Here is a 228545-nt window from a genome sequence, read left to right on the forward strand (position 1 = left end):
TCACTAAAGCGATGGAGATGGTCGCCGCTTCCAAAATGCGTAAATCGCAGGATCGCATGGCGGCCAGCCGTCCTTATGCAGAGACCATGCGCAAAGTGATTGGTCACCTTGCAAACGGTAATCTGGAATATAAGCACCCTTACCTGGAAGAACGCGACGTTAAGCGCGTAGGCTACCTGGTGGTGTCGACTGACCGTGGTCTGTGTGGCGGCTTGAACATTAACCTGTTCAAAAAACTGTTGGCGGATATGAAAGGCTGGTCCGATAAAGGCGTTCAGTGCGATCTGGCACTGATTGGCTCTAAAGGCGTCTCTTTCTTTAACTCCGTTGGCGGCAACATTGTCGCTCAGGTGACCGGTATGGGTGATAACCCGTCCCTGTCCGAACTGATCGGCCCGGTTAAAGTGATGTTGCAGGCCTATGATGAAGGCCGTCTGGACAGACTGTACGTTGTCAGCAACAAATTTATTAACACCATGTCTCAGGTGCCAACGCTCACTCAGATGCTGCCTTTACCGGCATCAGAAGATGACGAGCTGAAACAGAAAGCCTGGGATTACCTGTATGAACCCGATCCGAAACCGCTGCTGGATACCCTGCTGCGTCGTTACGTTGAATCTCAGGTTTATCAGGGCGTTGTAGAAAACCTGGCCAGCGAGCAGGCCGCACGAATGGTGGCGATGAAAGCCGCGACCGATAATGGCGGCAGCCTGATTAAAGAGCTGCAGTTGGTTTACAACAAAGCTCGTCAGGCCAGCATTACTCAGGAACTCACCGAGATCGTCTCGGGGGCCGCCGCGGTTTAACCAGGTTTACGAATTACGTAGAGGATTCAAGATGGCTACTGGAAAGATTGTCCAGGTAATCGGCGCCGTGGTGGACGTCGAGTTCCCTCAGGACGCCGTACCACGCGTGTACGACGCGCTTGAGGTACAGAATGGTAACGAGAGCCTGGTGCTGGAAGTTCAGCAGCAGCTCGGCGGCGGTATCGTGCGTACCATCGCCATGGGTTCTTCCGACGGTCTGCGTCGTGGTCTGGAAGTTAAAGACCTTGAGCACCCGATCGAAGTCCCGGTAGGTAAAGCAACACTGGGTCGTATCATGAACGTATTGGGTCAGCCAATCGACATGAAAGGCGACATCGGTGAAGAAGAGCGTTGGGCTATCCACCGCGCGGCACCTTCCTACGAAGAGCTGTCCAGCTCTCAGGAACTGCTGGAAACCGGCATCAAAGTTATCGACCTGATGTGTCCGTTCGCGAAGGGCGGTAAAGTTGGTCTGTTCGGTGGTGCGGGTGTAGGTAAAACCGTAAACATGATGGAGCTGATCCGTAACATCGCGATCGAGCACTCCGGTTACTCCGTGTTTGCGGGCGTAGGTGAGCGTACTCGTGAGGGTAACGACTTCTACCACGAAATGACCGACTCCAACGTTCTGGACAAAGTTTCCCTGGTTTACGGCCAGATGAACGAGCCACCAGGAAACCGTCTGCGCGTAGCGCTGACTGGTCTGACTATGGCTGAGAAGTTCCGTGACGAAGGCCGTGACGTTCTGCTGTTCGTTGATAACATCTACCGTTATACCCTGGCCGGTACGGAAGTATCCGCACTGCTGGGTCGTATGCCTTCTGCGGTAGGTTATCAGCCAACGCTTGCGGAAGAGATGGGTGTTCTTCAGGAACGTATCACCTCTACCAAAACCGGTTCTATCACCTCCGTTCAGGCGGTATACGTACCTGCGGATGACCTGACTGACCCATCTCCAGCAACCACCTTTGCTCACTTAGATGCAACCGTGGTACTGAGCCGTCAGATCGCGTCTCTGGGTATCTACCCGGCCGTTGACCCGCTGGACTCCACCAGCCGTCAGCTGGATCCACTGGTTGTTGGTCAGGAACACTACGACACCGCGCGTGGCGTACAGTCCCTGCTGCAACGTTACCAGGAACTGAAAGACATCATCGCCATCCTGGGTATGGATGAACTGTCTGAAGAAGACAAACTGGTGGTAGCACGCGCGCGTAAGATCCAGCGCTTCCTGTCCCAGCCGTTCTTCGTTGCGGAAGTATTCACCGGTTCTCCAGGTAAATACGTTTCCCTGAAAGACACCATCCGTGGCTTTAAAGGCATCATGGAAGGCGAATACGATCACCTGCCAGAGCAGGCGTTCTACATGGTTGGTTCCATCGAAGAAGCCGTGGAAAAAGCCAAAAAACTTTAACGCCTTAATCGGAGGGTGATATGGCAATGACTTACCACCTGGACGTCGTCAGCGCAGAGCAACAAATGTTCTCTGGTCTGGTCGAGAAAATCCAGGTAACGGGTAGTGAAGGTGAACTGGGTATTTTCCCGGGTCACGCACCGCTGCTCACCGCCATTAAGCCTGGTATGATCCGCATCGTTAAACAGTTCGGTCACGAAGAGTTTATCTATCTGTCCGGCGGCATTCTTGAAGTGCAGCCTGGCAGTGTGACCGTTCTGGCCGATACCGCTATTCGTGGCCAGGATCTCGACGAAGCGCGAGCCCTGGAATCGAAGCGTAAGGCTGAAGAGCACATTAGCAGCTCTCATGGTGACGTGGATTACGCTCAGGCGTCTGCGGAGCTGGCCAAAGCGATCGCCAAACTGCGCGTTATCGAGTTGACCAAAAAAGCGATGTAACACCGGCTTGAAAAGCACAAAAGCCAGTCTGGTTCCCAGGCTGGCTTTTTTTATGGCTTCGTCCAGGGTCTGAACTTTATTCATGCGGCAAAAAAATAGCTAACCTGTTGTCGCTGCTGGTTACTTACCGTGGGAATGCTATATTCCAGAGAAAAAGGGGTTTACTCTGCCCCTAAAGATGGCCTCAAATAGCCATTACAGGCCGATGTTGAACGTTTTAACACCACTCCATTTTTTTGCGCAAAATATGTAGAATTTTCAACATCAAAGGGTTTAACTTCTCACATAAATTACAGTCAGGACGCGTATGTTGAATAATGCGATGAGCGTGGTCATCCTTGCCGCTGGCAAAGGCACCCGCATGTATTCCGATCTTCCTAAAGTGCTCCACACACTGGCAGGAAAGCCTATGGTGAAGCATGTCATTGATGCAGCAAATGAATTAGGTGCCAGCCAGGTACATCTGGTTTATGGCCATGGCGGTGATTTGCTGAAAAAAACGCTGCATGACGATAAGCTCAACTGGGTGCTACAGGCAGAACAGCTGGGTACCGGTCATGCAATGCAGCAGGCTGCACCCTTCTTCGCCGATGACGAAGATATCCTTATGCTCTACGGCGACGTCCCGTTGATTTCCGTAGAAACCCTGACTCGCCTGCGTGAAGCCAAACCGCAGGGCGGCATTGGGTTGCTAACCGTTGTACTGGACGATCCGAGCGGCTATGGCCGTATTACCCGTGAAAACGGCAACGTGACGGGAATTGTCGAGCATAAAGATGCCAGCGAAGCGCAGCGTAAAATTCAGGAGATCAACACCGGTATCCTGATTGCGAACGGTGCCGATCTGAAGCGCTGGCTGTCGAAGCTCGACAACAACAACGCCCAGGGTGAGTACTACATTACCGATATTATTGCGATGGCGTACCGTGAAGGGCGTGAAATTGCCGCCGTTCATCCGGCACGCATCAGCGAAACGGACGGGGTTAACAACCGTTTGCAGCTGTCCCGCCTTGAGCGTATTTACCAGGCCGAGCAGGCTGAAAAGCTGCTGCTGGCGGGCGTGATGCTGCGCGATCCGGCGCGTTTCGATCTGCGCGGCACGCTGGCCCACGGGCGCGACGTTGAAATTGATACTAACGTTATCCTGGAGGGTAACGTGACGCTGGGCAATCGCGTCAAAATTGGCGCCGGCTGCGTGATTAAAAACAGCGTTATCGGTGACGACTGCGAAATCAGCCCGTACAGCGTGGTGGAAGATGCGCATCTTGAAGCGGCGTGCACCATCGGTCCATTTGCGCGTCTGCGCCCAGGCGCCGAGCTGCTGGAAGGTGCTCACGTGGGCAACTTCGTCGAGATGAAAAAAGCGCGTCTGGGCAAAGGCTCCAAGGCTGGTCATCTGACCTATCTGGGCGATGCAGAAATTGGCGATAACGTGAACATTGGTGCAGGTACCATCACCTGTAACTATGACGGTGCCAATAAGTTTAAAACCATCATCGGCGACGACGTGTTTGTTGGCTCAGACACGCAGCTGGTGGCGCCCGTCACCGTAGGTAATGGCGTGACCATTGCTGCCGGAACGACCGTAACGCGCGATGTAGCGGATAACGAGTTAGTGTTAAGCCGCGTGCCGCAGGTACATAAGCAGGGCTGGAAACGCCCGGTGAAGAAAAAGTAACGACAATCTACACCCCTCACCCTGACCCTCTCCCCATAGGGGAGAGGGGAACTGAATGGTGCGGTTTTCACCCTCTCCCCTGTGGGGAGAGGGCTGGGGTGAGGGGATAATATAATCCTCCCCCCACAGGCAGTACCCATAACAATAACCCCACTCTCTACAAGGCTCGGGGCGCCCGGAAAGGGCAAATACAGGTCAGCGACAACGCATGGCATAACGCCATAATCAGGAAATCTAACTATGTGTGGAATTGTTGGCGCAGTTGCGCAGCGTGATATTGCTGAAATCCTTCTCGAAGGTTTACGTCGTCTGGAATACCGTGGCTATGACTCTGCCGGTCTGGCCGTTGTTGATGCAGAAGGTCATATGACCCGTCTGCGTCGTCTCGGTAAAGTGCAAATGCTGGCCCAGGCCGCGGAAGAACATTCCCTGCACGGTGGCACCGGTATCGCGCATACCCGCTGGGCGACCCACGGCGAGCCGTCGGAAGGCAACGCGCACCCGCATGTGTCTGAACACATCGTGGTGGTGCATAACGGCATTATCGAAAACCACGAACCGCTGCGCGAAGAGCTGAAAGCGCGCGGCTATACCTTTGTCTCTGAAACTGACACCGAAGTGATTGCTCACCTCGTACACTGGGAGCTGGCACAGGGCGGTACGCTGCGTGAAGCGGTGCTGCGCGCTATCCCTCAGCTGCGCGGCGCTTACGGCACGGTAATTATGGACTCCCGCGATCCGTCCACGCTGCTGGCTGCGCGTTCCGGTAGCCCAATGGTGATCGGTCTGGGCATGGGCGAAAACTTTATCGCCTCCGACCAGCTGGCGCTGCTGCCGGTTACCCGCCGCTTCATCTTCCTGGAAGAGGGCGACATTGCGGAAGTTACGCGTCGCAGCGTGACCGTATTCGACACCAAAGGCGAGCAGGTTAAGCGTCAGGAGATCGAATCAAACCTGCAGTACGACGCGGGCGACAAAGGCGCCTACCGTCACTACATGCAGAAAGAGATCTACGAGCAGCCAAACGCGATTAAAAACACCCTGACCGGGCGCATCAGCCACGGTGAGGTGGATCTGAGCGAGCTGGGCGCAAACGCCAACGAGCTGCTGGGCAAGGTTGAGCACATTCAGATCGTGGCCTGCGGTACCTCTTACAACTCAGGTATGGTCTCTCGCTACTGGTTTGAATCTCTGGCGGGCGTGCCGTGCGACGTGGAAATCGCCTCTGAATTCCGCTATCGCAAATCCGCGGTGCGTCGTAACAGCCTGATGATCACCCTTTCCCAGTCAGGCGAAACGGCGGATACCCTGGCGGCGCTGCGTCTGTCTAAGGAGCTGGGCTACCTGGGCTCGCTGGCAATCTGTAACGTGCCGGGCTCCTCGCTGGTGCGTGAGTCCGATCTGGCGCTGATGACCAAAGCGGGCACCGAAATCGGCGTGGCCTCCACCAAAGCGTTTACCACTCAGCTGACCGTTCTGCTGATGCTGGTGGCAAAACTGGCGCGTCTGAAAGGCCAGGATGCTTCCGTTGAGCACGACATCGTGCACGGCCTGCAGGCGCTGCCGAGCCGTATCGAGCAGATGTTGTCTCAGGACAAACGCATTGAAGCGCTGGCTGAAGACTTCTCTGACAAACACCATGCCCTGTTCCTGGGTCGTGGCGATCAGTACCCGATTGCGCTGGAAGGCGCGCTGAAGCTGAAAGAGATCTCCTACATCCACGCTGAAGCTTACGCCGCAGGGGAACTGAAACACGGCCCGCTGGCGCTGATCGACGCGGATATGCCGGTTATCGTCGTGGCACCAAACAACGAACTGCTGGAAAAACTGAAATCTAACATCGAAGAAGTGCGCGCCCGTGGCGGTGTTCTGTATGTCTTCGCGGATAAAGATGCCGGTTTCGCCAGCAGCGACAACATGCACATCATCGAGATGCCGCATGTGGAAGAGGTGATTGCGCCGATCTTCTACACCGTACCGCTGCAGCTGCTGGCTTACCACGTCGCGCTGATCAAGGGCACCGACGTTGACCAGCCGCGTAACCTGGCGAAATCCGTTACCGTAGAATAATCCTTCCAGGCTCCACCATCCGGTGGGGCCTTTTTTATGACAATCCGTCATTTTCAGCTATTTTATCAGTGTCACATAAAGAAAATATTACTGAAAACAGGCTGTCATGTTATCTGGTAATCTCTTGATAAATAAAGAGAGTTTGACTTGTTTTTAAGTGAAATTTTCTTTGTCATAAAACTGTCATAATTCGTACATTTATCTGTCACCTGTTTGTCCTATTTTGCTCATCGTAGCCACTTAAACAATGATTTACGAAATCCTTGCAGGAGACATTATGAAAGTTATGCGTACCACTGTCGCAACTGTTGTCGCCGCGACCTTATCTCTGAGCGCTTTCTCTGCCTTCGCAGCAGCAAGCCTGACTGGCGCTGGTGCAACCTTCCCTGCGCCGGTGTATGCCAAATGGGCGGATACCTACCAGAAAGAAACCGGCAACAAGGTTAACTATCAGGGTATCGGCTCCTCCGGTGGCGTAAAACAAATTACCGCGAATACCGTTGATTTCGGCGCATCCGACGCTCCGCTGTCTGATGAGAAACTGAATCAGGAAGGCCTGTTCCAGTTCCCGACCGTGATCGGCGGCGTTGTGCTGGCCGTTAACATCCCTGGCCTGAAATCAGGCGAGCTGGTGCTGGACGGCAAAACCCTGGGCGACATCTACCTGGGCAAAATCAAAAAATGGGACGACGAAGCCATCACTAAGCTGAACCCGGGCGTTAAGCTGCCTTCGCAGAATATCGCTGTGGTTCGCCGTGCCGACGGTTCTGGTACCTCCTTCGTATTCACCAGCTACCTGGCGAAAGTTAACGAAGAGTGGAAATCTAAAGTGGGCTCCGGCTCTACCGTTAACTGGCCAACCGGCCTGGGCGGTAAAGGCAACGACGGCATCGCCGCGTTCGTGCAGCGTCTGCCTGGCTCCATCGGCTACGTAGAGTACGCCTACGCTAAGCAGAACAATCTGGCCTACACCAAACTGGTCTCTGCTGACGGCAAACCGGTTAGCCCGACCGAAGAGAACTTCGCCAACGCCGCCAAAGGCGCTGACTGGAGCAAATCCTTCGCTCAGGACCTGACCAACCAGAAAGGCGACGATGCATGGCCAATCACTTCCACCACCTTCATTCTGGTCCACAAAGATCAGAAGAAACCTGAGCAGGGTGCTGAAGTGCTGAAGTTCTTCGACTGGGCATACAAAAACGGCGGCAAACAGGCTAATGACCTGGATTACGCTAGCCTGCCAGACAGCGTGGTTGAGCAGATTCGTGCTGCATGGAAAACCAACGTGAAAGACAGCAGCGGTAAAGCACTGTACTAACAGGATATAGTTAACGAAGATGGCGGGCGGCGCTAACGCCTACCCGCCCTACGGTTCAGACTGTAGGCCCGGTAAGCGCCAGCGCCACCGGGCATATTCGTAAAACGTCTCAAAAAGAAGAGTAATTTATGGCTGCAACCAAGCCTGCATTTAACCCTCCGGGTAAAAAAGGTGACATGATTTTCAGCGCCCTGGTCAAACTGGCTGCGCTGATTGTGCTATTGCTGCTGGGCGGCATTATCGTGTCCCTGATCTTTTCTTCCTGGCCGAGCATTCAGAAATTTGGTTTCTCCTTCCTGTGGACCAAAGAGTGGGATGCGCCGAACGATATCTACGGTGCGCTGGTGCCGATTTACGGCACGCTGGTCACCTCCTTTATCGCCCTGCTGATTGCCGTTCCGGTGAGCTTCGGTATTGCCCTGTTCCTGACGGAGCTGGCACCCGGCTGGCTGCGGCGTCCGCTGGGTATCGCCATTGAACTGCTGGCGGCCATTCCAAGCATCGTTTACGGCATGTGGGGTCTGTTTATCTTTGCTCCGCTGTTTGCGACGTACTTCCAGGAGCCGGTGGGTAACGTTCTCTCTGCCGTTCCGTTTGTGGGGGCGCTGTTCTCAGGCCCGGCGTTCGGTATCGGTATTCTGGCGGCCGGGGTGATCCTCGCCATCATGATTATTCCGTACATTGCGGCGGTAATGCGCGATGTCTTCGAACAAACCCCGGTGATGATGAAAGAGTCGGCCTACGGCATCGGCTGCACCACCTGGGAAGTGATCTGGCGCATCGTCCTTCCGTTCACCAAAAATGGGGTGATCGGCGGCATAATGCTGGGTTTAGGCCGCGCGCTCGGCGAAACCATGGCGGTGACCTTTATCATCGGTAACACCTACCAGCTCGACAGCGTCTCGCTGTACATGCCGGGGAACAGCATCACCTCCGCGCTGGCGAACGAATTCGCCGAAGCCGAATCGGGACTGCACGTCGCGGCGCTGATGGAGCTGGGTCTGATCCTGTTTGTTATCACCTTTATCGTGCTGGCTATCTCCAAGCTGATGATTATGCGTCTGGCTAAAAATGAGGGGGCACGCTAATGGCGACTCTCGACATGCAAAACACCGCCCAGCTTGCGGAATCTCGCCGTAAAATGCAGTCAAAGCGCCGGATTAAAAACCGCATTGCGCTGACGCTTTCGATGGCAACGATGGCATTCGGCCTGTTCTGGCTGATCTGGATCCTGATGTCCACCATTACCCGCGGTATTGATGGAATGTCCCTGGCGCTGTTCACCGAGATGACGCCGCCGCCGAACACGGCGGGCGGCGGTCTGGCAAACGCCCTGGCGGGTAGTGGCCTGCTGATCCTGTGGGCGACCGTTTTCGGTACGCCGCTGGGCATCATGGCGGGTATCTACCTGGCGGAATACGGCCGTAAGTCCTGGATCGCTGAAGTCATCCGCTTTATCAACGACATTCTGCTTTCTGCCCCGTCGATTGTGGTAGGTCTGTTTGTTTACACCATCGTGGTGGCACAAATGGAACACTTCTCCGGCTGGGCGGGTGTGATCGCGCTGGCGCTGCTACAGGTGCCTATCGTTATTCGTACCACTGAAAACATGCTGAAACTGGTGCCGGACAGCCTGCGTGAAGCGGCTTACGCGCTGGGCACGCCGAAATGGAAGATGATTTCGGCGATTACCCTGAAAGCGTCCGTCTCCGGGATCATGACCGGTATCCTGCTGGCTATCGCCCGTATCGCTGGTGAAACCGCACCGCTGCTGTTTACCGCGCTCTCCAACCAGTTCTGGAGCACGGACATGATGCAGCCGATCGCCAACCTGCCGGTGACGATCTTTAAATTTGCGATGAGCCCATTCGCGGAATGGCAGCAGCTGGCCTGGGCCGGGGTGCTGATCATCACCCTTTGCGTACTGTTGCTGAACATTCTGGCGCGCGTCATTTTCGCGAAGAAGAAACACGGTTAAATTTTTACGGCGCGGCACATCGCGGCGCCGAATGAGGAAATGAGTCAATGAGTATGGTTGATACTGCCCCGGGTAAGATTCAGGTTCGTGATTTGAACTTCTACTACGGCAAATTCCATGCCCTGAAGAACATCAACCTGGATATCGCGAAGAACCAGGTGACGGCATTCATCGGTCCGTCAGGCTGTGGTAAATCCACGCTGCTGCGTACCTTTAACAAGATGTATTCGCTCTATCCGGAGCAGCGCGCAGAAGGTGAAATTCTGCTGGACGGTGACAACATCCTGACCAATACCCAGGATATCGCCCTGCTGCGTGCGAAAGTGGGAATGGTGTTCCAGAAACCGACGCCGTTCCCGATGTCGATTTATGACAACATTGCTTTCGGCGTGCGTCTGTTTGAGAAACTCTCCCGCGCGGATATGGACGAGCGCGTGCAGTGGGCATTGACCAAGGCCGCATTATGGAACGAAACCAAAGATAAACTTCACCAGAGCGGGTACTCTCTCTCCGGTGGTCAGCAGCAGCGTCTGTGCATTGCGCGCGGTATCGCCATTCGCCCGGAAGTGTTGCTGCTTGATGAGCCGTGTTCAGCGCTGGACCCGATCTCAACCGGGCGTATCGAAGAGCTGATCACCGAGCTGAAGCAGGATTACACCGTGGTGATCGTTACCCACAACATGCAGCAGGCTGCGCGTTGCTCTGACCACACGGCGTTTATGTACCTGGGCGAGCTGATTGAGTTCAGTAACACGGACGATCTGTTCACCAAGCCCGCGAAGAAACAAACCGAAGATTATATTACTGGCCGCTACGGTTGATTTGCCTCAGTGCATGTGGAGAAACCATGGACAACCTCAATCTTAATAAACACATTTCCGGCCAGTTCAACGCAGAGCTGGAAAGCATTCGCACCCAGGTGATGACCATGGGCGGCATGGTCGAGCAGCAGCTTTCTGATGCGATCACGGCGATGCACAACCAGGACAGCGAGCTGGCGAAGCGCGTCATTGAAGGCGACAAAAACGTCAATATGATGGAAGTGGCCATCGACGAGGCCTGCGTGCGCATTATTGCGAAGCGTCAGCCGACGGCGAGCGACCTGCGCCTGGTGATGGCGATCATCAAAACTATCGCCGAGCTGGAACGTATCGGTGACGTTGCGGATAAAATCTGCCGTACCGCGCTGGAGAAGTTCTCTCAGCAGCACCAGCCGCTGCTGGTGAGCCTGGAGTCGCTGGGCCGCCACACCGTGCAGATGCTGCACGACGTGCTGGATGCTTTCGCGCGTATGGATCTGGACGAAGCGGTCCGTATCTACCGTGAAGACAAAAAAGTTGACCAGGAATACGAAGGCATCGTGCGTCAGCTGATGACCTACATGATGGAAGATTCACGCACCATTCCAAGCGTTCTGACCGCGCTGTTCTGCGCGCGCTCAATCGAGCGTATCGGTGACCGCTGCCAGAATATTTGTGAATACATCTTCTACTTCGTTAAGGGTCAGGATTTCCGACACGTGGGCGGCGACGAGCTGGACAAGCTGCTGGCGGGTAAAGATCCGAAAGAGTAAGGGTTATGGCGGGTGGCGCGTAGCGCATACCCGCCCTGTTTTCATTTACCGCGTAATATCCCACCCGCGCGCCTTCCACAGTGCAGGCAGCTGCGCCAGATCGGTAAAGGTGGTCACTTTTGGATGATCGATCGGCTTGTTGTGCGGATCGGCACAGAAGTAAAACACCTCCATTCCCGCATCAATTCCCGACTGCGCGCCCGCAGAAGAATCATCCACCAGAATACAGTTCTGCACGTTGACGTTCATCGCTTTCGCCGCGTGGAACATCAGCGCCGGATCGGGTTTCCAGCGCTGGATATCGTAGCCGCTGAACAGTTTTTCCGGGAAGTGGTGCAACAGGTCCAGCTTGCCGAGTGAATGCTGCATCTTGCTGACCGGACCGTTAGAGACCACGCAGATCGGCACCGTCATCGCATCCAGCAGCGCGTTAGCCCCGGCGATCACCTCCAGTTCGGCATCGAACAGGCGTGCGACCTCGGCGCGGTACACTGGCTCCAGATCCGCTTTCGCCAGATCCACACCGTGCTCTTCGTTAATGATGTCGATGATCTCGTACAGCTTCACGCCCTTAAAGCGTTTAAACACCTCTTCGAGATCGAGCGTAATGCCAAATTCCTGGAACATGGCGACATACGCGCGGGAACAAATGACCTCACTGTCCACCAGCGTACCGTCACAGTCGAAAAATACCGCTTCAATTCCGGACATGCCCTTCCCTTTTAACAAGTTTAACGTTTACGTACGACAGTTTAACGAGACGCAATCGTTGCCGTATAAGCAAAATCAATGAAAAAAGTATCCCGTAACCGCCACTATTGTCGCATTTTGGTATAGGATAGCGACGAATTTTCCCTCCTTGTTCGGAAATTGATGATGAGTCAACAACACACTACCCAGACATCTGGTCAGGGTCTGCTTGAGCGCGTGTTTAAACTGCGCGAGCACGGCACAACGGCACGCACCGAAGTGATCGCCGGTTTTACTACCTTCCTGACGATGGTCTATATCGTTTTTGTTAACCCGCAAATTCTGGGCGTGGCTGGCATGGACACCAGCGCCGTCTTTGTAACCACCTGTCTGATCGCGGCCCTTGGCAGCATTCTGATGGGCATTTTCGCTAACCTGCCCGTGGCGCTGGCCCCGGCAATGGGTCTGAATGCGTTCTTCGCTTTCGTGGTGGTTCAGGCAATGGGCCTGCCGTGGCAGGTCGGTATGGGCGCCATTTTCTGGGGTGCGGTAGGCCTGCTGCTGCTGACCATCTTCCGCGTGCGCTACTGGATGATTGCCAATATCCCGGTGAGCCTGCGCGTGGGAATCACCAGCGGTATCGGTCTGTTCATCGGCATGATGGGGCTGAAAAACGCCGGCGTTATCGTGGCGAACCCGGAAACCCTGGTAAGCATTGGTAACCTGACCTCCCACAGCGTGCTGCTGGGCGTGCTCGGCTTCTTTATTATCGCGATCCTGGCGTCGCGCAACATCCATGCCGCGGTGCTGGTTTCTATCATTGTGACCACGCTGCTGGGCTGGATGCTGGGCGACGTGCATTACAACGGTATCGTCTCTGCGCCACCGAGCGTTTCCACCGTGATTGGCCACGTCGATCTGGCGGGCTCTCTGAACCTGGGTCTGGCAGGGGTGATTTTCTCCTTCATGCTGGTCAACCTGTTTGACTCCTCCGGTACGCTGATCGGCGTGACCGATAAAGCGGGTCTGGCAGATGAAAAAGGTAAATTCCCGCGCATGAAGCAGGCACTGTATGTGGATAGCGTCTCTTCCGTCGCCGGCTCTTTCATCGGCACCTCGTCTGTTACCGCTTACATTGAATCCTCTTCCGGCGTGTCCGTGGGCGGCCGTACCGGCCTGACGGCGGTAGTCGTGGGGCTGCTGTTCCTGCTGGTGATCTTCCTCTCTCCGCTTGCCGGGATGGTGCCTCCGTACGCGGCTGCGGGTGCGCTGATTTATGTCGGCGTGCTGATGACGTCGAGCCTGGCGCGCGTGAAGTGGGAAGATTTAACGGAAGCCGTTCCGGCGTTTATCACCGCGGTAATGATGCCGTTCAGCTTCTCGATTACCGAAGGTATCGCGCTGGGCTTTATCTCCTACTGCGTGATGAAGATCGGCACCGGCCGCTTCCGCGAACTCAGCCCGTGCGTCATCATCGTGGCGCTGCTGTTTGTGCTGAAGATTGTGTTCATCGACGCGAAATAAACAGCAAGCCCTTTTCGAAGAAAAGGGCTTTAGTGTTTGTACCCTCTCCCCGTGGGAGAGGGCCAGGGTGAGGGCATCAGCCCGCACCTCACCTTAAGCCTTCACCCTCTTGATATAATCCCCAAACGCCGTCAGCTGGCCAGAGAGATGGTCGCGCGTGCTTTGATCCACCACTTCACCCGTCTGCGGGTCGACCTTGTTCTGAATTACGCCACCCATAAATTCCGGCTTGTTCATCACCATCGCATCCAGGAACACCAGAATCTGACGCAGGTGATACTGGCAGCGCGCGCCGCCGATGGCACCCATAGAGCTGGTCTGGATCAGTACCGGCTTGCCTGACAGCGGCTGCTCCGGTAAGCGGGATAACCAGTCAATGGCGTTCTTCAGGCCACCCGGTACCGAATAGTTATATTCTGGCGTCACGATCACTACGCCGTCGGCCTGGCGGATCTGCTCGGCTATTGCCTCCACGCTTTGAGGGAATCCTTCTTCCTGCTGAACATCAGCATCATAAAGCGGGATGTCGCCGATTGATGGCAGGGCGCTAATCTCCATTCCAGCCGGTGCCAGCTGCGGCAGCGTGCGGGCAACCATCCCGTTAAACGAACCTTTGCGCAGGCTTCCCAGTAACGTAACAACTTTCAACGTATCAGACATGATTACTCCTGTTTCATCATGATGACCCTGAACGGATCAGCTAAGGGTATATGCTTTTTCTGCCGGTAAACTGGTTAATCGTATCAGGCGCGCGGCGGGCTCGTTGGCGCGCTCGGGTACATCCGGAAGACTACGCCAGCCGCGTATACTGTCAAACTCCCAGACTTTTAGTCGTTCGATGGCGGGGGTAACCGCAACGGACCAGATCAGCACGTCCTCAGCGTCGCTGAGCGCCTCCACCAGCGACGCTTTCGCGGCACGCAGGCGCCCGGAGCCGGGAAGCAGCTGCAACAGGCTGGCGTCGTCTGACGCCGCGCCGCTCAGTTTACGGATGCTCTGGCGAAGGGTGATGAGCTGCGCTCTGGCTTCAACGGGATCGTTCTGGTTACGTACCCACAGCTTTTCATTGCTGGAGAGCGGGTATTCATCAAGCGCGTTGGCACCGTGGAAGCTGCGCGTCACGCGTTGCAGTTCCATATCCAGTCCGCAATCGCCTTCCGTGGTCAGGGCGACGCCAACTATATTGCCGGTGTAAGCGATGGAAAAACGGGGCAGCGCAGGGTCCGCAAACACCGGACGTCCCTCTGGCTGGATAATGATGTCCGGTAGTTCGCTGGTGCCGTACAGCATAAAAAGCAGTTCAGCGAGGAGTGCCCTGGAGGCTAAAAACCGCGTCCTGCGGTGTTCTGGTAGCTTGAGTGCCTCGCTGTGGCAGGCTGAAGAAACTCTGGCCGATACGAGATGCCCTTCTGTTAATGTCCCTCGTGCAAAGTGCGTAGCCATTTTTCGCTCCCTGATAATGGTCGTATTCGGTTAAACGGTTACATGATTATCGCTTAACTCAGCTTCTGTTTTAATCAGTAAATGGAAATATGAGAAGCCTGAGAACCGAACTTTACATTATCTTAGGCGAAAACCTGACCTGGCGCGGTATACAGCGCTTTTATCGTCTCGCGTAGCCAGAGAATTTTCGGATTATGGCTGTTCCGTTTATGCCAGATCAGCGTGAAGGGCACGGTCAGCTTTTCTGCCTGCGCTTCATCGATGGGGATGGGAAGGCAGATCAGATTTCGCTGGTGGAGTTGGTTGTAATGGCGGCAGTAGCCTGGCGCGGTCGCGATATAGTGATGGCCGGGCTGCGCCGCCATAAACATCGACTGTTCAAAACCGGGCAGGCTCATGGCGATATTGCGCTCCCGGCCCATTTCTCTTAGCACCTCGTCGAGCGCCCAGGTATCGCTGCGTTCCCAGAAGATGCTGATATGCGGGTAGCGCAGAAACGTCTCGAGGTTCCACTCATCCTGAAGCGCCGGGTGATCTTCCCGCAAATAGACGCAGGGACGGTCGCTGAACAGGATTTCATAGTCAATAAACCACGGCATCAGCTTTAACAGCTCCCGCGAGCGCGGATGCGTTTCGCGACCGGTAAAGCCCAGATCGACCTCTCCGCGCGTGATGGCGTCCAGCGAGTCATAATCCCAGTGGCGCATCTTCACCGTGGCCTGCGGATAGCGCTGATTAACCTGCTCCAGCAGATCGTTAAACCGGATCAACATCAGCGGCGTTTCCGCGGCCAGCTCGAAGTTCAGGCCGCCGGGCGAATCGTGGTGGAATTTATCGAGGATCTGATTGCCAATCTGCATCCAGTCGGCCAGATCCTGCTCCAGGCTCACCGTCAGCGGCGTGGGCAGCAGCCCTAACGGCGTTTTCACAAAAAGCGGATCGTCGAACCAGTCGCGCAGCTTCGCCAGCGATTTACTCACCGCGGAGGGCGTCACGTTCATCCGCTTCGCGGCCTTAGTGACGCTGCGCTCCTGAAGCAGGAGCTGCAGGCAAAGTAAAAGATTAAGATCGAGATTGCGGATGGGCTTCTTCATAGTTCGCCGCGGGCTGAATGACCATAAGTAAGGTGATGCAGAGTATGCTACAGCCAATCAGAACCCCGATCAGCATATTCAGCGCGTTAAGGCCGATCACCGCCGCCAGCCAAATCCACAGCGACGAACCGCAAACCTGGGCAATGCCCAGCACCGAACTTGCGACACCCGCGCGCAGCGAGAACGGGCCAAGCGCCTGGCTCATCGCCACGCCGAAGCCGACGGAAAACCCGGCGCAAATCAGTGTGATGCCCACCAGCATTAGCGCGTGCGAACTGGCGGTTGCCAGGATCGCGCCGGCGGCAAGGAACAGCGCCTGCGAAGTCAGCATCAGCGTGCGCTGGCGGAAAATATTGAGCGCAAAAGGCGTTGAGAAAGAGACCGCCATGCTGACCATCGCGGTGAGCGCCATCACCGCTGAATACTCGCCGCGATCGAAGCCCATCGTCTCCATCAGCAAAACCGGGGAAACGTTTACATAGGTGAGGATCACCGCCACGCTAAGCGTGGTGATTGCCAGCCGGCTAAGGAAAAAGCGATTCAACAATTTTTCAGCCGGATGGATGGTTGCGGTATGGGGGGACTGCTGCGAACCGGGGTGGGTCTCTTTCAGCACCGTCACGGACAGGATAAAGACGAGGGCGCCCATTGCCGCCATGGTCCAGAAAAGGCTCTGCCACGGAAATTTGAGCATGATCAGGTAGCCTATAACCGGTGCCAGTACGGGAATGATGCAGGTAATGCCGTTCAGCATTGAGAGCACCTTGGCGCGGCGCTGGGCGCTCAGGGTATCGCGCAGAATGGCAAACGCCACCACGTAGCAGCCGCCCGCGCCAATGCCCTGAACAAAACGTCCGGCCAGGAACAGGGGACTTCCCTGCGCGACAGAGCAGAGTATGGATGCCAGCGCGAAAACGATCGCACCGGTAATGGCGACGGGCTGACGCCCGGCCTTATCCGCGATTTTTCCCGCATACACCATTGAGGATGCCATCCCCGCAAGGTAGGCCGAAAACGCGATGTGCAGCTGCGCCTCACTGGCCCCCAGATCCCGCGCGATGTGCGGTAAACCCACCAGATACATATCAATGCCGGACGGATAAAGCAGAACCAGCGCAAAACTACAAAACAGAAAACGAGCCATATATCCCCCATAGATGCAGGCATGCAGAATAGGGGGATGGCGCTGATTAGGCGAGTTGCCATTTGGACAATGGTGATTTCCTGAAAGGAAATCACCCTGTGCTAGCGGGAATTACTTACCGATACAGAAGCTCGAGAAAATCCTTCCCAGCAGATCGTCCGACGTAAACTCTCCGGTGATCTCACTCAGATTCTGCTGTGCCAGACGCAGCTCCTCCGCCAGCAGTTCACCCGCCCATGCGCCTATCAGCTGGGCTTTGCCCTGGTCAAGATGGCGAGCCGCCTCTTCCAGCGCCTGCAGGTGACGGCGACGCGCCAGGAAGCCACCCTCCATGCTGGTATCAAAGCCCATGCTCTGCTTGAGATGGTTACGCAGGTCGTCCACGCCTTCCCCGGTGCGCGCCGAGAGGCGAATAAGTGAGTGACCATTCACATCGCTGATGCCCAACGTTTCGCCGGTCACGTCCGCTTTGTTACGCACCACGGTGATCGGCAGTTTAGCCGGCAGACGGGCGATAAAGTCTGGCCAGATCTCCGCCGGGTCGACGGCGTCGGTCGTGGTGCCGTCCACCATAAACAGCACGCGGTCGGCCTGCTCGATCTCCTGCCAGGCGCGCTCTATACCGATACGCTCAACCTCGTCGCTGGCATCGCGCAGCCCGGCGGTGTCGATGATATGCAGCGGCATGCCGTCGATATGGATATGCTCGCGCAGCACGTCGCGGGTCGTCCCGGCAATGTCGGTCACGATCGCCGCCTCACGGCCCGCCAGGGCGTTCAGCAGGCTCGATTTCCCGGCGTTCGGGCGTCCGGCAATGACCACCTTCATCCCTTCACGCAGCAGGCTGCCCTGACGCGCTTCGGCACGCACCGCGTCGAGATCGGCCATCACGTCGTTGAGCTGGGCTTCAATTTTACCGTCAGAGAGAAAGTCGATCTCCTCGTCCGGGAAGTCGATAGCCGCTTCGACGTAGATTCGCAGGTGAGTAAGTGCTTCCACAAGATGATTTACGCGCGCGGAGAAGGCCCCCTGCAACGAGTTCAGCGCGGAGCGGGCTGCCTGTTCGGAGCTGGCGTCGATCAGGTCTGCAATCGCCTCGGCCTGCGCCAGGTCGAGCTTGTCGTTCAGGAAGGCACGCTCGGAGAACTCGCCCGGCTTCGCAATGCGCAGGCCAGGCAGGGTCAGAATACGCTTTAACAGCAGATCGAGGATCACCGGGCCGCCGTGGCCCTGGAGCTCCAGCACGTCTTCGCCGGTAAAGGAGTTCGGGCCGGGGAACCACAGCGCAATGCCCTGGTCCAGCGGGGTGCCGTCGGCATCCTTAAACGGCAGATAATCGGCGTAGCGCGGCTTTGGCAGTTTACCCAGCACCGCTTCGGCCACCTCGCGCGCCTTCAGGCCGGAGATGCGCAGAATGCCTACACCACCGCGTCCCGGTGGGGTTGCCTGGGCGACGATAGTGTCGTTATGGCTCATGGTTGCTCTCGTTCAGTACAAATAAAAAAGGCGGTCAATCGACCGCCCTTATTTTAGCGTTAACTTACCGAATCAGGACTTTTTCTTTTCGCGGCTGTGCAGGCCACGTTTTTCCAGACCACGGTAGATCAGCTGCTGCTGGATGATGGTCACCAGGTTGCTGACGATATAGTACAGCACCAGACCTGACGGGAACCACAGGAAGAACACGGTGAAGATGACCGGCATAAAGGTCATGATCTTCTGCTGCATCGGGTCGGTCACGGTGGTCGGAGACATCTTCTGAATGAAGAACATCGTCACGCCCATCAGGATCGGCAGGATGTAGTACGGGTCCTGTGCGGACAGGTCATGGATCCACAGGGCGAACGGCGCGTGGCGCAGCTCAACGGAACCCATCAGCATGTAGTACAGCGCAAGGAAGATTGGCATCTGAATCAGCAGCGGGAAGCAACCACCCAGCGGGTTTACCTTCTCGGCTTTATACAGGGCCATCATTTCCTGGCTCTGACGCTGCTTGTCATCGCCCAGACGCTCACGCATTGCCTGAATCTTCGGCTGCAGCATACGCATCTTCGCCATGGAGGTGTACTGCGCCTTAGTCAGCGGGTACATGATGCCACGAACGATAAAGGTGATAACGATGATGGAGAAGCCCCAGTTACCCAGGAAGCTGTGGATGAACTTCAGCAGCTTAAACAGCGGCTGAGAGATGAACCACAGCCAACCGTAATCTACGGTCAGGTCCAGGTGTGGCGCAACGGCAGCCATTTTGTCCTGGATTTCCGGGCCAACCCACAGGGTGCTTGCCAGCTTACCGGTTTGACCCGGCTGCACCAGAACCGGCTGAGATTTGTAGCCGATAGCGGCAATACCGTTGCCGAGGTTCGCGGTGTAGAAGTTATTCGTCCCGTCGTTATTCGGTACCCACGCCGTTGCGAAATACTGTTGCAGCATTGCGACCCAACCGCCTTTAGAGCTGACGTTCAGGTTTTCGTTATCGGCAATGGTGTCGAACTTGTATTTCTCGTACTTGGTGTCTGGCGTGGAGTACGCCGCGCCGCGGAAGGTATGCAGCGCAAAGTTGCTGCTTCCGGTGTCACGGTGAGACGGCAGATTGATGGACTGCTTCAGCTGACCAAAGGTAGAGATTTCCAGCGGTTTCTCACCGGCGTTCTGTACGCTGTAGCCCACGTTCACCGCATACTCACCGCGTTTCAGGGTGAAGGTTTTGGTGAAGGTGTTGCCTGCGGCGTCGGTGTAGGTCATCGGGATAACCAGTTCGTTCTGACCATCAGCCAGCACAAACGTGTCATTCTCGACGTTATACAGTGGACGCGCACCGTTAGCCGGGTTATCCGGGCCATCACGACCGGTCAGGCCGCTCTGCGCCTGGTAGATAAACTCAGGCGTGGTTTCCAGTAACTGGAACGGTTCGGTAGACTTCAGCTCTTTCGGGTAGGTCAACAGCAGCGCCTGCTCAACATCACCGCCACGGGTGTTGATAGTCAGCTCAAGCACATCGGTTTTAACCGTAATCTGTTTCCCCTGGCCACTGGCCGGTACGCCCTGGTCGGCGGCGCTACCCGCTGCGGTGGTCGTGGTCTGCGTGGTCTGCTGCTGGGGTTGAGGATTTTTATCCTGCTCCCATGCCTGCCAGATCATGAAAGACACGAACAACAAAGCGATGATAAGAAGATTGCGTTGCGAATCCATCGTTAGTGTTCTCTGGTATCAAAGGGTCCTGGAGGGACGGGGTCGTCTCCACCTGGGTGTAAAGGGTGGCATTTTAATACGCGTTTCACCGTCAACCAACTGCCTTTTATCACTCCAAACCTGCGCAATGCCTCAATTCCGTAGCTTGAGCATGTTGGGGTGAAACGGCAATGTGGCCCGAGTAGCGGACTAATCAGGCGTTGATAGACCCTGATGAGGGCTATCAGGACCCGCGAGCCAGGCGACAGTGGCGGCGCCATAATTTTTCCAACGCTTCCGAGAGAGCACGGTTATCGAGGTCGGCAACCCCTTTTTTAGCCACCACCACGAAATCCATCGAAGGCAGTTCGTGTTGACGTAAACGGAAGCTTTCACGCGTCAGACGTTTAATCCGGTTGCGTTCATGCGCACGCTTAACGTTTTTCTTGGCGACTGTGAGACCGATGCGGGGATGCCCCAGCGAATTTTGGCGGCCGAGGATGGTGATTTGCGGCGTGCCAGCCCGTTGTGGCTGCTGGAAGACGAAAGTGAAATGAGTGGGAGTTAACAAACGTAACTCCCTGGGAAATGCTAGCTTAACCACTCAGGGGTTAGCTTTATTACTTGGAAACGGTCAGACGAGCGCGGCCTTTAGCACGACGACGTGCCAGAACCTGACGACCATTTTTAGTAGCCATACGAGCACGGAAGCCGTGAGAACGGTTGCGCTTCAGTACAGACGGTTGAAAAGTGCGTTTCATGGCGATTTCTACCTAAACTTGAATAAATTCACTGACTTTTGCGTATACCCGAACGAGTTTCGAACGACTAACGCCTCAGCGTGGGTGATTAAAGAGGCCGGATTGTAATAATTGTACACTCCGGAGTCAATTCTCTTTCCTTATTTCCTGCGTATTTCCGCACTATTTTGCGTGGAAAATGAGCAGCGAACGACGCAGGAAGATGAGCCTCACGCGCCGGGTCGAGGATTATACGGCGTCATCCACAAAGCGCAAGGATCGTCCCGGATCTTCGTTAGATCATTTAAGCCAAAAAAGGTCTGTGCTCATTAAATTTTCCAATATGCGCGCTAAATCGCGGGGCACTCGCGTCAGGATCGTTTACACTTACCCGGTTTCGGATCTTCCTGTGGATAAATCGGGAAGAATCTGTGAGAAACAGAAGATCTCTGTCTCAGTTTAGGCTATGATCCGCGGTCCCGATTGGGATCCCAGGATCCTGGTCAGGATTTAATTGCAGATAGCAATTCGCACGTCCCCCTTTTGCACAGGGTCATGTCGATGTGCGCCAACAATCATGAATATTCAATAGTTTTCTTTTATTGTTCGAGTGGAGTCCGCCGTGTCACTTTCGCTTTGGCAGCAGTGTCTTGCCCGATTGCAGGATGAGTTACCAGCCACAGAATTCAGTATGTGGATCCGCCCGTTGCAGGCGGAACTGAGCGATAACACGCTGGCTTTGTATGCGCCAAACCGTTTCGTGCTCGATTGGGTAAGGGATAAATACCTTAACAACATCAATGGACTGCTGAACGATTTCTGCGGATCAGATGCCCCACAGCTGCGTTTTGAAGTGGGCACAAAGCCGGTCACCCAAACCGTTCGTGAAGTTGTCAATGTGGCAGCCCCTGCTCAGGCGGCGCCCGCTCCTGCACCGCGTGTTGCACCGGCTCGTCAGGGCTGGGATAACGTTCCGGCCCCCGCAGAGCCTACCTACCGCTCTAACGTTAACGTGAAGCACACGTTCGATAACTTCGTTGAAGGTAAATCGAACCAGCTGGCGCGCGCGGCGGCCCGCCAGGTTGCCGATAACCCCGGTGGTGCTTACAACCCGCTGTTCCTTTATGGCGGCACGGGTCTCGGTAAAACGCACCTGCTGCACGCGGTGGGTAACGGCATTATGGCGCGTAAGCCCAATGCCAAAGTAGTGTATATGCACTCCGAGCGCTTCGTTCAGGACATGGTAAAAGCCCTGCAAAACAATGCGATCGAAGAGTTTAAACGCTACTACCGTTCCGTTGACGCACTGCTGATCGATGACATCCAGTTCTTTGCCAATAAGGAACGATCGCAGGAAGAGTTTTTCCACACCTTTAACGCCCTGCTGGAAGGCAATCAGCAGATCATTTTGACCTCGGATCGTTATCCAAAAGAGATCAACGGCGTTGAAGATCGTCTGAAATCCCGCTTCGGCTGGGGCCTGACCGTGGCGATCGAGCCGCCGGAGCTGGAAACCCGCGTCGCGATCCTGATGAAAAAAGCCGACGAGAACGACATTCGCTTGCCGGGTGAAGTGGCGTTCTTTATTGCCAAGCGCCTGCGTTCCAACGTTCGTGAGCTGGAAGGGGCACTGAATCGCGTTATCGCCAACGCCAATTTTACCGGTCGTGCGATCACCATCGATTTTGTGCGTGAAGCGCTGCGCGATTTGTTGGCATTGCAGGAAAAACTGGTCACTATCGACAATATTCAGAAGACGGTGGCTGAGTACTACAAGATCAAAGTGGCAGATTTACTGTCTAAACGTCGTTCCCGCTCGGTGGCGCGTCCGCGTCAGATGGCGATGGCGCTGGCAAAAGAGCTAACCAACCACAGCCTGCCGGAAATCGGCGATGCGTTTGGTGGCCGTGACCATACGACCGTGCTGCACGCCTGTCGCAAGATTGAGCAGTTACGCGAAGAAAGCCACGACATAAAAGAAGATTTTTCCAATTTAATCAGAACATTATCATCGTGACGCTATGAAATTTACCGTTGAACGTGAACATTTATTAAAACCGCTGCAACAGGTGAGTGGCCCATTAGGTGGCCGCCCAACGCTGCCTATTCTCGGAAACCTGCTGCTTCAGGTCGCGGACGGTACGCTGTCGCTGACCGGCACAGATCTGGAAATGGAAATGATCGCGCGCGTTACGCTGACGCAGCCGCACGACGCGGGCGCGACCACGGTTCCGGCACGTAAATTCTTTGATATCTGCCGTGGGCTGCCGGAAGGCGCTGAAATTGCCGTGCAGCTGGAGGGCGACCGCATGCTGGTGCGCTCTGGCCGCAGCCGTTTCTCACTCTCCACGCTGCCCGCTGCGGACTTCCCGAACCTGGACGACTGGCAGAGCGAGGTTGAATTTACCCTGCCGCAGGCGACGATGAAGCGTCTGATTGAAGCCACTCAGTTCTCTATGGCGCACCAGGACGTTCGCTACTACTTAAACGGCATGCTGTTCGAAACCGAAGGCGAAGAGCTGCGTACCGTGGCCACCGACGGGCACCGTCTGGCGGTCTGTTCCATGCCGATTGGCGATTCACTGCCAAACCATTCGGTGATCGTGCCGCGTAAGGGCGTGATTGAGCTGATGCGTATGCTCGACGGTGGCGACACGCCGCTGCGCGTGCAGATTGGCAGCAACAACATTCGCGCACACGTGGGTGATTTTGTCTTCACGTCGAAGCTGGTTGACGGTCGTTTCCCTGACTATCGCCGCGTATTGCCGAAAAACCCGGACAAAACGCTGGAAGCGGGCTGCGATATCCTCAAGCAGGCGTTCGCCCGTGCGGCCATTCTCTCTAATGAGAAATTCCGCGGCGTACGTCTGTACGTGAGTGAAAACCAGATCAAAATTACCGCTAATAACCCGGAGCAGGAAGAGGCAGAAGAGATTCTGGACGTCACCTACGCCGGGGCTGAGATGGAAATCGGCTTCAACGTCAGCTACGTGCTGGATGTGCTCAATGCACTGAAATGCGAGAACGTTCGCATTCTGCTGACTGACTCCGTTTCGAGCGTACAGATTGAAGATGCGGCCAGCCAAAGCGCGGCTTATGTTGTCATGCCAATGAGACTGTAATGTCGCTCACCCGTCTGTTGATCCGCGACTTTCGCAATATCGAAAGCGCGGATCTCGCTTTATCCCCTGGCTTTAACTTTCTGGTTGGCGCAAACGGCAGCGGCAAAACCAGCGTGCTTGAGGCCATCTATACGCTCGGCCACGGTCGGGCGTTTCGCAGTTTGCAGATTGGTCGTGTGATTCGCCACGAGCAGGAATCCTTTGTTCTGCACGGGCGTTTACAGGGCGCAGAGCGGGAAACCGCCATTGGCCTGACCAAGGACAAGCAGGGCGACAGCAAGGTACGCATCGACGGCACCGACGGCCACAAGGTGGCGGAGCTGGCGCTGCTGATGCCGATGCAGCTGATTACGCCGGAGGGGTTTACTTTACTCAACGGCGGCCCCAAATACAGAAGAGCGTTCCTCGACTGGGGATGCTTTCACAACGAAGCTGGCTTCTTTAACGCCTGGAGCAACCTGAAGCGTCTGCTTAAGCAGCGTAACGCCGCGTTGCGTCAGGTCACGCGCTACGCCCAGCTGCGCCCGTGGGACATGGAATTAATTCCTCTTGCGGAACAAATCAGCCGCTGGCGTGCCGAATACAGCGCGGGTATCGCCGAAGACATGGCCGACACCTGCAAACAGTTTTTACCCGAATTCTCTCTCACCTTCTCGTTCCAGCGTGGCTGGGAGAAAGAGACGGATTATGCCGAGGTGTTAGAGAGAAGCTTCGAGCGCGATCGCATGTTGACCTACACCGCGCACGGCCCGCACAAGGCGGATTTCCGCATTCGTGCTGACGGCGCACCGGTAGAAGACACGCTGTCGCGCGGGCAGCTAAAGCTCCTGATGTGCGCGCTGCGCCTGGCGCAGGGGGAGTTCCTCACCCGCGAAAGCGGACGACGCTGCCTGTACCTGATAGATGATTTTGCCTCGGAACTTGACGACGCGCGGCGCGGGCTGCTTGCCAGCCGCTTAAAAGCCACGCAGTCGCAGGTTTTCGTCAGCGCTATCAGCGCTGAACACGTTATGGACATGTCGGACGAAAATTCGAAGATGTTTACCGTGGAAAAGGGTAAAATAACGGATTAACCCAAGTTGAAATGAGCGAGAAACGTTGATGTCGAATTCTTATGACTCCTCCAGTATCAAAGTCCTGAAAGGACTGGATGCGGTGCGTAAGCGCCCGGGTATGTATATCGGCGACACGGATGACGGCACCGGTCTGCACCACATGGTATTCGAGGTGGTAGATAACGCTATCGACGAAGCGCTCGCGGGTCACTGTAAAGACATCGTGGTCACGATCCATGCGGACAACTCCGTGTCCGTTACCGATGATGGTCGTGGCATCCCAACCGGTATTCACCCGGAAGAGGGCGTATCTGCTGCGGAAGTGATCATGACCGTTCTGCACGCAGGCGGTAAGTTCGATGATAACTCGTATAAGGTTTCCGGCGGCCTGCACGGCGTAGGGGTTTCCGTAGTAAACGCCCTGTCGCAGAAGCTGGAGCTGGTTATCCAGCGCGAAGGCAAAATTCACCGCCAGATCTACCAGCACGGCGTGCCTGAAGCCCCGCTGGCCGTTACCGGCGATACCGAGAAAACCGGTACCATGGTGCGTTTCTGGCCGAGCCTGGAAACCTTCACCAACGTTACCGAGTTTGAGTACGACATCCTGGCGAAACGCCTGCGTGAACTGTCGTTCCTGAACTCCGGCGTGTCGATTCGTCTGCGCGACAAACGCGACAACAAAGAAGACCACTTCCACTACGAAGGCGGTATCAAGGCGTTCGTTGAGTACCTGAACAAGAACAAAACGCCAATTCACCCGAATATCTTCTATTTCTCCACTGAAAAAGACGGCATCGGCGTGGAAGTGGCATTGCAGTGGAACGACGGTTTCCAGGAAAACATCTACTGCTTCACCAACAACATTCCGCAGCGCGACGGCGGTACTCACCTTGCGGGCTTCCGCGCGGCGATGACCCGTACCCTGAACGCCTACATGGATAAAGAAGGCTACAGCAAAAAAGCGAAAGTCAGCGCCACCGGCGACGATGCCCGTGAAGGCCTGATTGCTGTTGTTTCCGTGAAGGTGCCGGATCCGAAGTTCTCCTCGCAGACCAAAGACAAGCTGGTCTCTTCTGAGGTGAAATCGGCGGTTGAGCAGCAGATGAACGAGCTGCTGAGCGACTACCTGCAGGAAAACCCGTCCGACGCGAAAATCGTGGTGGGCAAAATTATCGATGCGGCCCGTGCCCGTGAAGCGGCGCGTAAAGCCCGTGAAATGACCCGTCGTAAAGGCGCGCTGGACTTAGCCGGCCTGCCGGGCAAGCTGGCTGACTGCCAGGAGCGCGATCCGGCGCTGTCTGAACTGTACCTTGTGGAAGGGGACTCCGCGGGCGGTTCTGCGAAGCAGGGCCGTAACCGTAAGAACCAGGCGATACTGCCGCTGAAGGGTAAAATCCTCAACGTTGAGAAAGCGCGCTTCGACAAGATGCTCTCTTCTCAGGAAGTGGCGACGCTTATCACCGCGCTCGGCTGCGGTATCGGTCGCGACGAGTACAACCCGGACAAGCTGCGCTATCACAGCATCATCATCATGACCGATGCGGACGTCGACGGCTCGCACATTCGTACGCTGCTGTTGACCTTCTTCTATCGTCAGATGCCGGAAATCGTTGAGCGCGGCCACGTCTACATTGCACAGCCGCCGCTGTACAAAGTGAAGAAAGGCAAGCAGGAACAGTACATTAAAGATGACGATGCGATGGATCAGTATCAAATCGCGATCGCCCTTGATGGCGCGACCCTGCACGCAAACTCCAGCGCGCCAGCGCTGGCCGGCGAGCCGCTGGAGCGTCTGGTCTCCGAGTTCAACGCCACGCAGAAAATGATTGGCCGTATGGAGCGTCGCTACCCGAAAGCGCTGCTGAAGGAGCTGATTTATCAGCCAACCCTGACCGAAGCCGATCTAAGCAACGAGCAGGCCGTGACCCGCTGGGTAAACACCCTGGTGAGCGAGCTGAACGAGAAAGAGCAGCACGGCAGCCAGTGGAAGTTTGACGTTCAGCAGAACGCGGCGCAGCAGTTCGAGCCGATTGTTCGCGTCCGTACTCACGGCGTCGACACCGACTACCCGCTGGAGCACGAGTTTGTGACCGGTCCGGAATACCGCCGTATCTGCACCCTGGGCGAGAAGCTGCGCGGTCTGATCGAAGACGATGCGTTCATCGAACGTGGCGAGCGCCGCCAGCCGGTGGCAAGCTTCGAGCAGGCGCTGGAATGGCTGGTGAAAGAGTCCCGTCGCGGCCTTTCTATTCAGCGTTATAAAGGTCTGGGCGAAATGAACCCGGATCAGCTGTGGGAAACCACCATGGATCCGGAAAGCCGCCGCATGCTGCGCGTTACCGTTAAAGACGCGATTGCAGCGGATCAGCTGTTCACCACCCTGATGGGTGACGCGGTTGAACCACGTCGTGCCTTCATCGAAGAGAACGCCCTGAAAGCGGCGAATATCGATATTTAACTAACTCCCCCTCACCCTAACCCTCTCCCACAGGGAGAGGGTGTACAGTTCCCTCTCCCTGTGGGAGAGGGTTAGGGTGAGGGGAAAAACCTGCGCAAAAGAGGAATCCCTTCCAACACCCCATCCTCCTTTCTTGCCGTGTTTTTTGAGCGGAATCGCGTTAGCATGAGTCCAGACTCATTCGAACCGGGGATCCCATGGCTATCAAACTCATTGCAATCGATATGGACGGCACGCTGCTGCTGCCTGACCACACCATCTCTCCCGCCGTTAAAAACGCGATCGCCGCCGCCCGCGAAAAAGGCGTGAACGTGGTGCTGACCACTGGTCGCCCGTATGCCGGGGTGCACAGCTACCTGAAAGAGCTGCACATGAATCAGCCGGGCGATTACTGCATCACGTATAACGGCGCGCTGGTACAAAAGGCCGCAGATGGCAGCACGGTGGCACAAACTGCGCTGAGCTACGATGACTACCTGTTCCTTGAAAAACTCTCCCGCGAAGTGGGATCCCACTTCCACGCGCTCGATCGCACTACGCTGTATACCGCTAACCGCGATATCAGCTACTACACGGTGCATGAATCCTACGTCGCGACCATCCCGCTGGTGTTCTGCGAAGCGGAAAAAATGGACCCGGCGACGCAGTTCCTGAAAGTAATGATGATCGACGAACCGGCGATTCTGGACAAAGCCATTGCGCGCATTCCTGCAGAGGTGAAAGAGAAATACACCGTGCTGAAAAGCGCGCCGTACTTCCTCGAGATCCTCGATAAACGCGTCAATAAAGGCACCGGCGTGAAGTCGCTTGCCGATGCGCTGGGCATTAAGCCTGAGGAGATTATGGCGCTGGGCGACCAGGAGAATGACATCGCGATGATCGAGTATGCGGGCATGGGCGTGGCGATGGATAACGCGATCCCGTCGGTGAAAGACGTGGCGAACTTCGTCACCAAATCTAATCTGGAAGACGGCGTGGCTTACGCAATTGAGAAATTTGTCCTGTCCTAGCTGCTGCCCGTAATCATCAGCCTCGGTTATCAACCGGGGCTTTTTTTGGCCCTGAATTTATCGGATTGTTCTTTTTGTGATCTGGATTGTAGTACAACATTAAATGATTGTACTACATTATCGTCACGGCAAAGGCGAAAGGCTTCACGTTTGTACTGCAAAAGTGAGGCGAAATTCAGCGGTCGCGGTAAAGTAGTGATGGACTTACAGAGCACAAGGACTCTCCATGACACTCAATAAAACCGATCGCATTGTCATCACGCTGGGCACTCAGATTGTGGGTGGTAAATACGTTCCCGGTTCGCCGCTGCCGGCGGAGGCCGAACTTTGCGAAGAGTTTGAAACCTCGCGCAACATCATCCGGGAAGTGTTCCGCTCGCTGATGGCGAAGCGGTTGATTGAAATGAAGCGCTATCGCGGCGCGTTTGTCGCGCCGCGCAACCAGTGGAACTACCTCGATACCGATGTCCTGCAGTGGGTGCTGGAAAACGACTACGACCCGCGGCTTATCGGCGCGATGAGTGAAGTGCGAAACCTGGTGGAACCGGCCATCGCCCGATGGGCAGCGGAGCGCGCAACGTCAGGCGACCTGGCGCAGATTGAGTCGGCTTTAAACGACATGATCGCCAATAACCAGAACCGGGAAGCGTTCAACGAGGCGGATATACGCTATCACGAGGCGGTATTGCAGTCGGTGCATAACCCGGTGTTACAGCAGCTTAGCGTGGCGATCAGCTCGCTACAGCGAGCGGTATTTGAACGTACCTGGATGGGCGATGAGGCCAACATGCCTAAAACGCTCCAGGAACATAAAGCGCTGTTCGATGCGATACGGCATCAGGACGGCGATGCGGCAGAGCAGGCGGCTCTCACCATGATTGCCAGCTCAACACGAAGGTTGAAGGAAATCACATGACATCACGCTACATCGCAATTGACTGGGGATCGACCAACCTGCGCGCCTGGCTGTACCAGGGCGAGCAATGCCTGGAAAGCAGGCAATCAGAGGCGGGCGTGACGCGCCTGAACGGTAAATCCCCGGAGGCGGTGTTAGCAGAAGTGACGCAAGACTGGCGCGACGGCGCTACGCCGGTGGTGATGGCGGGAATGGTCGGCAGTAACGTGGGCTGGAAGGTTGCCCCCTATCTGCCTGTTCCGGCCCATTTTGCCGCCATTGGCGAGCAGTTAACGTCCGTTGACGACAATGTCTGGATTATTCCCGGCCTGTGCGTCTCTCGCGACGATAACCATAACGTGATGCGCGGCGAAGAGACACAGCTGCTCGGCGCGCGCGCTCTCTCTCCCTCTCCCATCTACGTTATGCCCGGTACGCACTGCAAATGGGTGCAGACCGATGCCGGGCAAATTCATGATTTTCGCACCGTGATGACCGGCGAATTACACCATTTGCTGCTTAGGCATTCGCTGGTGGGCGCCGGTTTGCCTGAGCAGGTTCCGTCGCCGGAGGCGTTTGCCGCCGGGCTTGAGCGCGGGATCGCCTCCCCTGCCGTTTTGCCACAGATTTTTGAGGTTCGCGCTTCGCACGTGCTGGGAAATCTCCCGCGCGAGGAGGTTAGCGAATTTTTGTCCGGCCTGCTGATTGGCGCGGAAGTCGCCTCCCTGGCCGACGCGTTCGCCGGGCAGCAGACCATCACCCTCGTCGCGGGCTCATCGCTGACGTCTCGTTACCGGCAGGCGTTTCGCGCCATCGGTCGGGATGTTGCTGCGGTGGAAGGCGACACGGCATTTCAGGCAGGAATAAGGAGCATCGCTCATGCAGTGGCAAACTAGTCTTCCCCTTATCGCAATTTTACGCGGCATTACGCCCGATGAGGCGCTTGCCCACGTCGGCGCGGTTATCGACGCCGGTTTCGACGCGGTGGAAATCCCGCTCAACTCCCCGGAATGGGAAAAAAGCATTCCGGCCGTGGTGGATGCCTATGGCGATAACGCGCTGATTGGCGCGGGAACCGTGTTACAGCCGGAGCAGGTGGACAGGCTGGCGAAGATGGGCTGCAAACTCATCGTCACCCCCAACATCAACCCCGAGGTCATCCGTCGGGCGGTGGGCTACGGCATGACCGTCTGCCCGGGATGCGCTACGGCTACCGAAGCCTTTACCGCTCTCGATGCGGGCGCGCAGACGCTCAAAATTTTCCCGTCGTCGGCCTTTGGCCCGGATTACATCAAAGCGCTAAAAGCGGTTTTACCCGCCAGCGTGCCGGTCTTTGCCGTGGGCGGCGTAACGCCAGAAAACCTGGCGCAGTGGATGAAGGCAGGCTGCGCGGGCGCTGGGCTGGGCAGCGATCTCTATCGCGCCGGACAGTCCGTGGAGCGTACCGCGCAGCAGGCGGCAGCATTTGTGAAAGCGTATCGAGAGGCAGTGCAATGAAAATAACCAAACTCACCACGTACCGTTTACCCCCGCGCTGGATGTTCCTGAAAATCGAAACCGATGAAGGCGTGGTTGGCTGGGGCGAGCCGGTGATTGAAGGCCGCGCGCGCACGGTTGAGGCCGCCGTGCATGAGCTGGGGGAATACCTGATTGGTCAGGATCCGGCGCGCATCAACGACCTGTGGCAGGTGATGTACCGGGCGGGCTTCTACCGCGGCGGCCCGATTCTGATGAGCGCCATCGCCGGTATCGACCAGGCGCTGTGGGATATCAAAGGCAAAGTGCTGAATGCCCCGGTCTGGCAGCTGATGGGCGGCCTGGTGCGCGACAAAATCAAGGCCTACAGCTGGGTAGGCGGCGACCGTCCGGCAGAGGTGATCGACGGTATACACAAGCTGCGCGGCATCGGGTTCGATACCTTTAAGCTCAACGGCTGCGAAGAGATGGGGATTGTCGATAACTCCCGCGCCGTAGACCGGGCGGTGAATACCGTGGCGCAAATCCGCGAGGCCTTCGGCAACGAGATTGAGTTTGGCCTGGACTTCCACGGACGCGTCAGCGCGCCGATGGCTAAGGTGCTGATCAAAGAGCTGGAGCCGTACCGCCCGCTGTTTATCGAAGAGCCGGTGCTGGCCGAGCAGGCAGAGTACTACCCGAAACTGGCAGAACAGACGCACATTCCAATCGCGGCGGGTGAACGCATGTTCTCGCGCTTCGAGTTTAAACGCGTGCTGGAGGCGGGCGGCGTTGCGATCCTGCAGCCGGATCTCTCCCATGCGGGCGGCATCACCGAATGCTACAAAATTGCCGGCATGGCGGAAGCCTACGATGTTGCGCTGGCGCCGCACTGTCCGCTCGGGCCGATTGCGCTGGCGGCCTGCCTGCACGTCGACTTTGTCTCCCGTAATGCGGTGTTCCAGGAGCAAAGCATGGGTATTCACTATAACAAGGGCGCGGAGCTGCTCGACTTTGTGAAAAACAAAGAAGACTTCAGCATGGAAGGCGGTTTCTTTAAACCGTTAACGAAGCCGGGCCTTGGCGTGGAAGTTGACGAAGCCAAAGTCATTGAGCTGAGTAAAAATACGCCGGACTGGCGTAACCCGCTGTGGCGCCATGAGGATGGAAGCGTAGCGGAATGGTAAATGCGCGTCATACTTCGCGCTGGTGATGCGTTGGCTGCGTTTTCTTACCCCAGCACGAATTACTTAGCGCATTCTGTTTACGTTTTTAATTAAAAAAACCAAATACACCCTCTGTAAATTACAGGGCATGGTGAGCGGCTTCGCTATGCCCAAAATCTGGAGACAGATTGCGATGGATATTCCAGTTACTGCTACAAAGACCGGGCGTCGCCGCTACCTGACGCTAATTATGATTTTTATTACCGTGGTCATTTGCTATGTAGATCGCGCCAACCTTGCCGTGGCATCGGCCCATATTCAGGAAGAGTTTGGGATCACCAAAGCGGAAATGGGCTATGTCTTTTCGGCGTTTGCCTGGCTTTATACGCTCTGCCAGATCCCCGGCGGCTGGTTCCTTGACCGCGTGGGGTCGCGCCTGACCTACTTTATCGCCATTTTAGGCTGGTCCGTGGCGACCCTGTTCCAGGGCTTCGCGACCGGGCTGATGTCGCTGATTGGCCTGCGCGCCATCACCGGGGTGTTTGAAGCGCCAGCGTTCCCGACCAACAACCGCATGGTGACCAGCTGGTTCCCGGAGCATGAGCGTGCCTCTGCCGTGGGCTTCTACACCTCCGGGCAGTTTGTTGGCCTGGCGTTCCTGACGCCGCTGCTAATCTGGATCCAGGAGCTGCTGAGCTGGCACTGGGTGTTTATCGTCACCGGCGGGATCGGCATTATCTGGTCGCTTATCTGGTTTAAGGTCTATCAGCCGCCGCGTCTGACCAAAAGCATCACCAAAGCCGAGCTGGACTACATCCGCGACGGTGGCGGTCTGGTGGACGGCGATGCCCCGGTGAAAAAAGAGGCGCGTCAGCCGCTAACCCGCGCGGACTGGAAGCTGGTCTTCCATCGTAAGCTGGTGGGCGTGTATCTGGGCCAGTTTGCGGTCACGTCGACGCTGTGGTTCTTCCTCACCTGGTTCCCGAACTACCTGACCCAGGAGAAGGGGATTACCGCGCTGAAGGCGGGTTTTATGACGACCGTACCGTTCCTGGCGGCCTTCTTCGGGGTGCTGCTTTCGGGCTGGCTGGCGGACAAGCTGGTGAAAAAAGGTTTCTCACTGGGCGTTGCGCGCAAAACGCCGATTATCTGCGGGCTGCTGATCTCTACCTGCATCATGGGCGCTAACTACACCAACGATCCGGTATGGATTATGACCCTGATGGCGGTGGCGTTCTTCGGAAACGGTTTTGCCTCCATCACCTGGTCGCTGGTGTCGTCTCTGGCGCCGATGCGTCTGATCGGCCTGACCGGGGGCGTGTTCAACTTCGTAGGCGGGCTGGGCGGGATCACCGTGCCGCTGGTCATCGGCTACCTGGCGCAGGACTATGGCTTTGGTCCGGCTCTGGTCTACATCTCCGCCGTGGCGCTGATCGGGGCGCTCTCCTATATCCTGCTGGTGGGCGACGTGAAACGAGTAGGCTAATCCCTTCGGATGTTTTACCCTGATGCGAAAACCGCGCATCAGGGTACGTCCATGAAACAAATCACCTTCGCTTCCCGCAACCACCAGCTCACCAATATCAATACCTGGACACCGGACAGCCAGTGGCTTGCTTATGATGTGCGCCCGTCAGGCGCGTCGTTCACCGGTGAAACCATCGAGCGGGTAAACGTCTTTACGGGCGAGGTTGACGTGATCTACCGGGCCACTGACGGCGCGCACGTTGGCGTGGTGACCGTTCATCCGGCACAGGAGAAATACGTTTTTATCCACGGCCCGAAAAAACCGGACGCAGAGTGGCAGTATGATTTTCATCATCGTCAGGGGGTGATTGCGCACAATGGCCTGGTGAGCAACCTTGATGCGATGGATATCACCGCGCCTTACACGGCCGGCGCGCTGCGCGGCGGCAGTCACGTCCACGTCTTCAGCCCGAACGGGCAGTTCGTCAGCTTTACCTATAACGACCACGTGCTGCACGAGCGCGATCCGAAGCTGGATTTGCGTAACGTCGGGGTGGCAACGCCTTTTGGCCCGGTGCACCCGCAGGGGAACCATCCGCGGGAATATGCCGGCACATTCTGGAGCGTGCTGGTGAGCCGCACCACGCCGGATCCAAAACCGGGCAGCGATGAGATCGGCCGCGCCTATGAAGAGGGCTGGGTGGGCAACGGCAGGCTGGCGTTTATTGGCGATACCCTGTCTGCGAAAGGCGAAAAGGTACCCGAACTGTTTATTGTCGATCTGCCCCAGGACGAGCAGGGCTGGAAGCGGGCGGGCGATGCGCCATTGCAGGGTACGCCAGAGACGATGCCAGCACCGCCTGCTGACGTGCTGCAGCGCCGCTTAACCTTCACCCATCAGAAGGCGTATCCGGGGCTGGTTAACGTGCCGCGCCACTGGGTGCGCAGCAACCCGCAGGGGACGCAGATTGCGTTTTTAATGCGCGACGATAGCGGCGTTGTGCAGCTGTGGCTTATCGCACCTGAGGGCGGCGAGCCGCGCCAGTTAACCCACAATGAGAGCGATATTCAGTCGGCGTTCAACTGGCATCCTTCCGGCAACGCGCTGGGTTTTGTGCTTGAAGGCCGCGTTGCCTGCTGCGATGCGCGGACCGGTGAGGTCACGTTTTTGACGTCCGATCATGGCAACCCGCCGTCTGCTGACGCCGTCGTGTTTTCGCCGGACGGGCGTTTTATTGCGTGGATGGAGGATAAAGCGGGTTTCCGCCAGCTGTGGCTAACGGAAACCGCACGGGACTAGCGTGGAGGCATCGCGGCGGGCGGAATGACGGAGTTGGTCGCCAGATTTTCCTGCTCGCTTTTCTCCACGCGCGAGCGCACGGAGCTGTCGGTGCGGAACATGTCCCACGGCAGCAGAAGCGTATCGGCAACCGCAGTAAATGGCATATCAAGAATCGCCAGAGATTTGGTGCCCCAGTTCGTCTCATCGTCAGAGATCATTGCGGCGCTGGCGCGCGTCCCTGGATATGTTCCTTCTTTACCGCCGGTGTGAGACATCACGCTCGAACACCCGCAAAGTAAAACAACCCCGCTGAACGTCGCCAGCTTAATCAGAACATTTCTCATCATCACTCAGTCATCATTATTAGCACGGCATTGACCTGCAACTCAGGGTTATAGCGAGGCTGGTACAAAATGGACAGCGCAAAACGTCCGCACTGTGGAGGCCATCGCAATTTAACCCTTTGTGCTGTTGCCCCTGAGTCTATGCGACAACCAGCAAAGTGCAAAAAAATCTCACATAAATACGCTTGAAAAGCCCGTAACCAGACCCATTTTAAGAATGTAACCCGATAACGAACACGCCTGATGGGTGTTCGGGGAAACAGAAGCCTGTCCATGGTGGAAGGCTACATTTTCTCGCTGATTTCAGGAGTTTTAATCTATGCGTAATTTCGATCTCTCTCCGCTATACCGTTCTGCCATTGGTTTCGATCGCCTGTTCAACCATTTAGAAAACAATCAGAGCCAGAGCAACGGCTATCCTCCCTACAACGTTGAACTGGTTGACGAAAACCACTATCGCATCGCGATCGCTGTTGCCGGTTTCGCAGAGAGCGAACTGGAGATCACCGCGCAGGATAACCTGCTGGTGGTGAAAGGCTCCCATACGGCCGAGCAGAAAGAACGTACCTACCTTTACCAGGGCATTGCCGAGCGCAACTTTGAACGCAAGTTCCAGCTCGCCGAAAACATTCACGTTAAGGGCGCGAACCTGGTCAACGGCCTGCTGTTTATCGAACTGGAACGTGTGATTCCGGAAGAGAAAAAACCGCGCCGTATCGAAATCAACTAATTGTGCGGGTCGCGAAAGCGGCCCATCTGAAACTGCTTGCCGTAACGGGAGCATATGCGAATCCATAAGGATTTGCAGGAACAATTGTGCACAAAATTAAACTGTGCCGAACTCGCTTCTCAGAAGGAGATTTAGTATGCGTAACTATGATTTTTCCCCTCTGCTGCGTCAGTGGATTGGTTTTGACAAACTGGCTAACGCCCTGCAAAGCGCGACCGAACAGCAGACGTTTCCGCCGTACAACATCGAAAAAAGCGACGATAACCACTACCGCATCACGCTTGCGCTGGCCGGATTCCGTCAGGAAGATCTCGACATTCAGCTTGAGGGTACGCGCCTGACCGTGAAAGGGTCGCCGGAAAAACCGGAAACCGAGACCAAATGGCTGCACCAGGGGCTGGTAACTCAGCCGTTTAGCCTGAGCTTTACCCTGGCAGACCATATGGAAGTTTCTGGCGCGACGTTCACTAACGGGCTGCTGAACATCGATCTTACCCGTAACGTGCCGGAAGCCATTGCGCCCCAGCGCATCGCCATTAGCGAGCGTCCGGCGCTGAACAGCTAATAGCTGTGTCACACTAACCCTCTCCCCCAGGGAGAGGGTGAAAAGTTAAAGCCCTGCCCCGGCAGGGCTTTTTTGTGCGCCATCGCCCATACAGCCGCCGCCAGCTCTGAGAGAATCCTTAGTATACCTATGGTTATACACAGGAAGTGGATCATGAGTGATATCGCGTTAACCGTCAGCGTGTTGGCCCTTGTCGCGGTAGTGGGGCTGTGGCTGGGAAATATCAAAATCCGCGGCGTCGGGTTTGGCATCGGAGGAGTGCTGTTTGGCGGGATTTTCGTCGGCCATTTTGCCGACCAGCTTGGGTGGGTGCTCAGCGCCGATATGCTGCATTTCATCCAGGAGTTCGGCCTGATCCTCTTTGTGTATACCATCGGCATTCAGGTGGGCCCGGGTTTCTTCGCTTCGCTGCGCGTCTCCGGTTTACGGCTCAACCTCTTTGCTTTCGGCATTGTCGTGATGGGTGGGCTGGTCACCGCCATTCTGCATAAGCTCTTCGCCATCCCGCTGCCCGTGGTGCTGGGCATCTTCTCCGGGGCCGTCACCAACACGCCCGCGCTCGGGGCGGGGCAGCAAATTCTGCGCGATTTGGGTATCCCTTTCGACGTCGTCGATCAGATGGGCATGAGCTACGCCATGGCCTATCCGTTCGGCATCTGCGGCATTTTGCTCTCGATGTGGCTGGTGCGCGTGCTGTTCCGCGTTAACGTTGAGCAGGAGGCAAAGGACCATGAAAGCACGCTGACCAACGGCCATACGCTGATCAAAACCATAAACATCCGCGTCGAAAACCCTAACCTCAATAATATGGCGATTCAGGACGTACCCATCCTGAACAGCGCAACCATTATTTGCTCGCGGCTGAAACGCGATGAAACGCTGATGGTGCCCTCGCCCGGCACCCTTATTCAGCACGGCGACCTCCTGCACCTGGTAGGACAGCCGGCGGATTTAAACAACGCACGGCTAGTGATTGGCCAGGAGGTGGATACCTCGCTCTCCACCCGCGGTACGGACATGCGCGTGGAGCGCGTGGTGGTCACAAACGAGAAAGTATTAGGCAAGAAAATCCGCGATTTGCAGGTAAAAGAGCGCTATGACGTCGTGATCTCCCGGCTTAATCGCGCCGGCGTCGAGCTGGTCGCAAGCCAGGATGCCAGCCTGCAGTTTGGTGATATTCTCAACCTGGTCGGGCGTCCGGCCTCCATTGATGCGGTGGCGGACATGGTGGGCAACGCGCAGCAGAAGCTTCAGCAGGTGCAGATGCTGCCGGTATTTATCGGCGTCGGGCTTGGCGTCATGCTTGGCTCCATTCCGCTGTACGTGCCCGGCTTCCCGGTCGCGCTCAAGCTGGGTCTGGCGGGCGGACCGCTGATAATGGCGCTGATCCTTGGGCGTATCGGCTCCATCGGTAAGCTTTACTGGTTTATGCCCCCGAGCGCTAACCTGGCGCTGCGGGAGTTAGGCATCGTGCTGTTCCTGGCGGTGGTTGGGCTGAAATCGGGCGGCGATTTTGTTGATACCCTGGTGAACGGCGACGGGATCAGCTGGGTAGGATACGGCATTTTTATCACCGCTATCCCGCTGCTAACGGTCGGGATACTGGCGCGAATGTTCGCTAAAATGAACTATCTGACGCTGTGCGGCATGCTGGCGGGCTCGATGACCGACCCGCCCGCGCTGGCTTTTGCAAATAATCTGCACGCCACCAGCGGCGCGGCGGCGCTGTCGTATGCCACGGTTTATCCGCTGGTGATGTTCCTGCGCATCATCACCCCGCAGCTACTGGCGGTGCTGTTCTGGGGAATAGGCTAGTTTCGCTGACCGGCATCGCCCGATGCCGGTCTCCTTGTCCCTGCCATTTTACGCTATGCTGAAGCCTGCCCGCAGCAAGACAAGGAGCCTTCATGAAACTTTCCCGCCTCGGTGAAGCACCGGACTATCGCTTCTCTCTGGCAAACGAGCGTACCTTTTTAGCGTGGATCCGCACGGCGCTGGGCTTTCTGGCCGCAGGCGTTGGGCTTGACCAGCTCGCTCCCGATTTTGCTACCCCGGCGATCCGCGAAGTACTCGCCCTGCTGCTGTGCCTGTTTGCGGGCGTACTGGCGATTTATGGCTATTTGCGCTGGCTGCGAAATGAAAAGGCGATGCGTCTGAAGCAGGATCTCCCCTATACGCGAGGCCTGCTCATCATCAGTACGATACTGCTGGCCGTCGCTGGCGTAGTGATGGTGCTGGTGTTCTATGCCGGATAGCCGCAAAGCGCGCCGCGAAGCCGATCCCGGCCTGCAGCCGGAGCGTACCTCGCTCGCGTGGTTGCGGACCCTGCTGGGATATGGCGCGCTCATCGCCCTGGCGATAAAGCATAACTGGCACCGCACGGGAGGGCCATTCTGGATCGCGCTGGTGGTGCTGGCGCTGGTGGCCCTCATTTTATGGCGCTACACCCGCAGCCGTAACCTGATGGATGTGGCGCAGAGCGATTTTGTGCAGCCGAAAGCCGTGCGGGACAAGTTCCTGATCGCGCTGGCGGTATTGTTGCTGTCGCTGCTGTTTGCGGTGACGCATATTCAGCAAATAGTGAGCCTGTAAGCCCGGCGGTTACGCCTTACCGGGCCTGCAATTATCGGCCTTTTGCTAAATATTTCGCCATCTCATCTTCCGGCACCATGCCGCCGCCGGTTGCCCATACCAGGTGGGTAACGCCGGCATCAGACTGCACGCGCAGCGGCCCGGCCATCCCCGCCAGCGCCGACGGCTCCAGACGGATCCCCTCCTCCTGTGCCAGCCAGCCGAGCATGTCGTACATGCTTTGATCGGACAGGGTATAGAACCCGTCAAGCAGGCGCTCCATCGCGCGGCCGACAAAGCCGGACGCCCGACCTACCGCCAGCCCGTCAGCCGCCGTGACGTTGTCGATACCCAGATCCTGCACGGCGATCTCGTCATGCAGGCCGGTATAAACCCCCAGCAGCATGCACGGCGAGTGGGTCGGCTCGGCAAAGAAGCAGTGCACATTATCGCCAAAAGCCAGCTTAAGGCCAAACGCCACGCCGCCCGGGCCGCCGCCAACGCCGCACGGCAGATAGACGTTCAGCGGATGCTCCGCATCCACCACGCGCCCCTGTGCGGCAAACTGCGCCTTCAGGCGCTCGCCCGCCACCGAATAGCCCAGGAACAGGGTGCGTGAATTCTCATCGTCAATAAAGAAGCAGTTCGGATCGCTTTCCGCTGCTTTACGACCCTGCTCCACCGCCACGCCGTAATCCTGCTCGTACTCCACGACGGTCACGCCGTGGCCGCGCAGCCTGGCCTTCTTCCACTCGCGGGCGTCGGCAGACATATGCACCGTCACCCTAAAGCCAATGCGCGCGCTCATGATCCCGATGGACATCCCCAGGTTGCCGGTTGAGCCTACCGCAACGCTGTACTGGCTGAAGAAGTCCTTAAAGCGCGGCTCCAGCAGGATGCTGTAATCGTCTTCCACGCTCAGCAACCCGGCTTCCAGCGCCAGCTTCTCCGCGTGGGCCAGCACCTCATAAATGCCGCCGCGCGCTTTAATCGAGCCGGAGATCGGCAGGTGGCTGTCTTTTTTCAGCAGCAGCGTGCCGGGAACGGATTTGCCAGATTCTTTCTCCAGCCGCGCCTGCATTGCCGGAATGGCAACCAGCTCAGATTCAATAATCCCCTTCGTGGCGGCCGTCTCCGGGAAGGCTTTCGCCAGATACGGCGCAAAGCGGTTAAGGCGAGCGTGCGCGTCGTCCACGTCGGCTTTGGTCAGCCCGACGTAGGGCAACCCTTCGGCAAGCGTGGTGGTGCTCGGGTTAAGCCAGGTGGTCTCTTTCAGGGCAATCAGGTCCTCAACCAGAGGAAACTGTGCGGTTAACGCGTTGATCGTTGCGCTTTTCATCGTCCATCTCTTCGCAAGGGGTTTCATCCGGTATTAAGCAAAAAAAAGAGGCATACTGACAAATGATATAAATTGCGTTTCAGGTGAACCAGATTGAACCAACCACGAAGAGATGAGGGCGATGGAGGAAGATAAGCGACGGCTAAACGGCTGGCAGCTGTCAAAAATGCACACCTTTGAAGCGGCGGCCCGGTATGAATCTTTTGCGCTGGCAGCCGCTGAGCTGTCCCTGACACCCAGCGCGGTGAGCCACCGCATCAGCCTGCTGGAAGAGGAGCTGGGCATTCAGCTGTTTATCCGCTCGCACCGTAAGGTGGAGCTGACGCAGGAGGGAAAGCGCGTTTACTGGACCCTTAAATCGTCCCTCGACACCCTGAATCAGGAGATCCTGGATATTAAAAACCAGGCGCTCTCCGGCACGCTGACGGTCTATTCACGGCCGTCCATCGCCCAGTGCTGGCTGGTACCCATGCTGGGCGACTTTACCCGCCGCTACCCGTCGATTTCGCTCACCGTCCTGACCGGCAATGATTACGTTAACATGCAGCGAACGGGGATCGATCTGGCGCTCTACTTCGACGATACGCCGCCAAACCACGTCTCCCATCACTTTTTGATGGACGAAGAGATTTTGCCCGTCTGCTCGCCGACCTACGCCCGCGAGCATGCGCTGCTGGAAAACCCCGCGCAGCTCGGCCACTGCACGCTGCTGCATGACCGTCAGGCCTGGAGCAATGATACCGGCACGGATGAGTGGCTAAGCTGGGCGCAGCATTTTGCGGTGAATATGCCGCCATCGTCGGGGATGGGTTTCGATCGCTCAGACTTAGCGATTATCGCGGCCGTTAATCACCTGGGCGTGGCGATGGGCAGAAAGCGGCTGGTGCAAAAGCGGCTTGAGCGGGGCGAGCTCATCGCCCCGTTTGGCAGCAAGGCTCTCAAATGCCATCAGCACTATTACATCTCCACGCTTACCGGCCGCCAGTGGCCGAAAATCGATGCCTTTATCGGCTGGCTGAGGGAGCAGGCAGGCTGAAGAATTATTACGCTTTGGCGCTACACCAAATGTGAAAAAGCGTGCTAAATACAGGTAATGCTATTGATGTGTCCTGGATAAACCGTGCTAAAGGCTTTCATTGTCACCCTGTTAGCGATCGCTTCCGGCTGGGCCTGTGCCGCTGAGCCGCCCCTCACGGCTGCCCGATACGCGCAGTTGCTGGGCGTGGGGATGGACGTGGACTGGGCGCGCACCGAGCGCGGCATCCGCGAGTTCGACCCGCTGGTGGTCCGCGATTTTCGGGCGAAGGGCATAACGCACGTGCGTATTCGTGTGGCGGGCGAGCCGACGGAAGCGCGGCTGATTCACCTGCGCAAGCTGGTGGAGGCCTGCAGGCAGTACGGCGTGATCCCAATCGTTGCTTATCAGGCCGATGGATATAAAAATGACCCGAAAGCCGATACCGAGAAAGAGACGATCGGCTGGTGGATTGCCGTGGCGCACTATTTTAGCCACAGCTACCCGCTGCTCGGTTTTGACCTCATTTACGAGCCAACCGACAGGCTGAACCACAACCTCGCGTCGTTAAACCGCGTCTATGAAAAAAGCATTAAGGCAATCCACGACATCGACCCGCAGCGCATGATCTTCATCGCACCGCGCCTGCGCGCCGCGCCGGAGGATTTATCCAGCCTGAAGCTGCCTGCCCATAGCCAGAGCTATCTGCTGGCGGAGTGGCATATCTTTCCGTGGGGGCCGCTAAAAATTAACGGTAGATACCCGTGGACCTCCGGCACGGCGGCGGAGAAAGCGGCGATCCGTAACCGCATCACTACCGCGCTGCGCTGGCAGCAAAAAACCGGGCACGTCAGCTGGGTTGGCGGCTGGGGCGTGGGAGAATCACAAAGCCTGACGCCAACCGCCTCGCAAATGGCGTTCGCAACGTTTATGGCCTGCGAGCTGCAGCAGGCGAAAATTCCGTATGCGCTGAACGCCGATGTCCAGTTTTACGACGGGGAAGAGGGTGCCTGGCGGCCTGCGCCAGAGCCGTTATTACAGGCGATGATTGCGCCCGTCTGTGAAAAGCCCGGCGAGAAGCCGGGCCATCGTGCGGTTAAACCGGCTGCTCGTGATGTGAAACACGCGACGCCAGCGGCAGCCAGCATAGCAAAATCAGCAGCCCCATCAGGGTCATCAGCAAACCTAAACTAGCCTGCCCGGTCTGCGGCATCATCGCCGACAGCCAGGCCAGCGCGCCGGAACCGATGTTCTGCAAACCGCCCACCAGCGCGCCCGCGGTGCCCGCCAGGAACGGGAACGGCTCCATCGCGCCGCTGGTGGCGAGCGGGAACAGCATGCCCGCGCCGAAGAAGAACAGCGCCGCCGGGACGAGTAGCGTCCAGACCGACATGACGTCAAACAGCCCCGGGATCCACATCATCAGCCCGGCCAGCAGGCAGCTAATGACCGATTGCCACATCAGCGTGGAGAAGCGCTTGTTCGGGCGACCGGCGAACCATGCTCCGAAGAACGCCGCCGGGATCGGCAGAATAAACAGAATGCTTACCACCATGCTGCTCAGGCCCAGACCCGCCCCCAGCAGCACGCCGGAGCAGGCCTCGAATACCGCGATACCCGCCAGTCCGCCGATCAGCATCAGCAGGTAGCACGTAAACGCCCCGTTGCCGAACAGCGTTTTGTAGCTGGTGATGAGCCGGGTGCGCGGCGCGTCCTGCGGCCGCGTTTCCGGCATCCAGCGCGCCATGCTGAAGGTGACAATCACGCACAGCACCAGCAGGAAGGCGTAGCAGGCGCGCCAGGACCATACGGTATCAAGCAGCCCCCCAATCAGCGGCGCGAGGAGCGGGCTGACCAGAATGCCCATGTTTAACAGGCTGTTGGCGTGACGAAGCTGGGTGCCCTGGTACATATCGCGCGGCAGGGTACGCGCCATGACTCCGCCGACGCCCGTGCCCACGCCCTGAAGGGCGCTGGCGGCAATCAGTACGGTCAGGCTATGGGTAGCAATGGCAATCACCGTCGCCACCATGAAAATGCTCATACCCACCAGGATCACCGGGCGGCGCCCGACGCGATCGGAGAGCGGGCCGTAGATGAGTTGCGAAACGCCGTAGGTCAGCAGGTAGGCTGCCATCACGCTCTGAACCGCGCCTTCGCGAACGTTCAGGTCTTTTGCCATATCGGCAATAGCCGGAATGTAGATCGTTTGCGCCATCTGACCGACGGCCACGAGTAACACCAGCATCAACAATAAGTTCACGTTCCGTTGCTTTTTCATGTCGCTGAATACTTTTGCCAAAAGAGAGAAAAGAAGAATAAGTGACTACGCATTCCCATAAATGCGCGAGGAATCTACCACAGAGGGATGACAATTTAAGCATTGTCGTGGTGAATGGGAAAAGCGGAAAAGGCAGGATTTGTAAACAATATCGGCAACTAATGTTGCCAGTGGATTACGCGAGGCGCAGCAGGATCGCGCCAGCGGCAATTCCCAGCGCGGCCGCGACGCGCAGGCCGCTAACCTTCTCTTTTAAAAGCACAAATGCAATGGCTGTGCCGAAGAGAATCGAGGTTTCACGCAGCGCCGCGACCACGGCCAGCGGCGCCTGCGTCATCGCCCAGAGCGCCAGGCCGTAAGAGCCCATGGTGGCAACGCCGCCGGGCAATCCTTTTTTCCAGTGCAGGCGCAGGTAGCCGGACGCTTCACGGCGGCGCGCCACCATCGCCCAGCCCAGCAGGCAGGCGCCGTTCATGAAGAAGGTCCAGAGCGTGTAGCCCAGCGCGGAATCCGCTAACCGCACCCCGGTACCGTCCACCAGCGTATACCCGGCGATAAAACAGGCGTTCAGCAGGGCAAGCCAGATCCCCTTGCGTGACTGCACGCGCCCGTGCATCGACATCGCCAGAATAGAAAGGCAGATCGTGCCAATACCGCTCCAGGCGAGCCAGGAGAGGCTATCCCCGAGCATCAGCACGCTGGCCAGCGCCACCAGCAGCGGCGCGGTGCCGCGCATCAGCGGATAGGTCTGGCTCATGTCGGAGACCTGATAGGTTTTTGCCACCAGAACCGTATACACCACCTGTAAGGCGCAGGAGACGAACAAATATGGCCAGCTGGCGGCGGAAGGCTGCGCAGAGAAGGGCAGTAAAATCAGGGCAATAAGCGCGGCGGAGCCGCTGACGCTAATGGCGGAATAGAGCTTGTCCGTTCCGGCTTTAACAATGGCGTTCCAGCTGGCATGCAGCAGTGCGGCGAACAGCAGAATGCAGAAAACGGTGATGGTCATGGCGTACCGGATGGCGAAATGTCATCCAACTGTAACATTCACCCGTCGATGCTGCTACCCGTCTACACCGCGCAAAACAGGCGGTGCGTTACCCGGGGTTCGTCCGAGACCAGCGTAAAACCCGCCCGGTGATAGAACCCGAACGCAGCGTCCGGCGCATGGGTATTCAGAAAATCAAACCAGATGCTGGCGTCGGCCATCACCACGGCTAAAAGCTGTTTACCAATCCCCATCCCGCGGCACTTCTCGCTGACGTAGAGATGCCGAATGCGTCCGGCGCGCGGCTGCTGGCTGAACGGATCGCGGTTAAGGCCGCACACGCCCACCAGCCTGCCGTTGAGAAACGCGCCCAGCAGCTTTTCGCCCGGCGCGTTAAAACGATTTTCTCCACGCTGCCAGTTCTCTTCCAGCCTGCGCAGCATGCTGAAATTTAAGGCGATACTCTCGGCCTTCAGGGCAATATACCCCGGCTCGTCCGGTGTGACAGGCTCAATTAACAGACGCGACATAGCATTCCCTCGTTATTAAAGAGGGGCGGTTGCCCGCCCCTCTCAGGTGCGACTTGAACCTGAATCACCGAATGAATTTCAGGACAGCATCAAGCAGTTGCAGTACAGCAACAATGAGTTTGAGGATAAGTATCACCATATCCACGACGCTCATACGCGTCTCCTTTTGGTTAAAAGGAGCACGATGCTGGCGTACCTTTCCGCCGCCTGTGGCCAGCACCTGGATTGACGTAACACAGTGTGCTCACTTCAGGGGTTAAGGCACTGACGGCACCACCCGTTTCAGCCAGGACTTCGTTGCGCCGGTAGAACTGCGGCCCCCTCGCTCACTGCGAACATACTCAGTATAGATAAATACTGTATGCATGAACAGTATTTTGTGGACAAAATGTGGAAGGCAATCCATACTCAAAAACGTCAAAATCCGTGCCGGAATTGCGCGTTCGTGTTCGATCGCGTATACTTTTTGCGTTGACGTAACACAGTGTGTTCTGCGGCGACCAACCGCAAAACCCTGAAAAAAACCTCGCTTAGGCGGGGTTTTTTGTTTTCATCCCTCATCAAACGAAACGTGATCCCTGACGCATTTTTGCGCAGATGAAAATATTTCCATTGTCACGTACGAAAACCTGTGTTTGTATAAATTCAATCAATGATTCCAAACACAGGTCCCCCATGACTGCATCCATGAACACCGCGACCCTACTAAAAACTGCGCAACCAGCCGCAGTGGTCGTCGTGCGTGTGGTGGTGGTCGTCGGCAATGCGCCGTAGGGACTGGATCAACACACGAATCCAAAACCCCGCCGGCGCAAACCGGGCGGGGTTTTTCGTTTAGGACCCCTCCCCGGAAAGTCGGCCCATAAAAGGACTGGAGCATGGCAAGTTCGGGCACAACATCCTCAAAGACGCGCTTTACAGGCGCGCAGCTGATTGTTCATTTACTGGAACGACAGGGCATTACCACGGTTGCGGGCATCCCTGGCGGCACGGTGCTGCCGCTGTACGATGCGTTAAGCCAGAGCACGCAGATCCGCCACGTGCTGGCGCGCCACGAGCAGGGGGCAGGCTTTATCGCTCAGGGCATGGCGCGTACGCAGGGCAAACCGGCGGTCTGCATGGCCTGTAGCGGGCCGGGCGCAACCAACCTGGTGACCGCCATCGCCGACGCGCGGCTCGACTCCATTCCGCTGATCTGCATTACCGGTCAGGTGCCGTCCTCGATGATCGGTACCGACGCGTTCCAGGAAGTGGATACCTACGGCATCTCTATCCCCATCACCAAACATAACTATTTAGTTCGCGATATCAGCGAGCTTCCTCAGGTTATCAGCGATGCGTTCCGCATTGCGCAGTCTGGCCGCCCGGGCCCGGTGTGGATAGACATTCCTAAGGATGTCCAGACCGCAGAAATTGAGATCGACGTGCTGCCGGAGCCGGGCGACCGCGCGCCCGCGCCCGAATTCAGCGCTGAGAGCGTGAGCGACGCCGCCGCCATGATTAACGCAGCCAAACGTCCGGTGCTCTATCTGGGCGGCGGGGCAATCAACGCCGCGGATGAAATCCGTCAGTTCGCTGAAAAAGCTAACCTGCCCACCACCATGACCCTGATGGCGCTGGGCATGCTGCCCAAAGCGCACCCGCTTTCTCTGGGGATGCTGGGCATGCACGGGGCGCGCAGCACCAACTACATCCTGCAAGAAGCGGATTTGCTGATCGTTATGGGCGCGCGTTTTGATGACCGGGCGATCGGCAAAACCGAGCAGTTCTGCCCGAACGCCAAAATCATTCACGTGGATATCGACCGCGCCGAGCTGGGTAAAATCAAGCAGCCGCACGTGGCGATTCAGGGTGACGTAGCGGAAGTGCTGGCGCAGCTGATTCCGCAAACGGACGCAACTGACCGCGCCGACTGGCGTCAGCTGGTGGCCGATCTGCAGCGCGAGTTCCCGGGCGCCATCCCGTCCGAAGGCGACCCGCTGAGCCACTACGGGCTGATTAACGCCGTGGCCGCCTGCGTGGACGACAGCGCGATTATTACCACCGATGTGGGGCAACACCAGATGTGGACCGCGCAGGCCTATCCGCTGAACCGCCCGCGCCAGTGGCTGACCTCTGGCGGCCTCGGCACCATGGGCTTTGGCCTGCCTGCCGCCGTGGGTGCGGCGCTCGCCAACCCTGACCGCAAGGTGATCTGCTTCTCCGGCGACGGCAGCCTGATGATGAACATTCAGGAGATGGCCACCGCGGCGGAAAACCAGCTGGACGTCAAAATCATCCTGATGAACAACGAGGCGCTGGGGCTGGTGCACCAGCAGCAGAGCCTGTTCTACAAGCAGGGCGTGTTTGCCGCGACCTATCCGGGGACGATCAACTTTATGCAGATTGCCGCCGGTTTTGGCCTGCATACCTGCGATCTGAACGCGGAAGAGGACGCCCACGCGGCGCTGCAGGCGGCGATCTCCCGCCCTGGCCCGGCGCTGATCCACGTGCGTATCGACGCGCAGCAAAAAGTGTATCCGATGGTGCCGCCGGGTGCGGCAAATACTGAGATGGTGGGGGAATAAGCCATGCAGAAACAACATGAAAACGTCATTCTGGAACTCACCGTCCGCAACCACCCTGGCGTCATGACGCACGTCTGCGGGCTTTTTGCCCGCCGCGCGTTTAACGTGGAAGGCATTCTCTGTCTGCCGATTCAGGGCAGCGAGCACAGCCGCATCTGGCTGCTGGTCAACGATGACCAGCGTCTGGAGCAGATGATGGCGCAGATCGACAAGCTGGAAGACGTCACCAGAGTGGCGCGCAACCAGTCCGATCCCACCATGTTTAACAAAATTGCGGTGTTCTTCGAATAAATCGCTCATTGCTTGAACACCCGCGCGCTTATCGTTAAGGTAAGCGCGTTTTTTTATCCGCCCGCCAGGAACGCGCCATGACCACCATCGCCCTTATCGACGATCACCTAATCGTCCGCTCCGGATTTGCCCAGCTTTTAAACCTCGAACCGGATTTTCAGGTGGTGGCCGAGTTCGGCTCCGGGCGCGAGGCGCTGGCGGGCCTGCCGGGGCGCGGGGTACAGGTGTGTATCTGCGATATCTCCATGCCGGATCTTTCCGGGCTGGAGCTGTTAAGCCAGCTGCCAAAAGGGATGGCGACCATCATGCTCTCGGTTCACGACAGCCCGGCGCTGGTGGAGCAGGCGCTCAACGCGGGCGCGCGCGGGTTCCTTTCCAAACGCTGTAGCCCGGACGAGCTGATTGCCGCCGTGCGCACCGTCTCTACCGGCGGCTGCTACCTGACGCCGGATATCGCCATCAAGCTGGCGGCCGGACGGCAGGATCCGCTGACAAAACGCGAGCGTCAGGTGGCGGAAAAGCTTGCCCAGGGGATGACGGTGAAAGAGATTGCCGTAGAGCTTGGCCTGTCGCCAAAAACCGTTCACGTTCACCGCGCCAACCTGATGGAAAAACTGAACGTCAGCAACGACGTTGAGCTGGCGCGCCGCATGTTTGACGGCTGGCAATGAACCCGCTGATTTCGCGGCTGATCGCCGTCGTTGCCAGCTTTTTTATCTTCTCCGCCGCGTGGTTTTGCCTGTGGAGCATCAGCCTGCATCTGGTGGAGCGCCCGGAGCTGGCGGTGCTGCTGTTCCCCTTCGGCCTGCGTCTTGGATTAATGCTGCAATGCCCGCGCGGCTACTGGCCGGTGCTGCTTGGCGCGGAGTGGCTGATGCTGATCTGGCTGGCGCGGGAGGTGGCGCTGGCGCATCTGCCGTTATTGACGATCGGGAGCGTGCTCACGCTCCTCCCGGTTGCGCTTATCTCCCGCTACCGCCACCAGCGCGACTGGCGCACGCTGCTGCGTCAGGGTGCGGCGCTAATTGCCGCCGCGCTGCTGCAGTCCCTGCCGTGGGTGGGCGACAAGGAGATGCTCAACGCCCTGCTGCTGACCCTGACCGGCGGCCTGACGCTGGCACCGACCTGTCTGGTTTTCTGGCACTACCTCACCAGCACCGTCTGGCAGCCGCTCGGCCCGGCGCTGGTGTCACAGCCCGTCAACTGGCGCGCCCGGCACCTCATCTGGTATCTGCTGCTGTTTGTGGTTAGCCTCTGGCTACAGCTTGGCCTGCCCGCTGAACTATCGCGCTTCACGCCGTTTTGTCTGGCGCTGCCGATCGTTGCCCTTGCCTGGCACTACGGCTGGCAGGGAGCGCTGATTGCGACCCTGATGAACGCCATCGCGCTGATCGCCAGCCAGACCTGGCACGACCATCCGGTGGATTTACTGCTCTCGCTGCTGGCGCAAAGCCTGACCGGGCTGCTGCTCGGGGCGGGCATTCAGCGTCTGCGCGAGCTGAACCTCTCCCTGCAAACCGAGCTGGCGCGCAACCGTCGTCTGGCTGAACGCCTGCTGGAGACCGAAGAGAGCGTGCGGCAGGAGGTGGCGCGCGAGCTGCACGATGATATCGGCCAGACCATTACCGCCATCCGCACGCAGGCGGGCATCGTCCAGCGTCTGGCGGCGGAAAACGCGGGCGTGAAGCAGGGCGGGGCGCATATCGAACAGCTTTCGTTAGGCGTGTATGACTCGGTGCGCCGGCTGTTAGGGCGGCTGCGCCCGCGCCAGCTCGACGATCTTTCGCTGGCGCAGGCGGTGCGCTCCCTGATGCGCGAGATGGAGCTGGAAAGCCGCGGGATCGTCAGCCACCTCGACTGGCGCATTGATGAACCTGCGCTGAGCGAAGGCCAGCGCGTAACCCTGTTCCGCGTCTGTCAGGAAGGGCTGAACAATATCGTTAAACACGCCAGCGCCAGCGCGGTGACGATACAGGGCTGGCAGCAGGACGAGCGCCTGATGCTGGTGATTGAAGACGACGGCTGCGGCCTGCCGCCGGGCTCCGGCCAGCAGGGATTTGGCCTGGCGGGCATGCGCGAGCGCGTCAAGGCGCTGGGCGGCACGCTGAACATCTCCTGCACCCACGGGACGCGCGTCAGCGTCAGCTTGCCGCTTCGGAGTCATCATGTTTAACACCCCTGTCGACGCAGCCCCGATACGCGATAAGGCGGAAATCGACGCCCGCTACCGCTACTGGCGACGCCATATCCTCGTCACTATCTGGCTCGGCTACGCGCTGTTCTACTTCACCCGCAAAAGCTTCAACGCCGCCGCGCCGGAGATCCTCGCCAGCGGCGTGATGGCGCGCACCGATATCGGCCTGCTGGCGACGCTGTTTTATATCACCTACGGGCTGTCGAAATTCCTTTCCGGCATCGTCAGCGACCGCTCCAACGCGCGCTATTTTATGGGATTCGGGCTGATCGCCACCGGCGTGGTGAACATCCTGTTTGGCTTCTCCACCTCGCTGTGGGCCTTTGCCCTGCTGTGGGCGCTGAACGCCTTTTTCCAGGGATGGGGCGCGCCGGTGTGTGCCCGCCTGCTCACCGCCTGGTACTCGCGCAACGAGCGCGGCGGCTGGTGGGCCATCTGGAACACCGCGCATAACGTCGGCGGGGCGCTGATCCCGATGGTGGTCGGTGCCGCGGCGCTGCACTACGGCTGGCGCGCGGGGATGATGATTGCCGGCTGTCTCGCGATCCTCGCCGGGCTGTTCCTCTGCTGGCGGCTGCGCGACAGGCCGCAAACCGTGGGGCTTCCGCCGGTAGGCGACTGGCGGCACGACGAGATGGAGATTGCCCAGCAGCAGGAGGGGGCGGGGCTGTCCCGCAAGGAGATCCTTACCAAATACGTGCTGAAAAACCCGTACATCTGGCTGCTGTCGCTCTGCTACGTGCTGGTCTACGTGGTGCGCGCGGCCATCAACGACTGGGGCAATTTGTACATGTCCGAGACGCTGGGTGTGGATCTGGTGACCGCCAACTCGGCGGTGACCATGTTCGAGCTGGGCGGGTTTATCGGCGCGCTGGTGGCGGGCTGGGGCTCGGATAAGCTCTTCAACGGCAACCGCGGCCCGATGAACCTCATTTTTGCCGCCGGGATCCTGCTCTCCGTCGGCTCGCTGTGGCTGATGCCGTTCGCCAGCTACGTGATGCAGGCGGCGTGCTTCTTCACCACCGGCTTCTTCGTGTTCGGCCCGCAGATGCTGATCGGCATGGCGGCGGCGGAGTGTTCGCACAAAGAGGCGGCAGGGGCGGCGACGGGCTTTGTCGGCCTGTTCGCCTACCTGGGGGCGTCGCTCTCCGGCTGGCCGCTGGCGCGGATAATCGACATCTGGCACTGGAGCGGATTCTTCGCGGTGATCGCCATCGCGGCGGGGATTTCGGCCCTGCTGCTGCTGCCGTTTTTGCATGCGCAGGCGCCGCGTGAAGCCAGCGTGATGTGATGCGCTTCACCTTTTGATGCCGGGTGGCGCAAAACTAAGACATTTTCCCGGTTTTACCTGGACGCTGTCTCAGGCATCTCTCCCGGCTGATTTTTACAATGCGGTAAAAATCAGCTCAGGAGTAAACCAACCATGCTGGCCTTCCTCAATCAGGTGCGCAAGCCGACCCTGGATCTGCCGCTCGACGTGCGGCGCAAGATGTGGTTCAAACCGTTCATGCAGTCTTATCTGGTGGTCTTTATCGGCTACCTGACCATGTACCTGATCCGCAAGAATTTTAATATCGCCCAGAACGACATGATCTCGACCTACGGGCTGAGCATGACGCAGCTGGGGATGATTGGCCTGGGCTTCTCCATCACCTACGGGGTGGGGAAAACGGTTGTGTCCTACTACGCGGACGGCAAAAACACCAAGCAGTTCCTGCCGTTTATGCTGATCCTCTCCGCCATCTGTATGCTTGGCTTCAGCGCCAGCATGGGCGCAGGCTCCGTTAGCCTGTTCCTGATGATCGCCTTCTACGCCCTGAGCGGTTTCTTCCAGAGTACCGGCGGGTCGTGCAGCTACTCCACCATCACCAAATGGACCCCGCGGCGCAAGCGCGGTTCGTACCTCGGCCTGTGGAATATCTCCCACAACCTCGGCGGTGCCGGTGCGGCAGGCGTGGCGCTGTTCGGCGCGAACGTCCTGTTCGACGGCCACGTGATCGGCATGTTTATCTTCCCGTCGATTATCGCCCTGATCGTTGGCTTTATCGGCCTGCGCTACGGCAGCGACTCCCCGGAATCTTACGGCCTCGGCAAAGCCGAAGAGCTGTTCGGTGAGGAGATCAGCGAAGAGGACAAAGAGACTGAAGAGAACGAGATGTCCAAATGGCAGATCTTTGTTGAGTACGTGCTGAAAAACAAAGTGATCTGGCTGCTGTGCTTCTCAAATATCTTCCTGTACGTGGTGCGCATCGGCATCGACCAGTGGTCAACCGTGTATGCCTTCCAGGAGCTGAAGCTTTCGAAAGAGGTGGCGATTCAGGGCTTCACCCTGTTCGAAGTGGGCGCGCTGGTCGGCACCCTGCTGTGGGGCTGGCTCTCGGATCTCGCCAACGGCCGTCGCGCGCTGGTGGCCTGCGTTGCGCTGGCGCTGATTATCGCCACGCTCGGCGTGTACCAGCACGCCAGCAACCAGTACGTCTACCTGGCGTCCCTGTTCGCGCTCGGCTTCCTGGTGTTTGGCCCGCAGCTGCTGATTGGCGTGGCGGCGGTCGGCTTCGTCCCGAAAAAAGCGATCGGCGCCGCCGACGGGATCAAAGGCACCTTCGCCTACCTGATCGGCGACAGCTTTGCCAAGCTGGGCCTGGGGATGATCGCCGACGGCACGCCGATTTTCGGCCTCACCGGCTGGGCGGGCACCTTCGCGGCGCTGGATGCGGCAGCGATTGGCTGTATCGTCCTGATGGCGATGGTGGCGGTGCTGGAAGAACGTAAAATTCGCCGTGAAAATCGTGCGCAGAAATTAAAAGCGGCCTGAGTGTGCAGGTAACTTCTTTGCCCGGCGTGTGATGCCGGGCTTTTTTGTTTTGAATCTCCAGTCTTTACCCCGCTTTACACACCCATTCCTCTCCTTGCTCTACAGTGTTTTTGCTGCCGCCTTTCGCGCAGCCTTAGCCCTTTTTGCTATTGGAGAGCTTGCATGTTGACCCGACGATTATCCTGCCTGGCGCTGCTGGTGGCGCTGTCAGCCCCCGCATTGGCTGCGGATGCCCCTACCTACGGCGAGAAGCTGGAAGGTTTCGACTACGGCTGGCCGGTAAAACACTTTACGTTTACCTCGCAAAACCAGTCTCTGGATATGGCTTATCTGGACGTGAAGCCGGAAAAGCCCAACGGCCGCACCGCGGTGCTGATGCACGGCAAAAACTTCTGCGCCGGCACCTGGGACGGCACCATCCGCGCGCTGTCGGCGAGCGGATATCGGGTGATCGCCCCCGACCAGATCGGCTTCTGTAAATCCACCAAGCCGGAGCGGTATCAGTACACCTTCCAGCAGCTGGCGGATAACACCCACGCCTTGCTGAAAACCCTCGGCGTCGATCGCGTGACGGTTATCGGCCACTCGACCGGCGGCATGCTGGCGACCCGCTACGCGCTGATGTGGCCGCAGCAGGTGGAGCAGCTGGTGATGGTCAACCCGATAGGCCTGGAGGACTGGAAAGCGCGCGGCGTGCCGCATATTACGGTCGACCAGTGGTACCAGCGCGAGCTGAAGGTCAGCGCCGACGGCATTCGTCAGTACGAGAAAAATACCTACTACGCCGGAGAGTGGAAGCCGGAGTACGAGCGTTGGGTCACCATGCTCGCCGGGCTGAACAACGGGCCGGGAAAAGAACGTGTGGCCTGGAACTCGGCGCTGCTCTACGACATGATCTACACCCAGCCGGTGATCTACGAATTTAGCGAACTCAGCATGCCGGTATTATTGATGATCGGCACGAAGGACAACACCGCCATCGGGAAAGATCTCGCCCCGCCTGAGATCCGCAAAACGCTCGGCAACTATGCGGTGCTGGGGAAGGAGACGGCGAAGCGCATCCCGCACGCGACGCTGGTGGAATTTAACGACATGGGCCACGCGCCGCAGATGCAGGATCCTGAGCGCTTCCACGAGGCGCTGCTTAAGGGGCTTCAGGCCCGCTGACTGGTTTGCAGTAACAGCCCGCGCAGCCACGCCTGCGCGGGATTGCGGTGCGTTCTGCCGTGCCAGGCCATGCTTTTGGTAAAGCCTGGCACGGGAACTGGCGTCTCGCAGATGAACATTCCCGTCTGATTTTCCGCGATGCGTGACGGCACGACGGCAATCATATCGCTGAGGGCCAGCACGTCCGGCAGAACCAAAAAGTGGCTCACCGAGAGTCCCACGTGCCGCGTCCGGCCAATTTTCTCCAGCGCGCTATCGGTTACCCCGCGAAAGCCGTCTCCCTCGTAAGAGACCAGCACATGCTCAAGGGCGCAAAATCGCTCTAACGTCATTGGCTCTCCGGCGTTTGGATGGTCGGCGCGCATCATGCATACGTACCGTTCATCATAAAGCGCACGGCTGTGAAGCTCATCGGGCGTGGTGTGGGGAGTGATAAGCGCTACGTCAATAGCGCCCTGCTCAAGCTGGCTGACAAGGCTACCGGGGGTAACGGGCACCACGCGCACGCGTATGCCAGGCGCCTGTGTTTTAAGGGCGGCGATAAACGGCACGACAACCGCCCGAAGTGCATAATCCGTAGCGGCAAGAGTGAAGGTGAGGCGAGCGGTATTAGGGTCAAAGGCAACGGGCTGAAGCAGCACGTCGATATCCGCGAGAATGCGCTTCACCGGAGCGGCCAGCGCTTCCGCGCGCGTGGTTGGCACCATGCCGTGCGGGGCGCGGATAAAGAGCGGATCGTCGAAGTAGTCCCGCAGGCGGTTGAGCATGCCGCTCACGGCGGGCTGGGTCAGAGCAAGACGCGCCGCCGCGCGGGTGACGCTGCGTTCATCCAGCAGAGCGTCGAGCGTTTTCAGCAGGTTTAGATCCAGCGTGCGCAGATCCGCTTTCATGGTGTTTTGCTACCTCTTTTCCGTTCACTATTATGGCGCTGCCCGCTGTCGACGCGTTGCGTTTCCCGCTATGATGGGCGGCTAGTCTAAGGAGAACGCATGGTCTGGATAATGCTGGCAACGCTTGCCGTGGTGTTTGTGGTTGGGTTTCGCGTCCTGACCTCGGATTCCCGCCGCGCCATCAAACGTTTAAGCGAACGGCTGGGTATCACCCCGATGCCGGTCGAGTCGATGATCGACCAGTTCGGTAAAACGCCGGGCAATGAGTTTATCCGCTACCTTGAGCGCCCAGACGAAGCGCACCTGCAAAACGCCGCCCAGGTCCTGCTTATCTGGCAGGTCTGCATCGTCGACGGGAGCGAGGAGAATCTGCATACCTGGCACCGCATGCTGCGTAAAGCCCGCCTGGCCGCACCGATCACCGATGCGCAAATCCGCCTCGCGCTCGGCTTCATGCGCGAGATAGAGCCCGATCCGCAGGAGCTTAACGCCTTCCAGCTGCGCTATAACCAGCTTTTCCTCCCGGAAGAGGGCGTGTTTTATCTGCACTGATATCACGAAACGTGATGAAGAGTATAAAGCATCGTCATTAGATTTATATCTGCCGCAGGCGCACCATCACTTCATCCACTCGCTGATGAGGTGAACCATGAAACAATCCGCCATTATCTGGCCAAACGACTACCTGCCAGGCACAACCGATAACTTTGCATCCAACGAAATCATCGTCGCCGGGCTGAGCGCAAAAGAGATTTGGGCGCAGCTTAACGACACCACCCTGTGGCCGAACTACTACAGCAACGCCGAAGATATTCGTTTTCACGACGGCAGCGGTCCGGAACTGAGCGCCAGCGCCCGCTTCCGCTTCACGACCTTTGGCTTCCCGGTTGAGGCGCAGGTCACGGAGTATGTTCCGCCCGTTGACGGCGAAGCCGCACGGATCGCCTGGCACGGCTGGGTGGAGGGCGATGCCAGCTCGCGTCTGGATGTGATCCACGCCTGGCTGTTTGAGGACTTGCCGGGAAACCGCGTCCGTATTCTGACTCAGGAGTCGCAGAAAGGCGTTCCTGCACAGGAACTTGCTCGCACCGTGCCGAATCCGATGATCAACGGGCACCAGGAGTGGATCGTCGGGCTGGCGAATGCAGCGATGCAAGAAAAGTTGTCGAAACGTTAAATTCGTCACACTTTTGATGATAAACTGCGCGACTTTTCCGCACGTTTTTATCTTCAGGTGACGCCATGACAGAACATATCCAGCCCACGACCCCGCCGCAGGCCAAAGAGGTTTCACGCCCCAACTGGTCGGCGGTTTTCTCCGTGGCGTTTTGCGTAGCCTGCCTGATTACCGTTGAGTTTCTGCCGGTCAGCCTGCTGACGCCGATGGCGCAGGATCTGGGCATTTCCGAAGGCGTGGCGGGGCAGTCTGTCACCGTCACCGCGTTTGTAGCGATGTTCGCCAGCCTGTTTATCACCCAGGCGATCGGCACCATCGACCGCCGTAAAGTGGTCATTCTGTTCAGCGTGCTGCTGACGCTCTCCTGCCTGCTGGTCTCCTTCGCTGAAAGCTTCACCCTGCTGCTGCTGGGTCGTGCCTGTCTGGGTCTTGGGCTTGGCGGCTTCTGGGCGATGTCGGCCTCGCTGACCATGCGCCTGGTGCCCGCGCGCACCGTGCCGAAAGCGCTGTCCGTTATCTTCGGTGCGGTCTCCATCGCGCTGGTGATTGCCGCGCCGCTGGGCAGCTTCCTCGGCGGGATTATCGGCTGGCGTAACGTCTTTAACGCGGCGGCGGTGATGGGCGTGCTGTGCATTATCTGGGTGTGGAAGGCGCTGCCGTCCCTGCCGGGTGAGGCGGCGCACCACAAACAGAACATGTTCAGCCTGCTTAAACGGCCGGGCGTGCTGGCGGGGATGACCGCCATCTTCATGGCCTTTGCCGGGCAGTTTGCCTTCTTTACCTATATTCGCCCGGTGTATATGACCATGGCGGGCTTTGACGTGGACGGCCTGACGCTGGTGCTGTTGAGCTTCGGTATCGCCAGCTTTGTTGGTACCACGCTGTCGTCTCAGTTCCTGAAGCGCTCGCTGAAGGTGGCGCTGGCGGGTGCGCCGCTGGTGCTGGCGATCAGCGCGGCGGTGCTGGTGCTGTGGGGCAGCGATAAGTGGGTGGCGTCTGCCATCGCGATTATCTGGGGTTTTGCGTTTGCGCTGGTGCCGGTGGGCTGGTCGACGTGGATCACCCGCTCGCTTGCCGATCAGGCGGAAAAAGCCGGGTCGATTCAGGTGGCGGTGATCCAGCTGGCGAACACCTGCGGTGCGGCAGTGGGCGGCGTTGCGCTTGACCACCTGGGGCTGACGTCTCCGCTGGTCATTTCCGGTACGCTGATGCTGCTGACCGCGCTGCTGGTGGCGGGGAAGGTGAAGGCGAAGTCGTAAATTCCCCCCTCACCCCGGCCCTCTCCCCAAAGGGGCGAGGGTGAAAAGACTGCACCGAGCCGTCCCCTCTCCCCTATGGGGAGAGGGTTAGGGTGAGGGGACATTCGCTTATGCCGATGTCTGAACCCGTCTTCTCGAATCCATCGAAATCAACACTACCGACGACACGATCAGCAGCGTGCCCAGCCAGTCCGGAAGGGTAAACGCCACGCCCAGTAAAATCACCGACAGCAGCGCGCTGCTTAGCGGCTCGGCGCAGCTCAGAATGCTCGCCTTCGGCCCGCCGATCATCTGCGCGCCTTTCAGGTACAGGCTGAACGTCAGCGCGGTGCCAATCACCACCAGGTAGAAAAACGCCAGCAGCAGGCTGCCGTCAATAACAAACGCGGTGCCGCGTCCGGCGTAGAACGGCGTCAGCGTTAAGCCGGCGATCAACATACTCCAGCCGACAATCGGCAGCGTGCCGTAGCGGGCGATAAGCGTTGACGGATAGGTGGTATAAAACGCGGCGGCAAAGGCCGAGGCGATACCGAAGAACAGCGCGGCAGGCGAGATGGAGAGCGAGGTTGGGTCGCCGTGGGTGACCAGCAGGAAGGTGCCGACCAGCGACGTCAAAATCGCCGACAGGACAAACACGCCGGGACGCTTCTTCCGCGCCAGGGCGAACCACGCCACGATGATGGTTGGCGACAGGAACTGGAGCACGGTCGCCGTAGCGGCGTTGGATTTTTCTATCGTCAGCAGGAAGGTGAGCTGCACGGTAAGCGCGCCGACCAGCGAGAAAAACAGCAGGCTGATGGCGTCTTTACGGTTTTTGATGACCGAAAAAATCTTGTCGCCGTGAACGAAGGAAAGCGTCAGTAGGATCACGCCGGTAAACAGCAGGCGAATCATGGTCAGATAGGGCGAAGAAATGTGGCTTTTCTCCATGATGTACTGCGCGCAAACCCCGGAACTGCCCCATAAAACGGCGGCGATCAGGACGTTTAGCATCCCTTTACGTGTGGACCCCATGTTCTCCCCTGCGATGTTGTCGTTAATTGGCCAACAGCATAGCATGGTTGTGTGCGGCCTGATGCCCTCACCCCGACCCTCTCCCACGGGGAGAGGGGGAAACACCGTTTTGCTTCTACCTTGCTTAGAACCACGCCTCCCACATCGCGCCGACGTTGAAGTCGTCGAGCGTTTCGTCTTTGGTGTTGTTCACGCGCGCGGTGCGTTCGTTATCTACCTTGCCGCCGGTCACGTAGAAGCGCAGCATCGGACGGAACTCCGGCCCCATGGCGATAGACATGTTCTGGGACAGGGTCAGCTTCCAGCCCTTGTTGTCGCCGCCGTTATCGTAGTCAACGTGCTGCCAGCCCGCTTCCAGCCAGGTGGAGTGAACGTCGTTCCACCAGTGCATCGGGCGCACAATCGCGTTGTAGTTCTTACGATTGTCGGCGTCATCGCGGCTGTTGTCATAGTCGTGGAAGGCGAGAATGTACTCCACCTGCGTGGCCTGGGTGAATTTATACAGCCCTTCGAAGCTGGCGTAGACCGTGGTCAGATCCTCGGTCTTGTTGAAGACGCTGTTGTCCGCGTTATCAGAGTAGCGGGCGATCACTTTGTTCACGCCGCTGTCGTTGGTGTGGCTTAGCACCACGCCCCCCTGCCAGGCATTCAGGCGCTCGTCGCTCTCGATCGCCTTAGAGTCGAAGCCGTAGTTGGCGTAAAGCTCCATGTCGATGGGGCCGAGCTTCATGCCGTGGATTTTAGAGGTGGCGGCGTAGTTGCCTTTATCGCCCGTGCCGGAACCGCCGGTACAGGTGATGCGCGACGGGTTCGCTTCGTCCTCCATCACCTCCGGGCTACAGGATTCCACCGCCGCCACGGCAGCGACGTCAAACTGCACGCCGCCGATATCGAAGTTTTTCACCCCGGCGCCCTGGCCGTCGTGGTTCATCCAGAAGTAATCGTTAATGCCCTGCTGCGGACGCTGGTGGAAGTCCCGACCGGCCCAGAAGTAGGCGTTCGGGTTGGAGGCCATAATGTTGGTCACCCCGGCGTAGGCTTTTTTCAGGTTAACTTCGTCACCCCAGTGGTCGATCATCACGTTGATGTCCCAGATGGCGCCGTTTTCACCCTTGAAGGCCTTGGAGAGCTGGAATTCACCGCCGTTGCCTTCGTTACCCAGACGACCAATCGCGGAGGCGCCGTTGTAGGAGCCGTCTACCGCCACGTATTTCTGATCGGCGGCCTGGAAGTGCGCGCCGTAGCGGGCGTAGCCGGTAAATTTAACCCCGAACGGGATCGCCATATCCGGGGACTGCGCCGCGCTTTGCGGTTCCGTTACCACGTCTGCTTTTTTCGCGATCGCCGCGTCCATTTTCGCCTGCCGTTCGGCCAGCGCTTTATCCACCGCTTTCGCCACAATGGCGTCGATTTGCTCCTGCGTGAATTCTTGTGCGAGCACGGAAATTGGGCAAAGCGCGGCGATAACCGCCATGGTTAATGGAAGTTTTTTACTGTTTTTCATTGTCGTCTCTATTAATTTACATTTTATTCAGACAATAATCCTCTCGTTCCGATTAGACAGAATATGTCGCTATCATCAGAAACAGAGTGATTTATATTTTCAGGTACGGAGGTCTTACGGTAACGTTATTTCGTCATAGGCTATCTCTGATATAAATGAATAATCTCTTCGGATAATTCACGCGCCAGCAGGGAGTTCATTAAATGATCCTGCGCGTGCACCATGATTAACGTCATCGGCTGGCGGGCTTCGCCCGCGTCCTGCTCGATCAGTTTGGTCTGCATCTTATGCGCCTGGCGCGCGTAGCCGTCGGCTTCGCGCAGCAGGCTTTTGGCTTCGTCAAGGTTGCCCTGGCGCGCCGCGTGCAGGGCTTCAAAGCACAGGCTGCGGGACTGACCGGCGTTGACGATAATTTCCATTACGGCTTCTTCTAGTGCGATCATCATGGTTACTCTTTATCAAAGCTATTATTTAAGGCGGTGGCGGCAAACCACTCTCCGCTTTTCTTTATGGTGCGCTGCTGCGTCTCCAGATCGAGCTGGATAAAACCGTAGCGGTTTTTATAGGCATTACACCATGACCAGTTATCAATAAACGTCCACATATGGTAGCCAAGGCAATTGCAGCCTTCGCTAATGCCTTTATGCAGCCACGCTAAATGCCCGGAAATAAAATCGATGCGGTACCGATCGTTAATCTGACCATTTTCAATAAAGCGCTGCTCATTTTCGACGCCCATGCCGTTTTCGGAAATAAAGCAGCGCGGGTTGCCGTAATTGTCGCGCAGGTTAACCAGAATATCGTAAATACCCGGCTCGTATATTTCCCAGCCGCGGTACGGGTTCATCTTGCGGCCCGGCATCTCGTAATTATCGAAGAACCACTCCGGCATAAACGGTGCCTGCGGGTTTACCGCGCTGTCGCGACACTTCACGCGACGCGGCTGATAGTAGTTCACGCCGAGCAGGTCGATTTTCCCCTCCGCAATCAGGAAACCGTCTTCCGGTTTACAGGCGGGTAATTGATCGTAGGATTTCAGCAGCGCCACCAGGTCTGCCGGGTATTCCCCGCGCAGGACCGGGTCCAGGAAGCTGCGGTTAAACATCAGGTCCGCGATGTGCGCCGCCTTCACGTCCGCCGGGTTCTGCGAGCGCGGATAGGATGGCGTCAGGTTCAGTACGATGCCGATCTCCCCCGCGTAATGCCCGGCGCGGTAGGCCTGAACGGCCTTCGCATGGGCCAATACGGTGTGATAGGCCACGGTCGCTGCCCGACGAAAATCCACCACGTTCGGATAGTGAAAATCGTACAGATAACCGCCCTCAACCGGCACAATTGGCTCGTTGAAGGTAAACCAGTGCAGCACGCGATCGCCAAACAGCTCGAAGCAAATCTGCGCATAGCGGGCGTAAGCGTTTACCACGTCGCGGTTTTCCCAGCCGCCGATCTCCTGCATCGCCATCGGCATGTCGAAATGGAACAGGGTAATAAACGGCGTGATGCCCTGTTCATTCAGCTCATCAATGACCTGATTGTAAAAATCGACCGCTTCCGGGTTCACTTCACCGATACCGTCGGGGATCAGGCGCGCCCAGCTAATCGAGGTACGAAAGCTGTTGTGGTTCAGCTGCTTTAACAGCTGAATATCCGTTTTCCAGTGCTGATAAAACGTGGAGGTGTGCTGCGGCCCCACGCCGTTGTGAAAACGGTTCGGCTCGCGGGCAAACCAGTAATCCCACGTGGTTTCGCCCTCTCGTGTCCCTTCGGTCTGGAGCGCGGAGCTTGCGCTGCCCCACCAGAAATTATCGGGAAATGCGTATTTCATGTCCTTTCCTCTTTGACTTATTGGCTTACGGTTTCAGCTGCACCGACGGTTGCCTGGGCTTTCTGCTCTTCGTTTTTCATCAGCGTACGCTCATAGGCGCGCAGGAACGGCAGGTACATCAGTGCGGACATCACCATACACACCAGGCACATAATCACCGGGCTGAGCGCCCAGTTTGCCGCCCACGAGGCGCCAATCGGCGCGGGCGTGGTCCACGGCGTTAACGACACGACCTGCGCCAGCCAGCCGAGCTTTGTTGCGCCGTACGCCAGGCAGGCGTTGACCAGCGGAACGAACACGAACGGGATAAACAGCATCGGGTTCATGATGATCGGCGCGCCAAACAGAATCGGTTCGTTAATGTTAAAGAAGCTGGGCACGACGCCCATTTTGCCGATGGTGCGCAGGTGCGTGGCGCGGCTGCGCAGCAGCAGGAACGCCAGCGGCAGCGTGGAGCCTACGCCGCCAATCAGCAGGTAGTGATCCCAGAAGCCTTGCAGATAAACGTGCGGGAGCGCTGCGCCAGCGGCCAGCGCCGCCTGGTTAGCAGAGAGGTTCGCCATCCAGAACGGGTTCATGATGCCGGTGACAATCAGCGACCCGTGAATACCGGCGAACCAGAAGATCTGGCACAGCAGCACGGAGAGCAGGATCGCGGGCAGGGAGTCTGACGCAGACACCAGCGGCTCCAGCAGGTGCATGATCGCCTGCGGGATAATCATTCCGGTTTGCGCTTCAATGAACAGGTTCAGCGGATGCAGCGTGCCGATCACCACCATTACCGGAATCAGGATCTCGAACGAACGCGCCACGCCGGTCGGCACCTCTTTCGGCAGGCGGATGGTCACGTTGTTCTGCTTCAGCCACGCATAGACGCGGGTGGAGTAGATAGCGGTAATCAGCGCGGTGAAGATGCCCTGGCCGGACAGATACTGCGTTGAGATCTTACCGTCGGCATACGGTGCGGCGACCAGCAGGAAGGCCATAAAAGCCAGCAGGCCAGACATCACCGGGTCGAGGTTAAACTGGCGCCCCAGGCTCGCCCCAATCCCCACCGAAATGAAGAAGGTCATGACGCCCATGCTGAGGTTAAACGGCAGCATCAGCTGCTCGCGGTAGGTCTCGGAGAAGTCCAGCCAGCCGCGGGCGAAGCTGTTGGTGGTATCCGCCGAGAACGGCGGGAAGATGAACACCAGCATAAACGAGCCGATGATCATAAACGGCAGCGCGGCGGTAAAGCCGTCGCGGATGGCAATCACATACTTTTGCTGGCCAAGCTTTGCGGCCAGCGGGGTAATTGACTGCTCAATAACCGCGACCATGGATTGATATAACGAACTCATGTGAACACCTTTTAGTGTGCCGCTTCGATGAGCGACAGAGCATAGTCCAGTACTTTATCGCCACGCTGCATGCCGTAGTCCATCATGTCGATGGGCTGCACCGGAATACCCTGCGTCGCCGCCTTGTCTGAGAGTGTCTTTAACATGTATTTCACCTGCGGTCCGAGAAGAACCACCTGGTATTGCGGAAACTGCGTATCAAATTCGGACACGCCGTACGCATCAATCTTCACGGGCAAGCCCCGCTCTTTAGCAACATCGATCATTTTGCTGACCAGCAGGCTGGTGGACATCCCGGCAGAACAGCACAGCATTATCTTGAACATCGACAACCATCCTCAAAATGTAAAAAGTTATTGCGAGGATGATTGGACATGATACGGAAACCGGTTTCCATTCATAAAAGACAGAAGTGTGACAACCATCAATATCCACTACTTATGACGCTAATTAACCGGATGTGGGTCACATAATTTGGCTGTTTTAACGTCAATTTGAGTGGAAACGGAAAATCGGTTTCCATGGAAAACGGAAACGGATATACTCCGTTCTGGCTATAATGTGAGCCGTAGCGGTTATGGAATTTGCAGGCGCGAGGATGGCCTGCCAGGGGAAAAAGATGTCGACAATCAATGATGTATCACGTCTGGCCGGGGTGTCTAAAGCCACGGTATCGCGAGTGTTGAGTGGGTCACGTGGCGTAAAAGAGGCCAGCCGTCAGGCCGTGCTGAAAGCGGTGGATGAGCTGAACTATCGTCCTAACGTGATTGCGCAGTCGCTGCTCAGTCAGTCGACGGGGTGCATTGGGGTGATTTGCGCGCAGGAAAATATTAACCAGACCACCGGTTACCTGTATGCGCTGGAAAAACACCTCAGCCAGCATCAAAAACACCTGCTGCTGCGTTTCGCGCACACCAAAACGGAAGTGATGAACGCCCTTGAAGAGCTCTCCTGCGGGCTCTGCGATGACATCCTGGTCATTGGCGCGCGTTTCCCGCTGGACGTCGACATGGACAACGTCATTCTGGTCGACTGTATGGAAGCCGATAACGCCAACAGCATCCAGTTCGATCACGCTTTCGCTGCTGAAACGGCGTGTAACTACCTCACCAGCCAGGGGCGTCGCCAGATTGCGCTGATCCACCCCCACGGCAGCGGGTTTGCCGACCAGGTGCTGCTCGGTTACAAACATGCGCTGGAGAAGAACTTCCTGCCCTTTAATCGCAACCTCGTGTTCATGGACGCAACCTCGTCGTCCGTTGCGCTTCAGGAGTTGCTCAACAACGCGTCGACGCTGAACTTCAACGCGCTGCTGGTGGCGGACGAGCAGGAAGCCCAGAGGGTGATCCCGCAGCTTCAGGCGTTTAATAAATCGGTACCGGAAGACATCATGGTGTTTAGCCTGGCCGGGTCGCTGCATCTGCCGGGAATTCCGGTGATCCCGGCTATCGAGTATTCCATGGACGCCATGGCGGCGCGCATCGTGACCTGGCTGAATCAAAAAACGCAGATGCTGGGGTCTTACGTGCTGCGTGGGGATTTAATTATTCCGGACGTGCGGAAACGTTAAACGTGTGATGTAGGCCGGGTAAGCGCAGCGCCACCCGGCGAAAACTCAATAATCCTCCATATAATCCACTCGCCGCGTATCCGGTTTATTCAATCCCGCCGCCCAGCGACTGCCACAGCGTGATGCGGTTTTCCAGGTCGGTTTGCCGTAAGGCAATCAGTGATTCCTGCGCCGACCACAGCGACCGCTGCGCGGTGAGCACCGTCAGATAATCCCCGGCGCCCGCCTTATAGCTGCGGGTCGCCACGTCCAGCGTTTTTTGCTCCGCCGCCACGTATTCACGCTGGGCATCCAGCTGCTCGCTCAGGGTTTCACGGCGCGCCAGCGCGTCGGCCACGTCCTTAAACGCGCTCTGGATGGTCTTCTCATAGGTGGCGATCAGCCCCTTCTTCTCTGCTTCCGCGTAGCGCAGCTGTGCCATATTGTTTCCACCGCTAAACAGCGGCAGGGTGATGGACGGCGCGAACGACCAGACCTTCATGCCGTGGCTGAACAGGGATGACAGCGAATCGCTGCCGACGCCCGCGCTGGCGGTGAGCGAAATCGACGGGAAGAAGTTGGCTCGCGCCGCGCCGATACTGGCGTTGGCGCTCAGCAGGTTATGTTCCGCCTCCTGAATATCCGGACGACGCAGCAGCGCGCTGGAGCTGACCCCCGCCGGGATCAGCGTGATGGCGTTGTCGCCCAGGCTTTCCAGCGTGCCGGGCAGCAGGTTGTCCGGCACCGTATCGCCCGCCAGCAGGTTGAGGGCATTTTTATCCTGCATCACCAGCGTCTGGTAGCTCGCCACGCTGGCGCGCGCCTGCTGGTAAACCGCCATCGCCTCGCTGACGTCCGTGGCGGCCGCCACGCCCACCTCCTGCTGGCGCTTCACGATCCTGAGCGAGTTCGCTGCGCTCTCCATGGTGGATTTCGCCAGCGCCAGGTTGCTGTTATCCGCCGCCAGCGTCACCCAGGCGGTGGTCAGCTCGCTGACCATCGTCAGGCGCGTGTTCTGGGCGGTGAACTCGCTGGCAAGCCAGGTTTCACGCGAGGCGCGGGAGAGGCTCTGGTTACGGCCAAACAGATCCAGCTCGAAGCTGGAGACCGCGCCGTTGGCCTCGTCGCTTGTGGCGACGCCGCTTGCCAGCGTGCGGCTGCGGGTGTGGCTCAGGCCTGCGTCCACCGTCGGGAAGAGAGACGAGCGCGTTTCGCCATACTGGGCGCGGGCGGCGTCGATATCGGCAATCGCTTTTTGCACGTCGCGGTTGCTGTTCAGCGCCATCGTTACCACGCTTTTCAGCCGCGCATCGTTCATCACCTCCTGCCACTGGCTTACCACGGCGTTGGCTTCGCCGTGCGCGCCGGGCAAGGTTGCCGGAACGGGAGCGTTCGGGCGCTGATACGTTGGATCTAAAGACACGCAGCCTGCGCTCAGCAGCGCTAACGTTAATACGGTTACACGAAACATTATGACCTCCGGTTTGCGTGCTTACCGGAGAACAGACGTTTCACCAGTACGAAGAATAAGGGAACGAAGAAGATCGCCAGCAGCGTCGCGGCCAGCGTTCCGCCGATAATGCCGGTACCGATCGCCACGCGGCTGTTGGCCCCCGCGCCGGTGGCAATCGCCAGCGGCGTTACGCCTGCAATAAACGCCAGCGAGGTCATGATGATGGGACGCAGACGCGTCTGGGCGGCACGCAGGGCGGCGCGCGTCAGGGAGTAACCTTCGGCGACTTTGGCTTCGGCAAATTCAACAATCAGGATGGCGTTCTTCGACGACAGGCCGATGGTGGTCAGCAGCGCCACCTGGAAGTAGACGTCGTTGTTCAGGCCGCGCAGGGAGGCGGCCACGGCCGCGCCCAGCACGCCAAGCGGGATCACCAGGATGACCGAAATCGGTACTGACCAGCTCTCATACAGCGCCGCCAGACACAGGAACACCACGAGGATGGAAAGGGCGTAGAGGCTCATCGCCTGGCCGCTCGCCAGTTTCTCCTGTAAGGACAAACCGCTCCAGGCCCAGGTGCTGCCGGACGGCAGACTGTTTGCCAGCTGCTCCATTTTGCTCATTGCCGTGCCGGAGCTGGCCCCGCTGGCGTTTTCGCCCTGAATCTCATATGCCGCCGAGCCGTTGTAGCGCACCAGGCTTTCCGGACCGTACTCCCAGCGCGTGGTAGCGAAGGCGGAGAACGGGGTCATGGTGCTGTCGCTGCCGCGCACGTACCATTTGTTAAGATCCGACGGGACGGCGCGATAGTCGCTGTCGCCCTGGATGTAGACCTTCTTGACGCGGCCGCGATCGATAAAGTCGTTCACGTAGGTACCGCCCCAGGCGCTGGAGAGGGTATCGGTGACGTCGCTCAGGGAAAGCCCCAGCGACACCGCTTTGTTGTTATCAATATCGACCTGAAGCTGCGGCATCTGCGGCAGATCGTTGGCGCGCACCGCGTGCAGCGAGCTGTCCTGATTAGCCCTGGCAATCAGCTGATTACGCATTTTCAGCAGCGTGTCACGGTCGGTGCCGCCGCTAGCCATGAGCTCAAAGGTAAAGCCGTTACTCTGGCCAAGGCCGTCTACCGCTGGCGGCGTCATCGCAAATATAGTGGCATCGCGGATGGCGCTCAGCTCCTGCGTGGCGCGCAGGGCAATGGCCTGGGCGGTGTTTTCATCACCCTTACGTTCGGACCAGTTTTTCAGGGAGACAAACGCCATCCCGGCGTTCTGGCCGCTGCCGCTGAAGCTGAAGCCCTCAATGGTGAAGATAACGTTGGTGTTGGCTTTCTCTTTGGTGAGAAACCACTCTCGCACCTGACGGCTAACTTCGGCAGTACGTACCGCCGTTGCGCCGGCTGGGAGAGTGTACTGCACCATGATTTCGCCCTGGTCTTCCGTCGGCAGGAAGCTGCCCGGCAGCTTCAGCATGGCGAAGCCCATGGCGCCGCAGAGCAGAGCGTAGATGACCAGCATGCCGCCGGAGCGTCGCAGGGCGCGCAGCACCTTGTTCTGATAGCCTTGCTCGGTCCTGCTGTAGAAGCGGTTAAACGCGCCGAAGAAACCTTTCTTGTGCTGAGGCGAGTGTCTCAGAATTGAGCCGCACAGCGCGGGCGTCAGGGTCAACGCCACGACTACGGAGAGGAACATCGCCGAAATAATGGTGACCGAGAACTGACGGTAAATTACCCCGGTCGAGCCGCCGAAAAAGGCCATCGGCAGGAATACCGCAGAGAGCACCAGCGCAATGGCGATCAGCGCGCCGGAGATTTCGCCCATCGATTTTTCGGTGGCCTCCCGGGCGGGCAGCCCTTCGTCGCGCATAATACGCTCGACGTTTTCCACCACCACGATGGCGTCATCCACCAGCAGACCGATGGCCAGCACCATTGCAAACAGCGTCAGGGTGTTAATGGAGTAACCGAACAGCGCCAGCACGCCGAAGGTGCCCAGCAGAACCACCGGAACGGCCAGCGCCGGGATCAGCGTGGCGCGGATGTTTTGCAGGAACAGGTACATCACCACGACCACGAGGATAATGGCTTCAAACAGGGTCTGAATGACGTCTTCAACCGAGATCTTAATGAACTCGGTGCTGTCCTTCGGGTAGGCCACGTCGTAGCCTTCCGGCATCGACTTTTTGAACTCGGCGATTTTATCCTTCACCGCCGTCGCGGTGTTGAGCGCGTTCGCACCAGGTGAAAGCATCACCGCCATACCCGCCGCCGGGTGGCCGTTCAGCTTCGCGGTGGAGGTGTAATCCTCGCTGCCCATCTCCACGCGAGCGACATCGCTGATGCGCACCACCGCACCGCTGGACTGGCTCTTCACGATGATGTTTTTAAACTGATCGACCGTCTGCAGGCGCGACTGGGCGCGCACGGTGGCGGTCAGCTGCTGGGCGTTCGACGAGGGCAGCGCGCCGATCTTACCGGCGGAGACCTGCACGTTTTGCGCTTCAATTGCGCTCTGCACGTCTGAAGGCATCAGCGAGTAAGAGGCCAGTTTTGCCGGATCGAGCCAGATACGCATCGCGTATTCCGCGCCAAACACCTGCAGGCTGCCAACGCCCTCCACGCGCGCCAGCGGATCCTGCATATTGCTCACCAGCCAGTCGGCGATGTCCGAGCTGCTGGCGGTGTCGGTTTTGTCATACACGCCCATGATCAGCAGAAAGTTGCTCTGGGACTTTTCAACGGTGATCCCGGACTGCTGCACCTCGGTCGGCAGGCGCGATTCCGCCTGCTGGACTTTGTTTTGTACCTGCACCTGCGCGGTGTCCGGGTCAGTTCCCTGCTCGAAGGTGACGGAGATGCTCACCGACCCGTCCGAACTGCTGGTAGAGGTGAAGTAGAGCAGGTTATCCAGCCCGGTGAGCTGCTGCTCGATCACCTGCGTTACGCTGTTCTCCAGCGTCTGCGCGGAGGCGCCGGTGTAGGTGGCAGAGATTTTGATCGACGGCGGGGCGACGTCCGGGTACTGCGCTACCGGCAGCGTGCGGATCGCCAGCACACCGGCGAGCATGATGAGAATGGCGATCACCCAGGCAAAAACCGGGCGACGCACGAAGAAACGGGAAAACATCAGGCGTTCCCTCCGGCGTTTTTCATCTCTTCGGCCTTCACTTCCTGCCCGGCGGTGACTTTGTCGGTGCCTTCCACTATCAGCCTGTCACCGGCCTTCAGGCCGCTCAGCACCAGCCATTTGTCGCCGTAGGTCTCGCCCGTTTCGAGCTGGCGCTGCTCTACCTTGTTGCTGGCGTTCACTACCAGCGCGGTGGCGGTGCCTTTGGCGTCGCGGGTGATGCCCTGCTGCGGCGCGAGGATCGCGTCGTTCATGATGCCTTCATCCACTCTGGCGCGGACGAACATGCCCGGCAGAAGCTGGTGCTGCGGGTTCGGGAAGACGGCGCGCAGGGTAACCGAGCCGGTAGACTCATCCACTGCCACTTCGGTCAGCGCCAGGCGGCCCTTTTCGCTGTAGGTGCTGCCGTCTTCGAGAATTAAGGACACGCTTAGCGTATCGCTGTTGCTGGCGAGAGTTTGCTTGCGTAATCGCAGCAGGTCGGCGCTGGAGCGGGTTAAATCAACGTACATGCTGTCCAGCCCGCGAATGGTCGCCAGCGCGGTTTCCTGCTGGGCCGTTACCAGCGCGCCGGGGGTAACGGACGAGATCCCGATGCGTCCGGCAATCGGTGCGGTGATGGTGGTCCAGCTGAGGTTAATGCGCGCGCTCTCCTGCGCGGCCTTCTTTGACGCGACGCTGGCCTTGTCCTGCGCGCAGGTGGATTTAGCGTCTTCCGCATCCTGACGCGATACGCCGTCGTCTTTCACCAGCTGCGCATAGCGCTGGGCTTTCTGGCAGTCGGCCTGGACCAGCGCCTGCGCCTGCTTCAGTGCGGCGGCGGCTTCATCGTAAGCGGCGCGGTAGCTGGCAGGATCGATTTGATACAGCGCCTGCCCGGCTTTGACGGTATCGCCTTCGGTAAAAAGCCGCTTCTGGATAATGCCGCCCACCTGCGGGCGCACTTCGGCGCTCATCGCGGCGGTAGTGCGGCCGGTCAGCTCGCTGACCACGGACACGGGCTGGCTCATGAGCGTGACAATCCCCACTTCCGGTAGAGGATGCTGGTGAGCAGACGTTTGTGCATTATCGCACCCGGTCAGGAGGAGTAATGCTGCGATGGAGGTTGTTATGGTTTTCATAATCTTTTTCCAGGGTGAACGAAGCCTGCCCTGTTAAATGCTTAACAGGGAGGAGGGCTATTTAAAGGCACAGCGATACCGCATCTCTGGCTAAGCCAGAAATGTTAAAAACGAGAAATTACTTATCTCGTTTAATTATTCACATGCGATTACTTCGCAGAGAAAAGCATATTTAAAATATTCTGATAAATCGGCTCTAATTGTTCTGACGGTACTTTTAACGGCGTGAGCCGACGATAAATGGTGCCTTCGATCATCACGGCGGTAATCTCCACGCAGCAGCGAATATGTTCATCGCTCAGGTGGGGAAACTGCTTTTTCAGGTGCCCACAGGCGTTGGCGAACATACGTGATTCGGCTTCTGTCAGCATGGCGGCAACATGAGGATTTCGCGTGGCCTCGGCGGACATTTCAAGCATTAGCGCATCGTCGTCTTCGTTGAGCGTCTGTCGCCAGGCAAGTGCCTGCGGCATCCCCTCTACCAGCGTTTTACCCTGCATCTCCTGGATGCGCGAGTCGATGATACGGCGGATCATCTCTTCAATAATCGCGTCTTTGTTACTGAAATAGCGGTAAATCTGCCCGACGCTGAGCTTCGCCTCGCTGGCGATCTGCGACATGCTGGCCGCGTGAAACCCGCTGTCGCGAAAGCAGCGGCGCGCGGCGGTGATGATCTCGTCCTGGCGCAGTTTTTGTCGTTCTTCCAGCGTTGTGCTCATCGTGTGCTACCGTGTAAAAGTGAGAATGATCGTTCTCATTATACGTTTCCGGAGTCTATTGGAAAGGCTTTTTTTATTTACATATTGAATAAATATTTCCTGGTATAAACAATGGAGAAAATAAGGAGTTTTTATGAACTTTAAACTGTGAGATATTCAGATTGCGCTGAAAATAAGGAGAGTATTATGCACCTGAGTATTACAGATAACGTTACTTCCGAAGAAAAAGAAGAATTATTAACGGGGCTGCGCGCCTATAACGCGCAGTTTTTAGATCTCTCGAACTTTAGCGGCGATACAGGCGTTTATGTGCGAGACGACAGCGGCGTCATGCTGGGTGGGCTGATCGGCGTGCGTAAAGGCGACTGGCTGAATATTGATTATCTGTGGGTCAGCGAGAGCGTGCGCGGTTCCGGCGTTGGCAGCCAGCTTATCAAAGCGGCCGAAGACGACGCCCGCCGCAAAGGATGCAGGCATGCGCTGGTGGATACGGTCAGCTTCCAGGCGCGTCCGTTCTATGAGAAACAGGGCTACCGTCTACAAATGTCATTGCAGGACTACCCTTATGAGGGGATGCAAAGACACTATCTGACGAAAAACCTTTAGCCGCCGATGCCGTTGCCCATCACGGCCAGCGCGTGGCGCCGCTGCGCAAGCACCAGTAACGTTAGCGATACCGCTAATTATTGCGAGTCGCTTTCTGAATTTGAGATGTCTCCCTTGTCGCCTCCCGGGACGTTAGCGCATGCTGTGGGCTGGTCAATAAACCTACAGAGGTTGCCATGGAGCGCACAGCGAAACTCGTTAAAAAAGGGCGAAACCAGGTCGTGGTCTTGCCGGCGGAATTTGCGTTTGAAACGGAGAGTGTTTACATCAAACGGGATGCAGAGGGGAATGTGGTTTTGACGGCGAGGTCTGAGAAAGAACGGCACAGGGATAACTTTTTGCGTATGCTCAAACAAACGCATGTGCCTGATTCTTTTCTGAGTAAAGAGGAGCGCAATCAAAGCTATACGACAAGAGATCCTCTCGAAGGGCTGTAGAAGATGCTGCATATGCTGGACACTAACATCGTAAGCCATCTGGTGAGGCAGCATCCTGAGGTTGTAAACCGATATTCGCACATCACGCCTGAAAAGATGTGTATTTCAAGCGTAACGGAGGCTGAATTGCTTTATGGCGTAGCCAAAAAGCAATTCAACAAGCTGCACGAAACCATAATGGAATTTCTTAAAACCATCACTATCTGCGACTGGGATAGCGCAGCTGCGGCCACCTACGGTGAACTTCGTGCAGCAATGGAAAAAAAAGGGAAAGTAATGGGCGATTTGGATCAGCTTATTGCGGCACATGCCATCAGCCGTGGCACAACGATTGTTACGAACGACCGCGCGTTCGGGATGGTGCAAAACCTTACCGTAGAAGACTGGACGGTAGCTTCGTAAGCGTCATCGCCCGGAGGCGCTACGCTTACCGGGCCTGCATCCTTCCTAATACGTTGCAAAAACACATATAACTTATCCCTCTTACTGATTCCTTTTCGTTTTTTAGCCTGCCGCCTCGTTGTCGATATAGTCTTTAAAACGTTTATCAAAAGGAACTGTCTCGTGAAACTTCGACTGGGTGCGCTTCTCCTGACTGGCCTGCTGCTCGCGGGCTGCGATCAAAGCAGCAGTGATGCCAGACACATTAAGGTTGGCGTAATTAACGGCGCCGAACAGGACGTGGCGGAAGTCGCCAAAAAGGTGGCGAAAGAGAAATACGGTCTGGACGTTGAGCTGGTAGGCTTTAGCGGCTCGCTGCTGCCCAACGATGCCACCAGTCAGGGGGAACTGGATGCCAACGTCTTTCAGCATCGCCCGTTCCTCGCGGAAGATAATAAGGCGCATAACTACAGGCTGGTTGCCGTGGCGAACACCTTTGTCTTTCCAATGGCAGGCTATTCCCGCAAGATTAAATCGGTTTCTGAACTGAAGGACGGCGCAACCATTGCCATTCCCAACGATCCGACAAACCTTGGCCGCGCGCTGCTGCTGCTGCAAAAAGAGAAGCTGATTAGCCTGAAGCCGGACGTGGGCCTGCTGCCGACGGCGCTGGATATTACCGCGAATCCTAAGCGCCTGAAAATTATGGAACTGGAAGGGGCGCAGCTGCCGCGCGTGCTGGACGATCCGAAGGTGGATGTGGCCATCATCAGCACCACCTATCTCCAGCAAACCGGGCTTTCTCCGGTGCATGACAGCGTCTTTATTGAAGATAAAAACTCGCCTTACGTGAACATCATCGTCACGCGTGAAGACAACAAAGATGCCGGGAACGTGAAGGCGTTTATTCAGTCCTATCAGTCGCCTGAAGTGGCAAAAGCGGCAGAGACGATTTTCAACGGCGGAGCGGTGCCGGGCTGGTAATGCGCGAGTTGAAGGCCCGCGATCCGCTGGCCTTCATCGCGTTACGCTGGCGTCCGTTCGGCCCTCGGGCCACAGAAAACCCTGTCCAAGCTGCGCACCGGACGCGCGGGCGCGCTCCAGATCCCGCGAGTTCTCAATGCCTTCAATAAGTACAGACCGAGCGATACTGGCCCTGATGTCCTTCACCAGCGGGGCAAGCGGTGCATCACCGCTCAGCGCTGAGCGGTCGATCTTCACGCCGTCCAGCGGAAGGGCGAGGCGCCGGTACTCCTCTGCCAGGTCCCGGGTCAGATCGTCCAGCCAGATTTTCCAGCCCGCCTCTTTTAGCCGAACAAGCGTGGCGCAGAGGCGACGTTGCTCCGCCTCACTCAGCCGCGTGGGGGCAAGGGGATCCTGAATTTCAATCGTTAACCGCTGCTGATGACGTAACGCGAGCAATAGCCGGATGGCGCGTTCGTCGAGAAGATGTTCTGCCGGGAGGTTAAGCCAGTAGGCGTCCCGGCCGGGTATCTGTAAAAGGGTGCTGGCCTGCCAGAAGAAGATTTGCAGCGCGCTGCGCGAAGGCAGCGAGGCAAACAACACCTCAAGATTGACGTTCGGGATCTCCACGAGAACTTCATGCGCAACAACCTGTCCCGACCGGAGATCGACAAGCGGCTGGAATCGCAGCCCTGAGATACGTTGCAATACGGGGGAGGGAAGAACGGTATACATGGAGCAGCCTTCAGAAACAAAAAAGGTTCCCGCAGACGCGGGAACAAAAGGCAAACGACACACGGTCACACACTTAATTCAGGATCCAGCGAATGCTTTGATAAAAAGACGGGCCGCGCACAGCTTTTAGCTTATTCATGGCATTGTTTTTATAGAAATAAACGAGCCTGACGTTGCAGCCCAGCTGCCGGGCAATTTGCTTGGTTTTAAGATTACAGGAGTAGCCGCGCAGTACGCTGGCTTCCTCGCTGGACAGCCTTGCCGGCGTGCGTAAACGGGTTGTCATGCCGACGTTATAGCGGCCCGATTCCTGCGGCGTCTGGCTCATCAGTATTTGCCACAGCGCTTTGATATCGCCCAGGGAAACCCTTTTGCTGATGACGCCATCAACGTGCTTGAATTTTAAATAGCCCGCAGACAGCGAATAAATATAGATCTTCGCCGTTTTTTGCTGTTGTTTAATACAGAGAATGTCGTCATTGGTTGTCACCCTGAAATGACGCGTATTCAATGGATCATAAATGATGATATCAAAAAGCTGTTCGCAATTTGCAAGCTCTTCGATATGGGTGAATCCATGGAAAATAACATCGTGCTTTTCATCAGGCTCACGCTTTCCAAGCGATTGCAGGCCAATCATCGTGAATTCGCAGCTGTCGACAACAGCAACATGAATTGTTTTTTTATTTTGCATTGGCATTCTCCTTTCGCTGAGTAAACAGTCCGTATAAGAGAAACTGGCGGACGCGCAATTTCTTATTACACAAAGAGTAGTGAACACCGTTTAAATAGTGTTGTGCGATGGCATCAATGTAAGCCAATACAAACTGTTGAGTAAAGCTACTGCCTGTTATTAACAAAAGATAAAATTGAAAAACGGTTTTAATGATAAATGTAATTGTTTTAATCTTCTAATAATATTCACGGCAGCTTTTTATTCTGAAAATTAGAGCTTAATAACCATTGGGGTGGTTTTTAATGTGTCTAACTCACGGTTTTTCAACGGTTTTGATACCGTCCTTGTACGTGGTTCTGTGATCCCGGCAGGATTATTTGCAGGTCTGGCCATTCAGGCGTGAGAAGCTTGCAGAATAAAATAGAATATTTTCTATAAATTTAATGTACTCGTTCAGAATTTTAGTCACGAGAAGGATAAAATCCTGGCGCGTAGAGGTTGAGAGTGGTGAGGACATAAACTATTATCCTTTTCCTCCGGTCACGATAATTTAGAAATGACATGATTAATACTGAACGTATCGTAAGAGTAATGGTGTTTTACAAAATAAATATCTTTAAAGAGATAATATTCCAGGCGCTGCATGACCTTTTACCCGATTACGTGTTGAAAATTAATCTGGTCGATTCCACTGAACAGGCACTGGCAGCCGTTGCTGATAATGGTGTGGATATTTTTTTAACCGAATTTAATTATCTGCTGAATCATAAGGAGTGGAGCACTGAAGTCAGCAGCCGTTTCACCGCCTTATGCAAAACGCATAACGTCAGGCGGGTGCTTCTGGTGCCCGAACTGCCGTACGGGCTGTTAAAAAAAGTGCTACAGATGAAATTTGAGCTGACCATCAGCCAGCAGGATGAGTTTTCAGAACTGAAGAAGGAGATACCCGCGTTACTCATGACGGAAATGCCAAAACCGCTGATCTCTTCCTGGCTCAGGCAGGCAATGCGGGCAGGTTCGCGATCGCGTTCCATTCTTTCAGCCAGAGAGTGGGAGGTACTTCATCTTATCGTGGAGGGTTTTTCAACGACTGAAATTGCCCGTCACCGCAACCGCTCCGTCAGCACTATTGCCACGCAGAAGCACAATGCGATGAAAAAGCTGAATCTTTCCAACCATAGCGAACTGATTAAGTATCTGCATACGGTTGGAAAAATGGAGGAGTAGCCTGCCCGCACGGGTCCCGTCAGGGATAGATAATATTCAGCGTAGCCGAGGTATTGATCTTGCCCTGGCCTAACTGAGCGGGTGCCCACGCGTAATAGTACGCCGCCATAGGTATAGTGAAATGTTCGCTCAGGGCCGCGCCGGCCGCCACGCTGAAAAGCATCGTGGCGTTACCGCGGCTGGTGGTGGAGGTGGAGAAGGCGACCGGCGTTTGTGGGGCATCACGTTTGATCAGCCGTAGCCCAACGCCCTGCGCCGCGCCGCTGCTGCCGTCAATCAGCACCGAATTGTCGGTTGACAGCAGCTGCGTGCTGGAGAGGAACATCTCGATTGTCCGGTCGGAATTCCCGTTAACCCCCACGTTCTGGCAGCTCATGTTGAGTGAAAAAGGCGTCAGCCCCGGCTGGGAGGATGCGCTGAGTTGGGGAATGCCGAGCGTCGGAAGCGCCACGGTCAGTCCCGCGTTATCAAACGAACAGGTGGTCAGCTTCGGCGCATATTTGATGATCATCGGCTGACCGAACATATCGCGATTGTCGTAAGGCCACTTGAACCCGCTGAATAACCACTGGGCGATTTTGATGACCTGATTGATTGGCCAGAGGACGATTTCCAGAAACGACAATCCGCTCATATCGCTGACGAACAGAACGTCGCTCATGTTCGCCGTATCGCCCGTAAGCGTGGTGCCGCTCTGGCTAACGAGGGTGAAGCGAACCGTAAACGGCGTGTTCAGCTCGGCCGCCGTATGGCTTCCGCTGGCGGCCAGCGTTTTATTGGCCGGAGGATTGGTGATCTCCGCCCGCACCATATACTTGTTATTGCTGAACCCGAGTATGGTGGCGTATTGGCTGTCGGTCGACAGGATAGGCGTGTATGAAAACTGGCTGTTGCCCGTCGTGCAGTTGAAGGTGCCGCTGTACTGCGTGGTAAAGCTTCCGGTCCAGGTCGGCGTGGCGGGGCTCAGCTTATCCGATAAATCGACCGAAATGGGCGTGCCATAGACGATGCTGCTGCCGGAGCAGGTGGCATAGCTCAACCCGCTGATACTGGAAAGAAGCAGGAAAACAAATAAACGTATCATATTGATAATCCGTAATTATTGGCAGACCGATGGCGGGCCGTCCAGCCCCCATGCCGGCGCGGAAATTTCGCATTTACCGCCGCGAAGATGCACGTTGAGCGCGCGTGGCGGCTGTTCAGCGCGGATATAAAGCACGCTGGCCTGGCCGACATACCCGACGGATCCACCGTGCTCGTCCAGGACTTCGGTCCCGAATGGCAGGGGCTTACCGTCGGCACGCGCCGCGCGAAGCACCCACGACTGGCGTTTGTCGGTTTCAAAGCGGACATAGCTCACCGCCCCGTCGTAGGGAGCCACGTTCGCCATGTTGCCGATCACTTCCGCGCCAGCGCTGTTTTCCGTTTCAGTTAACGTAATGGCGTTTTTACGATACGGGGTGGCGTAAGGCACCAGCGCCACGCCGTCGCGGTTGGTCACAATACTTTCATCGCCGTTCACCATCAGCCCCTCGGCCTTAGGCGCATCCACAATAGTCATGGTTGTGCCGGTTTCGTTTGAGGCGAGAACGTGCCACGGGAAGGCCACCAGGCTTCCGCGCCCGCTGAGCCCGGTCTGGCGATAGTCGGAAGATTCGCTGTAAGAGCCGCCCAGCGTCGCAAAGTTAGAACGATACGCCGCGTTCACGCTCGCCGCGTTTTTCCCACCGCGCGCGTTGCTGCCGGAGAGGGTATAGCTCAGGCGGTTCGACGCCATCGCGTTTCCGCTCATGCTGATATTGCTCTGCTCGTAATGCGAATCGCTGGCCGTCAGGCTGGAGGTGATCCACGCATTGTTATCAAACAGCGAGAACGGCAGGCTGAGGGAGAGGTAAACGCGGGTCTCTTGTTCGCTATCATTATTACGTACCCGGCTGGCCGATACGGTGTAGCTGGCGCGGCCAATCGCGTTGGAATAGCCCATCTGATATTCGCGTGAGGTTTGCTGCGAATTCCAGTAATCGCGCTGCGTGCCGGAGATAAACACCGTGCCCCAGTTATCGAGCAGTCGCTGGTTAAGGTTAAGCGTGAAGGTGTTTTTGGGCTGCGCCGCGCGCAGGGCATCCCAGGTGCTCAGCGACATGTCGGGCGCAACGCCAAACCGCTCTTCGTAATTGTCGTACTGCGCTCTCAGGCGCTGATAACCTTCACGTGAATAGAGCGCGTCGCTGAAGCTGTAATAGCCTTTAGTGGAATAGCGATAGGCCGCCAGCGTGAAGTTGGTGGCGGTGGTATCGATAAATTTGCTGTACGACACGCGATAGCTCTGACCGCTGCTGGAGCGATCCTGTAGGGTCGTTTTTGCGTGGGTGACGTCGAACGAGACGGCACCAAAGGGAAGGTTCCACCCGGTACCGACAAGCCCGGCCTGGTAGTTATCGCTAAAAATCGTCCCGGTATACCCGGTGATGAGGTTGTTAAACCCGTAGCGCAGCGTGGCCTGCAGAAAGGCGGGTTCGGCGTCGAGCGTGTTCTGATGCACCTTGCCCGCCACCACGCTGTACTGGCTCACGCCCTCTTTTAGCATGCCGGGCACGGCGGAAAACGGCACCGTGAAGGACTGCCGGGAACCATCGGCTTCGCGTACCACGACCAGCAGATCGCCCGCGGAACCGGTAGGCTGAATGCTGTCGAGCGTAAACTGGCCCGGCGGAACGTTTTCCTGATAGATCACGTTGCCGTTCTGGATAACCTTCACCAGGGCGTTAGTCCGCGCAACGCCGTGAACCACCGGCGAAAATCCCTGCTGTGAATTTGGGCGCATCTTCATGTCCGATGCCAGCGACGCGCCGCGCACGCGAAGCGAATCAAACAGATCGCCCGGAATATAAAAATCACCCAGCGTCAGGTTGGACTTCAGCGAGGCCAGGGGACGGCGCAGATAGCGGGTATTGTTCTGCCAGTTGCTCTCTCCGCTGGCCGTTTTCCGCCAGGTGCTGCTGTCGCGAAACTGCCAGCCGAACAGGTTTGCGCCGGAATCCAGCCCGGCATAAAAATCATCGTTTGTATCTTTCGCTGCGCCCTTCGCGCGGGTGTTGTACCAGGTCGTGTTCCACGACAGCATCAGCGCCGGTATCCCCTCATCCCAGAACTGCGGGGCAATGTACCCTTCTTCAGTATGTAGTACCGCCGCCTGGGGAACGGTGAGCGCCAGGCTCAGGGTGCCGGTATCGGTTTTCACGTCGCCGCCCTGAACCAAATCGCGCAGCTGGACCTGTCCATTAGCAATGGCGGGCGCGGGAACGGACGCGGTGTTGATGCCAAGCGTCCGGGCATCTTTCCAGGCGAGGCGGATGTCATCACGCTGCTCGCCGTAGACCACGGTATATCGCCCCTTCCAGCTGCCGTTCACGTAGATGTCCATCTCCTGATTGCCGGCAGGCATGACGTTGTTTTCGGAAAAGCGAGACAGATCGGACTCACCGGATGCGCCAGCAAGCAGGGAGGGATCAAACGAGACGGCCCCTGATTTATGCGTAAGCAGAAGCGAGCAGACTGCCAGCAGACAGAGTCTGTTTTGTTTCATTTTCATGGTGAGTCTTTCCGATCACTGACTGGTGATAGTCCGGGTTTTATACGCGCCGAGATCGTCTACATACATCAGCTGGAAGCGCTGTCCGCGCTTAACCGTCTGCTTTGCGGTAACCGTCAGCTGCCCGAACGGGGAAACCATCGGGGACTCCTGGAGTAATTTCGTTTTACCCAGTGAAATATTGGCGACGGTAATATGGTACGGACTGTTATTCGTAATGCGGAAGCGATCCCCGTCGGCGGCGAGCGTCAGTTTTGCCACCGCGTCTTCCAGCGTGCCGTTGAGCGCAGCGGGCCGATAAAACAGCTTGATGCGTGATTTAATGGCCAGCTGTACGGTATTCTGATTTTGCAAATTTTCAGGCTTTGGCGGAATGTCGAGAACGTTCAGGAAAAAGACGGATTCGCGATCCGCAGGCAAGCTGGACGGAAGCTTCTTAATGCGAAGCTGTTGACCATTATGTTCGCTGACCTTTATTACCGGTGGCGAAAGCAGAAACGGCACGTTTGCTGTTTCCGGCGTTGAATTAATATCGCCATCGTCTATCCAGGACTGTACCAGAGCGGGCGCATCGCCCGTATTCATTAACTGGACAATTACCTCTTTATTATTTTCTGGATAAAGGACACGGGTGCCATTAATGACAATATTGGCCCATGAGTGACCCGTGCTGAGCAGCAGGCCTGCCAGCAAAATTGCCTTACGCATGATTGCAACCTTCAATACAGGCTCTGCGAAAACAGAGCCTGAATAATTAATATTACAGGTAGGAAATGGTATAGGTAACGTTGGAGCTTAATTCACCCACCGTTGCGGCAGCCGCGTTGGTTTTGTAGTAATAAACGTCCAGCGTCAGGGTTTCAGAATCCGGCGCGGTCGCCGTACCCATAATATCGGTGGTGTAAGCCTGGTTCAGGGCAATAGGCGTAGACGACCCTGGCTTCACTAACGCAAAACCAACGTTACGCGCAACGCTGGTATCGTTTTCGTTAACCGTGTTATTCAGCAGGTATTTGCCGTCGGTAGAGATATTATCCGCGCTTGAGAAATAGACTTTCAGCGGCGTGCCGGTGGTGCCCGCGGCAGGTGAACAACCTGAGAACGTCAGCGCGATGGATTTTTTATTTTTAGTGATCAGGCCAACCGTCGTGCCGGCATCTTTTACCGAAATAGGAGAAAGCGCAACGGTGAAGTCCGCGCTTTTTCCGCCGTTAATGGTACAGGTTGTATCGGTAATTGCGCCGGTAAAGTTAATGACACCACCCGCAGAATTGTCTGCAGCCACAGCGCTGGTAGAAGCGATTGCTGCGGCCAGCATAGATACGGTCATGATCGATTTGAACATGATAAACTCCATAAAGATTTGTTTTATTTAAAAAGAATGTTCATCGGCTGCACATCTCCCTGACACACCGGCCAGACGCTTAGCGACTCGGGAGGATGCTTTGACGATATTATGTTGCACTAAAAATGTACATAGCGAAACATTATTCCAACATATTCTAATATTTAAGATTATAATCTTGAGGATTCGTTTTTCTTAAAGTTTTAACCTAAATGTTCATGTTGGAAGAAATTTATTAATGATTTAATAATCGTTAATTAATGAAGCTTTATGAATTCGTCTCTCAATTAATATCACGCGACTTGACCACACAAACTTTAGACTTATTATTGCCTGGCAAATGCACAAAAATTTAACAATGGCGTAATAATAATATGAAGTATCTCATTGATCTCACAATGCTTTATGAAGTAGACACCGGCATGATCATGATTAATGGAGAAGAGGAGTCTTCCATTAAGTTATCTAACCAGGCGGGACGTCTGCTTTATGAACTTATTATCAATAATGGTAAAACGCTCGACAGAGACGACCTGATAAAAAAGGTTTGGGAGGATCACGGTTTCTCCGGCTCTTCAGTGAGCCTGAATGTTGCCATAAGTGAAATCAGAAAAGCCTTTCGTACGTTAGGGTGCGATCCTTTACTGATAAAAACCATACGCGGCAAGGGCTTCAGCCTTGCCGCGCATATTGAGCATCACACGGTCAGGCCGCCGGTTGTTCCCGCTCTTAACGAACAATCTGCATCTGAAGTGAACGACGCTTTACTGCATAAGAAAGATGCGGATCCGCCTAAGCGAATAATAACGATGCCCGCGCTCTTAATTTCGCTGGGCATGCTGGTGCTGGTGCTGGTGCTGGTTATCGGCGCCGTCATATTTCTGCTGCACCAGCGCGTGTCCTATGCCGACAGCATGAATGATTCTGATATGCATCTGCTCGGTAAAGTGGACCGGTGTACGGTATACCTAATCGATAAGAATATGTTCCAGCCGCGACAGCACTACTTTAATCACGTAAAAGAGGTCATTGCGAAGCAGCATATCGACTGCCAGCATCAAGTTGCGGACGCTTACTATTCCAGGTTTAAAAAGTCGCAGATGGAAAATTATTTTCTGGCTATCTGTTATCAACAGGACAGTATCGACGATTATAAGAATTGCATTTCTTACAGAAGCCTGACCGGGAGTTAAAATATGTCAAGGACTAAAATGAGTGTAATGTTCGGTATCGTACTACTGCTGTCTGTTATCACGCTGGTATGGGTCTATTTAACGAGAACCCAGGACGAAGGATTTGGCTGCCAGTCAGATACGATTTCCTGGAAAACCTATTCCACGGGTGATTCAACCGATATGTCATTAACCACGCTCTTCTTGTTTAACAGTAAAGATATGGTGACGGTTATCCATAAAGGCGTACTGAAGAAAGAGGGCAAAAGCTATCTGATCGACAGGAATTACACGCTCAGCGTGGAAAAGGTCGACGGAAGTAATATTTTTTATATCAAGGATAAAAAGCTGAATAAATCTGAAGACGATATGGCACCCGACGGTGTTGTAAACGAAATGTTACTTGATAATATCAACTTCTTCTATATTACCAGCGTCAAAAAACAAGCGTGGTTAATTAAGGGGCTGGTTTTACCTGTAATGATGTGCGTGGCCGTGCCAACATCCTGATATTTCGCTTCGATGAAAAAATCGATATTTATCTATCGCCAAAAAAAAGACTAATTTACTCAATATGTAACAATAAGATACGGGGAATTTATTTCTCTTTTTATTGTTGCTTATCGCTGAGTGAATTTTTCTGTATTGCCTCGTTATTTTGCGGCTGTCTATACTCCGCCTCGAAAAAGGGGCTCCCCTTTTTATACATGTGGATTCTTTTTTGAAGGACTAAATAAATGAACAAACTGAACGCTATCGTTCTGGGCTCCCTGCTGTCTGTTTCTGCCCTGAGTGCAGTTAATGCTGCAGAAACGACCGCTTCTGCCACCTGGCAGGCAACCGCAACCAAAGACAGCGAATCCGATCTGGTGGTTACGCCAACGCGTGCTTTGAACTTTGTTTACAGCGCCAATACCAAATCTTTCAACACCGATACCGGTCTTTTTGACGTGGCTATCCGTGGCGATCACTCTACGGCGACCAGCTTTAAGCTCGAAGCTATCCTCGACGATTCAAACAACACCCTGTTCAGCGTGGGCGGTGAGGCGACCAAGCTGAAAGTGGGCGCGCGTTGGGGCGGTAACGACCTGGGCTCTATCGGTGGCACCGTGGGCGCAAAATCTACCTCATGGACCACGCTGGTTGATTCCTCTTCCAACACCGGCGTGTCTTCTGGCCTGTGGAACCTGACCACCAGCGCTGGCGCTGTGGCTGATACCGAAATCACCGGACAGGACAAATTCGTCTTCTACGTTGACTCCGCTCAGGACAACGCGGGTACCGCGAAAGAGTTCAAAGACCTGACCAACAGCCTGTGGGAAGGTACCGTTTCTGTTGCGTTCCGCGCAACCTGGGGCTAAGGCCTGATCGATCCAGGGGCGCAAGCCCCTGTTTAGGGAAATAGCATGTTTAACCTCAAATCCGCCTTCTTATTTTTATTGTTTATTTCTTCCTCCGCGCTGGCCATTAATGTGGGAAAAGTCACCACCATTATTCCAGCGAACGCTGACTCCACCGCCAAGGAAATAAAAAACGAAGCAGACAGCGTGCGTATTGTTTCTGTTCGCGCACAGCGGATCAGCAGCCCGATGGATGAAGGTGTTGTGATTAACCCGGAGAAAGTAGACGAGCTGTTGCTGACGCCGACACGCATGGTGATGCCCGCCGGTACCAGCAATATTGTCAAATTTTACTATCACGGTAATGCCGACAATAAAGAGCGTTACTACCGTATCACCTTCACGGATGAGGGGGTGAGCGAAGAGGTGGACAACGGTTCGCCAAAATACGGCACGGGCATGACGCGCGCGGTGGTGAGCACCATTCTGGTGGTACAGCCCCGGGATAAGAAAATCGATTTCGTCTACGTGGCGGGAAAAATAACCAATAAAGGTAACACCTCTTTTCGCGTCAACGCGACCGGGACCTGCCTGAAGCCGAATCCGGAATCCCCGACAACGCCGTGTACCAAAAACTTCTACCTGATGCCGGAAACCTCGCGCGCTATCGAGGATATCAACATTACGGATAACCATTTTCATCTCGGAATATGGGACCTGAAACAGTTCATTCCTGTTAAGTAAGGATGCATGGTGAAAAATAAATTAGTGTTGCCGGTAATGATGGCTTGCGCATCCGGCACGCTGCCCGCGCTCGCGTACGCAGCCTCAAGCTCCGTGGTTATCGCTAATTACCGTTTTCCCGACTCGCTTTATGGATTGCTGGAGCAGGGGATCAAAATTCCCGTCTATCTGGTGAATGCGCGTCCTCATGCAGCGCAACAAGGGAATCGCGAAGGCACGGCGAGCGAATACGTGCGTATCGGTGACGTGACGCTCTTTGCTAAAGATCGCAAGCTGGGGCTGAGGGACGTTCAGGTTCAGGAGTCTGATAACGGCATCCGCCTCTCAAAAGAGATGCGGACGCTGCTGCAAAGCATTAACGATAAGCAGTTTGATGACCAGATGCGCATTCCGGTAAGCGCGGGTTCAGCGTTCCAGCTGGATCAGAAAAAAATGCGCCTGCTGCTGAACCTGTCGAAGAGCGACTACGGGGTGAATATTCGTCCGCGTGAGGTGGATACTGATGCCCCGACGTCCGACGACCTGAGCGGGACATTCTCCTACAACCTTGGGGCGTATCACACCGAGAGCGGCTACGGCGAAAGCTGGTCATCCGGCTATCTGAATGCCAAAAACTGGATCTCGATGGGCGTCGATCACCTGCTGATCGACGGCTCTGGCTACGTCAACGAGAGCAGCAGCGACACCCAGATGAACGCGGTCATGTGGGAGCGCGATTATCAGGGGATGCGCTACGCCGCAGGCATGCTGAACGGCTGGGCAATGCAGTCCCTGGCAAGCGTCAGCGGTATTTCCGGCGGTGAGGTCTATGGCGTCTCCATGGGTAACCAGGCCAACTCGCGCAAGCGCGATAACACGCTCTCCCTGACGCCGGTAGTGGTCTACTTCCCTACGGCGGGCGAGGCCCGCATTCGTCGGGACGGGCAGCTTATCGGCATCCAGCGCTTTGACGTCGGCAACCATGAAATTGACACCAGCAGCCTGCCCTACGGGATCTACAGCATCGAAGTCGAAGTGGTAAGCGGCAGCCGCACCGTGTCGCGCAGCATGTACACCGTAAATAAGCCGTTCTCCAGCAACGTGTCGGAAACGCTGCGCTGGCAGATGTGGGGCGGGATGTATAGCCGCGATAAGTCCGTCGTTAACTATAAAAAATACGCGAAGCGCAAAAACGAGCAGGACAACACGTACTACTACGATTACGACACCAAACATAAAGACACCATGTCGCTGGTGGGGGCCTCGTTCAGCAAGCGCAGCGGGATGGTCGACTGGAATGCCTCCACCTACATGATGCGGGAACACATCGTCGGCGAGATGTGGGCCTCCCTGAACCTGACGGGCTATTTCTCGGTTAATACCCAGACCATGGCCGCGTCCGACGGGACGTACCGCGCCAACTACGGCGCGAACCTCAGCCTGCCGTGGCAGATCGGTTCGGTCTGGTACTCCCATGAACAGCTCTCCAGCGGGAAGTTCCTCGACATCTATGAGAGCAAGGGCAACACCTGGGGCGCCTCGTTCAGCCTGCCGTCGTTCGGGTTGCCCTCTGCGGGCAACCTGAGCGTGATGCGCCAGGAAGACGACCTTTATCGCTATAAACGCTACCAGCTGGATTACTCCCAGGGGCTTTACGCCGGTCGCTACGGCACGGCGCGCCTGCGCGTGGGGATGTCGCGGAACAAATACGACGGCTATTACGAGGAGAAAGATCGTTATGTGATGCTCGATTTCGCCATACCGATCGGAAACACCGTATCGGTTGGGGTCTCCCACAATCGTGATACCGGTACGGCGCTGAACGTCAGCGCCAGCCGCCAGTTTGAGGGCGATTACCTGAAGTCGGCCACGGCCAACGTCTCGAAGGCCTTCAACAGCCGCCAGGATCGCAGCGTAAGCGGCGGCGGCAGCGTGAATTTCGACACGCCGTGGAACAGCAACATTCTTAGCGTCCAGAGCGGCATGAGCAAAGGCTGGAACTCCACGCTGACCAGCGACGGCAGCGTGGGCTGGTCCAAAGAGGCGATCGCCGCCGGGAAAGGCACCGAAAGCGCAGGGGTGATCGTCAGCACCGGCCTTAAGTCGGATGAAGCCCTGACGCTGAAGCTTAATGGGCGTGCGGAACGCATCAAAGGGGATAAAACCTGGCTGTCGCTGCCGGCATACCAGGCTTATGACCTGGAGGTGATGAACAGTGAAACCGGTACGGAAAGCTATGAGATTGGCGCGAACGCGCGTCGCCATATCACCGTCTATCCGGGCAATACGGTGGTGATGAAGCCGCAGGTGAAGAAAATCGTCACCCTGTTTGGTCGTCTCGTTGATGCAAACGGTAACCCGATTGGCGCCACGCAAATCAAAAACCACGTCGGTCTGACCCGTACGGAAAACGACGGACGCTTTGTGATTGACGTTGATAAGAACAACCCTGTCCTGAGTATTGCCACACCGGACGATAGCGTCTGCGAGGTGCGTCTGGATATTGAGTCTAACCGCGGCGCGCTGTGGCTCGGGGACATCTCCTGTAATAAAGGCGATTTCGTCTGGCAGGAAGCAAAAGGAACGCTGGAACGTGACGATGAAAAAGATATTCGCTCTTAATTTGCTGCTGATGAGCGCGGCGGCCTGTGCGCAGGAGTTGCCCTACTTCGCCATCAATAACCCGGATAACGACGGCACGGGAAACAGCGCCGGGCTGTTTAGCCTTAACAGCACCTCGACCGCGTTTTTACACGGTTCGCGCGAGTGGCCGACGCTGAGCGCGAAAACGAATAACGGGATCGCCACCTACATACCGGACAACAGCTTCAACGGTCCGGCAGGCAGCGCGCTGACCATCGACTTTTCGGTGACCGGCTCAAGCGCCTCGCCGTTCTTTAAGGGGACAGCGTGTTCGTCCTGCGGCACCGCGGGCTACACCCCGACGACCAGCTATACCGACACGTCGATGGTGGTGAAGCCTCCGGTGATGGAGCCCGGCACGTCTTACGGCCGCTGGGTATTGGGCGATCCGTTCTTCAACTATCTGCTCAACGCCGCGCCAGGCGATGAGGTGACCATCACCTCCACGCCGCAAATCAGCTCCATCAACAAGGTCACCACCACCAATACGCTTCACAAGGTGGGCACGCTGACGATGACTAACTCCAGGGCGCTTAACCTGGGGATTGACCCGATCAGCGGCGAAGTGACGATTATCGACGGATCGACGGGGGCCACCTGCACAAAATACACGCGTAACACGGTGTCTGGCGTGCTGTGCGACCTGCTCGAGTACACCTTTATTGGTGAAGATATCTCCGGCTACAACGGGGGGCTGGCGCTCACCTCCTCCCGCGTAAACAGCGTGCTGCAAACGCACATGAACGGCGGTACCGGGCTTGCCGCAGAGCTGACCTTCGATGAAAACACCTGGTACAGCATCTCCGGCGGCATCCTGAGCGATACGCGCGTGCTGGCGAACACGTTCCTCGCGGCGCCGCAGAAAAACGGCGGCAAAGCGTACCTTAAGATCTTTTTGCCAAAGGCGTTGATTTTGAGCGTGGCGCAGGCGGGGGACGGCAGCAGCATCGGCAATATCGTCAGCCTGTGCCTGACGCCAGGCAACAGCTCGCTGGCGGCGGACTTTTGCTTCCAGCCCGGCGGCGGACTGGTGATTAACCCTATCGAGCCGGGTCTGGAAATTGTGCCCGATAACCCGGACTACACCCTCGATCCTGACGGTCTGGGCGGCTCCGGAAAAGGCACCATAGGCGAAACGCCGATTGAGATCCCCTACACCATCACCTACAGCGGCGCGCAAAAAGATGCGGCGATCGCGGTGACGGTAAAAGTAACCGGGCCAACCCAAAGCCTGAACGGGGTGGACTACTGCGCCTTCAGCGGCAACGGTTTTACGGTTCCCATTCCGGGCAACGTGCTGGTGGGGAAAAGCCAGGCGAGCATGGCGCATAACTGTAAGGGCGAAGTGCTGCCGATCCCCGCGCCTGCTACGCACCCGGAAGAGTGGGACAAAATGAGCTCCGGCGTGACCGATATGTGGCTATGGAAAACGCCGCTGGTGTTGCAGTTTGTTATGGACAACCCGGTCTCGAAAACCACCTACGACGGAAATAGCTGGTTTGGCGAAGTTACCGCGCAGGGAAGAATAGATGTTAGTGCATCCTGGAATTAATCAACCATGACTGCAAAATTCCTGGCTATTTTTGCAATAAATTGCTTCATTTCCACAGGGGCAAATGCTTTAATTATCGAAAGTCTGAATATTGATTTTCTGCCTGAGAAAGAAGTTGTTTTTCAGCCCATAAAAAATGATACCAGCGAGCGCCAGAATTATACCGTCTCGCTTATCCAGGTAGACGTTCCCAAAGAGAAGGGAAAAGAGACTGAAATAAAAGATGGCGAAGTCATGTATTCGCCAAAGCAATTAACGTTGGGGAGCGGCGAGCGGGCAGGGTTTAAATTTTACTATACCGGCCCGCACGACAATAAAGAGCGATATTATCGCGTAAAATTCACCGAGACGCCGCTCCAGGCAAAGGTTGTCACGCGCAAAGGCCAGCGCATCCAGTCGGATGTGGTGGTCTCGCTTGAGGCGATTTTGATTGTTCGTCCCTGGACCCGACATTTTGATTATGCGTTTAGCAACGGGGTGGTGAGTAATACCGGGAATACCTATTTCAAATATGTTTCCTCGGTCGGATGCAGCACGCAATATAACAATTCAAAATATATCCCTCCGGGACACCGGCTGGAAATAGATAATGCCGGACAGGCCGCAAAGCGGATGATTATTTATGGAAATAAAATCATTCCGCTTACCACCTGCCCGTAGCAACCGCTTTCCTTCATAAAAGGAAATTAGCCTTTAGCAATACGCTAAAGATCCATAACTACAGGAGAAAAAAATGAAAGCGATTTCATTCGTAGAAGCGAAAGATATTATCGGTGGCGCGTTAAACCCGTTCGCTGGTCTGGTTAAGGGTGCACAGCTGGGTTACGACACCGGCGCGAGCATCATGGGCATGGTTGGCGGTGTGGTTGGCGGAATTCTGGGTGGCGCAATGGGCTTCCTGGGCGCGCTGGTTGGTAGCTACAACTAATTCACGTTTACAGGAAAAGTATCATGCAAGTTATCGATTTCAAAAAAGCACAGGACATCATCGGTGGTTGGGATCCGTTTGCGGCCGCTATTCAGGGCGCAAGCGCAGGCTATAACGCGGGCAGCCAGATGTTAGGCGCGCTGGGCGGCACCATCGGCGGCGTATTCGGCCTGGTGGGCGGCTTCATCGGCGGTTTCTTCAGCGCATAAGCGTGAAGAACGTTGTACGCATGGCCCGCATTGCCGGGCCATTTTTTTATTTCAGCCACGGATAATTATGTTTTCGCTCTTTCAGTATAAAAAACAGGGTAAGACTCCTGTTATTCGCCAGCATGAATTTACCGAATGTGGGCTGGCCTGCCTGGCGATGGTGCTGGGGCACTACGAGCACCATGTCTCTGTCAGCCAGCTTCGCCGGGAGATTTCCGTTTCCGCCGATGCGGGAACCTCAATGGCGGAATTGATGACCCTTGCCAGCGATAAAAATATGTCCGGCCGGGTGCTAAAAGGCGAAATCACTGAAATAGAAACGTCTGAGCTGCCGCTCATCGCCTTCTGGCGCGGTAACCATTTCGTGGTGATCGTGAAGATCGACAGCCGCAGCGTGACCGTCCACGATCCCGCCAGCGGCGTGCGCCGCTACCGTCTGAAAGAGGCGGAAAAACTCTTTTCCGGCTATGTCCTTGAGCTTAAGCCCACGCCGTGTTTCGAAAAGAAATCTCCGGATGAAAAGCTGACCCTCGGGCGCCTGGCCAATAAATCTCCGAGCCTGTTCCAGCGCCAGCTGCTGCTGTTTGTGCTCTGTATCTTTACCCTCATCACCATGCTGGCGAGCCCCACCTACGTACAGCTGATCATGGATGAGGCTATTTCCCGCAGCGACAGCGATCTGGTGATATTGCTCACCGCTATCTTCGCTATCGTCTTTATCTTTGAAGTCATCGGTAAATTCCTCAAGCAGCTGCTTGAGATCCTGATGCGTAACATTGCCTATGACGACTTGAGCCAGTCCGTGCGGCACTACATGCTACGCACCCAGACCAGCTGGTTCCGCTCGCGTCCGCCGGGCATCGTGCTGGCCATTGAAAAATCACTCCACGCCTGCGCGGAGTTCATCAGCAATGGCTACGTGCAAATTCTCTTTTCCAGCCTGATCGCCGTCACCAGCCTGCTGTTTATGCTGCTCTACAACGTCAAAATTGCGGTGCTGACGATGCTGCTGATGGGCGTGTTTTTCCTGATCCGCTTTTCGCTGATTGGCCCTTACCAGCGCGCGGTGGATGACTCCATCGAGCGCACCGCCCAGTATGAATCCCTGCTGGTGGAGACGCAGAAAGGGATCATCACGCTCAAGGCGAACAACATGGAGCAGGCCCGGGACGCGGTGATGGATAAATCCCAGCGCGAACACATTGCCGGGCTGATGCGAAAAGAGCGGCTGCTGGCCCGCTTTGACGTGGCCTCGCTGCTGGTGATCAATGCCGAACAGCTGCTGGTGGTGTGCTTTGGCGCGTGGCTGATTCTGGAAGGGCAGATGAGTATCGGGATGCTGTACGCCTACATCAGCTACAAACGCTATTTTTCAGACGCCATGGTGCAGGTGGCGCAAAAGCTGCTGGACAAAAATGCCCTGAAGGGGCCGCTGGATCGCGTGGGCGACCTGCTGTTCGCCCCTTCAGAGACCAGCCAGTTTGGTAAGCGGATAGTGACCTCGCCGGTCTGTCTGCAGTTTGAGGACGTGTCGTTTGCCTATCCTGGCCGGGAGGCCACGCTACAGCATATCAACATGACCCTGCAGCAGGGCGAAGAGGCGGTCATTGTTGGTCAGAGCGGGTCGGGGAAAACCACGCTGCTGCGTTTGATCTCCGGCATGCTGCTGGCGTCGTCAGGCACGCTGCGGATCAATAAGATCCCCGTTGAGGAGTGCGATCTCTCCTCGCTGCGCCAGCATATCCGCATCGTACATGCGGACGATATTCTCTTCACCGGCTCGATTCTGGACAACATCGCCTGCTTTGACAGCGCGCCGGATAAAGATCGGGTCATTGCCGCGTGCCGGCTGGCTGAGGTGGACCACGTCGTTGCCCGCCTGCCGCACGGCTACGAAACGGAAATGCTGCCGGGGAACACCTTTTTCTCCGCCGGAGAGATGCAGCGGCTGGTTCTGGCGCGCGCCCTGTACAGCCAGCCGAAGCTGCTGCTCTGCGACGAAGTGACGGCGAACCTGGATAAGACGACCGCGCAAAAGGTGCTGGCGAACCTGCGAAGCCTGGGGATTGGCCTGGTGTTTGTCACCCACTCGCCGGATGTGGTGGGCTGCCACGGGCGTCTCTATACCATGGAAAACGGAACCCTGCGGGAGAGTGAGCAATGATGTTTCTGCCGCGCCTCTATGCCCGACTCTGCGCGCGTCAGGCCGGGCGCACCCTACTGGCAAACCGGATCGCCCAAAACTATAGCCAGTTTATGCGCTGCCCGGAGGCCGACGTCCCGGCTGATTTCCTGCACCAGAACGCCCATGAGCTGAGCGGTTTTAACTTTGTGGAGCAGATCTTTCCGCCCGCGCTATGGCGACGCAACGTCCGCTTCGATCTGCACGCCTATGTCGCGCAGTGGACGCAGGCGCAGGCGTTCTACAGCTCGCCCCGCACCCTGCTTCTGGGGATGCGCTGGGCGGGCTTTGGTCTGATCGTGGATGCGCTGCTCGCCACCGCGCCAGAGGATGTACGCTTTCAGTTAATTACCCGCCACCCCGCGCTGCATAAGCTCATGGCGGCACATGAAGAACGGCGCGCCGGTTCGTTTTTCGCCCCCCATCGCCTGGTGACGGTGCTGCTGATGGACGAACGCCTGCCGGACGCGCCGCTGTTTACGACTCAGGCGGGCGATCAAAAGGCAGGGTTAACGGATGTCTCAACGCGCTTTTTATCGCGCTATGGCTACCGTATCCGCACGCTTCTGCCCGTCTGCTCGCTGCACTCGGCGGAATTTGGGCTGGAAAGCCAGGCGTATGCGCCGGAGGATTACCGTCAGGCGGCCACCGACACGCTAAACGCGCTGCACAAAACCCCCACGCTCTGGAGTGCATGGGACGATCTTTCAGTGATTTATCATGGATGACATATCGTGAAATTAAAAAACCGAAGCCGACAGCGTCGGGCGCTGATCCCGCACCACTTCTCAAAAAGTTACCACATCAACGCGCCGCGGCTGAAAACCGTGCTGGCGCTGTTCATCTCCTTTTTTCTCTGCCTGCTGGTCTTTGCGATTGTCTTTAATTTTTCGGAAACCACGCTGGCTCGCGGGGTGCTGATCCCGGCTCAGGGCGATGTCGAAGTGCGCGCCCGGGAGTCCGGTACGCTGGTTGATTTTGCCGTGCGCCCGGGCCAGTACGTGAAGGAAAACGATCCGCTGTTCACCGTGTCGCAGGACTACGGCGGCAAGCAGGGCTCGGTGGTGCAGTTTGACCGCCAGCAGATGGAAGCCGAGAAAAAGCGCAGCGAGCAGCGCATTCAGGCTATTGAGGATTCTATTGCGTCGTACCGCAAAAACCTGGCCCAGCAGCTGAGCCTTACCGACCGGCAGATAGCCGTTTCCCGCGATAAGGTGAAAAAGCTGCGCGCGCTGCTTAAAAACAGCACCGACACCTACCAGGCGTGGAAATCTGTCTCCGGAAAGGGCTATGTTTCTAAAGTGGACCTCGATAAAAGCCACAACGATGTGCTCAACGCGCAGCTCAACCTGACGCTGGAGGAGAGCACGATCCTTGAGCTTGAGGCGCGCAAAACCAGCCTGACCGACAGCACCCAGTCGCAAATCGACTCCCTGAGCGAGGAGCAGCTGTACGTGAAAAACCGCATCAGCGAAATCGACCGTAACCTGTCCAGCCGGGGCAGTTCGACCATGGCCATGCTTGCCCCTGCGGATGGCTACGTGGTGGCGATAAACTTCCCGCCCGGCCGGGCCATTACGCAAAACAGCGAGGTGGTGGTGGTGATCCGTAAAAATACCGCGGCCACGATGGAGGGGTACCTTTATGTTCCGGCAACGGGGGTGGGGCGCGTGGCGAAAGGCGATAAGGTCAAGCTGCGCTTTGACTCCTGGCCCGTGGACAAATACGGATCGGTGGAGGCAACGCTGTCCGATTTCTATGAGGTAAACATTGATGCCCATTCGGCGCTGATCCCGCTGCAGGAAGGGCAAAACTACTACCTGGCCAAAGTGCGCGTTCCCTCCTGGTTTACCGATCCGGACAAGAAAAAGCGCATGCTGATGGGCGGGATGACGGTTAACGCCGATATCGTTATCGATCGTAAGCCGCTTATCAATCTGCTGATTGCTCCGCTGGAAAGGGTGCGCAAGCGGTTTATCGATTGACCCGATTTCATCGATCATCGCCCTGTAACCCACATTTTAAACGACAGCATGCGGCTATTCTCCTTCTCATACCAACCGGAGGATAGCCCATGAACATCACCCAAATACGCAATGCCACCCAGCTGATTACCTATGCGGGAAAACGTTTTTTAATCGATCCGATGCTGGCCCCGAAGGGCGCTTATCCGGGCTTTCCCGGCACGGCGCGCGCGGATATTCGCAACCCGATGGTCGAGCTTCCGGTCGACGTTCATACGCTGCTGGATGCCGACGCCGTGATCGTCACCCATACCCATGACGATCACTGGGATCGGCACGCCGTTGAGCTGATCGCCAAAGATAAGCCGATCTACGTGCAAAATGATAGCGACGCCGCGCTGCTGCGCGGCCAGGGATTTAACAACCTGACGGTCATGACCGATGAAACGTCGTTTGGCGATATCCGCGTAGCGAAAACCCACGGCGGCCAGCACGGAACCGATCGCGCCTACGCCGTTCCGGAGCTGGCGGAACGGCTGGGCGAAGCCTGCGGAGTGGTATTACGCCATCCCGACGAAAAAACGCTCTATATTGCCGGAGATACGATCTGGCGCGATGAGGTTGCGGCCGATCTGCAAAAGCACCAGCCGGATGTCGTCGTGCTCAACGCCGGTTATGCCCACGTCATCGGCTTCGGGCCGATCATCATGGGGCAGGAAGACCTGCTTAACGTGCATTTCCTGCTGCCTCAGGCGAAAATTGTGGCGACCCATATGGAGGCCATTAACCATTGCCTGCTGACCCGCCGCGCGCTGCGCGAGTACGCTGAAGCCAATCAGATCGGTGACGCGGTAAGCATTCCCCAGGACGGCGAAACCGTTATATTCTGAGCCTCTGAAAGGAAAGGAGAGACAGATGCCACTCATCAACGTTGCTATCGTCGCGGTGGACGGGTTTAGCCCGTTCCACTACTCCGTTCCCTGCATTCTGTTCGGCGATACGGTGTCGGGTGAAAAGCGCTTTAACGTGACAATTTGCGCCGAAAAACCCGGCATGTTGACCTCAAATGACGGTTTTGCACTGAATGCGACGCAGGATTTTACTGCCCTGGGGCAAGCGGATATCGTGGTGGTGCCTTACTGGCAGCACGTTCTTGAACGTCCGCCCCAGGCCTTGATCGACAGCCTGATTCAGGCCCGAAACAACGGGGCAGAAATCGTCGGGCTGTGCCTGGGCGCGTTCGTGCTGGGCTATGCGGGCATCCTTGATGGCAAGCGGGCCGCCACCCACTGGGAGTTTGAACGCCAGTTTCAGTCGCTCTTTCCGCAGGTCCGGCTGGATATCAACGCCCTCTATGTTGCTGACGGCAATATTATTACCTCAGCGGGTACCGCCGCCGCGCTGGACTGCTGTTTGTATATCATCCGCCAGCGCTTTGGCAGCGTGGTCGCCAATCAGATTGCCCGCCGGATGATCGTGCCGCCGCACCGCGAGGGCGGGCAGGCGCAGTTTATTGCGCAGCCGGTGCCGAAGGATACCCGCGACGGGCGGATCAACTGTCTGATTGACTACCTCCAGCAGCACATTGCCGAACCGCACAATCTGGATTCGCTGGCGGAAATCGTCTCGATGAGCCGCCGGACGCTAACCCGCCATTTCAGCAAGGCCACGGGGATGAGCGTGGCCGACTGGCTTACCGCCGAGCGCCTGCGGCGCAGCCAGATCCTGCTGGAGTCCGGCAATCTGCCCATCGAAAACGTCGCCGAGCAGGTGGGGTTTTTATCAGCGGTGACGTACCGGCAGCAGTTTAAGGCGCGCTTTGGCGTCAGCCCGGCGGAGTGGCGTAAGACGTTCCGCACTCGCCTGTAGGCCAGGTAAACGTAACGTCACCTGGCAACTACCCCAACCACTCCATCCGCGTTTCGCCCTCCACCATCGACAGCTGATACAGCGAAAACGACCGGTGCTTTTCAATTAGCTGTGCCAGCTGCGGCGAGTGGCTGGTGAGCCAGATCTGCGAGTAGCGGCTGGCCTCGGCAATGAGGCTTGCCAGCGCGGGCAGCATCTGCGGGTGCAGGCTGTTTTCCGGCTCGTTGAGGGCGATAAAGGCCGGTGGACGCGGGCTGAGTAACGCCACCGCCAGGCACAGGAAGCGCAGGGTGCCGTCGGAGAACTCTGCCGGTTCCAGCGGGCGGCTTAAGCCCTCGCGCTGCATCATCATGCGAAAGCGTCCGCCGGTGTTGTCGCTGTAAAACACACAGCCGGGGAAGGCCTGGTCGAGGATGCGCATCAGCAGCAGTTCGTCGCCGATTTCGACAATGGTCTGAAACGCGGCGGCAAGGTTCGCGCCGTCGCTGGCCAGCACCGGGGAGCGAAAGCCCACCTGCGGCGCGCGGATCGCCGAGCCGGATGAGACGGAAAACTCATGATAAAAGCGCCAGTTACGCAGGGACTCGCGCATCTGCGACACTTCCGGGTAGAGGTGCGGTTCACCGAGCTGCCCGAATACGGATTCGTTCTCATACAGCGTGCCGCTGTGGGTCACTTTTTCATGATGAACGTTATTGAGAAAGACCGCCTGATTTCTGCGCTTCATCAGCTGTGACGACGGGCGACGGTGCTGGCCGCTCAGCCAGATAGACTCCTCTTTGATCACCGGATCGAGCTGAAACTGCGAGGGGTAAGGCAGCTTTTCCACAAACCCGACCTGGAGTTCGTACTCATAGGTTTCGGTTTCCACCGCCAGGTTCATGCGCCGCAGCCGATCGCTACGGGTTTGACCCGCCCAGAACACCTTCAAAATGCCCCCCTCGTTCGCCAGTGCCTGGGAAAATTGCCCCTGCGCCGCGCTGTGCATCAGGTAAATGGCCTTATAAATATTGGATTTCCCGGTGCCGTTGGGGCCGAAAACAATGTTGAGCTGTTCCAGCTCCAGCGACATGTCGCGAATCGAGCGGTAGTTTTGAATATGCAGGGTGTTGATCATCGGTTTACTCCGCGGTGCTGTCTTAACCTGTATATAGTTACAGTGTTTTGCGCGGAGTGCAAAAAAAAGACGACAATGAGGTGTCGTCTAAACGGGGTACGGCTTTGGGCCTCTGTGGGTCAACGGGGCCTTCGCTTCTTTATTATCAGGTTACGGCCAGACGCAGACCCAAATCATCAGGATAGGGATCAAAGTAGTTTTGCGTCATCAGATACCGGTCAGGGTATTCGGCCAGATAATGTTTCAGCAGCGTCAGCGGCGCGAGGATCGGCAGCAGTCCGTCGCGGTAGTGCAGGATCACGTCACGCAGCTCACCGCGCTGGCGGCTGTTCAGCTGGTTACGGAAATAGCCCTGAATGTGCATCAGCACGTTAGTGTGATTTTTCCGCGACGCGGGCTTTTTCAGGATCGTCATCAGCTTTTCGCGATACGCCACGAAAAACGCGTCCAGATCGTCCCACTCGTGCAGCGATGCCACAAACGGGCCAATTTCACGGTAGCCTGCCTGATGATGCGCCAGAAGCTGAAGCTTATAGCGGCTGTGGAAGTCCAGCAGCGCGCGGCGCGTCAGGCCATTTTTACGCAGCACGTTCAGCTCGTGGAGGGCGAAGACGCGCTCAACAAAGTTTTCCCGCAGCACCGGATCGTGCAGTCGACCATCCTCCTCCACGGGCAGCCACGGCCAGGATTCAAGGAGAGCGGCGGTGAACAGCCCGACGCCCTCCTTGCGGCCCCGGTTGCCGTTTTCATCATACAGCCGCACGCGCTCCATGCCGCAGCTCGGTGATTTTGCACAGACGATAAAACCGGACAAATCGCCGATTTTTGGCAGATAATCGCGCGTGAAGTCGGCCATTTTCTGCGTAACGTCATCGTGCGGCGCTTTGCTAAAACGCATTTCTGTCTCGCCGCTAGTGGTCATGATCAGGCGCAGCGCCGGACGAGGCGTAGGCAGACCGATGGCCATCTCGGGGCAAACGGGCCGGAAAGTGACCCACTGGGCCAGCTCGTCCATTACAAAGCCCATACGCTTATGCCCGCCGTCAAAGCGAACGGCGGAGCCGGTCAAACATCCGCTAATACCCAGCACAGGTTTTGTTGTCATGGTGTGCACCTCCCGATCTCATATCTAAAAGTTACACAACAATGCGTATTTGTCCAAGTATTGGCGGAATTATTTTTTAATAGCCTTTAAAATCAAAGGTAATTAGCTGCCCTTGTAGGTCGAGTAACCGTACTGGCTGAGCAGAAGCGGGATGTGCAGCTTTTCGTTAGTACGCGTCACGGTGAACAGAACCGGAACTTCCGGGAAGAACGTTTCCAGCTTTTTACCGTGGAAGTAATCGGCGGTTTTGAAGGTCACTTTATACACGCCTGGCTCCATATCCCGATCCTGCGGATAGAGTGATTTGATACGGCCGTCGTGGTCGGTTTTACCGCTGGCAATCGGGGTCCACTTGTCCTGCTGCTGCTTCTCAAGCGTGACGGTAACGTCCGATGGCGGCATACCGGTTTGCTGGTCAAGGACGTGCACGCTGAGCGTGCCTGCCGGGGCGCTGAAGGCGGCAGGGGCGAAGGCCAGGGTAGAGAGCATTAGCAGTGGGAGTGTTTTTTTCATCGCGTTTTCCTGTTGTGTGTAATGGGTGACAGGAAAACGTTAGCACTCGCTGCGCGGAAAAATATTCAACTTTTCGTGAAGTTTGCCACAGCAGAAAATAATCAGAGGATAATTACCTCAAGGGAAACCTGCTGTTGCCACTGCGCGACCTGTTTTTTCCGCGCGGCGGTGAGTTTGCCGCTGGTAACCAGCAGCCATTTGCGATCCGGGAAAATTTCCGGCGCCAGCGCGGCAGGGGGAACCGGCAGGATGTCGATGCGGTGGCCCTGGCCGGTGCGCGTTAACGCTTCGAGCCAGATTTCACACGGGTCGTTGAGGTACCAGCCGCTGATGAGAACGTTATCGCCCGGCGCTTTTTTGTCGCCCTCAAGGCAAAACGAGGTGTAGGCGATGATAATCCCGTCGAGGATCTCGCGCAGGGTCATGGCGGCGGCAACGTTGGCTGATATCTGGCTGCGCAACGGACGCAGCACGTTAGCCACCAGCTCCGGCCGAGGGTATTCGCGTCCGGCGTCGTAAATCATCTGACGCAGGGATTCGATTTTTCCCTCCTGCAATTTTTGCATCATGGTCTGTTGCAGGGTTTGCCAGTTATTGGCGCGACGCGGGACGGGGCGCTCCAGCAGCGATTTTACCTGGCCGATGGGGACGCCTTTTTTCACCCAGTCGAGGATTTTTAACGCCTGCTGAACGTCCTCGTCGCTGTACTGGCGATGGCCGCCGTCCGTGCGCTCTGGCTTGAGTAAACCATAGCGGCGCTGCCACGCCCGCAGCGTGGTGGCGGTGATGCCGCTGAGTCTGGCGAATTCGCCGATGGAGTAAGCCATGTCTGCATCCGAAGAGAAGGAATAATCTCAATATACTACGAATATTTGATGATGAGATGAAGCACCGCACCGGTGCACTACACTTAACTTCCAACCGCGTAAAAGAAAGGAGCTCTCATGAGGCTATGGCCTGTTGTTACCGGTGTCGCCATTGCGCTGACGCTGGTTGCCTGTAAATCTCCCACGCCGCCGAAAGGCGTGCAGCCCATCTCAGGCTTCGATGCCAGCCGCTATCTCGGCAAATGGTATGAAGTCGCCCGACTGGAAAACCGCTTCGAGCGCGGTCTGGAACAGGTCACTGCGACTTACGGCAAGCGCAGCGACGGCGGCATCAGCGTGCTTAACCGCGGCTACGATCCGGTGAAGAACAAGTGGAACGAGAGCGAAGGTAAAGCTTACTTTACCGGCGAGCCGACCACGGCCGCGCTGAAGGTATCGTTCTTCGGCCCGTTCTACGGCGGCTATAACGTGATCAGGCTGGACGATAAGTACCAGTATGCGCTGGTCAGCGGCCCGAACCGCGACTACCTGTGGATTTTATCGCGCACCCCGACCATCCCGGATGCGGTAAAACAGGACTACCTGAATACCGCACGCGGTCTGGGCTTCCGGGTCGATCAGCTGGTGTGGGTTAAGCACTAAGCCTACTGATACGAAAAGGTGATGCTCGCCAGCGCGTTAGCCGAGCCGGGGACCAGTTCTCCGGTTCGGATATACTGCGCCTGGAACGGCAGCGACAGCGTTTGTGCCGCACCGGTGGTCTGGATATAAAACTGCCCCACCGTGCCCGCGGCCGAGCTGTCCGGCCCCATCGCCAGCGGCCCGGAGCCGTTATAGTAAAACTGCACCCCGATGCCGGAGGCCGTGGAGTCCCCGGTCAACGACACGACCGATGAGGTGTTGGACGGCGTGGTCTGATCGGTCATGACGGCGTTAACCGCCACGTTCTCATCGCAGCTCAGGCTGACGGTAAATTCCCCCGACGGCGAGGTGCTGCCAACCACGGGCAGGGTATGGACGTCAATGGCGCCCAGCTCAACGTTGGCGCTTTTTGCCCCCACCGTGCAGCCGCTTGCCGTCACCGTGATGGTGGTAGGGTTGATGATCACCTGCGCGGTTTTCACTTCGTTGTTGTAAGCCGTCAGGATCGCCGCGTTGAGGGTGCCGGTCTGATAAACGCCGGATTTCAGGGCGGTACCGGTCTTGATAAAGGTCACTTTTGCCGACCAGCCCAAAGAGGTGGCATAGCCGTTGGTGCCGTCTGCGGGATAGCTCTGGGTGACGCCGGTTTGCAGCGGTACCCAGGTGGTACCGTTGAAGTCCTTCAGCCCGATGATGTACCCCACGCCGGGCACGCCGGTTTCAAAAATGGTGTAATTTACCCCGTCCAGGGTAACCGTCATGCCGCTTGATATGGCGCTACTTCCCGGCTCCAGCGTGCCTTTATTGCAGGTAAACACCAGTCCACACCAGAAGACCTCCTGGACATTCGCCGTGGCGCTCCACGTTGAGCCGATGATTTTACCCGGCGTGATGGAGTCTGCCGGGCCGCTGTAGGTCATCGGCTGGGGCGACAGCACGATATCTGATTTCCACTCCATTGCGAGCGCGCTGGTCGACGCCAGCAGCCAGCCGATCGTCAGAAAAATACGCATTATTGATACTCCGTAGTCCAGGTAGCCACGGCGGAAACGTCGCCGACCGTTACGGGGGCGCCGGTCGCGACCAGCCGTGCATAAAACGTCATGTTCACGCTCTCATCGCCCGCCGCGCCGTAGGTGCGGGTTTGCGTGTCCAGCGGGATCGGTACGCCGTCGCGGTCGAGGATCTGCACCGCCACGCCGGTCGCGCCGCCGTCGGCAATCTTCAACAGCTGCGGGTTCTCGCTATCCGGGCTGCCGCTGAAGCGAATTTTTACTCCGGCAAAGGTCGGCCCGCACTCCTCAAGCCTGAGCGCGAAGGGCGTTTTGACGTTGCTGACCGCGCCCGTCTCGCTGAACTGTTTGATGCCGGGAGTGCCCAGCGGCACGTTTTGCTCCTTCGACGCTTCCGCGACGATGCAGGTATTACCGATGACGCTGCCGGTAACGGAGACCAGCACGTCATAGCCGCGCACCGGAACGGCGATCGGCAGCAGCAGGGCCAGATAAATAAACCGGACGGTTACTGACATACCACCTCCTGTGAATAAAGCCCGGTGCGGGCGTTATAATTCTGCGCGTTCAGCGCGTAGTGAATGGTGCAGCGCTGGCCGCTGCCGCGTCCCCACGCGGCGCTTAAGGTTCCTTTTGCTGACAGGCCGGTCAGATACAGGCTGCCGCCATCGCCGACGATACCGCTGGCGTAGTTATCCTCTGATGAGACCAGCGCGCCGAACGGGAGCACGTCCTTCGCATGACGCACGATCAGCATCGCTTTAGCCCCCTGACGCGTGGTGAGGGTGGCGCGAACCAGCGCCCCGTCGGTCGGCGTTTTGTTGACGATGGCGTTCTCCAGCTCCACGTCGCTGCCAACGGTTGTGACATCCAGCGCAACTTGATTGACGCGGTACGGCGTGGCGTAGGGGATCACCGCATAGCCCCGGCTGTCGGTTTTAATGCCCCTGTGGTTGAGCACGGTGACGTTGCCGGCTCCCGGCGCTTTCACCAGAATATTGGTGTTCCCGAGCGGCTGGCTTAGCGTCAGACCATCTTCATGCAGTACCGCGCCGCCGCTCATTCCGTAGCTGAGGTTGCGGGAGTCGCCGGCGTAGCTGTAGCCCAGGTTATAGTCTCCCCATGCGCCTTCATACTGCAGCGCGGCATCGCCGCCGTAGTGCTGCTGCGCGCTGTAGCGCTGGTTGACGCTATAAAAGAGGTTCTCCTGCCCCGGCAGATATCCGCTCACGCCTGTACTGGCGGTAGTGCCGGCCGGGTCCGCATGGGTGGCGGTAAAGCGAAGACGCGTCGACAGCGCCGGGTTGCCCAGCGGTACCGAAAGGGACAGCGCCAGGAGGTTATCTTTCCTGCTGTCGTACAGGCTCGAGCTTCGCTGAGCGCTGATGCCAAGCGACAGGTTACGAAACGTAGCGTTCCACGCGAACTGCAAACTTTGCGTGGTTTTCGACGTGTTCCAGTAGGTTTGTTGATCCCATGACAGCGACAGCGAGCCGTACTCGCCCATCGGCTGCGACACCAGCAGCTGGTTTTTGGCTTTACGCGCCATATGCAGGTTGTACACCGAATCGTAGTGGGTGGTGACGGTGCCATCCGCTTCCACGGTCTGCTTCGGCGCTCCCCCCGCCATGCTCTTCCACGCGGTATCGCTGAGGGTATAAAACCCTTCCGTTGAGTACCGCAGCGAAAAGAAGTTGATCCGCGTACCGGTATTGTTCAGCAGCTTGCTGTACCGCAGGCGTACCGAATCGCCGGTGTAGCGCTGATTATCGGCAAGCTGGCTCCTGGCATGGGTCAGATCGAGAGAGTACGCGCCAAAGCGGCCGAGGTTCTGCCCAATACCGAAGGCCAGGCCGCGATAGCGATCGGAAAACTGCGCTCCGCCATAAAGCGTGAGGCCATATCGCCAGCCCAAAAACAGCTCGCCCTGGGCGAAGGAGGGCGAGATCTGATTGCCCACCGGACGGTAATTCCCCGCTCCCAGGGCATACTTCACCTGACCGTTACGCACCAGATTTGGCACGCTGGCAAAGGGCAGGGAGTACCGCGTCTGGCTGCCGTCGCTCTCCTGAATGGTGACCGTGAGATCGCCGCCGGAAGAGGTCGGATAGAGATCTTTCAGCACAAAGGCCCCCGGCGGAACGGAGGTTTGATAGATGATGTTGCCGTTCTGGCGAACCGTCACCGTGGCGTTGCTGCGCGCGATGCCGCGCACTTCAGGGGCGTACCCGCTCAGGCTGGCGGGCAGCATATTGTCATCGGTCTTCAGGGCTACCCCACGCAGGCCAACGGCGTCGAACACCTGCGACGAGGTGTACGTTTCCCCCGCATAGATCTGAGCGCGCAGGGCGCGGATATCCCGCTGTAGCCAGGTCTGCACGTGGGTCAGTTCGTTACCCTCTTTGGTCCACGTGGTGAAATCACGCAGCCGCCATGCGCCAAGGTTGGCGCCGCTGTTGAGGCTGACGAACAGCTGCTGTTCCCGGGTGCGCGTCTCGCCCCGGTATTCATTATTCGCGCCGTTGACCACGTAGTTCAGCCATGCGGCAGGGATTCCTGATTCCCAGCTCTCGGGGCTGACGTACCCGCGCGGCACGTTGCGCATCGCGCTTTGCGGCACGGTGAAGCTGAGGGTGAGGGTCTTCTGGTCAAAATCGAACCGGGCATCGGCAACTGACCGGGTGACAAAAATGCAGCCCCGGGCAGGCAAAGGCGCATCCCCTTTTTCCTGACGGCTTTCAATCCCAAGCGCGGCGAACTGCTCTGGCGTAAGGCACGGCAGAGCTTCGCCCGATCTGTTTTCAGCAGCGCGGAACGTGACATTCCCTGTGAAGGCGTACCGGGTGTTGATATACACGTTGAGGTTGTAATCGCCCGGAGGCAGCGCGCTGCCGGCGTTCACCCAGGCGAGATCGGCGCCGTTTGCGCTCTCGCCGTTGAGAAACGCGGGGTTAAACTGCAGCTCGCTTTCAGCAGCCGCGGCTTGCCGAATCACCAGGGCGATTACCGTGGCGCACAGGATTTTTGTTTTCATGTGGTCACGCCTTACTGTTTTTATTATTGGGATAACGTGGTGCGGGTCGCAGGCGTCCATGCCCCATAATCGTTAATGGTCTGATAGCTCATGCTGCTCGCGTGGCTGAAGGTTTCCGCCAGCGTCACGCTGGCCTTCGGCGGCACCATGACGGGCTTCACCGGCCTGCCGTCGATTTTCACGTTAATGGTGGTGAGGTAGTACGGCGTCGGGTTGGTAAGCGTGACCTTCCCCGCGCGATACGCACCGGCCAGCTTTTTCCAGCCATCACCAACGCCTTCAGCCAGCCCTTCCGGGCGATAAAAAACCTTGATGCGGTTGGCCGACGCAAATTGCAGCGAGTTGCCGGAGCCGTTTTTTACCTGCTGTGGGATAGCTTTAACCGTCATCCAGTAAAGCGTTTCGCGATCGGCAGGCAGGGCGTTGCCGTTGAACATAATTTTCACCGCGCTTTCGCTGGCGGGCTTCATGACGTACAGCGGAGGCGTGATGACGAAATCGCGGGTACGGCTGCCTTTTTCGTCCTCCATCCACGACTGGATCAGGAACGTGGCGTCAGGATGGGTATTTCTCACCTGCAGCATTGTCTGCGCTGCCGCGCCGGAGTAGACCAGTCGCGTTGCGCCTAATCCCACGCCGCCGGCATACGCGGCGGTTGAACATAACGTTCCAGCCAGGCAAATCCATGTGTTTACGCGCATAGTGCGTCTCCTGAAAGCTGAGTCAGGCCCGGCCAGCAGGCCGGGCCTGAAGGTCACGAATAGGTAACGGTGTAGGTGGCGACAGCGCTGGCATCACCCGCCGTGGCTCCGCCCTGCGGGGAGTAATACTTCGCGCTGAAGTTCAGGGTGTTTTCTCCTTTACGCAGCGGGATCGCGGCCGCGGGCTCACCCAGCCTCACCACGTTGCCCTGTTCGTCGTAAAGTCGAATAGCGACATGCTGCGCCGACCCGGCACCGCCGTTTATCCCTGCCGCCAGGCTATTGGTATCCGTAGTGTCCGGCGTACCGGTAAAGGTGACGGCCACGGTCGTTGCGGCAATCGGGTTTTCTGGCGTGGAGGCTGAGGTATCGGCGATTTCACAGTCTTCCAGCGTGATGGAGAAGGCCTTCGCGGTACTGGCTTCGCTGCCTGCCGCAGCAAGCGTTGCGGTACGCACTTCACCCATGTCGACGTCAATATTGGCGCTACCGGCGCTGATGGCACAGGCAGAGGTCACCACTTTCCCGCTAAAGTTAACCGTGCCGCCGCTGGTGGTGGCGGCAAGTGCAGAGCCTGCTGGCAGCAGGGCGGCGATGGTTAATGCCAGCAGAGAAGTGCTTGTCATACGTGCTTTCATTTCACTATTCCTTCATTTTTTTTATTACGAGATTTGCTCTGAAAGCGGCAGGTCTAACTGGTTAAAAAGACCAGCAAATCTGTCTTATTCCTGAGCCCGAGTTTTCGTATCGCTGAGCTTTTTAAGGCGCTCACCCGGCGATATGAAAGTTTCTCCAGTTCTGCGATGTAACGTATATCCAGTCCGTTCCTGAGTTCCTTTAATACCCTCCTTTCTCCTGGCGTCAGCGATAACGCCGCTGGCTGCTTTTGCGGTCGATAATGTTTATCCACCATCTTTGCTAACTTGCTTCGCCACTGATAAACCGTGTTTTGTAGCGAGATATAGGCATCAATATTTTCCCGGACCCATAACAGCGAATGGGCAGACGTTGAATACAGGCAGATAATTACGTCGGGATGCATGGCCTTAATTTTTTTTAAATATTTCAGCGAGCCATATCCCGTATGGTATTTCTCTGCGCCGGATATAAATAAGATATCGAGGCGCGTCAACGACAGCACGTTATCAAGCTGCTCATAACCCCCTTCAATGATATTGATTTGAAGATCGTTATTAATGCTTCTTAATAGCGTTTTAATACCGTTTCTTGCATAACGATCGCCACCCATCAAGGCAATAGTAATATGCTGTGTTGTCTGGGTTGTATTCGTCATATTATTCCCTCGATTTATAATAGTAATCAGGCGAATTATTTACCGTGTTATCGCCAGTATTCTCGAAGCAATGACGCATTGCATAGTGTAGGCCTACTATACGACGGCCAATAAAGAGGTAATCTGAATTAATCTAAATTTGTATTAATTGCTACGATCGAGGCCGGTTACGACGTTTCCTCTGATTGGCCTAATTCCGCTTTGCTTTCTGTAAATTATGATAACCGCTGTTTTTCATGAAAATTTAGCTTTGATAAATGTTTTGTAAGGGTTTTGTCTGCTGGTGTCAGTGCGGGTGTGAAGTTACTGACGGGGCATAACAATTTACGAGCGTTATCATCGGTAAAAACTGATGCATTGATGCACAAAATATAGGCGGATAAGCGCAAAATGGTTGATAGTTAAGAGGTTAAGAAAAGATGAGGTTTCACGTTTCTGAATATTTTGGACATGCTTGTCCGCGGCGTACAATCTTTTTTTGTGTATGTTTTTGTCAATGTCAAGGGTGTCTGGAACGGTTCAGGAGGAGGGATCATGATTAACGAGTAATTTACTGATTCAGGATAATTCGGGAGGCGAAATGTCGCTTCATAAAAGTTCAGAAAACAGGGTCATGGCTTATGTCTCAACCCCGTAAGCCGCATCGTGCAAGGGCTGCGTTCTTATGCAGGTTCAGTGAAGCTGCAGGAGGGTAATATGAATTAAGATTTTTCGCCAATTGCTGAGATATACAGCCTGCTGTTTATCGTTCACATTAAACACGACGAGGTTGTCTTCTCAGTCATACGGTGATTCAGGTTCACTATGCGTTAACCGGAGAATTCATACAGCCCCTATGCATAAGCATTACATAATTAATAATATCGTCGAATTTCATCCTGCGGCCAGCACGTTACGTGATATCAACAATCCTGACCGTGTGGTCGTGTTAAATTCGCCAGCAGGCCGGTGCCTGCTGTTATTAATCGACAGAGCGGGGTCGATTGTTACTCAACAGGAATTCCTTGATATCGTCTGGCAAAGCCGTGGCATGCTCGTCTCTCCCAATACCTATTACCAGAACATTTCAATTCTGCGCAAAGGGTTAAAAAAGATTGGTTTTGAAACCGATCCTATCGTCACGATCCCCCGTATTGGGTTGACGCTGGCAAGCGATACGCAGATCGCCATCAGAGAACCTTTGCCCGGCGCGGCTCCGGCAGCAGATGAAAAGTGTTCTGAGGTACTCGAGCCCGAGGAACCGTCAGCGCCTTCTCTGGAGGCTGCGGAGCCAGCAGCCCCCGTCTCTGTGAAGCCTACCCGCTGGGCGGCTGTGGTTCTGGGAATGCTGCTTATCATACTGGCCGGTGCAGGCGTGACGGGCTACATGAGCGCAACGGAAAACCGCTTCGTTGAGGATTACCATTTTGCGGCCTCCATCGGGGCCTGTCGCGTCTATCTGGCTAACGATATTCAGACTCAGAACGAGCGCGCCTCTGCGCTGGCTTACGTGGAACCCTTTAAGGCTGACTGCGCGCAGTACCCGTGGGTTTATATCAGCTGGTACGCGCTGCTTCCCCGCGCTTCCGTTATTCGCTGCGATCGGCCTATGAAGGAACCCAACCGCTGTATATCTGATTATTTTCTTAAGGACAGCTAGCATGACTCGTTTTAAGCAGATGCTGTACATCCTCGCGACCTGCCTCGTTACGATGGGGGTAATGACGGGCTATTACCTGTGGCACCGATCCTACGTCCACCCTTTTACATGCCAGGCGAACCTGTTTCAGCACCATCCGGATGAGACGTTAGGGGTCTGGCTGAACTATACCTTCGACGGCAAATTCGGCACCCTGAGCATGAACGCCCGGTCGCAGAACGATCCGAATAAAATTATCGATCGGAAAATTTCATTTCAGGTGGAGCGAAAGGATCACCTCTATTTGCTGACGTCAGATAAGAATATGATTTTCCCGGATGATAATGTCGAAGATAGCTGGCTGGAAGAATATTTACCGCAATTTTTCGTCTATCCGGGGAAAAGTATTTATATGCGTATCAATGAACAACATAACGGTAACTATATCTTTACCTTAGGAACATTGCCGACATATGTGTGTCGGGGTTCAAAAAAAGAATGATAGCCGTAAAAAAAGACTATAAATTCTCCCACACTCATTTATGCTTAATTTAAAATTATAGAATTATCTTAAGAATATAAAATGCGACATATTGTGTTGCGATAATGTAATTAATTTTAAATTTGGCAAGTAAATGAAAAACATATTTGATCCAGCCGGCAGCGGAAAATCAGCGCCGGGAAAGCCGCTTCATATTGGGTTGATACTGTGGCCTCGCTATTCACTCCTGGCAGTTTCGGGATTGCTGGAGGCGCTGCGTTATGCCGAGAAAGCGCAGGATAAAATAGCATTCAGAATCAGTTTGATAAGCGAATTTCCCGACATCCCCATCCCCAGCAATGCGGGGATAATCATGAGGCCTGACTCCCCCCATGCACCACCCGAACGATTTAATTATATTGCGGTGATTGGCGGTGAACTACAGTATCTGGACTTAGGCTATCGGGGGGATAAAGCGTATCTGGCGCATGCCCACCATGCCGGAGTGCCGCTCATTGGCATTGGCACCGGCAGTTTTGTGCTGGCGCAGGAGGGGTTGCTCAACGAACGAAGAGCCTCGATACATCCTTTTCATCTGGACACATTCCGACAGTCTTTCCCACAGGTATATGCCGAGCAGGGGTTTGATTTCATTGATGATGGCGACGTGCTGACCTGCCCGGGCGGCATTTCGACCCTTACGCTTGCCACGGAGCTCATCCGCGCGCATGCCGGAAAAGAGCTCGCCAGCACCACCTGTCAGCGTTTGTCGCTCGTTCCGCATGAAATGGCCACGCCCCGCCCGGCGAACATTGCCCTGATACCGGACTCGCGGCTGCGTCGCGCCGTCATGCTAATTGAACAGTTTCTGACCCGGCCCCTGACCACCGCCGGGCTGGCCAGCGAAGTGGCCTTAAGCGAGCGCCAGCTCAACCGCCTATTTAACGCCGAGTTTGGTAAAACGACCCGTGAGTTTATCCGTAGCGCCAGGCTACGGTATGCCTGCTGGCTGCTTAAAAATTCACAGCAAAGCGTTACCGAGATTGCAGAACGGATGGGGTTCAGCGACTGTGCGCACTTTATTCGCCATTTCCAGACAGAGTACGGCTGTACGCCTGGCGTATGGCGCACGTCGCAGAGCTAATGCCCCGGTTTCGCGCTTTCTTCGTAGGTTATTTCTGGCTTGCCTGGATAGACTTCCGTTATCACATTGGTAGAGCTGGGCGAGCATGCCGCTTGAATGAGATAAAAGCGTAGCGCGTCCAGTTCCCTCTCCCTTGAGGGTGAGGGGGAACAAGCCGCAACAATATTTACTGTTCCTCCGTTCATGAAGCGCTCTCGACTTTCAGACGTCCTGGAAGAGTTAACATCAGTTAAATGCCAGTATGCTCCTGGAGACTTGATTTCATCCCAGCGCTCTATAATGATCCCCCCATGAAAATAGAAACCGCACAAACCACACACTACGAACGTCTGGTCGCGATCTGGGAATCCTCCGTTCGCGCCACCCATCTCTTTTTACAGGAAAGCGATATTGCGGCGCTGCGCCCGCTATTGCTGAACGCGTATCTGCCAAACCTCACAGTCGTGATGGCCCGCGATGACGCAGGCGTTATTCACGGTTTTTTAGGCGTGGATGAAAATCGTATTGAAATGCTGTTTGTTGATGATGCAAGCCGGGGAAAGGGCATTGGGAAATTGCTGTTGCAATACGCCATCGCAGAGTTTGGCGTAAACGAAGTAGATGTGAATGAGCAGAACCCGCAGGGCGTGGCATTTTATCGCCATATGGGGTTTGAGCAGGTCGGGCGCTCGGAGGTTGATGGGCAGGGGAATCCGTTTCCGCTGCTGCATATGCGGTTGGGTGAATAGCCTTCACTCCCTCTACCTGCGAAGAGGGAGCCTGCAAGCTAGTTACTGGTAATTTGCCCGATGATTACGCCACGCACTTTTTCGCCATCGAAGTAATAAGAGACAGTATTACTCTGGGTGAATCCATTCTGTACTGGCGTCTCCTGATAAAAAAGCATCGCGTTGTTTTTGGCGATCTCTTTCTTGCCGAACAATTCGACTAAGTTCTCATACGTCGCATTTAACAATTGAAGATGAGCGACTGAGACTTTGATAGGCTCCGTTGTTTTCGCACACTCGCTATGGATGCCATCCTGGGCTATAGCTAGCGCAGTTAGCAATCCTGCACCCATTTCGCTATCAGAAATGAACCAGTAATTCGTTCCATCGTCGTCATGAAGGCAGACCCAGCGTGCGGAATTGCCTTTCTGAACTGCAGTGCTGGAGATATCTTCCAGATGGGTTACCTCCATCTGAACGGTTGTCTTACCGATGGTAATGGTGGGGGAGAGGGACATTGTTGTTGAAATTTCTGCCAGCGTTCCGCCTTCGTCGTAGTACTGGGTAGCAAAGCCGGTCATTTCAGCTGCTAAGGCATGTGTGTTGACTGCGACGAGTAATGGCAATAAACAAAATAAACGCTTCATTTGACAATCAGTACCGTATCGTTGCTTTTCCAGATACTCCTCCTGGCACTTAGAGGAGCAATGATGCAGCCCTCTGAAGAATCATCAGGATGCAAACTGCTTTTACCATGAATCTTAAATGCATCCCTGCCGCACATATCATTTGTCGAGTAAGGCGTAAGGCTGAGAGTATATTTTCCAGTGTGCGCTGAATTATGGGGTGAACCGATTGTGTAGGTTCCCCTGGGAAGGGGACCGCTGTTTTTTACACATTCTTGCGAAGGATCGTTTTTGTAACCACTTGCTCCTGCATAATCCGCATCAAACTGATATACACCATCCAGGTAAAATTTATGCTCTTTTACATCATATTCCCAGGACATACTTTCTCCTTAAGCGCGTTCTTTCCATGTGTCAGTATGAATGATGTTTCCATCAATATAGTGCCACGTTATTTTTTCGTATGTCAGATCAACATATTCATGGTGTGTATAGCGTTCATTTTTTGGGTGTTTAATATCAAACATGATAGGTTCAATTTGAACTACTCTTGCATTTTCTAATGTAGTCTTAAAGTAGGCCTCCTCTAGCCCGTTATAGTTGATCCTGTAGAATAAAAATTCTGCTTTTTTTAGCGTTTGTCCAGTGGTCAAGGCGTTGTAGAGATAAGAGGATGATGAATCAATCTCTTTCATGAATGCATAGGTACTACAGATGCGTTTTGCTGTTATTTTCCCGGAAAACTTATCGATAGGTTGTTCAACAGAGTGCATAAATTCAATCACTTCTATTGAACCTTCGCGATCTTTTACGTCGACAGATCCTTCAATTCTCCGGCCTGAATCATCCTCAAGCCATAAGTAAACAGGTATTGCCATCTCAATCTCCTTTTATAGACTGAAGGAAACTACTCTTCATTAATATCTGAATTTGTGACTTACATTTCAAAATGGGAATACTGAAAAATTTTCCTGCTTAAAAAGAAAGCTATCGTCGCGAGATATATGTGGTGTGAATTGATATTAAAAAGCATAAGGTTGATTTATAGTTGTTCTTCCGTTGTAAGAACAATAATGACTAAAAAATGTATCAAGTATCAAAATGATGAATATCATTAAATAACGAACATGTTCTGGAATTATCGCTTAGCCTGCTTATCCCATTTTAATAAGCCGACGATAGCCGATGGTGAGAATGACGGGCAGGATAAAATATTGAACGTTATAGACTTTACCATCGCTGGCAGTTGTCCGGTAAAACCGAACAACTGAATTTTCGACCAGCTCGCCCTCATCAAAAACATTCTTGATATGCCCGCTGATCGTTGCTTTGGCTTTGCCGTATAACTCACAGATCGTGGCCTGCGAGAGCCACAAAGTATCGCTTTCGAAGCGGCATTCAATGCGAACTTTTCCATCCTTGCTGGCAAACATGACGAACTCACCGGCTGGTGAATTGATTAATTCTTCATATGTCATGCCATGCTGCCTCCGCTTCATAAGGTTGATGCCTGTAATCTCGTAGTATGCCAGAAACAGCCGCTAAGCCAGTTGGTTTGTATTTGATTTTGCGAGGCGCTTTCCAGCATGCGGAATTTGGATCGCTGCAAGCGCATCCTCTATCTCAATAAGCTTTGCCTTCGTACGTTTATAATCGTCCTGCAACCTCTGCTCCTGCTCGTTATACGCCACCAGAACGATGCATCCTTTCATGACTTTTATCGTGACCTGCTGTCCGGTATCAAAACCTGCGGCGCGTAGCCACTTGCCGGAAAGGATGATTTTTGGCGTGGATTTGTCGAAAACATTCGGGCGGTATCCCACAATTAACGAACGCTCGGTTCCGGATTGGTCTGTGTCTGGGGTAGAATGAGAGTCAGCCATAATCAACTCCTTGATAGTTGGTGAGGTTAGCTCTCGTCCGGTATTGCGAGTACCCGACGAGGGCGTTTCAATTTGAGGTTTTTGTATGCTAAGGTACGTACCTCAATGAGGTTATCTTGCTCTAGTAGGTACGTACATGTCAACAGCTAAACGCGACCCTAACAAATCTAAATCCGGAAAAGCACCAACTTTTCAGATTCGCATTACGCCGGAGTTGAAGGCACAGTTTGAAGAAGCTGCGAAAGCTGACGGAATGAGTTTGGGTAATTGGTTGAAAAGCCTAGGGCGTAAAGAAATAGCTAGGCTTGGGAAAACCCCATATTAAACGAGATACTATGTATGGCATTCAATGAAAATGAAGAATTAAATGACAATGTTATAAATTATTTAAATTATTATCTTTCTGAAAAAAATAATACAGACTATGCTGTACAACTTGTTGGACCATGGGGTAGTGGAAAAACTCACTTCATTAAAAATTGTGTTTTAGTTAATAGCAAATATAAATCCAATCCCCTTTACATTAGCTTGAATGGATTAATCACCAACGCAGAAATAACAGAGCGATTATTCTTTCAAGTACATCCAAAATTATCTTCAAAAGTATTTAAGGCAATAGGATTTTTTATTTCTAGAGTAATAAATGCTGTTGCAGGAACTGATGTTACAAAAGACACAGATGCAAAATATATAATAAAAGACTTCATTTTAAATGTAGATAAAAGAATTTTAATATTTGATGATCTAGAAAGATGTTTGATTCCAATTCAAAGTGTATTGGGCTATATAAATTCCTTTGTGGAACATAAAGCATGCAAGGTTATAATTATAGCAAGTGAAAATGATTTCACAAATGAGCAAAAAGAACAATATGTAATAATTAAAGAAAAGGTTGTAGGAAAGACGTTATCATTAACTCCTTCTATTGAACAAGTGATAGAGGTTTTTAGTCAACAAATCAATAATGAATTAGCACGTAGTTATATTAAAAAGAACAAAGATTTAATAAACGATATTATAAAAATGTCCGGCAGTGTAAATTTTAGAAGTGTAAGGGCTATATTTGATGATTATGAAAGGTTAATTTCACTTTTTTGTGATTATTTCCAAACTTCAACTATTGCTGCTGATAAATTGTTGTCCTCAATGTTAGCTCTAGGAATAGAAATTAGATCAGGGCGTATAACATATGAGGAAGTCATTGACTTACCAACAAACTCTTTAATTCATGCGTTATCTAAAACAAAAACAAATGGGGTTATTAACACTATTGATAAATATAAATCATTGGATTGGTTTGATCCAGTTATCCCATACAAAACAATTGCTTTCTTGTATTCGAGTGGAGTAATTGATATTAATAACATAAAATGTTATTTATCGCAGCATCCATTATTTATTAACGATAATGCTCGCCAATTCTGGAGAGAGTTATGGAGTTGGAGTGATCTTACTAGAACAAGATTTTTATTCGCGCAGAAAGGTCTTAAAAAACAACTTGAAAAATGTGAAATTATTGAGCCAGAAGTAATTATGCATGTTGTTGGCATAGTATTAAGTTTGGAAGAAAATAATGACATTAGTTTAACTTCAGGTGAAGATATTAAGGCTTTTTTCTATAACTATATTGATGAGATAAAAAAACGAAAATTGCTTCTGCCGAAGATTTCTTTTTTTAGCGATAATTATAGTTCAGTTTATGGCTTAGGCTTTATTTCGTCGGAAAAAAATACTTTCAAAGAGATTAGATGCTATCTGAAGGGGGCTGTTCATTATCGTTTAAATGATTCACTAAAAAAGACATATCCAGATCTGTTACATTCTTTTTCTTTAAGCACTAATAAATATTCATCTTTATATGAATATGGTATAGATGATGGCAACTATGGTGGAGTAGCTTTCTTACACTTGATACCACCCGGATATTTTTCTTATATTATTATTGATGACTGGAAGTGTAATAATAAACTAATGTCTGCTTTGCTTGCTCGATATACTAGAGACAAATATAACAAGCATTTAGAAAGCGAGTATAGTTGGCTTGAGAAAGTTGAAAAGTTAACTTATCAGATTGCTAATAAAGCTCTGGAACCTCATAAAACTCAACTAGCAAAAAACTTAAAATACTACTTTGAATTAATAAAAGGTGAGATTTCTTTCACAAGAAATAATTAGATTTTGGCGGAAGATCACAGGAGTCGAACCTGCCCGGGAACGCTGGCGTCCCCAACTGGATTTGAAGTCCAGCCACCTCACCGGAGATGACGATCTTCCGCGCCTCGATTGCTACATGGAGGCGGGGCGCATTATAGCTACTTTCAGACATTTACCACATACCCCACACCACTTTTTTCACCTCTCTTTTGACCTGAATCCCCCTGTTTCAGTTAATTCTTAAGAAAATCCTCAGGTTAGCATTTCGTGCTCATCAACTTTTATCCCGATCACAAAAAACAAGAAACGTAATCTGCTAACCAGAAAACGCAATACTCGCATCTGAAACAATGGTTTAAAACCAATGCAACCGGTCTCAGCGCCCCCTACAGCGTGAAGGATAAGAAGATGAGCGAAGTATTGTCAGTAAAAGAGAAGATTGGCTACGGCATGGGAGACGCCGCCAGCCATATCATTTTTGATAACGTCATGCTGTACATGATGTTTTTTTACACCGATATTTTCGGCATTCCCGCCGGGTTTGTCGGCACCATGTTCCTGCTGGCGCGTGCGCTGGACGCAATCTCCGACCCCTGCATGGGGCTGATTGCCGACCGCACCCGCAGCCGCTGGGGCAAGTTCCGCCCGTGGATTTTGTTCGGCGCTATCCCGTTCGGCATCGTCTGCGTGCTGGCCTACACCACGCCGGACCTCAGCCTCAACGGCAAAATGGTTTACGCCGCCATTACCTACACGCTGCTGACCCTGCTCTACACCGTGGTCAATATCCCTTACTGCGCGCTGGGCGGGGTGATCACCAACGACCCGACGCAGCGCATCTCCCTGCAATCCTGGCGCTTTGTGCTGGCGACGGCGGGCGGCATGCTCTCCACGGTGCTGATGATGCCGCTGGTAAATCTGATCGGCGGAGACGATAAAGCGTTCGGCTTCCAGGGCGGGATCGCCGTGCTGTCGGTGGTCGCGTTCCTGATGCTGGCGTTCTGCTTCTTCACCACCAAAGAGCGCATCCAGGTGCCGCCGAGCACCACCTCCATGCGTGAAGACCTGCGCGACATCTGGCACAACGACCAGTGGCGCATCGTCGGCATGCTGACCATCCTCAACATTCTCGCCGTCTGCGTGCGCGGCGGGGCGATGATGTACTACTGTACCTGGATAATGGGCTCGCCGGAGGTGTTCGTCGCGTTCCTCACCACCTACTGCGTCGGCAACCTGATCGGCTCCGCGCTGGCGAAACCGCTCACCGACTGGAAGTGCAAGGTCAGCATCTTCTGGTGGACCAACGCCGCGCTGGCCGTGGTCAGCGTCGCGATGTTCTTCGTGCCGATGCATGCCACGGTGCTGATGTTCGCTTTTATCTTCGTCATCGGCGTGCTGCACCAGCTGGTGACGCCGATTCAGTGGGTGATGATGTCCGATACCGTCGACTACGGCGAATGGACCAACGGCAAACGCCTGACCGGCATCAGCTTTGCGGGCACGCTGTTCGTGCTGAAGCTCGGCCTCGCGCTGGGCGGCGCGACAATCGGCTGGATGCTGGCCGGCGGCGGCTACGACGCGGCAGCCAGTACGCAGAACAGCACGACCATCAGCATCATTATCGGCCTGTTTACGCTGGCGCCGGCGATCTGCTACGTGCTGAGCGCCATTATCGCCAAACGCTACTACACGCTGAAAACCCCCTTCCTGACCAAAATCCTGAGCGAGCTGGCACACGGTGCGCGCCGCAATCAGCAGGAGTTTGAAAACCTGCCGACCGGCAAAGAATTACAGAACTAAGAGGACGAAAGCATGAAAATCAGTGATGGAAACTGGCTTATTCAACCGGGGCTGAACGTGACGTATCCGGTTCAGGTGTTCGACGTAGAGCGGCAGGGCAATGACCTGGTGGCGTATGTCGCCCCGCGTGACGTGCGCGAACGCACCTGGCAGCTCGACACGTTGATGTTCACGGTGCGCCTGTTTGCTCCGCAGGAAGGCATTGTCGGGGTGCGCATCGAGCACTTCCAGGGCGCGCTGAACAACGGCCCGCACTATCCGCTCAACGTGCTGAAGGACGTAGAGGTAGAGATTGAAAACAACGCCGACTTTGCCGAGCTGAAAAGCGGCAGCGTCAGCGTGCGCGTTACCAAAGGCGAGTTCTGGGCGCTGGATTTCCTGCGCAACGGCCAGCGCATGACCGGCAGCCAGCTGAAAAACAACGGTTACGTGCAGGATACCAATACCGATCGCAATTACGTGTTTGAACGTCTGGATCTGGGCGTGGGGGAAACGGTTTACGGCCTGGGCGAACGCTTTACCGCGCTGGTGCGCAACGGCCAGACGGTAGATACCTGGAACCGCGACGGCGGCACCAGCACCGAGCAGTCCTACAAAAATATCCCGTTCTACCTGACCAACCGCGGCTACGGCGTGCTGGTGAACCATCCGGAAAACGTCTCGTTTGAAATCGGCTCGGAGAAAGTATCCAAAGTGCAGTTCAGCGTGGAAGGGGAATATCTTGAGTATTTCGTGATCGACGGTCCCACGCCGAAAGAGGTGCTGAACCGCTATACGCAGTTCACCGGGCGTCCGGCGCTGCCGCCGGCGTGGTCGTTCGGCCTGTGGCTGACCACCTCGTTCACCACCAACTACGACGAAGCGACGGTAAACAGCTTCATCGACGGCATGGCCGAGCGCGACCTGCCGCTGCACGTTTTCCACTTCGACTGCTTCTGGATGAAGGCCTTCCAGTGGTGCGACTTCGAGTGGGACCCGGTGACCTTCCCGGACCCGGAAGGGATGATCCGCCGCCTGAAGGAGAAAGGGCTGAAGGTCTGCGTGTGGATTAACCCGTATATCGGCCAGAAATCGCCGGTATTTCAGGAGCTGAAAGCGAAGGGCTACCTGCTTAAGCGGCCGGACGGCTCCCTGTGGCAGTGGGACAAATGGCAGCCTGGGCTCGCGATTTACGACTTCACCAACCCGGAAGCGCGCCGGTGGTATGCCGATAAGCTGAAAGGCCTGGTGGATATCGGCGTTGACTGCTTCAAAACCGACTTTGGCGAGCGGATCCCGACGGATGTCCGGTGGTTCGACGGGTCCGATCCGCAGAAAATGCATAACCATTACGCCTACATCTACAACGAACTGGTGTGGAACGTGCTGAAAGAGACGGTGGGCGAAGAGGAGGCGGTGCTGTTTGCCCGTTCTGCCTCCGTCGGCGCGCAGCAGTTCCCGGTGCACTGGGGTGGGGACTGCTACGCCAACTACGAATCCATGGCGGAAAGCCTGCGCGGCGGGCTGTCGATTGGCCTGTCCGGCTTCGGGTTCTGGAGTCACGATATCGGCGGATTCGAAAACACCGCCCCGGCGCACGTCTACAAACGCTGGTGCGCGTTCGGGCTGCTCTCCAGCCACAGCCGCCTGCACGGCAGCAAATCCTACCGGGTGCCGTGGGCGTACGATGACGAGTCCTGCGACGTGGTGCGCTACTTCACGCAGCTGAAATGCCGGATGATGCCTTACCTGTACCGTCAGGCGGCGCTGGCTCGCGAGTGCGGTACGCCGATGCTGCGCGCGATGATGCTGGAGTTCCCGGACGATCCGGCGTGCGATTACCTTGACCGGCAGTACATGATGGGGGATTCCGTGATGGTGGCGCCGGTGTTCTCCGAGGCGGGCGACGTGCAGTTCTATCTGCCGGAAGGCCGCTGGACGCACCTGTGGCATAACGACGACGTTGAGGGCAGCCGCTGGCATAAGCAGCAGCACGATTTCCAGAGCCTGCCGGTGTATGTGCGCGACAACACGCTGCTGGCGCTGGGCAACAATAGCCAGAAACCGGACTACGCGTGGAACGAGGGGACGGCCTTCCAGCTGTTTAACCTGAGCGATGGCGCAACGGCGGTAAGCGAAGTGCCTGCGGCGGACGGTTCGGTGGTATTTACGCTGAAGGCGTCACGCCAGGGCGACACCGTGACCCTTACCGGTGCGGGTGAAGCGCGGAACTGGTCGGTATGCTTGCGCAACGTGCATAAGGTAGGCGGCGTGAAGGGCGGAACGCACGCGGGCAGCGAGTGGGGCGTGGTGGTGAAACCGGAGGGGGATGAGGTGATGGTGCACCTTTAATTCCCCCTCACCCTAACCCTCTCCCCAAAGGGGCGAGGGAATGGTTTGCTCCCTCTCCCTTTCAGGGAGAGGGCTGGGGTGAGGGTAGTGTCGATACCACACCACCCGTCATCGTCTGCTGCACCTGCTGTTTATCCATATTCACCGCGCTCAGCTTGCCGTTCACCGTTGGCTTCAAGGGCGCATTCGCCTGCACGCTACCGCTGGCGGTCATCTGAATATTGCCGTCACCCGCAATCGGCAGGGCTGGCCAGCCCCACTGCTGCAACACGCTGAGCGGCACGCCGCGCCCGTTCAGGCTAACGGTGGTCTGCCGCTGCGGCAGCTGTGAAACCGTGGCGGTCGCCTCCAGGATCCCTTTCTCGGTAAACGCGCTCAGGTCAGTAATATTCACCGTCGCGGCGTTGGCGTTCAGCGCGAGCGACGGGCGGCGCACATCGACGCGGTTAAAGGTTGCCGCCGCGCCGTTCAGGGTCGCACTGCCGCCCCATACGCCCCACTTACGGTCTTTCGCCAGCTGCAGGTTAGCGCCGTAACCGTCGAGGGAGGTGATCTGCCACGGGAAAGCAGGATCGATGTCGATCACCAGATTGCGGCTCAGGCCGAATTTTTTCAGCGTCACGCTGTTCAGCCACGCCGGCAGCGGATCCATCCACAACGTTTTCCAGTTTTCCGGAAGCGTATACTCCAGCCCGGCAACGGCGACATCATCCAGCACCAGGGCTTTACCCTCGCGCAGCCAGTTACCGGACGTGCGCACCATACCGCCTTCCCAGCGGGAGGTGAACTGGCGCAGCGCCATACCCTGCGGAGAGAATTCCGCATTCATAATCGGGTCGTACAGGTGCAGCGAGCCGTAGATAAATTCGCTGGCATTCATGGATAAGCGACCCTCCTGGCTTTGCCAGTCGCCTTTGCTCAGCGTCAGGTTGCGCAGGCTCAAATCCAGGTCGGTCACCGCCCAGTCAGGCCCCTGCAGGCGGGCATCGGTCACGTCCAGCCGCCCGATCCGTAACGAAGGCAGCGTGGCGAGAGGTGCGAAGAAATCCAGCAGCGGTTTATCGCTTTGCAGGCGGATCTCGTTCAGACGCAGGGTATTAATTACCCAGCTGCCGTCGGCGTTACGCAGGGCCGAGCCCGTAAGCGAGCCGCGCGCCATATCGGCACCGATAGTGTTCAGCGCCACCTCATTACCGTTGAGTTGCCCCTGGATCAGCACGTTGTTGGCCGGTATGCCGTTGAGGGTGAGCGAGCCGGCGCTCATCTGGATTTGCGCCTTTTTCCCCAGCACGTTCCCCGCCTCTGGCTGCCACGGGCTGACGCCGCCGGTGACCTTTTGCGCACTCAGATCCCACGCCGTATTCGGGCTGTTAAAGGCCATGTTGTTGAGCTGCAGACGGTCGGCCTGGAACGGCAGCGGTGCAGTCTGCGGCGATAAATTCAGCGTGCCATCAGACAGGGTGATGGTGTCCATATGCAGCGGGTCGGTGATTTGACGGCTGCTTAAGCCAATGTCCACCGTTTTGGCGACCAGCGTGGCCGGTTGGCCATCGCGTCCGAAGGTGACGTTTTCCAGAAGGATGTGGGAAGGGGATGAAAACCGGTGATCCATCTGGTCGAAGCTGAGCTCGTAATCGGTATTCACCGTGATCCAGCTACTAGCCTGCGACGCGCCCCAGCGGGTCTGGAGCAGAAAATAGAAGGCGAGCACTACAATAAGCAGGGCTACCAGAAGATAGATGAGCAGCTTTCCAATAAATTTCATGGTCTTCCCTCCCGCGAAACGCATATAGAGGAGTTATGCACGATTTATGCGCAATGCTCAAGGCGGGAATGGTGTAAAGAGATGTCACGGCAGGCATTGACAGCCTGCCGTGAGGAGGATCAGTTCTTTTCAGGCGGGAATACGAGGTTCAGCACGATAGCCGTGATGCCGCCCGCGGCAATGCCGGAGGAGAGCAGGTTCTTCACCCAGTCCGGGGCAAACTGCAGAATCATTGGCTGCTGGGACACGCCAAGACCCACGGCGAGAGACAGCGCGATAATCATGATTGCGCGGCGGTTCAGCGGCTCGCGTGAAACGATACGCACGCCGGAGGCGGCGATGGTGCCAAACATGACCAGCGTCGCGCCACCCAGGACCGGCTCAGGGATGTGCTGCACGAATCCGCTCACCGCCGGGAACAGGCCGAGAACGACCAGCATCAGCGCCACCACGAAGCCAACGTAGCGGCTGGCGACGCCGGTCAGCTGGATCACGCCGTTGTTCTGGCCGAAGCAGGAGTTCGGGAAGGTGTTGAACACCGCAGAGACGAAGGAGTTCAGGCCGTTTGCCAGCACGCCGCCTTTCAGGCGTTTCATATACAGCGGGCCAGACACCGGCTGCTCGGAAACGTCGGAGGTGGCAGTGATATCGCCAATGGTCTCCAGCGAGGTGATCATAAAGACCAGCATCAGCGGCAGCAGCAGGCTCCAGTCAATGCCCAGGCCGTAATAGAGCGGGGTAGGGACGGTTATCAGCGCCGCGTTCGCTGGCGCGGTGTTTTCAGGCAACATACCCAGCGCCCATGCGAGCAGGTAACCGGCCGCCATGGCGATCACCAGCGACGCAACGCGCAGGTAAGGGTTACGCTGGCGGTTAAGCAGAATAATGATCGCCAGCACGACGCCAGCCAGCAGCAGGTTTTTCGGGGCGCCAAAGGTATGGTCGCTCATTGCCGCGTAGCCGCCTCCGATGGAGGTCAGGCCCACCTGAATCAGCGACAGGCCGATAATCATCACCACCACGCCGGAGACCAGCGGGGTGATCACGCGGCGCGCCAGGTGCAGCACGCGGGAAATAATCATCTCTGTGCAGCTTGCCAGCATCAGGGTGCCGAACAGCGCTGCCATCATCGTCGGGACATCTGCGCCGCCGGTTTTCAGTGCCGTACCGCCCATGATCAGCGGCGCCACGAAGTTGAAGCTGGTGCCCTGAATCGACAATAAACCCGAACCCACCGGACCCCATGCTTTAATTTGAATAATGGAGGCCACGCCGGAAGCGAACAGAGACATACTGATGATATGTTGCGTATCCTGTGCCGGTAATCCCAGCGCCTGACAAATCAGCAGAGCAGGCGTGATGACCGCAACGAACATCGCCAGCAGGTGCTGGCAGGCGGCAAACAGGGTTTGTGGCAGCGGGGGACGATCTTCAAGGCGGTAAATCAGTTCGCTGTTTTGCTTCTGCGCAATCGGTTGCGCATCAGAAGACTCCAGAGTATTAACAGACATCGGCGGCAATCCCACGGTGGAAAAGCGGGCATTTTATCTGACCACCTGGTAAAAGCAAACGATTGCCAGCAAAAAAAAGAGAGAAAATCTGCCGGTGTGAGCAGGTTTTCTACAACGCAGAGGGAAAAAAAATTACACTTTTCGCGCCGGTGGCTCATGACGAGCATAACCCGGCCCAGGATAACGCCGCGTGTGTATGGAATACGCGCATAACAGGAGCCTCTTATGATTCATCTCGATACGTTGTCGACCCTTGTTGCCGCAACGCTGGTTCTTCTGCTTGGTCGCAAGCTGGTACACAGTGTTTCCTTTCTGAAAAAGTACACCATTCCTGAACCTGTCGCCGGCGGGTTGCTGGTGGCGCTGGCCCTGCTGGTGCTGAAAAAAAGCATGGGCTGGGAAATCGATTTTGACATGTCCCTCAAAGATCCGCTGATGCTGGCCTTCTTTGCCACTATCGGCCTCAACGCCAACCTGGCGAGCCTGCGCTCGGGCGGCAAGGTGCTGGGCGTGTTCCTGATTGTCGTGGTTGGGCTGCTGCTGATGCAAAACGCCATCGGCATCGGTATGGCGTCGTTGCTGGGGCTGGATCCGCTGATGGGTCTGCTGGCGGGCTCAATCACCCTGTCAGGCGGCCACGGCACGGGGGCGGCGTGGAGCAAGCTGTTTATCGAACGCTATGGCTTTGAAAACGCAACGGAAGTGGCGATGGCCTGCGCGACCTTTGGTCTGGTGCTTGGCGGCCTGATTGGCGGCCCGGTAGCGCGTTACCTGGTGAAGCACTCCACCACGCCGGAAGGCAGACCGGATGATGAAATGGTGCCAACGGCGTTCGAAAAACCGGACGTTGGCCGCAGCATCACCTCGCTGGTGATGATTGAAACCATCGCCATGATTGCGATCTGCCTCACCGTGGGCAAAATCGTTGCGCAATGGCTGGCGGGAACGGCCTTCGAGTTGCCAACGTTCGTTTGCGTGCTGTTTATCGGGGTGATCCTGAGCAACGGTCTGGCGCAGATGGGCTTCTACCGCGTCTTTGAACGCGCGGTGTCCGTGCTGGGTAACGTCAGTCTGTCGCTGTTCCTGGCGATGGCGCTGATGAGCCTCAAGCTGTGGGAGCTGGCGTCGCTGGCGCTGCCGATGGTGGCGATTCTGGCGGTTCAGGCCGTGTTTATGGCGCTGTATGCCATCTTTGTCACCTGGCGCATGATGGGCAAAAACTATGATGCGGCGGTACTGGCAGCGGGTCACTGTGGGTTTGGGCTGGGGGCAACGCCTACGGCCATCGCCAACATGCAGGCGATCACTGAACGATTCGGCCCGTCACACATGGCGTTTCTGGTGGTCCCGATGGTTGGCGCGTTCTTCATTGATATCGTCAACGCGCTGGTCATTAAGCTGTACCTGATGCTGCCGATGTTTGGCTGATCGTCAGGCGTTGGAATACCGTTCGGTTTCCGGCATCCAGCGCTCGATTAACGCTGCCGCCTGTTCGGGGTAGCGTTCATGAATATAGCGCGCCAGGCGCTGAACCTCGGGGATCATGGCCTGATCGCGCAGCAAATCTGCCACTTTAAACTCGGCATTACCCGTCTGACGCGTGCCCAGCAGTTCGCCCGGGCCGCGGATCTCCAGATCTTTTTGCGCAATCACGAAGCCGTCGTTGCTGTCGCGTAATACCTGCAAACGCATCTGCGCGGTTTTCGACAGCGGTGCTTTGTAGAGCAGGACGCAGTGGGAGGCGATCGCGCCACGCCCCACGCGGCCCCGCAGCTGGTGGAGCTGCGCCAGGCCCAGACGCTCCGGGTTCTCGATAATCATCAGGCTGGAGTTTGGCACGTCCACACCTACCTCGATGACCGTTGTCGCAACAAGTAAATGCAGCTCGCCCTGCTTGAACGACTGCATTACCGCCTGTTTCTCGGCGGGCTTCATGCGGCCGTGAACAAGACCGACGTTCAGCTCCGGCAGGGCGAGCTTTAGCTCTTCCCACGTGGCTTCGGCAGCCTGCGCTTCCAGAAGCTCAGACTCTTCAATCAGGGTGCAGACCCAGTACGCCTGACGGCCTTCCTGGGTGCAGGCGTTGCGCACCCGGTCAATGATGTCGCTGCGGCGCGTGCCCGGTATGGCGACCGTGGTCACCGGCGTACGGCCCGGCGGCAGTTCATCGATGGTGGAGGTATCCAGATCGGCGTAGGCCGTCATTGCCAGGGTGCGCGGGATAGGCGTGGCGGTCATGATCAGCTGATGCGGGTGGAAGCCCTGCTGCAAACCTTTCTCCCACAGCGCCAGACGCTGATGCACGCCAAAGCGGTGTTGCTCGTCGATAATGACCAGCGCCAAGCCGTTGAACTGCACCTGTTCCTGGAAAATGGCGTGCGTACCGACAACCATCTGCACCTGCCCGCTGGCTATCGCCTCCTGCTGCGCAAGGCGCGCTTTGCCCTTCTGTTTCCCGGCCAGCCAGCCCACTTCGATGCCCAGCGGCGCGAACCAGCTGCGGAAATTACTGGCGTGCTGCTCGGCAAGCAGCTCAGTCGGTGCCATCAGCGCCACCTGCCTGCCGTGGGCGATGGCGCGTAGCGCGGCCAGCGCTGCAACCAGCGTTTTACCGGAACCCACGTCGCCCTGCACCAGGCGCATCATCGGCACGTCGAGCGCCATATCGCGTTCAATCTCGGTGGTAACCCGCGCCTGTGCGCCGGTGGGTTTAAACGGGAGTGAGGCCAGCAGCTTATCTTTGAGTTCATCACGCTGGCCTAAAGGCTGAGCGTGGAAACGCTGCGCACCGGCGCGCAGTGCCAGCATGCTCAGGTTATGAGCCAGTAGCTCCTCAAGGATAAGACGCCGCTGCGCGGGGTGTTTACCGCTTTCTAAGTCTATGAGCTGAAGCGTCGGCGGCGGACGGTGCAGGGTGCGCAGCGCTTCCGGCAGGCTCATCATGCCTTGCGCCAGCTCCGGGGGCAGCAGCTCGGAAATGGCGCAGGTATCGAGCAGCTCCAGCGCCTGATCGGTGAGCTTGCGCAACGTTGCCTGCTTAACGCCCTCGGTGGTCGGATAGACCGGCGTGAGCGTCTCCTGCAGCTCTGGCGAGCTGAGATCGCCCTGTATGCGGTATTCCGGGTGGATCATCTCCGCACCGTATTTACCACGTTTGGCTTCACCGTACGCGAGCACGCGTCGGCCTGCGGCAAGGCTGTTTTTCATCGCCGCGCTGAAGTTGAAAAAGCGCATGGTGAGAATGCCGGTCCCGTCGCTGATCTGACAGGTCATCATCCTGCGTCCACCAAAGGTGATATTGCAGTTCAGCACTTCGCCTTCAACGGTGGCGTAAATCGCGGGCAGCAGATCGCCAATTTTATAAAGCTGGGTACGATCTTCGTAACGCAGGGGGAGGTGGAGCAGGAGATCCTGCACGGTGTGCAGGCCAATCTTCGCCAGTTTGCTGCTTTGTGCCGCGCCCACGCCCGTCAGGCTGTTGAGCGGGATGGCGTCCAGCAGGCGGCCTTTCATGGTTTACCCGGCGTACTGCATGGTAGACCACCACTCGGCATCGGCTTCAATTTCGCCCTGCGCGTTGACGTGGGGGTAAGGCAATTTTTTCTGCTTCGCAACGCGAGCCAGCACCGGATAGCCACCTTCAAACAGCAGGCGCTGCTGTTCATCTTCCGGCAGCATGCTGTTGCTGCGCTCGTACATGCCGGCGTTTTGACGCTGGCGCTGTGCCTCATACAGAATAAGCGCAGAGGCGACCGACACGTTCAGTGACTGGACCATGCCGATCATCGGGATGATGATGTCCCGATCTGCCAAATCCAGCGCTTCCTGGGTGATCCCCGTTTTCTCCTGACCCATCAAAATGCAGGTCGGGCGGGTGTAGTCGATCTCACGGAAATCTACGGCTTTGTCGGAGAGGTTGGTTGCCAGAACCTGCATGCCGCGCCCCTTCAGGTGCGAGACCGCTTCACCAATGGTCTGGTGAGTTTTCACGGATACCCAGCTGTTACTGCCTGCGGCAGTCGAGGCCATGGTGCGCATGCGTGCGCCCGGCCAGACGGCGTGTACTTCATGTACGCCGACGGCATCTGCGGTGCGAACGATAGCAGAGACGTTATGAGGTTTATGGACCTGCTCCATGCAGACAGTCAGATCAGGCTGACGCCTGGCGAGCATTTCGCAGATTCGCTCGTAACGTTTTGAATTCATAATGCTAGTTTCGGTTACGGGTGACTTTAATGACGTCCGGCATTACGCGGATCTTGCGCATAATATTCGCCAGATGCACGCGGTCACGGGCGGTCAGGCGAATAAAGGCGCTGTAAACGCGGCCGTCTTTCTCTTCCGTATTCAGGCTCTGAATATTGGACGAGGCCGTGTTGATCGCTGCCGTCAGGTTTGCCAGTGCGCCCTGGTGGTTGAACATATCCACCTTGATTTCGGTAATAAATTCCTGCGCCGTCTCTTTATCCCACTCGACCGCCATGAACTTCTCTGGCTCTTTCTGGTAGCCACGGATGTTACGGCAGGATTCGTGGTGGATCACCAGCCCTTTACCCGGGCTGACGTGCGCAATAATTGGGTCGCCAGGGATCGGACGGCAGCATTTGGCGAAGGTGATCAGCACCCCGTCAGCGCCTTTGATCGGCAGATGGCCATGATTTTGCGCGGTGGCAGGAACGGCTGTCGTTTCGCCTTGTTGCAGGTTCTTGGCCACCACCACGCTCATGGCGTTGCCGAGGCCGATCTCTGCCAGCAGGTCATCCAGCGAGGCGAGCTTCATGCGCTCCAGCTCATGCTGAATATTCTCTGGCGGGATCTCAGCCAGCTTGCGGCTGCCACCCAGGGCGTGGTTAAGCAGACGACGCCCCAGGCTGACGGAGTCGTCGCGCTTGAGGTTTTTCAGCAGCTGGCGGATTTTCGCACGCGCTTTAGAGCTCACGACAAAGTTCAGCCAGGCTGCGTTAGGACGGGCGCCCGGCGCGGTGATGATCTCTACCGTTTGCCCGCTGAAGAGCGGCTGAGACAGCGGATAAGGCTGTCTGTCGACGCGGGCACCCACGCAGGCATGGCCGATATCGGTATGCACGGCGTAAGCGAAGTCCACCGGTGTCGCACCCGCAGGCAGTTCGACAATGCGCCCTTCAGGTGTGAAAACGTAAATCTCATCCGGGAAGAGATCGGATTTAACGCTCTCGATAAATTCAAACGAGCTGCCTGCGCTTTGCTGTAGCTCCAGCAGGCTCTGCATCCAGCGCTGAGCGCGGATTTGCGCGGTAGTGCTGCTTTCGCCACCGTGCTCTTTATAAGCCCAGTGTGCCGCGACGCCCATCTCCGCCATCTGATCCATGTCTTCGGTACGAATTTGCACCTCAACCGGAACGCCGTGCGGGCCAATCATCGAGGTGTGCAAAGACTGGTATCCGTTCGCTTTTGGAATGGCGATGTAATCTTTGACGCGCCCCGGACGTGGCTTGTACAGGCTATGCATCTGCCCCAGCACGCGGTAGCAGGTGTCCGAGTCGTGGACGATTACGCGGAATGCGTAAATATCCATGATCGAGTGAAAACGCTGCTCTTTGAGCACCATTTTGCAGTAGATAGAGTACAAATGTTTTTCGCGACCGCTGACGCGGCACGGAATGCCGGCTTCCTGCAAGCGCCCTTCGATTTCAGAGAGGATTTTTTGAATCATCTCTTTACGGTTGCCTCGTGCGGCTTTCACCACCTCTTTAATCACGCGATAGCGGTTTGGGTATAACGCTTCAAAACCCAGCTCTTCCAGCTCGGTTTTAATGTGGTGAATACCTAAACGGTGCGCCAGCGGACTGTAGATTTCGAGGGTTTCACGGGCGATGCGGCGACGTTTATCCGGGCGAAGTGAGCCCAGCGTGCGCATGTTGTGGGTACGGTCAGCGAGCTTGATGAGAATGACGCGGATATCCTGCACCATCGCCATGATCATCTTGCGAAAGTTTTCGGCTTGCGCCTCTTTCTTGTCGCGGAATTTCAGCTTATCAAGCTTAGAGACCCCCTCCACCAGCTCGGCAACGCTTTTGCCAAACAGCTGTTCCATATCCTGGTATGTGGCAGGGGTATCTTCGATCACGTCATGCAGCAGGGCGGCCATCAGCGTTTCGTAGTCGAGTTTCATCTCGGCCAGAATGCAGGCCACCGCCACCGGGTGCGTGATGTAGGGTTCACCGCTTGAACGTGTCTGGCCCTCGTGAGCGTCACGTGCAACGAGATACGCCTGCTGAAGACGCTTAATCTGGTCTTCAGGCAGGTAGGTTTGAATCAGTTGATTCAGGCTTTCAAACAGATACAAGGGCGACCCGCAGGTTTAATTAACGACGACCTTCAGCAATGGCGGTTACGGCCTGCAGTTCTGCGGCTTCCTGCTCTTGCTGCTCCTGGCGCTCACGCACGTCGAGGATCTGGTTGTTGATCAGACCTTCTTCGATTTCGCGAAGTGCAATAACGGTGGTTTTATCGTTTTCTTCCGGTACCAGCGGATCTTTACCGCCTACCTGCATCTGACGAGCGCGACGCGCGGCGACCAGTACCAGGTCAAAACGGTTACCAATTTTCTCTACAGCGTCCTGAACAGTTACGCGTGCCATACTTAAAATGCTCCACAGGTGAAGAAATGACTGGGCATGATACTGAAAGTGGGTTCAGTCTGCCAACAGTTTGGTGATTAATGCGTCATGTCGCTGCTTCTGGCGGCTCATACGCAGACGTTCTGCGCGAAGGATAGTTTTGAGATCGCTCAGCGCGGCATCAAAATCATCATTCACAATAAGGTAATCATATTCCGCGTAATGACTCATTTCTGCAACAGCCTGTGCCATACGCTTCGCGATAACTTCTTCGCTGTCCTGACCGCGGCCACGCAGGCGGCGATCCAGTTCATCTTTCGATGGCGGTAAAATAAAGATACTGCGCGAATCAGGCATTTTCTTACGAATTTGCTGCGCGCCCTGCCAGTCGATATCCAGGAACACGTTCACGCCCGTAGCCAGAACCTGCTCAATGGTTTCACGCGAGGTTCCGTAGTAGTTACCGAAAACTTCCGCGTGTTCAAGAAACGCGTCTCTGGCAATCATCGCTCTGAATTCGTCGTGATTTACAAAGAAATAGTGTTCACCGTGCACCTCACCCGGACGCGGTGCCCGCGTGGTGTGAGAAACAGAAACCTGTGTATCGTACAGCGGTTGGGTTTTTAACAGTGCCTGAATAAGGCTGGATTTACCCGCGCCACTAGGGGCAGAAACAATATAAAGCGTGCCTTGAGCCATGAGAGTCTTTTGTATGTGTTAGCGAAGAAGTCCTACATACGGGCTTATTATACACGTCGCCGCTGTGTGACGTAGCCTTTGTCACACTTTTTCCCCTGGATTATTGATTTTTGCGTGCCGTTTTCAGGTTTTATCTGCGTTTTGCAGCAATAAAAATAAACGCTGGATAACGCCTCGCAAAGCGTAACGTTGCCATTCGCGTAGTTTTCAACGCCGGGTTATACCTCCTCCAACGCAAAGGAGGGGTAATGATGTGGCGATGGATAAGCGGGTTAGCGCTGTTGTGGTGTGGCACCGGGTCAGCGGTGTGCCCGGTATGGTCGCAGGCAAAAGCAGAGAAGGAAATTGCAGCGTTGAGCGCGCAGATCAAACGCTGGGACGATGCTTACTGGAAGCAGGGAAAAAGTGACGTTGATGACGGCGTGTACGACCAGCTTAACGCGCGGTTGAATCAGTGGCAGCACTGTTTTGGTCATGCCTCTGCCGGGGAGAAGCTGCCCCCTCTTACGGGCAGTGTGAAACACCCGGTTGCGCATACGGGCGTGCATAAGGTTGCCGGTAAGGCTGAGCTCGGCCGGTGGATGCAAGCCCGGCAGCATCTCTGGATGCAGCCCAAGGTGGATGGCGTGGCTGTGACGCTGGTGTACCAGAGCGGGAAGCTTGCCCGGGCCATTAGCCGTGGCAACGGTGTAAAAGGCGAAGACTGGACGGCGCAGGTTCGCTCGATCCCCTCTGTTCCGCAAAACCTGTCCGGCCCCCTGGCAAACAGCGTCTTACAGGGCGAACTGTTCTGGATCCGTGAAAACCACATCCAGCGTCAGATGGGGGGAATGAACATGCGGGCAAAAGTGGCGGGCGCCATGATGCGTCAAAACGATAGCGCGCTGCTCAGACAAATAGGCGTGTTTATCTGGGCCTGGCCGGATGGACCGAAAGAGATGCAGGCCTCTCTGGATGCGTTGTCAAAAGCCGGGTTCGCCCTGACGGCGCGTTATACGCTGCCCGCCGCGTCTGTGGATGCGGTCGAAGCGCAGCGTTCAGCATGGCATACAGCAGCACTGCCCTTTGCCACGGACGGCATTGTGGTGCGCTCAGCGGATGAACCCGCGGGCGACGGTTGGTTGCCCGGTGAAGGGCGCTGGGTTGTCGCATGGAAATATACGCCTGTCGCTCAGGTTGCTGAGGTGCGAGGGATACAGTTTGGCGTCGGGCGAACGGGTAAGGTGTCCGTGGTAGCCGAGCTGGATCCGGTAAAGCTTGATGATAAACAGGTGCGGCGGGTGAGCCTGGGGTCGGTTGCCCGCTGGCAGCGGCTGGACGTTGTTCCCGGCGATCAGGTTCTGATAAGCCTTGCCGGACAGGGGATCCCCCGGTTCGATCGGGTTGTCTGGCGGGGAGCGGACAGGAAAAAACCGGAACCTCCGGCCCCGCAGTACCATTCACTGACCTGTTTTTATGCCTCACCGGCGTGTATGGAGCAGTTCTTTGCCCGGCTGACGTGGCTTAGCTCGAAGCAGGGGCTGGGGATCGAGGGGTTAGGCGAGGCGGGCTGGCGGACGCTTCATCAGACGCATCGTTTCGAGCATATTTTTTCGTGGTTAACACTGACGCAGGAACAGCTACAGTCCACGCCGGGCTTTTCCGCCGGGCGCGGGCTATCGCTCTGGCATCGTTTTAATCGGGTGCGCAAACAACCCTTTATTCGCTGGGTCACAGCGATGGGGATCCCGCTGACAAAAGCCACGCTGAATGCGGTTGGGGCGGCGTCGTGGCAGGCGCTTAATCAGCGGAGCACCGCTGACTGGCAGGCTTTGCCGGGAACAGGTGAAGAGAAGGCGCAGCAGATCGTGAGCTGGCTGCATGCGCCTCCCGTTGACGGTCTGGCAAGGTGGCTGGCTGAGCAGCACATTAACGGGTTCTGAATTTAATGCGCGTTGTGCTTGTAGTGAAAAACGGGCAGGCCGAGCTTCAGGCGCAACGCGAGCATACGCGCGGTAAACCCAAACAGCAGCGTGGAGATAACCACCACGTCGTGATTGGTTACATAGTGCTGTAAGGCAACATAGAGCACCGCGGCGGCAAAGGAGATGCCAGCATACAGCTCCTTCTGAAAGACCAGAGGAATGCGTTTGCAGAACATATCGCGCAGCACGCCGCCAAACACGCCCGTTATTACGGCTGCGATGGTGGCGATCACCGGGCCTTCCCCCATATCGAGCGCGATTTGCGCGCCAATAATAGAAAAGACGATAAGCCCAAGCGCATCCAGCACCAGGAACAGGCGGCGCAGGTGAGGCATGACGGGTGCCACGATGGTGGTCAATACGGCGGCAGTCGCGACGATAATGACGTATTCAGGGTTTTTGACCCAGCCGAGCGGATAATGACCAAGCAGGATATCGCGCACGGACCCGCCGCCCAGCGCGGTGGCAGTGGCAATAATGATCACGCCGAAGGTATCCATACGGCGACGTCCGGCGGCGAGCGCGCCGGTCATGGCTTCTGCGGTAATGCCAATAAGATAAAGAACGTGAAGCAGCATAAAACCTCCGGTATGAAGGCGTGGAGGTTAGCGATTTGTGCGTAAGATCACGATTGAAATTTTCTAAAGTGATTCATTTCGGATAAGAAATAATAATGAGCAGGTGTAATATTTTGTAAGTTTAATGCATTGTTTTTATTAGATAAATTATTGAGATTCATCTGGGTTGTTAGCAGCGCAAGGTTGGGTTTAACCTTAAAAAAGCTAAAGCGTGAAAGCAGTCCGTTGCAGCATTCTGCTGCGCAGGGTTTGGCGAGATCGTAACATGCTCAAGAAAAGCCCTGTAAGGGCACTTACTTTACCGACGATTATTCTTTATAACAAAATAGTCGATATTGCGTTTATAAAATAAATAAATGACAAAATTGAGCAACATTAAAAACAAATATTTAAATATTGATTTTGTGAATTATTTATAACGTTTTATTGCATTAAAAAAATGTTTTAGACAAAATATGCGCCCTTTTTGATTAAAAAACATCCTAATGGTTAAGTGTTTGATTAAATATCTTATTTTTGCAGCTGCACTAACGAGCACCAGTGTTTACGCGGTGAATTGCCAGCGTGCCGTTACTCCGCTCCAGAATACGGTCTGTAATAATGCTAATCTTCACTGGCTGGATGACACCATGACCAACGTCTACCGGGCGATGCTGGTCGCTCGCGATGCCGGTCGGGTGCATCAGGAGTTTGAGGAGTGGGAAAAATCGCTCGGTGAGTGCGCCTCGGACGACTGCATTGAGCGGGCCTACTATAGCGGAATCAGCCGGATAGCCGACGTGCCGTCTGGCTTCTCCTGGGAGGGGCGCTGGTGGAATACCAGTGCGGCCAACGTCAGCGGTGGGGTGATCCAGTTCAGCCATAGCGCGGACTGGTCCATCGTCGCCGATATACGCATCTGGGCGGGACTGAATAAAGATGAGTTCACCGCCGAAGCCCGAAAAATAAACGGCATGGTGCTGATCGATAATATGGTCGATAGCAAACATTGTAAGGTGCTATTTATTCCGCGAATTAGCGGCGCAATACAGGCCTACAGCAACGCGGACTGGGGCTGTCGCCTCTTAATGCCGAGCGGGGCATTTATCGATGGGCGCTACCTGAAGTCAGAGCAGGATCCGCGGCCGAAAGCGACGCTGCGTACCCTGGAAATCTTCCCAAATGCGGAGGTGGACGAACGTTTCCGCGCGCTGGTGGGTGACGATTATCAAAAATTCGTTGATACCGCTAATATCTATATTTATCAGGATGATATGGATAACGTTGGCGCAACGGTGGTATCAATGTGGGTCCGCGGTGCCGCGAATACCCGTACGGCAATCATTATGTACACCGCCCACGACATCTGGGCGGCGCGGATCGAACCGAACGGCAAAGGTAAGCTAACGTTTTCTTACTTCAGTACCCAGGGCAACGACGCCGTCAAAATGCCGCGTACCCTGGCGGAGTGGAAGCTGCGTTATTTGGCGCAATAAATCAGGCGAGGGTCCCCACCACGTTCAGATCGGCGTCGTCCGGCACTTCATTATAGGAAAGCACGTGTAGGCCGCTGGCAAACAATCTGCCGTAACGTGAAATGACCGGACGCAGCTGCGGGGTGACCAGCAGCAGCGGCGGCAGGCCTTTCGCTTTCATCTGCTCGTAAATCATCGGCATCGTATTTTGCAGCTGCGTCAGAATGTTTGGATCGACCGGGAAGCTGTCCAGCGCCACTTTTCCTGCCTGCTGAGCCTGGTTGAGCGCGCTCAACAGCATATTTTCCAGCTGGCTATCAATGGTGTAGGCCGCAAGCTGCGGACGATCGCCATTGATGCTGTGGACGATGGCGCGACGCAGCGCGTAACGCACGTCTGACGTAAGTAATATCGGATCTTTGGTAACCGCCGAGCTTTCAAGTAGCGTCGAGGCGATGGTGACAATATCCTTGAGCGACACCTGCTCCAGCAGCAGCTGGCGGTAAATGCGCAGCAGCTGACTATAGTTTAGCGCGGCGTTTAAATCTTCTGCCAGCTTCGGCGCCTGCTGTGCCAGGCGGGCATGCAGATGGGTGATGTCATCGTAATTAAACAGCTCCGGCAGATGTTCACGGGCAACTTTATTAATATGCGTAGCCACTACGCTTGCGCAGTCGACGACCTGGTAGCCCAGATTCAGCGCTTTAGCCTTCTGCTCCGGGTCAATCCATACAATTGCCATACCGTAGGCCGGATCGGTGTCCAGCACCCCATCGATTTCCCCATAAAGCTCTGTTCCGGGTATGGCCATCAGCTTTTCGGCGTTAACGTCCCCCATCGCCGTGCGGATGCCGTTAATGTGAATAGCGTACTGAGCAGGCTTGAGGCGGAAATTTTCGCGGATGCGGATTTCGGGCAAAAGCACGCCGCACAGTTCGGAGATCACCTGGCGAACCCCGCGCACGCGCAGCGACAGCGGGCTGCCTTTGGATTCATCGACCATGGAGACCAGCTTATAGCCGAGGTTCAGGCCAATCGGTTCCACGAGCGGAATACTGTCCCAGGTAATCGGCGGGTTGGCGTCGGGTGCCAGCGCGTCGCCAATCGCCTCCATATCCGTCTCTTTTGGCGCAGGCTGCACTGCTTTGCTTTGTCGCCAGGCGGCAAACAGCAGCAGCGCCGTAAAGCTCAGGAAGGCAACGTGGGGCATCCCCGGCACGATCGCAAGAATAAACATGACGAACGCGGCGGTGTAGAGCACCCTCGGTCTGGAGAGCAGCTGGCTTTTAATTTCATCGCTGATGTCGTTACCTTCACTGACGCGGGTAACGATGATGGCGGCAGCGGTTGCCAGCAGCAGCGACGGGATTTGGGCGACCAGGCCGTCACCAATCGTCAGCAGCACGTACTGGCGGAAGGCGTGGCTGGCGTCGAGATCGTATTTAAAGATACCGATACAGATACCGCCGATCACGTTGATGATCAGCACCATAATCCCGGCGATGGCGTCGCCGCGAACGAACTTCGACGCACCGTCCATCGCGCCGTAGAAGTCTGCTTCCTTCGCCACCTCCTGTCGACGGTTCCGTGCCTGCTGCTGATTGATAAGCCCGGCATTCATGTCGGCGTCAATCGCCATCTGTTTGCCCGGCAGCGCGTCCAGCGTAAAGCGCGCGGAGACTTCTGAAATACGTTCCGCCCCTTTGGTGACCACCACGAAGTTAATGATCATCAGGATGATAAATACGACGAAGCCGACGACGAAATCGCCGCCAATCACCACCTGGCCGAAGGCCTCGATCACCTTACCGGCCGCCCCCTCGCCCAGATGCCCGTTCAGCAACACGACGCGCGTCGACGCCACGTTCAGCGTCAGGCGCATCAGCGTGGTGATCAGCAGCAGGGTCGGGAAAACGGCAAAATCCAGTGGGCGCTGCATGTTTACCGCCACCAGCAGCACGATGACCGCCAGCACGATATTGAACGTAAACAGGATGTCCAGCATCAGCGGCGACAGCGGCAGGATAACCATCGCCAGCACGCAGAGAAGCAGGACAGGTACCGCGACTTGCCCCTTGCGGAGCACGCTCAGCACGTTGTGCAACTTACTGTTATCCATTGGATTTTAATACCTCTTGAGGAATATCTATTTGCCTGTTCAGGCGGGGTTTTTGCTCAACGCGGCCTTCGCGCCAGGATTTGAGCTGCATGACGTAGGTCAGCACGTGAGCGATGGCGCGAAACAGCTGCGCCGGAATTTGTTGATTCACCCGGGTGGTGTAGTACACCGCGCGCGCCAGCGGCGGGAACTCCACCACTTCGATGCTGTGACTGGCTCCCACCTCACGGATCCACAGCGCTACGTCATCAATCCCCTTAGCGACGATGTAGGGCGCTTCTGCCTTCTGCGGGTCGTACTTCAATGCCACCGCGTAGTGGGTCGGGTTAGTGATAATGACGTCGGCGGTGGGCACGGTGCGCGAAATCTGTCCCATTGCCATCTGGCGCTGTAGCTGGCGAATTCGCCCCTTAATCTGCGGGTTCCCGTCATTATTTTTGTACTCCTCTTTCACCTCTTGCTTAGTCATGCGCATTTTTTTGGTAAACATGAATTTGCTCAGGGGCACATCAAGCAGGGCGAAAATGACGATAACGGCGACAAAGTAGCTGACAACGTGATGGAAAATGGTGAATCCATAGCCAATTGCCTGGTTCAGATACAGCCGTTGCAGGTGCAGCAGCTCGCTCATCTGGCTATGAACCATGGTGTAAAGCACGGCCAGAATAGTCGCGCATTTCAGCAGCATTTTGCCGACTTCCGTGTAATGGCTGGCGGAAAACATACGCTTGACGCCGCTTATGGGGCTGAGTTTTTTAAAGTCCGGCTTGAGCTTCGCTGGCGTAAATAACCAGCCGCCCGGCACCAGGCTGGCGACGATGCAGGCCAGCGGAATGGGGGTTAGCGTGGCGATAAAACGCAGCAACACGCTCAGATTGAGCATCAGAAACTGGTTCAGAATGGTCGGGTTATCGAGGTCTTGCGCCATTGTGCCGGCGGCGGCGAATGACTCGCCGATGAGCTGGTGGTAATAAGGTAAAAACGCCGACAGAGTGAAAAAGGACGCCAGCAGGCCGACCGCCATCGTCAAATCTTTTGAGCGGGGAATGTCACCCTTTTCCCGCGCTTTGCGCAGCTTCCCGGGGGTAGGTTTTTCGCTCTTATCGCCGCCAGAGGCCATTACTGAACCCTTATGGCGTCAAGTTTCGCCAGAATTTCATTGGTCAGATTGAGGTAGTGATCCGGAATGTTGGTCACCAGCATTGAGATACACAGCAGCCCAAACAGCATGCTGATAGGGAAACCAAGGGAGAACAGGTTAAGCGTCGGCGACACCCGGTTGAGCAGGCCGAATCCGCCCTGGACGATCAGCATCACGAAGGTGGTTGGCAGCGCAATCAGCGTGGCGGAAGCCATAATCCAGCCCAGCCCCTGCACGACCAGCATCAGCGACGGCTGGTTAATGGCCTGCCCGATGGGCCAGTAGCTGAAGCCTTTGAACAGAATGGTGACCAGTAATAAATGGCCGTCCATAATGAAAAACAGCAGTCCGCAGAAGATATAGATAATTTGCGAGATAACCGTGGTGGAGCTGCCGTTAACGGGGTCGTTCATCATCGCCATCCCGAGCCCCATATTCATCGACAGAATATGCCCCGCCGTCTGTAGCGCGACGAATACCAGCTGCAGCCCCGTGGCGAAGAGAAATCCCCACAGCAGCTGTTCGCCAATCAGCAGTATGCTGCGCATGGATAGCAGTTCGTTAAGCACCACGTTATGGTGCAGCATAGGCGTAATGATGATGGCCAGCGCCAGCGCGGTCCCGATTTTGATGCGTCGTGAAAAGACGCGGTTATCGAGTACCGGCGCAAATTGTAAAAAGGCGAGAATGCGGAAGAAGGGCAGAACCAGCGCCATTATCGGCGTCAACAGCGCCTGAATATCGATTCCCATTACGCGTTAACCCACCAGCGCCGCCGCCTGATGAAAAATCTGGACGGTATAATCCACCAGCTGGGTCAGCATCCATTTCCCGGCAAAAATCAGTACGCCCAGCGTCACGACCAGCCGCGGCAGGAAGCTCAGCGTTTGTTCGTTAATCTGGGTCGTGGCCTGAAAAATACTGACGCACAGGCCGACAATCAGGCTGGGAATAATCGCCACGGCGGAGATCACCAGCACCAGGTGGATGCCGGAGGCCATGATGTCGCCCGCCGTGTCCATGTTCATCATCGCTACAGCCCCTGCACGCTGGAGGTGAGCGTGCCTACGATAAGCGTCCAGCCGTCGCACAGCACGAACAGCATCAGCTTAAACGGCAGCGAGACGATAAGCGGCGACAGCATCATCATCCCCATCGCCATCAGGATACTGGCGACGATCAGGTCGATAACCAGGAAAGGGATGTAGATCATAAAGCCGATCTGGAAGGCCGTTTTAAGCTCGCTCAGCAGATAGGCCGGGGTGACGATGGTCAAATCCTGCTCGCGGGCATCGCCTTCAACCCCGGCGATGGTCATGATCTGCGCCATCGCTTTGGTATTAGTTTGTGCCAGCATGTACTTCTTCAGCGGCGCTTCGGCGTTAACCAGCGCCTGCTTAAGGGTGATCTGGTCATTCTGGAACGGCTCGACGGCATCGGCGTAAATCGTGGTCCATACCGGACGCATCACCAGCAGCGTCAGGGCCAGCGCAATGCCGGTAAGGATCTTGTTGGGCGGACTCTGCTGCAGGCCCAGCGCCTGACGCAGGATCGCCAGCACGATGATAAAGCGGGTAAAGCAGGTCATCATCAGCACCATGATCGGCAGCAGGCCGAGCAGGGTCATCAGAATGAGGATTTCAATTTTGACATTGTAATCCTGTCCTGCGCCGTTCGGCGTAGTGCTAAACAGCGTGATATCGCCATTAGCCGCCAGAGCGGGTGGAGCAAACAGCAGGCCAGCCACCAGCAGCAGCGTCAAGCCATTGCGGTAAAACGTGCGGTTCATCGGGTGAGCTCGCCCAGTTCTTTTGCATTGAACTCGATAATGCGCAGGCCGTATTTGTCATTCAGGACCACCACTTCCGCTTTGCCGAAGGCAATGCCGTTCACTTTAATATCCAGCGGCTCACCGGCCATTTTGTCCAGCTCGATCACGGAATCGCTATTCACCGACATCAGTTCAGCCAGCGAGATATCCACGGAGGATACTTCCAGGGTAAGCGTGACCGGAATGCGGCTGAACAGCGCCATGCGGCGTTCGTCGGTTTGTGGCGCATGGCGGATTTCAGGCTGAATATCAAGGCGGATATTGCCTTCAACGGTCTCTTCCTGCGGCATATCGCTCAGGTTCAGGTCGTCCAGGTCCAGAGACTGGCTCAGCTCATGTTGCAAATCACTCATAGTGCTTCTCGGTTGTCTTGTCATGGATATCGCATAAGAAAAGCTTGCTGCGATCTTCGGCGATTGCGGCTTCAAAAATCTGTTCTTTACCGATAAAAACCGGCACCGGTTCGTTAATTGCGATCGGAATAATGTCCCCGGGTTTGATGTCGGCAATCTGCGCGACGGTCAGGTTCAGGCTGGCGAGGCGGCCGGTCAGCTTCAGCGGCAGGCTGTCGAACAGGCGTTCGATCTGGGCCGGGCTTAGGGTCACGCTTTTCTCAGTGGCCCGCGCGTGAAGATCCGGCGTGCGCAGCGTGGCGAGCATCTGATCGACGTGATGATTGTCCAGCAGGACGGTAAAACTGCCGTGGCTATAGCCGGCCAGAGTAAAGGTGATGCCCCAGGTCCACTGATTAATGACGGCGGAATAATCCACTTTGATATCCAGATCTTCGCCAAAGGTTTCTTTGCAGATAATCAGCGACGTGAGCTCTTGCCCCAGCTTACTTTTAAGGCGTTCTTCCGTTTTGGTTATCGGTAATGACTCATCGGGCGCTATCTGATTGGTATCTTTACTCAGGCCGTAATAATCATGAAGCACGTTAAGTAATAAAATACGGTCAATAACAAAACCGATATTCCCGTAAGGCGTAGAGAATATCTGTGCATTCTTATAATGCTTATCAATGACAAAGGTCATTGATTCAAGCGCGGCATTAACCCGTAGTTTTTTCAGAAAGTAAATACTCAGGCGTGCATCAAGAATATCAAAGCTATCATTCATTAACTTAGGTAGCTTATGCCATGGTCGGCCGAGTTTACTCACATCAAGCTTTACCAGATCAGGAAGGTTATTCTGCTGGTGGATTCTGATTCGTTCTGAAGCAGGGTACATGTTTATTCCGCTTTGATAACAATTCCTGGTATGACCATAACGTAAGGGTGAAGACCTGTATGACCCATCACGAAAATTTCTTCTGCCAGCATTTGAGTTTTGAAATCGTTGTGACGCTTATCACTGACACCAAAGGCGCGTTGCCTGTCGAAAACCCATATGCCTTTTTATTCAGGCTGAGAATTAGACCTTTCTCTTCATTTTATTGCAAGAGTGCGTGGTTTATTAATCCATTATTTTTCCGGTTGAAAGTAGATTAATGTTATTCGTAACTACATGAATTTAAATGGTTAATTTTTTAATATGCATTAAAGATAAGACAATTCTTAGGTGGTGCGTATACTAGGCAACATATTTTCCAGGAAGATTCCTTTCCTCGGGATAATAAATCTAAGTTCTAATCTTTTTTAACATTGTTTAAACGTTTTAATTATCCATCCAGCAATGGAAGGACAATTGTGGATGTTAATAAAGGCGTGGCGAATTCTTGTTTTTAAGTTCTTTTAATGGTACTCCAGCATGAACATTATCATTGAACGTGAAGACCGTAATGGAGAGGGGTTTATTGCCGTTTCCCCTGCCAGTGTGGGTGTGATGTCATTAGCCCGCCGCGTTGCTAAATATAATGTGTCAGTCTTGGTCACCGGCGAGACGGGAACAGGTAAAGAGTGCGTCGCCAAATATATTCATGAGCATGCCTGCGCCAATGGTGCGCCATATGTTGGCGTTAATTGTGCCGCGATCCCGGAAAGCATGCTGGAAGCCATTTTATTCGGCTATGAAAAAGGGGCATTTACCGGGGCGGTCGCCAGCGTGGCCGGAAAGTTCGAGCAGGCTAATGGCGGAACGCTGCTGCTGGATGAAATTGGCGATATGCCTTTATCACTACAGGCAAAGTTATTACGCGTATTGCAGGAGCAGGAAGTTGAACGTCTGGGAAGCCATAAGCGTATTCCTCTCGATATTCGTCTGATTGCCTCCACCAATAAAGATCTGCAACAGGAAATCGCCGAAGGCCGTTTTCGTCAGGATCTGTTTTACCGTATTTCGGTCGTGCCGATCCATATTACGCCGCTGCGCGAACGCAAGCAGGATATTTTGCCGTTGGTTCAGCGTTTTATTACCAAATATCGCGCCTTCCACAAGGGCAATGTTCGTCTGAGCGACGATGCCCGCCACGCGCTGCTGAACTATGACTGGCCGGGCAATGTGCGTGAACTTGAGAACGTGATCCAGCGGGGCATGATCCTCGGCAACGGTGATGAAATCAAAGCCGCCGATCTCGGGCTGGTTGCGTGCGCACCCCTGCCGGCAAACCCGGCTGTCGGGGTGATGCCCGCCTATCGGGAGCAGGACAACAGCTCAGCCATACGCGACGTTAAGCTGCACGGCCGCATGGCGGAATATCAGTACATCATCGACCTGTTAAAACGCCACAAAGGCAACAAATCTAAAACGGCAGCGTTCCTTGGCATTACGCCTCGCGCGCTGCGTTATCGCCTTGCGTCCATGCGTGACGAAGGTATTGATATTGAATGTTATTCCTGAGGCCAGAAAGGAAAAAATCATGGACAAAATAGCTGCCGCAGGTATTAACAGCGCGCAACAGGCGCTTCTGGATCGTATGCAGCGCACGGCCTCGCTGGCCTCTTCCGGCGCGGTTAACCTTTCCCCCACGATAGCGCCGGCCGGCGACGCGTTTACCCGTACGGCGCCGGTCTCTTTCGCGCGCGTGCTGAACAGCGCTATCGATAACGTCGATGCATTGCAGCACAGCGCCAGCGCAAAGCAAACCGCAATCGATATGGGGCAAAGCGACGACTTAGCCGGCGCAATGATTGAGAGCCAGAAAGCCAGCGTGGCCTTTTCGGCCATGATGCAGGTGCGCAATAAGCTCAACAGCGCGCTGGACGAAGTGATGAACATCTCGCTGTAAGGTTTGTACCGTGTTAAACAAAATCAAAGCTCGTCTCCCCGCGCTCTCTCTGCCCTCCGGCACTAACGCACCTAAACTGCTGGCGATTGCCGGTGGCGCCGTGCTGGCGCTCGGGATCGTCGCCTCGCTGTGGAACCACAATCAGGGCTATGTAGCCCTGTACGGCGCGCAGGAACAGATCCCTGTTTCGCAGGTGGTGGAAGTGTTGGGTGCAGAAAACATTCCTTATCGCGTTAACCCCGATAACGGCCAGATCCTGGTCAGTGAAGGTAAGCTGCCGCAGGCGCGTATGGCGCTGGCGGCGAAAGGTATTAGCGCCGCGACGCCGGACGGCTACGAGCTGATGGATAAAGAAGAGATGCTCGGCAGCAGCCAGTTTATTCAGAACGTGCGCTATAAGCGCAGCCTGGAAGGCGAGCTGGCGAAGAGCATCATGGCGCTGGATCCGGTGGAACACGCCCGCGTGCATCTCGGCCTGAGCGAGTCCAGCTCGTTTGTTCTGACCAACAAGCCGAACAGCAGCGCGTCGGTGATCGTGCAGCTGCGCTACGGCAAACGGCTGGATGAACAGCAGGTGGCCTCGATTGTGCAGCTGGTCTCCGGCTCCGTGCCGGGCATGTCCGCAGGCAGCGTACGCGTGGTTGACCAGGCGGGTAACCTGCTCTCAGACGGTATTGAAGGCCCTGAGGGCAAACGTCCCGGCAACGAGGTTGTGCAGCACATCCGCGAGGATACCCGCAAGAACATCACCACGCTGCTGACCTCCCTGGTGGGCGAGGGGAACTTCCGCATCAGCGTTGCCCCGACCGTGGATTTGAGCCGCGTTGAAGAGACGCAGGAGCGGCTGGGCAAAGATCCGCGCGTGAGCGATGAGCAGATAAGCCACGAAAACAGCACCAACGAAATGGCGTTTGGTATCCCCGGCTCGCTAAGCAACCGTCCGGTGAACCAAAATCCACAGGCGGCAGCGGCTCAGGCCGCGGGTCAGGCAGCGCCTGCCGCGACGAATACGACGGAAACAACCACCCGCGATCCGCGTTCCCTGAGCAACCGTAGCCAGGAGCAGCGCAAGTATGCGTTCGACCGCGACATCCGCCATATCCGCTACCCCGGCTATAAGCTGGAGAAGCTGAGCGTGGCCGTGGCGTTGAACCAGAGCGCACCCGCGCTGGCTAAGATCACGCCCGAGCAGCTGACCTCAATTACCCGCCTGGTAGAAAGCGCCGCCGGGATCGATAAACAGCGCGGTGATGCGTTAACCCTGGACGTGCTGACCTTTACCCCTCCGGTCAGCCAGGACCCGGTAGTCGGGAAATGGTGGAAAGATCCGGATATGCAGTACTGGGCGCAGAACGGCGGTATTGGCCTGCTGCTTCTGCTGACGCTGCTGTTCGGCGTGCGGCCGCTGGCCCAGCGATTGGGACGCCGCGAGCGCGTGGTAAACGCGGTCGAGCAGGACGATTCAATGCTGCTGACAGACGATTCTCCTGCGTCGGAAAACGGGCTTTCCACGCTGTCGAAAGCGGGCTTTAACAATAATGACGATCTGCTGCCGCCGCAAAGCTCCGGCCTGGAAACCAAGGTGGAGTATCTCCAGGTTCTGGCCCAGAGCGAAACAGAGCGCGTGGCAGAAGTTCTGAAACAATGGATTAACAGCAATGACCGAAGCAACAGCAAACCGGACCAGTAACGCCAAAGGGCGTAGCCGCCTGGAGCAGGCGGCGATCTTGCTGATGAGCGTGGGCGAAGAGGCCGCTGCGCAGGTTATGCAGAAACTCACCCGTGAAGAGGTGGTTTTGCTGAGTGAAACCATGGCGCGTCTGCATGACGTGAAGGTGAGCCAGGCGCGTCAGGCGATGAACAATTTCTTTTCCGACTACAGCGAGCAGAGCGGCATCAACGGCGCGTCGCGCTCCTACCTGCGCAGCATTCTGGAAAAGGCGCTGGGGGGTGAAATTGCCCGCAGCGTCATTAACGGTATTTACGGCGATGAGATCCGCTACCGCATGGCGCGCCTGCAGTGGGTTGATATTCCCCAGCTGGCGGCGCTGATCGATCAGGAGCACCTGCAGCTGCAGGCGGTTTTCCTCGCTTTCCTGCCGCCAGACATCGCCGCCAGCGTGCTGAGCGTGCTGCCGCGCGAACGTCAGGATGAAATCATATACCGCGTTGCCCGGCTCGACGATGTTAACCGCGACGTAATCGACGAGCTCGATCGCCTGATCGATCGCGGTATCGCGGTGCTTTCGGAGCATGGTTCTAAGGTGGCGGGCATCAAGCACGCCGCCAATATCGTCAACCGTATTCCCAGCAACCAGCAGGAGCTGCTGGAGCTGCTGCGCGAGCGCGACGAAAGCGTGGTCGACGATTTGCAGGACGAAATGTACGAGTTCTTCATTCTCAGCCGCCAGACGCCAGCCACGCTGCAGCGCCTGATGGAAGAAGTGCCGATTGAAGAGTGGGCCGTGGCGCTGAAGGGCACCGAGCCGGTGCTGCGCCAGGCGATTTTCAACGTCATGCCGAAGCGTCAGGTGACCCTGCTGCAAAGCACCACCAGCCGCCTGGGCCCCGTGCCGGTCAGCCGTATTGAGCAGGTGCGAAAAGAGATTATGCAGACCCTGCGTCAGCTGGTGGAAGAGGGTGAGATTCAGGTGCAGCTCTTCGCCGAACAGACGGTGGAATAAACCATGTTCAAGAAAAGGAGTCCCGCGCTCGAGGCACTGACCTCCCGGCGTCAGGCGGTGGTTAAACCCCGGCTGCATAAATTCCCCCCGCTGCGCAAACGCCGGGCGACGCCGCACGCGGACGGCGAGAGCGAGGCGTCCGTCATGCAGGATCCCGGCGAGCATCAGCGGCAGAGCGAAGCCGGCTTCCGCGAAGGCATGAATCAGGGCTTTGCCCAGGGCATGGAAGAGGGCAAGCAGGAGGGCTACCAGGAAGGGGTGCGCCTCGGCTTCGACGAAGGGATGCGCAAAGGCCTGGCGGAAGGTAAGCAGCAGGCTCGCCAGCAGTTTCTGGAGGCGGCGGCGCCGTTTGAACGCCTCACCGCCGACGTGCAGCGTTTCCTCGAAAGCTATGAACAGCGCCGTCGTGAAGAGTTAATGCAGCTGGTGGAGAAAGTAACCCGCCAGGTGATCCGCTGCGAGCTGGCGCTGCACCCGACCCAGCTGCTAGCGCTGGTGGAAGAGGCGCTGACCAGCCTGCCGCAGCCGCCAGAGCAGATGCGCGTGGTGCTGAACAGCGAAGAGTTCCGCCGCATCAGCGAAGCGGAGCCGGAAAAAGCGCGTGAGTGGGGGCTGACCGCCGACCCGGCGCTGGAGCCAGGCGAATGCCGCGTGATCACCGAGACCACCGAAATGGATGTGGGCTGCCAGCATCGTCTCGACCAGTGCGTGGCGGTGCTGAAAGACAACCTGTTGCCGGACGCATCCCATGAGCAGCCTTGATTTCGAACAGGCGTTACGCTCCATCGAGGAGATTGACCTGGCACGCGTCGCGGGCCGTCTGGTGCGGGTGAACGGCATTCTGCTGGAGTGCGTGGGCTGTCGACTGGCGATAGGCCAGCTGTGCTACGTAGAAAGCGTTGAGCAAGAGATGATGGAAGCCCAGGTGGTGGGATTTGACCGTGAGGTTACCTACCTGATGCCGTTCAAACAGCCGTCCGGACTGATTGCCGGGGCGCGCGTCTTCCCTGCCGGTAAAAGCGAAGGGGTGATGGTGGGTGACCAGTGGCTTGGCCGCGTTGTTAACGGCCTCGGTGAACCGCTGGACGATAAGGGCAAGCTGACCGGTGACACGCTGCTGCCACAGCAACTGCCGCAGATCCACCCACTCCGACGGCAGCCGGTTGAAACACCGCTGGACGTGGGCGTGCGGGCGATCAACGGCCTGCTGACCGTTGGTAAAGGCCAGCGCGTAGGGCTTATGGCGGGCAGTGGGGTGGGCAAAAGCGTCCTGCTGGGGATGATCACCCGCTATACCCAGGCCGAAGTGGTGGTCGTGGGGCTGATTGGCGAGCGTGGACGTGAGGTTAAAGAATTTATTGAGAATTCGCTCCAGGCTGAAGGCCTGGCAAAGTCGGTGATCGTCGCCGCACCGGCGGATGAGTCGCCGCTGATGCGCATCAAGGCCACCGAGCTGTGCCATACCATCGCCAGTTACTATCGCGACAAGGGCAAAGATGTGCTGCTGCTGGTAGATTCCCTGACCCGCTACGCCATGGCCCAGCGCGAGATAGCCCTCTCGCTCGGCGAGCCGCCCGCAACGAAAGGGTATCCACCCTCCGCGTTCAGCATGATCCCCCGCCTGGTCGAAAGCGCCGGTAACAGCGGGAGTAACGGATCGATGACGGCGATTTATACCGTGCTGGCGGAGGGGGACGATCAGCAGGATCCCATCGTTGACTGCGCGCGCGCGGTGCTTGATGGACATATCGTGTTGTCGCGCCATCTGGCGGAGGCTGGGCACTATCCGGCCATCGACATCGGCCAGTCGATCAGCCGCTGCATGAGCCAGGTGACGACCCGTGAGCACCAGCTCGCCGCGCGTACCCTTAAGCAGCTGTACGCCGAATACCAGAATATTAAGCCGTTGATACCGCTGGGCGGCTATGTCGCGGGGGCCGATCCGCTGGCGGATAAAGCGGTACGCCTTTCTCCGGCCATCACGCATTTTTTACAGCAGGAAGTGCACGACGCGGCGTTGATTGACGCCACCGTAACGGATTTGTGTGCGCTGGCGCAGGCAGGATAACCGATGAGCAAACTCATTTCGACACTGGAACAGCTACAGCTGATGCGTACTCGCGCGGTTGATGACCTGACCGTAAAGCTGGCCTCGCAAAAACAGCTCTGCCAGCGCTTTGAGAAGAACATTGATGCATTGACCTCGCTGGCATCAGGCCTCGTCACGCAGAGCGCGAACAACGCCGTGCTGATGATCAACCAGTCAAAATATAAGCAAAATATTCAGCGGGTTATCGACTGGCAGAAGCAGGAGCAGGCGCTGGCTTCGCTGGAAGCGGCAAAGATTCAGGATAACCTGCTGGCCGAAGCAAAGCGGGAAAAAAGCCTTGCGATGGTGCTGGATGCCAAACGCAGCGACCAGCGGATGGCGTTAAGCCGACGCGATCAAAAAGTAACCGATTCTGTTTCTGTTCAGTGCTGGCTGCGCCAACGGCAGGCCGCCGCTCGCCAACGATAAATGTTATGACCACAACCTCTAAAAACACTCAGTCTTCCCTGATCTCAGCCCTGCTGGCTCGCCAGCAGCGTTCGCAGCCGCGGTCGACGCCGTTTGTCAGCGTTATCTGCCCGACCTACAACCGCCGCGAGTTTTTGCCCTATCTGCTCTATATCTGGCAGTACCAGGACTACCCGGCGGACAGGCGCGAACTGGTGATCCTCGACGATTCGCCGGCCAGCAACGCCGATCTCATCGATATGATGGTCGATCCGTCGCAGCCGAACGTACGGTATATCCACAGCCCGGAGCGGCTGACGCTGGGCAATAAACGTAACCGGCTCAACGCGCTGGCGAAGGGTGAATACATCATCTGTTTCGATGATGATGACTATTATGCGCCGGATAAGATTTCCCATCAGGTGGCGCAGATGCAGACCCACCGGGCGCTGTTTTCCGGCAGCGACCAAATTTATATCTGGTACAGCCATCTGGATAAAATCTATCTGACCCACTCCTTCGGGGCCCGCCACGCCCTGAACGGCACGTTCGGCTATCATCGTAACCTCCTGAAAAATCATCGTTATGATGATGAAGCGATGCAGGCGGAAGAGGTGGGATTCCTGAATAATTTCACCACGCCGGTGCAGCAGATTGACCCGAAGCGAACCATCCTCTGTATTTCGCACAGCAGCAATACCTACGACAAAGATTTCATTCTCGATAGCTCAACGCCGGTCGATCTTACGCTGGAGGACTTTGTCAGCGATCCCAACCTGCTGGCGCACTACCGCCGGCTTAGCACCGCGCCGCTCAATACGCGGGTGAACTGGTCGGTATTCGAGAAAATCGCCGTTCTGTATGACCCGCAGCAGGAAGCAACGCTGCCGACGCGATGTGAAGCGCTGCTGGCGCTGGGGGTGGAAGCCGGACAAATCTGGCCGGTGGCAAAAGTGCAGACGGGAACGCCGGAGGCCGCCGAACTGGCAACCCATATGCAGGTGCTGTCCCATGCCCAACAGCAGGGCTGGAAAAACGTGCTGCTGCTGGATGCCGGGCTGCGCTTTGTCAGAAAAGAGAATGCGATTCAGAACGTCAACAAACTGCTCGATGGCCTGGACCAGCTGGACTGGCAGGTGCTGCTGCTGGGTGGACGTTATGAAAACTTCACGCCAACCCGATCTTTAAAAGGAGTGGCGCGTATCTTTAATGCGGGCTGCGCGTGCGCCTGTGCGGTGAATGCCGATTACTACCCTGTGCTGCTGGATGCCTATCGTCAGGCGATGGAGCAGAGCGTCAGCATCGATCGCTGCTGGGCAGTATTAATGAGCAAAAACGCGCTGTGGCTGGGATTCAGCCCAAGCTTCGCCTTCCTGCAACACTACCCGGACCCCAAAAGCGGCGAGCCTGTTGACTGTACGCACTGGTTCTTCCGTAAACACCGTTAACCCGCGACAGCCCGAAAGAGAACGAACATGGAACTGACTGAACACTACCAACCTGAATTTGTGTCACGTTTTGATGCGCGCGAGACCGCGTGTGAATGCCCGGCCTGCCGGAACGGCGATGAGGGCTGGCCGCATATCAGCGTGAAGATGAAAAACCAGCAGCGTGAGAGCCTGGATATCGTTTGTGAAACGGCGGCCAAAGAGATGCTGTTCAATCCGGACGCGTTTATTTTGCATACCACGCAGAGGGCAGCGCAGGGCGAAGAGATGCTCTCTCCATGGAGCGAGACCCTCAATCAGCAGTGCGTTAACCTCGCCATTCATCCGGCGCTGGCGCTGGAAGTGAGTCTGTACAGCATTGGCGTGCTGCTCAGTAAAGCGCAGCAATATCGGGATAACGGTGAGTGCGACCCGGCACTGCTGGTAAATATGGGAGAACAGCTGTCCGCGCTGGCGGAGCAGGGGGTGTTAACGCAGCAATTCGCGATGCTGCCCCCGATTATTGAGAACCGCGTGGCCACGCTGAAAGAGATGGGCACCCTGCGCCTTAATCTCAACCTGCCGATGGTGGAGAAGATGGGTATGGCGCTGAAGCTGAGCGAGCTGTCGATCATGCAGCCTTCGCGCCTGGCGGAACGTCTGCAAACGCTGGAAGCGGTATGGGCGGATATCAACCTGTTTAACGAGCAGCCACACATCCTTCGCAATGTATTGATTTATCCGCTGTATAACGATGTGTTCCCTGGCGTGAACTGCAGCAACTATGGCGAAGCCCTGCTGGGGCTGGCGCGACAGTTCTTCCATCTCAAAATGCTGTGCGCCATGCGCGCCGAGCAGGGCGCGTTTGGTCAGGACGACGCGGCGCTGCTGATCGGTGCGCTACGCGGCTGGCAGCAGGAGAATCCATTTGCGACCGACGCGGCAAATACGGCGGATTACAGCCTGCTGTGCGGGCTGTCGCTGTTGTAAATTAAACAGCATTTCTTCTTACTTCCTAAAAAAGAAAAGGGAAGAGCAGTATAAGCACGTTATTGCAGGAAGCCCTCAGTATTTAAACTGAGGGCTAACGTCATGCATAGCGGGTATGACGTTTCAGAAGAGTCTGGTGACGCACGTACTCGCTGAGTTTTTCCATATGCAGAGCGTTGTATTTATTCAGCCAGATAAACGTGGGCGTATAATTCATCACCTCGATTGGGAAATAACCCCAGGGGGCGATCAGCGCTTCCAGCTCGCCTAATTCATCCAGCGTGGCGCACTCCAGCGCCAGCACAGGTTGAAAACGCTGTAGCGTTTCACAGGCACCTTTGAGGACGTTGAGCTCCATACCCTCAACATCAATTTTGATCAACGATACTGGCTGCTCCGGATGCGTCTGTTCCAGCAAACGGTCAAGGGGGGTAACGCGTACCTTAATACAGTTATCCTCATCTCCACCGTGGATTGACCAGGTGCCCATATTCTTCTGCTGCGTCATTCCTATTGCCAGTTCACCCTCCTGATTATCCAGGGCGATATGGAACAAACGAACAGAATCCTTCACATGATTCATCTCCATATTTACGCAGTGAATAAGGGCATTGACTTCAACCGGTTCAAACGCCCAGACCCTGGCCCCCATTATTTTGGAAAACCACAGGCTGTGGTTACCAATATTTGCGCCGATATCAAATACTAGCCCCTTACGATCCCAGAAAAAGCTGAGCGTTTGCAAAAATTCAGCTTCGTAAAAGCTACGATGCTTCTGGATTTGCTGAGGGATAAAATCTTGTTTTAAATGGAAAACAGAAATTGTTTCTTCCAGGAAAGTAAACGAAAAATTATCAAAATTTTCTTCATCGGCCAGCGTAAATAGCTGAGTGAGTTTTTCAGCGAGTGGCAAAGCCATTATTTTGTTCATAGTAATACCTGTGGAGCGGTGCGCAGGCAAATAAACCCTGTCGGCAACGCATGAGTCTTTGTCAGGATGTGTAATTTGAGCTGGCTAATCGCATCTGATGTTAACGTTTCGTCGGGCTGCAAAGCATAGACATAGCTGTAGCATGTGGGGCACTGGGCCGTAAGCTCCCGAACTATCGCTTGTGGATCGTATCGTTCATGTCGCAGTGTCGGCACTGAGAGGAAGCTGAGGTCGTGATCGGAGACCACCCAGGTGGTAAAAGCGCGATCCTGTTGCTTACCCAGCGCCAAAAACGCCGAATCCAGTTTTTCCAGTTGTTCGCCCATTGCGGGAATGACAATTGCCAGATTTTCCAGCCCACACAATTTTTCTCGCTGCTCATGGAGTTGGGCGATGATTTTTTTTGCCTGCCCGGACGATATTCCCGGAAAAAGCAAGCTGACCGGGTAACGCGCGATAATACGGGTGAAAATGCGATATTCGTAGGTTTGATCAACGGGTCCACCCATTCCCGTCAGGTTATTACCATGCAGGCGATACTGTACGTTATTCCGGGCCGTAAACAGTACGTTTGCGCTGCCTAATGCACGTGACCAGAATTCGTAGTCATGCGCGCGCAGAAAATTTTCGTCGTAGCCGCCAACGGTGTCATAGACCGTTTTTCTTACGCAGCAGCCAGGATTGGTAATCGGGCATCCCCATACAATTTGTGATAACAGATTCGCAGGAGGTAATGCCTGTTCGTTTCGGTAAAAGCGTTTCTGCGTGCTGCCAAACTGGCTGATACCACAGGAAATAATATCGGATGTTGGCCAGCGTCTGAGCAGCGCGTCATAGTGGCGCAGCGTTGAACGGTGCAGGATATCATCGCTGTCCAGCCAGACGATGAACTCACCTTGAGCGTGCTGTATACCCAGGTTGCGGGTATCCGGTGCGTTAGTGTGCGTTTTCGCGATCGCGCGAAGACGCGGGTCATCAAAAGTGTCAGCAATACATGCTAACGTGTCATCGCTGGAGCCGTCATCGACGACCAGGACGTCAAAATGCGGGTAGTCTACATTGAGCGCGGAGGCGATTGCCGATACGATCATTTCCTGCCGGTTGTAGCATGGAATGATAATGGTGAAACGGTACATTGGCGCGTCTGGCGTCCAGCGCTGTCGATATGCGCTGGCAACGCTTTGCTGATTGAGCAGCTCCACCGCCCGTTGTGCGTAAAAATCGGCAGACGCCGGCGGCGTTAGTAACTGTTCCACCGCTTCATCCAGGTTTGTAAAGCACCACTCTGCGGGGAGGTATTCTTGTAATCCGCCGGTTGCCGCAAAGACAACGGGTTTGACGCCCGCCAGCATCGCTTCAAAAATCGCCATCCCTTGAGATTCGATGTAACTCGTAGAGAGCAGATACGATTTGCGGCTATACCATTGCGCCATTTTATTGGCAGGGAGCGGACTTTCAATCCGGATGTATTTGGCCATTCCCGTCTGTTCCAGGATCTCTTTGAAGGATTCATAGAGACAGCGATCCTCCACGCGTCCAACGATCGCAAGGCGATAGCGTGTATCGCGTTTGATCAGCATTTGCATTACATGAATTAACTGAAAGAGATTTTTTGCCCCAACAAAGCGCGTAACGCAGCCAATTTGGAAGGGATCGCGTTTGGCCTTCGGCAGCGTGGCGACGGGCTGGTGATTGGTTAAATTGCCGATGACCGTTAAGAGCAAGGTAGGAGGGAGCTTATCGCCCAGTAGCGTAACAAATCGCCTTTTCATGGCCTCTGAAACGAAAATAACTTCGTCAAAAATATGCCAGTTGGCGTCTAAAAAAGCGTTATCGTACAACTCATAACGATGGATCCTGCAAACCATGCGGCAGGTTTTTTGCAAGCGGCTGGCGGCTATCGCCGCGCTATCTCCCCACTCAAACCAGGCAACATCGCAGTGTTGCAGCCAGCCTTGCAGCATTTCCACGGTTAACCCATTGAGCGATAGCGGCGTCACCAGATGGCCTTCCTGACGGGCAAGGTCGATCAGCGGATTGGCGAAGTGGTAATTGTCGGCAGTGGCGGTCATCACAATATGCTGGCGTGAACCTGGCAGTACGGTGAAATAGAAATCGTTGCCATTCGCGGACTGACATACGCACCGGTAACCTTTGCGGCCGAGCCAGTAAGCGGCCTGGGCAAACCGATCCTCATTGGCACCACAGAGAAGCAAATCGCTGCGCGCGGGCACCTTGTCCAGCCATGTCTTTAATAATTCCAGACTTTCTCTACCCGCCTGCACCAGAAGAAAATCAAACTGTTTCGCGAGTAGCGAATCGTTATGCTCAACGAATTCATCTACATGCTGGATACCTAAAATTTTCCGGACATCGCCGATGCATTCGGCTGGTGGATGGCCGAATTTTAGTAATGAATGAAAGGCTTTTGCATGGACTGCGACTAACTGGCGAAGCATGGTGGATGTTGGCATTCGAAATACTCAGAGGGAAATGCAAAATAAAAAAGCAGGGGCTTCACCCCTCCTGATACAACCAGTTCTCCGGCGTGCTGCTGTTCAGCAAATTCCCCAGGATCTCCTGCTGCATATTTATCAGCGTACCGTTGTAGTCGTTGGCGCGCTGACAGGCGGTAGCCTGCTGCTGGAGACCTTTCCAGAGGGCTGAAACGGTTGGCCGGTGAGTGGCGGGCAGGCGGGCGATCAGCGATTTTATGCCTTCGGCATTCGGAGTGATGCCCAGTTCGTTCAAAAGCTTATAGCGCTGTTGGCTATTTTTTGATAGCTGCTGGTAAATCGCCATCAGCTGCGCGTTGAGCGTTTCCAGCGCCGCGCTATCGCGGGCGACAATATGGCGGCGCTGTGTGTCGAGCAGGGCGGTCAGGGCGCTGTAGTGCTTGCGATCTTCCGCCATATCCTGAATCAGGGTTTTAACGCGCTGGGCGGCGTTGGTCATAATTACCTCTGGAAATACTTCTGCATCGCCTCGGCCAGCGAATCAATATTGATGCTGATTTTGCCGCTGCTAATGGCTTCCTTCATTTCGGCGACACGCGCCATGTCCACTTCTGGCAGCGTGCTTAACTGCGTCTGCGCATCGCCCAGGACCGGATCGATGGCGGCGCTGCGCATCACGCGGGTACCCTCCTGCGCCACGGTGCACGTTTGTTCCGCGCTGCTGGCTTTATTAATTGCAGTGGTCAGGTTGTACTGCGGTGCTGCTACTTTCATCGCTTTGCCCTTTTACCTATCGTCTGTTCTGGTTGCGTATGAACCTTGCCCTGCGGAAGTCCTGCTTCCTGTACCGTTATGTGTAAAGAGCGGCTATGGCGTGCGGTAACTTAAACAGGGAGGTAAGTTTTTTACCTGCCGCTGGCATACACCATATTCACCACGCCAACGTCGGCAACAATAGCGCTGACGATCCGTCCGCTGGTCTCGTTTTTGACCTTAATGATCTCGCCTTTGCGTCCCTTCTTCATGGCCTCACCCATCGTTCTGGCTTCCACGCCGTTTTGTCCGGCAATCATCAGCACGCGCTGGCCGCGCTCTACCAGCAGCGGCGCTTCCAGCTGTTGAAGCGTAATTGCCTGCCGATCCCGTATGCGGCGCCTGACGGTCATCCCGATGATGTCGTCTGGCTGGGTCAGATATTCACCGCGCATATTGCTGACGTTGAGCTTTTTAATGGCGATGCTGTCGGGAGTGATGACGTGACCGCGTTCCAGCGTGGCGCTGGCGACGATTGCCGGCAGGTAAATATCTGGCTTTACGGTAACCGGAATATCCCAGCCTCCGGGGCCCGCGCAGCGCACGTCAAAGCGCAGGCGATTGATGTCAAGGCGGTCCCCGCCGGGAAGAGAAACGGCCAGTTTTTCAGGGCATGCCGCGTACTGTGATACTTCACCAGGAATAAACAGATTCATTTTCGCCTGATAGTCAGGCCAGCGACGGCGCTTTGCCTCCTGGCGAATGAGATCCGACGCGTGGTGCTGGACGGTGGCAAAAACTTGCTTGCGGGCGCTGATGGCAGGGGCGACATCGGCCAGCGCGATAACTGAAAACGACAGCAGGAAAAACGCCATCAGAAAGCGGAAATACCGTTTCACCCTGACGCTTAAAAAAAGAGTAAAAACATTGTAAATCATAATCTTAAAACCTTGGCATGAAAGTTGCTATGAAAACGCAGAGCATGCAGGTTTAAGCATCACGAGGGTGTGAATTGTGAGTATTACTTTTGACAAAGCATTGGGCGTTCATCCACAGGCTGTAGCACTTCGACTTTCCCGAGCAGAGCTGCTTTCAGCCAATCTGGCAAACGTTGATACCCCTAACTTCCAGGCTAAAGATATTGATTTTGCCTCCGAGATGCAACGTTCACGGTCGAGTTTTTCCTTTTCGTCTGCCCCGCACGAGATGTATCGGGTGCCTTACCAACCGTCTTCCGACGGCAATACCGTTTCACTGAACGTCGAGCAGGCGGAGTTCGCGAAGAACACCCAGGACTATCAGATGAGCCTTGCCTTTTTAAACATGAAGTTCACTGGCCTTAAAAAGGCCATTGACGGTAAGTAACCCAACGCAGGTAACCACGAAATATGGCTTTTTCGGATATTTATCGCGTTTCGGGATCGGCGATGACGGCGCAAACCGTTCGTCTTAATACCATCGCCAGTAATCTCGCCAACGCAGAAACCGCCTCTGCTACCGAAGACGGCACCTATAAAGCGCGCCGTCCGGTATTTGCTGCGGTGTATAAAAATGACGAGTTGATGAACCATCAGGCCTTAACCGGTGCGCGCGTGCAGGTGATGGACGTCGTTGAGACCGGTAACGCGGTACAGCGCTATGAACCGCACAACCCGATGGCCAATCCCGACGGCTATGTCTACTACCCGGACGTCAACGTGGTGGAAGAGATGGCGGATATGATGTCGGCATCACGCGGTTTTGAAACCAACGTGGATGTGCTGAACAGTGTGAAAAGCATGCAGCAAAGCCTGCTGCGACTTGGAGAAGCATAAGCATGGATATGAACGTAGACGGCGCCTACGCCAAAAGCCGTTCCGGCAGTACAACGGACGGCATTGCCAGCAACCAGTCCGCTTCCGGCATGAACACCATGTTTATGCAGCTTCTGGTCGCGCAGATCCAGAACCAGGATCCGCTCAACCCTACCGACGGTACCGAGTACGTGAGCCAGCTGGCCCAGCTTACCCAGGTGCAATCAATGGAAACCATGTCGCAGCTGATGGCGAACAATTCCGTGCTGATGGACAACCTGCAAACGCTGACTACCGGCAACCTGGTGGGACAGCACGTGATGGTGCAGACCGATTCGGTGAACAGCGATGGCGAGAGCGTGCTTGACGGACGTCTGACGCTGGAGCACGCCGCCGGCGTGGTGACGGTGATTGCCAAAGATGCCGCCGGCATTGAACACAAAATTGAGCTGGGCAAGCAGGAAGCGGGACAGGTGGATTTCACCTTCGACCCGGAAGCGCTGGGGCTGAGCGAAGGCAAATACACCCTGAGCGTGGTGACCGATACCGGTGAAGAGAAAGTGCCGCTCGAAATGGGCGGGGTGGTAAACAACGTGCGCATTCCTCTCGACGGTAGCCCGACGGTACTCAATATCGACGGTCTTGGCGAGGTCGCCTACAACAACATCAGCCAGTTTGGCACTGCCTCCAGGAACAAAGCCTGAAGTGAATCAGGATATTAATTAAACAGGAACGATTATGAGCTTTAGTATTGCAACGTCCGGTCTGAATGCGATTACCGAGCAGCTGAGTGCTATCTCTAACAACATTGCCAACTCCGGTACCGTGGGGTTTAAATCCGGGCGTGCGGAGTTTTCCGCGCTGTACGCGGAAAGCCAGCCGCTGGGCGTGGGCGTAACTGCCGTTACCCAGAGCATTACCAAAGGGGGAAGTATTACTTCCACCGGTACCGCGCTGGATCTGGCCATCAACGGTAATGGCTTTTTTATGGTTCGCGATAGCGCAGGTACTACCGCCTATACCCGCGCGGGCTACTTCGGCACCGACAGCAACGGTCATCTTGTCAACAACAAGGGGATGTATCTTCAGGGTTATCCTGTCGATGCCAGCGGTACGCTCCAGGTGGGCACTATCGGCAACCTGACGATCAGCAGCGGTTCGATTCCGGCAAAAGCGACGGAAAGTATCGCTTTTACCGCCAACATGGACGCGCGCGCGGACGTTCCGGCCACTACGCCATTCAATCCTAAAGACAACACCTCCTATAACAACTCCTACACCACTCAGGTTTATGACTCGCTGGGCCGTGAGCACACCCTGAACCAGTACTTCGTGAAAACCGGCGAAAACGCCTGGGAAGTGCACTACTACATGGACGATACGCCGGTGACCAGCGGCGGTACGGAGCAGGTACAGAAGCTGACCTTCAACAGCCAGGGCGTGCTTACCGATCCGAGCGGAGCAGTCACGCTGACCGCAGATGTTGCGGGCGCTAATCCCATTACGCTTGACATGACCTACGGCGGCACCAGCCAGTATGGTTCTGATTTCTCCGTCAGCAAAAACAAAGGCGACGGCTATGCCTCCGGCGAACGCACGGGCCAGGCAATCGATCAGGACGGCTGCGTTTATGCCACCTTCTCTAACGGCGAGCGTTTGCTGCAGGGGCAGCTGGTGCTGGCGAACTTCGCTAATCCGAACGGCCTGTCCGCGCAGGACGGTACAACCTGGTCACAAACCGCCAGCTCTGGCGCGCCGCTGACCGGCACGCCGGGTACCGGCCTGCTGGGTTCTGTTGTTTCCGGGGCGCTGGAGTCGTCAAACGTCGATCTGACCGCCGAACTGGTCGGGCTGATGACCGCCCAGCGAAACTATCAGGCGAATACCAAGGTGATCAGCACCAACGACAGCATGATGACCTCGCTCTTCCAGGCGGTGTAATCGATGGATCGCCTACTGTTCACCGCCGTCAGCGGCGCCTCGCGAAACCTGACGCAGCAGGAAATCCACGCGAATAACCTGGCGAACGTTAATACCCAGGGGTTTCGTAGCGATCTCGACAAAGCGCTCACGCAGCAGATCGGCGGCGAGGGTTATGCCTCGCGTTATCTGGCGCAGCCCACTCAGGGCGGCGTCGATATGACGCCGGGAGCCATGCGCGAAACCGGGCGTGACCTGGATATTGCCGTGAAGGGCGACGGCCTGATTACGCTGCGCAGCGGCACTCGCGAGGTCTATACGCGTAACGGCCAAATCGACATCAACGCTGATGGCGAGCTGTCAGTCAGCGGCCTGCCGCTGGAGGGCGATAACGGCCCGATCGTGCTGCCGCCTTACTCCTCCCTCTCAATCGGCGAGGATGGGGTAATCACCATCGTGCCGGAGGACGGCGACATCGCCGCCCCGATGGATATTGACCGCGTGAAGCTGGTGAATATCCCCGCCAGCGAGCTTAGCAAAAACGAAGCCGGTTTCTTGATCACCAGCGCGGCGTTTAATCCGCGTGACGAAGAGGTGAAGGTGGCCGCCGGACATCTTGAATCCGCCAACGTGTCGGCCATCAACGAAATGGTCTCCAGCATTGCGCTCAATCGCCAGTTTGAAGCGCAGATCAAGATGATGAAAGCCGCTGAAGATCTCGCAAACGCCGGTAACCGCCTGATTCGCGGCACCTGACAACACATTTGAGGAATACTGATGAATCCCGCTTTATGGATCAGTAAAACTGGGCTAGCGGCGCAGGACGCCAAAATGACCGCCATCTCCAACAACCTGGCGAACGTCAATACCACCAGTTTTAAACGTGACCGCGCCATGTTCGCCGATCTGTTCTACCAGAATCAGCGCACCCCGGGCGGCCAGCTCGATCAGGACACTATCTCACCGACGGGCATCCAGTTCGGTACCGGCGTCAAGATTGTCGGTACCCAGAAAGAGTTCACCGTCGGCAACATCCAGAACACCGGGCAGAGCCTGGACGTGGCGATTACCGGGCAGGGCTTTTTCCAGGTGGAAACGGCCAACGGTGATATCGCCTATACCCGCGCCGGTAACCTGCAAAAATCGCCTGAAGGCGTGCTGACAAACGCGCAGGGGCTGCCGCTGATCCCGCAAATCGAACTGCCGGATAACGTGAAGGATATTCAGATCGGCAAAGACGGCACCATCACCGCGACGGTCGCGGGTGAAACCGATCCGATTGAACTGGGGCAGCTGACGCTGGTGAATTTTGTCAATCCGGCCGGTCTCGAGGCTGTCGGCGGCAACCTCTATCGAGAAACGGCCGCCAGCGGTGAAGCGGTGGAAGGCGTACCCGGTGAAGAGGCGTTTGGCCAGCTGGAACAGGGTTCGCTGGAAGGCTCCAACGTGCAGGTTGTTGAGGAGATGGTCGATATGATCACCGTCCAGCGCGCCTATGAAATGAACGCCAAAATGGTTTCTGCCGCTGACGACATGCTGAAGTTTGTCACGCAGTCGATGTAACGGCAGAGCGGTAAAGTGAAAGAGATGAAAAAGCAGGTAGCGATAGGTTTACTGGCATTCATGCTGCTGGGCTGTGAAAGCCCGGCGCTGTTGGTACACAAAGACGATGCGGCGTATGCGCCACCGGAAGACTTCGCCATGCCGGATACGCATGTTCGCGGCGGTGGGGTCTATAACAGCGGCTATAACTGGTCGCTTATTCAGGATCGCCGAGCCTATCGTATCGGCGACATCCTGACCGTAAAGCTGGACGAATCTACCCAGGCGAGCAAGCAGGCGCGAACGAACTTTGGCAAGAAGAATGACGTCTCGCTCGGCATCCCGGAGGCCTTTGGCCACTCGGTGGATAAGCTGTCCGGGTCGGTAGATGGTAACCGTAACTTCAACGGTAGCGCCACGTCGCAGCAGCAAAACAGCCTGCGCGGAGCGATCACCGTGGCGGTTTATAAAGTCTTGCCCAACGGCGTGCTGGCAATCCGCGGCGAAAAATGGCTCACCCTCAATCAGGGAGATGAGTACATGCGGGTAACCGGCCTCGTAAGAGCCGACGATATTGAGCGCGATAACTCCGTCTCCTCACAGCGTATCGCCAACGCGCGTATCTCCTACGCCGGACGCGGCGCGCTGAGTGATGCAAACGCGGCCGGCTGGCTGGTGCGCTTCTTTAATCATCCCCTGTTCCCTATCTGACGGAGTCGAGCGTGTTTAGACGAATTTTACTGCTCCTGTGCCTGTACAGCCTTGGCGTTGCTGCCCAGCCTTTGCGCGATGTGGTGGACATTCAGGGGGTACGTGGTAACCAGCTGATCGGCTATAGCCTGGTAGTGGGTCTGGACGGAACCGGGGATAAAAACCAGGTGAAGTTCACCAGCCAGTCGGTCACCAATATGCTGCGCCAGTTTGGTGTCCAGCTGCCGGCCAAAATTGACCCGAAGGTGAAAAACGTCGCGGCCGTCGCCATTAGCGCCACGCTGCCGCCGGGCTACTCGCTCGGTCAAACCATTGACGTCACCGTCTCTTCCATCGGCGATGCCAAAAGCCTGCGCGGTGGAACGCTGCTCCTGACTCAGCTTCGCGGTGCCGACGGTGAGGTGTATGCCCTGGCGCAGGGTAATGTGGTCGTGGGCGGCGTGAAGGCGGAAGGCAATAGCGGCTCCAGCGTTACCATCAATACGCCAACGGTAGGCCGCGTACCGAACGGCGGTTCGGTGGAACGTGAAATCCCGAGCGATTTCCAGCAGGAGCCGACGGTGATGCTGAACCTCAAGCGGCCGAGCTTTAAAACCGCCAACGCGGTAGCGGTAGCGCTGAATAACGCGTTTGGGGCAGGAACGGCGACGGCCCAGAGCGCCACCAATGTCTCCGTGCGTGCCCCAATGGGGGCGGGCGAGCGGGTGGCTTTTATGTCGTCGCTTGAAGATGTCCAGATCAACGCCGGCAAGCAGCCGCCGCGGGTGGTGTTTAACGCCCGGACCGGCACGGTGGTGATCGGCGATGGGGTGATCGTCCGCGCCGCGGCGGTTTCTCACGGCAATCTGACGGTCACCATTCGCGAATCCGCAAACGTCAGCCAGCCCAATGCCTTTGGCCGTGGACAGACGGTGGTGACCCCGCAGAGCGACGTTGACGTTAATCGTGGACGTGGGCAGATGGTGACCATCTCAGCCGGAACCAGCCTGCGCAGTATCGTCAATACCCTTAACAGCCTGGGGGCAGCCCCGGATGACACGATGGCTATCCTGCAGGCGCTGCACGAAGCCGGGGCGCTGGATGCTGAACTGGTGGTGATGTAATGCTGAATTCGATTAACCGACAAGCCGCTATTCTGCCGGGTGATATTACCGGCCAGGTAAAGCCGCAAACGCTCGAACAGGCCGCCGGGCAGTTTGAGGCGCTGATGCTGCGCGCCATGCTATCGCAAATGCGTAAGGCCTCCGACGTGCTGGGGGAAGATAACCCCTTCAACAGCAAACAGCAGCGCATGATGCGTGATTTCTATGATGACAAAATGGCGTCAGAGCTGGCCTCCCAGCGCAGCACCGGCATCGCTCAGATGATTATTAACCAGCTTTCCCCGCAGGTGACGGCCCCGCTTAAGAATCAGGTGGAAGCGGCCGCTTTACAGGGACAATCGCAGGAACGTCATACGGTGTCGTTCCACAGAACCGAAGGACAGGAGTAAGCCATGAGTATGTTTGATATCGCCTACAGCGGACTGCAGGCGGCTAACATGGGGATGCTCGTCTCGTCGATGAACGCGAATAATGTGCTGACGGCAGGCTATACCCGTCAGGGAATTGTTCAGAGCGCCATCGGCCCGATGGGCGAGGCCGGGCTCTCGCCGGGCAATGGCGTACAGGTTGACAGCATCCGCCGCATCTCCAGCCAGTACCTGGTGAACCAGGTCTGGCAGACCAACACCAAAGCCAGCTACTACAGCATGGGTAATGAGTACATCAGCTCTCTGGAGAAGGTGATCGGTACCGACTCGACGAGCCTCGGAACGGGTCTGGATGATTTTGTCAGCGCCCTGAGCGCCCTGACGCAGCAGCCGGAATCTCAGGCGCTGCGCCAGCAGCTGTTGAACCAGGCAAAAACGTTCTCTACCCGCTTCAACAGCATGAACAATTTTATCTCCAGCCAGAAAGAGTCCATCAACACGCAGCGTGGGGCGATGGTTGATCAAATCAACACCCTGAGCGGCAACATTGCCGAGTACAACAAGAAGATTGCTGCGATGGATTCCACGGGCGGTAACAGCAGCGTACTGCGCGATCAGCGTGACGAGCTGGTGAAGACGCTGAGCTCGATGGCGGACGTCAAAGTGACCGACGACAGCAGCGGCTATACCGTCTCGTTAAGCAACGGTCAGCCGCTGGTGAGCGGCAAGACGGCGGGCACGCTGAGCACCGGTAAGGACAGCAACGGCAATACCACGTTGACGCTGAAATTTTCGAACAGCGAATTTTCCCTGAACCCGTCAACCGGCGGCCAGCTGGGCGCCCTCTACGACTATGAAACCGGTACGCTGGGGCAGATGAGCGACGCCGTGCAGGGCATGGCGAAAGCGATGGCAGACATGTTCAACGCGCAGCTGGAGAAGGGTTACGACCTGAACGGCCAGCAGGGGAAACCGCTGTTTACGTTCGACGCAACGAACCCGGCGGGTATCCTGCAGGTGAACGATTTGTCTCCCGACGAGCTGGCGCTCTCCGGCGATCCGAAAGAGCCGGGCAATGGCGACAACCTTAACGCCCTGCTTGAGCTGAAAAACCAGAAAACCGATATCCCGGGCCTGGGCAACATGAGCCTGAGCGAAGGGGCGGCGGCCATTATCTCGACCATCGGTATCGCCAGCAAGCAGAGTAAAACCGAAATGGATGCGGCCGTCGCGGTAAGGGATGATGCGCAAACGCAGCGCGATAAACTGAGTGGCGTGAATCAGGATCAGGAGGCGATGAACCTGCAGGCCTACATGCAGGCGTATCAGGCGAGCATGAAGGTGATTTCCACCGGCAACCAGGTGTTTAGCGATCTGCTAAGCATGTTTTAAGCGCAACCACGGAATCTGATATATGCGAGTAAGCAGCCTTTATCTCTATAACGCCATGATGTCGCAGATGGGTATCAATGGCACCCAGATGGGCAAGCTGCAGGAACAGCTGATGACACAAAAGCGCGTTAACGTGCCGTCAGACGATCCGGTTATTGCCAGCCGTCTGGTACAGCTTAGCCGCGAGCAGTCGGCGATTAAGCAGTATCAAAGTAACATCACCAGCCTGAGCGGCGCGCTGTCGGTGCAGGAATCCCATATTACCGCCCTCAGCAACCAGGTGCTGTCCGTGAGCGATAAGCTTAAGCTGGCCAATAACGGTTCGCTGAGTCAGAAAGATCTGGCGAGCTACGGTGCGGAGCTGGGATCTATGCTGGACTCGCTGGTGGCGACGATGAACAGTAAAAACGAAAACGGGAGCTACCTGTTCTCCGGCACCATGACCGACAGCAAAACCGTAACGCTGGACGCCAACGGCCAGTACGTCTTTGGCGGCAACGAGAAGTCCCGTGAAACCACGGTGGCAAACGGCGTCAGCATTACCGAAAACACCAATATTTCCCACGCGTTTTCCAGCTCGGGCAACGATCTGGATATGCTGAACAAGCTCAAAGCGCTGAGTGAGAAAATGCAGGATCCGAACGCCAGCCTGACGGATTACCAGGACGACCTGACGGCGATGATCGATATGACCCAGACGACCAGCGATAGCCTGGGGGCGCTGTTTACCGATCTCGGTGGCCGTCAGAACCGCCTGACGCTGATTAACGATGCGCATACCGACGTCAGCCTGTCGAACGGCCAGCTAGAAACTGACCTTAATGAGGCTCCGACGGCGGAGTCTTACACGAAACTCCAGCTGTACAATACCTCGGTCCAGATCTCGTATAAGGCCTACAGCATGGTCAGCAATCTCAATCTTTTCAGTATGTTGTAAAATGATATGCAAGTCGGTTTAAAAACATCCTCACCGCTCTCCAGCGCACCGGCACCCGCCGGGCGCGGGAATATCGATGCACCGCAGACCGTCGGGCGGGTACATTTGCCCGACGCTGAATTTACCCGTCATTCATTTCCTGAATCCGCACTGCTGTCGCGCCGGCCGATGCGCTATAACGTACAGCTCAATCAGCAGCTGACCGCCGTGCAGCAGGCGGACAGCTATCTGGCGAAAACCGAAACGCAGCTGCTCCAGCTGCGCCAGACTTCCGGCCGCAGCGGGGATGCCAGCGTGCAGGCTGCTGCGCTGCAAAAGCACCTTTCACGCCGTATGCAGCTTTCCGGCGGTACGATCGATCGCCATCTCAACGCCTCGCTGGAGAAGAAGAACGCGGTTAATTTCGCCCTGCCGGGCAGCGAAAAATTAGTGCAGTTCCCGGCTGGGGAAACGCTGATCTTCGCGCTTGGAGGCACCCGACGGGAGATGGCCGCCGTTGCGCTGCCGGAAGAGGCGACGCCGCGACAGACGCTGACAAAGCTGAATGTGGGTCTGGGGCGCTTAGGGATCCATGCCAGCCAGACGGACAGCGGCCAGCTGCTGTTCAGCGTTGATGAGAGCAGGTGGGAGCAGGTGAAGCAGCACTTTTCGGTGCGTGGCGAAGGTAAACTCTATCCAGCCGATGCCTTCACCCTGCTGGCCCCGCAGGCGGAAAGCGCGAACAGCGATGAGATGATGGCGCTCTCCGCGCGGCGGGAGCGAGAGGGGCAAATGAAGTTGCAGGATACCCTTAATCACATCACCAGCCAGCGCAGCAAACTGCGTCAGCAGCAGGACCGCGTCAGCGCCCGTATAAACGATATGGCGACGGTGTACAGCTCACAGCAGGCGCTGCACGCTTCACGCAGCCTGGGTGAGGGGCTGGCTCGCAGCGCCGACAGTTTTAGCCAGCTGTCGCAGGCGCTGGGTGCTCAGGCCAACGTCCGGCTGGCAACGGTTAAAAACCTGCTGGGCTAAGGGCCATTAATGCCGGACAGCCACGTCATCGGGACGCCGGGTAGAGGAATATCGCGCCGTTTTGTCCCACCACCAGCGACTTGTGATTAAAAGAGAGCGGCTCCATCCAGTAGTTGGAGTACATGAGCTGGTCGACGAGGCCATCTATCATTAGCCCCTTCTGCTCGGTGCTGTAGTAAATTGGGGTGAGCGTAAAGTAGATTCGCCCGTGTTTTTTCTGCGTCGGCGTAAACTTTCCCTTCAGGACAAAGCGGTTGTCGTCCGGGCTGGTGATATTGGCCATCAGTACGCCGCGCGTGGTTTTCAGGCTCACATCGTAAATCTCTTTTTGCTGTGACATCAGGTCGTAAAAGCCCATCTGGAAGTCATCTTCCACATTGCCGTACTGTAGCGTTGAGGTCGTGGTGAAATACTTAAACGCCAGAACGACGAGCGTCGCCAGAATGGCGATGACGATCGCCACGTTAAGGCGTTTTGCACGTAGCCAGTTCATGAAGCTTCCTTCGGGTTTCTCGCAGGATCAGGTTGTTGAGTTGGTCCGTATCGGTACGCCAGTGGTAAATGGACATCGCCAGCTGTTTATTGTCGCATTTATTGGACAGCGTGAAGCTGTAGTTCAGCGACGAATTGGTGCTGTGAAAGAAGATCTGCATCGTAGCGGACTGCATCTGGATCTGCTGGTTGATGGCATACAGCGAGTCTTTTAACTTGCCGTACAGATTCACGGAGATATAGGGCGGATCGCCTGCCGTTTCGACGGCGTAAATGTGGATATTGCTGTAAACGCCCGGCTGGATCTCCCGTGAAACCAGATGTTCGCTGTAGCCGCCCAGCAGGTACCAGCAGGCGGCTGCCGTAAAGAGGGCGGTGGCGGCCATCACCAGTAAAAAGCTAACGATGCCATGACGACGCCTTTCCGGCTTCAGCACCGGGACGGGCTCCATTACCGGTGCAGGATCGTCGTTACCTTCATGCTGCTCCGGTTCAGCCAGAGGCTCAGCGTTAAGCGACGCCTCGACAGGCGGAACGTCAGCCTCTGCATCTTCCCCATCGCAAGGCTCATCGGTTTCGATCTGACGACAATACTCGGGCTCAATCAGATAGCCCTTGCGCGGAATAGTCTTGATGATGCGCTGGTTTTTACCATCATCCTCTAATGCGGTACGCAAAGCGTGAATGGCATTCGGCAAGCTATTATTGCCGATGACCCGGCGTTCCCAGACCAGGGTCGTTAACTCTTCGCGGGTAAATATTTTACCCGCATCCTGAACCAGAATATCCAGCAGCTTGAGCTGATATTCACCCAGGCGCTTTCGTTCCCCTGTGGTTAAATGGAGAATAGAGCCTGAAGCGACGTCAACCAGCCAATTATTTACGGAGCAATAACGTTTATTCATTTATATGTTATGGATTCAACCACCCCATTATTATGGCGATAACCTGTTGAACACCCGGAGGGATCAGAGGTTATCCGATTGAGTTGTTAACTCCATTTAGAATTCTTAATGAATGCCGCATGCCTGCGGAGATTAAAAGAGGACGTAGTCTTCCCTGTTGTTGCTCGATTTTATGCTACAGCGGGAAGGTTTTCATCTGTTTTACGCCCATAAGGGAAGGAATGATCGTTTCCTGCCCTCTTTTTACGCGATTAAAATGTGATGCGCAACACCATTTTTAACTCAGCGAGCAGGAAGAAATGAAGCAGTTTGTTTTATGGTTAACAAGAATCATTAAATAAAACTTATGTTATTTAGATGATTAAAAAGTGAAGGTGTTGTGTTATTGGTGTGATCTGTTTGATAATGATCATTGTTTCTGTGGCGAACTTAAAAAAATAATAATTCCCATTTAATTTATTGGATTTTTGGCCGCTTTAATAAAGCTTTTATATTTGTTTCCGAATGAAACCGGATAAATAAGAACGTTACTTTTTATATTAAATATTATTAATAAAGGTGCCAAAATGCCCCTGTCCTGCCGGTGAAAAGTCGCGATGAAAAAAGATCGGTGGCGTGAGCCTTTTAGCAATTTTTAATCCTTAGAAATCAAGCTGCTATTTCTATGCCTGCGTAAAAAATAAGCATTCGGTAATCGTTGATTTAATCTTCGCGCCTGCCGTGTCGTCTTTACTGAATACACCATCTGTATCACCAGGACGAAAAAGGAATCCTTATGTCATTCTCTATCTTTACCAGCTCTTCCTCCATGGCATCTACCAATGCGATGAATAAAGCCAACAACATGCTGTCCACCGCAATGGAGCGCCTGGGTACCGGTAAACGCATTAACTCCGCTGCTGACGATGCGGCAGGTCTGCAGATCGCGACCCGTCTGCAGGGCCAGACCAACGGTATGGACGTTGCAAAGCGTAACATCGCCGATGCGACCGCGCTGCTGCAAACCTCTGAAGGGGCGTTCGATGAAGTGAGCAACATCATGTACCGCATGAAAGACCTCGCAACGCAGGCAGCGAACGACACCAACACTCAGAAAGACCGTGACGCGATCAACTCCGAGCTGAACGACCTGAACGCTGAGCTGGGCAACATCATGAACAACACCTCTTACGCGGGTGACAAACTGTTCGGCGCATCCGGTAAGTTCGCTAAAGAGCTGAACTTCCAGATCGGTTCTTCTACTGATGAAACCATGAAGATTAACCTGTCTGCTGAACTCGGCGCTAGCGGCGCAGGCGCGCTGACTACCTCTGGTGGTCTGTTCTCAACTATTCAGGGCACGGCTAGTGCAGTAAACGCCAGCGGTAAGCTTGAACTGACGGACGCCGAAAGTGCAAAAGCTCTGATGAGCTCGCTGGAAACGACTCTGGATCAAGTCGGTGCCGTTCGTTCCAAAATGGGTGCGAGCATTAACCGTCTGAGCCACACGGCGGCGAACCTGGCGAACATGAAAGACAACACCGATCTGGCGCTGAGCAATATCCGCGATGCAGACATGGCCTCCGAAGCGTCAAGCATGACCCGTAACCAGATGCTGGCGCAAACCAGTATGTCCATGCTGAAGCAGTCCAACAGCATGTCCGGCATGGTAATGAATCTGCTGGGCTAATCCACTCTGGATAAAAGCTGAAAAAACACCGCTGTATGGCGGTGTTTTTGTATCCGGCTTCGCCTTTCCCCCAGGCGGAAAAAGCGGAAGCCCCCCTTCCAGCTTGTGCATAACTACCTGAAAAATCACTAATAAAAAATTGGCACGATAGTTGCTATGTTTGAAGCATACCGAACTATATTTGCGTGCCAGGAGAACCAATAATGTCTGATTTCGATCCAAAACAGATGGCGACAACACTGGCGACCTACGACGTCCTTGCACTGCAAAACGCGATTGCCACCCAGACAAAAACCTATGAAGCCCAGTCGTCAGCCCTTTCGTCGCTGCGTACCGCGCTAACGACGTTCCGCACGTCAATTAATGCCCTGAATTCCAGCAGCGCCAGCGTCCTGAAAAATATCGCCACCATGAACCAGGAGGGGATTGCGACGATTAACGCCAGTGCCAGCGCGCGTAAAGGGACCTACAGCCTGAACGTCACCCAACTGGCGACCGCTCAGCAGATCAGTTTCGACAAGCTGGACGATGACGCGATTAAAAATGCGAGCGGAACCCTGAAGATCAATCTCAATGGCGAGAGCATGGAGATTGATATGGATGGTCTGGACAGCCTTGCTGATTTTGCCGATGCGATTAATAAAACTGACTTCCCGAGCGCGTCGGATCCCACTTCCACCACGGCGGCCAGCGGGCAGAACGGAGTTACCGCTTCACTGATGCGAATTGACGGCAAAGTCTCGCTCATGCTGAGCAGTGACCAGAGTGGCGCGAAGTACAAAATCGAGATGGATACCAGCGGCATGTCTGCCGGCCAGGATATTTTTGCAGACCAACAAACGATTACTGACGGAAAGGACGCGCTCTTCACGCTCGGCGATTCCACCAGACAGTATGCCAGCAGTTCCAACACCCTGGACGATCTGGTCGATGGCGTCTCTATTAAGCTAACCGGCACTACCGAAAAGAACAAACCGCTGGTGATTTCGATCGACACCGATAACACCGAAACGAAAAACCAGATCCAGGCGTTTCTCGATGCCTACAACACCCTGCGCGATACCCTCACCGGCATGACGAAAAGCGGCAGCAGCTCGGAAAAGCGCGGCGCGTTTGCCGGTGATGCAACGATGTCCTCGCTCGGCACCGATATTGGCAATCTGCTGCGCGGCACCTTTGGTGACCAGAACATGAGTAAGTTCGGCATCTCCGCCGATAAAGACGGCAAGCTCACCCTCGATGCTGACGTGCTGGAGAAGCAGCTCAAAAACGATCCGCAGACCGTCGCGCAGTTCTTCAACGGCAACGACGGCATGCTCAAGGCGATGGATAAATCGCTGGATAAATACCTCAGCACCAGCAGCGGCATGCTGAAGGGACGCCAGGAAATCCTCGATCGGCAAAAAACTGACATCGATACCAAAACCGAAAAAATGAACTTGCGTTATGACGCCTCTTACAACCGCTACTACAAGCAGTTTACGCAGCTGCAAAAAGTCATGACGCAGATGAACAACACCATGAGCATGTTTGTTTAATTCTAAGGGAACCGACTTTCAATGTACGGAAATGATCAGGAAGGCTACGGCCTGTATCAACAATCCGATCTGGCTATTCAGGCCTCGGCGGCGAATCCGCATCAGCTGGTGCTGATGCTGTTTAACGGCCTGATGGATGAGCTTGTTCGTGCCAAAAGCCATATTGTTGCCCGTCGCTACGAGCGTAAGGCCCAGAGCATCAATAAGTGCATCGACATTCTCAACGCGCTAACCAGCGCGCTGGATTTTGAAAAGGGCGGCGAACTGGCGCTGAGCCTGGCGAACCTATACGACTACTGCGTTTATCGCCTGTATGACGCCAGCCATAAGCTCTCGGTCGACATCATTGACGAAGTGGAAACGATCCTTGGCAACATCCAGGACGGCTGGCAGCGAATGGGCCAGGGGGCATGAGGATGCTGCACGTCATTCAGGCCCTGACGCGGGGTTTACGCCAGGCGACGGAGGATCATAACTGGTCCGCCGTCATGAACGTTGACGCCAAAATCGCCGAGCTACTGACCGCGATTCAGGGGAAAACGCTGGAGGTGGACGAGCGACAGGCGCTGGATAACCTGAAAAAGATCCACCTTCAGGCGCGTGATTACTGCCAGGTAGAGAGCGACAGGCTGGCCGTCAAGCTTAACCTGACGATGCGCAATCGTGAAGGGGCGGCCGCGTATGCCCAGTTTGCTGACGATGAAGGAATGCGCTGATGGATATCCTCAACCTGGCGCAGGGCCTGGTTAACGGTTCTGGCCTGCCTATGCAGGCCGAACCCATTGCAGGCCCGAAAGCGGTAACGCATACCACACAAACCCCGGCGGCGTTCAACGACGCGCTGCTGAACGTGATTGATTCACTCATGATCGGACAGGGGAAGGCGACACGCGATATTGCCGTAAGCGCGGTGCCGCTCCCGCAAGGCAGTGACGATGACGAGGAAACCGCTAACGAGCCGGTGCCGGGAGATTCACTGCTCAGGGCTGATGCGCAGCAGCAGCTGCTGGAAGCGCTGCTGATGACCAGCCAGATTCCGGTGCACGCTTCTGCTGGCTTTCCCGGTAAAGCGCAGCCCGTCGATGATGTCATGCTGAAAAACCTGCATCCGCAGGGGGTGACGCAGGGAGCGGCGAAGGGAGTGCCGATGGGCATCTCTGCCTCGCTTTCACATCAGTATCCGGTGCCGTCACCGGCGAGTCCCACCGATTCCGCGGCGAGCCCGCAGCCCGTTCTTCATAGCGTCGCTCCAGCGCTGATAACGGCGATGGTTCCGGCGGCGCAGACGAACACCTTTGCGCCGCTGCCGGCAAGCGATATTACCGCCACGCCGGCGGCCGCACCGGCAACGACCACCACCACCCTGAAAATGGATCCGGAGCCTTCGCGCTGGGGTGAACAGCTACAGCGTGCGCTGGGCGAGCGTTTGCAGGTGCAGGTAAAGCAGCAGGTCCAGCATGCCACCATCCGCCTCGATCCGCCGGATATGGGCAAAATTGATATTTCCATGCAGGTCGAAAGCGGACGCGTGCAGGTGCAGATCAACGCCAGCCATGCTGAGGTCTATCGCGCCCTGCAGCAAACGAGCAACGACCTTCGTCAGAGCCTGACGGAGCAACATTTTGTCCAGGTCAACGTGCAGGTGTCATCCCAGTCCGGGGGACAGCAGCAGGGCAGAGGACAATCCTTCACCGGGCAGCATAACGCCATCCTGGCGGGAGCGGAAATCGCGACCCACACGACGGAGTCGCAGGATCTCCGCAGCGATGACTCGGTACTACTGACGGTTTAAGACAAGACTATATGAACGTAAAAACACTCTCTTTCGGCCTCGTTATCGCGCTCTTCACCGCCATGCTGGCGGCGGGAATGACGGTAGTGGGTACTCATCTGCTGCGCATGGATGAAGCAACAGGCAGCAGTTTCTTATCCGGGATATTCACCAGTTCTGACAAAGAGACCGTGGAGTTTGTGGAGATTAAAAACGTCGTTATCACCCTGAAAGGAAACGGGGACACGGAACGCTATCTGTTGCTGGAGCTGAACCTGGCGACCAGCAGTACGGAAGACGCGAGTAAAGCGAGAGACATGATCCCCGCGGTGCGTGGCGCCACGGTGAGCCTGCTTTCCGATCTCGACTACGACGACGTGCGCGCAATGAGCGTTAACCAGCTGCACGATAAGCTGCAGGCAGCCTACGTCGAACGGTTCAAAAGCCTGAAGATGGATGTCCCCTTTGAGGACGTCATCATCAGCAAAATGGTCTTCCAGTGACGGTTAAGCCGTAATGGAAATGATGGACTTTATCGCCAGCGACACCCTGACGGCGGCAGATGAAGCGCGCTATGTCAGCGCGTATTTGCCGCTGGTCAACAAAGTGGTCAAACAGCTCTCGTATCAGACCAGCAGCGTGATCGATCGGGAAGATATGGAGCAGATTGCCCTGATGGGGCTGTTGACCTCGCTGCGCCGCTACGGGCATCCGGATGCCCAGTTTGCCGCCTACGCCGTACAGCGCATTCGCGGGGCGGTACTGGACGAACTGCGTCTGCTGGACTGGCGCCCCCGTCGTCTGCGGCAAAAAACGCACAAGCTAAACGACAGTATCCGCGATATTGCGCGCCAGCTTGGGCGGACGCCCACGTTTGAAGATATTAGCCGCCATCTGTCCATCTCCGCGGAGGAGTATCAGGAATATTTATTGCTGGACTGCGCCAAAACGATAGAGAGCCTGGATGAACTGTTAGGCAATGACGCCCTGACGGGTGCGCTGGATAGCCGAAAGCTGGAGGACGAAATCGTCACCAGCCGGACGCTGCGCAGCGCGCTGGCAGCGCTGGACGAGCGTGAACAGCTGATCATGACGCTCTATTACCAGCATGAGATGAGCCTGAAAGAAATCGCTCTGGTTCTTGATTTAACGGAAGCCAGAGTGTGTCAGCTCAATAAAAAAATCGCCCAAAAAATTCAGTCTTTTTTCCAGAAGTGAAAGGTGTATGCAGAAATTCTTCGGTATCGTAATTATCCTGGGCTGCGTGGTTGGCGGCTTTCTCATGTCCGGCGGCCATCTCGCCTCTTTCTGGCAGCCCGGTGAAATTATCATCATTCTTGGCGCGGGCTTAGGCGCCATGGTGCTTGCCAACCCTCGCGCCGTTCTGTCGGAAATGTACCGCCAGTTTCGCGGCATTATGCGCAAAAACGAATACACCAGTGAATATCAGCGCCAGCTGCTGATGCTGTTATATGAGCTGCTGGAGCTGGTGCAGGACGGCGGCCTGAAGGTGCTGGATGAGCACATCGAGGCGCCAGAAAACAGCGAGCTGTTCCAGCGATACCCGCTCATGCTGCACGATAAGGCACTGGTGACGTTTATCTCGGATAACTTCCGCCTGATGGCAATGGGCAAGATTAACGAACACGAGCTGGAAGGCATTCTTGAGCAGGAGCTGGTTGCCATGGAAGAGAACCTTCTCCAGCCGTCCCGCTCCCTGCAGCGTACCGCTGAAGCGATGCCGGGCTTCGGTATCTGCGCCGCGGTGTTGGGCATCATCATTACCATGCAGTCCATCGACGGTTCCATTGCGGTGATTGGGGTGAAAGTGGCCGCTGCGCTGGTGGGGACGTTTCTCGGCGTCTTCTTCTGCTATTGCTTAATGGATCCTGTTGCGAACGCGATGGAGCAGCGCACAAAAAAACAGCTCGCGGTACTGGAGTGCGTGCGTACGGTGCTGGTTAATCACGTGGCCGGTAAGCCGACGCTACTGGCGGTGGATGCGGGCCGCAAAATGCTGCCAATGGATTCCAAGCCTACGTTTGCCACCCTTGACGGTTGGGTAGAACAGATGACGGGTGGATCCTGATGCGTAACAGCAAAAAAGGACATACCACCATCATCAAACGCTCCTCGCGCAAAAGCCATGACGCTTTTCACGGCGGCGCGTGGAAGGTTGCCTTCGCCGATTTTACGCTGGCGATGATGGCGCTGTTTATGGTGCTTTGGATTATGGGCGCGGTGACGGAAGAGGAACGTAAAGAGATTGTCTCGCTTCTGAACGGCGAGTCTATTTTTGAAGGTAATACGTTAACTCCTGTCACCCAAAAAGAGGGGAACGGCGGCGAAATTTCGCTGTTTGACACGCGTCACGCCAGAAAAAAAGATCGGCCTGAAACGCAGGCGAAGAAAGAAGTCACGCCAGCGGTTCAGAGTGAGAAGACGGAGAGCCTGAAAGAGGTTAACGCGCGGTCTAAAAGCGAGATTGAGGATCTGGCGCGCATCATTATGAAGATCACCTCGGCCTATGATGCACAGGCCAACCTGAAGATGGAGATTGTGCCGCAGGGGCTGCGCATCCTCATCACCGACGATCGCAAACGCGAGATGTTCCAGCGCAGCAGCGCCATCCTGACGCCATTCTTTAAGCGCTTGCTCACCGAGTTTGCGCCCGAACTGAACAAAATTAATAACAAAATCATCATCACGGGACATACCGATGCCACGCGCTTTCGCGATCAGGTGCTTTATAACAACTGGAATCTCTCCGGCGAGCGCGCCATGCAGGCGCGCTCGGTGCTGACCCGCAGCGGCCTGGATCCCAATAAAGTTTTGCAGGTCAGCGGCATGGCTGACCAGATGCTGCTCGATCCTGAGCATCCGCTGAGTTCGGCTAACCGGCGTATTGAAATCATGGTGTTGACACACTCGGCCAGTGATTCGCTGTATCAATTTTTCGGTCAGCACGGTGAAAAAGTCATTAAGCCACTGACCGAAAAACTCACTCAAGACCATTAACCCGATTGTTGTGCTGTGAACCTTTTCCTCCTTACCACTGCATTTGTACCTGGGCGGACTGTCTCCCACCAGGTACGTTTTTTTTACTTTTTTTTGCTGCTGCTGTTGTTGCCGGGGCACGCCAGCGCAATCCCTTTACAGGCAAAAATCCCGGAGTCCAGCGCTCACAGTGACGCGCAAAAGCGCAAGCAAAATCGTCTGCGGCTGATGGCGAAAGCGAAAAAGCGTGTCGCCGTGGTGCCGCCGACGCCAGAGCAGAAGCGTCTCGAGATTGCGCGGCAGCAGGCCGAGCGCGCCCGAAATCGGGAGATGCTGGCGATGCACGCCCGCTGGGCTCCTGGCAACCTGGGCGGCTCCGAGGCGCTCTGGGATGAGGTGCAGGATGGCGCAGTGACGACGCGCTCCCCGCAAAAGACGCTCATCAAGCTGCGAACGGTGATACATCGCCTGGAGAGCCAGCTTGGTAAACCCTATCTGTGGGGCGGCGACAGCCCGAGCGACGGCTTCGACTGTAGCGGGCTGGTCTTCTACGCCTTTAATCATGTACTGGATCGCAAGCTGCCGCGCACCGCCAACGGCATGTTTCAGGACAACGCCCTGAAGCCCGTCAAGCAGCAAAAGCTGCGGCGTGGCGATCTCGTCTTTTTCAACATTAACCAGCGACCCGGCGCGGATCACGTTGGTGTGTATCTCGGTGATGGCCGTTTTATTGAAGCGCCACGTACCGGACTGAAGATCCGTATCAGCCAGCTTTCTGACAATTTCTGGCAATCCCGTTATTTGGGTGCCCGGCGCGTTCTGTAGCCTGGCCTGACCTCTAAACTCCCTTTTGGACTGAGAAAATCATGACCGTAACCCGTATGAAATTCGCCATTGATGATGGATCTACAAACGTAAAAATTAGCTGGATTGAGAACGGCACGCTGAAGACGATGGTATCACCGAACTCCTTCCGCAAGGACTGGAAAAGTGCGGCACTGCTGCGCGGTCAGTCGGTCTACAACTACACCATCGGCACCACCAAATATACCTATGATGCGACCTCCGATAAGGCGTTATCCACCACCCATATTGACTATCAATATGACGATCTTAACCTGCTGGCGGTACACCATGCGCTGCTGCTGACCGGCATTACGCCGTGTGACGTGGAGGTGATCGTCACGTTGCCGATTACCCAGTTCTATAACCCGGATGACTGCCAGCGCAACGAAAGCCGCATTGAGGCTAAGCGCCGTAACCTGATGCGGGATATCTCTCTCAATAAAGGTGAGCTGTTCCGTATCGTCGATGTTCAGGTGATGCCGGAAAGCCTGCCCGCCGCGCTTTCGCATCTTCTGAACTCCAGCGTTACCGAATTCACCCGCTCGCTGGTCATTGACTGCGGTGGCACCACGCTGGATATGGGGATTATTGTCGGCGAGTTCGACGATGTCTCCGCGATTTACGGGAACAACGAGATTGGCGTAGCGATGGTGACCGACGCTACCCGCAAGCTGCTGGCGGCGGCCGACAGCGACTCCAGCTATCTGGTAGCGAATGAGCTGATTAAACGCCGCCACGATATGGATTTTGTCAAAAGCGTCATCAACGATGAGTCGCGTATTGAAGAGATCCTGGAGCGGGTGGAAATTAAGATCCAGGAGTTGGGTGACCAGGTGGCTTATGAAGCGAAGAAATTCGCCAAAAACCCTAACCGGGTTTATCTGGTCGGGGGCGGTGCGCACCTGGTGGAATCCGCCGTTCGCGAGGCCTATGCGACGCTCGGCGACCGGGTGATTGCGATTGATAACCCGCAGAGCGCGCTGTCGCGCGAGATATGCCTCTATCACGCCGAGAGCGGCGTGGAGACGGTAGCCGAGCCGCGCATGGCCGAGGTGGGCGAAGATGAGTAACAGGCGCATTCGCCGCGTTGATCTATCGCTGCATTTGTCGCCAGAGCAATCGCGCGCGGACCTGCGCGCGATGCTACAGCTGAAAAAGTGGCATCAGGCGCTTAGCCAGGCGGGCAGTAACCCGGGTGATATCAGCATGGAAATGCGTCGTTTCCATCGCAACGTTTACCTTGCCGGTCTACAGCTACAGCTGCTGAGCCCGCCGCTGTGCAGCCATATTGCCGAGTCGCTGGGGCGCGAAGCGTTAACTCTGGAGGCGCTGTGCAGCGAGCTGGCAAGCGGCGAACTCCTGCCAGTCGCTACGGCGTCCGCGCCAGAAACGCCCGCGTCGAGCGGTGAGTTTAGCAAGCAACAGTTGCGACAGATGCGCGCGCTGATGTCGGACGCACTACAGCGACAGAGCGCGCCGGATGAAGCCTCACGCCAGGCGCTGGAGCAGTTACATAGCGAAGTGGCGCAGCTTAAGGCCCTGCTCGACCAGCAAAACGTGCTGCTACAACAGCTACGGATGTCCGGTCGGGCCGCCGAGGCCGAAACGGCTAAAAAAGGGCTAACGGAAACGCTGGACGTGAATGCCCTGAATGCGCCAACGGAAAAAATGAAGCAAATCCGCAAGAAAGGCATTTTTTAAGGCCAGGGGAGCGACGGACGATGCGCCAAAAAAAAGACCATAAATTACAATGGTCTTTTTTATGAACGAGTATACGCGGTACGTTACTCGATATTCTGGATCTGCTCGCGCATCTGCTCAATCAGAACCTTCAGCTCAATCGCTGAATTGGTCACCTCGGCATTGATAGACTTAGACGCCAGCGTGTTCGACTCGCGGTTGAACTCCTGCATCATAAAGTCGAGGCGGCGGCCTACGGCTTCTTTCTTCTTCAGAATGTTGTAGGTCTCTTTAACGTGCGCTTCCAGACGATCCAGCTCTTCAGCTACGTCCACGCGCTGTGCCATCAGCACCAGCTCCTGCTCCAGCCGGTTGTTTTCGAGCTGGACTTCGGCCTCTTCAAGCTTAGCGACAAGGCGCTCGCGCTGCCACTGCAGCACTTCTGGCATATGGGCACGAACTTTCGCCACTTCGGCGCTCACGCCTTCAAGGCGCTGCTCAATCATCGCCTTCAGCGCCTGGCCTTCGGTTTCGCGGGCCACGATAAAGTCATCCAGCGTGCCGTCGAGCGCCGCCAGGATTTCAGCGGCGATCGCGTCCAGATCCTGCTCTCCTGCGGCCATTACGCCAGGCCAGCGCAGAATATCAACCGGGTTGATCTCGCCTTCATCGCTTTGCATTTTGACCCAGTTCGCTGCATTCACGAGCTGTTTCGCCAGCTTTTCGTTGAGGATCAGCTCGCCCTGCGCGCTGGCATCGGGCTCAAAGCGCAGGTTACATTCCACCTTTCCGCGGGTCAGACGCGTACGGATACGCTCACGCACCACAGGCTCAAGGCTGCGGAACTGTTCCGGCATACGGAAATATGTTTCCAGATAGCGCTGGTTTACCGAGCGCATTTCCCAGGTAGCGCTACCCCAGCTACCCTTGATTTCACGCCGGGCGTAGGCGGTCATACTGCGGATCATAGACATTCCCGTTTTTAAAGGAGAGATGGGGGGATTATAGCTTTCGGGGGCTTCTCAGGATAGGAATAAGCGTCCTTTATCCGTATAATGCGCAGCCACATTCGTTTCAAGCCGGAGAATCCATCATGCGTCCATCAGGTCGTAGCGCCAATCAGGTGCGTCCCGTCATCCTGACCCGTAACTATACAAAACACGCTGAAGGCTCCGTGCTGGTTGAGTTTGGTGACACCAAAGTGCTTTGCACCGCGTCTATCGAAGAGGGCGTGCCTCGCTTCCTGAAAGGTCAGGGCCAGGGTTGGATCACCGCCGAATACGGCATGTTGCCGCGCGCAACCCATACCCGTAATGCCCGTGAAGCGGCGAAGGGTAAGCAGGGCGGCCGTACCATGGAGATCCAGCGCCTGATCGCGCGTGCGCTCCGCGCCGCAGTTGATCTGAAAACGCTGGGTGAGTTCACCATCACGCTGGACTGCGACGTGATCCAGGCCGATGGCGGCACGCGTACGGCCTCCATTACCGGAGCCTGCGTGGCGCTGGCAGACGCGCTGAACAAGCTGGTGGCCGCCGGTAAGCTGAAAACCAACCCGATGAAAGGGATGGTTGCCGCGGTTTCCGTCGGTATCGTTAACGGCGAAGCGCTTTGCGATCTGGAGTACGTTGAAGATTCTGCCGCAGAAACCGACATGAACGTGGTGATGACCGAAGATGGTCGCATCATTGAGGTACAGGGCACGGCAGAAGGCGAGCCATTCACCCATGAAGAGCTTCTTACCCTGCTGGCGCTGGCCCGAGGGGGAATCGAATCTATTGTAGCGACGCAGAAAGCGGCGTTAGAAAATTGATTTTAAGGCGACCGATGAGTCGCCTTTTTTTTGCCCGTAAGACAGAAAAGACAAAGGAGCAAATCCATGAAATCGTATCAGCGCCAGTTTATTGAGTTTGCGCTTAACAAACAGGTACTCAAGTTTGGCGAGTTTACGCTGAAATCCGGGCGTAAAAGCCCCTATTTCTTCAACGCCGGGCTGTTTAATACCGGGCGCGATCTGGCACTGTTAGGCCGCTTCTATGCCGAAGCGCTGGTGGATGCCGGGATTGATTTCGACCTGCTGTTTGGCCCTGCCTACAAAGGCATTCCGATTGCGACGACCACCGCAGTGGCGCTGGCGGAGCACCATGACCGCGACGTGCCGTACTGCTTTAACCGTAAAGAGGCCAAAACTCACGGTGAAGGTGGCAATCTGGTCGGCAGCGCGCTGCAGGGCCGCGTGATGCTGGTGGATGACGTGATCACCGCAGGCACCGCGATTCGTGAATCAATGGAAATTATCCAGGCAAATGGCGCAACGCTTGCGGGCGTGCTGATTTCGCTCGATCGTCAGGAGCGCGGGCGCGGCGAAATCTCCGCTATTCAGGAAGTGGAACGCGATTACGGCTGCAGGGTAACGTCGATTATCACCCTGAAGGACCTGATTGCGTATCTGGAAGAGAAGCCTGAGATGGCAGATCATCTGGCGGCGGTACGGGCATATCGGGAAGCGTACGGGGTGTAACTGCATTGCCCGATGGCGTCAGGCTTATCGGGCAATGCACTCTGTAGACCGGATAACCGGCAGCGAGGTTACTGCAACTGAGCAGCCACTAACGGCCAGCGGGCGTCAAAATCGTCCGTTGGGCGGTATTTAAACTCGCTGCGCACAAAACGAGAGAGCATCCCTTCGCAAAACGCCAGGATCTGACTTGCCAGCAATGTCTCATCCGTGGTGTAACCTTCGCCTTCACGCATTTTCTTCTCGCGCAGCACCTGGCGCAGCTGGGCTTCAATACGCTCAAAAAGCTGGTTTATACGGCCCTGCAGGCGATCCTGTTCGAACATCAGCGCGTGGCCGGTCAGAATACGGGTCAAACCCGGATTACGTTCACCAAAGCCCAGAATCAGCAGCACAATCAGACGCAGACGCGCGCTGGTGTCTTTTTCGTCCTTCAGAATCAGGTTGATGCGCGTAATCAGGCTATCTTCGATAAACTCGATCAGGCTGTCGAACATCCGGGTTTTGCTCGGAAAATGTCGATACAGCGCCGCTTCTGACACGCCTACAGAGGCCGCCAGTTTTGCGGTGGTGATGCGTTGACTGCCGTCGCTGGATTCAAGCATCAGAGCCAGAGATTGAAGTATTTCTTCGCGACGATTCCTTTTCGCGGTTTGTTTTTCTGCCATGTTACAAAATACCCCTGAAAATAAGCACTTGTCAGGCCGTCATCCACACAGCGACCGCAAACTGGCGTTTGCGGTTTGTTATTGCATTATGGCGCTGTGAAATGCGTGTCTGTCGGGCGGTTATTTGCGCCCGGAATGGCCGAAGCCGCCTTCGCCACGGTCGGTAGCATCAAAGTCTGCCACCAGGTTAAATTCTGCCTGCACCACCGGGACAAATACCATCTGCGCGATACGCTCGCCCGGTTCAATGGTGAAGCTGTCCTGGCCACGGTTCCAGACGGATACCATCAGCTGACCCTGATAGTCAGAGTCAATCAGGCCAACCAGGTTACCCAGCACGACGCCATGCTTATGGCCCAGGCCAGAGCGCGGCAGGATCACCGCCGCCAGCGACGGGTCAGCAATGTGGATCGCCAGTCCGGTCGGGATCAGGGTAGTTGCACCCGGGGCCAGTTCTACGGCGTCATCGAGACAGGCGCGCAGGTCAAGACCGGCAGAGCCGGAGGTGGCATACGTTGGCAGCGGAAATTGCTCGCCAACGCGCGGGTCCAGAATCTTAACGTCGATTTTTTTCATCATAACGGGTAACGATCTCGTCCAGTAATTGTTGGCCCAGGAGTTCTTTGCGCTCAAGCGGTAAGACTTTATCTCCATCCTGCCAGAAAAGGTGCAATGCGTTGCTGTCGCTGTTAAATCCTTGCGTGGACAGCGATACGTCGTTCGCGCAAATCAAATCGAGGTTTTTGCGGGTACGTTTTTGCCGGGCATATTCTTCCACATTATTCGTTTCGGCGGCAAACCCAACAACGTAAGGACGATGCGTTTTTAGCGCGGCCACACCGGCAACGATATCCGGGTTTTTGACCATTTTTATCGTTAATTCATCGCCTTGCTTTTTAATTTTGGCGTCAGCAATGGTTTCTGCCCGGTAATCCGCCACGGCAGCACAGCCAATAAAAATATGCTGCTGTTGTGCATGCGCCTGTACGGCGGCTTCCATTTCCAGTGCGGTGGTGACATCAATACGCTGCACCGACGCAGGCGCGGTAAGTGACACCGGGCCGCTCACCAGCGTGACGTTCGCACCGCGCCTGGCCGCCGCGGCGGCAATCGCATAGCCCATTTTGCCGGAGCTGTGGTTAGTAATGTAACGCACCGGATCCAGCGGCTCGCGCGTTGGACCCGCGGTAATCATGATGTTGAGATGTTGCAGATCGTTGACAGGCGAGAAATGGGCCGCGGCCATATCAACAATCGTTAGCGGGTCGAGCATTCGGCCCGGACCCACGTCGCCGCAGGCCTGGCTGCCGCTGTCGGGGCCCCAGATCAGCAGGCCGCGCGAGGCCAGCGTTTCCAGATTATGCCGGGTAGCGGCGTTGCGGTACATCTGCTGGTTCATGGCGGGCACGACCGCGACGGGCGCCGGGGTGGCGAGGCAAATGGTTGAAACCAGATCGTTCGCCATACCTGCCGCCACGCGGGCAATTAAATCCGCCGTGGCGGGGGCAAGAATAACCAGATCGGCCCATTTACCCAGCTCAATGTGGCCCATTGCGGCTTCGGCCGCCGGATCAAGAAGGCTGTCGGATACCGGGTATCCCGATACGGCCTGCAGGCTCAGCGGAGTGATAAAGGCTTTGCCGCCTTCGGTGATCGCGACCCGCACATCGGCCCCGCGCTCGCGCAAACGGCGCACCAGGTCCGGCGTTTTATAGGCAGCAATACCGCCGCTTACGCCAAGAACGATTTTTTTACCGGCCAGGCTCATCATGATTCTTTCCTGTTGGGTTTCACCAGAGAGCGGGCATTTTATCACAATCCCAAAAACGGGGTGATGAAGTCCGTTATTCACTTTGCGAGGCGTTACGCAAGAACGAAACGCGAGCGTCGAGCCCGGGAGGTGCCTGTGGCAGCATAGTGGCAAACAGAAGGAGGGCGGGCATGGAAGAGACTGAACTGCTGCTACCGCGCGAAAAAATGCTGCGCCATGGCGTCACGTTATTAAAAGACGACGAGCTGCTGGCGCTCTTTTTACGCACGGGCACGCCGGGAAAAACGGTTTTTACCCTGGCGAAGGATTTAATAGACCATTTTGGTTCACTGTATGGTTTGCTGACCGCGGACCTGGCGGAATTTACGCACGTAGAGGGCATCGGCGTGGCGAAATATGCCCAGCTGCGGGGAATTGCAGAACTTGCCCGACGATTTTATAACGTGCGTATGGAGGAGGAAGACCCCATTCTTACTCCTGACATGACCCGCGAATTTCTGCAAAGCCAGCTGTCCGATCTGGAGCGGGAGATCTTTATGGTGATCTTTCTCGACAACAAAAATCGTGTGATTAAACATACCCGCCTTTTTTCGGGGACGTTAAGCCACGTTGAGGTGCATCCGCGTGAAATTGTGCGGGAAGCGATAAAAGTGAATGCAGCCGGCGTGATCCTCGCGCATAATCACCCCTCTGGCTGTGCAGAACCAAGCAGAGCTGACAAAGCTATTACCGAACGTATTATCAAATGCTGTCAATTCATGGACATTCGTGTGCTGGACCATCTGATAATTGGCCGCGGAGAGTACATATCTTTTGCCGAACGCGGCTGGATTTAGGCCTTTTCTCGCGATCCATCGGGATCTTTGTCTGTTCGGGACTTGAGCACACCGCCGAGTCAGCGTATACTACGCCACCTTTGAGAATCTCGGGTTTGGCATTTGGGCCTGGCAATCGAGGGTTCAATAGAACTATGCGATGACCGGGCTGTAAAGCCTGACGAGGCGCCGATACCCCATACGAAGCTCGAGCTAATTTGATTTTTGGAGAATAGACATGTCCCGAGTCTGCCAAGTTACTGGCAAGCGTCCGGTGACCGGTAACAACCGTTCCCACGCACTGAACGCGACTAAACGCCGTTTCCTGCCGAACCTGCACTCTCACCGTTTCTGGGTTGAGAGCGAGAAGCGTTTTGTCACCCTGCGCGTATCTGCTAAAGGTATGCGTGTAATCGATAAGAAAGGCATCGATACAGTTCTGTCCGAACTGCGTGCCCGTGGCGAAAAGTACTAAGTACTTAAAGAGGAAATAAATCATGGCTAAAGGTATTCGCGAGAAAATCAAGCTGGTTTCTTCTGCTGGTACAGGTCACTTCTACACCACCACGAAGAACAAACGTACTAAGCCGGAAAAACTGGAACTGAAAAAATTCGATCCAGTTGTACGCCAGCACGTACTGTACAAAGAAGCTAAAATCAAATAATTTTAGTCTCCTTGTATTGAAAAACCCCGCATCTGCGGGGTTTTTTGCATTCTGCATCTCAACGGAGGAACCATGCCTGAATTACCTGAGGTAGAGACCAGCCGCCGCGGTATTGAGCCGCATCTGGTCGGCGCGACTATTCTGCATGCTGTCGTTCGCAACGGGCGTCTGCGCTGGCCGGTTTCCGATGAGATCCATGCGCTAAGCGACAAACCCGTCCTGAGCGTCCAGCGCCGCGCTAAATACCTGCTGCTGGAACTGCCTGACGGCTGGATCATCATCCATCTGGGCATGTCGGGAAGCCTGCGTATCCTCACAGAGGACCTGCCTGCGGAAAAGCACGACCACGTCGATCTGGTGATGAGCAACGGCAAAGTGCTGCGTTATACCGACCCACGGCGTTTTGGCGCATGGCTGTGGGCCAAAGAGCTTGAAGGGCACAACGTGCTGGCGCATCTCGGGCCAGAGCCGCTCTCAGAGGCGTTTAACGCGGAATACCTCAAAGAGAAATGCGCCAGGAAGAAAACTCCGGTTAAGCCCTGGCTTATGGATAACAGGCTGGTGGTGGGCGTAGGGAATATTTACGCCAGCGAATCGCTGTTTGCCGCCGGGATCCATCCCGATCGGCTGGCCTCTTCGCTGTCGGCGCAGGAGTGCGAGCTGCTGGTTAGCGTCATTAAAGCGGTGCTGCTGCGGTCGATTGAGCAGGGCGGGACGACGCTGAAGGATTTCCTGCAAAGCGACGGGAAGCCGGGCTATTTTGCGCAGGAGCTGCAGGTCTACGGCCGTAAAGGTGAACCGTGCAGAGCCTGCGGAACGCCGATAATTGCCACGAAGCACGCCCAGCGCGCCACGTTTTACTGCCGTCAGTGCCAGAAGTAACGTTACTTTAATTTTTCCATCAGCGCCTGGTGGACGTTATCCGGCAGGAAGTGGGTAACGTCCCCGTGATGGCGCGCGACCTCTTTCACCAGTGAAGAAGAGATAAAAGACCACTCCTTGGAGGGCATCAGGAACACGCTCTCCAGCTCCGGCATCAGATGACGGTTCATGTGCGCCAGCTGCATCTCATATTCGAAGTCCGCCACGGCACGTAAGCCGCGGATGAGTATATTGGCCTGCTGGGTGCGGGCAAAATTTGCCATCAAATCGCTGAACCCGACGACCTCAACGTTCGGCAGGTGCGCAATCGCCCCGGATGCCAGCGCCACGCGTTCGTTCAGATCGAACATTGGCTTTTTGCTGGGGCTGGCGGCAATAGCCAGAATGACCTTGTCGAACATACACGCCGCACGGGTGATGATATCAAGATGACCGTTGGTGATCGGATCGAAGGTACCCGGATAAATCGCTTTTGTGCTCATGGCTCACGTTTTCTCTGAGTAGCCGTGGTTCAGCGCCCACAGCTCGGTGTATTTGTTGAAAGTATACTGGGCATTCACCACCGCCAGTAGCCAGCCCTGCTTGCCGTCCAGCACGCCGCCGCGCAGCAGCAGCGTTTTCAGAAACGCGCCCAGCGTGTGGGTGAAGATCCCGGTAAGCGAGGCCTTCTTGCCGCGCGCATGCCGCTCCTGTGCCCAGGCGGTGGCATAGTTCAGCTGTTTACGCTGGAAGCTGGCGAAATCCCGACAGGTCAGGTGAAGCAGATCGCCCGTCAGGGGAATGACCCTGGCGTTGTCACAGGCCAGAGACTCATGAACCAGGCTGTCGTTGTACTGGTAGCATTCGCGCTCGTAGAGACGCATCACGCGGTCTGGATACCAGCCGCTGTGGCGCATAAAGCGCCCAAGAAAATAGTTACGACGCGCGATGCTGTAGACCGCGCCAGGCTGGGGAGCGGCAAGTACCGTTTGAATGGCCTGTCGGAGTTCCGGGGTGACGCGCTCGTCGGTGTCGATCATCAGCACGTAATCGCCCGTGGCGTAACCCTGCGCGCGCTGACGCTGAATGCCGTAGCCCTGCCAGTCGGTGTCGGTATAGACGTTTGCACCCGCTGCACGGGCCACGTCTGGCGTGTTGTCCGTACTGCCGGAGTCAAGAAGGATTATCTCGTCAGCCCAGGCTACAGACGCCAGGCAATCCGGAAGCAGGTCGGCGGCGTTTTTGGCGATCATCACCACCGACAGACGCGTTGACATTAGTGGCTCCGCTGAGGCAGATAGGGTTGCAGAAGCTGCAGCAGACGGGTCAGCGCGCCCTGGTTCTGGTGCAGAACCTCAACGGCATGACGACCGTACCACAGGCGGTAATCTTCGTCGGTCAGAAGGGTGGAGACCTCTTTGACCACCGAATCTGCGTCGGTGACGGTGATTAAGCCATCGGCCTGCTGCAATTTCGCGCAGATGTCCTTGAAGTTAAACGTGTGCGGTCCCATCAGCACCGGAATGGCGTGTGCTGCCGGTTCCAGTGGGTTATGACCGCCGCGCTCTACCAGGCTGCCGCCGACAAAGGCGAGATCCGCAATGCCGTACAGCAGCATCAGTTCACCCATCGTATCGCCAATGACGACCTGCGTGCTGCCAGAGGGGATTTCGCCGCTGCTGCGCAGGGTAAAGCTAAAACCGCCTTTTTGCACCATTTCGCGGGCATCTTTAAAACGCTCCGGATGGCGAGGAACCAGAATCAGCAGCAGGTCCGGGAAGGTTTCCAGCAGCTTGCGGTGGGCCTGCAAAATAATCTCTTCTTCACCGTCGTGGGTGCTGGTGGCAATCCAGACCTGACGGCGCGGCGCCCACTGTCGACGCAGCGTCACCGCACGGGCGGCGAGTTCAGGCGTGACGGAAATATCGAATTTCAGGCTACCCGTTACCGCAAGCTGGTTGCGTTTCAGGCCCAGGGCGATAAAGCGCGCGGCATCTTCTTCATTTTGCGCGGCGATCAGCGTGATTTTGCTGAGCAGGCGACGCATAAATTTACCCAGCTTGCCGTAGCCTTTCGCCGAACGCTCTGACAGACGCGCGTTCGCGATAACTAAAGGAATTTTACGGGCATGCAGGGCGGAAATCATGTTCGGCCACAGCTCGGTTTCCATCACGATCACCAGTTTGGGGCGAACGGTGTTCAGGAAACGGTTCATGGCGCAGGGGAGATCGTACGGGAGGTAGACGTGATGGACATCTTTACCGAATGCGGACATCACGCGTTCTGAGCCCGTCGGCGTCATGGTGGTGACGGTGATCGGCAGTGACGGATAACGGTGGCGCAGGGCGCGCACCAGCGGAATGGCCGCCAGCGTTTCCCCGACGGATACGGAATGCAGCAGAATACCGTCCGGCGCGACTTTATTGCGGCAGAAGCCATAGCGTTCGGCCCAGCGTTTACGGTACGCAGGCGCTTTACGGCTACGAAGCAACAGTCGCAGCCACACCAGTGGCTGAATGATGTAGAGCAGGGCGGTATACAACAATTCCAAGCGATTATCCGTTTTTTTAGTTTCGGCCGGGAAATTCTAAGCATTTAAGCGTGCTAAAGCTATCTCTTATGCCAGATACCGTTTTAAACGGAAGTAGCGTCGGCCCAGGCGCCAGCGCAAACGCGGGCTTTTGGCACTTTTCCAGATAAGCTTCCAGATCCCGGTGTCGAAGAACTCTTTGATTATCATTGCTTTCTTCGCCTCATCCTTCATGTTATCGAAGGTATGAATAATCCCCAGCCCCTCTTTAGCGATTTGCCAGTGGCAGGCAGGGATATTTTTCACTTTATCCGGATAGCGCTGGTTAATGGCATCGAGCATCTTCAGGATCTTCATGTAATGACGCGCTGAGCGAATAAGCGTGTCGTCGTTATCCGGAGTGTGCGATACCGAAGCGGAGTGAATGTAGTAGTCATAAAAGCGTTCGCTGGTGTACTGAACGCGTTCCGCGGCAAGCAGCACCTCGGTAGTCCACGGAATATCCTGATGACGCAGGCCGGGCTCGAAGCGGAAGCCGTTCTGGCGAATGAAATCGTGGCGATAGATATTCAGCCAGGTGACGTGCAGGAACTTACGCGAGTCCAGCGCCTTTTTTAGCCATGCCGCGCCATTCATAACGCCCGTTGAGGCGAGCTTGTCTTCCGGGAAGATGGGGCGAGACGATTTCTTGTTATTTTCCCAGACGTAGTTGCCGTTGCAGGTGGCGACGTCCAGATTCTGCGTGACGGCCATATCCAGCAGGCGCTGATACATGCCGGGTCTGAAAACATCATCAATATCCGGGAAGGAGAGATAGCGGCCGGTCGCTACGGCCAGACCGGTATTACGCGCGATGGAAACGCCCTGATTAGGCTGTTCAATGACCTGCATATCCGGCAGCTTTTCGCGCCAGTTATCGACGATCTGCATCGAACGGTCGGTGGAGCCGTCATTGACGATGATGACTTCCATACTGTCGATGTTTTGATTTACAAGGCAGGTAAAGAACTGATCAAGAAAAGCTTCACCGTTATAAACGGCAACCACCACGCTTAATAATGGCGCTGAATTTTGCATATGAAACCTGATTATTTTTGGGTGTCGACCAAAGCAATGTATTGCCGGCAAATGGCGTTGATACCGAACGAGGCAATCGTGTCGCGATCAACCACCGGCGGAGAGGCATATAGTTCTGCCAGCGTTTTCGCCAGTGATTCGTCTGTTAACGCCGTCAGACCGCGGGCCAGGGGACCGGTGAGGATCTCAGCAGGGCCGCCGGGGCAGTTTGTACTGACCGGTGGAGTCTGACAGATAATTGACTCCACGAGTACATTACCAAAACCTTCGCAGTCGGAACTTAACACTAAAAGGCGTGCTCCTTTAATCCACGGGTAGGGATTGGCTTCGAACGGGCGGAAAATGATCTTGTTTTCAATGCCAAGCCCGGCGGCAAGCTGCCTGAGCTGGTCTATTTTCGTTGCGGAGCCGTTGCCCATCATCACCAGGGTTGTGTCGATTTTGCTTAGCGCGAACGCCCGCAGCAGGCGGTCGTGACGTTTGTGCTCATGAAAACGGCCAACGTGGATAATGTAACTCTGCCCCTGCATCTCAAAAGGCGCTTCTGCCAGACGCTGAATTTCAGGAATATCAAAGGGGTTATGGATCACCGCTTTGCGTCGCAGGGGAATAGCGAGCGTCTCTGAGAGATCGTGCAGTACGGCTCCGGATACCGCGACAACGTTGCGGTTTTCATAGGTATGTCGAATTTTAGAATGTTTGAACCAGCGGGAAAGGCCGCTGCGATGGCGTAAATAGGAGAACGAGAACATCCCGTGTACGCAGAACCACACCTTGTCCCGATCCAGCACCCGGCTGTGCGCCACTATACGATCGGTTTTATGGAGGTGCGAGAAGACCACGTCAAATTTACCGCTGCGCTCAGCCCGCTCAATAGCGCGATCCAGTAAGCGGGCGCGCCGCGGGATCTCTGTCAGCTTGCGCCAGGGTTTTTTACACGTATCCTGCACAACCTGAAAATCGATGCCTTCCGGAATGGCGTAGTCGCACACCTTCCGCAGGGAGAAAAGGGTAACCTGATGTCCCAGTTCCGTCAGTCCGCTGGAGAGGGTGAGAACCGTTTTTTCGGCTCCTCCACCGGGTAAACCATCAATAATCATTAGGATGCGCATTATTAATCCAGTAATTTTTGATAAAGCGAAATAAGCTGACTTGACAGTTTTTCTGGCGTTGCTTCTCTGACGCGTTCGCGCGCCGCAAGCCCCATATTGTTATTCTTATCCAGAGAAGGAATGGACACGACGGCCTCCTTCAGGGTGCGGATATCAAGTGCATCACAGTAAAACCCGTTCTGGCCTTGCTCAATAAATTCTGACCCACCGCAGCTCTCTGACGTAATGACGGGTAATCCACAGGCCATTGCTTCAAGTATGACGTTAGGGAAAGGATCATACAGCGTCGGCAGCAGTAAACCATCGGAAAGCTGATAAAACGGCAGCGTCTCTTTTTGCATCCCCAGGAAACGGATTTGCCCCTCACAGCCTAATGAACGGGCGAGGTCGCGATAGCGGCTTTCCGCTTTATCCTGACCGACCACAATCAGCCATGCCGATGTCCCTGCAATAGCCTGGATAGCGCTCGCCAGCCCCTTGCGTTCAAACCCTGACCCCACGAAGCAGAAAATGACGGCATCGGCGGGTAGCCCAAATTGCTGACGCAGTACGGCGCGCTGTCTCTCTTCTGCCGGAACGAAGCGGCTGGAATCTATTGAATTATAAATCACATGTATCTTTTTTGCGTCAATATCAAAGTCTTCGACGATTTCGCGCTTGATCATCTCCGCATTACAGATAACCGCCTTTAGCTCGGGAGCCTGATACATTTCACGTTCCGCGTTCATCACGTAGCGGTGATAGCGATCGTGCATAAGCAGCTTCGCGCGCCAGGCGGGAAGTATACGCGTACGCTGTAGCAGCCAGCGACGATGCACTCCGTCGCCGGCACGGTAAATATCGCAGCCCGGGATACGCTCGTGGCTCTGTACAATATCAAACTGCTGCTGTTGCCACAGGGCGCGCGCGGCGTGCGCAAAGCCGCGCTCGCGGCTGATGCGACCCCATTTCCGGGGATCGCAGATATGAATATGCCAGTCGTCCTGTTTTTCGCCTTGCCACTCGCGGGTGATGACGTTCAGCTCAAGGTTCTGATTGCTCAGCGCAGCGAGTGCCCTGGAGACAAAACGTTCTGCTCCGCCATCCGGGCGATATTTTTGACGCACAATGGCCAGGCGATGAGGCTTCATCACAGGTATCTCCTTGCGGCAGAGACGACAGCATCAACGGGAATGGCGTCGAGATAGCGTTCGGTGGTTTTCGTATCAATGGCGTCAGGGTTGGGAAGCGGGCCGTAATTCCCGGCCCAGATAACCTCGCCGTTTACCTGCCATGGCGACCAGAACGTCAATTTTGATGGGCCAAATAGCGCCACGCAGGGCGTCTGCAGGGCGGCGGCCATGTGCATAGGAACAGAGTCAACGCCAATGAACAGGCTGGCGTGGTCGATGAGCGAGGCCAGCTGGCGCAGGGTTAACTGTCCTGCCAGCGAAACAACACCCGTTTTCGGGGAGGCGGCAAGGATGCGGTCTACCATCGCCAGCTCTTTCTTATCCGGTCCCGCCGTCAGGACGACAGTGTGGCCGTCCTGCTGCAGCGCGGCGATAGTTTGCGCCATTTTCCCTTCATCCCAGCACTTAAAGAACCAGCGTGAGGTGGGCTGGATAACGATGTAGCGCTCTCCCACACCCTGTTGCGTTAGCTTTTGCTGTGCATGGTGCCAGTCATCCGCGCGGTAAGCCATGGTGACGTCGGATTTGGCGACAACCGGTAACGGTGCCAGTATCGAAAGGTTTTGTTCAACGGTGTGCAGTGACTGATGGCTGGCGACAGAAACCAGTTCGCTATGACAAAAACGCCAGAACGCATTGTTGCGCTTGTTAAAGGCAAACCCGAGCCGAACGGGGGCACCCGTGAGGCGGGTGACAATCGCGCTGCGCCACTGATCGGCAAGATTAATCACCAGATGGTAATGCTGCGCGCGCAGCGTACGCAGCAACTGCCACTCTTTTTGCAGGTGCTTCAGCGTGCCCAGTTGCTTCCACTTACGGTCGATGCCATAAATCGTATTGATTGCCGGATGCGCGGCGAGCATGTCTCGCGTCTCTTCATACAGGAGCACGTCGATTTGGGCTTCTGGCCATTTTTGGCGTAGCGAATTGATGACGGGAGTGGTGAGTAACATGTCGCCATGATGGCGAAGTTTGATCAGTAAAATGCGCAAATCAGGCGTGTCGGGTAAGTTATTCATCATCATCTTATCGGCGTTGTACTAATGGCAATTCTAATAGACCTGGTAGCGACTTGCACTCTTTCTCCATAATGTCAGGAATTTCCCTGGAAGGGTTTACTCCTGCTTTCGGGAGTGCGTAACATAGCGCTAACTATTTTGTCTTGCGGGCTCATTATGAAAAAACCGGCGTTTATCATCACGATCGATACCGAAGGGGATAATCTCTGGCAAAACCACCGGGTGATCAAAACGAAAAATGCGCGCTATCTGGCACGGTTCCAGACGCTTTGTGAGCGTTTCGGCTTCAAGCCCGTCTGGCTGACCAACTACGAGATGGCGGTTGAGCCGGTGTTCATTGAGTTCGCTAAAGATGTAATCGCCCGGGGCCAGGGCGAGGTGGGAATGCATCTCCATGCCTGGAACAGCCCTCCTGAGCACGATCTGACCGGTGATGACTGGCGCTGGCAGCCTTATCTGATTGAGTTTCCAGACGAGGTCATGCGTGAGAAAGTGGTATTTATGACCCGCTTACTGGAAGAGACCTTCCAGACTAAAATGCTTAGTCATCGCGCCGGGCGCTGGGCGTTTGATAGCCGTTACGCCAGGCTGCTGATTGAACTGGGTTATCAGGTCGACTGCTCCGTCACGCCGCGCGTGAACTGGCGTAACGCGAAAGGCGCCCCTCAGGGAAGTGGCGGAACGAATTACCAGCATTTCCCCGATCGCGCTTACTTCTTAGATGCAGATGATATTTCCCGTCCGGGAAACAGCCCTTTACTCGAAGTGCCGATGAGCATCCAGTACAAACATCCGGCATGGCTGAATTCGCTTAAGCAGGGTTACGATCGTCTTCGCGGTAAATACCGCTCTCCTTCAGTTAACTGGTTACGCCCGTCCGGCGGTAACGCCCAGGAGATGATTAAGGTAGCGCAGCAATGCCTGTCTCAGGGAAATGATTATGTGGAGTTTATGCTTCATTCGTCGGAATTTATGCCTGGCGGAAGCCCTGCGTTTAAAGATGACGCCGCGATTGAAGGGCTGTATCAGGATCTTGAGCAGCTGTTTAGCTGGTTATCAGATAAGACGGTGGGAATGACGCTGGCGGAGTTTTATTCTTATAAAAAAGGCGCCGAAACATCGGCGCCTTAACGTTATTTTTGCAGCGCCGTTTTTATCGGCGCACTAAAAATAATGGCAAAAGGAAGCCAGAACAACACCCAATATTCTCGTGGGTTGCTGATAACAAACATGCCCTGCGTCACGTAGAACATCAGCGCAAATACGATAACCGCGATTTCAGCTTTATGATTAGCTGCAAGGTGGCGAAGGCTTTGTCTGGCGGCAAATAAAATCATGCCTAAAAGCAGCAGCAGTCCTACCGCACCTCCCTTTAGAAAGGTTGCTAAATAGAGGCTATGCGTCGTGGTAACATGCTGACCAAAACCATTAATGAACTGAAGTTCTTTATTGAAACCCCATCCGAAGAGTGCTTTCTGTTTTGCCACTTCAAAAGCATGCTGCCAAATACCGAAACGGACGGATCCTGCTCGTGAAGAATCTTCTACGCGTTTGAAGAACATATCGAGCGAGCCACTAAAATAGAGGCTTGCACCGATGATCGCCAGTAGAATAAGTGAACCTGTCAGCAGCTTAATATCCCATTTCGGTTTACAGAGGAAAGCGACAACCGCGGCGACAACAAGTGAAAGGAGTGGCCCTCGACTTTGGGTCAGAATCAAGCAGACCAAAAGCAGAGGAACTGGAATATAAAACCAGAAGTTACGCGTTTCACGAACCAGTATGGCGCTCAATAAAATACCCAGCGCCATGTATCCTCCAAGATCAATTACGTTATCCGGAGAGAAAGGAAAAGCTCGCGATAGCCTGTTTTGAAATATGTGCTCTTTATTGACATAAATTAGCGTTAATATCGTTAAAGCCACAATGCCGAAATATGCTGCACCTATGATATATTTTTTTCTGTCCTGTAGTTCACATTGACGATACAGGCAGATAAAAATAAACAAATAAAATGAATGGGTTAGCGCAGACCTGAGGTGGGACGAATCAGCCCAAAAATTAGTTAATGAGAAATATAATAAAAATGCACCAGTAAAGCCCAGTGCGGGTAGAAAGTCACGATCGCTAATAAAACGCGTTCTTACCTCATGATTTATCATCATAGCGATGATAAACAGTGCAAGGGCAATGTGAAAGAAAATATTTACTTTTGAAACGCCACAAAAAATCATGCTCAAAAAGATAAAGAGCATAAAAGGATAGAATATAAAACGTTGAATATTAGTTGAAGACATCAGTAAAATCCTTTCTGGGGAAAACAGAGTCAGGTATTGCGCTTTGAGGAGACAGATTGATGACAGTGATCTCATTTTTTTTGAAAACAGTACTTGCCAGCATCAACGCCGGAATGACAATATTATTCACCTTTTTATCAAGGAAAGTTGGTAACATTGTACTATTGGTTTCATAAAAGCGAGGTTGATTGAAATTATTCATATCGAGCCCCGCAATATATATTTTTTTAAAGCCCAGAAAATAGAGTACCTGGAGAGCCCAATACATCACGGTTCCGGCATCTACGACCCCGTGACGAACATCACAACTAAAGGCTGTATTAGGATGTGTCTCTGAAAATATGATACCTGGCGTGCCCGCTAGAACCTCGCGTAAATCAGCTTGCTTAATAGAGGGTTTATAGGTTTCATAACAAATATCTTCAATGATGCATAATTCACACTGGATTTTGTCGTATGAAAAACGCTCTATAAGTTTAACGATGCCCATAACCGTAGTAAAGAGAATGACATCTTTACAGCTTACAATACGCTTCAATAATGCAGTCTGACGATCGATAAACGTCATATCAACGACGAAATAGAGAGAAAAACTTAGCGCGTGGTGAAGGTGCCAGGCACCGTTCACGCCCGCCGTGATTACCGTCGATGGTAGAGTCTTGAAATCGATAGCTTTGATTGAAGGGCCAGTCGCCGCAATAAGTATATCGCCATCGAACCGATGGTGAAGTGAGGAGAGCGGGATCAGATCGATACTGCGTCCCTTATACTTTAATTCTGATATTTCACCGGTTTCAGCACGCGATATTTTAACGAAGGGCCATAAATTTTCATTATGTCGCATATTGCGCTTATGCGTATACCGATACAGTTGCTTGGTCAACGAGTTCATTTTACGCCTCAGGAAATTATTTTTTTATTTTTATTCACGGTCGTTAATAAACTCACAATGTTATCCAAATCCGCGTCGCTTACTGCAAACAACTCTTCTTTCGGTTGGCTGAAGTAGTAACGCGTTTCAAAAACGTAAGAGTTAATATTTTCATCGTTACCAATCAACAGAACCTCGCCGAGAGGACGCTGCTCGTAATGACAGCATGGGCCAAATAACATGATTACCGGCACGCCCACAGCATCTGCAATGTAAATATTCCCCGAATCAGACGCGATATAGCAGTCCATCTTCGAAATGGCCCAGGGAAGCTCTTCGAGCGAAATTTTACCAATGAGATTGATAAAATTCGGGATCTCACCGTAAAGGCGGGTGATATCGTCCATCCACGACTGTTCATTTGGGGCGCCGAAAACATAAAACTCGCAGGGTAAGCCGGCTAGGCGATCGACAATTCGCTTCCAGATAACCGGCGGCACCGTTTTAGCTTTATTGCCTGCCGCAATACTGATACCGATGCGGATAACGTCAGGTTTGTCGAGAATGGCCGGATAGGTCGCCGGTTTAAACAGCGGCTTTGTGGCATGTTTGGGAGAGTCCTGCCACGTGAGTGAACGGTCGGCCAGCTTCAGGTAGTTGGTTACTGATAGCGTTTTTTTGCCGTGCTCAACGATACCGTCGGCGGTGAGATAAAATATCCCGTGATACCATCTGCGGGTGTAAATGCTTAAAAATTGTTTGTTTTTTGCATTACAGACGGCGGCAAAAAAGAGATTCACGCTATTCGGCTGTAGCAGATAGACATTATCGTAACGGTTCATGATCCTGCAGGCGAAGCAGAGCTTACGCCACAGGTTGCGCTTATGCTGTTCGATGAAGTAGATCTGCTCGATGTTCTCGTCATGCTTCGCCAGCGCGCCGACGCTGCGGCTGATCAACACATCGCTTTTTTGCAGATGTGCCAGGAGGGGCGTCGCATTGATAAAGTCACCGATTTTGGCCGTCTGAATGACAAGGTTCCTGCCCGTGTCTTTTCGAAACAGCTTCCGGAAGAGCTTCACCGGAAAGAGTAAAATCAGCAGAAATACGTAACTCATGGGTTAAATATCCCTGTTGGAAAGCAGCTGGCTGCCCTGTAAAAATGAAAAAATAGCATCTGCGCTGATATCCTTCGTTTGTTGCGTCGGGCTGACCATCTGATGCTGGTTTTTACCGTAACCCCCGATCAGCCCGGGGTCTGTCGGGCCGAAAATCGTGATATTAGGACGATCCAGTGCGGCGGTTAGATGGCTTAGCCCCGTATCCACGGAAACGACGGCATTCGCGCCCGCCAGCTGCGCGGCAACCTGCGCCAGCGTAAGTTTGGGTAAAACCTCGACGTGGGTAAAGCCTGCGGCCAGACGCTCCGCACGCTGACGCTCATGTTCAGCGCCCCACGGGAGTTTAATATGGATACCGCAAGGTTGCATTAGTTCAATCAGCCTTCGCCAGTGCGTTTCCGGCCAGTGCTTATCGTCGCGCGTTGTGGCATGCAGGAACACCAGATACGGCTCGGCATGCTCCGTCTCGCGCAAAAAATGCTGTGCAATAGCGTAGTCACCCTGGGCTTCAGGTTTTGCATAGCCCAGGCTTTTCGCGAACAGCTCGCGGGTGCGCTCCACGGCGTGCTGCTGCTTCGCAATATGGTGGCGACGGTTATAGAAAAGGCTCGCCAGCGGTTCGCGTGCGGTTTGCCAGTCCATACCGTGCTTTAGGCCGTGTGCCAGACGCGTCACCAGCGCCGCGCTTTTGACCAGCCCCTGGGCGTCGACGATCGCGTCGTAACGCTGCGCCTGCACCGCTTCGCGGAAGGCTTTACGTTCGGCTTTAATCGGTGCGGAGAACCACGCTTTGCGCCAGCGGCGAATCGCCACCGGGATCGCGCGATCGACCGCCTCATGCCAGGTGGGGATTTGCGCGAAGCCTTCTTCCACCACCCAGTCAAAACGGATGCCGGGAATGGCCCGCATGGCGTCCGTCAGCGACGGCAGCGTATGCAGAACATCACCCATCGAGGAGGTTTTAACGATCAATACCCGCATCCGTTATCCTTCTTCGCTCAACAGCAGTTCGTTGAGTTCTTCGAGAACGCGCTGCGGCGTGATGTCGATCAGACTCTGATGATAGCCCTCTGCGGCATCGCCTTTGCGAACCTTATGGTAGCCGGTGATTAGCCGGATAACGCGCGCTTTGTGTGACAGAGGCGGCGTGAAGTCCGGGCTGCTGGGGCCATACAGCGCGACCAGCGGGCGGTCCAGCGCGGCGGCGACGTGCATTAGACCGGAATCGTTAGTGACCACGGCTTTACAGGCGGCAATCAAAATTACGGCCTGCTCAAGCTGCGTTTCTCCCGCAAGGTTCCGGCACCAGGCCTGCTGATCGATGCTCAGCGCGGCGAGAATTTCATTGCCCGCCTCGTGGTCTTTCGCTGAGCCAAACAGCACAATCTGATAGCCTTCGTCGATCAGCTGTTTCGCCAGTTCGGCGTAGTGATAGTGCGGCCAGCGTTTTGCCGGACCAAATTCCGCACCAGGGCAAAAACCAATCATCGGACGCTCGGACGACATGCCAAACGCGTTGCAGGTATGGGATTTCTCCCCATCGTTGACCTGAAGCTGCGGCCACAGCAGCGGCTGCGGCAGGTCTTTCGCGCTGCGCATTACGCCTTTGTCATAGGCCAGCGCCACATAGCGCTCAACCATCAGCGGCCACGCCTCTTTATCCAGCACCCGGGCGTCGTTCAGCAAACCGTAGCGCATTTCGCCTCGCCAGCCGGTACGGTGCGGCACGCCAGCAAAGAAGGGCACAAGGGCAGATTTGAAGGAGTTAGGCAGCACATAGGCACGGTCATAGCGTTTTTCGCGCAGGCTATGGCCGAGTCTGCGACGCTCGCCAATTTCCAGCGCCCCGTGGCCGAGCGGCATTGGGATCGCCTCGTTCACTTCTGGCATACGCGATAACAGCGGACGGCACCACGCGGGTGCCATCACGTCGATTATCGCCTGGGGATAACGCGCCTTGAGCGTGCGATAGAGACTTTGCGACATCATCATGTCGCCCACCCATGACGGGCCGATCACCAGAATTTTCATACTTATGCGTCGCGGTTCAGCCAGGCCATGTATTCCGTTACGCCTTCGGCAACGGTCTTGAACGGCTTGTCGTAGCCTGCGGCACGCAGGTTGGTCAGGTCAGCCTGCGTGAACGCCTGGTAGCGGCCCTTCAGCTTATCCGGGAAAGGAATATACTCAATGCTGCCTTTTTTATGGTATGCCAGCGTTGCGTCAGCCACGGCCTGGAAGGATTCCGCGCGGCCTGTGCCAAGGTTGAAAATACCGGATACGCCATTTTCCAGGAACCACAGGTTGACGGCCGCCACGTCGCCTACGTAGACGAAGTCACGCTTGAAGCCGTCGCTGCCTTCAAACAGTTTCGGGCTTTCGCCATTATTCAGCTGGGTGTTCAGGTGGAACGCCACGCTCGCCATGCTGCCTTTGTGGCCTTCGCGCGGACCGTAAACGTTGAAGTAGCGGAAGCCAACAATCTGGGAGTTCGCTTCAGGCAGGATCTGGCGCACGTACTCATCAAACAGGAACTTGGAATAGCCGTAAACGTTCAGCGGCTGCTCATATTCGCGGGACTCGATGAAATCAGAGGTGCGGCCGCCGTAGGTTGCCGCAGAGGAGGCGTACAGGAACGGAATTTCACGCTCCAGACAGTAGTGCAGGATCTCTTTGGAGTACTGATAGTTGTTGTCCATCATGTACTTGCCGTCCCACTCGGTGGTGGATGAGCATGCACCTTCGTGGAAGATGGCTTCGATCTCGCCGAACTCTTCGCCTGCCATAATCTGGATAAGGAAGTCCTCTTTATCCATATAATCAGCGATGTTCAGATCCACCAGGTTGACGAACTTGGTGCCGTCTTTCAGGTTATCCACCACCAGAATGTCGGTGATGCCTTTGTCATTGAGAGCTTTAACAATATTGCTGCCGATAAAGCCCGCGCCGCCGGTAACGATGATCATAACTGTAACCTTTGAAGTGTTGAGTCCGGGGACAATCCCGGACGCTAATGTCTTTATCATATCATCACAATGCCCGGTCTTCAGCCATTCACCGATATGCAGCAGGGGTACACGTGATTTATGCTGCAAAAACGAGAAGAGATACTGCGTCATCTCGTCATGAACTATAGGTTTGGGTAATATGTGCCGAAATTTGCCGAGTCTGGAGAATTGCAATGCGTGGTGATTTTTACAAACAGTTAAACAGCGACCTCGATACCGCCCGTGCGGAAGGGTTGTTCAAGGAAGAGCGTATTATCACGTCTGCTCAGCAGGCGGACATCACCGTTGCCGACGGCAGCCATGTGATCAACTTTTGTGCGAACAACTACCTGGGTCTTGCGAATCACCCTGAGCTGATTGCCGCAGCGAAAAACGGCATGGATACCCACGGCTTCGGCATGGCCTCCGTGCGCTTTATCTGCGGCACCCAGGACAGCCACAAGCAGCTTGAACAAAAGCTGGCGAACTTCCTTGGAATGGAAGACGCGATCCTCTACTCCTCCTGCTTCGACGCCAACGGCGGTCTGTTTGAGACGCTGCTGGGCGCAGAAGACGCAATTATCTCCGACGCCCTGAACCACGCCTCTATTATCGACGGCGTCCGCCTGTGTAAAGCGAAGCGTTTCCGCTACGCCAACAACGACATGGTTGAGCTGGAAGCCCGCCTGAAAGAGGCCCGCGAAGCCGGCGCGCGTCATGTGCTCATCGCCACCGATGGCGTGTTCTCTATGGACGGCGTGATCGCTAACCTGAAGGGCGTGTGCGATCTGGCCGACAAATACGACGCGCTGGTGATGGTAGACGACTCGCACGCGGTTGGTTTTGTGGGCGAAAATGGCCGTGGCTCCCACGAATACTGTGACGTGATGGGCCGCGTGGACATCATCACCGGTACGCTGGGCAAAGCGCTTGGCGGTGCTTCCGGCGGCTATACCGCCGCGCGTAAAGAGGTGGTTGAGTGGCTGCGTCAGCGCTCCCGCCCGTATCTGTTCTCCAACTCCCTGGCGCCAGCGATCGTGGCCGCCTCCATTAAAGTGCTGGAGATGGTGGAATCCGGTGCTGAGCTGCGCGACCGCCTGTGGTCCAACGCCCGTCTGTTCCGTGAAAAAATGAGCGCCGCAGGGTTTACCCTGGCCGGTGCTGACCACGCGATCATTCCGGTGATGCTGGGCGATGCGGTCGTCGCGCAGAAATTTGCTCGCGAGCTGCAGAAAGAAGGGATTTACGTGACCGGGTTCTTCTTCCCGGTGGTACCAAAAGGTCAGGCGCGTATCCGCACCCAGATGTCTGCGGCGCACTCGCCTGAACAAATTGAACGTGCGGTGGAAGCCTTTACCCGCATCGGCAAACAGCTGGGCGTAATTGCCTGAGGACGTGTGATGAAAGCGTTATCCAAACTGAAAGCGGAAGAAGGGATTTGGATGACCGACGTGCCGGAGCCGGAAGTCGGTCATAACGATCTGCTGATCAAAATTCGTAAAACCGCCATCTGCGGTACTGACGTTCACATCTACAACTGGGACCAGTGGTCACAGAAAACCATTCCTGTCCCGATGGTGGTCGGCCATGAATATGTGGGTGAAGTAGTTGGCATCGGCCAGGAAGTAAAAGGGTTCAACATCGGCGATCGCGTCTCCGGTGAAGGCCATATTACCTGCGGTCACTGCCGTAACTGCCGCGGTGGTCGTACGCACCTGTGCCGCAACACCGTCGGCGTGGGCGTAAACCGTCCGGGCTGCTTCGCGGAGTATCTGGTGATCCCGGCGTTCAACGCGTTTAAAATTCCGGACAATATCTCTGACGACCTGGCCTCAATCTTTGACCCGTTCGGCAATGCGGTACATACGGCGCTCTCCTTCGACCTGGTGGGTGAAGACGTGCTGGTCTCCGGTGCGGGCCCAATCGGTATTATGGCGGCAGCGGTGGCGAAGCACGTGGGTGCGCGTAACGTCGTGATCACCGACGTCAACGAATACCGTCTGTCGCTGGCACGTAAAATGGGCGTTACCCGCGCGGTGGACGTCTCTAAGGAGAGCCTGACCGACGTGATGGAAGAGCTGGGCATGACTGAAGGCTTCGACGTGGGTCTGGAGATGTCCGGTGCGCCACCGGCGTTCCGCACCATGCTTGACACCATGAACCACGGCGGGCGTATCGCGATGCTGGGTATTCCGCCGTCGGATATGTCTATCGACTGGAATAAAGTGATCTTCAAGGGGCTGTTCATTAAAGGCATCTATGGCCGTGAAATGTTCGAAACCTGGTACAAGATGGCGGCATTAATTCAGTCTGGCCTGGATCTGTCCCCGATTATTACCCATCGATTCTCTGTCGATGAGTTCCAGCAGGGCTTTGACGCTATGCGTTCCGGGCAATCAGGGAAAGTGATTCTGAGCTGGGGTAAATAATGAGAAAGGGGCCTACGGCCCCTTTTACTTATGCAGCAGTTCTTTCGCAACCAAGCTTGATGAGTACTTTTGCAGCAATAGACTGGATATCAAGTTTGTTGTGGTGTTTATCGAATATTAGCTGCTCTGAGTTATTACCAACAGGCGCGAAAATGGTATTGCCTTCGAATTTTTTATTATGATCCAGCAGCATGGAAAAATAGATAGCAATAAGTTTTTTATCAAAGGCGCAGGCGATATGTACGATTGCTGTATCTACAGAGACAATCAAATCGGCTTTTTTGATAAGTGTTATGGCATCCCAGAGCGAGTTAAAACGACAAATGGTGACCTGGCTATTTTCAATGTGGAGGTCAGCAAGTTTCTTACCTTCGCCAATAATAAACACATGAACATCTGGGTTTTGTGTAATCTCATTCGCCAATTTTTCTAACTGTGAAGGCGAGAGGCTGCGCTCTGCAACGCTTGCGAATGGGTTGAGGACAACGCACGTTTTACCAGAATGCGATTGCAGATAACTGTCAATAAAGTCATCGTGCTCCGGCAAAACGGGTAACGAATAACGAAGGAATTCAGGCTTAACATTCAATATGTTAAGTATTTCTTTTTGAGGATGGGTAATGTGGAACTCGGAATCAATTGGCAACATTAAGTTATAGGGCTTATCCAGCCAGCCGCCAAATCCAACGGCATATTTATAATGCACTTTACGCAGGAGAAGCGTATTGAACAATTCTTTTCTTTTCATCCATGCGTAATGGCTAATGACTAAATCTGTCTCGATGGTGTTCATTGCATCGATGTTATTGATATCAACAATATAAACTTCATCAATATCCGTCATTTTTTCGAATAAATCGCGATTTCGTTCCTCGACGATGACCTGCAGCGTATACCCTGCCTCTTTTAAACTATGCCAGGTCCCGGTGTGGCAAACAGCATCACCAATTCCAAGGTCTACAAAAGGGAAAAGGATGCGCTTCACACGGGAAACATCAATTTTTTCCTGCCGCTTATCATGGAGCTGGCGCGCTACTGAAAGTAGCTTTAACCGTCTTTTTAATTCTTTCGTTTTATGGTTTCGTTGCCTGTTAATTTCCTTTAGGTAACTAATAATTTTCTTCATGTTCGCGCCAAACCAACTTAAGCAGTATATTGACGATAGTATAATCTTAACGTCTGCCAAAAGGAATGATTGCGATGCCAGAGAGTGGCTTGCATCATTTTATTGTTACTTAACAAGTAGTTAAATTATATGCTCTCTGGTTTATACCGTTTCTGACGTGCGTCACCCCTACTCGCTAATGCCAGCACCGTTTTGTAAATAAAAATTATGGTTCAGACCCGGATATGACAGTGGTAATGGCTGAAGCTATCCTCTCATGATCGAATTGATTAAGATCAGGGGACAATATGTTCAAGCTAACCGTATGCCTTTTGACGTACAACTCTGCTCGTTTGTTACATCAGGTTTTACCCCCTTTGATACGTATTGCGGATGAGATTGTTGTGGTTGATTCCGGGAGCCATGATGAAACGTTATCTGTTCTCGAAGAATATGGAATCTCACCAATTTATCATCCCTATGCAATGCATGGTGAACAGATGAATATAGCCATTTCGTGGTCAAGTAACGATTGGGTTTTATGCATGGACAGTGATGAAATACTGGATGAAGATACCCTGGAATATATCATCGCGCTAAAATCCAGAGAGGAACCTCCAGCAGACTGGGGGTGGAGTCTGTCTCGTTACTGGTATGTGTTAGGCGAGCGCACCCGAACAATCTACCCGGTTTCTTCCCCAGACTATCCCTTGAGGTTATTCAATCGTCGTTATGTCACATTTAACAGTCGACCAGTAGATGATAAAGCCGTTGGTGCAGGGCAGGTGATGCGAATACCGGGTCATGTTCGACACGATACCTTTTATTCCCTGCATGAAGTGTTTGATAAGTTAAATACGTATACGTCGCGAGTGGTAAAGTATCAGGCACCCAGACCTTCAATCGTACGCGGTATCGTCAGTGCTATTGGTGCTTTCTTTAAATGGTATTTATTTAGCGGTGCATGGAGACAGGGAAAAGTTGGGGTGGTTACGGGACTCTATGCAACCTTGTACAGTTTTTTAAAATATTTCAAAGCCTGGTATCGCCATCAGGATGAAGGGGAATCCGCAGCCCGAAAGCATACGGATTCACATCTTATTAGATAGTTACGACTTTTTCCCCCAGCCCTGCCACTGATGCTGGAAATACTGCACCAGCGTACTCTGGCTCACGCTTTCGCTGATTACCGTGAAGAAGCGGGTTGCATGCACCGGTTCAGGCGGCTGTTTCAGCGTGCAGTGCTTCACGCCGCGGAACGGATTACGCGGTTGTGTTGCTGGTGGCTGCGCGCTACCCGGACGAGACGTATCCACCTGAGGTTCATTGAGCAGATCGCCCGGACGCACCAGCGTAATATCGGCAGGTAAGGTCGGCAGCATTTGCTGCAACACGCGTACGGTAGACGGATGCGGATGGCCGATGGCAATCGCCGACCCGTTACGGCGCGCCAGCTGTACCGCACGGTTGAACTGCACGCGGATATCCGCCTCGTTCTGGGAGTCGTCCAGGAAGACCTTGCGCTTGATGACCTTCACGCCCGTCCCCTGAGCGGCACGCATTGCCTGGCTGTTGCCGATGGTCATGCTGTCGAGGAAATAGAGATTGTAACGCTCCAGCGCCTGCATCACTTTCAGCATGCCGTACAGGCTGGAGGTCATCGCGCTGCCCATATGGTTATTCAGGCCCACGGCATACGGCACTTTGTTGTAGGCGTCGCGGATGATGCGATCGATCTCGTCGCTGCTCATATCCGGACGAAGCGTGTCTTTTTCCAGCGGCTGTTTGCTAAGCGGTGCCATTGGCAGGTGGATGAGGACCTGATGGCCGCTATTGTGGGCTTTCGTCGCCATTTCACGGGCATGTGGCGCGTTAGGAAGAACGGCGACGGAGATGGCTGACGGCATCGCCAGCACCTGATTTTCGTAGTGTGGGCGATAACCGAAGTCATCGATCACTATCGCGAGTTTGCCTGCATAAACCGGTGCAGCCAGCGCCAGCGCGCTGACGACGGAGAGAATAATTCGACGAAATTGAAGCAAAACTTATCTTCCCAACCACGGCTGTGGATTGACCGCCTGACCCTGGCGACGAATTTCGAAATAGAGTGACGGGCGGCCCTGACCGCCACTGCTGCCCACAAGGGCAATGGGTTGGCCGGCGCGCACCTGAGTGCCGACGCTGACCAGCGCGCTCTGGTTGTAGCCGTAAAGGCTCATGTCGCCTTTACCGTGTTCAACCACCACCACAAGTCCGTAACCCTGCAGCCAGTCGGCCAGAATAACGCGACCATCGGCGATGGCTTTCACTTCGCTACCTTCAGACGCACCGATAACGATCCCCTTCCAACGTAGCTCACCCTGCAACTGTTCGCCATAGCGATGCAGAATCGTACCGCGAACGGGCCAGTAGGCCTGGCCACGAGGTGAACCGAGGCCGCCGGTACGCGACATCAGGGAACGTTCATTTTCAGTAGGCTTATAGGTGGTGCCTTTACGGGAGGCTTCCTGCTGCTTATTACGCACGGCCTGTGCTTCACGCGCCTCTTTTTCAGCGCGCGCTTTGGCCGCGGCTTCCGCACGGGCGATGCTGTTACGCAGCTTCGATTCGTTGGCGCGCATTTCGCTCAACTGGCTTTGTCCTGCCTGAATAGAGGACTCCAGTCCGGCGAGCGTCTTTTTACGTTCATTCCGTGCCTGCTCAAGCTTCGCCTGCTGGGCCTGCTGTTCGTAGAGCAGCGTCTGCTGCTGGCTCTGCTTCTCTTCCAGCTCGGCTTTTTGCATGGTGACCTCTTCGCGCGTCTGTTTGAGCTGCGCGATAGTCTCCTGACGCGCCTGGTTCAGGTAGCCAAAGTAGGCTTGCAGGCGCTGCCCGCGCTGGCTCTCTTCACCGCTGAGGATCAGCTGTAGGCCGGTGTGCTCACCCTGGCGGAAGGCGGCATCAAGCTGTGCAGCAAGGTTGCGCTCCTGTGCGTCACGCTGACGCTCCAGTTTCGCAATCGACGCGTTCATTTCATCGATTTGCTTATTGAGCTGAGCAAGGATGTTTTGCGTTTCACGCAGCTTACGCGCGGCGGCGGAGATGGCCTCTTCCTGCTTTTTAAGCTGGGCAAGCAGGGCTGAACGCTGCTGCTGCTGCTGGCGTACGGCGCGCTCTTTAGCGGCGATATCAGCCTGAATGGATTTAAGCTGGTCGCGGTCATCCGCGTGGGCGGATGCGGCGCACAGCAATACGCCAGCGCTGAGTGCGCTGGCGTAAAGCAGAGGTCTGACTGATAACCTAAGCGGCTTCACGACCCATGTGATTGAAAAAATCGCCTTTCCCCTCATGGGGAGCGATTATTCCACGATGAACAGCGGCTTGCCAGTCATCTCTTTAGGGATTTCCATACCCATCAGCGACAACATGGTTGGCGCGATGTCGGAAAGCTTGCCGCCTTCCACTGCTTTTACTGATTTATCACCTACATAAATCAGCGGAACAGGCAGGTTGGTATGTGCGGTATGCGCCTGTCCCGTTGCCGGATCGCGCATCTGTTCCGCGTTGCCGTGGTCGGCGGTGATCAGCAGCTGGCCACCTACGGATTCGACCGCTTTCGCAACCTGCTCAACGCAGCGATCCAGCGCTTCAACCGCTTTCACCGCGGCTTCCATCACGCCGGTGTGGCCTACCATATCGCCATTCGGGTAGTTACAAATGATGGTGTCGTATTTACCGCTTTCGATCGCGGCCACCAGTTTTTCGGTCAGCTCCGCGGAGCTCATCTCCGGCTGCAGATCGTACGTCGCAACTTTCGGTGAGTTAATCAGAATGCGGTCTTCGCCTTTGAACGGCTCTTCCACGCCGCCGTTAAAGAAGAAGGTCACGTGTGCATACTTTTCAGTTTCAGAAATACGCAGCTGGGTTTTATCGTTTTTCGCCATCCACTCACCGAAGGTATTTTCCAGCGACGCGGGCGGATAAGCGCAAGGGGCTTTGATATCCGCTGCGTACTCGGTCAGCTGGATGAAATCGATCTTCACCACCTTCTTACGGGCGAAACCGTCGAAATCGGCGTTGACGAAGGCGCGGGTGATTTCACGCGCGCGGTCAGCACGGAAGTTCATGAAGATCAGCGCATCGCCATCTTCCATGGCGGCATCGGCCTGGCCTTCAGCGCGAATAACGGTCGCCTTCACGAACTCGTCGTTTTCATCGCGCGCGTAAGCGGCTTCCAGGCCTTCAACGGCGGTCGCGTACTGGAACTCGCCTTTTGCCAGGGTCAGCAGGTCATAGGCCTGCTCTACGCGATCCCAGCGGTTGTCGCGGTCCATGGCATAGTAACGGCCAATGATGGACGCCACGCGGCCTTTGCCCAGCGCGGCGAATTTGTTTTCAAACGCTTCCAGAGAACCTTTAGCGCTGCGCGGAGGCGTATCACGGCCATCCAGGAACGCGTGCAGATAGATTTTTTCTGCACCGCGCTCGGCGGCCAGCTCTACCATCGCCATGATGTGATCTTCGTGGCTGTGAACGCCGCCCGCAGAGAGCAGGCCCATAATGTGAACGGCTTTACCTGCGGCAACGGCTTTATCAACCGCCCCGGTGAGCGTTGGGTTGGCAAAGAAGGTACGTTCTTTGATTTCAACGTCCAGACGCGTCAGGTCCTGATAAACGATACGGCCCGCGCCAAGGTTAACGTGACCCACTTCAGAGTTACCCATCTGGCGATCTGGCAGACCCACTTCCAGGCCAGACGCATCAATCAGCGTGTGGGGACGTTTTGCCCATAGCGCATCCATAACCGGGGTTTTGGCGTTGAAAATGGCATTATCCTGTTGATCTTCACGGTAGCCATAGCCATCCAGAATCACCAGTACCATAGGTTTTTTAGACACCGACATTGCGACAACCTCATGCTCAAGAGACAAAAATTTTGCGTAATTTTACTACAGCTGAATCGATAAAATAGCCGCAGAAGATCAAAGAAAGCGTGGAGGCAATGCTGTTCTCAGGACATTTTGAGGCTTTTTTTTACGTGGCATGCCGCAGAAAATAGATTAGCTTTATGTCGCTGGCTGTATTTGCCACAACGCACAGGTATACTCCTGTCCTGGTTTTTTTTAATCACTACGTCGGGAGTAGTTACCCCCCATGCAAGAAATTATGCAATTCGTTAGCCGCCATCCGGTCCTGAGCATCGCGTGGATTGGCCTGCTGGTCGCTGTACTGTTCACCACATTTAAGGGACTGACGTCTAAAATTAAGGTGATCACCCGCGGTGAAGCGACTCGTCTGATCAACAAAGAGGACGCCGTTGTGGTTGATCTGCGTCAGCGCGACGATTTCCGTAAGGGCCACATTGCAGGTGCTATCAACCTGCTGCCTGCGGAAATCAAAGCAAACAACATTGGTGAGCTGGAGAAGCATAAAGCCCAGCCGATTATCGTTGTTGACGGCACCGGCATGCAGGCGCAGGAATCTGCCAACGCACTGCATAAAGCAGGTTTTGAAAACGTAACGGTACTGAAAGAAGGCATTTCCGGCTGGAGCGGGGAGAATCTTCCTTTAGTGCGCGGCAAATAAGGAGTTAAGTGATGGCCAATATTGAGATCTACACCAAAGCAACGTGCCCGTTCTGCCACCGGGCGAAAGCGCTGCTGACCAGCAAAGGCGTAACGTTCAAGGAACTGCCGATCGATGGTGACGCGATTAAACGCGAAGAGATGATCCAACGCAGTGGCCGCACGACGGTTCCACAGATTTTTATTGATGCGCAGCACATTGGCGGCTGTGATGACTTGTATGCGCTCGACGCGCGTGGTGGACTCGATCCGCTGCTGCGCTAAGAGACTTTAGGACAATTAAAAAGGGTTTTTCCATGTCAGAACAAAACAACACCGAAATGACTTTCCAGATCCAGCGCATCTACACTAAGGATGTCTCTTTCGAAGCGCCAAATGCGCCGCACGTTTTCCAGAAAGACTGGCAGCCAGAGGTTAAACTTGATCTGGATACCGCATCCACCCAGCTGGCGGATGACGTGTATGAAGTCGTACTGCGTGTAACCGTAACCGCTTCTCTGGGCGAAGAAACTGCATTCCTGTGCGAAGTACAGCAGGGCGGCATCTTCTCCATCGGCGGTATTGAAGGCAACCAGATGGCGCATTGCCTGGGTGCATACTGCCCGAACATCCTGTTCCCGTATGCACGTGAATGCATCACCAGCCTGGTTTCTCGCGGTACGTTCCCACAGCTGAACCTTGCGCCAGTGAACTTTGATGCGCTGTTCATGAACTACCTGCAACAGCAGGCTGGCGAAGGTGCCGAACAACATCAGGATGCCTGATGAGCACTGTTAATGCGTCAATGACTGTGATCGGTGCCGGCTCTTACGGCACCGCTCTTGCCATCACGCTGGCAAGAAATGGTCACGACGTGGTCCTGTGGGGCCACGATCCAAAACATATCGCGACGTTGCAACACGACCGCTGCAACGTCGCGTTTCTCCCGGACGTTCCGTTCCCTGATTCCCTGCATCTGGAAAGCGACCTTGCGACCGCGCTGGCCGCCAGCCGCAATATTCTGATTGTGGTGCCGAGCCATGTGTTTGGCGAAGTGCTGCGTCAGATTAAGCCGCTGATGCGTGCGGATGCGCGCGTAGTGTGGGCGACGAAGGGGCTGGAAGCCGAAACCGGACGTCTGTTGCAGGACGTTGCCCGCGAAGCGCTGGGTACAGAGATCCCCCTGGCGGTGATCTCCGGGCCGACCTTTGCCAAAGAGCTGGCTGCTGGCCTGCCGACAGCGATTTCGCTGGCATCCACCGACCAGGCCTTCTCCGACGATCTCCAGCAGCTGCTGCACTGCGGCAAGAGCTTCCGCGTGTACAGTAACCCCGATTTTATCGGCGTGCAGCTGGGCGGTGCGGTGAAGAACGTCATTGCTATTGGCGCCGGGATGTCCGACGGCATCGGTTTCGGCGCGAATGCGCGTACGGCGCTGATCACCCGCGGGCTGACCGAAATGTCCCGCCTTGGCGAAGCGCTGGGTGCCGATCCGGCCACCTTTATGGGGATGGCGGGCCTGGGCGACCTGGTGCTGACCTGCACCGACAACCAGTCGCGTAACCGCCGCTTTGGCATGATGCTCGGACAGGGCAGCGATGTTAAAAGCGCGCAGGAGAAGATTGGTCAGGTGGTTGAAGGCTATCGCAATACCAAAGAAGTTCGCGAATTGGCGCACCGTTTTGGTGTCGAAATGCCAATAACCGAGGAAATTTATCAGGTATTGTATTGCGGAAAAAATGCGCGCGAGGCAGCATTGACCTTATTAGGTCGTGCGCGCAAGGACGAGCGCAGCAGCAATTAGCCGGGAAATATCGTCACCTGAATGACCCAGCCAGCGCAGAACTGGCTGGTCATTAACTATCGTCTGGAGCAAGCAATGCCGTGTGAAGAACTGGATATCGTCTGGAACAATATTAAAGCCGAAGCGCGAGCATTGGCAGACTGTGAGCCTATGCTGGCCAGTTTCTATCACGCGACGCTACTCAAGCACGAAAATCTCGGCAGCGCCCTGAGCTATATGCTCGCCAATAAGCTGGCTTCCCCTATCATGCCTGCTATCGCCATCCGCGAAGTGGTGGAAGAGGCCTACGCCGCAGATCCGGAGATGATCGCCTCTGCCGCCTGTGATATTCAGGCCGTGCGCACGCGTGATCCGGCCGTCGATAAATATTCCACGCCGCTGCTGTATCTCAAAGGCTTTCACGCCTTACAGGCGTACCGCATCGGTCACTGGTTATGGAAAGAGGGCCGCCGCGCGCTGGCTATCTTCCTTCAAAACCAGGTCTCCGTGACCTTCCAGGTGGATATCCATCCGGCGGCTAAGATTGGTCGCGGGATCATGCTCGATCACGCCACCGGCATTGTCGTCGGGGAAACGGCGGTGATTGAGGATGACGTGTCGATCCTGCAATCCGTTACGCTGGGCGGTACCGGTAAAACCAGCGGCGATCGCCATCCGAAAATTCGTGAAGGGGTGATGATTGGCGCAGGCGCTAAAATCCTGGGCAATATCGAAGTCGGACGCGGAGCGAAGATTGGCGCGGGGTCGGTTGTGCTACAGCCGGTACCGCCGCATACCACTGCCGCTGGCGTTCCGGCGCGCATCGTCGGTAAGCCAGACAGCGATAAACCGTCGATGGATATGGATCAGCACTTCAACGGGATCCACCACACCTTCGAATACGGCGATGGAATTTAAGCGCCGGCAATCCTGAAAAAAAGCCCGGTGAGTGAATGCACCGGGCTTTGGATTAGTTGCGGTATAACACTTTGATAATGTGATATCCGAACTGCGTGTGCAGCGGGCCGGTTGGCTCCAGCACCGGGCAGGAGAAGACCACTTTATCAAATGCCGGAACCATCTGGCCCTGGCGGAACTCGCCTAAATCACCACCGCGTTTGCCTGACGGGCAAATAGAGTGCTTCTTCGCCAGCTTGCCGAAGTCGGCGCCGTTTTTGATCTGCTCCAGAAGATCCTGTGCCAGTTTCTCTTCTTTAACAAGGATATGCAGTGCTGCTGCTGTTTTTGCCATGATCGTGCCTTGAGTCGACTAGTTTACGATCGGTATACTACCACGCGTTTTTCCTCCTCTCCCTACTTTCATTGAGCGATCGTTTATGCGTTTAAACCCCGGACAACAACAAGCTGTCGAATTCGTCACCGGACCATGCCTGGTGCTGGCGGGGGCGGGATCCGGTAAAACACGCGTGATCACCAACAAAATCGCCCATCTGATTCGCGGCTGCGGATACCAGGCGCGCCATATCGCGGCGGTCACCTTTACCAACAAAGCGGCGCGCGAAATGAAAGAGCGCGTGGGCCAGACGCTGGGCCGTAAAGAGGCGCGCGGGCTGATGATCTCCACCTTCCACACGCTGGGTCTGGATATCATCAAGCGTGAATACGCGGCGCTGGGGATGAAGTCCAACTTTTCGTTATTCGATGACACTGACCAGGTGGCGCTGCTTAAAGAGCTGACGGAAGGGCTGATTGAGGACGACAAGGTTCTGCTGCAACAGCTGATCTCGACGATCTCCAACTGGAAAAACGATCTGATGACGCCAGCCCAGGCGGCGGCGAGCGCCAAAGGCGAGCGCGATCGCATTTTCGCCCACTGCTACGGGCTGTACGACGCGCATATGAAAGCGTGTAACGTGCTGGATTTCGACGATCTGATCCTGCTGCCGACGCTGCTGCTCCAGCGTAACGAAGAGGTGCGCGAGCGCTGGCAGAACAAAATCCGCTACCTGCTGGTGGATGAATATCAGGATACCAACACCAGCCAGTACGAGCTGGTTAAGCTGCTGGTAGGACAGCGGGCTCGCTTTACCGTCGTAGGCGACGACGACCAGTCCATTTACTCCTGGCGCGGCGCGCGTCCGCAAAACCTGGTGCTGCTGAGCAAAGACTTTCCGGCGTTGCAGGTGATTAAACTGGAGCAGAACTACCGTTCCTCCGGACGCATTCTGAAGGCGGCGAACATCCTGATTGCCAATAACCCGCACGTGTTTGAGAAGCGTCTGTTTTCCGAGCTGGGCTACGGTACCGAACTGAAAGTGCTTAGCGCCAATAACGAAGAGCACGAAGCGGAGCGCGTAACGGGGGAGCTGATTGCCCACCACTTCGTCAACAAAACCGAATACAAGGATTATGCGATCCTCTATCGCGGTAACCACCAGTCCCGCGTCTTTGAAAAGATGCTGATGCAGAACCGCATTCCGTACAAAATTTCCGGCGGCACGTCGTTCTTCTCGCGTCCTGAAATCAAGGATCTGCTGGCCTATCTGCGCGTGCTGACGAATCCGGACGACGACAGCGCCTTTCTGCGTATCGTGAACACGCCGAAGCGCGAGATTGGCCCTGCGACGCTGCAAAAGCTGGGCGAATGGGCGATGACCCGCAACAAGAGCCTGTTTACCGCCAGCTTCGACATGGGGCTGAGCCAGACCCTGACCGGGCGCGGTTATGACTCCTTGACCCGCTTCACCCACTGGCTGGGTGAGGTGCAGCGCCTGGCCGAGCGCGAGCCCGTGGCGGCGGTACGCGATCTGATCCACGGCATTGACTATGAATCCTGGCTGTACGAAACCTCCGCCAGCCCGAAAGCGGCAGAGATGCGTATGAAAAACGTTAACCAGCTCTTCAGCTGGATGACCGAAATGCTGGAGGGTTCTGAGATAGACGAGCCAATGACCCTGACGCAGGTGGTCACCCGCTTCACGCTGCGCGATATGATGGAGCGCGGCGAAACTGAAGAAGAGGCCGATCAGGTTCAGCTGATGACGCTGCATGCGTCGAAAGGGCTGGAGTTCCCGTATGTCTATCTGGTGGGTATGGAAGAGGGGTTACTGCCGCACCAGAGCAGCATCGATGAAGATAACGTCGACGAAGAGCGCCGTCTGGCCTACGTGGGGATCACCCGTGCGCAGAAAGAGCTGACGTTCACGCTGTGCAAAGAGCGCCGCCAGTACGGCGAGCTGGTGCGCCCGGAGCCGAGCCGTTTCCTGCTGGAGTTGCCGCAGGACGATCTTATCTGGGAGCAGGAACGCAAAGTCATTACCGCTGAAGAGCGCATGCACAAAGGCCAGGCAAACGTGGCAAACATACGCGCGATGCTGGCAAAAGCCAAAGAGAAAGGATAATTTTTGCAGGCCGGGAAAGCGCACCCGGCACTGTACAGCCGATTACTTCACCTCAAGCGCCCAGTGCACATAGCTTTGCCACTGGAACTCCTGCTCAACCAGTTCTGCGCCAAGCGGGTGATCTTCAAGCCAGTTTTTCGGCAGCGTCAGCGTCAGTTTCTCATCGTCCGCCACCAGCGTAATGTCCGGCAGCAAATCATCGCGACGGCGGCTGGCAAACAGAATGGCCAGGCGCAGCAGGCGGCAAAGATGCTCTGCCACGCGCGGGGGCACAGCGTTCTGCTGATGAAGCGAAGAGAGATCGACGGCGTTGGTCTGGTTCAGCAACAGGGTGGCCAGCAGCTTCTTCTGCGCGGGCGTAAAGCCCGGCAAATCGAGATTGCGCACCAGCCAGGCCGCGTGCAGCGGCGCCTGCTTGTACTCCACGCTCAAACCAATTTCATGTAACGCGCAGGCGCTAAGCAGCAGATCGCGGCTTAAAGGTTCAATATCCCAGCTTTTCTTTACCTGATCGGCAAACAATGAGGCCAGCTGGCTCACCCGCTGCGCCTGGTCGGTATCGACGATAAAGCGGCGCTGAACGTTACGCAGCGTGCGGCTACGGATGTCCTGATCGACAGACTGGTGCAGCATTCCGTAAACCAGACCTTCGCGCAGCGCGCCGCCTGCCAGCGTCATACACTGGATATTCAGCTCGGTGAAAATGGCGATCAGAATGGCGAGCCCGCTTGGGAAAACCAGCGCGCGTTCGAGCGTCAGCCCCTCAATTTCAAGCTCTTCCAGGCGACCACACTGGATGGCGCGCTGTTTCAGCTGCTGGAGCTTGGCAAGCGTGATCCGCTCGTCCATCCCCTGCGCCATCATGATCTCCTGCAACGCCTGTACGGTTCCGGATGCCCCTACGCAGACTTTCCAGCCGTGATAGCGCAGTTCGTCCATGACCGGGCGCAGCACTTCACGTGCAGCGTTTTCCGCTTCATCAAAGTTTTCTTTCGCCAGGTTGCGGTCGGTAAAGTAATGCTCCAGCCAGGTCACGCAGCCCATCGACAGGCTGAAAAGCGACGTAGCCTGTGCGCCCGTGCCGGTCACCAGTTCGGTACTTGCTCCGCCAATATCCACGACCAGACGGCGATCGTCCCCGCCGGTAGTGTGCGCTACACCCTGATAGATCAGGCGCGCTTCTTCTTCACCGCTGATGACCTGCACCGGGCAGCCCAGAATGTCCTGCGCTCTGGCTATGAAATCGCCAGCGTTAACCGCCAGACGAAGGGTTGCCGTGGCAACAACGCGAATTTGACTGAGGGGGATATCCTGCAGACGTTCGGCAAACAGACGCAGGCACTGCCAGCCACGTTCCATGGCTTCAGGAGAGAGGTGGTTATCGCCGCTCAGGCCCGCCGCGAGGCGGACCTTGCGCTTGATGCGCGTCAGCGTTTGTATGCTTCCTGCCACCTCGCGCACAACCAGCATATGAAAGCTATTCGAACCGAGATCGATTGCCGCATAAAGCGAGGTGGAGCTGAGCATATTTTCTTAACCTGAACGACGACGATTACGCGGTGCGCCGCCGGAACGACGCGGGCCATTGCCGGAGCGCGGGCGGGTCAGGCGCTTAGGCGGCGGCAGCTCGCTTAACAGCGCGTCCGGGTTGTATTTGCTCTGCGGAATAGAGTGACCGATATAGGTCTCAATGGCCGGAAGATTCAGCGCATACTCTTCACACGCGAGGCTAATAGAGTGACCGCTTGCGCCCGCACGACCGGTACGACCGATACGGTGTACATAGTCTTCGCAGTCGTCTGGCAGGTCGTAGTTAAAGACGTGCGTCACGGCTGGAATATGCAGGCCACGGGCCGCCACGTCGGTTGCGACCAGAATATCGAGGTCGCCGCGGGTAAATTCTTCGAGAATACGCAGGCGTTTTTTCTGCGCAACGTCGCCGGTCAGCAGGCCTACGCGGTGACCATCTGCCGCCAGGTGGCCCCAGATATCTTCACAGCGGTGCTTGGTGTTAGCAAAGATAATGGCGCGATCCGGCCACTCTTCTTCGATCAGCGTTTGCAGCAGGCGCATTTTCTCTTCATTAGATGGATAGAAGAGCTCTTCTTTAATGCGGTGGCCGGTTTTCTGCTCCGGTTCCACTTCTACATATTCGGCGTTGTTCATCTGCTCGAATGCGAGTTCACGCACGCGGTATGACAGGGTTGCGGAGAACAGCATGTTCAGGCGCTGGTCTGCGGCAGGCATACGGCGGAACAGCCAGCGGATATCTTTGATGAAGCCCAGATCGTACATGCGGTCTGCTTCATCCAACACCACCACCTGGATTGCGCCGAGGTTGATATGGTTCTGTTTGGCGTAGTCGATAAGACGGCCAGTGGTCCCAATCAGGATATCCACGCCGCTTTCCAGCACCTTCAGCTGCTTATCGTAACCGTCCCCGCCATAAGCCAGGCCGAGTTTCAGGCCGGTGGCTTGCGCCAGAGGCTCAGCGTCTGCGTGGATCTGTACCGCCAGTTCTCGCGTCGGGGCCATAATTAGCGCGCGCGGCTGGTTAACTTTGCGGTCTGCAATCGCCGGATGAGAAAGTAAATAATGAAACGTTGACGTTAAAAACGCCATCGTTTTGCCGGTACCGGTTTGCGCCTGCCCTGCAACGTCGCGACCGGCCAGCGTCAGCGGCAGGGCGAGAGCCTGAATGGGCGTGCAGTTATGAAACCCTTTTGTTTCAAGGGCTTCGATCACCTTCGGGTGCAGGGCGAAGTCGGAAAACTTCTGTTCTGTTAAATGTGTTTTGCTCATAGTGTGGTAGAATATCAGCTTACTATTGCTTTACGAAAGCGTATCCGGTGAAATAAAGTCAACCTTTAGTTGGTTAATGCGACATCAACACGTCGTTGGTGGAGATAAAACCAACGTACCAGGCTTATTCCTGTGGAGTTATATATGAGCGATAAAATTATTCACCTGACTGACGACAGTTTTGACACGGACGTACTTAAAGCTGACGGGCTGATCCTCGTTGATTTCTGGGCTGAATGGTGTGGTCCTTGCAAAATGATCGCTCCGATTCTGGATGAAATCGCTGACGAATATCAGGGCAAACTGACCGTTGCCAAGCTGAACATCGACCAGAACCCGGGCACCGCGCCAAAATACGGTATCCGTGGCATTCCGACCCTGCTGCTGTTCAAAAACGGCGACGTGGCGGCGACCAAAGTGGGCGCACTGTCCAAAGGTCAACTGAAAGAGTTCCTGGACGCTAACCTGGCGTAAGGTTTCTCAGCCGAGCGTCCAGATCGCCTAATTAATGGTGAACTCTGGACGCCCGGCTTTAGTCGTGCTAAGTTAGCTATGACTACGTTTTAAACATATCTTGTTGTTTGAATCTTGTTTTACCCGATACTTCCCGTTGTTAACATAAACAGTGCGTGAAGTTACTAGATTCCGGGCTTGTCACTCAATCCGTCTTGTCGTTTCAGTTCTGCGTTCTTTCCCTGTGACCAGACAGCGAACAGACATGAGGTGATGGCCGCTAAACAGGCATGGATGACCCTGCCATACCATTCACAACATTAAGTTCGAGAATCACCCCGAGTTTAAGAACCCACACCATTATGAATCTTACCGAATTAAAGAATACGCCGGTTTCTGAGCTGATCACTCTCGGCGAAAATATGGGACTGGAAAACCAGGCTCGTATGCGCAAGCAGGACATCATTTTCGCCATCCTGAAGCAGCACGCTAAGAGTGGCGAAGATATCTTTGGCGACGGTGTGCTGGAGATATTGCAAGACGGATTTGGTTTCCTCCGCTCTGCAGACAGCTCCTACCTCGCCGGCCCTGACGACATCTACGTATCCCCTAGCCAAATCCGCCGTTTCAACCTCCGCACTGGTGACACCATTTCAGGTAAGATTCGTCCTCCAAAAGAGGGTGAACGCTACTTTGCGCTGTTGAAGGTTAACGAAGTTAACTACGACAAACCGGAAAACTCGCGCAATAAGATCCTGTTCGAGAACTTAACGCCGCTGCACGCGAACTCACGCCTGCGCATGGAGCGTGGTAACGGGTCGACTGAAGACTTAACCGCTCGCGTTCTGGATCTGGCCTCGCCAATCGGTCGTGGTCAGCGTGGTCTGATTGTGGCACCGCCAAAAGCGGGTAAAACCATGCTGCTGCAAAACATCGCGCAGAGCATTGCCTACAACCACCCAGACTGCGTGCTGATGGTGCTGCTGATTGACGAACGTCCTGAAGAAGTGACCGAGATGCAGCGTCTGGTGAAAGGTGAAGTGGTTGCGTCTACCTTCGACGAACCGGCATCTCGCCACGTTCAGGTTGCCGAAATGGTTATCGAGAAGGCAAAACGCCTGGTTGAGCACAAAAAAGACGTGATCATCCTCCTCGACTCCATTACGCGTCTGGCGCGTGCCTACAACACCGTCGTGCCGGCTTCCGGTAAAGTACTGACCGGTGGTGTGGACGCCAACGCCCTGCACCGTCCGAAGCGTTTCTTCGGTGCGGCGCGTAACGTGGAAGAGGGCGGTAGCCTGACCATTATCGCGACGGCGCTGATCGATACGGGCTCCAAAATGGACGAAGTTATCTACGAAGAGTTTAAAGGGACAGGCAACATGGAGCTGCACCTTTCTCGTAAGATCGCAGAAAAACGCGTCTTCCCGGCTATCGACTACAACCGTTCCGGTACCCGTAAAGAAGAGCTGCTTACCACTCAGGAAGAGCTACAGAAAATGTGGATCCTGCGCAAAATCATTCACCCAATGGGTGAGATCGACGCCATGGAATTCCTCATTAACAAACTGGCGATGACCAAAACGAACGACGATTTCTTCGACATGATGAAACGCTCGTAACGCAAATATTCCCAGTAAACGCCACGTTTTTACGTGGCGTTTTTTATTTATGGACTATACGCTATTACCACACACTCCCAATTTTGACCGGTCGGTGCGACAATAAGCAGGTTTGTACAGTCAAAGAAATAATTGATTGAAAAATATACAAAGGGAGTTGTGAGAGGCCGTCTTTAATCCTTCTGAGGCAGAGGCTTCATGGTTATACTTCCGGGACTAACATTTGTTGAGAGCAATCCATTGTGAATCTACTCACTGCAGTAACTGAGCTGATCAGTATTTTTTTATTCACAACCTGTTTTTTGTTCATTGCGCGCAAGGTAGCAAAAAGAATTGGGTTAGTGGACAAACCGAATTTCCGTAAACGCCATCAGGGGCTTATTCCGCTGGTGGGCGGTATTTCGGTGTACGCAGGCATCTGTTTCACATTCGGGATCGCGGATTACTACATTCCTCATGCCGCGCTCTACCTGGCATGTGCAGGCGTGCTGGTGTTAGTCGGCGCCCTTGATGACCGTTTTGATATCAGCGTGAAGTTCCGCGCCACGGTACAGGCGGCCATCGGCATCATTATGATGGTGGTGGGCGGTCTCTATCTCAGAAGCCTGGGCTACGTGTTTGGTCCCTGGGAGCTTGTGCTTGGGCCATTCGGCTTCTTCCTGACGCTGTTTGCCGTCTGGGCCGCCATCAATGCCTTCAACATGGTTGACGGTATAGACGGCCTGCTTGGCGGGTTGTCCTCTGTTTCGTTTGGCGCTATCGGCATCATTTTATGGTTTGACGGCCAGTACAGCCTGTCAATGTGGTGCTTTGCCATGATTGCCGCCATCCTGCCTTACATCTGCCTTAACCTGGGTGTGTTAGGACGTCGCTATAAGGTCTTTATGGGCGATGCGGGCAGTACGCTCATTGGCTTTACGGTTATCTGGGTTCTGCTGGAGACCACTCAGGGTAAAACGCATCCTATTAGCCCGGTAACGGCGCTCTGGATTATTGCAATCCCGCTGATGGACATGGTTGCCATTATGTACCGCCGTCTGCGTAAAGGGATGAGCCCATTCTCCCCCGACCGTCAGCATATTCACCATCTGATTATGCGCGCCGGTTTCACGTCCCGTCAGGCATTTGTGCTCATTACGCTTGCGGCTGCCATTCTGGCTGCTATCGGCGTTGCTGCGGAATACGCACATTTCATTCCTGAATGGGTAATGTTGGTATTATTCTTGCTAGCATTTTTCATGTACGGTTACTGCATCAAGCGTGCATGGAAAGTCGCGCGTTTCATTAAACGTTTAAAACGCAGGATGCGTCGTAACAGTGGCAAAAACACAACATTAACTAAGTAAAACCGGGACTATGATGACTCAACCGTTGGCGGGAGCGAAATCAGTGGTAACTGAGAACGAGCTGGATATTCGTGGTTTGTTTCGAGTGCTTTGGCGAGGCAAGCTGTGGATTGTGGGGATCGCGTTGGGGTTCGCACTGTTGGCGCTAGCCTACACCTTCTTCGCAAAACAGGAGTGGAGCGCCACGGCGATCACGGACCGACCAACGGTAAATATGCTCGGAGGATACTACTCCCAGCAGCAGTTCCTGCGTAATCTTGATATCAAGGCCAATCTGGCGACCCCGGATCAGGCCTCGGTCATGGATGAATCCTACAAAGAGTTCGTGATGCAGCTGGCGTCATGGGATACGCGCCGTGATTTCTGGTCTCAGACGGACTACTACAAGCAGCGCATGGTCGGTAACAGCAAAGCGGATGCCGCGCTGCTGGATGATTTAATCAACAACATTCAGTTTATGCCTGGTGATGCGCTCCGTAATGTCAGCGACAGCGTAAAGCTGATCGCGGAAACGGCGCCGGATGCCAATAATCTTCTGCGTCAGTATGTCGCGTTTGCCAGCCAGCGCGCGGCGAGTCATCTGAATGACGAACTTAAAGGCGCCTGGGCTGCGCGTACTATCCAGATGAAAGCGCAGGTGAAACGTCAGGAAGAGGTTGCAAAAGCTATCTTCGCGCGACGCGTGCACAACATTGAGCAGGCGCTAAAAATTGCGGAACAGCACAATATTTCCCGTAGCGAAACGGATGTTCCCGCTGATGAACTCCCTGACTCAGAAATGTTCCTCCTTGGTCGTCCAATGCTTCAGGCCCGGCTGGAAAATATCCAGGCCGTTGGCCCTGATTTCGATCTTGATTACGACCAAAACCGCGCCATGCTCAACACGCTCAACGTTGGTCCAACGCTGGATCCGCGTTTTCAGACCTATCGTTATTTGAGAACGCCTGAAGAACCTGTAAAACGCGATAGTCCGCGTCGCGCATTCCTGATGATCATGTGGGGGATTGTGGGCGCACTGACTGGCGCTGGCGTGGCGTTAATGCGTCGCCGCACAAACTAAGAACGCCGTCTACGATGAAGGCTGCGGCCTTCATCGTCTAATCGAAGAGAATCGATGTGAAAGTACTAACCGTATTTGGCACCAGGCCGGAGGCCATTAAGATGGCGCCTCTGGTTCATGCGCTGGCCAGAGATCCTGATATTGAAGCAAAAGTCTGCGTGACTGCCCAGCACCGCGAGATGCTCGATCAGGTTTTAACCCTCTTTTCTATCGTCCCGGATTACGATCTAAATATTATGAAACCGGGGCAGGGACTGACGGAAATTACCTGCCGTATCTTGCAAGAGTTAAAGCCTATCCTTGAGTCGTTCAGGCCAGATGTGGTGCTGGTGCACGGCGACACCACCACCACCGTGGCGACCAGCCTGGCCGCGTTCTACCAGCGTATCCCTGTTGGCCATGTTGAAGCGGGTCTGCGTACCGGCAATCTTTATTCCCCGTGGCCGGAAGAGGCCAACCGCACGCTCACCGGCCACCTGGCGATGTACCATTTTGCGCCAACCGAAAACTCACGTCAGAACCTGCTGCGAGAAAACATCAGCGACAGCAAAATCTTTGTTACCGGCAATACGGTTATTGACGCGCTGATTTGGGTGCGTGACCGCGTGCTGGCTAACAGCGAGCTTCAGGCAGAACTTGCTGCACGCTATCCGTTCCTGAACAACGGCAAGAAAACGATTCTGGTGACGGGGCACCGCCGCGAAAGCTTTGGTCGTGGCTTTGAGCACATCTGCCATGCGCTGGCTGAAATCGCCGCGCAGAACGACGACGTGCAGATTGTCTATCCGGTGCACCTTAACCCTAACGTCAGTGAACCAGTCAACCGTATCCTGAGCCACGTGGAGAACGTGCTCCTGATTGAGCCGCAGGACTATATGCCGTTTGTCTGGCTGATGAACCACGCCTGGCTGATCCTGACCGATTCCGGCGGTATACAGGAAGAAGCGCCTTCCCTCGGCAAACCGGTGCTGGTGATGCGTGAAACCACCGAACGTCCGGAAGCGGTGACTGCCGGTACGGTACGTCTGGTGGGAACGGATCCGCGTCGTATCGTCGAAGAGGTCACGCGCTTACTGCATGACGAAGAAGAGTATCAGGCGATGAGCCGGGCCCATAACCCGTACGGTGATGGCCAGGCTTGTGGTCGTATTTTGCACGCACTTAAACACAATCGGGTAACGCTATGAGTTTTACTACCATCTCTGTCGTTGGTCTTGGCTATATCGGGCTGCCTACCGCCGCGGCCTTTGCCTCTCGTCAAAAGCAGGTTGTCGGCGTTGATATCAATGCGCGCGCGGTGGAAACTATCAACCGTGGCGAAATTCATATCGTGGAGCCCGATCTCGATCGCGTGGTGAAAAAGGCGGTGGAAGGTGGCTTCCTGCGTGCCAGCACTACGCCGGTGGAAGCCGATGCGTACCTGATTGCTGTTCCCACCCCGTTTAAAGGCGATCATGAGCCAGACATGGCTTACGTCGAGGCGGCAGCAAAATCAATTGCGCCCGTGCTCAGGAAAGGCGCGCTGGTAATCCTTGAGTCCACTTCGCCTGTTGGGGCAACCGAGCAAATGGCGCAGTGGCTGGCCGAGGCGCGTCCCGACCTCAGCTTCCCGCAGCAGGCGGGAGAAGAGGCCGACATCAATATCGCCTACTGCCCTGAGCGCGTGCTGCCGGGCCAGGTGATGGTGGAACTGATTAAAAATGACCGCGTGATTGGCGGCATGACGCCAGTCTGCTCCGCGCGCGCCAGCGAGCTGTATAAGATCTTCCTTGAAGGCGAATGCGTGGTGACCAACTCCCGCACCGCCGAAATGTGCAAACTGACGGAAAACAGCTTCCGCGACGTCAACATCGCGTTTGCAAACGAGCTGTCGCTGATTTGCGCCGATCGGGGGATTAACGTCTGGGAACTGATCAGCCTTGCTAACCGCCATCCGCGCGTGAATATTCTTCAGCCGGGGCCGGGCGTGGGCGGGCACTGTATTGCGGTCGACCCGTGGTTTATCGTAGCGCAAAACCCGGAACAGGCGCGCCTGATCCGTACCGCGCGCGAAGTGAACGACTACAAACCTCAGTGGGTGCTTAATCAGGTTAAAGCCACGGTTGCCGATTGCCTGGCCGAGAGCGGCAAGCGCGCGAGCGAGCTGAAAATTGCCTGCTTTGGCCTGGCATTCAAACCGAATATTGACGATCTGCGCGAAAGCCCGGCGATGGCCATTGCCGAAACGATCGCCCACTGGCACAGCGGTGAAACGCTGGTGGTTGAGCCGAATATTCATGAGCTGCCGGCAAAACTTGCGGGTCACTGTACCCTTACCGCACTGGATGACGCGCTGGCGACGGCGGATGTGCTGGTACTGCTGGTGGATCACAACGCGTTTAAAGCCGTTTCCGGTGATGCCGTACGCCAGAAGTATATTGTTGATACTAAAGGCGTGTGGCGTTGAGTACGCTCAACGGCGTGCTGGAATCGCTTGAGTGGGAAAGCGCATTTTTTTCCCGCCCCTCGGCGATAGTACGTTTGCGCGAGAATGCCCCTGCCTTGCAGGACGCAGACTTCAGCGCCTGGCAGCGCGTACAGGCGAAGATCCCGGCGGACCGCGCCGATCTGCTGGACGCGCTCCAGCAGCACGGATTCCGGCTGGTTGAAGGTGAGGTCGATCTCTCCATTAACGTGACCCTTCACGGCACCCCGGGCGCGGAAGTGGCATCAGAGCAGGATATTCCAGCGCTGCGCCAGATGGCGGCACAGGCCTTCGCTCAGAGCCGTTTTCGTGCGCCCTGGTATGCACCTGATGACAGCGGCCGTTTTTATGCCCAGTGGATTGAGAATGCGGTTAAAGGCACATTTGACCACGTTTGTCTGGTGTTCCGCGCTGCGGAGGGGCAGATTCAGGGCTTTGTTTCGCTTCGCAAGCTCAACGAGCGCGAAGCGCGCATCGGTTTGTTAGCCGGTCGCGGCATGGGCGCGAAACTCATGCAGGCGGCGCTGCACTGGGCGCATCAACAACAGGTTTCGACGCTGCGGGTAGCGACCCAGATGGGCAACACCGCTGCGCTTAAACGTTATATCGCGAGTGGTGCCAGCATCGACGCCACCGCCTACTGGTTATACAGGTGACAAAATGATTCCATTTAACGCGCCTCCCGTCGTGGGCACTGAACTTGATTATATGCAGTCCGCTATGGGCAGCGGCAAGCTCTGCGGCGACGGCGGTTTTACCCGTCGCTGCCAGCAGTGGATGGAGCAACGTTTTCAGAGTGCTAAGATACTGCTGACGCCGTCCTGCACCGCATCGCTCGAAATGGCGGCGCTGCTGCTGGATATTCAGCCCGGCGATGAAGTGATTATGCCGAGCTACACCTTCGTCTCCACGGCAAACGCGTTCGTCCTGCGCGGCGCAAAAATTGTGTTTGTGGATATCCGTCCGGATACGATGAATATCGACGAAACGCTGATTGAAGCGGCGATCACCGACAAAACGCGGGCGATTGTCCCGGTGCATTACGCGGGCGTGGCCTGTGAAATGGACACCATCATGGCGATCGCCAAAAAGCACAACCTGTTCGTGGTGGAAGACGCCGCGCAGGGCGTGATGTCCACCTATAAAGGTCGCGCGCTGGGAACCATCGGCCATATCGGCTGCTTTAGCTTCCACGAAACCAAAAACTACACCGCAGGCGGTGAGGGTGGCGCGACGCTGATTAACGATCGTGCACTGGTTGAGCGTGCGGAAGTGATCCGTGAAAAAGGGACCAACCGCAGCCAGTTCTTCCGTGGTCAGGTGGACAAGTACACCTGGCGCGATATCGGCTCAAGCTACCTGATGGCAGATCTGCAGGCCGCGTACCTGTGGGCGCAGCTTGAAGCGGCAGAGCGTATCAATCTGCAACGCCTGTCCCTGTGGCAAACCTACTACGACGCGCTGCAGCCGCTGGCGAAAGCGGGACGTATTGAGCTGCCGACCATTCCGGCAGACTGCGTCCACAATGCCCATATGTTCTACATCAAGCTGCGCGATAACGACGATCGCAGCAAGCTGATCGCCTGGCTGAAAGAGGCGGAAATTATGGCGGTATTCCACTATATCCCGCTGCACTCAAGCCCGGCTGGAGAAGCGTTTGGGACGTTTGCCGGTGAAGACCGCTACACCACCAAAGAGAGCGAACGCCTGCTCCGCCTGCCTCTGTTCTACAACCTCGCGCCGGTGAACCAGCGTACGGTAATCAATACGCTTCTGAGTTATTTCGGCTGATATGTCTCTGGCAAAAGCGTCGGTGTGGACGGCAGCGTCCACGCTTGTAAAAATTGGCGCCGGGCTGCTGGTCGTCAAGCTGCTGGCCGTCTCATTTGGCCCTTCAGGTGTTGGTCTGGCGGGAAATTTCCGCCAGCTGGTCACGGTGCTTGGCGTTCTGGCAGGCGCCGGGATATTCAACGGCGTGACCAAATACGTCGCCCAGCATCGCGACGATGCCGAAAAGCTCCGGACCGTGGTGGGCACCTCTTCCGCCATGGTGCTGGGCTTTTCCACGCTGCTGGCTGCGGTATTTTTGCTGGCGGCAGCACCGATTAGCCAGGGGCTGTTCGGACACACGCACTATCAGGGGCTGGTGCGGCTGGTGGCGCTCGTTCAGATGGGCATCGCCTGGGCGAACCTGCTGCTGGCGCTGATGAAAGGCTTCCGCGATGCCGCCGGGAATGCGCTGGCGCTCATCCTCGGTAGCGTCATCGGCGTGATTGCCTACTACTTTTGCTACCGGCTGGGCGGCTATGAAGGCGCACTGCTGGGTCTGGCGCTGGTGCCTGCCCTGGTGGTCATTCCGGCGGCCTTCATGGTGATGCGCAGGGGCGACGTCCCGCTGAGCTACCTGAAGCCGCAGTGGGACAAGATGCTGGCGGGCCAGCTGGCGAAATTTACGCTGATGGCCCTCATCACTTCCGTCACGATTCCGGTGGCCTACGTGATGATGCGAAACCTGCTGGCGGCGCATTACAGCTGGGACGAGGTCGGAATCTGGCAGGGCGTAAGCAGCATTTCCGATGCCTACCTACAGTTTATTACGGCTTCCTTTAGCGTCTATTTGCTGCCAACCTTATCGCGCCTGACTTCCAGGCAGGATATTACCCGCGAGATTTTTCGCTCCCTGCGTTTTGTGCTGCCAGCTGTTGCGGTCGCCAGCTTTACCGTCTGGCTATTGCGTGATGTCGCCATCTGGCTGCTGTTCTCGGCGAAGTTTACCGCCATGCGCGACCTGTTTGCCTGGCAGCTGGTCGGCGATGTGCTGAAAGTAGGGGCTTACGTTTTCGGCTATCTGGTGATTGCGAAGGCGTCGCTGCGGCTGTATATCCTGGCAGAGATTAGCCAGTTTGCGCTCCTGACGGCGTTTTCTCACTGGCTGATCCCTGCCCACGGCGCGCTGGGAGCGGCTCAGGCCTATATGGCAACCTATATCGTTTATTTCGCTGCCTGCTGCGGCGTATTTTTACTTTGGCGTAAACGCGCATGACTGCACTGATTCACATACTGGGATCGGACATTCCGCATCATAACCAGACCGTACTTCGCTTCTTCAACGATGAGCTGGCATCCGGCACGCCCGATGCGCGCGAGTTTATGGTCGCTGGAAAGGATAACGGCCTGAGCGCGGCGTGTCCGGCGCTGAACATCACGTTCTGGCCAGACAAAGCGGCACTGAAGAAGGCTGTCGTGGCTAAAGCCAAAGCGGATCGTACCCAGCGTTTCTTCTTCCACGGACAGTTCAACGCCGGGCTGTGGCTGGCGCTGTTAAGCGGTGGGATCAAGCCTTCCCAGTTCAGCTGGCACATCTGGGGGGCCGATCTCTACGAAGTCTCCCGGGGCTGGAAATTCCGTCTTTTCTATCCGCTGCGTCGTCTGGCGCAGGCGCGCGTGGGCTGTGTTTTTGCCACCCGTGGCGATCTCAACTACTTTGCCAGGCAGCACCCGAAGGTTCGCGGGGAGCTGCTTTATTTTCCAACCCGTATGGATCCGGCGCTGAACGGCATGGCGAATGACGCGGTTCGTGAGGGCAAGCTGACCATCCTGGTGGGGAATTCCGGCGATCGCAGTAACGAGCATGTCGCGGCGCTCCGGGCGGTGCATCAGCAGTTTGGCGATACGGTAAGCGTGGTGGTGCCGATGGGCTATCCCGCCAACAACGACGCCTACATCGACGAGGTCCGCCAGCAGGGGCTTGCGCTGTTTAGCGCGGAAAACCTGCACATTCTCAGCGACAGGCTGGAATTTAATGACTACCTCGCACTGCTGCGAAAATGCGATCTGGGCTATTTCATCTTTGCCCGTCAGCAGGGGATTGGCACGCTGTGTCTGCTGATTCAGGCGGGTGTACCGTGCGTGCTCAACCGCGAAAACCCGTTCTGGCAGGACATGACCGAGCAGCATATTCCGGTGCTGTTTACCTCCGACACGCTAAATGTCGACGTCGTGCGGGAAGCACAGCGCCAGCTCGCGCTGGTGGATAAAAATAGCATCGACTTTTTCAGCCCGAACTACCTTACGCCGTGGCACCGCGCGCTGCGTATTGCTTCAGGAGACAACGCATGAGCCAGTTGCAGTTTAGCGGCCTGCTGGTGGTCTGGCTGCTGAGCACGCTGTTTATCGCCACGCTCACCTGGTTTGAGTTCCGGCGCGTACGTTTTAACTTCAACGTATTCTTCTCGCTGCTGTTTTTGCTGACCTTTTTCTTTGGCTTCCCGCTGACCAGCATCCTCGTGTTCCGCTTTGATGTTGGCGTCGCGCCACCGGACATTTTGCTTCAAGCGCTGCTCTCTGCCGCCTGCTTCTACGCGGTGTACTACGTCACCTACAAAACGCGCCTGCGGGCTGCGAAAGACGCTACGCCCCGTCGCCCGCTTTTTACCATGAACCGGGTAGAAACCCATCTGACGTGGGTCATGCTGATGACCATCGCCCTGGTCAGCGTGGCGATTTTCTTCATGCATAACGGCTTCCTGCTGTTTAAGCTCCAGTCCTACAGCCAGATATTCTCCGCCGAAGTCTCCGGAGTCGCGCTTAAGCGTTTCTTCTACTTCTTCATTCCGGCGATGCTGGTGGTCTTTTTCCTGCGTCAGGACAGCAAAGCCTGGCTGTTCTTCCTGGTCAGCACGGTCGCGTTTGGCATTCTGACCTATATGATCGTCGGCGGTACGCGCGCCAACATCATTATCGCCTTCGCGATTTTCCTGTTTATCGGCATTATTCGCGGCTGGATCTCCCTGTGGATGCTGGTGGCGGCAGGGGTCTTTGGCATTGTGGGGATGTTCTGGCTGGCGCTGAAGCGCTATGGATTGAACGTGGCCGGCGACGAAGCGTTTTACACCTTCCTGTACCTCACGCGCGATACCTTCTCTCCGTGGGAAAACCTGGCGTTACTGCTGCAAAACTACGACAAGATCGAATTCCAGGGGCTGGCGCCGATTGCGCGCGATTTTTACGTCTTTATCCCGTCGTGGCTGTGGCCCGATCGCCCCGGTATTGTCCTCAACACGGCGAACTATTTCACCTGGGAAGTGCTGAACAACCATTCCGGTCTGGCGATTTCGCCAACCCTGATCGGCTCGCTGGTAGTGATGGGCGGTAACTGGTTTATCCTGCCTGGCGCGATCGCGGTAGGGCTGATAATAAAATGGTTCGACTGGCTGTACACGCTGGGCAATGAAGAGACCAACCGCTACAAAGCCGCTGTTTTGCACAGTTTCTGTTTCGGTGCCATTTTCAATATGATCGTTCTGGCGCGCGAGGGGCTAGATTCGTTCGTCTCACGCGTGGTGTTCTTTATGGTCGTTTTCGGCATCTGTCTGCTGCTGGCAAAACTCCTGTACTGGCTGTTTGAAAGTGCAGGGCTTGTGCACAGACGTGAGCCACAGGGCAGCACAACGCTGCCGCAAGTCTGAGTAGGGATTATCATGACGGATACAACTTCAGCACCGCGTTATGCGCTGCGTGGGCTACAGCTTATCGGCTGGCGTGATATGCAACATGCGCTGGATTTTCTGTTCGCGGACGGGCAGATGAAATCGGGCACGCTGGTGGCCATCAACGCAGAAAAAATGCTGGCGGTTGAGGACAATGCGGAAGTGAAAGGCCTGATTGAGGCCGCGGAGTTCAAATACGCAGACGGTATAAGCGTGGTGCGTTCAATCCGGAAAAAGTTTCCTGGCGCTAATGTTTCTCGCGTGGCGGGAGCCGATCTCTGGGAGCGGCTTATGGAGCGCGCAGGGGCTGAAGGCACGCCGGTGTTTCTGATAGGCGGTAAGCCCGAGGTGCTGGCGCAGACGGAACAAAAGCTGCGCAGCCAGTGGAACGTTAACATCGTGGGCAGCCAGGATGGCTACTTCAGGCCGGAAGACCGCCAGGCGCTCTTTGAGCGCGTGCGCGACAGCGGGGCGAAAATTGTCACCGTTGCCATGGGATCACCGCGCCAGGAGATCCTGATGCGTGATTGCCGTCTGGTCAGCCCGGATGCGCTTTATATGGGCGTTGGCGGCACCTACGACGTCTTTACCGGCCACGTTAAGCGTGCGCCAAAGGTCTGGCAAAACCTGGGGCTGGAGTGGCTGTACCGCCTGCTTTCCCAGCCGACGCGTATCAAACGGCAGATTCGTCTGCTGCGCTACCTCGCCTGGCACTACACCGGAAAAATGTAACCACAAGGCAGCGCGATCTGCTGTTCGCGCTGCAATGCCTCCCGCAAAACTGCTGAGTTTATGCGCAATGCATTCATTTTTTTAATGCATTGTTTGCCATTTGCCAGAATTTAAGAAACCATTCGCTCCGTATTTCAGTACCCCTCAAAAATAATAACCGGCAGTAAGTCGGGAAACAGCAAACACAACCGAGGATTTATGGCAGAGAAAAAACCGGAGCTTCAGCGTGGGCTGGAAGCTCGACATATTGAATTGATCGCGCTGGGCGGAACAATCGGCGTTGGCCTGTTTATGGGCTCGGCAAGCACGCTGAAGTGGGCGGGCCCTTCCGTCCTGCTGGCCTATATCATTGCCGGGCTGTTCGTCTTCTTCATCATGCGCTCCATGGGCGAAATGCTTTTCCTGGAGCCGGTGACGGGCTCTTTCGCCGTTTACGCCCACCGTTATATGAGCCCGTTTTTCGGCTATCTCACGGCCTGGTCGTACTGGTTTATGTGGATGGCCGTCGGCATTTCAGAGATCACCGCCATCGGGGTCTACGTGCAGTTCTGGTTCCCGGAGATGGCCCAGTGGATACCCGCGCTAATCGCCGTAGGGCTGGTAGCGCTGGCGAACCTTGCCGCCGTTCGTCTTTACGGCGAAATCGAGTTCTGGTTTGCGATGATCAAAGTCACCACTATCATCGTAATGATTGTCGTGGGCCTCGGCGTCATCTTCTTTGG

General features: G+C 55.7%; 227 protein-coding genes, 1 tRNA gene, 1 pseudogene and 1 other annotated feature (2 of these 230 cut by a window edge). Of the genes and pseudogenes, 134 read left to right on the forward strand and 95 right to left on the reverse strand.

The genetic code is table 11. The features are described 5' to 3' along the window. The 10 genes from atpG to phoU form a co-directional block, all read left to right on the forward strand. Positions 1–806, forward strand: the 3' portion of a protein-coding gene (atpG, locus tag MOQ06_RS18030; RefSeq protein WP_003862364.1) for a F0F1 ATP synthase subunit gamma. The gene continues 58 nt to the left of window position 1, outside the view; only the last 806 of its 864 coding nucleotides appear in the window; its start codon lies off the left edge, out of view; the stop codon is at positions 804–806. A 31-nt stretch (positions 807–837) separates the two neighbouring features. After that, positions 838–2220, forward strand: coding sequence for a F0F1 ATP synthase subunit beta (gene atpD / locus MOQ06_RS18035; RefSeq protein ID WP_003862362.1), 1383 nt, complete (start codon positions 838–840; stop codon positions 2218–2220). Positions 2221–2240: 20 nt separating this feature from the next. Further along, positions 2241–2660, forward strand: a complete 420-nt coding sequence (locus MOQ06_RS18040) for a F0F1 ATP synthase subunit epsilon (protein ID WP_006177560.1) — start codon at positions 2241–2243, stop codon at positions 2658–2660. Positions 2661–2967: 307 nt separating this feature from the next. Beyond that, positions 2968–4338 (forward strand): bifunctional UDP-N-acetylglucosamine diphosphorylase/glucosamine-1-phosphate N-acetyltransferase GlmU, encoded by a 1371-nt coding sequence (gene glmU, locus MOQ06_RS18045; protein ID WP_242174257.1) that lies wholly within the window; start codon positions 2968–2970, stop codon positions 4336–4338. Between the two features lie 240 nt (positions 4339–4578). Then, positions 4579–6408 carry a glutamine--fructose-6-phosphate transaminase (isomerizing) gene (gene glmS / locus MOQ06_RS18050; protein ID WP_148420348.1) on the forward strand — a complete coding sequence of 610 codons (1830 nt, stop codon included), beginning with the start codon at positions 4579–4581 and terminating at the stop codon, positions 6406–6408. A 277-nt stretch (positions 6409–6685) separates the two neighbouring features. Then, positions 6686–7726 carry a phosphate ABC transporter substrate-binding protein PstS gene (gene pstS, locus MOQ06_RS18055; RefSeq protein WP_063452042.1) on the forward strand — a complete coding sequence of 347 codons (1041 nt, stop codon included), beginning with the start codon at positions 6686–6688 and terminating at the stop codon, positions 7724–7726. Positions 7727–7854: 128 nt separating this feature from the next. After that, on the forward strand, positions 7855–8814 hold the full coding sequence (gene pstC / locus MOQ06_RS18060; protein WP_148420349.1) for a phosphate ABC transporter permease PstC: 960 nt from the start codon (positions 7855–7857) through the stop codon (positions 8812–8814). Continuing rightward, the gene (gene pstA, locus MOQ06_RS18065) at positions 8814–9704 is read left to right on the forward strand and encodes a phosphate ABC transporter permease PstA (RefSeq protein ID WP_003861156.1); all 891 of its coding nucleotides are present in this window, start codon (positions 8814–8816) and stop codon (positions 9702–9704) included. Before pstC ends, pstA begins: the two co-directional genes overlap by 1 nt. Before the next feature lie 47 nt (positions 9705–9751). Continuing rightward, the gene (pstB, locus tag MOQ06_RS18070; RefSeq protein WP_015961095.1) at positions 9752–10525 is read left to right on the forward strand and encodes a phosphate ABC transporter ATP-binding protein PstB; all 774 of its coding nucleotides are present in this window, start codon (positions 9752–9754) and stop codon (positions 10523–10525) included. 26 nt (positions 10526–10551) lie between these two features. Then, the gene (phoU, locus tag MOQ06_RS18075) at positions 10552–11277 is read left to right on the forward strand and encodes a phosphate signaling complex protein PhoU (protein WP_008500182.1); all 726 of its coding nucleotides are present in this window, start codon (positions 10552–10554) and stop codon (positions 11275–11277) included. Between the two features lie 45 nt (positions 11278–11322). Here phoU and yieH read toward each other — a convergent pair whose 3' ends face one another. Beyond that, complete coding sequence (yieH, locus tag MOQ06_RS18080; RefSeq protein WP_148420350.1) at positions 11323–11988, reverse strand: 6-phosphogluconate phosphatase; 666 nt, start codon at positions 11986–11988, stop codon at positions 11323–11325. Positions 11989–12153: 165 nt separating this feature from the next. On the opposite strand from yieH, the gene adeP reads away from it, so the two are divergent. Further along, positions 12154–13491 carry an adenine permease AdeP gene (adeP, locus tag MOQ06_RS18085; RefSeq protein ID WP_148420480.1) on the forward strand — a complete coding sequence of 446 codons (1338 nt, stop codon included), beginning with the start codon at positions 12154–12156 and terminating at the stop codon, positions 13489–13491. A 93-nt stretch (positions 13492–13584) separates the two neighbouring features. On the opposite strand, the gene MOQ06_RS18090 is transcribed toward adeP, so the two are convergent. The 9 genes from MOQ06_RS18090 to rpmH form a co-directional block, all read right to left on the reverse strand. Beyond that, the gene (locus MOQ06_RS18090) at positions 13585–14151 is read right to left on the reverse strand and encodes an NADPH-dependent FMN reductase (protein WP_003861147.1); all 567 of its coding nucleotides are present in this window, start codon (positions 14149–14151) and stop codon (positions 13585–13587) included. 36 nt (positions 14152–14187) lie between these two features. Then, positions 14188–14934: a phosphopantetheinyl transferase gene (locus MOQ06_RS18095; RefSeq protein ID WP_148420352.1), complete on the reverse strand. Its 747-nt coding sequence runs from the start codon at positions 14932–14934 to the stop codon at positions 14188–14190. Positions 14935–15056: 122 nt separating this feature from the next. Further along, positions 15057–16028 carry an HTH-type transcriptional regulator YidZ gene (gene yidZ / locus MOQ06_RS18100; RefSeq protein WP_148420353.1) on the reverse strand — a complete coding sequence of 324 codons (972 nt, stop codon included), beginning with the start codon at positions 16026–16028 and terminating at the stop codon, positions 15057–15059. Continuing rightward, the gene (locus MOQ06_RS18105) at positions 15997–17172 is read right to left on the reverse strand and encodes an MFS transporter (RefSeq protein ID WP_242174260.1); all 1176 of its coding nucleotides are present in this window, start codon (positions 17170–17172) and stop codon (positions 15997–15999) included. Before MOQ06_RS18105 ends, yidZ begins: the two co-directional genes overlap by 32 nt. Positions 17173–17283: 111 nt before the next feature. Then, complete coding sequence (gene mnmE / locus MOQ06_RS18110) at positions 17284–18648, reverse strand: tRNA uridine-5-carboxymethylaminomethyl(34) synthesis GTPase MnmE (protein ID WP_148420355.1); 1365 nt, start codon at positions 18646–18648, stop codon at positions 17284–17286. A 72-nt stretch (positions 18649–18720) separates the two neighbouring features. Beyond that, entirely contained in the window at positions 18721–20364 is a 1644-nt protein-coding gene (gene yidC, locus MOQ06_RS18115) for a membrane protein insertase YidC (protein WP_176609136.1), read from the reverse strand. A gap of 2 nt (positions 20365–20366) precedes the next feature. After that, positions 20367–20624, reverse strand: coding sequence for a membrane protein insertion efficiency factor YidD (gene yidD, locus MOQ06_RS18120; RefSeq protein ID WP_001307474.1), 258 nt, complete (start codon positions 20622–20624; stop codon positions 20367–20369). After that, positions 20588–20947, reverse strand: a complete 360-nt coding sequence (gene rnpA, locus MOQ06_RS18125) for a ribonuclease P protein component (RefSeq protein WP_003861126.1) — start codon at positions 20945–20947, stop codon at positions 20588–20590. Before rnpA ends, yidD begins: the two co-directional genes overlap by 37 nt. A gap of 16 nt (positions 20948–20963) precedes the next feature. After that, positions 20964–21104, reverse strand: coding sequence for a 50S ribosomal protein L34 (gene rpmH, locus MOQ06_RS18130; protein ID WP_000831330.1), 141 nt, complete (start codon positions 21102–21104; stop codon positions 20964–20966). Positions 21105–21705: 601 nt separating this feature from the next. On the opposite strand from rpmH, the gene dnaA reads away from it, so the two are divergent. From dnaA to MOQ06_RS18185, 11 genes are all read left to right on the forward strand, one after another. Next, positions 21706–23100 carry a chromosomal replication initiator protein DnaA gene (gene dnaA, locus MOQ06_RS18135; RefSeq protein ID WP_003861124.1) on the forward strand — a complete coding sequence of 465 codons (1395 nt, stop codon included), beginning with the start codon at positions 21706–21708 and terminating at the stop codon, positions 23098–23100. Between the two features lie 4 nt (positions 23101–23104). Continuing rightward, on the forward strand, positions 23105–24205 hold the full coding sequence (gene dnaN, locus MOQ06_RS18140) for a DNA polymerase III subunit beta (protein ID WP_003861122.1): 1101 nt from the start codon (positions 23105–23107) through the stop codon (positions 24203–24205). After that, positions 24205–25278 (forward strand): DNA replication/repair protein RecF, encoded by a 1074-nt coding sequence (recF, locus tag MOQ06_RS18145; RefSeq protein WP_045260850.1) that lies wholly within the window; start codon positions 24205–24207, stop codon positions 25276–25278. Before dnaN ends, recF begins: the two co-directional genes overlap by 1 nt. A gap of 28 nt (positions 25279–25306) precedes the next feature. Next, positions 25307–27718, forward strand: a complete 2412-nt coding sequence (gyrB, locus tag MOQ06_RS18150; protein ID WP_148420357.1) for a DNA topoisomerase (ATP-hydrolyzing) subunit B — start codon at positions 25307–25309, stop codon at positions 27716–27718. A 197-nt stretch (positions 27719–27915) separates the two neighbouring features. Next, complete coding sequence (gene yidA, locus MOQ06_RS18155; protein ID WP_242174262.1) at positions 27916–28728, forward strand: sugar-phosphatase; 813 nt, start codon at positions 27916–27918, stop codon at positions 28726–28728. A 226-nt stretch (positions 28729–28954) separates the two neighbouring features. Continuing rightward, entirely contained in the window at positions 28955–29644 is a 690-nt protein-coding gene (gene dgoR, locus MOQ06_RS18160) for a D-galactonate utilization transcriptional regulator DgoR (RefSeq protein ID WP_003861109.1), read from the forward strand. Beyond that, complete coding sequence (locus tag MOQ06_RS18165) at positions 29641–30519, forward strand: 2-dehydro-3-deoxygalactonokinase (RefSeq protein ID WP_242174264.1); 879 nt, start codon at positions 29641–29643, stop codon at positions 30517–30519. Before dgoR ends, MOQ06_RS18165 begins: the two co-directional genes overlap by 4 nt. Continuing rightward, positions 30503–31120, forward strand: a complete 618-nt coding sequence (locus MOQ06_RS18170) for a 2-dehydro-3-deoxy-6-phosphogalactonate aldolase (protein WP_242174265.1) — start codon at positions 30503–30505, stop codon at positions 31118–31120. The genes MOQ06_RS18165 and MOQ06_RS18170 overlap by 17 nt, the downstream gene beginning before the upstream one ends. Continuing rightward, positions 31117–32265: a galactonate dehydratase gene (gene dgoD, locus MOQ06_RS18175; protein WP_176609130.1), complete on the forward strand. Its 1149-nt coding sequence runs from the start codon at positions 31117–31119 to the stop codon at positions 32263–32265. Before MOQ06_RS18170 ends, dgoD begins: the two co-directional genes overlap by 4 nt. A 127-nt stretch (positions 32266–32392) precedes the next feature. Next, positions 32393–33730, forward strand: coding sequence for an MFS transporter (locus MOQ06_RS18180; protein ID WP_161177384.1), 1338 nt, complete (start codon positions 32393–32395; stop codon positions 33728–33730). Positions 33731–33781: 51 nt separating this feature from the next. Further along, positions 33782–35011: a DUF3748 domain-containing protein gene (locus tag MOQ06_RS18185; RefSeq protein WP_242174268.1), complete on the forward strand. Its 1230-nt coding sequence runs from the start codon at positions 33782–33784 to the stop codon at positions 35009–35011. On the opposite strand, the gene MOQ06_RS18190 is transcribed toward MOQ06_RS18185, so the two are convergent. Beyond that, entirely contained in the window at positions 35008–35340 is a 333-nt protein-coding gene (locus MOQ06_RS18190) for a YceK/YidQ family lipoprotein (RefSeq protein ID WP_148420365.1), read from the reverse strand. The genes MOQ06_RS18185 and MOQ06_RS18190 overlap by 4 nt on opposite strands. Positions 35341–35589: 249 nt before the next feature. Next, positions 35590–35663, forward strand: a sequence feature (ROSE (Repression Of Heat Shock gene Expression) occurs in the 5'-region of heat shock genes and acts as an RNA thermometer to modulate expression.). Here MOQ06_RS18190 and ibpA point away from each other — a divergent pair. The 5 genes from ibpA (at position 35657) to MOQ06_RS18215 (ending at position 39224) form a co-directional block, all read left to right on the forward strand. After that, positions 35657–36067, forward strand: coding sequence for a small heat shock chaperone IbpA (gene ibpA, locus MOQ06_RS18195; RefSeq protein ID WP_006177605.1), 411 nt, complete (start codon positions 35657–35659; stop codon positions 36065–36067). (Overlaps the previous feature by 7 nt.) Before the next feature lie 136 nt (positions 36068–36203). Continuing rightward, positions 36204–36632 (forward strand): small heat shock chaperone IbpB, encoded by a 429-nt coding sequence (gene ibpB / locus MOQ06_RS18200; RefSeq protein WP_148420367.1) that lies wholly within the window; start codon positions 36204–36206, stop codon positions 36630–36632. 153 nt (positions 36633–36785) lie between these two features. Continuing rightward, complete coding sequence (locus tag MOQ06_RS18205; RefSeq protein WP_148420368.1) at positions 36786–38447, forward strand: putative transporter; 1662 nt, start codon at positions 36786–36788, stop codon at positions 38445–38447. Between the two features lie 92 nt (positions 38448–38539). Beyond that, positions 38540–38887 carry a DUF202 domain-containing protein gene (locus tag MOQ06_RS18210; protein ID WP_148420369.1) on the forward strand — a complete coding sequence of 116 codons (348 nt, stop codon included), beginning with the start codon at positions 38540–38542 and terminating at the stop codon, positions 38885–38887. Next, a complete protein-coding gene (locus MOQ06_RS18215) occupies positions 38877–39224 on the forward strand; it encodes a DUF202 domain-containing protein (protein WP_176609124.1) in 348 nt (115 codons plus the stop codon). Before MOQ06_RS18210 ends, MOQ06_RS18215 begins: the two co-directional genes overlap by 11 nt. 31 nt (positions 39225–39255) lie before the next feature. Here MOQ06_RS18215 and dsdA read toward each other — a convergent pair whose 3' ends face one another. Continuing rightward, positions 39256–40542, reverse strand: coding sequence for a D-serine ammonia-lyase (dsdA, locus tag MOQ06_RS18220; protein ID WP_242174270.1), 1287 nt, complete (start codon positions 40540–40542; stop codon positions 39256–39258). Positions 40543–40663: 121 nt separating this feature from the next. Between dsdA and dsdC the strand changes: the two genes are divergently transcribed. Both dsdC and MOQ06_RS18230 read left to right on the forward strand, forming a co-directional pair. Then, on the forward strand, positions 40664–41578 hold the full coding sequence (gene dsdC, locus MOQ06_RS18225; RefSeq protein ID WP_242174271.1) for a DNA-binding transcriptional regulator DsdC: 915 nt from the start codon (positions 40664–40666) through the stop codon (positions 41576–41578). Between the two features lie 84 nt (positions 41579–41662). After that, positions 41663–42751 (forward strand): cellulase family glycosylhydrolase, encoded by a 1089-nt coding sequence (locus MOQ06_RS18230; RefSeq protein ID WP_242174273.1) that lies wholly within the window; start codon positions 41663–41665, stop codon positions 42749–42751. Here MOQ06_RS18230 and emrD read toward each other — a convergent pair. The 4 genes from emrD to tisB form a co-directional block, all read right to left on the reverse strand. Next, positions 42654–43838: a multidrug efflux MFS transporter EmrD gene (emrD, locus tag MOQ06_RS18235; protein ID WP_193355441.1), complete on the reverse strand. Its 1185-nt coding sequence runs from the start codon at positions 43836–43838 to the stop codon at positions 42654–42656. The two genes, MOQ06_RS18230 and emrD, sit on opposite strands and share 98 nt — an antisense overlap. A 175-nt stretch (positions 43839–44013) precedes the next feature. Further along, a complete protein-coding gene (locus tag MOQ06_RS18240) occupies positions 44014–44847 on the reverse strand; it encodes a DMT family transporter (protein WP_242174275.1) in 834 nt (277 codons plus the stop codon). A gap of 62 nt (positions 44848–44909) precedes the next feature. Next, positions 44910–45356, reverse strand: coding sequence for a GNAT family N-acetyltransferase (locus MOQ06_RS18245; RefSeq protein WP_148420376.1), 447 nt, complete (start codon positions 45354–45356; stop codon positions 44910–44912). Between the two features lie 64 nt (positions 45357–45420). Then, positions 45421–45510 carry a type I toxin-antitoxin system toxin TisB gene (gene tisB / locus MOQ06_RS22565; protein ID WP_047347446.1) on the reverse strand — a complete coding sequence of 30 codons (90 nt, stop codon included), beginning with the start codon at positions 45508–45510 and terminating at the stop codon, positions 45421–45423. A 521-nt stretch (positions 45511–46031) separates the two neighbouring features. On the opposite strand from tisB, the gene ivbL reads away from it, so the two are divergent. The 8 genes from ivbL (at position 46032) to MOQ06_RS18285 (ending at position 54390) form a co-directional block, all read left to right on the forward strand. After that, positions 46032–46130 carry an ilvB operon leader peptide IvbL gene (gene ivbL, locus MOQ06_RS18250; RefSeq protein WP_071830013.1) on the forward strand — a complete coding sequence of 33 codons (99 nt, stop codon included), beginning with the start codon at positions 46032–46034 and terminating at the stop codon, positions 46128–46130. Positions 46131–46234: 104 nt separating this feature from the next. After that, the gene (gene ilvB / locus MOQ06_RS18255; RefSeq protein ID WP_242174278.1) at positions 46235–47923 is read left to right on the forward strand and encodes an acetolactate synthase large subunit; all 1689 of its coding nucleotides are present in this window, start codon (positions 46235–46237) and stop codon (positions 47921–47923) included. 3 nt (positions 47924–47926) lie between these two features. Next, on the forward strand, positions 47927–48214 hold the full coding sequence (gene ilvN, locus MOQ06_RS18260) for an acetolactate synthase small subunit (protein ID WP_001171659.1): 288 nt from the start codon (positions 47927–47929) through the stop codon (positions 48212–48214). Positions 48215–48291: 77 nt separating this feature from the next. Beyond that, entirely contained in the window at positions 48292–48885 is a 594-nt protein-coding gene (uhpA, locus tag MOQ06_RS18265) for a transcriptional regulator UhpA (protein WP_176609115.1), read from the forward strand. Next, on the forward strand, positions 48882–50387 hold the full coding sequence (uhpB, locus tag MOQ06_RS18270) for a signal transduction histidine-protein kinase/phosphatase UhpB (RefSeq protein ID WP_193355435.1): 1506 nt from the start codon (positions 48882–48884) through the stop codon (positions 50385–50387). The genes uhpA and uhpB overlap by 4 nt, the downstream gene beginning before the upstream one ends. Next, on the forward strand, positions 50380–51699 hold the full coding sequence (locus MOQ06_RS18275; RefSeq protein WP_242174280.1) for an MFS transporter: 1320 nt from the start codon (positions 50380–50382) through the stop codon (positions 51697–51699). Before uhpB ends, MOQ06_RS18275 begins: the two co-directional genes overlap by 8 nt. A 132-nt stretch (positions 51700–51831) precedes the next feature. Next, the gene (uhpT, locus tag MOQ06_RS18280) at positions 51832–53223 is read left to right on the forward strand and encodes a hexose-6-phosphate:phosphate antiporter (protein ID WP_193355433.1); all 1392 of its coding nucleotides are present in this window, start codon (positions 51832–51834) and stop codon (positions 53221–53223) included. A gap of 162 nt (positions 53224–53385) precedes the next feature. Next, a complete protein-coding gene (locus tag MOQ06_RS18285) occupies positions 53386–54390 on the forward strand; it encodes an alpha/beta hydrolase (protein WP_242174282.1) in 1005 nt (334 codons plus the stop codon). Here MOQ06_RS18285 and MOQ06_RS18290 read toward each other — a convergent pair. Next, complete coding sequence (locus tag MOQ06_RS18290) at positions 54378–55280, reverse strand: LysR family transcriptional regulator (RefSeq protein ID WP_242174284.1); 903 nt, start codon at positions 55278–55280, stop codon at positions 54378–54380. The two genes, MOQ06_RS18285 and MOQ06_RS18290, sit on opposite strands and share 13 nt — an antisense overlap. A gap of 99 nt (positions 55281–55379) precedes the next feature. Between MOQ06_RS18290 and MOQ06_RS18295 the strand changes: the two genes are divergently transcribed. From MOQ06_RS18295 to nepI, 3 genes are all read left to right on the forward strand, one after another. After that, positions 55380–55832, forward strand: a complete 453-nt coding sequence (locus MOQ06_RS18295) for a DUF1198 domain-containing protein (RefSeq protein WP_063452074.1) — start codon at positions 55380–55382, stop codon at positions 55830–55832. Between the two features lie 97 nt (positions 55833–55929). Beyond that, positions 55930–56457 (forward strand): SRPBCC domain-containing protein, encoded by a 528-nt coding sequence (locus MOQ06_RS18300; RefSeq protein ID WP_148420385.1) that lies wholly within the window; start codon positions 55930–55932, stop codon positions 56455–56457. Between the two features lie 65 nt (positions 56458–56522). Next, entirely contained in the window at positions 56523–57716 is a 1194-nt protein-coding gene (gene nepI, locus MOQ06_RS18305) for a purine ribonucleoside efflux pump NepI (protein WP_242174286.1), read from the forward strand. Between the two features lie 108 nt (positions 57717–57824). Here the strand turns inward: nepI and MOQ06_RS18310 are convergent, their stop codons facing one another. The 6 genes from MOQ06_RS18310 to MOQ06_RS18335 form a co-directional block, all read right to left on the reverse strand. After that, complete coding sequence (locus MOQ06_RS18310) at positions 57825–58730, reverse strand: EamA family transporter (RefSeq protein ID WP_176609110.1); 906 nt, start codon at positions 58728–58730, stop codon at positions 57825–57827. A 124-nt stretch (positions 58731–58854) separates the two neighbouring features. Beyond that, complete coding sequence (locus MOQ06_RS18315) at positions 58855–60234, reverse strand: carbohydrate porin (protein WP_148420388.1); 1380 nt, start codon at positions 60232–60234, stop codon at positions 58855–58857. A gap of 140 nt (positions 60235–60374) precedes the next feature. Beyond that, positions 60375–60677, reverse strand: a complete 303-nt coding sequence (locus MOQ06_RS18320) for a PTS lactose/cellobiose transporter subunit IIA (protein WP_014168006.1) — start codon at positions 60675–60677, stop codon at positions 60375–60377. Between the two features lie 5 nt (positions 60678–60682). Beyond that, a complete protein-coding gene (locus MOQ06_RS18325) occupies positions 60683–62059 on the reverse strand; it encodes a glycoside hydrolase family 1 protein (protein WP_242174288.1) in 1377 nt (458 codons plus the stop codon). 17 nt (positions 62060–62076) lie between these two features. Then, a complete protein-coding gene (locus MOQ06_RS18330) occupies positions 62077–63402 on the reverse strand; it encodes a PTS sugar transporter subunit IIC (protein WP_176609107.1) in 1326 nt (441 codons plus the stop codon). 11 nt (positions 63403–63413) lie between these two features. Beyond that, positions 63414–63728 carry a PTS sugar transporter subunit IIB gene (locus MOQ06_RS18335; RefSeq protein WP_148386083.1) on the reverse strand — a complete coding sequence of 105 codons (315 nt, stop codon included), beginning with the start codon at positions 63726–63728 and terminating at the stop codon, positions 63414–63416. A gap of 293 nt (positions 63729–64021) precedes the next feature. Between MOQ06_RS18335 and MOQ06_RS18340 the strand changes: the two genes are divergently transcribed. After that, positions 64022–64972, forward strand: coding sequence for a LacI family DNA-binding transcriptional regulator (locus MOQ06_RS18340; protein ID WP_148420391.1), 951 nt, complete (start codon positions 64022–64024; stop codon positions 64970–64972). Positions 64973–65057: 85 nt separating this feature from the next. Here MOQ06_RS18340 and MOQ06_RS18345 read toward each other — a convergent pair whose 3' ends face one another. The 4 genes from MOQ06_RS18345 to MOQ06_RS18360 form a co-directional block, all read right to left on the reverse strand. After that, positions 65058–66422, reverse strand: a complete 1365-nt coding sequence (locus MOQ06_RS18345; RefSeq protein ID WP_242174290.1) for a TolC family protein — start codon at positions 66420–66422, stop codon at positions 65058–65060. Next, entirely contained in the window at positions 66422–69532 is a 3111-nt protein-coding gene (locus tag MOQ06_RS18350) for an efflux RND transporter permease subunit (RefSeq protein ID WP_242174292.1), read from the reverse strand. The genes MOQ06_RS18345 and MOQ06_RS18350 overlap by 1 nt, the downstream gene beginning before the upstream one ends. Then, positions 69532–70653, reverse strand: a complete 1122-nt coding sequence (locus MOQ06_RS18355; RefSeq protein ID WP_242174294.1) for an efflux RND transporter periplasmic adaptor subunit — start codon at positions 70651–70653, stop codon at positions 69532–69534. Before MOQ06_RS18355 ends, MOQ06_RS18350 begins: the two co-directional genes overlap by 1 nt. A gap of 149 nt (positions 70654–70802) precedes the next feature. Further along, complete coding sequence (locus MOQ06_RS18360) at positions 70803–71372, reverse strand: TetR/AcrR family transcriptional regulator (RefSeq protein ID WP_242174297.1); 570 nt, start codon at positions 71370–71372, stop codon at positions 70803–70805. Positions 71373–71558: 186 nt separating this feature from the next. Between MOQ06_RS18360 and MOQ06_RS18365 the strand changes: the two genes are divergently transcribed. The 4 genes from MOQ06_RS18365 (at position 71559) to nlpA (ending at position 73780) form a co-directional block, all read left to right on the forward strand. After that, on the forward strand, positions 71559–71978 hold the full coding sequence (locus MOQ06_RS18365) for a GNAT family N-acetyltransferase (RefSeq protein ID WP_242174299.1): 420 nt from the start codon (positions 71559–71561) through the stop codon (positions 71976–71978). Positions 71979–72154: 176 nt separating this feature from the next. Then, a complete protein-coding gene (locus MOQ06_RS18370) occupies positions 72155–72415 on the forward strand; it encodes an AbrB/MazE/SpoVT family DNA-binding domain-containing protein (protein ID WP_242174302.1) in 261 nt (86 codons plus the stop codon). 3 nt (positions 72416–72418) lie between these two features. After that, the gene (locus MOQ06_RS18375) at positions 72419–72817 is read left to right on the forward strand and encodes a type II toxin-antitoxin system VapC family toxin (RefSeq protein WP_242174304.1); all 399 of its coding nucleotides are present in this window, start codon (positions 72419–72421) and stop codon (positions 72815–72817) included. Between the two features lie 162 nt (positions 72818–72979). After that, positions 72980–73780, forward strand: a complete 801-nt coding sequence (nlpA, locus tag MOQ06_RS18380) for a lipoprotein NlpA (protein WP_242174307.1) — start codon at positions 72980–72982, stop codon at positions 73778–73780. A gap of 33 nt (positions 73781–73813) precedes the next feature. Here nlpA and MOQ06_RS18385 read toward each other — a convergent pair whose 3' ends face one another. Continuing rightward, on the reverse strand, positions 73814–74494 hold the full coding sequence (locus MOQ06_RS18385) for an EAL domain-containing protein (RefSeq protein WP_242174308.1): 681 nt from the start codon (positions 74492–74494) through the stop codon (positions 73814–73816). Between the two features lie 73 nt (positions 74495–74567). Continuing rightward, complete coding sequence (locus MOQ06_RS18390) at positions 74568–75188, reverse strand: LuxR C-terminal-related transcriptional regulator (protein ID WP_148420400.1); 621 nt, start codon at positions 75186–75188, stop codon at positions 74568–74570. Positions 75189–75761: 573 nt separating this feature from the next. On the opposite strand from MOQ06_RS18390, the gene MOQ06_RS18395 reads away from it, so the two are divergent. Next, on the forward strand, positions 75762–76397 hold the full coding sequence (locus MOQ06_RS18395) for a LuxR C-terminal-related transcriptional regulator (protein ID WP_148420482.1): 636 nt from the start codon (positions 75762–75764) through the stop codon (positions 76395–76397). Between the two features lie 19 nt (positions 76398–76416). Here MOQ06_RS18395 and MOQ06_RS18400 read toward each other — a convergent pair whose 3' ends face one another. Genes MOQ06_RS18400 through MOQ06_RS18415 form a run of 4 tightly spaced genes read right to left on the reverse strand, consistent with a single transcriptional unit; the run spans position 76417 to position 81334 of the window. After that, positions 76417–77481 carry a fimbrial protein gene (locus MOQ06_RS18400; RefSeq protein ID WP_242174314.1) on the reverse strand — a complete coding sequence of 355 codons (1065 nt, stop codon included), beginning with the start codon at positions 77479–77481 and terminating at the stop codon, positions 76417–76419. Between the two features lie 15 nt (positions 77482–77496). Next, entirely contained in the window at positions 77497–79989 is a 2493-nt protein-coding gene (locus MOQ06_RS18405; protein WP_242174316.1) for a fimbria/pilus outer membrane usher protein, read from the reverse strand. 15 nt (positions 79990–80004) lie between these two features. Beyond that, a complete protein-coding gene (locus MOQ06_RS18410; protein WP_148420403.1) occupies positions 80005–80697 on the reverse strand; it encodes a molecular chaperone in 693 nt (230 codons plus the stop codon). A gap of 52 nt (positions 80698–80749) precedes the next feature. Continuing rightward, positions 80750–81334 carry a fimbrial protein gene (locus MOQ06_RS18415; protein ID WP_148420404.1) on the reverse strand — a complete coding sequence of 195 codons (585 nt, stop codon included), beginning with the start codon at positions 81332–81334 and terminating at the stop codon, positions 80750–80752. 374 nt (positions 81335–81708) lie between these two features. Here MOQ06_RS18415 and MOQ06_RS18420 point away from each other — a divergent pair, with 374 nt between their 5' ends. From MOQ06_RS18420 to MOQ06_RS18485, 14 genes are all read left to right on the forward strand, one after another. After that, a complete protein-coding gene (locus MOQ06_RS18420; protein ID WP_242174318.1) occupies positions 81709–82527 on the forward strand; it encodes a winged helix-turn-helix domain-containing protein in 819 nt (272 codons plus the stop codon). Positions 82528–82545: 18 nt separating this feature from the next. Next, complete coding sequence (locus MOQ06_RS18425; RefSeq protein WP_148420406.1) at positions 82546–83016, forward strand: hypothetical protein; 471 nt, start codon at positions 82546–82548, stop codon at positions 83014–83016. Between the two features lie 227 nt (positions 83017–83243). Beyond that, positions 83244–83867: a common pilus major fimbrillin subunit EcpA gene (locus tag MOQ06_RS18430; protein ID WP_148420407.1), complete on the forward strand. Its 624-nt coding sequence runs from the start codon at positions 83244–83246 to the stop codon at positions 83865–83867. A gap of 45 nt (positions 83868–83912) precedes the next feature. Then, positions 83913–84590, forward strand: a complete 678-nt coding sequence (locus tag MOQ06_RS18435; RefSeq protein WP_176609095.1) for a pilus assembly protein — start codon at positions 83913–83915, stop codon at positions 84588–84590. A 6-nt stretch (positions 84591–84596) separates the two neighbouring features. Beyond that, positions 84597–87191: a CS1-pili formation C-terminal domain-containing protein gene (locus MOQ06_RS18440; RefSeq protein WP_242174321.1), complete on the forward strand. Its 2595-nt coding sequence runs from the start codon at positions 84597–84599 to the stop codon at positions 87189–87191. Then, positions 87169–88764, forward strand: a complete 1596-nt coding sequence (locus tag MOQ06_RS18445) for a receptor (RefSeq protein ID WP_148420410.1) — start codon at positions 87169–87171, stop codon at positions 88762–88764. Before MOQ06_RS18440 ends, MOQ06_RS18445 begins: the two co-directional genes overlap by 23 nt. Before the next feature lie 6 nt (positions 88765–88770). Beyond that, on the forward strand, positions 88771–89424 hold the full coding sequence (locus MOQ06_RS18450; protein WP_148420411.1) for a hypothetical protein: 654 nt from the start codon (positions 88771–88773) through the stop codon (positions 89422–89424). 73 nt (positions 89425–89497) lie between these two features. Beyond that, positions 89498–89692 carry a hypothetical protein gene (locus MOQ06_RS18455; protein ID WP_013094846.1) on the forward strand — a complete coding sequence of 65 codons (195 nt, stop codon included), beginning with the start codon at positions 89498–89500 and terminating at the stop codon, positions 89690–89692. Between the two features lie 23 nt (positions 89693–89715). Then, entirely contained in the window at positions 89716–89901 is a 186-nt protein-coding gene (locus MOQ06_RS18460; protein WP_148420412.1) for a hypothetical protein, read from the forward strand. A gap of 67 nt (positions 89902–89968) precedes the next feature. Further along, positions 89969–92065, forward strand: a complete 2097-nt coding sequence (locus MOQ06_RS18465) for a peptidase domain-containing ABC transporter (RefSeq protein ID WP_242174323.1) — start codon at positions 89969–89971, stop codon at positions 92063–92065. Beyond that, positions 92062–92811, forward strand: coding sequence for a hypothetical protein (locus tag MOQ06_RS18470; RefSeq protein WP_242174324.1), 750 nt, complete (start codon positions 92062–92064; stop codon positions 92809–92811). Before MOQ06_RS18465 ends, MOQ06_RS18470 begins: the two co-directional genes overlap by 4 nt. A 6-nt stretch (positions 92812–92817) precedes the next feature. Continuing rightward, positions 92818–94068 (forward strand): HlyD family efflux transporter periplasmic adaptor subunit, encoded by a 1251-nt coding sequence (locus tag MOQ06_RS18475; RefSeq protein WP_148420415.1) that lies wholly within the window; start codon positions 92818–92820, stop codon positions 94066–94068. An 89-nt stretch (positions 94069–94157) separates the two neighbouring features. After that, positions 94158–94937: an MBL fold metallo-hydrolase gene (locus MOQ06_RS18480; RefSeq protein WP_242174326.1), complete on the forward strand. Its 780-nt coding sequence runs from the start codon at positions 94158–94160 to the stop codon at positions 94935–94937. Between the two features lie 25 nt (positions 94938–94962). Continuing rightward, positions 94963–95916, forward strand: coding sequence for a helix-turn-helix domain-containing protein (locus MOQ06_RS18485; RefSeq protein WP_193355412.1), 954 nt, complete (start codon positions 94963–94965; stop codon positions 95914–95916). Between the two features lie 28 nt (positions 95917–95944). Here MOQ06_RS18485 and MOQ06_RS18490 read toward each other — a convergent pair whose 3' ends face one another. The 4 genes from MOQ06_RS18490 to MOQ06_RS18505 form a co-directional block, all read right to left on the reverse strand. After that, positions 95945–97033 (reverse strand): AAA family ATPase, encoded by a 1089-nt coding sequence (locus MOQ06_RS18490; protein ID WP_242174328.1) that lies wholly within the window; start codon positions 97031–97033, stop codon positions 95945–95947. Between the two features lie 145 nt (positions 97034–97178). Further along, positions 97179–98138 (reverse strand): DUF523 and DUF1722 domain-containing protein, encoded by a 960-nt coding sequence (locus tag MOQ06_RS18495; protein ID WP_176609087.1) that lies wholly within the window; start codon positions 98136–98138, stop codon positions 97179–97181. 102 nt (positions 98139–98240) lie between these two features. Then, on the reverse strand, positions 98241–98651 hold the full coding sequence (gene uraH, locus MOQ06_RS18500; protein ID WP_148420420.1) for a hydroxyisourate hydrolase: 411 nt from the start codon (positions 98649–98651) through the stop codon (positions 98241–98243). A 101-nt stretch (positions 98652–98752) separates the two neighbouring features. Next, complete coding sequence (locus tag MOQ06_RS18505; RefSeq protein ID WP_148420421.1) at positions 98753–99478, reverse strand: MerR family transcriptional regulator; 726 nt, start codon at positions 99476–99478, stop codon at positions 98753–98755. 117 nt (positions 99479–99595) lie between these two features. Here MOQ06_RS18505 and MOQ06_RS18510 point away from each other — a divergent pair, with 117 nt between their 5' ends. Continuing rightward, the gene (locus MOQ06_RS18510) at positions 99596–100120 is read left to right on the forward strand and encodes a lipocalin family protein (protein ID WP_242174330.1); all 525 of its coding nucleotides are present in this window, start codon (positions 99596–99598) and stop codon (positions 100118–100120) included. 2 nt (positions 100121–100122) lie between these two features. Here the strand turns inward: MOQ06_RS18510 and MOQ06_RS18515 are convergent, their stop codons facing one another. From MOQ06_RS18515 to MOQ06_RS18540, 6 genes are read right to left on the reverse strand one after another with little or no spacing between them, the layout of a single operon-like run. Then, on the reverse strand, positions 100123–101133 hold the full coding sequence (locus tag MOQ06_RS18515; protein ID WP_242174332.1) for a fimbrial protein: 1011 nt from the start codon (positions 101131–101133) through the stop codon (positions 100123–100125). Beyond that, positions 101133–101651, reverse strand: a complete 519-nt coding sequence (locus MOQ06_RS18520; protein WP_242174335.1) for a fimbrial protein — start codon at positions 101649–101651, stop codon at positions 101133–101135. The genes MOQ06_RS18515 and MOQ06_RS18520 overlap by 1 nt, the downstream gene beginning before the upstream one ends. Further along, positions 101642–104167, reverse strand: a complete 2526-nt coding sequence (locus tag MOQ06_RS18525; protein ID WP_242174336.1) for a fimbria/pilus outer membrane usher protein — start codon at positions 104165–104167, stop codon at positions 101642–101644. Before MOQ06_RS18525 ends, MOQ06_RS18520 begins: the two co-directional genes overlap by 10 nt. Positions 104168–104190: 23 nt before the next feature. After that, a complete protein-coding gene (locus MOQ06_RS18530) occupies positions 104191–104868 on the reverse strand; it encodes a fimbria/pilus periplasmic chaperone (protein ID WP_242174338.1) in 678 nt (225 codons plus the stop codon). A gap of 53 nt (positions 104869–104921) precedes the next feature. Beyond that, entirely contained in the window at positions 104922–105506 is a 585-nt protein-coding gene (locus MOQ06_RS18535) for a fimbrial protein (protein WP_242174340.1), read from the reverse strand. 53 nt (positions 105507–105559) lie between these two features. Continuing rightward, positions 105560–106162 carry a LuxR C-terminal-related transcriptional regulator gene (locus MOQ06_RS18540; RefSeq protein WP_148420428.1) on the reverse strand — a complete coding sequence of 201 codons (603 nt, stop codon included), beginning with the start codon at positions 106160–106162 and terminating at the stop codon, positions 105560–105562. A gap of 835 nt (positions 106163–106997) precedes the next feature. Here MOQ06_RS18540 and MOQ06_RS18545 point away from each other — a divergent pair. The 4 genes from MOQ06_RS18545 to MOQ06_RS18560 all read left to right on the forward strand — a co-directional run bounded on the left by MOQ06_RS18545 (position 106998) and on the right by MOQ06_RS18560 (position 110133). After that, positions 106998–107801 carry a winged helix-turn-helix domain-containing protein gene (locus MOQ06_RS18545; RefSeq protein ID WP_242174342.1) on the forward strand — a complete coding sequence of 268 codons (804 nt, stop codon included), beginning with the start codon at positions 106998–107000 and terminating at the stop codon, positions 107799–107801. A gap of 1 nt (position 107802) precedes the next feature. Beyond that, positions 107803–108282, forward strand: a complete 480-nt coding sequence (locus tag MOQ06_RS18550; RefSeq protein ID WP_242174344.1) for a hypothetical protein — start codon at positions 107803–107805, stop codon at positions 108280–108282. Between the two features lie 352 nt (positions 108283–108634). Further along, positions 108635–109405, forward strand: a complete 771-nt coding sequence (locus tag MOQ06_RS18555) for a helix-turn-helix domain-containing protein (protein WP_242174346.1) — start codon at positions 108635–108637, stop codon at positions 109403–109405. 290 nt (positions 109406–109695) lie between these two features. Further along, a complete protein-coding gene (locus MOQ06_RS18560; protein ID WP_242174348.1) occupies positions 109696–110133 on the forward strand; it encodes a GNAT family N-acetyltransferase in 438 nt (145 codons plus the stop codon). Positions 110134–110171: 38 nt separating this feature from the next. Here the strand turns inward: MOQ06_RS18560 and MOQ06_RS18565 are convergent, their stop codons facing one another. From MOQ06_RS18565 to MOQ06_RS18585, 5 genes and pseudogenes are all read right to left on the reverse strand, one after another. After that, positions 110172–110759 (reverse strand): hypothetical protein, encoded by a 588-nt coding sequence (locus MOQ06_RS18565; protein ID WP_242174349.1) that lies wholly within the window; start codon positions 110757–110759, stop codon positions 110172–110174. Next, the gene (locus MOQ06_RS18570; RefSeq protein ID WP_008500111.1) at positions 110756–111121 is read right to left on the reverse strand and encodes a tlde1 domain-containing protein; all 366 of its coding nucleotides are present in this window, start codon (positions 111119–111121) and stop codon (positions 110756–110758) included. The genes MOQ06_RS18565 and MOQ06_RS18570 overlap by 4 nt, the downstream gene beginning before the upstream one ends. Positions 111122–111130: 9 nt before the next feature. Next, positions 111131–111616 (reverse strand): type VI secretion system tube protein TssD, encoded by a 486-nt coding sequence (tssD, locus tag MOQ06_RS18575; protein ID WP_242174351.1) that lies wholly within the window; start codon positions 111614–111616, stop codon positions 111131–111133. A gap of 297 nt (positions 111617–111913) precedes the next feature. Beyond that, positions 111914–112216: pseudogene (locus MOQ06_RS18580) on the reverse strand (hydroxyacid dehydrogenase); the annotation flags it as partial. 63 nt (positions 112217–112279) lie between these two features. Further along, positions 112280–112621 carry a SymE family type I addiction module toxin gene (locus MOQ06_RS18585; protein WP_242174353.1) on the reverse strand — a complete coding sequence of 114 codons (342 nt, stop codon included), beginning with the start codon at positions 112619–112621 and terminating at the stop codon, positions 112280–112282. Positions 112622–112757: 136 nt separating this feature from the next. Here MOQ06_RS18585 and MOQ06_RS18590 point away from each other — a divergent pair, with 136 nt between their 5' ends. Further along, entirely contained in the window at positions 112758–112946 is a 189-nt protein-coding gene (locus tag MOQ06_RS18590) for a toxin-antitoxin system HicB family antitoxin (RefSeq protein ID WP_075550043.1), read from the forward strand. Positions 112947–112960: 14 nt separating this feature from the next. Continuing rightward, positions 112961–114796, forward strand: coding sequence for a P-loop NTPase fold protein (locus tag MOQ06_RS18595; protein ID WP_242174356.1), 1836 nt, complete (start codon positions 112961–112963; stop codon positions 114794–114796). Positions 114797–114800: 4 nt separating this feature from the next. On the opposite strand, the gene MOQ06_RS18600 is transcribed toward MOQ06_RS18595, so the two are convergent. Then, a tRNA-Sec gene (locus MOQ06_RS18600) sits at positions 114801–114895 on the reverse strand. A gap of 288 nt (positions 114896–115183) precedes the next feature. Here MOQ06_RS18600 and MOQ06_RS18605 point away from each other — a divergent pair. Both MOQ06_RS18605 and yicI read left to right on the forward strand, forming a co-directional pair. Continuing rightward, positions 115184–116575 carry a glycoside-pentoside-hexuronide family transporter gene (locus MOQ06_RS18605; RefSeq protein ID WP_242174359.1) on the forward strand — a complete coding sequence of 464 codons (1392 nt, stop codon included), beginning with the start codon at positions 115184–115186 and terminating at the stop codon, positions 116573–116575. Positions 116576–116587: 12 nt separating this feature from the next. Next, entirely contained in the window at positions 116588–118906 is a 2319-nt protein-coding gene (gene yicI / locus MOQ06_RS18610; RefSeq protein WP_242174362.1) for an alpha-xylosidase, read from the forward strand. A gap of 61 nt (positions 118907–118967) precedes the next feature. On the opposite strand, the gene MOQ06_RS18615 is transcribed toward yicI, so the two are convergent. Next, on the reverse strand, positions 118968–120671 hold the full coding sequence (locus MOQ06_RS18615; RefSeq protein ID WP_242174364.1) for an AsmA family protein: 1704 nt from the start codon (positions 120669–120671) through the stop codon (positions 118968–118970). Between the two features lie 119 nt (positions 120672–120790). Beyond that, the gene (gene xanP / locus MOQ06_RS18620) at positions 120791–122182 is read right to left on the reverse strand and encodes a xanthine/proton symporter XanP (RefSeq protein ID WP_148420438.1); all 1392 of its coding nucleotides are present in this window, start codon (positions 122180–122182) and stop codon (positions 120791–120793) included. Positions 122183–122407: 225 nt separating this feature from the next. On the opposite strand from xanP, the gene gltS reads away from it, so the two are divergent. Further along, positions 122408–123610: a sodium/glutamate symporter gene (gene gltS / locus MOQ06_RS18625; protein ID WP_006812438.1), complete on the forward strand. Its 1203-nt coding sequence runs from the start codon at positions 122408–122410 to the stop codon at positions 123608–123610. A gap of 3 nt (positions 123611–123613) precedes the next feature. On the opposite strand, the gene recG is transcribed toward gltS, so the two are convergent. The 5 genes from recG to gmk are packed head-to-tail and all read right to left on the reverse strand — an operon-like array spanning position 123614 to position 129480. After that, complete coding sequence (recG, locus tag MOQ06_RS18630; protein WP_242174366.1) at positions 123614–125695, reverse strand: ATP-dependent DNA helicase RecG; 2082 nt, start codon at positions 125693–125695, stop codon at positions 123614–123616. 3 nt (positions 125696–125698) lie between these two features. After that, the gene (trmH, locus tag MOQ06_RS18635) at positions 125699–126388 is read right to left on the reverse strand and encodes a tRNA (guanosine(18)-2'-O)-methyltransferase TrmH (protein ID WP_148420440.1); all 690 of its coding nucleotides are present in this window, start codon (positions 126386–126388) and stop codon (positions 125699–125701) included. A 4-nt stretch (positions 126389–126392) separates the two neighbouring features. Beyond that, a complete protein-coding gene (gene spoT, locus MOQ06_RS18640; protein WP_148420441.1) occupies positions 126393–128507 on the reverse strand; it encodes a bifunctional GTP diphosphokinase/guanosine-3',5'-bis pyrophosphate 3'-pyrophosphohydrolase in 2115 nt (704 codons plus the stop codon). Between the two features lie 19 nt (positions 128508–128526). Further along, positions 128527–128802, reverse strand: coding sequence for a DNA-directed RNA polymerase subunit omega (gene rpoZ, locus MOQ06_RS18645; RefSeq protein ID WP_000135058.1), 276 nt, complete (start codon positions 128800–128802; stop codon positions 128527–128529). A gap of 54 nt (positions 128803–128856) precedes the next feature. After that, a complete protein-coding gene (gene gmk / locus MOQ06_RS18650) occupies positions 128857–129480 on the reverse strand; it encodes a guanylate kinase (protein WP_148420442.1) in 624 nt (207 codons plus the stop codon). 251 nt (positions 129481–129731) lie between these two features. Between gmk and ligB the strand changes: the two genes are divergently transcribed. Beyond that, positions 129732–131402: an NAD-dependent DNA ligase LigB gene (gene ligB, locus MOQ06_RS18655; protein ID WP_242174453.1), complete on the forward strand. Its 1671-nt coding sequence runs from the start codon at positions 129732–129734 to the stop codon at positions 131400–131402. A gap of 2 nt (positions 131403–131404) precedes the next feature. On the opposite strand, the gene MOQ06_RS18660 is transcribed toward ligB, so the two are convergent. After that, positions 131405–132022 carry a trimeric intracellular cation channel family protein gene (locus MOQ06_RS18660; protein WP_131637232.1) on the reverse strand — a complete coding sequence of 206 codons (618 nt, stop codon included), beginning with the start codon at positions 132020–132022 and terminating at the stop codon, positions 131405–131407. A gap of 629 nt (positions 132023–132651) precedes the next feature. Between MOQ06_RS18660 and MOQ06_RS18665 the strand changes: the two genes are divergently transcribed. Continuing rightward, positions 132652–133497 carry a hypothetical protein gene (locus tag MOQ06_RS18665; protein ID WP_227009609.1) on the forward strand — a complete coding sequence of 282 codons (846 nt, stop codon included), beginning with the start codon at positions 132652–132654 and terminating at the stop codon, positions 133495–133497. A gap of 1 nt (position 133498) precedes the next feature. Here the strand turns inward: MOQ06_RS18665 and MOQ06_RS18670 are convergent, their stop codons facing one another. From MOQ06_RS18670 to MOQ06_RS18700, 7 genes are read right to left on the reverse strand one after another with little or no spacing between them, the layout of a single operon-like run. Then, positions 133499–135595 (reverse strand): flagellar biosynthesis protein FlhA, encoded by a 2097-nt coding sequence (locus MOQ06_RS18670; protein WP_148420444.1) that lies wholly within the window; start codon positions 135593–135595, stop codon positions 133499–133501. After that, positions 135588–136715: a flagellar biosynthesis protein FlhB gene (flhB, locus tag MOQ06_RS18675; protein ID WP_242174367.1), complete on the reverse strand. Its 1128-nt coding sequence runs from the start codon at positions 136713–136715 to the stop codon at positions 135588–135590. Before flhB ends, MOQ06_RS18670 begins: the two co-directional genes overlap by 8 nt. Then, the gene (locus tag MOQ06_RS18680; protein ID WP_148420446.1) at positions 136715–137488 is read right to left on the reverse strand and encodes a flagellar biosynthetic protein FliR; all 774 of its coding nucleotides are present in this window, start codon (positions 137486–137488) and stop codon (positions 136715–136717) included. The genes flhB and MOQ06_RS18680 overlap by 1 nt, the downstream gene beginning before the upstream one ends. Before the next feature lie 6 nt (positions 137489–137494). Beyond that, complete coding sequence (gene fliQ / locus MOQ06_RS18685) at positions 137495–137767, reverse strand: flagellar biosynthesis protein FliQ (RefSeq protein ID WP_242174368.1); 273 nt, start codon at positions 137765–137767, stop codon at positions 137495–137497. A gap of 2 nt (positions 137768–137769) precedes the next feature. Then, complete coding sequence (fliP, locus tag MOQ06_RS18690; RefSeq protein WP_242174369.1) at positions 137770–138525, reverse strand: flagellar type III secretion system pore protein FliP; 756 nt, start codon at positions 138523–138525, stop codon at positions 137770–137772. Continuing rightward, on the reverse strand, positions 138522–138920 hold the full coding sequence (gene fliN, locus MOQ06_RS18695) for a flagellar motor switch protein FliN (RefSeq protein WP_148420448.1): 399 nt from the start codon (positions 138918–138920) through the stop codon (positions 138522–138524). Before fliN ends, fliP begins: the two co-directional genes overlap by 4 nt. Further along, on the reverse strand, positions 138913–139797 hold the full coding sequence (locus MOQ06_RS18700; protein ID WP_148420449.1) for a FliM/FliN family flagellar motor C-terminal domain-containing protein: 885 nt from the start codon (positions 139795–139797) through the stop codon (positions 138913–138915). Before MOQ06_RS18700 ends, fliN begins: the two co-directional genes overlap by 8 nt. Before the next feature lie 519 nt (positions 139798–140316). Between MOQ06_RS18700 and MOQ06_RS18705 the strand changes: the two genes are divergently transcribed. Genes MOQ06_RS18705 through MOQ06_RS18745 form a run of 9 tightly spaced genes read left to right on the forward strand, consistent with a single transcriptional unit; the run spans position 140317 to position 149331 of the window. After that, on the forward strand, positions 140317–141345 hold the full coding sequence (locus MOQ06_RS18705; protein ID WP_148420450.1) for a sigma-54 dependent transcriptional regulator: 1029 nt from the start codon (positions 140317–140319) through the stop codon (positions 141343–141345). A 19-nt stretch (positions 141346–141364) separates the two neighbouring features. Continuing rightward, on the forward strand, positions 141365–141733 hold the full coding sequence (locus MOQ06_RS18710; RefSeq protein ID WP_148420451.1) for a flagellar hook-basal body complex protein FliE: 369 nt from the start codon (positions 141365–141367) through the stop codon (positions 141731–141733). A 10-nt stretch (positions 141734–141743) separates the two neighbouring features. Continuing rightward, entirely contained in the window at positions 141744–143423 is a 1680-nt protein-coding gene (gene fliF / locus MOQ06_RS18715) for a flagellar basal-body MS-ring/collar protein FliF (RefSeq protein WP_242174371.1), read from the forward strand. Beyond that, a complete protein-coding gene (locus tag MOQ06_RS18720) occupies positions 143392–144417 on the forward strand; it encodes a flagellar motor switch protein FliG (RefSeq protein WP_242174373.1) in 1026 nt (341 codons plus the stop codon). Before fliF ends, MOQ06_RS18720 begins: the two co-directional genes overlap by 32 nt. A 3-nt stretch (positions 144418–144420) precedes the next feature. After that, complete coding sequence (gene fliH, locus MOQ06_RS18725) at positions 144421–145179, forward strand: flagellar assembly protein FliH (protein WP_242174375.1); 759 nt, start codon at positions 144421–144423, stop codon at positions 145177–145179. Then, complete coding sequence (gene fliI, locus MOQ06_RS18730) at positions 145166–146485, forward strand: flagellar protein export ATPase FliI (protein WP_193355391.1); 1320 nt, start codon at positions 145166–145168, stop codon at positions 146483–146485. The genes fliH and fliI overlap by 14 nt, the downstream gene beginning before the upstream one ends. 3 nt (positions 146486–146488) lie before the next feature. Continuing rightward, a complete protein-coding gene (fliJ, locus tag MOQ06_RS18735; protein ID WP_242174377.1) occupies positions 146489–146935 on the forward strand; it encodes a flagellar export protein FliJ in 447 nt (148 codons plus the stop codon). A 5-nt stretch (positions 146936–146940) separates the two neighbouring features. Continuing rightward, positions 146941–148362 carry a glycosyltransferase family 2 protein gene (locus tag MOQ06_RS18740; RefSeq protein WP_242174379.1) on the forward strand — a complete coding sequence of 474 codons (1422 nt, stop codon included), beginning with the start codon at positions 146941–146943 and terminating at the stop codon, positions 148360–148362. 27 nt (positions 148363–148389) lie between these two features. Continuing rightward, the gene (locus tag MOQ06_RS18745; RefSeq protein ID WP_242174380.1) at positions 148390–149331 is read left to right on the forward strand and encodes a hypothetical protein; all 942 of its coding nucleotides are present in this window, start codon (positions 148390–148392) and stop codon (positions 149329–149331) included. A gap of 100 nt (positions 149332–149431) precedes the next feature. Here the strand turns inward: MOQ06_RS18745 and MOQ06_RS18750 are convergent, their stop codons facing one another. The 5 genes from MOQ06_RS18750 to flgA all read right to left on the reverse strand — a co-directional run bounded on the left by MOQ06_RS18750 (position 149432) and on the right by flgA (position 154409). Next, the gene (locus MOQ06_RS18750; protein ID WP_242174381.1) at positions 149432–150262 is read right to left on the reverse strand and encodes an FkbM family methyltransferase; all 831 of its coding nucleotides are present in this window, start codon (positions 150260–150262) and stop codon (positions 149432–149434) included. After that, entirely contained in the window at positions 150259–152736 is a 2478-nt protein-coding gene (locus tag MOQ06_RS18755; protein ID WP_242174382.1) for a glycosyltransferase, read from the reverse strand. The genes MOQ06_RS18750 and MOQ06_RS18755 overlap by 4 nt, the downstream gene beginning before the upstream one ends. Positions 152737–152779: 43 nt before the next feature. Then, entirely contained in the window at positions 152780–153217 is a 438-nt protein-coding gene (locus tag MOQ06_RS18760; RefSeq protein WP_242174383.1) for a flagellar protein FlgN, read from the reverse strand. Positions 153218–153219: 2 nt separating this feature from the next. Next, positions 153220–153492, reverse strand: coding sequence for a flagellar biosynthesis anti-sigma factor FlgM (gene flgM, locus MOQ06_RS18765; RefSeq protein WP_148420462.1), 273 nt, complete (start codon positions 153490–153492; stop codon positions 153220–153222). A 131-nt stretch (positions 153493–153623) separates the two neighbouring features. Continuing rightward, entirely contained in the window at positions 153624–154409 is a 786-nt protein-coding gene (gene flgA / locus MOQ06_RS18770; RefSeq protein ID WP_242174384.1) for a flagellar basal body P-ring formation chaperone FlgA, read from the reverse strand. A gap of 76 nt (positions 154410–154485) precedes the next feature. Here flgA and flgB point away from each other — a divergent pair, with 76 nt between their 5' ends. The 12 genes from flgB to MOQ06_RS18830 are packed head-to-tail and all read left to right on the forward strand — an operon-like array spanning position 154486 to position 164254. Beyond that, positions 154486–154836 (forward strand): flagellar basal body rod protein FlgB, encoded by a 351-nt coding sequence (flgB, locus tag MOQ06_RS18775; RefSeq protein WP_242174386.1) that lies wholly within the window; start codon positions 154486–154488, stop codon positions 154834–154836. 23 nt (positions 154837–154859) lie between these two features. After that, complete coding sequence (gene flgC / locus MOQ06_RS18780) at positions 154860–155285, forward strand: flagellar basal body rod protein FlgC (protein WP_059310347.1); 426 nt, start codon at positions 154860–154862, stop codon at positions 155283–155285. Positions 155286–155287: 2 nt separating this feature from the next. After that, a complete protein-coding gene (gene flgD, locus MOQ06_RS18785) occupies positions 155288–155968 on the forward strand; it encodes a flagellar hook assembly protein FlgD (RefSeq protein ID WP_227009606.1) in 681 nt (226 codons plus the stop codon). 34 nt (positions 155969–156002) lie between these two features. Then, complete coding sequence (flgE, locus tag MOQ06_RS18790) at positions 156003–157205, forward strand: flagellar hook protein FlgE (RefSeq protein ID WP_193355382.1); 1203 nt, start codon at positions 156003–156005, stop codon at positions 157203–157205. Positions 157206–157208: 3 nt separating this feature from the next. Beyond that, the gene (locus MOQ06_RS18795; RefSeq protein WP_242174388.1) at positions 157209–157940 is read left to right on the forward strand and encodes a flagellar basal body rod protein FlgF; all 732 of its coding nucleotides are present in this window, start codon (positions 157209–157211) and stop codon (positions 157938–157940) included. A gap of 21 nt (positions 157941–157961) precedes the next feature. Beyond that, positions 157962–158747 carry a flagellar basal-body rod protein FlgG gene (flgG, locus tag MOQ06_RS18800; protein ID WP_148420467.1) on the forward strand — a complete coding sequence of 262 codons (786 nt, stop codon included), beginning with the start codon at positions 157962–157964 and terminating at the stop codon, positions 158745–158747. A gap of 24 nt (positions 158748–158771) precedes the next feature. Beyond that, positions 158772–159437: a flagellar basal body L-ring protein FlgH gene (flgH, locus tag MOQ06_RS18805; RefSeq protein WP_242174389.1), complete on the forward strand. Its 666-nt coding sequence runs from the start codon at positions 158772–158774 to the stop codon at positions 159435–159437. 11 nt (positions 159438–159448) lie between these two features. Continuing rightward, on the forward strand, positions 159449–160540 hold the full coding sequence (locus MOQ06_RS18810; protein ID WP_176609053.1) for a flagellar basal body P-ring protein FlgI: 1092 nt from the start codon (positions 159449–159451) through the stop codon (positions 160538–160540). Continuing rightward, entirely contained in the window at positions 160540–160929 is a 390-nt protein-coding gene (locus tag MOQ06_RS18815; RefSeq protein WP_242174390.1) for a rod-binding protein, read from the forward strand. Before MOQ06_RS18810 ends, MOQ06_RS18815 begins: the two co-directional genes overlap by 1 nt. 3 nt (positions 160930–160932) lie before the next feature. Further along, positions 160933–162300, forward strand: a complete 1368-nt coding sequence (gene flgK, locus MOQ06_RS18820; protein ID WP_242174391.1) for a flagellar hook-associated protein FlgK — start codon at positions 160933–160935, stop codon at positions 162298–162300. A gap of 22 nt (positions 162301–162322) precedes the next feature. Continuing rightward, positions 162323–163237 (forward strand): flagellar hook-associated protein FlgL, encoded by a 915-nt coding sequence (gene flgL / locus MOQ06_RS18825; RefSeq protein ID WP_242174392.1) that lies wholly within the window; start codon positions 162323–162325, stop codon positions 163235–163237. 6 nt (positions 163238–163243) lie between these two features. Further along, a complete protein-coding gene (locus MOQ06_RS18830; RefSeq protein WP_242174393.1) occupies positions 163244–164254 on the forward strand; it encodes a hypothetical protein in 1011 nt (336 codons plus the stop codon). 25 nt (positions 164255–164279) lie between these two features. Here the strand turns inward: MOQ06_RS18830 and MOQ06_RS18835 are convergent, their stop codons facing one another. Both MOQ06_RS18835 and MOQ06_RS18840 read right to left on the reverse strand, forming a co-directional pair. After that, positions 164280–164747 (reverse strand): hypothetical protein, encoded by a 468-nt coding sequence (locus tag MOQ06_RS18835; RefSeq protein WP_242174394.1) that lies wholly within the window; start codon positions 164745–164747, stop codon positions 164280–164282. Next, positions 164719–165651, reverse strand: coding sequence for a transcriptional regulator (locus MOQ06_RS18840; RefSeq protein WP_242174395.1), 933 nt, complete (start codon positions 165649–165651; stop codon positions 164719–164721). Before MOQ06_RS18840 ends, MOQ06_RS18835 begins: the two co-directional genes overlap by 29 nt. A gap of 775 nt (positions 165652–166426) precedes the next feature. On the opposite strand from MOQ06_RS18840, the gene MOQ06_RS18845 reads away from it, so the two are divergent. From MOQ06_RS18845 to MOQ06_RS18900, 12 genes are all read left to right on the forward strand, one after another. Further along, positions 166427–167320, forward strand: coding sequence for a flagellin (locus MOQ06_RS18845; RefSeq protein WP_242174396.1), 894 nt, complete (start codon positions 166427–166429; stop codon positions 167318–167320). Between the two features lie 203 nt (positions 167321–167523). Further along, the gene (gene fliD / locus MOQ06_RS18850) at positions 167524–168858 is read left to right on the forward strand and encodes a flagellar filament capping protein FliD (protein ID WP_242174398.1); all 1335 of its coding nucleotides are present in this window, start codon (positions 167524–167526) and stop codon (positions 168856–168858) included. Positions 168859–168879: 21 nt separating this feature from the next. Then, the gene (gene fliS, locus MOQ06_RS18855) at positions 168880–169272 is read left to right on the forward strand and encodes a flagellar export chaperone FliS (protein WP_176609044.1); all 393 of its coding nucleotides are present in this window, start codon (positions 168880–168882) and stop codon (positions 169270–169272) included. Positions 169273–169274: 2 nt separating this feature from the next. Next, complete coding sequence (locus MOQ06_RS18860) at positions 169275–169574, forward strand: hypothetical protein (RefSeq protein WP_227009605.1); 300 nt, start codon at positions 169275–169277, stop codon at positions 169572–169574. Continuing rightward, a complete protein-coding gene (locus tag MOQ06_RS18865) occupies positions 169574–170650 on the forward strand; it encodes a flagellar hook-length control protein FliK (RefSeq protein ID WP_242174401.1) in 1077 nt (358 codons plus the stop codon). Before MOQ06_RS18860 ends, MOQ06_RS18865 begins: the two co-directional genes overlap by 1 nt. An 11-nt stretch (positions 170651–170661) precedes the next feature. Next, on the forward strand, positions 170662–171132 hold the full coding sequence (locus MOQ06_RS18870) for a flagellar basal body-associated FliL family protein (RefSeq protein WP_176609042.1): 471 nt from the start codon (positions 170662–170664) through the stop codon (positions 171130–171132). Positions 171133–171145: 13 nt separating this feature from the next. After that, positions 171146–171847 (forward strand): FliA/WhiG family RNA polymerase sigma factor, encoded by a 702-nt coding sequence (locus MOQ06_RS18875; protein WP_148420471.1) that lies wholly within the window; start codon positions 171146–171148, stop codon positions 171845–171847. A gap of 7 nt (positions 171848–171854) precedes the next feature. Beyond that, positions 171855–172718 carry a flagellar motor stator protein MotA gene (motA, locus tag MOQ06_RS18880; protein ID WP_148420472.1) on the forward strand — a complete coding sequence of 288 codons (864 nt, stop codon included), beginning with the start codon at positions 171855–171857 and terminating at the stop codon, positions 172716–172718. Next, positions 172718–173647, forward strand: a complete 930-nt coding sequence (lafU, locus tag MOQ06_RS18885) for a putative lateral flagellar export/assembly protein LafU (RefSeq protein WP_242174404.1) — start codon at positions 172718–172720, stop codon at positions 173645–173647. The genes motA and lafU overlap by 1 nt, the downstream gene beginning before the upstream one ends. 93 nt (positions 173648–173740) lie before the next feature. Continuing rightward, complete coding sequence (locus MOQ06_RS18890) at positions 173741–174451, forward strand: C40 family peptidase (protein ID WP_242174405.1); 711 nt, start codon at positions 173741–173743, stop codon at positions 174449–174451. A 41-nt stretch (positions 174452–174492) separates the two neighbouring features. Continuing rightward, on the forward strand, positions 174493–175542 hold the full coding sequence (parM, locus tag MOQ06_RS18895; protein ID WP_242174407.1) for a plasmid segregation protein ParM domain-containing protein: 1050 nt from the start codon (positions 174493–174495) through the stop codon (positions 175540–175542). Beyond that, complete coding sequence (locus tag MOQ06_RS18900; protein WP_242174408.1) at positions 175535–176173, forward strand: hypothetical protein; 639 nt, start codon at positions 175535–175537, stop codon at positions 176171–176173. Before parM ends, MOQ06_RS18900 begins: the two co-directional genes overlap by 8 nt. 83 nt (positions 176174–176256) lie before the next feature. Here MOQ06_RS18900 and MOQ06_RS18905 read toward each other — a convergent pair whose 3' ends face one another. Beyond that, positions 176257–177120, reverse strand: a complete 864-nt coding sequence (locus MOQ06_RS18905; RefSeq protein WP_148421678.1) for a YicC/YloC family endoribonuclease — start codon at positions 177118–177120, stop codon at positions 176257–176259. 125 nt (positions 177121–177245) lie between these two features. On the opposite strand from MOQ06_RS18905, the gene rph reads away from it, so the two are divergent. After that, the gene (gene rph / locus MOQ06_RS18910; protein WP_148421677.1) at positions 177246–177962 is read left to right on the forward strand and encodes a ribonuclease PH; all 717 of its coding nucleotides are present in this window, start codon (positions 177246–177248) and stop codon (positions 177960–177962) included. Positions 177963–178028: 66 nt separating this feature from the next. Beyond that, positions 178029–178670 carry an orotate phosphoribosyltransferase gene (pyrE, locus tag MOQ06_RS18915; RefSeq protein WP_148421676.1) on the forward strand — a complete coding sequence of 214 codons (642 nt, stop codon included), beginning with the start codon at positions 178029–178031 and terminating at the stop codon, positions 178668–178670. A 68-nt stretch (positions 178671–178738) separates the two neighbouring features. Here pyrE and slmA read toward each other — a convergent pair whose 3' ends face one another. The 3 genes from slmA to coaBC all read right to left on the reverse strand — a co-directional run bounded on the left by slmA (position 178739) and on the right by coaBC (position 181103). Next, the gene (gene slmA, locus MOQ06_RS18920) at positions 178739–179335 is read right to left on the reverse strand and encodes a nucleoid occlusion factor SlmA (protein ID WP_063868771.1); all 597 of its coding nucleotides are present in this window, start codon (positions 179333–179335) and stop codon (positions 178739–178741) included. A gap of 120 nt (positions 179336–179455) precedes the next feature. Continuing rightward, a complete protein-coding gene (dut, locus tag MOQ06_RS18925) occupies positions 179456–179914 on the reverse strand; it encodes a dUTP diphosphatase (RefSeq protein WP_015570042.1) in 459 nt (152 codons plus the stop codon). Next, complete coding sequence (gene coaBC, locus MOQ06_RS18930; RefSeq protein ID WP_148421692.1) at positions 179892–181103, reverse strand: bifunctional phosphopantothenoylcysteine decarboxylase/phosphopantothenate--cysteine ligase CoaBC; 1212 nt, start codon at positions 181101–181103, stop codon at positions 179892–179894. The genes dut and coaBC overlap by 23 nt, the downstream gene beginning before the upstream one ends. 173 nt (positions 181104–181276) lie before the next feature. Between coaBC and radC the strand changes: the two genes are divergently transcribed. The 4 genes from radC (at position 181277) to mutM (ending at position 183468) form a co-directional block, all read left to right on the forward strand. After that, positions 181277–181942, forward strand: coding sequence for a DNA repair protein RadC (radC, locus tag MOQ06_RS18935; RefSeq protein ID WP_148421675.1), 666 nt, complete (start codon positions 181277–181279; stop codon positions 181940–181942). A gap of 217 nt (positions 181943–182159) precedes the next feature. Then, positions 182160–182396 (forward strand): 50S ribosomal protein L28, encoded by a 237-nt coding sequence (gene rpmB / locus MOQ06_RS18940; RefSeq protein ID WP_002436699.1) that lies wholly within the window; start codon positions 182160–182162, stop codon positions 182394–182396. 22 nt (positions 182397–182418) lie between these two features. Next, complete coding sequence (gene rpmG / locus MOQ06_RS18945; protein ID WP_003024094.1) at positions 182419–182586, forward strand: 50S ribosomal protein L33; 168 nt, start codon at positions 182419–182421, stop codon at positions 182584–182586. A 72-nt stretch (positions 182587–182658) separates the two neighbouring features. Then, positions 182659–183468, forward strand: coding sequence for a bifunctional DNA-formamidopyrimidine glycosylase/DNA-(apurinic or apyrimidinic site) lyase (gene mutM / locus MOQ06_RS18950; protein WP_242174409.1), 810 nt, complete (start codon positions 182659–182661; stop codon positions 183466–183468). 2 nt (positions 183469–183470) lie between these two features. Here mutM and coaD read toward each other — a convergent pair whose 3' ends face one another. From coaD to rfaQ, 7 genes are all read right to left on the reverse strand, one after another. Next, positions 183471–183950, reverse strand: a complete 480-nt coding sequence (coaD, locus tag MOQ06_RS18955) for a pantetheine-phosphate adenylyltransferase (protein ID WP_148421673.1) — start codon at positions 183948–183950, stop codon at positions 183471–183473. Between the two features lie 3 nt (positions 183951–183953). After that, on the reverse strand, positions 183954–184724 hold the full coding sequence (locus tag MOQ06_RS18960) for a glycosyltransferase family 2 protein (RefSeq protein WP_242174410.1): 771 nt from the start codon (positions 184722–184724) through the stop codon (positions 183954–183956). Next, positions 184724–185998: a lipid IV(A) 3-deoxy-D-manno-octulosonic acid transferase gene (waaA, locus tag MOQ06_RS18965; RefSeq protein WP_148421671.1), complete on the reverse strand. Its 1275-nt coding sequence runs from the start codon at positions 185996–185998 to the stop codon at positions 184724–184726. Before waaA ends, MOQ06_RS18960 begins: the two co-directional genes overlap by 1 nt. Before the next feature lie 66 nt (positions 185999–186064). Continuing rightward, complete coding sequence (locus MOQ06_RS18970; protein ID WP_242174411.1) at positions 186065–187054, reverse strand: glycosyltransferase; 990 nt, start codon at positions 187052–187054, stop codon at positions 186065–186067. An 11-nt stretch (positions 187055–187065) separates the two neighbouring features. Further along, complete coding sequence (locus MOQ06_RS18975; protein WP_242174412.1) at positions 187066–188166, reverse strand: glycosyltransferase; 1101 nt, start codon at positions 188164–188166, stop codon at positions 187066–187068. A 2-nt stretch (positions 188167–188168) separates the two neighbouring features. Then, positions 188169–189296 (reverse strand): glycosyltransferase family 4 protein, encoded by a 1128-nt coding sequence (locus MOQ06_RS18980; RefSeq protein ID WP_242174455.1) that lies wholly within the window; start codon positions 189294–189296, stop codon positions 188169–188171. Beyond that, positions 189296–190363, reverse strand: a complete 1068-nt coding sequence (rfaQ, locus tag MOQ06_RS18985) for a putative lipopolysaccharide heptosyltransferase III (protein ID WP_242174414.1) — start codon at positions 190361–190363, stop codon at positions 189296–189298. Before rfaQ ends, MOQ06_RS18980 begins: the two co-directional genes overlap by 1 nt. A 150-nt stretch (positions 190364–190513) precedes the next feature. Here rfaQ and MOQ06_RS18990 point away from each other — a divergent pair, with 150 nt between their 5' ends. After that, a complete protein-coding gene (locus MOQ06_RS18990) occupies positions 190514–191488 on the forward strand; it encodes a polysaccharide deacetylase family protein (protein WP_148421667.1) in 975 nt (324 codons plus the stop codon). Between the two features lie 2 nt (positions 191489–191490). Here the strand turns inward: MOQ06_RS18990 and MOQ06_RS18995 are convergent, their stop codons facing one another. From MOQ06_RS18995 to rfaD, 6 genes are read right to left on the reverse strand one after another with little or no spacing between them, the layout of a single operon-like run. Continuing rightward, positions 191491–192654: an O-antigen ligase family protein gene (locus MOQ06_RS18995; RefSeq protein ID WP_242174415.1), complete on the reverse strand. Its 1164-nt coding sequence runs from the start codon at positions 192652–192654 to the stop codon at positions 191491–191493. Continuing rightward, positions 192641–193498: a sugar glycosyltransferase gene (locus MOQ06_RS19000; RefSeq protein ID WP_242174416.1), complete on the reverse strand. Its 858-nt coding sequence runs from the start codon at positions 193496–193498 to the stop codon at positions 192641–192643. The genes MOQ06_RS18995 and MOQ06_RS19000 overlap by 14 nt, the downstream gene beginning before the upstream one ends. A gap of 56 nt (positions 193499–193554) precedes the next feature. Continuing rightward, positions 193555–194643 (reverse strand): glycosyltransferase family 9 protein, encoded by a 1089-nt coding sequence (locus MOQ06_RS19005; RefSeq protein WP_193355364.1) that lies wholly within the window; start codon positions 194641–194643, stop codon positions 193555–193557. 3 nt (positions 194644–194646) lie between these two features. After that, positions 194647–195627 (reverse strand): lipopolysaccharide heptosyltransferase RfaC, encoded by a 981-nt coding sequence (gene rfaC / locus MOQ06_RS19010; protein WP_242174417.1) that lies wholly within the window; start codon positions 195625–195627, stop codon positions 194647–194649. 3 nt (positions 195628–195630) lie between these two features. Then, a complete protein-coding gene (rfaF, locus tag MOQ06_RS19015) occupies positions 195631–196677 on the reverse strand; it encodes an ADP-heptose--LPS heptosyltransferase RfaF (RefSeq protein WP_193355362.1) in 1047 nt (348 codons plus the stop codon). 2 nt (positions 196678–196679) lie between these two features. Then, the gene (rfaD, locus tag MOQ06_RS19020; RefSeq protein ID WP_148421661.1) at positions 196680–197612 is read right to left on the reverse strand and encodes an ADP-glyceromanno-heptose 6-epimerase; all 933 of its coding nucleotides are present in this window, start codon (positions 197610–197612) and stop codon (positions 196680–196682) included. A 215-nt stretch (positions 197613–197827) separates the two neighbouring features. Between rfaD and kbl the strand changes: the two genes are divergently transcribed. Together kbl and tdh are read left to right on the forward strand one after the other, a co-directional pair. Then, entirely contained in the window at positions 197828–199024 is a 1197-nt protein-coding gene (kbl, locus tag MOQ06_RS19025) for a glycine C-acetyltransferase (protein ID WP_242174418.1), read from the forward strand. Positions 199025–199033: 9 nt separating this feature from the next. Next, entirely contained in the window at positions 199034–200062 is a 1029-nt protein-coding gene (gene tdh, locus MOQ06_RS19030; RefSeq protein ID WP_148421660.1) for an L-threonine 3-dehydrogenase, read from the forward strand. Between the two features lie 28 nt (positions 200063–200090). On the opposite strand, the gene MOQ06_RS19035 is transcribed toward tdh, so the two are convergent. Then, on the reverse strand, positions 200091–201188 hold the full coding sequence (locus MOQ06_RS19035; RefSeq protein ID WP_148421659.1) for a glycosyltransferase family 9 protein: 1098 nt from the start codon (positions 201186–201188) through the stop codon (positions 200091–200093). A 287-nt stretch (positions 201189–201475) separates the two neighbouring features. Here MOQ06_RS19035 and MOQ06_RS19040 point away from each other — a divergent pair, with 287 nt between their 5' ends. Next, a complete protein-coding gene (locus MOQ06_RS19040) occupies positions 201476–202276 on the forward strand; it encodes a glycosyltransferase family 2 protein (protein WP_242174419.1) in 801 nt (266 codons plus the stop codon). Here the strand turns inward: MOQ06_RS19040 and MOQ06_RS19045 are convergent, their stop codons facing one another. The 3 genes from MOQ06_RS19045 to gpmM are packed head-to-tail and all read right to left on the reverse strand — an operon-like array spanning position 202277 to position 206050. Then, on the reverse strand, positions 202277–203209 hold the full coding sequence (locus MOQ06_RS19045) for a divergent polysaccharide deacetylase family protein (RefSeq protein WP_148421657.1): 933 nt from the start codon (positions 203207–203209) through the stop codon (positions 202277–202279). A gap of 3 nt (positions 203210–203212) precedes the next feature. Further along, entirely contained in the window at positions 203213–204472 is a 1260-nt protein-coding gene (gene envC, locus MOQ06_RS19050) for a murein hydrolase activator EnvC (RefSeq protein ID WP_242174457.1), read from the reverse strand. 33 nt (positions 204473–204505) lie between these two features. Next, positions 204506–206050 carry a 2,3-bisphosphoglycerate-independent phosphoglycerate mutase gene (gpmM, locus tag MOQ06_RS19055; protein ID WP_193355357.1) on the reverse strand — a complete coding sequence of 515 codons (1545 nt, stop codon included), beginning with the start codon at positions 206048–206050 and terminating at the stop codon, positions 204506–204508. A gap of 250 nt (positions 206051–206300) precedes the next feature. Between gpmM and MOQ06_RS19060 the strand changes: the two genes are divergently transcribed. From MOQ06_RS19060 to cysE, 5 genes are all read left to right on the forward strand, one after another. Then, the gene (locus tag MOQ06_RS19060) at positions 206301–206732 is read left to right on the forward strand and encodes a rhodanese-like domain-containing protein (RefSeq protein ID WP_003860840.1); all 432 of its coding nucleotides are present in this window, start codon (positions 206301–206303) and stop codon (positions 206730–206732) included. A gap of 11 nt (positions 206733–206743) precedes the next feature. Next, complete coding sequence (gene grxC / locus MOQ06_RS19065; RefSeq protein WP_148421654.1) at positions 206744–206995, forward strand: glutaredoxin 3; 252 nt, start codon at positions 206744–206746, stop codon at positions 206993–206995. A 32-nt stretch (positions 206996–207027) separates the two neighbouring features. Further along, positions 207028–207495: a protein-export chaperone SecB gene (secB, locus tag MOQ06_RS19070; RefSeq protein ID WP_003860835.1), complete on the forward strand. Its 468-nt coding sequence runs from the start codon at positions 207028–207030 to the stop codon at positions 207493–207495. Next, entirely contained in the window at positions 207495–208514 is a 1020-nt protein-coding gene (gene gpsA, locus MOQ06_RS19075) for an NAD(P)H-dependent glycerol-3-phosphate dehydrogenase (protein WP_148421653.1), read from the forward strand. Before secB ends, gpsA begins: the two co-directional genes overlap by 1 nt. A 75-nt stretch (positions 208515–208589) precedes the next feature. Next, a complete protein-coding gene (cysE, locus tag MOQ06_RS19080) occupies positions 208590–209411 on the forward strand; it encodes a serine O-acetyltransferase (RefSeq protein WP_012908151.1) in 822 nt (273 codons plus the stop codon). 52 nt (positions 209412–209463) lie between these two features. Here the strand turns inward: cysE and ppiC are convergent, their stop codons facing one another. After that, entirely contained in the window at positions 209464–209745 is a 282-nt protein-coding gene (gene ppiC, locus MOQ06_RS19085) for a peptidylprolyl isomerase PpiC (RefSeq protein ID WP_006812396.1), read from the reverse strand. An 85-nt stretch (positions 209746–209830) separates the two neighbouring features. On the opposite strand from ppiC, the gene rep reads away from it, so the two are divergent. Continuing rightward, complete coding sequence (gene rep, locus MOQ06_RS19090) at positions 209831–211855, forward strand: DNA helicase Rep (protein ID WP_193355356.1); 2025 nt, start codon at positions 209831–209833, stop codon at positions 211853–211855. A gap of 42 nt (positions 211856–211897) precedes the next feature. Here rep and gppA read toward each other — a convergent pair whose 3' ends face one another. Further along, positions 211898–213382 carry a guanosine-5'-triphosphate,3'-diphosphate diphosphatase gene (gppA, locus tag MOQ06_RS19095; RefSeq protein ID WP_242174420.1) on the reverse strand — a complete coding sequence of 495 codons (1485 nt, stop codon included), beginning with the start codon at positions 213380–213382 and terminating at the stop codon, positions 211898–211900. Positions 213383–213388: 6 nt separating this feature from the next. Next, positions 213389–214657, reverse strand: coding sequence for an ATP-dependent RNA helicase RhlB (rhlB, locus tag MOQ06_RS19100; RefSeq protein WP_148421650.1), 1269 nt, complete (start codon positions 214655–214657; stop codon positions 213389–213391). A gap of 144 nt (positions 214658–214801) precedes the next feature. Between rhlB and trxA the strand changes: the two genes are divergently transcribed. The 13 genes from trxA to MOQ06_RS19165 form a co-directional block, all read left to right on the forward strand. Next, a complete protein-coding gene (gene trxA, locus MOQ06_RS19105) occupies positions 214802–215131 on the forward strand; it encodes a thioredoxin TrxA (RefSeq protein WP_006812392.1) in 330 nt (109 codons plus the stop codon). Positions 215132–215472: 341 nt separating this feature from the next. After that, positions 215473–216732 carry a transcription termination factor Rho gene (gene rho, locus MOQ06_RS19110; protein ID WP_001054528.1) on the forward strand — a complete coding sequence of 420 codons (1260 nt, stop codon included), beginning with the start codon at positions 215473–215475 and terminating at the stop codon, positions 216730–216732. Positions 216733–216974: 242 nt separating this feature from the next. Continuing rightward, the gene (gene wecA, locus MOQ06_RS19115; RefSeq protein ID WP_001050933.1) at positions 216975–218078 is read left to right on the forward strand and encodes a UDP-N-acetylglucosamine--undecaprenyl-phosphate N-acetylglucosaminephosphotransferase; all 1104 of its coding nucleotides are present in this window, start codon (positions 216975–216977) and stop codon (positions 218076–218078) included. Between the two features lie 13 nt (positions 218079–218091). Beyond that, entirely contained in the window at positions 218092–219138 is a 1047-nt protein-coding gene (gene wzzE, locus MOQ06_RS19120; RefSeq protein WP_148421649.1) for an ECA polysaccharide chain length modulation protein, read from the forward strand. A 56-nt stretch (positions 219139–219194) separates the two neighbouring features. Beyond that, complete coding sequence (wecB, locus tag MOQ06_RS19125) at positions 219195–220325, forward strand: UDP-N-acetylglucosamine 2-epimerase (non-hydrolyzing) (protein WP_242174421.1); 1131 nt, start codon at positions 219195–219197, stop codon at positions 220323–220325. Continuing rightward, positions 220322–221584, forward strand: coding sequence for a UDP-N-acetyl-D-mannosamine dehydrogenase (wecC, locus tag MOQ06_RS19130; RefSeq protein ID WP_242174422.1), 1263 nt, complete (start codon positions 220322–220324; stop codon positions 221582–221584). Before wecB ends, wecC begins: the two co-directional genes overlap by 4 nt. Then, positions 221581–222258, forward strand: a complete 678-nt coding sequence (gene rffC, locus MOQ06_RS19135; protein ID WP_242174423.1) for a dTDP-4-amino-4,6-dideoxy-D-galactose acyltransferase — start codon at positions 221581–221583, stop codon at positions 222256–222258. The genes wecC and rffC overlap by 4 nt, the downstream gene beginning before the upstream one ends. Positions 222259–222262: 4 nt before the next feature. Then, the gene (rffA, locus tag MOQ06_RS19140) at positions 222263–223393 is read left to right on the forward strand and encodes a dTDP-4-amino-4,6-dideoxygalactose transaminase (RefSeq protein WP_242174426.1); all 1131 of its coding nucleotides are present in this window, start codon (positions 222263–222265) and stop codon (positions 223391–223393) included. Between the two features lies 1 nt (position 223394). Continuing rightward, a complete protein-coding gene (wzxE, locus tag MOQ06_RS19145) occupies positions 223395–224645 on the forward strand; it encodes a lipid III flippase WzxE (protein WP_148421644.1) in 1251 nt (416 codons plus the stop codon). Then, a complete protein-coding gene (locus MOQ06_RS19150) occupies positions 224642–225721 on the forward strand; it encodes a TDP-N-acetylfucosamine:lipid II N-acetylfucosaminyltransferase (RefSeq protein ID WP_193355351.1) in 1080 nt (359 codons plus the stop codon). Before wzxE ends, MOQ06_RS19150 begins: the two co-directional genes overlap by 4 nt. Further along, the gene (gene wzyE / locus MOQ06_RS19155; RefSeq protein WP_242174427.1) at positions 225718–227070 is read left to right on the forward strand and encodes an ECA oligosaccharide polymerase; all 1353 of its coding nucleotides are present in this window, start codon (positions 225718–225720) and stop codon (positions 227068–227070) included. The genes MOQ06_RS19150 and wzyE overlap by 4 nt, the downstream gene beginning before the upstream one ends. Before the next feature lie 12 nt (positions 227071–227082). After that, a complete protein-coding gene (wecG, locus tag MOQ06_RS19160; protein WP_148421641.1) occupies positions 227083–227823 on the forward strand; it encodes a lipopolysaccharide N-acetylmannosaminouronosyltransferase in 741 nt (246 codons plus the stop codon). Positions 227824–228021: 198 nt separating this feature from the next. Beyond that, positions 228022–228545, forward strand: the 5' end (the start) of a protein-coding gene (locus MOQ06_RS19165; RefSeq protein ID WP_242169805.1) for an amino acid permease. It continues 862 nt past the right edge of the window; the window shows 524 of its 1386 coding nt (coding positions 1–524); the start codon lies at positions 228022–228024; the stop codon falls past the right edge of the window.

The sequence above is a fragment of the Enterobacter sp. I4 genome (genome assembly GCF_022669095.1).
GTDB classification, from domain to species: Bacteria; Pseudomonadota; Gammaproteobacteria; order Enterobacterales; family Enterobacteriaceae; genus Enterobacter; species Enterobacter pasteurii.

Excerpts from the sequence above, each read along its gene's own strand:
- atpD (WP_003862362.1), top strand. The coding sequence starts at position 838 with ATGGCTACTGGAAAGATTGTCCAGGTAATCGGCGCCGTGGTGGACGTC.
- MOQ06_RS18040 (WP_006177560.1), top strand. The coding sequence starts at position 2,241 with ATGGCAATGACTTACCACCTGGACGTCGTCAGCGCAGAGCAACAAATG.
- glmU (WP_242174257.1), top strand. The coding sequence starts at position 2,968 with ATGTTGAATAATGCGATGAGCGTGGTCATCCTTGCCGCTGGCAAAGGC.
- glmS (WP_148420348.1), top strand. The coding sequence starts at position 4,579 with ATGTGTGGAATTGTTGGCGCAGTTGCGCAGCGTGATATTGCTGAAATC.
- pstS (WP_063452042.1), top strand. The coding sequence starts at position 6,686 with ATGAAAGTTATGCGTACCACTGTCGCAACTGTTGTCGCCGCGACCTTA.
- pstC (WP_148420349.1), top strand. The coding sequence starts at position 7,855 with ATGGCTGCAACCAAGCCTGCATTTAACCCTCCGGGTAAAAAAGGTGAC.
- pstA (WP_003861156.1), top strand. The coding sequence starts at position 8,814 with ATGGCGACTCTCGACATGCAAAACACCGCCCAGCTTGCGGAATCTCGC.
- pstB (WP_015961095.1), top strand. The coding sequence starts at position 9,752 with ATGAGTATGGTTGATACTGCCCCGGGTAAGATTCAGGTTCGTGATTTG.
- phoU (WP_008500182.1), top strand. The coding sequence starts at position 10,552 with ATGGACAACCTCAATCTTAATAAACACATTTCCGGCCAGTTCAACGCA.
- yieH (WP_148420350.1), bottom strand. The coding sequence starts at position 11,988 with ATGTCCGGAATTGAAGCGGTATTTTTCGACTGTGACGGTACGCTGGTG.
- adeP (WP_148420480.1), top strand. The coding sequence starts at position 12,154 with ATGAGTCAACAACACACTACCCAGACATCTGGTCAGGGTCTGCTTGAG.
- MOQ06_RS18090 (WP_003861147.1), bottom strand. The coding sequence starts at position 14,151 with ATGTCTGATACGTTGAAAGTTGTTACGTTACTGGGAAGCCTGCGCAAA.
- MOQ06_RS18095 (WP_148420352.1), bottom strand. The coding sequence starts at position 14,934 with ATGGCTACGCACTTTGCACGAGGGACATTAACAGAAGGGCATCTCGTA.
- yidZ (WP_148420353.1), bottom strand. The coding sequence starts at position 16,028 with ATGAAGAAGCCCATCCGCAATCTCGATCTTAATCTTTTACTTTGCCTG.
- MOQ06_RS18105 (WP_242174260.1), bottom strand. The coding sequence starts at position 17,172 with ATGGCTCGTTTTCTGTTTTGTAGTTTTGCGCTGGTTCTGCTTTATCCG.
- mnmE (WP_148420355.1), bottom strand. The coding sequence starts at position 18,648 with ATGAGCCATAACGACACTATCGTCGCCCAGGCAACCCCACCGGGACGC.
- yidC (WP_176609136.1), bottom strand. The coding sequence starts at position 20,364 with ATGGATTCGCAACGCAATCTTCTTATCATCGCTTTGTTGTTCGTGTCT.
- yidD (WP_001307474.1), bottom strand. The coding sequence starts at position 20,624 with ATGGCGCCGCCACTGTCGCCTGGCTCGCGGGTCCTGATAGCCCTCATC.
- rpmH (WP_000831330.1), bottom strand. The coding sequence starts at position 21,104 with ATGAAACGCACTTTTCAACCGTCTGTACTGAAGCGCAACCGTTCTCAC.
- dnaN (WP_003861122.1), top strand. The coding sequence starts at position 23,105 with ATGAAATTTACCGTTGAACGTGAACATTTATTAAAACCGCTGCAACAG.
- recF (WP_045260850.1), top strand. The coding sequence starts at position 24,205 with ATGTCGCTCACCCGTCTGTTGATCCGCGACTTTCGCAATATCGAAAGC.
- gyrB (WP_148420357.1), top strand. The coding sequence starts at position 25,307 with ATGTCGAATTCTTATGACTCCTCCAGTATCAAAGTCCTGAAAGGACTG.
- yidA (WP_242174262.1), top strand. The coding sequence starts at position 27,916 with ATGGCTATCAAACTCATTGCAATCGATATGGACGGCACGCTGCTGCTG.
- dgoR (WP_003861109.1), top strand. The coding sequence starts at position 28,955 with ATGACACTCAATAAAACCGATCGCATTGTCATCACGCTGGGCACTCAG.
- MOQ06_RS18165 (WP_242174264.1), top strand. The coding sequence starts at position 29,641 with ATGACATCACGCTACATCGCAATTGACTGGGGATCGACCAACCTGCGC.
- MOQ06_RS18170 (WP_242174265.1), top strand. The coding sequence starts at position 30,503 with ATGCAGTGGCAAACTAGTCTTCCCCTTATCGCAATTTTACGCGGCATT.
- dgoD (WP_176609130.1), top strand. The coding sequence starts at position 31,117 with ATGAAAATAACCAAACTCACCACGTACCGTTTACCCCCGCGCTGGATG.
- MOQ06_RS18180 (WP_161177384.1), top strand. The coding sequence starts at position 32,393 with ATGGTGAGCGGCTTCGCTATGCCCAAAATCTGGAGACAGATTGCGATG.
- MOQ06_RS18185 (WP_242174268.1), top strand. The coding sequence starts at position 33,782 with ATGAAACAAATCACCTTCGCTTCCCGCAACCACCAGCTCACCAATATC.
- MOQ06_RS18190 (WP_148420365.1), bottom strand. The coding sequence starts at position 35,340 with ATGATGAGAAATGTTCTGATTAAGCTGGCGACGTTCAGCGGGGTTGTT.
- ibpA (WP_006177605.1), top strand. The coding sequence starts at position 35,657 with ATGCGTAATTTCGATCTCTCTCCGCTATACCGTTCTGCCATTGGTTTC.
- ibpB (WP_148420367.1), top strand. The coding sequence starts at position 36,204 with ATGCGTAACTATGATTTTTCCCCTCTGCTGCGTCAGTGGATTGGTTTT.
- MOQ06_RS18205 (WP_148420368.1), top strand. The coding sequence starts at position 36,786 with ATGAGTGATATCGCGTTAACCGTCAGCGTGTTGGCCCTTGTCGCGGTA.
- MOQ06_RS18210 (WP_148420369.1), top strand. The coding sequence starts at position 38,540 with ATGAAACTTTCCCGCCTCGGTGAAGCACCGGACTATCGCTTCTCTCTG.
- MOQ06_RS18215 (WP_176609124.1), top strand. The coding sequence starts at position 38,877 with ATGCCGGATAGCCGCAAAGCGCGCCGCGAAGCCGATCCCGGCCTGCAG.
- dsdA (WP_242174270.1), bottom strand. The coding sequence starts at position 40,542 with ATGAAAAGCGCAACGATCAACGCGTTAACCGCACAGTTTCCTCTGGTT.
- dsdC (WP_242174271.1), top strand. The coding sequence starts at position 40,664 with ATGGAGGAAGATAAGCGACGGCTAAACGGCTGGCAGCTGTCAAAAATG.
- emrD (WP_193355441.1), bottom strand. The coding sequence starts at position 43,838 with ATGAAAAAGCAACGGAACGTGAACTTATTGTTGATGCTGGTGTTACTC.
- MOQ06_RS18240 (WP_242174275.1), bottom strand. The coding sequence starts at position 44,847 with ATGACCATCACCGTTTTCTGCATTCTGCTGTTCGCCGCACTGCTGCAT.
- MOQ06_RS18245 (WP_148420376.1), bottom strand. The coding sequence starts at position 45,356 with ATGTCGCGTCTGTTAATTGAGCCTGTCACACCGGACGAGCCGGGGTAT.
- tisB (WP_047347446.1), bottom strand. The coding sequence starts at position 45,510 with ATGAGCGTCGTGGATATGGTGATACTTATCCTCAAACTCATTGTTGCT.
- ivbL (WP_071830013.1), top strand. The coding sequence starts at position 46,032 with ATGACTGCATCCATGAACACCGCGACCCTACTAAAAACTGCGCAACCA.
- ilvB (WP_242174278.1), top strand. The coding sequence starts at position 46,235 with ATGGCAAGTTCGGGCACAACATCCTCAAAGACGCGCTTTACAGGCGCG.
- ilvN (WP_001171659.1), top strand. The coding sequence starts at position 47,927 with ATGCAGAAACAACATGAAAACGTCATTCTGGAACTCACCGTCCGCAAC.
- uhpA (WP_176609115.1), top strand. The coding sequence starts at position 48,292 with ATGACCACCATCGCCCTTATCGACGATCACCTAATCGTCCGCTCCGGA.
- uhpB (WP_193355435.1), top strand. The coding sequence starts at position 48,882 with ATGAACCCGCTGATTTCGCGGCTGATCGCCGTCGTTGCCAGCTTTTTT.
- MOQ06_RS18275 (WP_242174280.1), top strand. The coding sequence starts at position 50,380 with ATGTTTAACACCCCTGTCGACGCAGCCCCGATACGCGATAAGGCGGAA.
- uhpT (WP_193355433.1), top strand. The coding sequence starts at position 51,832 with ATGCTGGCCTTCCTCAATCAGGTGCGCAAGCCGACCCTGGATCTGCCG.
- MOQ06_RS18285 (WP_242174282.1), top strand. The coding sequence starts at position 53,386 with ATGTTGACCCGACGATTATCCTGCCTGGCGCTGCTGGTGGCGCTGTCA.
- MOQ06_RS18290 (WP_242174284.1), bottom strand. The coding sequence starts at position 55,280 with ATGAAAGCGGATCTGCGCACGCTGGATCTAAACCTGCTGAAAACGCTC.
- MOQ06_RS18295 (WP_063452074.1), top strand. The coding sequence starts at position 55,380 with ATGGTCTGGATAATGCTGGCAACGCTTGCCGTGGTGTTTGTGGTTGGG.
- MOQ06_RS18300 (WP_148420385.1), top strand. The coding sequence starts at position 55,930 with ATGAAACAATCCGCCATTATCTGGCCAAACGACTACCTGCCAGGCACA.
- nepI (WP_242174286.1), top strand. The coding sequence starts at position 56,523 with ATGACAGAACATATCCAGCCCACGACCCCGCCGCAGGCCAAAGAGGTT.
- MOQ06_RS18310 (WP_176609110.1), bottom strand. The coding sequence starts at position 58,730 with ATGGGGTCCACACGTAAAGGGATGCTAAACGTCCTGATCGCCGCCGTT.
- MOQ06_RS18315 (WP_148420388.1), bottom strand. The coding sequence starts at position 60,234 with ATGAAAAACAGTAAAAAACTTCCATTAACCATGGCGGTTATCGCCGCG.
- MOQ06_RS18320 (WP_014168006.1), bottom strand. The coding sequence starts at position 60,677 with ATGATCGCACTAGAAGAAGCCGTAATGGAAATTATCGTCAACGCCGGT.
- MOQ06_RS18325 (WP_242174288.1), bottom strand. The coding sequence starts at position 62,059 with ATGAAATACGCATTTCCCGATAATTTCTGGTGGGGCAGCGCAAGCTCC.
- MOQ06_RS18330 (WP_176609107.1), bottom strand. The coding sequence starts at position 63,402 with ATGAGTTCGTTATATCAATCCATGGTCGCGGTTATTGAGCAGTCAATT.
- MOQ06_RS18335 (WP_148386083.1), bottom strand. The coding sequence starts at position 63,728 with ATGTTCAAGATAATGCTGTGCTGTTCTGCCGGGATGTCCACCAGCCTG.
- MOQ06_RS18340 (WP_148420391.1), top strand. The coding sequence starts at position 64,022 with ATGTCGACAATCAATGATGTATCACGTCTGGCCGGGGTGTCTAAAGCC.
- MOQ06_RS18345 (WP_242174290.1), bottom strand. The coding sequence starts at position 66,422 with ATGTTTCGTGTAACCGTATTAACGTTAGCGCTGCTGAGCGCAGGCTGC.
- MOQ06_RS18350 (WP_242174292.1), bottom strand. The coding sequence starts at position 69,532 with ATGTTTTCCCGTTTCTTCGTGCGTCGCCCGGTTTTTGCCTGGGTGATC.
- MOQ06_RS18355 (WP_242174294.1), bottom strand. The coding sequence starts at position 70,653 with ATGAAAACCATAACAACCTCCATCGCAGCATTACTCCTCCTGACCGGG.
- MOQ06_RS18360 (WP_242174297.1), bottom strand. The coding sequence starts at position 71,372 with ATGAGCACAACGCTGGAAGAACGACAAAAACTGCGCCAGGACGAGATC.
- MOQ06_RS18365 (WP_242174299.1), top strand. The coding sequence starts at position 71,559 with ATGCACCTGAGTATTACAGATAACGTTACTTCCGAAGAAAAAGAAGAA.
- MOQ06_RS18370 (WP_242174302.1), top strand. The coding sequence starts at position 72,155 with ATGGAGCGCACAGCGAAACTCGTTAAAAAAGGGCGAAACCAGGTCGTG.
- MOQ06_RS18375 (WP_242174304.1), top strand. The coding sequence starts at position 72,419 with ATGCTGCATATGCTGGACACTAACATCGTAAGCCATCTGGTGAGGCAG.
- MOQ06_RS18385 (WP_242174308.1), bottom strand. The coding sequence starts at position 74,494 with ATGTATACCGTTCTTCCCTCCCCCGTATTGCAACGTATCTCAGGGCTG.
- MOQ06_RS18390 (WP_148420400.1), bottom strand. The coding sequence starts at position 75,188 with ATGCAAAATAAAAAAACAATTCATGTTGCTGTTGTCGACAGCTGCGAA.
- MOQ06_RS18395 (WP_148420482.1), top strand. The coding sequence starts at position 75,762 with ATGGTGTTTTACAAAATAAATATCTTTAAAGAGATAATATTCCAGGCG.
- MOQ06_RS18400 (WP_242174314.1), bottom strand. The coding sequence starts at position 77,481 with ATGATACGTTTATTTGTTTTCCTGCTTCTTTCCAGTATCAGCGGGTTG.
- MOQ06_RS18405 (WP_242174316.1), bottom strand. The coding sequence starts at position 79,989 with ATGAAAATGAAACAAAACAGACTCTGTCTGCTGGCAGTCTGCTCGCTT.
- MOQ06_RS18410 (WP_148420403.1), bottom strand. The coding sequence starts at position 80,697 with ATGCGTAAGGCAATTTTGCTGGCAGGCCTGCTGCTCAGCACGGGTCAC.
- MOQ06_RS18415 (WP_148420404.1), bottom strand. The coding sequence starts at position 81,334 with ATGTTCAAATCGATCATGACCGTATCTATGCTGGCCGCAGCAATCGCT.
- MOQ06_RS18420 (WP_242174318.1), top strand. The coding sequence starts at position 81,709 with ATGAAGTATCTCATTGATCTCACAATGCTTTATGAAGTAGACACCGGC.
- MOQ06_RS18425 (WP_148420406.1), top strand. The coding sequence starts at position 82,546 with ATGAGTGTAATGTTCGGTATCGTACTACTGCTGTCTGTTATCACGCTG.
- MOQ06_RS18430 (WP_148420407.1), top strand. The coding sequence starts at position 83,244 with ATGAACAAACTGAACGCTATCGTTCTGGGCTCCCTGCTGTCTGTTTCT.
- MOQ06_RS18435 (WP_176609095.1), top strand. The coding sequence starts at position 83,913 with ATGTTTAACCTCAAATCCGCCTTCTTATTTTTATTGTTTATTTCTTCC.
- MOQ06_RS18440 (WP_242174321.1), top strand. The coding sequence starts at position 84,597 with ATGGTGAAAAATAAATTAGTGTTGCCGGTAATGATGGCTTGCGCATCC.
- MOQ06_RS18445 (WP_148420410.1), top strand. The coding sequence starts at position 87,169 with ATGAAAAAGATATTCGCTCTTAATTTGCTGCTGATGAGCGCGGCGGCC.
- MOQ06_RS18450 (WP_148420411.1), top strand. The coding sequence starts at position 88,771 with ATGACTGCAAAATTCCTGGCTATTTTTGCAATAAATTGCTTCATTTCC.
- MOQ06_RS18455 (WP_013094846.1), top strand. The coding sequence starts at position 89,498 with ATGAAAGCGATTTCATTCGTAGAAGCGAAAGATATTATCGGTGGCGCG.
- MOQ06_RS18460 (WP_148420412.1), top strand. The coding sequence starts at position 89,716 with ATGCAAGTTATCGATTTCAAAAAAGCACAGGACATCATCGGTGGTTGG.
- MOQ06_RS18465 (WP_242174323.1), top strand. The coding sequence starts at position 89,969 with ATGTTTTCGCTCTTTCAGTATAAAAAACAGGGTAAGACTCCTGTTATT.
- MOQ06_RS18470 (WP_242174324.1), top strand. The coding sequence starts at position 92,062 with ATGATGTTTCTGCCGCGCCTCTATGCCCGACTCTGCGCGCGTCAGGCC.
- MOQ06_RS18480 (WP_242174326.1), top strand. The coding sequence starts at position 94,158 with ATGAACATCACCCAAATACGCAATGCCACCCAGCTGATTACCTATGCG.
- MOQ06_RS18485 (WP_193355412.1), top strand. The coding sequence starts at position 94,963 with ATGCCACTCATCAACGTTGCTATCGTCGCGGTGGACGGGTTTAGCCCG.
- MOQ06_RS18490 (WP_242174328.1), bottom strand. The coding sequence starts at position 97,033 with ATGATCAACACCCTGCATATTCAAAACTACCGCTCGATTCGCGACATG.
- MOQ06_RS18495 (WP_176609087.1), bottom strand. The coding sequence starts at position 98,138 with ATGACAACAAAACCTGTGCTGGGTATTAGCGGATGTTTGACCGGCTCC.
- uraH (WP_148420420.1), bottom strand. The coding sequence starts at position 98,651 with ATGAAAAAAACACTCCCACTGCTAATGCTCTCTACCCTGGCCTTCGCC.
- MOQ06_RS18505 (WP_148420421.1), bottom strand. The coding sequence starts at position 99,478 with ATGGCTTACTCCATCGGCGAATTCGCCAGACTCAGCGGCATCACCGCC.
- MOQ06_RS18510 (WP_242174330.1), top strand. The coding sequence starts at position 99,596 with ATGAGGCTATGGCCTGTTGTTACCGGTGTCGCCATTGCGCTGACGCTG.
- MOQ06_RS18515 (WP_242174332.1), bottom strand. The coding sequence starts at position 101,133 with ATGCGTATTTTTCTGACGATCGGCTGGCTGCTGGCGTCGACCAGCGCG.
- MOQ06_RS18520 (WP_242174335.1), bottom strand. The coding sequence starts at position 101,651 with ATGTCAGTAACCGTCCGGTTTATTTATCTGGCCCTGCTGCTGCCGATC.
- MOQ06_RS18525 (WP_242174336.1), bottom strand. The coding sequence starts at position 104,167 with ATGAAAACAAAAATCCTGTGCGCCACGGTAATCGCCCTGGTGATTCGG.
- MOQ06_RS18530 (WP_242174338.1), bottom strand. The coding sequence starts at position 104,868 with ATGCGCGTAAACACATGGATTTGCCTGGCTGGAACGTTATGTTCAACC.
- MOQ06_RS18535 (WP_242174340.1), bottom strand. The coding sequence starts at position 105,506 with ATGAAAGCACGTATGACAAGCACTTCTCTGCTGGCATTAACCATCGCC.
- MOQ06_RS18540 (WP_148420428.1), bottom strand. The coding sequence starts at position 106,162 with ATGACGAATACAACCCAGACAACACAGCATATTACTATTGCCTTGATG.
- MOQ06_RS18545 (WP_242174342.1), top strand. The coding sequence starts at position 106,998 with ATGCATAAGCATTACATAATTAATAATATCGTCGAATTTCATCCTGCG.
- MOQ06_RS18550 (WP_242174344.1), top strand. The coding sequence starts at position 107,803 with ATGACTCGTTTTAAGCAGATGCTGTACATCCTCGCGACCTGCCTCGTT.
- MOQ06_RS18555 (WP_242174346.1), top strand. The coding sequence starts at position 108,635 with ATGAGGCCTGACTCCCCCCATGCACCACCCGAACGATTTAATTATATT.
- MOQ06_RS18560 (WP_242174348.1), top strand. The coding sequence starts at position 109,696 with ATGAAAATAGAAACCGCACAAACCACACACTACGAACGTCTGGTCGCG.
- MOQ06_RS18565 (WP_242174349.1), bottom strand. The coding sequence starts at position 110,759 with ATGAAGCGTTTATTTTGTTTATTGCCATTACTCGTCGCAGTCAACACA.
- MOQ06_RS18570 (WP_008500111.1), bottom strand. The coding sequence starts at position 111,121 with ATGTCCTGGGAATATGATGTAAAAGAGCATAAATTTTACCTGGATGGT.
- tssD (WP_242174351.1), bottom strand. The coding sequence starts at position 111,616 with ATGGCAATACCTGTTTACTTATGGCTTGAGGATGATTCAGGCCGGAGA.
- MOQ06_RS18585 (WP_242174353.1), bottom strand. The coding sequence starts at position 112,621 with ATGGCTGACTCTCATTCTACCCCAGACACAGACCAATCCGGAACCGAG.
- MOQ06_RS18590 (WP_075550043.1), top strand. The coding sequence starts at position 112,758 with ATGTCAACAGCTAAACGCGACCCTAACAAATCTAAATCCGGAAAAGCA.
- MOQ06_RS18595 (WP_242174356.1), top strand. The coding sequence starts at position 112,961 with ATGGCATTCAATGAAAATGAAGAATTAAATGACAATGTTATAAATTAT.
- MOQ06_RS18605 (WP_242174359.1), top strand. The coding sequence starts at position 115,184 with ATGAGCGAAGTATTGTCAGTAAAAGAGAAGATTGGCTACGGCATGGGA.
- yicI (WP_242174362.1), top strand. The coding sequence starts at position 116,588 with ATGAAAATCAGTGATGGAAACTGGCTTATTCAACCGGGGCTGAACGTG.
- MOQ06_RS18615 (WP_242174364.1), bottom strand. The coding sequence starts at position 120,671 with ATGAAATTTATTGGAAAGCTGCTCATCTATCTTCTGGTAGCCCTGCTT.
- xanP (WP_148420438.1), bottom strand. The coding sequence starts at position 122,182 with ATGTCTGTTAATACTCTGGAGTCTTCTGATGCGCAACCGATTGCGCAG.
- gltS (WP_006812438.1), top strand. The coding sequence starts at position 122,408 with ATGATTCATCTCGATACGTTGTCGACCCTTGTTGCCGCAACGCTGGTT.
- recG (WP_242174366.1), bottom strand. The coding sequence starts at position 125,695 with ATGAAAGGCCGCCTGCTGGACGCCATCCCGCTCAACAGCCTGACGGGC.
- trmH (WP_148420440.1), bottom strand. The coding sequence starts at position 126,388 with ATGAATTCAAAACGTTACGAGCGAATCTGCGAAATGCTCGCCAGGCGT.
- rpoZ (WP_000135058.1), bottom strand. The coding sequence starts at position 128,802 with ATGGCACGCGTAACTGTTCAGGACGCTGTAGAGAAAATTGGTAACCGT.
- gmk (WP_148420442.1), bottom strand. The coding sequence starts at position 129,480 with ATGGCTCAAGGCACGCTTTATATTGTTTCTGCCCCTAGTGGCGCGGGT.
- ligB (WP_242174453.1), top strand. The coding sequence starts at position 129,732 with ATGTGGCGATGGATAAGCGGGTTAGCGCTGTTGTGGTGTGGCACCGGG.
- MOQ06_RS18660 (WP_131637232.1), bottom strand. The coding sequence starts at position 132,022 with ATGCTGCTTCACGTTCTTTATCTTATTGGCATTACCGCAGAAGCCATG.
- MOQ06_RS18665 (WP_227009609.1), top strand. The coding sequence starts at position 132,652 with ATGACCAACGTCTACCGGGCGATGCTGGTCGCTCGCGATGCCGGTCGG.
- MOQ06_RS18670 (WP_148420444.1), bottom strand. The coding sequence starts at position 135,595 with ATGGATAACAGTAAGTTGCACAACGTGCTGAGCGTGCTCCGCAAGGGG.
- flhB (WP_242174367.1), bottom strand. The coding sequence starts at position 136,715 with ATGGCCTCTGGCGGCGATAAGAGCGAAAAACCTACCCCCGGGAAGCTG.
- MOQ06_RS18680 (WP_148420446.1), bottom strand. The coding sequence starts at position 137,488 with ATGGGAATCGATATTCAGGCGCTGTTGACGCCGATAATGGCGCTGGTT.
- fliQ (WP_242174368.1), bottom strand. The coding sequence starts at position 137,767 with ATGATGAACATGGACACGGCGGGCGACATCATGGCCTCCGGCATCCAC.
- fliP (WP_242174369.1), bottom strand. The coding sequence starts at position 138,525 with ATGAACCGCACGTTTTACCGCAATGGCTTGACGCTGCTGCTGGTGGCT.
- fliN (WP_148420448.1), bottom strand. The coding sequence starts at position 138,920 with ATGAGTGATTTGCAACATGAGCTGAGCCAGTCTCTGGACCTGGACGAC.
- MOQ06_RS18700 (WP_148420449.1), bottom strand. The coding sequence starts at position 139,797 with ATGTACCCTGCTTCAGAACGAATCAGAATCCACCAGCAGAATAACCTT.
- MOQ06_RS18705 (WP_148420450.1), top strand. The coding sequence starts at position 140,317 with ATGAACATTATCATTGAACGTGAAGACCGTAATGGAGAGGGGTTTATT.
- MOQ06_RS18710 (WP_148420451.1), top strand. The coding sequence starts at position 141,365 with ATGGACAAAATAGCTGCCGCAGGTATTAACAGCGCGCAACAGGCGCTT.
- MOQ06_RS18720 (WP_242174373.1), top strand. The coding sequence starts at position 143,392 with ATGACCGAAGCAACAGCAAACCGGACCAGTAACGCCAAAGGGCGTAGC.
- fliH (WP_242174375.1), top strand. The coding sequence starts at position 144,421 with ATGTTCAAGAAAAGGAGTCCCGCGCTCGAGGCACTGACCTCCCGGCGT.
- fliI (WP_193355391.1), top strand. The coding sequence starts at position 145,166 with ATGAGCAGCCTTGATTTCGAACAGGCGTTACGCTCCATCGAGGAGATT.
- fliJ (WP_242174377.1), top strand. The coding sequence starts at position 146,489 with ATGAGCAAACTCATTTCGACACTGGAACAGCTACAGCTGATGCGTACT.
- MOQ06_RS18740 (WP_242174379.1), top strand. The coding sequence starts at position 146,941 with ATGACCACAACCTCTAAAAACACTCAGTCTTCCCTGATCTCAGCCCTG.
- MOQ06_RS18745 (WP_242174380.1), top strand. The coding sequence starts at position 148,390 with ATGGAACTGACTGAACACTACCAACCTGAATTTGTGTCACGTTTTGAT.
- MOQ06_RS18750 (WP_242174381.1), bottom strand. The coding sequence starts at position 150,262 with ATGAACAAAATAATGGCTTTGCCACTCGCTGAAAAACTCACTCAGCTA.
- MOQ06_RS18755 (WP_242174382.1), bottom strand. The coding sequence starts at position 152,736 with ATGCCAACATCCACCATGCTTCGCCAGTTAGTCGCAGTCCATGCAAAA.
- MOQ06_RS18760 (WP_242174383.1), bottom strand. The coding sequence starts at position 153,217 with ATGACCAACGCCGCCCAGCGCGTTAAAACCCTGATTCAGGATATGGCG.
- flgM (WP_148420462.1), bottom strand. The coding sequence starts at position 153,492 with ATGAAAGTAGCAGCACCGCAGTACAACCTGACCACTGCAATTAATAAA.
- flgA (WP_242174384.1), bottom strand. The coding sequence starts at position 154,409 with ATGATTTACAATGTTTTTACTCTTTTTTTAAGCGTCAGGGTGAAACGG.
- flgC (WP_059310347.1), top strand. The coding sequence starts at position 154,860 with ATGGCTTTTTCGGATATTTATCGCGTTTCGGGATCGGCGATGACGGCG.
- flgD (WP_227009606.1), top strand. The coding sequence starts at position 155,288 with ATGGATATGAACGTAGACGGCGCCTACGCCAAAAGCCGTTCCGGCAGT.
- flgE (WP_193355382.1), top strand. The coding sequence starts at position 156,003 with ATGAGCTTTAGTATTGCAACGTCCGGTCTGAATGCGATTACCGAGCAG.
- MOQ06_RS18795 (WP_242174388.1), top strand. The coding sequence starts at position 157,209 with ATGGATCGCCTACTGTTCACCGCCGTCAGCGGCGCCTCGCGAAACCTG.
- flgG (WP_148420467.1), top strand. The coding sequence starts at position 157,962 with ATGAATCCCGCTTTATGGATCAGTAAAACTGGGCTAGCGGCGCAGGAC.
- flgH (WP_242174389.1), top strand. The coding sequence starts at position 158,772 with ATGAAAAAGCAGGTAGCGATAGGTTTACTGGCATTCATGCTGCTGGGC.
- MOQ06_RS18815 (WP_242174390.1), top strand. The coding sequence starts at position 160,540 with ATGCTGAATTCGATTAACCGACAAGCCGCTATTCTGCCGGGTGATATT.
- flgK (WP_242174391.1), top strand. The coding sequence starts at position 160,933 with ATGAGTATGTTTGATATCGCCTACAGCGGACTGCAGGCGGCTAACATG.
- flgL (WP_242174392.1), top strand. The coding sequence starts at position 162,323 with ATGCGAGTAAGCAGCCTTTATCTCTATAACGCCATGATGTCGCAGATG.
- MOQ06_RS18830 (WP_242174393.1), top strand. The coding sequence starts at position 163,244 with ATGCAAGTCGGTTTAAAAACATCCTCACCGCTCTCCAGCGCACCGGCA.
- MOQ06_RS18835 (WP_242174394.1), bottom strand. The coding sequence starts at position 164,747 with ATGAACTGGCTACGTGCAAAACGCCTTAACGTGGCGATCGTCATCGCC.
- MOQ06_RS18840 (WP_242174395.1), bottom strand. The coding sequence starts at position 165,651 with ATGAATAAACGTTATTGCTCCGTAAATAATTGGCTGGTTGACGTCGCT.
- MOQ06_RS18845 (WP_242174396.1), top strand. The coding sequence starts at position 166,427 with ATGTCATTCTCTATCTTTACCAGCTCTTCCTCCATGGCATCTACCAAT.
- fliD (WP_242174398.1), top strand. The coding sequence starts at position 167,524 with ATGTCTGATTTCGATCCAAAACAGATGGCGACAACACTGGCGACCTAC.
- fliS (WP_176609044.1), top strand. The coding sequence starts at position 168,880 with ATGTACGGAAATGATCAGGAAGGCTACGGCCTGTATCAACAATCCGAT.
- MOQ06_RS18860 (WP_227009605.1), top strand. The coding sequence starts at position 169,275 with ATGCTGCACGTCATTCAGGCCCTGACGCGGGGTTTACGCCAGGCGACG.
- MOQ06_RS18865 (WP_242174401.1), top strand. The coding sequence starts at position 169,574 with ATGGATATCCTCAACCTGGCGCAGGGCCTGGTTAACGGTTCTGGCCTG.
- MOQ06_RS18870 (WP_176609042.1), top strand. The coding sequence starts at position 170,662 with ATGAACGTAAAAACACTCTCTTTCGGCCTCGTTATCGCGCTCTTCACC.
- MOQ06_RS18875 (WP_148420471.1), top strand. The coding sequence starts at position 171,146 with ATGGAAATGATGGACTTTATCGCCAGCGACACCCTGACGGCGGCAGAT.
- motA (WP_148420472.1), top strand. The coding sequence starts at position 171,855 with ATGCAGAAATTCTTCGGTATCGTAATTATCCTGGGCTGCGTGGTTGGC.
- lafU (WP_242174404.1), top strand. The coding sequence starts at position 172,718 with ATGCGTAACAGCAAAAAAGGACATACCACCATCATCAAACGCTCCTCG.
- parM (WP_242174407.1), top strand. The coding sequence starts at position 174,493 with ATGACCGTAACCCGTATGAAATTCGCCATTGATGATGGATCTACAAAC.
- MOQ06_RS18900 (WP_242174408.1), top strand. The coding sequence starts at position 175,535 with ATGAGTAACAGGCGCATTCGCCGCGTTGATCTATCGCTGCATTTGTCG.
- MOQ06_RS18905 (WP_148421678.1), bottom strand. The coding sequence starts at position 177,120 with ATGATCCGCAGTATGACCGCCTACGCCCGGCGTGAAATCAAGGGTAGC.
- rph (WP_148421677.1), top strand. The coding sequence starts at position 177,246 with ATGCGTCCATCAGGTCGTAGCGCCAATCAGGTGCGTCCCGTCATCCTG.
- pyrE (WP_148421676.1), top strand. The coding sequence starts at position 178,029 with ATGAAATCGTATCAGCGCCAGTTTATTGAGTTTGCGCTTAACAAACAG.
- slmA (WP_063868771.1), bottom strand. The coding sequence starts at position 179,335 with ATGGCAGAAAAACAAACCGCGAAAAGGAATCGTCGCGAAGAAATACTT.
- dut (WP_015570042.1), bottom strand. The coding sequence starts at position 179,914 with ATGATGAAAAAAATCGACGTTAAGATTCTGGACCCGCGCGTTGGCGAG.
- coaBC (WP_148421692.1), bottom strand. The coding sequence starts at position 181,103 with ATGAGCCTGGCCGGTAAAAAAATCGTTCTTGGCGTAAGCGGCGGTATT.
- radC (WP_148421675.1), top strand. The coding sequence starts at position 181,277 with ATGGAAGAGACTGAACTGCTGCTACCGCGCGAAAAAATGCTGCGCCAT.
- rpmB (WP_002436699.1), top strand. The coding sequence starts at position 182,160 with ATGTCCCGAGTCTGCCAAGTTACTGGCAAGCGTCCGGTGACCGGTAAC.
- rpmG (WP_003024094.1), top strand. The coding sequence starts at position 182,419 with ATGGCTAAAGGTATTCGCGAGAAAATCAAGCTGGTTTCTTCTGCTGGT.
- mutM (WP_242174409.1), top strand. The coding sequence starts at position 182,659 with ATGCCTGAATTACCTGAGGTAGAGACCAGCCGCCGCGGTATTGAGCCG.
- coaD (WP_148421673.1), bottom strand. The coding sequence starts at position 183,950 with ATGAGCACAAAAGCGATTTATCCGGGTACCTTCGATCCGATCACCAAC.
- MOQ06_RS18960 (WP_242174410.1), bottom strand. The coding sequence starts at position 184,724 with ATGTCAACGCGTCTGTCGGTGGTGATGATCGCCAAAAACGCCGCCGAC.
- MOQ06_RS18970 (WP_242174411.1), bottom strand. The coding sequence starts at position 187,054 with ATGCAAAATTCAGCGCCATTATTAAGCGTGGTGGTTGCCGTTTATAAC.
- MOQ06_RS18975 (WP_242174412.1), bottom strand. The coding sequence starts at position 188,166 with ATGCGCATCCTAATGATTATTGATGGTTTACCCGGTGGAGGAGCCGAA.
- MOQ06_RS18980 (WP_242174455.1), bottom strand. The coding sequence starts at position 189,296 with ATGAAGCCTCATCGCCTGGCCATTGTGCGTCAAAAATATCGCCCGGAT.
- rfaQ (WP_242174414.1), bottom strand. The coding sequence starts at position 190,363 with ATGATGATGAATAACTTACCCGACACGCCTGATTTGCGCATTTTACTG.
- MOQ06_RS18990 (WP_148421667.1), top strand. The coding sequence starts at position 190,514 with ATGAAAAAACCGGCGTTTATCATCACGATCGATACCGAAGGGGATAAT.
- MOQ06_RS18995 (WP_242174415.1), bottom strand. The coding sequence starts at position 192,654 with ATGTCTTCAACTAATATTCAACGTTTTATATTCTATCCTTTTATGCTC.
- MOQ06_RS19000 (WP_242174416.1), bottom strand. The coding sequence starts at position 193,498 with ATGCGACATAATGAAAATTTATGGCCCTTCGTTAAAATATCGCGTGCT.
- MOQ06_RS19005 (WP_193355364.1), bottom strand. The coding sequence starts at position 194,643 with ATGAGTTACGTATTTCTGCTGATTTTACTCTTTCCGGTGAAGCTCTTC.
- rfaC (WP_242174417.1), bottom strand. The coding sequence starts at position 195,627 with ATGCGGGTATTGATCGTTAAAACCTCCTCGATGGGTGATGTTCTGCAT.
- rfaF (WP_193355362.1), bottom strand. The coding sequence starts at position 196,677 with ATGAAAATTCTGGTGATCGGCCCGTCATGGGTGGGCGACATGATGATG.
- rfaD (WP_148421661.1), bottom strand. The coding sequence starts at position 197,612 with ATGATCATCGTTACCGGCGGCGCGGGCTTTATCGGCAGCAATATTGTT.
- kbl (WP_242174418.1), top strand. The coding sequence starts at position 197,828 with ATGCGTGGTGATTTTTACAAACAGTTAAACAGCGACCTCGATACCGCC.
- tdh (WP_148421660.1), top strand. The coding sequence starts at position 199,034 with ATGAAAGCGTTATCCAAACTGAAAGCGGAAGAAGGGATTTGGATGACC.
- MOQ06_RS19035 (WP_148421659.1), bottom strand. The coding sequence starts at position 201,188 with ATGAAGAAAATTATTAGTTACCTAAAGGAAATTAACAGGCAACGAAAC.
- MOQ06_RS19040 (WP_242174419.1), top strand. The coding sequence starts at position 201,476 with ATGTTCAAGCTAACCGTATGCCTTTTGACGTACAACTCTGCTCGTTTG.
- gpmM (WP_193355357.1), bottom strand. The coding sequence starts at position 206,050 with ATGTCGGTGTCTAAAAAACCTATGGTACTGGTGATTCTGGATGGCTAT.
- MOQ06_RS19060 (WP_003860840.1), top strand. The coding sequence starts at position 206,301 with ATGCAAGAAATTATGCAATTCGTTAGCCGCCATCCGGTCCTGAGCATC.
- grxC (WP_148421654.1), top strand. The coding sequence starts at position 206,744 with ATGGCCAATATTGAGATCTACACCAAAGCAACGTGCCCGTTCTGCCAC.
- secB (WP_003860835.1), top strand. The coding sequence starts at position 207,028 with ATGTCAGAACAAAACAACACCGAAATGACTTTCCAGATCCAGCGCATC.
- gpsA (WP_148421653.1), top strand. The coding sequence starts at position 207,495 with ATGAGCACTGTTAATGCGTCAATGACTGTGATCGGTGCCGGCTCTTAC.
- cysE (WP_012908151.1), top strand. The coding sequence starts at position 208,590 with ATGCCGTGTGAAGAACTGGATATCGTCTGGAACAATATTAAAGCCGAA.
- ppiC (WP_006812396.1), bottom strand. The coding sequence starts at position 209,745 with ATGGCAAAAACAGCAGCAGCACTGCATATCCTTGTTAAAGAAGAGAAA.
- rep (WP_193355356.1), top strand. The coding sequence starts at position 209,831 with ATGCGTTTAAACCCCGGACAACAACAAGCTGTCGAATTCGTCACCGGA.
- gppA (WP_242174420.1), bottom strand. The coding sequence starts at position 213,382 with ATGCTCAGCTCCACCTCGCTTTATGCGGCAATCGATCTCGGTTCGAAT.
- rhlB (WP_148421650.1), bottom strand. The coding sequence starts at position 214,657 with ATGAGCAAAACACATTTAACAGAACAGAAGTTTTCCGACTTCGCCCTG.
- trxA (WP_006812392.1), top strand. The coding sequence starts at position 214,802 with ATGAGCGATAAAATTATTCACCTGACTGACGACAGTTTTGACACGGAC.
- rho (WP_001054528.1), top strand. The coding sequence starts at position 215,473 with ATGAATCTTACCGAATTAAAGAATACGCCGGTTTCTGAGCTGATCACT.
- wzzE (WP_148421649.1), top strand. The coding sequence starts at position 218,092 with ATGACTCAACCGTTGGCGGGAGCGAAATCAGTGGTAACTGAGAACGAG.
- wecC (WP_242174422.1), top strand. The coding sequence starts at position 220,322 with ATGAGTTTTACTACCATCTCTGTCGTTGGTCTTGGCTATATCGGGCTG.
- rffA (WP_242174426.1), top strand. The coding sequence starts at position 222,263 with ATGATTCCATTTAACGCGCCTCCCGTCGTGGGCACTGAACTTGATTAT.
- wzxE (WP_148421644.1), top strand. The coding sequence starts at position 223,395 with ATGTCTCTGGCAAAAGCGTCGGTGTGGACGGCAGCGTCCACGCTTGTA.
- MOQ06_RS19150 (WP_193355351.1), top strand. The coding sequence starts at position 224,642 with ATGACTGCACTGATTCACATACTGGGATCGGACATTCCGCATCATAAC.
- wzyE (WP_242174427.1), top strand. The coding sequence starts at position 225,718 with ATGAGCCAGTTGCAGTTTAGCGGCCTGCTGGTGGTCTGGCTGCTGAGC.
- wecG (WP_148421641.1), top strand. The coding sequence starts at position 227,083 with ATGACGGATACAACTTCAGCACCGCGTTATGCGCTGCGTGGGCTACAG.